The sequence below is a fragment of the Bradyrhizobium sp. CCGUVB14 genome (assembly GCF_024199935.1).
Classification (GTDB): Bacteria; Pseudomonadota; Alphaproteobacteria; order Rhizobiales; family Xanthobacteraceae; genus Bradyrhizobium.
The window spans coordinates 7818891-8048285 of record NZ_JANADS010000001.1; the positions used below are offsets into that span (position 1 = coordinate 7818891).

214 protein-coding genes and 2 pseudogenes (2 of these 216 running past the window's edge) are annotated in these 229395 nt (G+C 64.5%); 71 read left to right on the plus strand and 145 right to left on the minus strand.

Annotated features, from left to right (window positions below; genetic code table 11):
- The 3 genes in view from NLM32_RS36530 to NLM32_RS36540 are tightly spaced (each overlapping or abutting the next) and all read left to right on the plus strand, a layout consistent with a single transcriptional unit that may run on beyond the window.
- Window positions 1–1498: the 3' portion of an FAD-dependent oxidoreductase gene (locus tag NLM32_RS36530; RefSeq protein ID WP_254133535.1), read on the plus strand. Its footprint begins 302 nt before the window's first position; the window shows 1498 of its 1800 coding nt (coding positions 303–1800); the start codon falls outside the window, past its left edge; the stop codon is at window positions 1496–1498.
- On the plus strand, window positions 1468–3315 hold the full coding sequence (locus NLM32_RS36535) for a 2-oxoacid:acceptor oxidoreductase subunit alpha (RefSeq protein WP_254133536.1): 1848 nt from the start codon (window positions 1468–1470) through the stop codon (window positions 3313–3315). The genes NLM32_RS36530 and NLM32_RS36535 overlap by 31 nt, the downstream gene beginning before the upstream one ends.
- Window positions 3312–4367 (plus strand): 2-oxoacid:ferredoxin oxidoreductase subunit beta, encoded by a 1056-nt coding sequence (locus NLM32_RS36540; protein ID WP_254133537.1) that lies wholly within the window; start codon window positions 3312–3314, stop codon window positions 4365–4367. Before NLM32_RS36535 ends, NLM32_RS36540 begins: the two co-directional genes overlap by 4 nt.
- Here NLM32_RS36540 and NLM32_RS36545 read toward each other — a convergent pair whose 3' ends face one another.
- The 3 genes from NLM32_RS36545 to NLM32_RS36555 form a co-directional block, all read right to left on the minus strand.
- Window positions 4368–4808 (minus strand): DUF4399 domain-containing protein, encoded by a 441-nt coding sequence (locus NLM32_RS36545; RefSeq protein ID WP_254133538.1) that lies wholly within the window; start codon window positions 4806–4808, stop codon window positions 4368–4370. It lies immediately after the preceding gene.
- A gap of 17 nt (window positions 4809–4825) precedes the next feature.
- Window positions 4826–6370, minus strand: coding sequence for an SUMF1/EgtB/PvdO family nonheme iron enzyme (locus NLM32_RS36550; protein ID WP_254133539.1), 1545 nt, complete (start codon window positions 6368–6370; stop codon window positions 4826–4828).
- Between the two features lie 318 nt (window positions 6371–6688).
- Window positions 6689–7273 (minus strand): STM3941 family protein, encoded by a 585-nt coding sequence (locus NLM32_RS36555; protein ID WP_254133540.1) that lies wholly within the window; start codon window positions 7271–7273, stop codon window positions 6689–6691.
- Between the two features lie 195 nt (window positions 7274–7468).
- Between NLM32_RS36555 and NLM32_RS36560 the strand changes: the two genes are divergently transcribed.
- The 6 genes from NLM32_RS36560 to NLM32_RS36585 all read left to right on the plus strand — a co-directional run bounded on the left by NLM32_RS36560 (window position 7469) and on the right by NLM32_RS36585 (window position 10148).
- Window positions 7469–8092 carry a hypothetical protein gene (locus NLM32_RS36560; protein ID WP_254133541.1) on the plus strand — a complete coding sequence of 208 codons (624 nt, stop codon included), beginning with the start codon at window positions 7469–7471 and terminating at the stop codon, window positions 8090–8092.
- 31 nt (window positions 8093–8123) lie between these two features.
- Window positions 8124–8609, plus strand: coding sequence for a DsrE family protein (locus NLM32_RS36565; protein ID WP_254133542.1), 486 nt, complete (start codon window positions 8124–8126; stop codon window positions 8607–8609).
- A gap of 99 nt (window positions 8610–8708) precedes the next feature.
- Window positions 8709–9032 carry a helix-turn-helix transcriptional regulator gene (locus NLM32_RS36570; protein ID WP_074120355.1) on the plus strand — a complete coding sequence of 108 codons (324 nt, stop codon included), beginning with the start codon at window positions 8709–8711 and terminating at the stop codon, window positions 9030–9032.
- A complete protein-coding gene (locus tag NLM32_RS36575) occupies window positions 9029–9460 on the plus strand; it encodes an SRPBCC domain-containing protein (RefSeq protein WP_254133543.1) in 432 nt (143 codons plus the stop codon). The genes NLM32_RS36570 and NLM32_RS36575 overlap by 4 nt, the downstream gene beginning before the upstream one ends.
- A 38-nt stretch (window positions 9461–9498) precedes the next feature.
- Complete coding sequence (locus tag NLM32_RS36580) at window positions 9499–9711, plus strand: hypothetical protein (protein ID WP_254133544.1); 213 nt, start codon at window positions 9499–9501, stop codon at window positions 9709–9711.
- Window positions 9708–10148, plus strand: coding sequence for a DUF1801 domain-containing protein (locus NLM32_RS36585; protein ID WP_254133545.1), 441 nt, complete (start codon window positions 9708–9710; stop codon window positions 10146–10148). The genes NLM32_RS36580 and NLM32_RS36585 overlap by 4 nt, the downstream gene beginning before the upstream one ends.
- Window positions 10149–10329: 181 nt before the next feature.
- Here the strand turns inward: NLM32_RS36585 and NLM32_RS36590 are convergent, their stop codons facing one another.
- From NLM32_RS36590 to NLM32_RS36605, 4 genes are all read right to left on the minus strand, one after another.
- Window positions 10330–11868, minus strand: coding sequence for a SpoVR family protein (locus tag NLM32_RS36590; RefSeq protein WP_254133546.1), 1539 nt, complete (start codon window positions 11866–11868; stop codon window positions 10330–10332).
- Window positions 11865–13142 (minus strand): YeaH/YhbH family protein, encoded by a 1278-nt coding sequence (locus tag NLM32_RS36595; protein ID WP_254135509.1) that lies wholly within the window; start codon window positions 13140–13142, stop codon window positions 11865–11867. Before NLM32_RS36595 ends, NLM32_RS36590 begins: the two co-directional genes overlap by 4 nt.
- 19 nt (window positions 13143–13161) lie before the next feature.
- Window positions 13162–15105 carry a PrkA family serine protein kinase gene (locus tag NLM32_RS36600; protein ID WP_254133547.1) on the minus strand — a complete coding sequence of 648 codons (1944 nt, stop codon included), beginning with the start codon at window positions 15103–15105 and terminating at the stop codon, window positions 13162–13164.
- A gap of 427 nt (window positions 15106–15532) precedes the next feature.
- A complete protein-coding gene (locus tag NLM32_RS36605) occupies window positions 15533–15895 on the minus strand; it encodes a hypothetical protein (protein ID WP_254133548.1) in 363 nt (120 codons plus the stop codon).
- Window positions 15896–16153: 258 nt separating this feature from the next.
- Between NLM32_RS36605 and NLM32_RS36610 the strand changes: the two genes are divergently transcribed.
- Genes NLM32_RS36610 through NLM32_RS36635 form a run of 6 tightly spaced genes read left to right on the plus strand, consistent with a single transcriptional unit; the run spans window position 16154 to window position 23673 of the window.
- Window positions 16154–19003 carry a bifunctional transaldolase/phosoglucose isomerase gene (locus NLM32_RS36610; RefSeq protein WP_254133549.1) on the plus strand — a complete coding sequence of 950 codons (2850 nt, stop codon included), beginning with the start codon at window positions 16154–16156 and terminating at the stop codon, window positions 19001–19003.
- A 13-nt stretch (window positions 19004–19016) separates the two neighbouring features.
- A complete protein-coding gene (gene gnd / locus NLM32_RS36615) occupies window positions 19017–20015 on the plus strand; it encodes a phosphogluconate dehydrogenase (NAD(+)-dependent, decarboxylating) (RefSeq protein ID WP_254133550.1) in 999 nt (332 codons plus the stop codon).
- Window positions 20016–20045: 30 nt separating this feature from the next.
- On the plus strand, window positions 20046–21557 hold the full coding sequence (gene zwf / locus NLM32_RS36620) for a glucose-6-phosphate dehydrogenase (protein ID WP_254133551.1): 1512 nt from the start codon (window positions 20046–20048) through the stop codon (window positions 21555–21557).
- Entirely contained in the window at window positions 21557–22306 is a 750-nt protein-coding gene (gene pgl, locus NLM32_RS36625; RefSeq protein WP_254133552.1) for a 6-phosphogluconolactonase, read from the plus strand. Before zwf ends, pgl begins: the two co-directional genes overlap by 1 nt.
- The gene (locus NLM32_RS36630) at window positions 22293–22832 is read left to right on the plus strand and encodes a gluconokinase (RefSeq protein ID WP_254133553.1); all 540 of its coding nucleotides are present in this window, start codon (window positions 22293–22295) and stop codon (window positions 22830–22832) included. Before pgl ends, NLM32_RS36630 begins: the two co-directional genes overlap by 14 nt.
- A 28-nt stretch (window positions 22833–22860) precedes the next feature.
- The gene (locus NLM32_RS36635) at window positions 22861–23673 is read left to right on the plus strand and encodes an HAD family hydrolase (RefSeq protein ID WP_254133554.1); all 813 of its coding nucleotides are present in this window, start codon (window positions 22861–22863) and stop codon (window positions 23671–23673) included.
- A 1-nt stretch (window position 23674) separates the two neighbouring features.
- On the opposite strand, the gene NLM32_RS36640 is transcribed toward NLM32_RS36635, so the two are convergent.
- Both NLM32_RS36640 and malQ read right to left on the minus strand, forming a co-directional pair.
- A complete protein-coding gene (locus NLM32_RS36640; protein WP_254133555.1) occupies window positions 23675–25483 on the minus strand; it encodes a glycoside hydrolase family 15 protein in 1809 nt (602 codons plus the stop codon).
- Window positions 25484–25513: 30 nt separating this feature from the next.
- A complete protein-coding gene (gene malQ / locus NLM32_RS36645) occupies window positions 25514–27475 on the minus strand; it encodes a 4-alpha-glucanotransferase (RefSeq protein ID WP_254133556.1) in 1962 nt (653 codons plus the stop codon).
- Window positions 27476–27679: 204 nt separating this feature from the next.
- Between malQ and NLM32_RS36650 the strand changes: the two genes are divergently transcribed.
- From NLM32_RS36650 to treY, 6 genes are read left to right on the plus strand one after another with little or no spacing between them, the layout of a single operon-like run.
- Window positions 27680–29626, plus strand: coding sequence for a maltotransferase domain-containing protein (locus tag NLM32_RS36650; protein ID WP_254133557.1), 1947 nt, complete (start codon window positions 27680–27682; stop codon window positions 29624–29626).
- A 10-nt stretch (window positions 29627–29636) separates the two neighbouring features.
- The gene (treS, locus tag NLM32_RS36655; RefSeq protein ID WP_254133558.1) at window positions 29637–32930 is read left to right on the plus strand and encodes a maltose alpha-D-glucosyltransferase; all 3294 of its coding nucleotides are present in this window, start codon (window positions 29637–29639) and stop codon (window positions 32928–32930) included.
- Window positions 32923–35070 (plus strand): 1,4-alpha-glucan branching protein GlgB, encoded by a 2148-nt coding sequence (gene glgB / locus NLM32_RS36660; RefSeq protein WP_254133559.1) that lies wholly within the window; start codon window positions 32923–32925, stop codon window positions 35068–35070. Before treS ends, glgB begins: the two co-directional genes overlap by 8 nt.
- Before the next feature lie 3 nt (window positions 35071–35073).
- Complete coding sequence (glgX, locus tag NLM32_RS36665) at window positions 35074–37152, plus strand: glycogen debranching protein GlgX (RefSeq protein WP_254133560.1); 2079 nt, start codon at window positions 35074–35076, stop codon at window positions 37150–37152.
- Complete coding sequence (gene treZ / locus NLM32_RS36670; protein ID WP_254133561.1) at window positions 37149–38903, plus strand: malto-oligosyltrehalose trehalohydrolase; 1755 nt, start codon at window positions 37149–37151, stop codon at window positions 38901–38903. The genes glgX and treZ overlap by 4 nt, the downstream gene beginning before the upstream one ends.
- A gap of 1 nt (window position 38904) precedes the next feature.
- Window positions 38905–41691: a malto-oligosyltrehalose synthase gene (treY, locus tag NLM32_RS36675; protein ID WP_254133562.1), complete on the plus strand. Its 2787-nt coding sequence runs from the start codon at window positions 38905–38907 to the stop codon at window positions 41689–41691.
- 3 nt (window positions 41692–41694) lie between these two features.
- Here the strand turns inward: treY and NLM32_RS36680 are convergent, their stop codons facing one another.
- Window positions 41695–42012 carry a polyhydroxyalkanoic acid system family protein gene (locus NLM32_RS36680; protein ID WP_027529317.1) on the minus strand — a complete coding sequence of 106 codons (318 nt, stop codon included), beginning with the start codon at window positions 42010–42012 and terminating at the stop codon, window positions 41695–41697.
- A gap of 180 nt (window positions 42013–42192) precedes the next feature.
- Here NLM32_RS36680 and NLM32_RS36685 point away from each other — a divergent pair, with 180 nt between their 5' ends.
- The gene (locus NLM32_RS36685) at window positions 42193–42357 is read left to right on the plus strand and encodes a DUF3309 family protein (protein WP_007595743.1); all 165 of its coding nucleotides are present in this window, start codon (window positions 42193–42195) and stop codon (window positions 42355–42357) included.
- 161 nt (window positions 42358–42518) lie between these two features.
- Here the strand turns inward: NLM32_RS36685 and ligD are convergent, their stop codons facing one another.
- Complete coding sequence (gene ligD, locus NLM32_RS36690) at window positions 42519–45191, minus strand: DNA ligase D (protein ID WP_254133563.1); 2673 nt, start codon at window positions 45189–45191, stop codon at window positions 42519–42521.
- A gap of 119 nt (window positions 45192–45310) precedes the next feature.
- Here ligD and NLM32_RS36695 point away from each other — a divergent pair, with 119 nt between their 5' ends.
- Entirely contained in the window at window positions 45311–46195 is an 885-nt protein-coding gene (locus tag NLM32_RS36695; RefSeq protein WP_254133564.1) for a Ku protein, read from the plus strand.
- A 123-nt stretch (window positions 46196–46318) separates the two neighbouring features.
- Here the strand turns inward: NLM32_RS36695 and NLM32_RS36700 are convergent, their stop codons facing one another.
- The 6 genes from NLM32_RS36700 to NLM32_RS36725 all read right to left on the minus strand — a co-directional run bounded on the left by NLM32_RS36700 (window position 46319) and on the right by NLM32_RS36725 (window position 54471).
- Window positions 46319–47008 (minus strand): response regulator, encoded by a 690-nt coding sequence (locus tag NLM32_RS36700; RefSeq protein WP_254133565.1) that lies wholly within the window; start codon window positions 47006–47008, stop codon window positions 46319–46321.
- Window positions 47005–49728, minus strand: a complete 2724-nt coding sequence (locus NLM32_RS36705; RefSeq protein ID WP_254133566.1) for a sensor histidine kinase KdpD — start codon at window positions 49726–49728, stop codon at window positions 47005–47007. The genes NLM32_RS36700 and NLM32_RS36705 overlap by 4 nt, the downstream gene beginning before the upstream one ends.
- A 40-nt stretch (window positions 49729–49768) precedes the next feature.
- On the minus strand, window positions 49769–50374 hold the full coding sequence (locus tag NLM32_RS36710; protein ID WP_254133567.1) for a K(+)-transporting ATPase subunit C: 606 nt from the start codon (window positions 50372–50374) through the stop codon (window positions 49769–49771).
- A 59-nt stretch (window positions 50375–50433) separates the two neighbouring features.
- On the minus strand, window positions 50434–52548 hold the full coding sequence (gene kdpB, locus NLM32_RS36715; protein WP_254133568.1) for a potassium-transporting ATPase subunit KdpB: 2115 nt from the start codon (window positions 52546–52548) through the stop codon (window positions 50434–50436).
- 17 nt (window positions 52549–52565) lie between these two features.
- Window positions 52566–54269, minus strand: coding sequence for a potassium-transporting ATPase subunit KdpA (gene kdpA / locus NLM32_RS36720; protein WP_254133569.1), 1704 nt, complete (start codon window positions 54267–54269; stop codon window positions 52566–52568).
- Window positions 54270–54381: 112 nt separating this feature from the next.
- Entirely contained in the window at window positions 54382–54471 is a 90-nt protein-coding gene (locus NLM32_RS36725; RefSeq protein ID WP_038965694.1) for a K(+)-transporting ATPase subunit F, read from the minus strand.
- A gap of 625 nt (window positions 54472–55096) precedes the next feature.
- Between NLM32_RS36725 and NLM32_RS36730 the strand changes: the two genes are divergently transcribed.
- From NLM32_RS36730 to NLM32_RS36760, 8 genes are all read left to right on the plus strand, one after another.
- Window positions 55097–55561, plus strand: a complete 465-nt coding sequence (locus NLM32_RS36730; protein ID WP_254133570.1) for a hypothetical protein — start codon at window positions 55097–55099, stop codon at window positions 55559–55561.
- Window positions 55562–55711: 150 nt separating this feature from the next.
- Window positions 55712–55960, plus strand: a complete 249-nt coding sequence (locus tag NLM32_RS36735) for a hypothetical protein (protein ID WP_254133571.1) — start codon at window positions 55712–55714, stop codon at window positions 55958–55960.
- A gap of 25 nt (window positions 55961–55985) precedes the next feature.
- The gene (gene dapA / locus NLM32_RS36740; RefSeq protein WP_254133572.1) at window positions 55986–56903 is read left to right on the plus strand and encodes a 4-hydroxy-tetrahydrodipicolinate synthase; all 918 of its coding nucleotides are present in this window, start codon (window positions 55986–55988) and stop codon (window positions 56901–56903) included.
- 127 nt (window positions 56904–57030) lie between these two features.
- On the plus strand, window positions 57031–57222 hold the full coding sequence (locus NLM32_RS36745; protein WP_254133573.1) for a hypothetical protein: 192 nt from the start codon (window positions 57031–57033) through the stop codon (window positions 57220–57222).
- A gap of 16 nt (window positions 57223–57238) precedes the next feature.
- Window positions 57239–57595, plus strand: coding sequence for a hypothetical protein (locus NLM32_RS36750; RefSeq protein ID WP_254135510.1), 357 nt, complete (start codon window positions 57239–57241; stop codon window positions 57593–57595).
- A 1-nt stretch (window position 57596) separates the two neighbouring features.
- Window positions 57597–57725: a hypothetical protein gene (locus NLM32_RS45955; protein ID WP_256561928.1), complete on the plus strand. Its 129-nt coding sequence runs from the start codon at window positions 57597–57599 to the stop codon at window positions 57723–57725.
- Between the two features lie 156 nt (window positions 57726–57881).
- Window positions 57882–58517: a uracil phosphoribosyltransferase gene (upp, locus tag NLM32_RS36755; protein WP_254133574.1), complete on the plus strand. Its 636-nt coding sequence runs from the start codon at window positions 57882–57884 to the stop codon at window positions 58515–58517.
- A 33-nt stretch (window positions 58518–58550) separates the two neighbouring features.
- The gene (locus NLM32_RS36760) at window positions 58551–60122 is read left to right on the plus strand and encodes an AMP-binding protein (protein WP_254133575.1); all 1572 of its coding nucleotides are present in this window, start codon (window positions 58551–58553) and stop codon (window positions 60120–60122) included.
- A gap of 7 nt (window positions 60123–60129) precedes the next feature.
- On the opposite strand, the gene NLM32_RS36765 is transcribed toward NLM32_RS36760, so the two are convergent.
- Genes NLM32_RS36765 through NLM32_RS36790 form a run of 6 tightly spaced genes read right to left on the minus strand, consistent with a single transcriptional unit; the run spans window position 60130 to window position 65565 of the window.
- On the minus strand, window positions 60130–61041 hold the full coding sequence (locus NLM32_RS36765; protein WP_254133576.1) for a flagellin: 912 nt from the start codon (window positions 61039–61041) through the stop codon (window positions 60130–60132).
- A 17-nt stretch (window positions 61042–61058) separates the two neighbouring features.
- Window positions 61059–62834, minus strand: a complete 1776-nt coding sequence (gene flgK, locus NLM32_RS36770; RefSeq protein WP_254133577.1) for a flagellar hook-associated protein FlgK — start codon at window positions 62832–62834, stop codon at window positions 61059–61061.
- 18 nt (window positions 62835–62852) lie between these two features.
- On the minus strand, window positions 62853–63326 hold the full coding sequence (locus NLM32_RS36775) for a flagellar protein FlgN (protein ID WP_254133578.1): 474 nt from the start codon (window positions 63324–63326) through the stop codon (window positions 62853–62855).
- 9 nt (window positions 63327–63335) lie between these two features.
- Window positions 63336–63596, minus strand: a complete 261-nt coding sequence (locus NLM32_RS36780; protein WP_254133579.1) for a hypothetical protein — start codon at window positions 63594–63596, stop codon at window positions 63336–63338.
- 3 nt (window positions 63597–63599) lie between these two features.
- Window positions 63600–64865, minus strand: coding sequence for a flagellar hook protein FlgE (flgE, locus tag NLM32_RS36785; RefSeq protein ID WP_254133580.1), 1266 nt, complete (start codon window positions 64863–64865; stop codon window positions 63600–63602).
- Window positions 64866–64896: 31 nt separating this feature from the next.
- Window positions 64897–65565, minus strand: a complete 669-nt coding sequence (locus NLM32_RS36790) for a flagellar hook assembly protein FlgD (RefSeq protein ID WP_254133581.1) — start codon at window positions 65563–65565, stop codon at window positions 64897–64899.
- 37 nt (window positions 65566–65602) lie between these two features.
- On the opposite strand from NLM32_RS36790, the gene NLM32_RS45960 reads away from it, so the two are divergent.
- Window positions 65603–65737, plus strand: a complete 135-nt coding sequence (locus NLM32_RS45960) for a hypothetical protein (protein WP_256568328.1) — start codon at window positions 65603–65605, stop codon at window positions 65735–65737.
- 87 nt (window positions 65738–65824) lie between these two features.
- On the opposite strand, the gene NLM32_RS36795 is transcribed toward NLM32_RS45960, so the two are convergent.
- The 3 genes from NLM32_RS36795 to fliD all read right to left on the minus strand — a co-directional run bounded on the left by NLM32_RS36795 (window position 65825) and on the right by fliD (window position 68330).
- Window positions 65825–66097: a hypothetical protein gene (locus tag NLM32_RS36795; RefSeq protein ID WP_254133582.1), complete on the minus strand. Its 273-nt coding sequence runs from the start codon at window positions 66095–66097 to the stop codon at window positions 65825–65827.
- Window positions 66098–66267: 170 nt separating this feature from the next.
- Window positions 66268–66696: a flagellar export chaperone FliS gene (fliS, locus tag NLM32_RS36800; RefSeq protein ID WP_254133583.1), complete on the minus strand. Its 429-nt coding sequence runs from the start codon at window positions 66694–66696 to the stop codon at window positions 66268–66270.
- On the minus strand, window positions 66696–68330 hold the full coding sequence (gene fliD, locus NLM32_RS36805) for a flagellar filament capping protein FliD (protein WP_254133584.1): 1635 nt from the start codon (window positions 68328–68330) through the stop codon (window positions 66696–66698). Before fliD ends, fliS begins: the two co-directional genes overlap by 1 nt.
- Between fliD and NLM32_RS46165 the strand changes: the two genes are divergently transcribed.
- Window positions 68314–68463 (plus strand): hypothetical protein, encoded by a 150-nt coding sequence (locus NLM32_RS46165; protein WP_254133585.1) that lies wholly within the window; start codon window positions 68314–68316, stop codon window positions 68461–68463. The two genes, fliD and NLM32_RS46165, sit on opposite strands and share 17 nt — an antisense overlap.
- Window positions 68464–68471: 8 nt before the next feature.
- Here the strand turns inward: NLM32_RS46165 and NLM32_RS36815 are convergent, their stop codons facing one another.
- Window positions 68472–69296, minus strand: coding sequence for a flagellin (locus NLM32_RS36815; RefSeq protein WP_148772853.1), 825 nt, complete (start codon window positions 69294–69296; stop codon window positions 68472–68474).
- Window positions 69297–69437: 141 nt separating this feature from the next.
- Window positions 69438–70136, minus strand: coding sequence for an RNA polymerase sigma factor (locus NLM32_RS36820; protein ID WP_254133586.1), 699 nt, complete (start codon window positions 70134–70136; stop codon window positions 69438–69440).
- A 729-nt stretch (window positions 70137–70865) separates the two neighbouring features.
- Between NLM32_RS36820 and NLM32_RS36825 the strand changes: the two genes are divergently transcribed.
- The 3 genes from NLM32_RS36825 to NLM32_RS36835 all read left to right on the plus strand — a co-directional run bounded on the left by NLM32_RS36825 (window position 70866) and on the right by NLM32_RS36835 (window position 75001).
- The gene (locus NLM32_RS36825) at window positions 70866–73064 is read left to right on the plus strand and encodes a hypothetical protein (protein ID WP_254133587.1); all 2199 of its coding nucleotides are present in this window, start codon (window positions 70866–70868) and stop codon (window positions 73062–73064) included.
- A gap of 67 nt (window positions 73065–73131) precedes the next feature.
- Entirely contained in the window at window positions 73132–74451 is a 1320-nt protein-coding gene (locus NLM32_RS36830; RefSeq protein ID WP_254133588.1) for a hypothetical protein, read from the plus strand.
- A 13-nt stretch (window positions 74452–74464) separates the two neighbouring features.
- Entirely contained in the window at window positions 74465–75001 is a 537-nt protein-coding gene (locus tag NLM32_RS36835) for a hypothetical protein (RefSeq protein WP_254133589.1), read from the plus strand.
- Between the two features lies 1 nt (window position 75002).
- Here NLM32_RS36835 and NLM32_RS36840 read toward each other — a convergent pair whose 3' ends face one another.
- From NLM32_RS36840 to dctP, 5 genes are read right to left on the minus strand one after another with little or no spacing between them, the layout of a single operon-like run.
- Window positions 75003–76250 (minus strand): acetyl-CoA hydrolase/transferase family protein, encoded by a 1248-nt coding sequence (locus NLM32_RS36840; RefSeq protein ID WP_254133590.1) that lies wholly within the window; start codon window positions 76248–76250, stop codon window positions 75003–75005.
- A gap of 18 nt (window positions 76251–76268) precedes the next feature.
- A complete protein-coding gene (locus NLM32_RS36845) occupies window positions 76269–77435 on the minus strand; it encodes an acyl-CoA dehydrogenase family protein (protein WP_080134126.1) in 1167 nt (388 codons plus the stop codon).
- A gap of 29 nt (window positions 77436–77464) precedes the next feature.
- Entirely contained in the window at window positions 77465–78754 is a 1290-nt protein-coding gene (locus NLM32_RS36850; protein WP_254133591.1) for a TRAP transporter large permease, read from the minus strand.
- A 12-nt stretch (window positions 78755–78766) separates the two neighbouring features.
- A complete protein-coding gene (locus NLM32_RS36855) occupies window positions 78767–79321 on the minus strand; it encodes a TRAP transporter small permease (RefSeq protein ID WP_254133592.1) in 555 nt (184 codons plus the stop codon).
- 27 nt (window positions 79322–79348) lie between these two features.
- Window positions 79349–80374, minus strand: a complete 1026-nt coding sequence (gene dctP / locus NLM32_RS36860) for a TRAP transporter substrate-binding protein DctP (RefSeq protein WP_254133593.1) — start codon at window positions 80372–80374, stop codon at window positions 79349–79351.
- 228 nt (window positions 80375–80602) lie between these two features.
- Between dctP and NLM32_RS36865 the strand changes: the two genes are divergently transcribed.
- The 4 genes and pseudogenes from NLM32_RS36865 (at window position 80603) to NLM32_RS36880 (ending at window position 83912) form a co-directional block, all read left to right on the plus strand.
- Complete coding sequence (locus NLM32_RS36865) at window positions 80603–81805, plus strand: CaiB/BaiF CoA-transferase family protein (protein WP_254133594.1); 1203 nt, start codon at window positions 80603–80605, stop codon at window positions 81803–81805.
- 30 nt (window positions 81806–81835) lie between these two features.
- Window positions 81836–82303, plus strand: a pseudogene (locus NLM32_RS36870) (MaoC family dehydratase); the annotation flags it as partial.
- Window positions 82303–83154, plus strand: a complete 852-nt coding sequence (locus NLM32_RS36875; RefSeq protein ID WP_254133595.1) for a CoA ester lyase — start codon at window positions 82303–82305, stop codon at window positions 83152–83154. The pseudogene NLM32_RS36870 and the gene NLM32_RS36875, both read left to right, overlap by 1 nt.
- Before the next feature lie 17 nt (window positions 83155–83171).
- The gene (locus NLM32_RS36880; RefSeq protein ID WP_254133596.1) at window positions 83172–83912 is read left to right on the plus strand and encodes an IclR family transcriptional regulator; all 741 of its coding nucleotides are present in this window, start codon (window positions 83172–83174) and stop codon (window positions 83910–83912) included.
- A gap of 2 nt (window positions 83913–83914) precedes the next feature.
- Here NLM32_RS36880 and NLM32_RS36885 read toward each other — a convergent pair whose 3' ends face one another.
- The 11 genes from NLM32_RS36885 to NLM32_RS36935 form a co-directional block, all read right to left on the minus strand.
- Entirely contained in the window at window positions 83915–84331 is a 417-nt protein-coding gene (locus NLM32_RS36885) for a hypothetical protein (protein WP_254133597.1), read from the minus strand.
- Between the two features lie 130 nt (window positions 84332–84461).
- Window positions 84462–85253, minus strand: a complete 792-nt coding sequence (locus tag NLM32_RS36890; RefSeq protein WP_254133598.1) for a transporter substrate-binding domain-containing protein — start codon at window positions 85251–85253, stop codon at window positions 84462–84464.
- A gap of 36 nt (window positions 85254–85289) precedes the next feature.
- Window positions 85290–86081 carry a fumarylacetoacetate hydrolase family protein gene (locus NLM32_RS36895; protein ID WP_254133599.1) on the minus strand — a complete coding sequence of 264 codons (792 nt, stop codon included), beginning with the start codon at window positions 86079–86081 and terminating at the stop codon, window positions 85290–85292.
- Window positions 86082–86170: 89 nt separating this feature from the next.
- Window positions 86171–86989 carry an alpha/beta fold hydrolase gene (locus NLM32_RS36900; protein WP_254133600.1) on the minus strand — a complete coding sequence of 273 codons (819 nt, stop codon included), beginning with the start codon at window positions 86987–86989 and terminating at the stop codon, window positions 86171–86173.
- On the minus strand, window positions 86989–87777 hold the full coding sequence (locus NLM32_RS36905) for an SDR family oxidoreductase (protein ID WP_254133601.1): 789 nt from the start codon (window positions 87775–87777) through the stop codon (window positions 86989–86991). Before NLM32_RS36905 ends, NLM32_RS36900 begins: the two co-directional genes overlap by 1 nt.
- A gap of 10 nt (window positions 87778–87787) precedes the next feature.
- On the minus strand, window positions 87788–88759 hold the full coding sequence (locus tag NLM32_RS36910) for a tripartite tricarboxylate transporter substrate binding protein (protein ID WP_254133602.1): 972 nt from the start codon (window positions 88757–88759) through the stop codon (window positions 87788–87790).
- Between the two features lie 211 nt (window positions 88760–88970).
- Complete coding sequence (locus tag NLM32_RS36915) at window positions 88971–90605, minus strand: carboxylesterase/lipase family protein (RefSeq protein WP_254133603.1); 1635 nt, start codon at window positions 90603–90605, stop codon at window positions 88971–88973.
- An 83-nt stretch (window positions 90606–90688) separates the two neighbouring features.
- A complete protein-coding gene (locus tag NLM32_RS36920) occupies window positions 90689–92125 on the minus strand; it encodes an MmgE/PrpD family protein (protein ID WP_254133604.1) in 1437 nt (478 codons plus the stop codon).
- An 18-nt stretch (window positions 92126–92143) separates the two neighbouring features.
- The gene (locus NLM32_RS36925) at window positions 92144–93598 is read right to left on the minus strand and encodes an MmgE/PrpD family protein (RefSeq protein ID WP_254133605.1); all 1455 of its coding nucleotides are present in this window, start codon (window positions 93596–93598) and stop codon (window positions 92144–92146) included.
- Window positions 93588–94622: a PdxA family protein gene (locus NLM32_RS36930; protein ID WP_254133606.1), complete on the minus strand. Its 1035-nt coding sequence runs from the start codon at window positions 94620–94622 to the stop codon at window positions 93588–93590. The genes NLM32_RS36925 and NLM32_RS36930 overlap by 11 nt, the downstream gene beginning before the upstream one ends.
- Window positions 94623–94639: 17 nt before the next feature.
- Window positions 94640–95953 carry a cation:dicarboxylate symporter family transporter gene (locus NLM32_RS36935; RefSeq protein WP_254133607.1) on the minus strand — a complete coding sequence of 438 codons (1314 nt, stop codon included), beginning with the start codon at window positions 95951–95953 and terminating at the stop codon, window positions 94640–94642.
- A gap of 135 nt (window positions 95954–96088) precedes the next feature.
- On the opposite strand from NLM32_RS36935, the gene NLM32_RS36940 reads away from it, so the two are divergent.
- Window positions 96089–97057: a LysR family transcriptional regulator gene (locus NLM32_RS36940; protein WP_254133608.1), complete on the plus strand. Its 969-nt coding sequence runs from the start codon at window positions 96089–96091 to the stop codon at window positions 97055–97057.
- A gap of 46 nt (window positions 97058–97103) precedes the next feature.
- The gene (locus NLM32_RS36945) at window positions 97104–98003 is read left to right on the plus strand and encodes a LysR substrate-binding domain-containing protein (RefSeq protein ID WP_254133609.1); all 900 of its coding nucleotides are present in this window, start codon (window positions 97104–97106) and stop codon (window positions 98001–98003) included.
- Between the two features lie 80 nt (window positions 98004–98083).
- On the opposite strand, the gene NLM32_RS36950 is transcribed toward NLM32_RS36945, so the two are convergent.
- The 8 genes from NLM32_RS36950 to NLM32_RS36985 form a co-directional block, all read right to left on the minus strand.
- Window positions 98084–99547: an amidase gene (locus NLM32_RS36950; RefSeq protein ID WP_254133610.1), complete on the minus strand. Its 1464-nt coding sequence runs from the start codon at window positions 99545–99547 to the stop codon at window positions 98084–98086.
- A 16-nt stretch (window positions 99548–99563) separates the two neighbouring features.
- Window positions 99564–100361, minus strand: a complete 798-nt coding sequence (locus tag NLM32_RS36955) for a xanthine dehydrogenase family protein subunit M (RefSeq protein WP_254133611.1) — start codon at window positions 100359–100361, stop codon at window positions 99564–99566.
- A gap of 11 nt (window positions 100362–100372) precedes the next feature.
- Window positions 100373–102760: a xanthine dehydrogenase family protein molybdopterin-binding subunit gene (locus NLM32_RS36960; RefSeq protein ID WP_254133612.1), complete on the minus strand. Its 2388-nt coding sequence runs from the start codon at window positions 102758–102760 to the stop codon at window positions 100373–100375.
- A 2-nt stretch (window positions 102761–102762) separates the two neighbouring features.
- On the minus strand, window positions 102763–103254 hold the full coding sequence (locus tag NLM32_RS36965) for a (2Fe-2S)-binding protein (protein WP_254133613.1): 492 nt from the start codon (window positions 103252–103254) through the stop codon (window positions 102763–102765).
- 19 nt (window positions 103255–103273) lie between these two features.
- Entirely contained in the window at window positions 103274–104380 is a 1107-nt protein-coding gene (locus NLM32_RS36970) for an ABC transporter ATP-binding protein (protein WP_254133614.1), read from the minus strand.
- A 2-nt stretch (window positions 104381–104382) separates the two neighbouring features.
- A complete protein-coding gene (locus NLM32_RS36975; protein WP_254133615.1) occupies window positions 104383–105303 on the minus strand; it encodes an ABC transporter permease in 921 nt (306 codons plus the stop codon).
- Window positions 105300–106184, minus strand: a complete 885-nt coding sequence (locus NLM32_RS36980) for an ABC transporter permease (RefSeq protein ID WP_254133616.1) — start codon at window positions 106182–106184, stop codon at window positions 105300–105302. The genes NLM32_RS36975 and NLM32_RS36980 overlap by 4 nt, the downstream gene beginning before the upstream one ends.
- A gap of 82 nt (window positions 106185–106266) precedes the next feature.
- On the minus strand, window positions 106267–107616 hold the full coding sequence (locus NLM32_RS36985) for a PotD/PotF family extracellular solute-binding protein (RefSeq protein WP_254133617.1): 1350 nt from the start codon (window positions 107614–107616) through the stop codon (window positions 106267–106269).
- Window positions 107617–107875: 259 nt separating this feature from the next.
- Here NLM32_RS36985 and NLM32_RS36990 point away from each other — a divergent pair, with 259 nt between their 5' ends.
- A complete protein-coding gene (locus NLM32_RS36990; protein ID WP_254133618.1) occupies window positions 107876–109348 on the plus strand; it encodes a hypothetical protein in 1473 nt (490 codons plus the stop codon).
- Window positions 109349–109352: 4 nt separating this feature from the next.
- Here NLM32_RS36990 and NLM32_RS36995 read toward each other — a convergent pair whose 3' ends face one another.
- Entirely contained in the window at window positions 109353–110654 is a 1302-nt protein-coding gene (locus tag NLM32_RS36995) for an MFS transporter (RefSeq protein WP_254133619.1), read from the minus strand.
- Window positions 110655–110859: 205 nt separating this feature from the next.
- Between NLM32_RS36995 and NLM32_RS37000 the strand changes: the two genes are divergently transcribed.
- The 3 genes from NLM32_RS37000 to NLM32_RS37010 are packed head-to-tail and all read left to right on the plus strand — an operon-like array spanning window position 110860 to window position 114629.
- Window positions 110860–112074 (plus strand): ABC transporter substrate-binding protein, encoded by a 1215-nt coding sequence (locus NLM32_RS37000; protein ID WP_254133620.1) that lies wholly within the window; start codon window positions 110860–110862, stop codon window positions 112072–112074.
- Window positions 112075–112081: 7 nt separating this feature from the next.
- Window positions 112082–113815 carry an FAD-dependent oxidoreductase gene (locus NLM32_RS37005; RefSeq protein WP_254133621.1) on the plus strand — a complete coding sequence of 578 codons (1734 nt, stop codon included), beginning with the start codon at window positions 112082–112084 and terminating at the stop codon, window positions 113813–113815.
- A 19-nt stretch (window positions 113816–113834) separates the two neighbouring features.
- Window positions 113835–114629, plus strand: a complete 795-nt coding sequence (locus tag NLM32_RS37010) for an IclR family transcriptional regulator (RefSeq protein WP_254133622.1) — start codon at window positions 113835–113837, stop codon at window positions 114627–114629.
- Between the two features lie 162 nt (window positions 114630–114791).
- On the opposite strand, the gene NLM32_RS37015 is transcribed toward NLM32_RS37010, so the two are convergent.
- The 10 genes from NLM32_RS37015 to NLM32_RS37060 all read right to left on the minus strand — a co-directional run bounded on the left by NLM32_RS37015 (window position 114792) and on the right by NLM32_RS37060 (window position 124101).
- On the minus strand, window positions 114792–115571 hold the full coding sequence (locus NLM32_RS37015) for an SDR family NAD(P)-dependent oxidoreductase (protein WP_254133623.1): 780 nt from the start codon (window positions 115569–115571) through the stop codon (window positions 114792–114794).
- Between the two features lie 57 nt (window positions 115572–115628).
- Entirely contained in the window at window positions 115629–116219 is a 591-nt protein-coding gene (locus NLM32_RS37020) for a thiamine pyrophosphate-dependent enzyme (protein ID WP_254133624.1), read from the minus strand.
- A gap of 5 nt (window positions 116220–116224) precedes the next feature.
- Window positions 116225–116755, minus strand: coding sequence for a thiamine pyrophosphate-binding protein (locus NLM32_RS37025; protein ID WP_254133625.1), 531 nt, complete (start codon window positions 116753–116755; stop codon window positions 116225–116227).
- A 334-nt stretch (window positions 116756–117089) separates the two neighbouring features.
- Window positions 117090–117791: a GntR family transcriptional regulator gene (locus NLM32_RS37030; RefSeq protein ID WP_254133626.1), complete on the minus strand. Its 702-nt coding sequence runs from the start codon at window positions 117789–117791 to the stop codon at window positions 117090–117092.
- Between the two features lie 105 nt (window positions 117792–117896).
- Entirely contained in the window at window positions 117897–118640 is a 744-nt protein-coding gene (locus NLM32_RS37035; protein WP_254133627.1) for an aspartate/glutamate racemase family protein, read from the minus strand.
- Between the two features lie 9 nt (window positions 118641–118649).
- Window positions 118650–119915, minus strand: coding sequence for an FAD-binding oxidoreductase (locus NLM32_RS37040; RefSeq protein ID WP_254133628.1), 1266 nt, complete (start codon window positions 119913–119915; stop codon window positions 118650–118652).
- Window positions 119916–119918: 3 nt separating this feature from the next.
- Window positions 119919–121580: a thiamine pyrophosphate-binding protein gene (locus NLM32_RS37045; protein WP_254133629.1), complete on the minus strand. Its 1662-nt coding sequence runs from the start codon at window positions 121578–121580 to the stop codon at window positions 119919–119921.
- Window positions 121577–122803, minus strand: coding sequence for a pyridoxal phosphate-dependent aminotransferase (locus NLM32_RS37050; RefSeq protein ID WP_254133630.1), 1227 nt, complete (start codon window positions 122801–122803; stop codon window positions 121577–121579). Before NLM32_RS37050 ends, NLM32_RS37045 begins: the two co-directional genes overlap by 4 nt.
- 9 nt (window positions 122804–122812) lie before the next feature.
- A complete protein-coding gene (locus tag NLM32_RS37055) occupies window positions 122813–123166 on the minus strand; it encodes a RidA family protein (RefSeq protein ID WP_254133631.1) in 354 nt (117 codons plus the stop codon).
- Between the two features lie 17 nt (window positions 123167–123183).
- Window positions 123184–124101: an NAD(P)-dependent oxidoreductase gene (locus tag NLM32_RS37060; RefSeq protein ID WP_254133632.1), complete on the minus strand. Its 918-nt coding sequence runs from the start codon at window positions 124099–124101 to the stop codon at window positions 123184–123186.
- A gap of 237 nt (window positions 124102–124338) precedes the next feature.
- Between NLM32_RS37060 and NLM32_RS37065 the strand changes: the two genes are divergently transcribed.
- The 5 genes from NLM32_RS37065 (at window position 124339) to NLM32_RS37085 (ending at window position 128925) form a co-directional block, all read left to right on the plus strand.
- Window positions 124339–125175 carry a transporter substrate-binding domain-containing protein gene (locus tag NLM32_RS37065; RefSeq protein WP_212329841.1) on the plus strand — a complete coding sequence of 279 codons (837 nt, stop codon included), beginning with the start codon at window positions 124339–124341 and terminating at the stop codon, window positions 125173–125175.
- A 6-nt stretch (window positions 125176–125181) separates the two neighbouring features.
- Window positions 125182–125844, plus strand: coding sequence for an amino acid ABC transporter permease (locus NLM32_RS37070; protein WP_254133633.1), 663 nt, complete (start codon window positions 125182–125184; stop codon window positions 125842–125844).
- Window positions 125841–126599 (plus strand): amino acid ABC transporter ATP-binding protein, encoded by a 759-nt coding sequence (locus tag NLM32_RS37075; protein WP_254133634.1) that lies wholly within the window; start codon window positions 125841–125843, stop codon window positions 126597–126599. Before NLM32_RS37070 ends, NLM32_RS37075 begins: the two co-directional genes overlap by 4 nt.
- Window positions 126600–126637: 38 nt before the next feature.
- Entirely contained in the window at window positions 126638–127366 is a 729-nt protein-coding gene (locus NLM32_RS37080) for an aspartate/glutamate racemase family protein (RefSeq protein WP_254133635.1), read from the plus strand.
- Between the two features lie 242 nt (window positions 127367–127608).
- Window positions 127609–128925 (plus strand): MFS transporter, encoded by a 1317-nt coding sequence (locus NLM32_RS37085; RefSeq protein WP_375143658.1) that lies wholly within the window; start codon window positions 127609–127611, stop codon window positions 128923–128925.
- A 15-nt stretch (window positions 128926–128940) separates the two neighbouring features.
- Here NLM32_RS37085 and NLM32_RS37090 read toward each other — a convergent pair whose 3' ends face one another.
- Complete coding sequence (locus NLM32_RS37090; RefSeq protein WP_254133637.1) at window positions 128941–129099, minus strand: hypothetical protein; 159 nt, start codon at window positions 129097–129099, stop codon at window positions 128941–128943.
- Between the two features lie 298 nt (window positions 129100–129397).
- On the opposite strand from NLM32_RS37090, the pseudogene fusA reads away from it, so the two are divergent.
- A pseudogene (fusA, locus tag NLM32_RS37095) lies at window positions 129398–129652 on the plus strand (elongation factor G); the annotation flags it as partial.
- A 164-nt stretch (window positions 129653–129816) separates the two neighbouring features.
- Here fusA and NLM32_RS37100 read toward each other — a convergent pair.
- The 3 genes from NLM32_RS37100 to NLM32_RS37110 are packed head-to-tail and all read right to left on the minus strand — an operon-like array spanning window position 129817 to window position 134331.
- Complete coding sequence (locus NLM32_RS37100; protein WP_254133638.1) at window positions 129817–131478, minus strand: carboxylesterase/lipase family protein; 1662 nt, start codon at window positions 131476–131478, stop codon at window positions 129817–129819.
- Window positions 131475–132971: a carboxylesterase family protein gene (locus tag NLM32_RS37105; protein ID WP_254133639.1), complete on the minus strand. Its 1497-nt coding sequence runs from the start codon at window positions 132969–132971 to the stop codon at window positions 131475–131477. Before NLM32_RS37105 ends, NLM32_RS37100 begins: the two co-directional genes overlap by 4 nt.
- A 22-nt stretch (window positions 132972–132993) precedes the next feature.
- The gene (locus tag NLM32_RS37110) at window positions 132994–134331 is read right to left on the minus strand and encodes an MFS transporter (RefSeq protein ID WP_254133640.1); all 1338 of its coding nucleotides are present in this window, start codon (window positions 134329–134331) and stop codon (window positions 132994–132996) included.
- Between the two features lie 214 nt (window positions 134332–134545).
- Between NLM32_RS37110 and NLM32_RS37115 the strand changes: the two genes are divergently transcribed.
- Window positions 134546–135196, plus strand: coding sequence for a TetR/AcrR family transcriptional regulator (locus NLM32_RS37115; RefSeq protein ID WP_254133641.1), 651 nt, complete (start codon window positions 134546–134548; stop codon window positions 135194–135196).
- A gap of 77 nt (window positions 135197–135273) precedes the next feature.
- Here NLM32_RS37115 and NLM32_RS37120 read toward each other — a convergent pair whose 3' ends face one another.
- The 6 genes from NLM32_RS37120 to NLM32_RS37145 all read right to left on the minus strand — a co-directional run bounded on the left by NLM32_RS37120 (window position 135274) and on the right by NLM32_RS37145 (window position 141153).
- Window positions 135274–136059 carry an ABC transporter permease gene (locus tag NLM32_RS37120; protein WP_254133642.1) on the minus strand — a complete coding sequence of 262 codons (786 nt, stop codon included), beginning with the start codon at window positions 136057–136059 and terminating at the stop codon, window positions 135274–135276.
- On the minus strand, window positions 136056–136868 hold the full coding sequence (locus NLM32_RS37125) for an ABC transporter permease (RefSeq protein ID WP_254135511.1): 813 nt from the start codon (window positions 136866–136868) through the stop codon (window positions 136056–136058). Before NLM32_RS37125 ends, NLM32_RS37120 begins: the two co-directional genes overlap by 4 nt.
- 64 nt (window positions 136869–136932) lie before the next feature.
- On the minus strand, window positions 136933–137976 hold the full coding sequence (locus NLM32_RS37130) for an ABC transporter substrate-binding protein (RefSeq protein ID WP_254133643.1): 1044 nt from the start codon (window positions 137974–137976) through the stop codon (window positions 136933–136935).
- A gap of 22 nt (window positions 137977–137998) precedes the next feature.
- Complete coding sequence (locus NLM32_RS37135; protein WP_254133644.1) at window positions 137999–139306, minus strand: FAD-binding oxidoreductase; 1308 nt, start codon at window positions 139304–139306, stop codon at window positions 137999–138001.
- A gap of 15 nt (window positions 139307–139321) precedes the next feature.
- Window positions 139322–140038, minus strand: coding sequence for an HAD family hydrolase (locus NLM32_RS37140; protein WP_254133645.1), 717 nt, complete (start codon window positions 140036–140038; stop codon window positions 139322–139324).
- 35 nt (window positions 140039–140073) lie between these two features.
- The gene (locus tag NLM32_RS37145) at window positions 140074–141153 is read right to left on the minus strand and encodes an ABC transporter ATP-binding protein (protein WP_254133646.1); all 1080 of its coding nucleotides are present in this window, start codon (window positions 141151–141153) and stop codon (window positions 140074–140076) included.
- A gap of 212 nt (window positions 141154–141365) precedes the next feature.
- Here NLM32_RS37145 and NLM32_RS37150 point away from each other — a divergent pair, with 212 nt between their 5' ends.
- The gene (locus tag NLM32_RS37150; RefSeq protein ID WP_254133647.1) at window positions 141366–142304 is read left to right on the plus strand and encodes a LysR family transcriptional regulator; all 939 of its coding nucleotides are present in this window, start codon (window positions 141366–141368) and stop codon (window positions 142302–142304) included.
- A gap of 130 nt (window positions 142305–142434) precedes the next feature.
- Here the strand turns inward: NLM32_RS37150 and NLM32_RS37155 are convergent, their stop codons facing one another.
- The 7 genes from NLM32_RS37155 to NLM32_RS37185 form a co-directional block, all read right to left on the minus strand.
- Window positions 142435–143580, minus strand: a complete 1146-nt coding sequence (locus NLM32_RS37155) for an alpha-hydroxy acid oxidase (protein WP_254133648.1) — start codon at window positions 143578–143580, stop codon at window positions 142435–142437.
- A 17-nt stretch (window positions 143581–143597) separates the two neighbouring features.
- On the minus strand, window positions 143598–144788 hold the full coding sequence (gene uxuA, locus NLM32_RS37160) for a mannonate dehydratase (RefSeq protein ID WP_254133649.1): 1191 nt from the start codon (window positions 144786–144788) through the stop codon (window positions 143598–143600).
- Between the two features lie 13 nt (window positions 144789–144801).
- Entirely contained in the window at window positions 144802–145851 is a 1050-nt protein-coding gene (locus NLM32_RS37165) for an L-idonate 5-dehydrogenase (protein ID WP_254133650.1), read from the minus strand.
- Complete coding sequence (locus NLM32_RS37170; RefSeq protein ID WP_254133651.1) at window positions 145848–147254, minus strand: TRAP transporter large permease; 1407 nt, start codon at window positions 147252–147254, stop codon at window positions 145848–145850. Before NLM32_RS37170 ends, NLM32_RS37165 begins: the two co-directional genes overlap by 4 nt.
- Before the next feature lie 4 nt (window positions 147255–147258).
- Entirely contained in the window at window positions 147259–147837 is a 579-nt protein-coding gene (locus NLM32_RS37175; protein WP_254133652.1) for a TRAP transporter small permease, read from the minus strand.
- A 211-nt stretch (window positions 147838–148048) separates the two neighbouring features.
- Complete coding sequence (locus NLM32_RS37180) at window positions 148049–149008, minus strand: sialic acid TRAP transporter substrate-binding protein SiaP (protein WP_254135512.1); 960 nt, start codon at window positions 149006–149008, stop codon at window positions 148049–148051.
- Window positions 149009–149096: 88 nt separating this feature from the next.
- Window positions 149097–149909: a FadR/GntR family transcriptional regulator gene (locus NLM32_RS37185; protein WP_254133653.1), complete on the minus strand. Its 813-nt coding sequence runs from the start codon at window positions 149907–149909 to the stop codon at window positions 149097–149099.
- A 138-nt stretch (window positions 149910–150047) separates the two neighbouring features.
- Between NLM32_RS37185 and NLM32_RS37190 the strand changes: the two genes are divergently transcribed.
- Together NLM32_RS37190 and NLM32_RS37195 are read left to right on the plus strand one after the other, a co-directional pair.
- Complete coding sequence (locus NLM32_RS37190) at window positions 150048–151517, plus strand: mannitol dehydrogenase family protein (protein WP_254133654.1); 1470 nt, start codon at window positions 150048–150050, stop codon at window positions 151515–151517.
- 89 nt (window positions 151518–151606) lie between these two features.
- Entirely contained in the window at window positions 151607–152014 is a 408-nt protein-coding gene (locus NLM32_RS37195; RefSeq protein WP_148772927.1) for a nuclear transport factor 2 family protein, read from the plus strand.
- A gap of 13 nt (window positions 152015–152027) precedes the next feature.
- On the opposite strand, the gene NLM32_RS37200 is transcribed toward NLM32_RS37195, so the two are convergent.
- The gene (locus NLM32_RS37200) at window positions 152028–152780 is read right to left on the minus strand and encodes an HAD family hydrolase (protein WP_254133655.1); all 753 of its coding nucleotides are present in this window, start codon (window positions 152778–152780) and stop codon (window positions 152028–152030) included.
- Window positions 152781–152916: 136 nt separating this feature from the next.
- Between NLM32_RS37200 and NLM32_RS37205 the strand changes: the two genes are divergently transcribed.
- Together NLM32_RS37205 and NLM32_RS37210 are read left to right on the plus strand one after the other, a co-directional pair.
- Window positions 152917–153765, plus strand: coding sequence for an SDR family oxidoreductase (locus tag NLM32_RS37205; protein WP_254133656.1), 849 nt, complete (start codon window positions 152917–152919; stop codon window positions 153763–153765).
- 114 nt (window positions 153766–153879) lie between these two features.
- On the plus strand, window positions 153880–155145 hold the full coding sequence (locus NLM32_RS37210; protein WP_254133657.1) for a serine hydrolase: 1266 nt from the start codon (window positions 153880–153882) through the stop codon (window positions 155143–155145).
- Window positions 155146–155206: 61 nt separating this feature from the next.
- On the opposite strand, the gene NLM32_RS37215 is transcribed toward NLM32_RS37210, so the two are convergent.
- Both NLM32_RS37215 and NLM32_RS37220 read right to left on the minus strand, forming a co-directional pair.
- Window positions 155207–156094 (minus strand): dienelactone hydrolase family protein, encoded by an 888-nt coding sequence (locus tag NLM32_RS37215; RefSeq protein ID WP_254133658.1) that lies wholly within the window; start codon window positions 156092–156094, stop codon window positions 155207–155209.
- Between the two features lie 100 nt (window positions 156095–156194).
- Window positions 156195–157421, minus strand: a complete 1227-nt coding sequence (locus tag NLM32_RS37220; protein WP_254135513.1) for an MFS transporter — start codon at window positions 157419–157421, stop codon at window positions 156195–156197.
- A 530-nt stretch (window positions 157422–157951) separates the two neighbouring features.
- Between NLM32_RS37220 and NLM32_RS37225 the strand changes: the two genes are divergently transcribed.
- Window positions 157952–158530, plus strand: coding sequence for a MarR family winged helix-turn-helix transcriptional regulator (locus tag NLM32_RS37225; protein ID WP_254133659.1), 579 nt, complete (start codon window positions 157952–157954; stop codon window positions 158528–158530).
- A gap of 13 nt (window positions 158531–158543) precedes the next feature.
- Here NLM32_RS37225 and NLM32_RS37230 read toward each other — a convergent pair whose 3' ends face one another.
- Window positions 158544–159476, minus strand: coding sequence for a hypothetical protein (locus NLM32_RS37230; RefSeq protein WP_254133660.1), 933 nt, complete (start codon window positions 159474–159476; stop codon window positions 158544–158546).
- Between the two features lie 814 nt (window positions 159477–160290).
- Between NLM32_RS37230 and NLM32_RS37235 the strand changes: the two genes are divergently transcribed.
- Window positions 160291–161061: a response regulator transcription factor gene (locus NLM32_RS37235; protein ID WP_187434668.1), complete on the plus strand. Its 771-nt coding sequence runs from the start codon at window positions 160291–160293 to the stop codon at window positions 161059–161061.
- Between the two features lie 210 nt (window positions 161062–161271).
- Here the strand turns inward: NLM32_RS37235 and NLM32_RS37240 are convergent, their stop codons facing one another.
- The 38 genes from NLM32_RS37240 to motA form a co-directional block, all read right to left on the minus strand.
- Window positions 161272–161730, minus strand: coding sequence for a hypothetical protein (locus NLM32_RS37240; RefSeq protein WP_254133661.1), 459 nt, complete (start codon window positions 161728–161730; stop codon window positions 161272–161274).
- A complete protein-coding gene (locus NLM32_RS37245) occupies window positions 161727–162266 on the minus strand; it encodes a flagellar biosynthesis protein FlgN (RefSeq protein ID WP_254133662.1) in 540 nt (179 codons plus the stop codon). Before NLM32_RS37245 ends, NLM32_RS37240 begins: the two co-directional genes overlap by 4 nt.
- A gap of 44 nt (window positions 162267–162310) precedes the next feature.
- A complete protein-coding gene (locus tag NLM32_RS37250) occupies window positions 162311–162790 on the minus strand; it encodes a rod-binding protein (protein ID WP_254133663.1) in 480 nt (159 codons plus the stop codon).
- Window positions 162787–163206, minus strand: coding sequence for a hypothetical protein (locus NLM32_RS37255; RefSeq protein ID WP_254133664.1), 420 nt, complete (start codon window positions 163204–163206; stop codon window positions 162787–162789). The genes NLM32_RS37250 and NLM32_RS37255 overlap by 4 nt, the downstream gene beginning before the upstream one ends.
- A gap of 6 nt (window positions 163207–163212) precedes the next feature.
- On the minus strand, window positions 163213–163965 hold the full coding sequence (gene fliR, locus NLM32_RS37260) for a flagellar biosynthesis protein FliR (protein ID WP_254133665.1): 753 nt from the start codon (window positions 163963–163965) through the stop codon (window positions 163213–163215).
- A complete protein-coding gene (gene flhA, locus NLM32_RS37265; protein WP_254133666.1) occupies window positions 163962–166043 on the minus strand; it encodes a flagellar biosynthesis protein FlhA in 2082 nt (693 codons plus the stop codon). The genes fliR and flhA overlap by 4 nt, the downstream gene beginning before the upstream one ends.
- Window positions 166044–166121: 78 nt before the next feature.
- Entirely contained in the window at window positions 166122–166388 is a 267-nt protein-coding gene (gene fliQ, locus NLM32_RS37270; RefSeq protein WP_254133667.1) for a flagellar biosynthesis protein FliQ, read from the minus strand.
- A 2-nt stretch (window positions 166389–166390) separates the two neighbouring features.
- Window positions 166391–166810, minus strand: a complete 420-nt coding sequence (gene flgD / locus NLM32_RS37275) for a flagellar hook assembly protein FlgD (protein ID WP_254133668.1) — start codon at window positions 166808–166810, stop codon at window positions 166391–166393.
- A gap of 17 nt (window positions 166811–166827) precedes the next feature.
- A complete protein-coding gene (gene flbT, locus NLM32_RS37280; protein ID WP_254133669.1) occupies window positions 166828–167238 on the minus strand; it encodes a flagellar biosynthesis repressor FlbT in 411 nt (136 codons plus the stop codon).
- On the minus strand, window positions 167238–167582 hold the full coding sequence (flaF, locus tag NLM32_RS37285) for a flagellar biosynthesis regulator FlaF (protein WP_254133670.1): 345 nt from the start codon (window positions 167580–167582) through the stop codon (window positions 167238–167240). The genes flbT and flaF overlap by 1 nt, the downstream gene beginning before the upstream one ends.
- A gap of 60 nt (window positions 167583–167642) precedes the next feature.
- Complete coding sequence (locus NLM32_RS37290; RefSeq protein WP_254133671.1) at window positions 167643–168689, minus strand: flagellar hook-associated family protein; 1047 nt, start codon at window positions 168687–168689, stop codon at window positions 167643–167645.
- Between the two features lie 2 nt (window positions 168690–168691).
- On the minus strand, window positions 168692–170167 hold the full coding sequence (gene flgK, locus NLM32_RS37295) for a flagellar hook-associated protein FlgK (RefSeq protein ID WP_254133672.1): 1476 nt from the start codon (window positions 170165–170167) through the stop codon (window positions 168692–168694).
- 46 nt (window positions 170168–170213) lie between these two features.
- Window positions 170214–171446 (minus strand): flagellar hook protein FlgE, encoded by a 1233-nt coding sequence (locus tag NLM32_RS37300; protein WP_254133673.1) that lies wholly within the window; start codon window positions 171444–171446, stop codon window positions 170214–170216.
- A 115-nt stretch (window positions 171447–171561) separates the two neighbouring features.
- Entirely contained in the window at window positions 171562–172146 is a 585-nt protein-coding gene (locus tag NLM32_RS37305) for a transglycosylase SLT domain-containing protein (protein ID WP_254133674.1), read from the minus strand.
- On the minus strand, window positions 172097–173443 hold the full coding sequence (locus NLM32_RS37310) for a flagellar hook-length control protein FliK (RefSeq protein WP_254133675.1): 1347 nt from the start codon (window positions 173441–173443) through the stop codon (window positions 172097–172099). The genes NLM32_RS37305 and NLM32_RS37310 overlap by 50 nt, the downstream gene beginning before the upstream one ends.
- Entirely contained in the window at window positions 173440–174624 is a 1185-nt protein-coding gene (locus NLM32_RS37315; RefSeq protein WP_254133676.1) for a chemotaxis protein, read from the minus strand. Before NLM32_RS37315 ends, NLM32_RS37310 begins: the two co-directional genes overlap by 4 nt.
- Window positions 174621–175940: a MotB family protein gene (locus tag NLM32_RS37320; RefSeq protein WP_254133677.1), complete on the minus strand. Its 1320-nt coding sequence runs from the start codon at window positions 175938–175940 to the stop codon at window positions 174621–174623. The genes NLM32_RS37315 and NLM32_RS37320 overlap by 4 nt, the downstream gene beginning before the upstream one ends.
- Window positions 175941–175947: 7 nt before the next feature.
- Complete coding sequence (locus tag NLM32_RS37325; protein WP_254133678.1) at window positions 175948–176655, minus strand: hypothetical protein; 708 nt, start codon at window positions 176653–176655, stop codon at window positions 175948–175950.
- Window positions 176652–178277, minus strand: coding sequence for a flagellar basal-body MS-ring/collar protein FliF (fliF, locus tag NLM32_RS37330; RefSeq protein ID WP_254133679.1), 1626 nt, complete (start codon window positions 178275–178277; stop codon window positions 176652–176654). Before fliF ends, NLM32_RS37325 begins: the two co-directional genes overlap by 4 nt.
- Before the next feature lie 303 nt (window positions 178278–178580).
- Window positions 178581–179489: a flagellin gene (locus NLM32_RS37335; protein WP_254133680.1), complete on the minus strand. Its 909-nt coding sequence runs from the start codon at window positions 179487–179489 to the stop codon at window positions 178581–178583.
- Window positions 179490–179765: 276 nt separating this feature from the next.
- On the minus strand, window positions 179766–180674 hold the full coding sequence (locus NLM32_RS37340; protein ID WP_254133681.1) for a flagellin: 909 nt from the start codon (window positions 180672–180674) through the stop codon (window positions 179766–179768).
- A 270-nt stretch (window positions 180675–180944) separates the two neighbouring features.
- Window positions 180945–181850, minus strand: coding sequence for a flagellin (locus tag NLM32_RS37345; protein WP_254133682.1), 906 nt, complete (start codon window positions 181848–181850; stop codon window positions 180945–180947).
- A 242-nt stretch (window positions 181851–182092) separates the two neighbouring features.
- Window positions 182093–182833, minus strand: a complete 741-nt coding sequence (gene fliP, locus NLM32_RS37350) for a flagellar type III secretion system pore protein FliP (protein ID WP_254133683.1) — start codon at window positions 182831–182833, stop codon at window positions 182093–182095.
- Window positions 182830–183273: a flagellar basal body-associated FliL family protein gene (locus NLM32_RS37355; RefSeq protein ID WP_148772957.1), complete on the minus strand. Its 444-nt coding sequence runs from the start codon at window positions 183271–183273 to the stop codon at window positions 182830–182832. Before NLM32_RS37355 ends, fliP begins: the two co-directional genes overlap by 4 nt.
- A gap of 30 nt (window positions 183274–183303) precedes the next feature.
- Complete coding sequence (gene flgH / locus NLM32_RS37360) at window positions 183304–183999, minus strand: flagellar basal body L-ring protein FlgH (protein WP_254133684.1); 696 nt, start codon at window positions 183997–183999, stop codon at window positions 183304–183306.
- Entirely contained in the window at window positions 183999–184766 is a 768-nt protein-coding gene (locus NLM32_RS37365; RefSeq protein ID WP_254133685.1) for a MotE family protein, read from the minus strand. Before NLM32_RS37365 ends, flgH begins: the two co-directional genes overlap by 1 nt.
- A 67-nt stretch (window positions 184767–184833) precedes the next feature.
- Window positions 184834–185964, minus strand: coding sequence for a flagellar basal body P-ring protein FlgI (flgI, locus tag NLM32_RS37370; RefSeq protein WP_254133686.1), 1131 nt, complete (start codon window positions 185962–185964; stop codon window positions 184834–184836).
- Window positions 185961–186437, minus strand: a complete 477-nt coding sequence (gene flgA / locus NLM32_RS37375) for a flagellar basal body P-ring formation chaperone FlgA (protein WP_254133687.1) — start codon at window positions 186435–186437, stop codon at window positions 185961–185963. Before flgA ends, flgI begins: the two co-directional genes overlap by 4 nt.
- Before the next feature lie 13 nt (window positions 186438–186450).
- Complete coding sequence (gene flgG, locus NLM32_RS37380; RefSeq protein ID WP_254133688.1) at window positions 186451–187242, minus strand: flagellar basal-body rod protein FlgG; 792 nt, start codon at window positions 187240–187242, stop codon at window positions 186451–186453.
- 17 nt (window positions 187243–187259) lie between these two features.
- Window positions 187260–187592: a flagellar hook-basal body complex protein FliE gene (locus tag NLM32_RS37385; protein WP_254133689.1), complete on the minus strand. Its 333-nt coding sequence runs from the start codon at window positions 187590–187592 to the stop codon at window positions 187260–187262.
- A 2-nt stretch (window positions 187593–187594) separates the two neighbouring features.
- Window positions 187595–188011: a flagellar basal body rod protein FlgC gene (gene flgC / locus NLM32_RS37390; protein WP_254133690.1), complete on the minus strand. Its 417-nt coding sequence runs from the start codon at window positions 188009–188011 to the stop codon at window positions 187595–187597.
- Between the two features lie 11 nt (window positions 188012–188022).
- Window positions 188023–188424 (minus strand): flagellar basal body rod protein FlgB, encoded by a 402-nt coding sequence (flgB, locus tag NLM32_RS37395; protein WP_254133691.1) that lies wholly within the window; start codon window positions 188422–188424, stop codon window positions 188023–188025.
- A gap of 64 nt (window positions 188425–188488) precedes the next feature.
- Window positions 188489–189574 carry a flagellar biosynthesis protein FlhB gene (gene flhB / locus NLM32_RS37400; protein WP_254133692.1) on the minus strand — a complete coding sequence of 362 codons (1086 nt, stop codon included), beginning with the start codon at window positions 189572–189574 and terminating at the stop codon, window positions 188489–188491.
- 13 nt (window positions 189575–189587) lie between these two features.
- Window positions 189588–190628 (minus strand): flagellar motor switch protein FliG, encoded by a 1041-nt coding sequence (locus NLM32_RS37405; protein ID WP_254133693.1) that lies wholly within the window; start codon window positions 190626–190628, stop codon window positions 189588–189590.
- Window positions 190629–190630: 2 nt separating this feature from the next.
- Window positions 190631–191005 carry a flagellar motor switch protein FliN gene (gene fliN / locus NLM32_RS37410; RefSeq protein ID WP_254133694.1) on the minus strand — a complete coding sequence of 125 codons (375 nt, stop codon included), beginning with the start codon at window positions 191003–191005 and terminating at the stop codon, window positions 190631–190633.
- Window positions 191006–191080: 75 nt separating this feature from the next.
- Window positions 191081–191395: a hypothetical protein gene (locus NLM32_RS37415; RefSeq protein ID WP_254133695.1), complete on the minus strand. Its 315-nt coding sequence runs from the start codon at window positions 191393–191395 to the stop codon at window positions 191081–191083.
- Complete coding sequence (locus NLM32_RS37420; protein ID WP_254133696.1) at window positions 191376–192317, minus strand: flagellar motor switch protein FliM; 942 nt, start codon at window positions 192315–192317, stop codon at window positions 191376–191378. Before NLM32_RS37420 ends, NLM32_RS37415 begins: the two co-directional genes overlap by 20 nt.
- Entirely contained in the window at window positions 192314–193210 is an 897-nt protein-coding gene (motA, locus tag NLM32_RS37425) for a flagellar motor stator protein MotA (RefSeq protein WP_254133697.1), read from the minus strand. The genes NLM32_RS37420 and motA overlap by 4 nt, the downstream gene beginning before the upstream one ends.
- 142 nt (window positions 193211–193352) lie before the next feature.
- On the opposite strand from motA, the gene NLM32_RS37430 reads away from it, so the two are divergent.
- From NLM32_RS37430 to NLM32_RS37445, 4 genes are all read left to right on the plus strand, one after another.
- On the plus strand, window positions 193353–194144 hold the full coding sequence (locus NLM32_RS37430) for a DUF1217 domain-containing protein (protein ID WP_254133698.1): 792 nt from the start codon (window positions 193353–193355) through the stop codon (window positions 194142–194144).
- Between the two features lie 3 nt (window positions 194145–194147).
- Window positions 194148–194876 carry a flagellar basal-body rod protein FlgF gene (gene flgF, locus NLM32_RS37435; protein ID WP_254133699.1) on the plus strand — a complete coding sequence of 243 codons (729 nt, stop codon included), beginning with the start codon at window positions 194148–194150 and terminating at the stop codon, window positions 194874–194876.
- A gap of 36 nt (window positions 194877–194912) precedes the next feature.
- Complete coding sequence (fliI, locus tag NLM32_RS37440) at window positions 194913–196238, plus strand: flagellar protein export ATPase FliI (RefSeq protein WP_254133700.1); 1326 nt, start codon at window positions 194913–194915, stop codon at window positions 196236–196238.
- 855 nt (window positions 196239–197093) lie between these two features.
- Window positions 197094–197729 (plus strand): MarR family winged helix-turn-helix transcriptional regulator, encoded by a 636-nt coding sequence (locus NLM32_RS37445; RefSeq protein ID WP_254133701.1) that lies wholly within the window; start codon window positions 197094–197096, stop codon window positions 197727–197729.
- Window positions 197730–198558: 829 nt separating this feature from the next.
- Here NLM32_RS37445 and NLM32_RS37450 read toward each other — a convergent pair.
- Entirely contained in the window at window positions 198559–199623 is a 1065-nt protein-coding gene (locus tag NLM32_RS37450) for a ketopantoate reductase family protein (protein ID WP_254133702.1), read from the minus strand.
- Between the two features lie 136 nt (window positions 199624–199759).
- On the opposite strand from NLM32_RS37450, the gene NLM32_RS37455 reads away from it, so the two are divergent.
- The gene (locus tag NLM32_RS37455) at window positions 199760–199942 is read left to right on the plus strand and encodes a hypothetical protein (RefSeq protein WP_254133703.1); all 183 of its coding nucleotides are present in this window, start codon (window positions 199760–199762) and stop codon (window positions 199940–199942) included.
- Between the two features lie 37 nt (window positions 199943–199979).
- Window positions 199980–201491, plus strand: coding sequence for an ATP-binding protein (locus NLM32_RS37460; RefSeq protein ID WP_254133704.1), 1512 nt, complete (start codon window positions 199980–199982; stop codon window positions 201489–201491).
- Between the two features lie 133 nt (window positions 201492–201624).
- On the opposite strand, the gene NLM32_RS37465 is transcribed toward NLM32_RS37460, so the two are convergent.
- The 10 genes from NLM32_RS37465 to NLM32_RS37510 form a co-directional block, all read right to left on the minus strand.
- The gene (locus NLM32_RS37465; protein ID WP_254133705.1) at window positions 201625–203940 is read right to left on the minus strand and encodes a TonB-dependent receptor domain-containing protein; all 2316 of its coding nucleotides are present in this window, start codon (window positions 203938–203940) and stop codon (window positions 201625–201627) included.
- Window positions 203921–204988: a HoxN/HupN/NixA family nickel/cobalt transporter gene (locus tag NLM32_RS37470; RefSeq protein WP_254133706.1), complete on the minus strand. Its 1068-nt coding sequence runs from the start codon at window positions 204986–204988 to the stop codon at window positions 203921–203923. The genes NLM32_RS37465 and NLM32_RS37470 overlap by 20 nt, the downstream gene beginning before the upstream one ends.
- Before the next feature lie 232 nt (window positions 204989–205220).
- Window positions 205221–205958, minus strand: a complete 738-nt coding sequence (locus NLM32_RS37475) for an ABC transporter ATP-binding protein (protein ID WP_254133707.1) — start codon at window positions 205956–205958, stop codon at window positions 205221–205223.
- On the minus strand, window positions 205955–206803 hold the full coding sequence (locus NLM32_RS37480; protein WP_254133708.1) for an ABC transporter ATP-binding protein: 849 nt from the start codon (window positions 206801–206803) through the stop codon (window positions 205955–205957). The genes NLM32_RS37475 and NLM32_RS37480 overlap by 4 nt, the downstream gene beginning before the upstream one ends.
- On the minus strand, window positions 206803–208626 hold the full coding sequence (locus tag NLM32_RS37485; RefSeq protein WP_254133709.1) for an ABC transporter permease: 1824 nt from the start codon (window positions 208624–208626) through the stop codon (window positions 206803–206805). The genes NLM32_RS37480 and NLM32_RS37485 overlap by 1 nt, the downstream gene beginning before the upstream one ends.
- A 53-nt stretch (window positions 208627–208679) precedes the next feature.
- On the minus strand, window positions 208680–209837 hold the full coding sequence (locus tag NLM32_RS37490) for an ABC transporter substrate-binding protein (RefSeq protein ID WP_254133710.1): 1158 nt from the start codon (window positions 209835–209837) through the stop codon (window positions 208680–208682).
- A gap of 62 nt (window positions 209838–209899) precedes the next feature.
- The gene (locus NLM32_RS37495; protein WP_254133711.1) at window positions 209900–210478 is read right to left on the minus strand and encodes an alkylhydroperoxidase domain protein; all 579 of its coding nucleotides are present in this window, start codon (window positions 210476–210478) and stop codon (window positions 209900–209902) included.
- A gap of 14 nt (window positions 210479–210492) precedes the next feature.
- Window positions 210493–211092, minus strand: coding sequence for a CMD domain protein (locus NLM32_RS37500; RefSeq protein ID WP_254135514.1), 600 nt, complete (start codon window positions 211090–211092; stop codon window positions 210493–210495).
- Window positions 211093–211124: 32 nt separating this feature from the next.
- Complete coding sequence (locus NLM32_RS37505) at window positions 211125–212159, minus strand: putative FMN-dependent luciferase-like monooxygenase (RefSeq protein ID WP_254133712.1); 1035 nt, start codon at window positions 212157–212159, stop codon at window positions 211125–211127.
- 131 nt (window positions 212160–212290) lie between these two features.
- The gene (locus NLM32_RS37510) at window positions 212291–213085 is read right to left on the minus strand and encodes a MetQ/NlpA family ABC transporter substrate-binding protein (protein ID WP_254135515.1); all 795 of its coding nucleotides are present in this window, start codon (window positions 213083–213085) and stop codon (window positions 212291–212293) included.
- Between the two features lie 212 nt (window positions 213086–213297).
- Here NLM32_RS37510 and NLM32_RS37515 point away from each other — a divergent pair, with 212 nt between their 5' ends.
- Complete coding sequence (locus NLM32_RS37515) at window positions 213298–213684, plus strand: hypothetical protein (RefSeq protein ID WP_254133713.1); 387 nt, start codon at window positions 213298–213300, stop codon at window positions 213682–213684.
- Here the strand turns inward: NLM32_RS37515 and NLM32_RS37520 are convergent, their stop codons facing one another.
- Window positions 213685–215124: an MATE family efflux transporter gene (locus NLM32_RS37520; RefSeq protein WP_254133714.1), complete on the minus strand. Its 1440-nt coding sequence runs from the start codon at window positions 215122–215124 to the stop codon at window positions 213685–213687.
- 154 nt (window positions 215125–215278) lie between these two features.
- Here NLM32_RS37520 and NLM32_RS37525 point away from each other — a divergent pair, with 154 nt between their 5' ends.
- Complete coding sequence (locus tag NLM32_RS37525; protein WP_254133715.1) at window positions 215279–215854, plus strand: TetR family transcriptional regulator; 576 nt, start codon at window positions 215279–215281, stop codon at window positions 215852–215854.
- Window positions 215855–216060: 206 nt separating this feature from the next.
- Here the strand turns inward: NLM32_RS37525 and NLM32_RS37530 are convergent, their stop codons facing one another.
- From NLM32_RS37530 to NLM32_RS37575, 10 genes are all read right to left on the minus strand, one after another.
- On the minus strand, window positions 216061–216348 hold the full coding sequence (locus tag NLM32_RS37530; RefSeq protein ID WP_254133716.1) for a DUF1330 domain-containing protein: 288 nt from the start codon (window positions 216346–216348) through the stop codon (window positions 216061–216063).
- Between the two features lie 11 nt (window positions 216349–216359).
- On the minus strand, window positions 216360–217280 hold the full coding sequence (locus NLM32_RS37535; RefSeq protein ID WP_254133717.1) for an NAD(P)-dependent oxidoreductase: 921 nt from the start codon (window positions 217278–217280) through the stop codon (window positions 216360–216362).
- Window positions 217281–217312: 32 nt separating this feature from the next.
- Window positions 217313–218587, minus strand: a complete 1275-nt coding sequence (locus tag NLM32_RS37540; RefSeq protein ID WP_254133718.1) for an amino acid ABC transporter substrate-binding protein — start codon at window positions 218585–218587, stop codon at window positions 217313–217315.
- Window positions 218588–218621: 34 nt separating this feature from the next.
- A complete protein-coding gene (locus NLM32_RS37545) occupies window positions 218622–219353 on the minus strand; it encodes an ABC transporter ATP-binding protein (RefSeq protein ID WP_254133719.1) in 732 nt (243 codons plus the stop codon).
- On the minus strand, window positions 219343–220107 hold the full coding sequence (locus NLM32_RS37550; protein WP_254133720.1) for an ABC transporter ATP-binding protein: 765 nt from the start codon (window positions 220105–220107) through the stop codon (window positions 219343–219345). The genes NLM32_RS37545 and NLM32_RS37550 overlap by 11 nt, the downstream gene beginning before the upstream one ends.
- Window positions 220104–221102, minus strand: a complete 999-nt coding sequence (locus tag NLM32_RS37555; protein ID WP_254133721.1) for a branched-chain amino acid ABC transporter permease — start codon at window positions 221100–221102, stop codon at window positions 220104–220106. Before NLM32_RS37555 ends, NLM32_RS37550 begins: the two co-directional genes overlap by 4 nt.
- Window positions 221102–221980, minus strand: coding sequence for a branched-chain amino acid ABC transporter permease (locus NLM32_RS37560; protein ID WP_254133722.1), 879 nt, complete (start codon window positions 221978–221980; stop codon window positions 221102–221104). Before NLM32_RS37560 ends, NLM32_RS37555 begins: the two co-directional genes overlap by 1 nt.
- Before the next feature lie 100 nt (window positions 221981–222080).
- The gene (locus tag NLM32_RS37565) at window positions 222081–223064 is read right to left on the minus strand and encodes a quinone oxidoreductase (RefSeq protein ID WP_254133723.1); all 984 of its coding nucleotides are present in this window, start codon (window positions 223062–223064) and stop codon (window positions 222081–222083) included.
- A 32-nt stretch (window positions 223065–223096) separates the two neighbouring features.
- Entirely contained in the window at window positions 223097–223540 is a 444-nt protein-coding gene (locus NLM32_RS37570) for a hypothetical protein (protein ID WP_254133724.1), read from the minus strand.
- A 43-nt stretch (window positions 223541–223583) separates the two neighbouring features.
- Complete coding sequence (locus tag NLM32_RS37575; protein ID WP_254133725.1) at window positions 223584–224747, minus strand: zinc-binding dehydrogenase; 1164 nt, start codon at window positions 224745–224747, stop codon at window positions 223584–223586.
- A 187-nt stretch (window positions 224748–224934) separates the two neighbouring features.
- Here NLM32_RS37575 and NLM32_RS37580 point away from each other — a divergent pair, with 187 nt between their 5' ends.
- From NLM32_RS37580 to NLM32_RS37590, 3 genes are read left to right on the plus strand one after another with little or no spacing between them, the layout of a single operon-like run.
- A complete protein-coding gene (locus tag NLM32_RS37580) occupies window positions 224935–225579 on the plus strand; it encodes a FadR/GntR family transcriptional regulator (RefSeq protein ID WP_254133726.1) in 645 nt (214 codons plus the stop codon).
- A 31-nt stretch (window positions 225580–225610) separates the two neighbouring features.
- The gene (locus NLM32_RS37585) at window positions 225611–226696 is read left to right on the plus strand and encodes an LLM class flavin-dependent oxidoreductase (RefSeq protein WP_254133727.1); all 1086 of its coding nucleotides are present in this window, start codon (window positions 225611–225613) and stop codon (window positions 226694–226696) included.
- Between the two features lie 31 nt (window positions 226697–226727).
- A complete protein-coding gene (locus tag NLM32_RS37590; protein ID WP_254133728.1) occupies window positions 226728–227612 on the plus strand; it encodes a polysaccharide deacetylase family protein in 885 nt (294 codons plus the stop codon).
- A gap of 114 nt (window positions 227613–227726) precedes the next feature.
- On the opposite strand, the gene NLM32_RS37595 is transcribed toward NLM32_RS37590, so the two are convergent.
- Window positions 227727–229395 carry the 3' portion of a molybdopterin guanine dinucleotide-containing S/N-oxide reductase gene (locus NLM32_RS37595; RefSeq protein ID WP_254133729.1) on the minus strand. Its footprint extends 653 nt past the window's final position, so the window shows 1669 of its 2322 coding nt (coding positions 654–2322); its start codon lies off the right edge, out of view; its stop codon occupies window positions 227727–227729.

Genomic DNA, 229395 nt, shown 5'->3' on the forward strand with positions numbered 1-229395 from the left:
CCCGACCGCGAAGAACGGCAAGCGCGTCGCGTTCGTCGGCGGCGGTCCCGCGTCGCTGACGGTGGCGCGCGATCTCGCGCCGCTCGGCTATCACTGCACCGTATTCGACGGTGATCCCGAAGCCGGCGGCATGATGCGGACGCAGATCCCGAAATTTCGCCTGCCCAATTCGGTCATCGACGAGGAGACCGGCTACATCCTCAACCTCGGCGTCGAGTTCAAAGGCGGCCACCGCATCGAGAGCATGAAGGCCCTGCTCGCCGAGAAATACGACGCAATCTTCGTCGGCTCCGGCGCGCCGCGCGGCCGCGAGCTCGACATTCCCGGCCGAAAAGAAGCTGCGAGCAATATCCATATCGGCATCGACTGGCTGTCGTCGGTGTCGTTCGGCCACACCGACAAGATCGGCAAGCGCGTGATCGTGCTCGGCGGCGGCAACACCGCGATGGATTGCTGCCGCACCGCGCGCCGCCTCGGCGGCGAGAAAGTCACGGTGATCGTGCGTTCCGGCTTCGAGGAGATGAAGGCCTCGCCCTGGGAGAAGGAAGACGCGATCCACGAGGATATCCCGATCCTCAACTATATGGTGCCGGTGGAATTCAAGCATGTCGCCGGCAAGCTCATCGGCGTCACCTTCCAGCACGTCAAAGCCGAATTCGACGCAAAAGGCCGCCGCAATCTGGTGCCTTCGGGCGATCCCGATCAGACCATTCCCTGCGACGACGTGCTGGTCGCGGTCGGCCAGGAGAACGCCTTCCCCTGGATCGAGCCGGATTGCGGCATCGAGTTCGACAAATGGCACATGCCCAAGGTCGATCCGCAGACCTTCGTCTCGACCAACCCGAAGGTATTCTTCGGCGGCGACGCCGCTTTCGGGCCGAAGAACATCATCTGGGCGGTGGCGCAGGGGCACGACGCCGCGCTGTCGATCCACAAGCTGCTGTCGGGCGAGGACATCACCGAACGTCCGCTGCCGGAGGTGCACGTCTCCTCGCAGAAGATGGGCATCCACGAATGGAGCTATGACAACGACATCTCCATCGACAAGCGCTTCAAGGTGCCGCATCGCGACAAGGTGATCGCGCTGAAGGACATCCGCACCGAGGTCGAGCTCGGCTACGACGTCAAGCTCGCGCTCGGCGAGGCGCATCGCTGCCTGAACTGCGACGTCCAGACCGTGTTCTCGACCTCGCTCTGCATCGAGTGCGATGCCTGCGCCGACATCTGCCCGATGGACTGCATCACCTTCACCAATAATGGCGAGGAGGACGATCTGCGCGATCGGCTGAAGGCGCCCTCGCCGCGTCCGGATCAGGACCTCTACGTGTCCTCCGACCTCAAGACCGGGCGCGTGATGGTCAAGGACGAGGACGTCTGCCTGCATTGCGGGCTGTGCGCCGAGCGTTGTCCCACCGGTGCCTGGGACATGCAGAAATATTTCATCGAGATGACTCACGCAGGTTCGACATGTCCGACAAAAAGCCGATCAGCAGCGTAAACGACTTCGTCGTCCGTTTCGCCAACGTCAACGGCTCGGGCTCGGCCAGCGCCAACGAGATGTTCGCGCGCGCGATCCTGCGCCATGGCGTGCCGGTGTCCCCGCGCAACATCTTCCCCTCCAACATCCAGGGCCTGCCGACCTGGTACGAGGTGCGCGTCACCGAAGCCGGCCATCTCGGCGCCCGCGGCGGCGTCGACATGATGGTGGCGATGAACCCGCAGACCTGGGACAAGGACGTCGCCGGCATCGAGCCCGGCGGCTACCTGTTCTACGATTCCACCAAGCCGATGCCGTCGACGAAATTCCGCGACGACATCACCGTGATCGGCGTGCCGCTGACCGCGATCACCAACTCGACCTACACCGATCCACGCCAGCGCCAGCTGTTCAAGAACATCATCTATCTCGGCGCGCTCTCGGCGCTGCTGGAGATGGACCCGAAGCTGATCGAGCAACTGATCGGCGAGCAGTACAAGGGCAAGGAGAAGCTCTTGTCCTCCAACGTCCATGCGCTGCATCTGGGCCGCGACTGGGCGCTGCAGAATTTGAAATGCCCGATCGGGCTGCGGGTGAAGAAGTCCGACAAGGTCGGCGACCGCATCTTCATCGAGGGCAACAGCGCGGCCGCCCTCGGCGCCGTCTATGGCGGCGCCACCGTGTGCGCCTGGTATCCGATCACGCCGTCGTCTTCGGTGGCGGAGGCCTTCACCGCCCATTGCAAGAAGTACCGGCACGACCCCGAAACGGGGAAGGCGAAATACGCGATCGTGCAGGGCGAGGACGAGCTCGCCTCGATCGGTATCGTCATCGGCGCCTCCTGGAATGGCGCGCGCGCCTTCACCGCCACCTCCGGCCCCGGCATCTCCTTGATGACCGAGTTCATCGGCCTCTCGTATTTTGCCGAGATCCCGGCCGTGATCATGAACATCCAGCGCGCCGGCCCCTCCACGGGCATGCCGACCCGCACCCAGCAATGCGACATCATCGCTTGCGCCTATGCTTCGCACGGCGACACCAAGCATGTGCTGCTGTTCCCGGAAGATCCTGCCGAGGCCTTCGAGTTCGCGGCCGCCGCCTTCGATCTCGCCGAGCGGATCCAGACCACGATCTTCCTGATGCTCGATCTCGACATCGGCATGAACCACCGGCTCTGCCGGCCGCTGAAGTGGGACGATGCCAAGCAGTATGACCGCGGCAAGGTGATGACCGCGGAAATGCTGGAAGAAGGCCGCGATTTCGGCCGCTACCTCGACGTCGACGGCGACGGCATTCCCTACCGCACCTATCCCGGCACGCACCCGACCAAGGGCTCGTACTTCACCCGCGGCACGTCGCGTGACCGCTATGCGCGGTATTCCGAGGAAGGCTCGGTCTATGCCGACAACATGCAGCGGCTCGTGCGCAAGTTCGAGACCGCGCAGGACCTGGTGCCGCGGCCGCTGCAAGCCAATGCGGAACGGCCGACCAAATACGGCGTGATCTATTTCGGCTCGACCTCGCCGGCGATGGACGAGGCAATCGGACTATTGGAAGCGCGCGGGCATCAACTCGACCGCCTGCGCATCCGCGCCTTCCCGTTCCACTCGAGCGTGGCGAGCTTCCTCGCCGAGCACGACTTCGTCTATGTCGTCGAGCAGAACCGCGACAGCCAGCTCCGCCAGCTCATCGTCAACGAGAACGGCATCGATCCCGTCCGCCTCGTCCCGATCGTGCACTATGACGGCACCCCGATCACCGCCCGCTATATCGCAAAAGCCATTGGCGACCACCAGGATCACCTCAAGGTGACCCCGCTCCGCAAGGCCGTGTCATGACCTATATTTCCAAGCCGAAATTCTCTCATCCCGGGCTCAAGAAGAACGATCTCGGCTACACCCATCGCGACTACGAGGGCAAGATCTCGACGCTGTGCGCCGGTTGCGGCCACGATTCGATCACGGCCTCGATCATCGAGGCCTGCTACGAGCTCTCGATCGAGCCGCACCGGGTCGCCAAGATCTCCGGCATCGGCTGCTCATCGAAGACGCCGGACTACTTCCTCGGCAACTCGCACGGCTTCAACTCCGTGCACGGCCGCATGCCGTCGGTCTTGACCGGCGCCAACCTCGCCAATCGCGATCTAATTTATCTCGGCGTCTCCGGCGACGGCGACAGCGCCTCGATCGGCTTCGGCCAGTTCGCGCATTCGATCCGGCGCGGCGTCAACATGACCTATATCGTCGAGAACAACGGCGTCTACGGCCTGACCAAGGGCCAGTTCTCGGCCACCGCCGACCGCGGCTCGAAGTCGAAGAAGGGCGTGACCAACACCGACAACGCCATCGACCTGGTCGCAATCGCGCTGCAGCTCGGGGCCACCTTCGTGGCGCGCTCGTTCTCCGGCGACAAAACCCAGCTGGTGCCGCTGATCGCGGCCGCGATCGGCCACAAGGGCGCGTCCTTCATCGACGTCATCAGCCCCTGCATCGCCTTCAACAACCATGCCGGCTCGACCAAGAGCTTCGACTATGTCCGCGAACACAATGACGCCGTGAATCGGCTCGACGTGCTGGTCGGTCGCGATCCCATCGCGGTCGATTACGCACCGGGTACGGTGCAGGTGGTCGAGCAGCATGACGGCAGCAAGATCGCGCTCCGCAAGATCGACGCCGATTACGATCCGCATGACCGGTTGGGCGCCCAGACATTCCTCGCCCGGCACGCCGCCAAGGGCCAGATCGTCACCGGGCTGTTGTATGTCGATCCCGACGCGGAAGATCTGCACAGCCATCTCAACACGGTGGAGACGCCGCTCAACACGCTGGAAGCGGATACGCTGTGCCCGGGCTCGTCGGTGCTGGACAAGATCAACGCCAGCCTGCGTTGATCATTTGCCGCGCGGCTGCCTGACGCGGACGGTGATCTTGTCCGAGACGACGGGCGGGTCGAACGGGTAGTGCTTCGCATCGCCCAGCACCAGCTGCAGGGTGTGGGTCCCGGGCGGAAGCTCGAGAGTCGTTTCTGTCTGCCCTGCCCCGAAATGCAGATGCGACTTGTCCTGTGGGATCGGCTCCTTGGGATCGATGGGATCGTTGACGTCGATCAGCAAATGATGGTGGCCGGCGTTCTGATAGTCGTCGCCGGCATGCGTCACACCCATGTTGCGCAAGCCGAACCGGACCAGGAATGCGCCGCGCACCCTTTGCCCGTCATACGGGGTTATGAAATAGACCTTCGCGTCCTTTGGAGCGGCCTTGCCCTGCGAGAAGGCCATGCCTGGGAGCAATGCGAGCGCCGCCGACAGCGCAAAGCAGCGAAGGATCTTCATCAATCTACTCCGGCAGTTCAAAGACTGAGCGCCACGCGGAATCCATGTGTCGGGTAACGAACATTGGTATCGTAACCGTCGCGGTTGGACGGCCGCACGTATCTCGAATCGTTCTTCCAAGAGCCGGAGCGCAGCACGTGCGAGCTGCAATCCCCGCCGCTCCATGCCGAACCGTCATTGGGCGCGCCCTGATAGGTCCTGTGCCAGCAGTCCTCGACCCATTGGTCGACGCCGCCGCCCATGTCGTAGAGGCCGAAAGGATTGGGCTTGAAGCTGCCGACCTTCGCCGGCTGCTCGGCCGCGGCATCACCGCAGTCCTTGCACCCGGCCATGCCCTGCTGGGGCTTGTCGCCCCACCAATACTTTGTCGACGTCCCGCCGCGCGCCGCATACTCCCATTCGGCCTCGCTTGCGAGCCGGTAAGGCTTCTTCGTCGTCTGCACGAGGAAGGCGGCATATTGCTGCGCGTCGGTCCAGCTCACATTGGTGACGGGCGCATCGTCCTTGCCGATGGCTGTGAATCCGCACGCCTTGGCGGCGGCGCATTCGTTCCATTCCTGCACCGTCACCGGATATTTTCCGATCGAGAACGGCTTGACCGTGACCTGGTGGACAGGGCGTTCGGTCGGATCATCGTTGCTTCCCATCGCAAAGCTGCCGCCGCGAATGGCGATCATCTCGGGCTCACGGACCGGTGCCGCCGTCGGTTGAACGGGCGATGGAGTGGGCGACGGAGGCGCCGATGCCAATGAGGGAGACGGTTGCGGCGTCGGCGTCACCGCCTCGCGCGGTGACGGCGGCGGGATCGGCGATGCGGCCGGAGAGGCGGTTGGAGACGCGGTCGGCACGGCGGCCTGCTCGCCGACCCTGTGTTGCGGCTGCGCCAGCAGATACCAGAGCACGCCAGCGGCAATGACCAGCAGCGTGATGCCCAGGAGAAAGATCAGGGTGTTCTCGCGCCGGCCGCGCGCGGTGCCGACCGAATCCGCGTCCGGCAGAACGCGATAGACGCGCACGGGATCGGTGATGTTCTTGACCTTGCGATCCCCGAGCGACTCATAGCCGCACACCACCTTGTGCTTGATCTGCTCGTAGATCGCGCCGGAGATGTAGACCTGACCGGGCTCGGCAATGCCCTCGATGCGTGTGGCGATGTTGACGCCATCGCCGTAGACGTCGTCCGGCTCAACGATGACATCGCCGAGATTGACGCCAATTCGGTATTCGATCCGGGATTCCTTCGGAATCGAGGCGTTGCGGCCGACGAGGTTCTGCTGGATCACGATGCTGCATCGAACGGCCTCGACGGGGCTGTCGAAAATGGCGATGAAACCATCGCCCGTGGTCTTCACCAGACTTCCATGATGCTCGACGATGCTGGGTTCGATGAGGTCCCGCTCGATCCGCTTGACGCGGACATGCGTGCCTTCCTCGTCGGCCTGCATCAGGCGACTGTAGGATGCGATGTCGCCGACAATGATCGCTGCGAGACGACGAGGCATTCCGCCGTGCGGAGGAGGCTCGTTCTGATTCCCGGATCTGAAATTGCGAATTTCGCCCATTGCGGGGGACTCCACAAACCTACAAGAGGCGGCCCCAGCCTACGACTTCTAAAAATAATTGCGTGTGAACGCTATCACATTAGCGGACTTGGACAACGTCGAAGGAATCGCCGGTAGCGAGTTCCGGAGAGCAGGGACTTGTTGGTTGCCTGAACCTTCCTGGCCCACCCTGCGACTAAGGCAGCGCGCGGAGCAACCATCTCAACCATGTGGAGGCCGGCGGCGGACAACATCAACGTCAGGCTGCGCCGGTGCTCAACCTCTCCCGCTTGCGAGCGAGGTTGAGTGCACCGCCCCGGCAGCAATCAGGCCTGACCTCTAGCCGACAGGCTCCGGCGCGGGCACAGCTTCCGGCACGGGCTGGTCCGCAGGGACCGGTCGTCCGGCGCCCCAATATTGCTTGCAGGTCTCGAGCAATGTTTCGGTGTCCATGGTCAGGCCACCCGCATTGACGATCACGCTGTCAGTGCCAAGCGCCTTGTTCAGCAGCGACAGCGCCTGCGTCGCAAATCCTCCGGAGAACCGCTGGGCGATGAGGGGATCGACCTTGAGCACCACGAATTTCTGCGCGCGCTGCTCCCAGAGGAACACCTTCCGCACCGCACTCCAGGCGATGGTCTCGCCGGCGAGCCTGGTGTCGCGGATGCCGACACGGCTGAGGAAGACCACCGGTTGCCTCGCTGTGATCAGCCTCCAGAGCATCCTGCAAGTGGCAAGGCCGAAAAACACCGCGCCGATATAGCAGATGGCGACCTGGGGCGTGGTGCTGTTCTGGCCTTGCTGCCAGTTGAATGCGAGCCCGGCACAGAGCAACGTCAGCAGCAGGCTGCCGCCGAAAACCATCAGCAGCCGGGCCCGCGAATAGCCGATCGCGAGATTGGGCAAGTTCTGACTTTCGGACATTTCGATCGCCTCCAGCCATTTGCAACAACCGGGGGTCCATCCGCACCCCTCCCTTGCAAGGGTTAAGCCTGGAACCTTGCGCGAGGCTGCCCGCAGCAGGCGCAGTTGAACGCACCCTGTTCGGCTCGCGACTAACGGCCAGTTGGCCCTCGCCGCGCGATGCGGGCCGTCCATGGCTGAAGCCCCGGTGTCATCATGAAGCTTGCCCTCATCCTTCCGCTGGCCTTTGTCGCCTTGATCGGCGTCGCCCGGGCCGAGGGGGCCGACGACTTTCGCGAGGCCACCCCGGCTGAGACCGAAACCTTCAATGCGCGCATGTATGCGGGCACACCCGGCAAAACGGCCTATGCCTGCTTTGTCCGCCGCTACGATGCCGAGCATCTGGCGCAGCATCCGAAGCAGAAGGTTGCGTCGATGAAGCTGCTGGTGTCGGCGGAGACCTTTGAGGCGGACGAGCAGCTCCACAACTCGTTCCGGATTGGCTTCCGGTACCGCCACCGCAGCGGCGATTTCGACTCCAGCGGCTCCTGTCACCACACCGTGCTCACCAAGGACGGCAGCGAGGTGCGCCTCGGCTGCGGCGTCGATTGCGAGGGCGGCGGCCTCGGCATCGCGCTGTCGAAGGACGACAAATCAGCCATCGTGCGGCTCGAAAGCATCAGGATCTGGCAGCACAAAAAGGCGACTGAAGACGACGACAACCGCACCCTGGTCGCCGGCAGCGATGACGGGATTTTCCGCCTCGAGCGGACCGACAACAGCGAGTGCGCTGCGCTCGCATACGACCGCAAGGAACTCGCCGCGCTCCGCCACAAATGATATGCCTCCGGCAAAGTAGTGGGAGATCGTCATGAACCGCCGGAACATCTTGTGGAGCACCGTCTCGGCGCTGGGCGCAGCGTTTGCCGCGTCGCGCGCCAAGGCTGATGATAAGGCTGATGATAACGCTGCTGAAAAGGCTGCGACTGAACCCGCCAGGTCGGACAAGCTGAAGGTCGTCTATCACCTCGCCGACGCCGACAAGGTCAATTTCGTGCTCGGCAACATCCAGAACCATATCGACGGCGTCGGCGGCCCCGACCATGTCACGCTTGCCCTTGTCATCCACGGGCCGGCACTGAAGGCTTTCCACTGGGCGCAGGCCAATCCTGACGTCAGCAGGCGGGTCGGCAATTTTGCGAAGGACGGCGTCGAGCTCGCCGCCTGCGGAAACACCATGAAGGCGCAGAACATCACGCTGACGGATCTGCTGCCGGGCTTCGTGAGTGCGGAAAAGGGCGGCGTGGTTCGGTTGGCCGAGCTGCAGTCGCAGGGGTATCTTTATCTGAGGCCGTGAGGCGCGAGCCCGCGCCCCATCCTCCTTCAATCCCGCTTGACTTATCCATAACTCTACGGTTATGAATTAATCCATAACCTACGAGTTATGGATTCCCGCATGTCCGCCGCCCACGATCTCCTGTTCCGGACGCTCGCCGACCCGACGCGGCGAGCGATCTTCGAGCGGCTCTGCCGCGAGGGCGAGCAGACGGTCGGGGCACTGACGGCGCGATCGGGCGTTTCCCAGCCCGCGGTCTCAAAGCATCTCGGCGCGCTGAAGCAGGCGGGCCTGGTGCGCGATCGCCATGAAGGACGCCAGACCCATTACAGCGCGCAGCCCGGCGCGCTCAATCCGCTGATCGACTGGACCAGCCAGATGGCGGGCTTCTGGCAGAACCGGCTCGATGCGCTCGACGATTTGCTGAAGAGGATGGACCAATGACCGAGGCTGCGACCGAAACACGTTCCGTGGTGATCGAGCGGGAATTCGCTTATCCGCCGGAGCGGCTGTGGCGCGCGCTGACGCAGCCGCATCTGATCGAGGAATGGCTGATGAAGAACGACTTCAAGCCGACGGTCGGTCATCGCTTCAATCTGCGCGGCGAATGGGGCGGCGTGCTGGATTGCGAGGTGCTCGCCATCGAGCCGCAGCGTTCCCTCGCCTACACCTGGAATTTCACCCATGAGGACGCCGCCTACGACCTCAAAAGCGTGGTGACGTTCACGCTCACCCCGCAAGGCGCAGGCACGCATCTGCGCGTCGAGCAGGCGGGCTTCCGCCCCAGCCAGAAGCAGGCCTATGGCGGCGCGCATGCCGGCTGGAAGCAGTTCTTCACCAAGCTGGACGAATTGCTGGCGCGGGCCGAATAGCCCCGCGTCCATTTCCAACATTCTCACAGGAGACCTCAATGCGTTCGAACATGTGGATTCGACAAATCCATCGCTGGCTGTCGCTTGCCTTCACGCTTGCCGTGATCGCCAACATCGTCGCGCTGACCATGCAGGTTCAGGCGACGTGGATCGGCTTGCTGGCCTTCGTGCCGCTGATTCCGTTGCTCGCGACCGGGCTTTACCTGTTCGCGCTGCCCTATCTTGGCCGTCGCAGCGAGGCGCGGTCATGAAAAAGGCGATGGCCGCAAGGAAGACCAGCGCAAAGGCCGCAGGCGGACCGTCACCCTCGGGGATGATCGACGGCCGGATCAAGGAGCTCGGCGACTGGCGCGGCGAAATGCTGGCGCGGATCCGCGGCCTGATCAGGGAAGCCGATCCTGACGTGGTCGAGGAATGGAAATGGCGCGGCGTTCCCGTGTGGGAGCACGACGGCATCATCTGCACCGGCGAGACCTACAAGGCCGTCGTGAAGCTGACCTTTGCCAGAGGCGCGGCGCTGGATGATCCGGCCGGCCTGTTCAACTCCAGCCTCGACGGCAATGTGCGGCGCGCCATCGATATTGGCGAGGGCGCTGAGATCAACGAGAAGGCGTTGAAAGCGCTGATCCGCGCGGCCGTGGAGCTGAACGCGTCGAAGAAGAAGCCTGCGAAGAAGCGATCGGCGTAGCCGGAGCAAGCGCCTCTCCTGCGAGACGACCGCTCCGCGGTCTCCTCAGGATGAGGCTCATCAGCATCTCCGCTGTCGAAACAGTTGCCACCCACTCCGTCCTCATCCTGAGGGCCCGCCAAAGGCGGGCGTCTCGAAGGTTGGGCCGCGGGCGAGCTATCGGCCAGGAGTTGCGGCGGCGTTACGCCACTGCCGCCGCGATCGGGCGCGGGCTCACGACATATTCGCGCAGCACCTTGTCGCTGGCATCGACCTCGATCAGCGCGACGTCGTAGGTCCAGAGATCGGCCAGGTGCTGCAGCACCCGCTTGGCATCGGTCTCGTTGAGCTGCGAGCCCTTGATGACGCGATGATGCAGGATCAGCCGGCGGTCACCGGAGAGGTCGACATCCACCACCTCGATGTTGGCGTCGATGTAGCCGACGTCGTGCTGGCGGGCCAGCTCGCGGCGGACGCGGCGGAAACCGCGCTCGTCGTGGATGGCGTCGACGCGGATGCCGGCGCGCTCCTCGGGATCGTCGTGCAGGTGGAACATGCGGAATTGCCGCATCAACTTCGGGCTCAGGAACTGCCCGATGAAGCTTTCGTCGCGGTAATTGGCCCAGACGTCGCGCAGCACGCCCATCACGTCGTTCTTGCCGGCGATGTCAGGGAACCATTCGCGGTCCTCGTCCGACGGACTGGTGACGATGCGCTCGATGTCCTGCATCATGGCAAAGCCGAGCGCATAGGGATTAAACCCGGAGAAACGCTGATCGTCGAATTCGGGCTGGAACACCACATTGGTGTGCGATCCCAAAAATTCGAGGAAATTGCCGTCGGTGATGCGGCCCTGCTGATGCAGCTGGGTCATGATGCGATAGTGGACGTAGGTCGCCGTCCCCTCGTTCATCACCTTGGTCTGGCTCTGCGGATAGAAATATTGGGCGATGTGGCGGACGATGCGCAAGAGCTCGCGCTGCCAGGGCGCCAGGCGCGGCGCGCTCTTCTCCAGGAAGTAGAGCAGGTTTTCCTGCGGCAGGCCGAGCAGCTTGCGGCGCCGTTCGAGCGAGATCGCGGTCCGAGCCTTCGAGGCGCCCTTGGGCACGGTGCGCCAGAGGTCGTTGAAGACTTCCTCCTCGTGCTGGCGGCGGCGCCCTGCCCGCTTCTCCTCTTCGCGCAGATCCAGCTGCTTCTTGCCGGGATAGCGATCGATGCCATGCGACATCAGCGCATGCGCGGCATCCAGCGTGCGCTCGACCTCGGTGCGGCCGTAGCGCTCCTCGCACTGCATGACGTAGTTCTTGGCGAAATCCAGGTAGTCGAGAATGCCCTCCGCATCGGTCCACTGCTTGAACAGGTAATTGTTCTTGAAGAAGTGGTTGTGGCCGAAGGCCGCGTGCGCGATCACCAGCGTCTGCATCGTCGCCGTGTTCTCCTCCATGAGGTAGGAGATACAGGGCGAGGAGTTGATCACGATCTCATAGGCGAGGCCCATCAGGCCCTTGCGGTAGGACGCCTCGTGGTACGCGAAGTGCTTGCCGAACGACCAGTGCTTGTAGAACAGCGGCATGCCGACGGACGAATAGGCATCCAGCATCTGCTCGGCCGTGATGACCTCGATCTGGTTCGGGTAGACGTCGAGCCCGAGATCCTTCAACGCCACCTCCTCGCAGGCATCGGTGATGCGCTGCAAGGTGTGAAAATCCCAATCGGCGCCTTCGAACAAGCGTTCCGTCATTGAGCGGCTTTCTCCTGAGCAGTATCGCGGCGCTGGAACAGATCGTGGAACACCGGAAAGATCTCGCTGCGCTCGCTAACCTTGCGCATCGAGAGCGGTGCGCCGGAGTTGCGCAGGCGCTCGTAGAGGGTCCAGAGCGAGGAATCCGAGAGATCGAAGGCGCTGCCGCCGGCTTCCCCGACCTCGAGATAGGCGAAGAACTGGCAGACCGGGAGAATCTTCTCGGTCAGCAGCAGGCCGGTGAGCTCGCCGTCGGAATAGGAATTGTCGCCGTCGGAAGCCTGGGCGGCATAGATGTTCCAGTCCGCCGGGCTGAACCGTTCGCGCACGATCTCGTGCATCGCCTGCAGCGCGCTGGACACCAGTGTGCCGCCGGAGGCCGGGCCGTAGAAGAAGGTCTGCTCGTCGACCTCCTCGGCGCGGTCGGTGTGGCGGATGAAGACGATCTCGACATGCTTGTAGCGCCGCTTCAGGAACACGTAGAGCAGCATGTAGAAGCGCTTTGCCAGATCCTTCATGTGCTCGGACATCGAGCCGGAGACGTCCATCAGGCAGAACATCACGGCCTGCGCCACCGGCCGCGGCACCTTCTCGTAGCGGCGGTAGCGGATGTCGAGCGGATCGATGAAGGGAATGCGCTTGGTCTTCGCCTTGAGCTTTTCGAGCCGGGCGACGAGCTCCGCGCGCTCGTCCTCGTCGGTCGATGCGGCGATTTCGGCTTCCAGCGCTTCGATCTCTTCCTTGCTGGGACGCCTGAGCGCGATGCGGCGGGCGAGCGCGAGCTTGACGGTGCGGCTGACCGAGATGTTGGCGGGCGAGCCCGACGTGGTGTAGCCGGCGCGCTGGATGCCTTCGCTCTCGGTCTGCGCGATCTTGCGCTTGGCAAGATCCGGCAGTTCGAGATCGTCGAGGAAGAGATCGACGAACTCGTCGCGGCTCAGCACGAAGCGGAAGGCGTCTTCGCTGTCGCCTTCACCGGGGCCGGAATCCTTGGCGCTGCCTTGGCCGGAGCGCTGCAGATAGTCACCCTCGATGAACTTCTTGTTGCCGGGCAGCACCATGTCGCGCGTCCCGCCTTCACGGCGGAACCGCGGCTCGTGCATGCCGTCCAGCGGGATCGTGACCTCACCACCCTCCAGGACGTCCTTGATGTCGCGTTCCTGCGAGGTCTTCTTGACGGCGCCCTGCACCAGGGATTTGGCCCGACGCAAGAACCGCTGGCGGTTCTCAAGACTCTTGCCGCCTGGATTCAGGCGCCTGTCAATAATGTGAATGGCCACTTTCTCATCCGCCTCAACCGGCTTGCTTCACACGCATGTACCACTCGACCAGTCGGCGAACCTGACGCTCGGTGTAGCCGCGCTCCACCATGCGTGCGACGAACTCGCCGTGCTTCTTCTCCGTCTCGCCGTCCTTCTTCGAACCGAACGAGATGACCGGAAGCAGGTCCTCGACCTGAGAGAATATCCGCTTTTCGATCACATCGCGAATCTTCTCGTAGGAGGTCCAGGTCGGGTTCTTGCCGCCGTTCTGGGCCCGGGACCGTAACGAGAATTTGACGACCTCGTTGCGGAAATCCTTGGGGTTGGCGATGCCCGCCGGCTTCTCGATTTTCGTCAGTTCCTGGTTCAACAATTCGCGATCAAGCAGCTGGCCGGTGTCGGGATCCTTGAAGTCCTGGTCCTCGATCCATGCATCCGCATAGTCGACATAGCGGTCGAACAGGTTCTGGCCGTAGTCCGAGTAGGATTCGAGATACGCCTTCTGGATCTCGTTACCGATGAACTCGGCGTAGCGCGGCGCAAGGTCCGCCTTGATGAATTCGAGATAGCGCTTCTCGACTTCCTCGGGCAACTGCTCCCGGCGGATGGACTGCTCCAGCGCGTACATCAGGTGCACGGCGTCGGCGGCGACTTCCTGCGGGTCGTGGTTGAAGGTCGCAGCCAGGATCTTGAAGGCGAAGCGGGTGGAGACGCCGTCCATGCCTTCGTCGACGCCGGCGGCATCGCGATATTCCTGGACGCTGCGCGCCTTCGGATCGGATTCCTTCAGGCTCTCGCCGTCATAGACCCGCATCTTGCCGAACAGCGTGGAGTTCTCGTGCTTGCGCAGACGCGACATCACCGAGAACCGCGCCAGCGTTTCCAGGGTCGATGGCGCGCAAGGTGCGGCCGCGAGCTCGGAGCCCTGGATCAGCTTCTCGTAGATCTTCTGCTCCTCGGTGACCCGCAGGCAGTACGGCACCTTGATGACGCAGATGCGGTCGATGAAGGCTTCGTTGTTCTTGTTCGACTTGAAGCTCGCCCACTCCGCTTCGTTGGAGTGCGCGAGGATCACGCCGGTGAACGGGATCGCGCCGATATTCTCGGTGCCGATATAGTTGCCTTCCTGCGTTGCGGTCAGCAACGGGTGCAGCATCTTGATCGGCGCCTTGAACATTTCGACGAACTCGAGCACGCCCTGATTGGCGCGATTGAGGCCGCCGGAATAGCTGTAGGCGTCGGGATCGTTCTGCGCATAGGTTTCGAGCTTGCGGATATCGACCTTGCCGACCAGCGAGGAGATGTCCTGGTTGTTCTCGTCACCGGGCTCGGTCTTGGACACTGCGATCTGGCGCAGCCGCGAGGGCTGGATCTTGGCGACGCGGAATTGCGAGATGTCGCCGCCGAAGGCTTCCAGCCGCTTGTAGCACCACGGGCTCATCAGACCGGTGAGGCGCCGGCGCGGAATGCCGTACTTCTCTTCCAGCATCGGCCCGAGGTTATCCGGATCGAACAGGCTGAGCGGGCTCTCGAACACCGGCGAGAGTTCATCGCCGGCCTTGAGCACGTAGATCGGATGCACTTCCATCAGCGACTTCAGCCGCTCGGCGAGCGAGGATTTGCCGCCACCGACCGGTCCGAGCAGATAGAGGATCTGCTTGCGCTCTTCGAGACCTTGCGCCGCATGTCGGAAGAAACCGACGATGCGCTCGATGGTTTCTTCCATGCCGTAGAAGCCGGCGAAGGCCGGATAGGTACGGATGGTGCGGTTCAAAAAAATACGGCCAAGGCGTGGGTCCTTGGCCGTGTCAATCGTCTGAGGGTCGCCGATCGCCGCTAGTAACCGTTCGGCCGCGTTCGCGTATTTCATGGGATCGCTTCGACACGATTCCAGATATTCCGCCATCGACATGTCGTGCTGGCTTCTCGCCTCGAACGACCGAGCGAAAGCGTTGAATAGAGAATCGTTGTACATGATCCCTCTCCGCGTGAGTTCCGCTACAAGCTGAAACGAAAGCAGTTACTGGACCGTTCCTCAGGCCGCTTTTCGAATCAGCGTGAGCACATGACGTTCATTGGACACCCGGGTGCCGACACGACGCAATGTACAAGGTAGGCACTCGCTGAATTACGAACAGGCACTTGCCTGTAATTTGTGCGAATCTCTATCTATCTTCGCTCTTTTCCAAAAAATGTCACTCGCTCGCCACATCCGGGCAATACCGGGGCTGAGTCCCCTCCGGCACTGCAACATGACGATCTGCGAGCGGCGAACTTATGACGCTCGCAGGGCGATGCTTTGCGCGCCGCGTTCATCTTCCCTGCTGCAATGCTTCCCCTGCTGCAATGCGATGCGTGGACTGCATGCAGCATGAATGTCGCGGCAAGCGCGCAGCGTTGTATCAAAATCGGTCGCCAAACCCTCCGAAGGGATAACGTCGTTCTGCGTGGCGGCTCGGATGCAGACGAGCTGCCGCGCCTGACTTGAACGCGAAGCTTGGACGAGGCCGCGCTATCGCAACGCCCGCCGCAACCAGCAGCCGCATGACGGATCGATCGATGTCGAGATCATGGAATGCGCCGATGCAGACGGCCGACGCGATCGATGGCCGGTGATTGGCGGCGGCAACGCCGTCAGGACATGCGTGCATGCCTTCCCCCAGCATGGCCATTCGCGATGAAGCCAATAGCGATCGGCCCATGACGATCGGACGGATCGATAACCGCCGACGACACTCCGCGACGCGACAGATGTCCTCACGCAACAAGGCTCACCGCAACAAGGCTCACCGCAACAAGGCTTGGACGCAACAAAAGTCTGGGCCGAACCATCCCGGCCAAATTTTTATTACGCAAAAGCACGACTCCCGCCTGGATCGCCATGATCGCGACGGAGTTAGACTGAGAGAATGACGCCAATACCCTTGATTGGTTCCCTCCCGGGAGCATGTGGGCTAAAGGATAGCGCGTCAGGACCGGCGCGGAAACCCCCTCCGCCCGCAGGCTTGGAGATAAAAAGCATCATGAATCCCGTCAAAGAACTGGAAAAGCACGGACAAGCCGTCTGGCTGGACTTCCTCGCCCGTGGCTTCATCGCCAAGGGCGACCTGAAGCGGCTGATCGACACCGACGGCGTCAAGGGCGTGACCTCCAATCCGTCGATCTTCGAAAAGGCGATCGGCAGCTCGGACGAATATGACGCCCCGATCGGCAAGGCGCTGAAGCGCGGCGACCGGACCGTGGCCGATTTGTTCGAGGCGGTCGCGGTCGAGGACATCCAGAACGCCGCCGACGTGCTGCGCCCGGTCTATGACCGCCTCAAAGGCCATGACGGCTATGTCAGCCTCGAGGTCTCGCCCTATCTGGCGATGGACACATCAGGCACGGTCGCTGAAGCGCGACGGCTCTGGAAGGACGTCAATCGCAAGAACCTGATGGTGAAGGTGCCGGCGACGCCGGAAGGCCTGCCGGCGATCGAAACGCTGATCGGCGACGGCATCAGCATCAACATCACCCTGTTGTTCTCAAAGGCGGTCTATCTCCAGGTCGCCGAGGCCTACCTCGCCGGCCTCGAGAAATACGTCGCCGGCGGCGGCGACCCCTCGCATGTCGCGAGCGTGGCGAGCTTCTTCGTCAGCCGCATCGACAGCGTGGTCGACAAGCAGCTCGACGAGAAGATCGCGCGGGCCAACGACCCGTCCGAAAAGGAGCGCCTCGCCGCGCTGAAGGGCAAGGTCGCGATCGCCAACGCCAAGGTCGCCTACCAGGATTATAAGCGGCTGTTCTCGGGCCCCCGCTGGGAGAAGCTCGCCGCCAAGGGCGCCAAGCCGCAGCGCATGCTGTGGGCCTCGACCGGCACCAAGAACAAGGACTACAGCGACGTCCTCTATGTCGAGGAGCTGATCGGCCCCGACACCATCAACACTGTGCCGCCCGCGACGCTCGATGCATTCCGCGACCACGGCAAGCCGCGCGACAGCCTGGAAGAGAACGTCGACGACGCCCGCCATGTGCTGGAAGAGCTGGAGCGCTCCGGCGTCTCGCTCGACGCCATCACCGATGAGCTGGTCAAGGACGGCGTCAAGCAGTTTGCGGACGCCGCCGACAAGCTCTACGGCGCCGTCGCCCACAAGCGCGCCACCGTGCTCGGGCCGGCGATCGACCGCCAGCAGCTCTCGCTGGGTGACGGCCTCGGCAAGGCCGTGGCCAAGAGCACCGAGGAATGGCGCGCATCGGCCAAGATCCGCAGGCTGTGGCAGCGCGACAAATCGGTCTGGACCGGGACGGACGAAGACAAATGGCTCGGCTGGCTCGACAGCGCGGCGAAAGCCGACATTGCCGACTACGAGGACTATGCCAACCGCGTGAAGGGCCAGAAATTCTCCGACGCCGTCGTGCTCGGCATGGGCGGATCGAGCTTGGGGCCGGAAGTGCTGGCCGAGACCTTTGCGAGGAAGGCGGGCTTCCCGAAGCTGCACGTGCTGGATTCCACCGATCCGGCGCAGGTGCGGGCGATGGAGGCCAAGATCGACATCGCCAACACCGTGTTCATCGTCTCCAGCAAATCCGGCGGCACCACCGAGCCGAACGCGATGAAGGACTATTTCCATGAGCGCGTGGCGCAGGCGCTCGGCCCGAAGGCCAAGACCGGCTTCCGCTTCATCGCGGTGACCGATCCCGGCTCCTCGCTGGAAAAGGCGGCGAAGACGCTCAACTACGCCCGAATCTTCCATGGCGAGCCGTCGATCGGCGGTCGCTATTCGGTGCTGTCGCCGTTCGGCCTGGTGCCGGCGGCCACCGCCGGCATCGACGTCAAGACCTTCATCAAGCATGCGCTTGCGATGGCGCGCTCCTGCGGACCGGACGTGCCGCCAAGCGAAAACCCGGGCGTGCAGCTCGGCCTCGCCATGGGCCTCGCCGGCCTCGAAGGCCGCGACAAGGTAACGATCCTCGCGTCGAAGAAGATCGCCGATTTCGGCGCCTGGGCCGAGCAGCTCATCGCGGAATCGACCGGCAAAGAGGGCAAGGGCCTGATCCCGATTGCCGGCGAACCGCTGGTCGAATCCGCCGCTTACGGCAACGACCGCTTCTTCATCGACATCCGCACCGAGGGCGAGACGGACGCCGCACACGATTCGGCGCTGGCCGGGATCGAAGCGGCGGGCCATCCCGTCGTCCGCATCGTCATGAAGTCGATCGACCATCTCGGTCAGGAGTTCTTCCGCTTCGAGATGGCGACCGCCGTGGCAGGCTCGATCCTCGGCATCAACCCGTTCGACCAGCCCGACGTCGAAGCGGCGAAGATCAAGACCCGCGAGCTGACGTCGGCGTACGAGAAGACCGGCGCGCTGCCGGCCGAAGAACCCGTGGTGAGCACCGCGGAGTTCGACCTCTACACCGACGACACCAACGCCGCCGCGTTGCGCACCATGGGAGCAAATGGCGACCTCACCTCCTGGCTCAAGGCGCACATCACGCGCTCGCGGCGCGGTGATTATTTTGCCCTGCTCGGCTACATCGCGCGCGACAAGGCCACCATCGAGGCGCTGCAGGAGATGCGGACGGCCGTGCTCGAGAAGCGGCATCTGGCGACCGCCGCCGAATTCGGCCCGCGTTTCCTGCACTCCACGGGCCAGGCCTACAAGGGCGGGCCCGACAGCGGCGTGTTCCTGCAGATCACGGCCGATGACGCCAAGGACCTGGCCGTACCGGGCCAGAAAGCGAGCTTCGGCGTGATCAAGGCGGCGCAGGCACGCGGCGATTTCGACGTGCTCACCGAGCGCGGCCGGCGCGCGCTTCGGGTGCACCTGAAGGGTCCGCTCAAGAAAGGTCTCGCGACGCTCAACGCGGCGCTTAACGACGCGCTGAATTAAGAGGAATATCTCAATGCAACTCGGCATGATCGGCCTCGGCCGGATGGGCGGCAACATCGTTCGCCGGCTGATGCGCCACGGCCACTCGACCGTGGTCTATGACAAGGACGCCAAGGCCGTCGCCGGCCTCGCAGCCGACGGCGCAGTCGGCTCGGCGACGCTGGAAGAGTTCATCTCGAAACTGGAGCGGCCGCGCACAGCCTGGGTGATGCTGCCTGCGGGCCGCATCACCGAGCAGACGATCGAGACGATCGCGGGCGTGATGCAGGAAGGCGACGTCATCATCGACGGCGGCAACACCTTCTGGCAGGACGACGTCCGCCGCGGCAAGGCGCTGAAGGCACGCGGCATCCACTATGTCGACGTCGGCACCTCCGGCGGCGTCTGGGGCCTCGACCGCGGCTATTGCATGATGATCGGCGGCGAGAAGCCGGTGGTCGACCGGCTCGATCCAATCTTCGCGGCACTCGCGCCCGGCGCCGGCGACATTCCGCGCACCGGGGGACGTGACGGACGCGATCCCCGCATCGAGCAGGGCTACATCCATGCCGGTCCGGTCGGCGCGGGCCATTTCGTCAAGATGATCCACAACGGCATCGAGTACGGCCTGATGCAGGCCTATGCCGAAGGCTTTGACATTCTCAAGAACGCCAATATCGACGCCCTGCCCGCGGATCATCGTTACGATTTCGACCTCGCCGACATTGCCGAAGTCTGGCGCCGCGGCAGCGTGATCCCGTCCTGGCTGCTCGATCTCACCTCGACCGCGCTCGCCGACAGCCCGCAACTCGCGGAATATTCCGGCTTCGTCGAGGATTCCGGCGAGGGACGCTGGACCGTGAATGCGGCGATCGACGAGGCCGTGCCGGCCGAAGTCTTGACCGCAGCGCTCTACACACGTTTCCGTTCCCGCAAGGAACACACCTTCGCCGAAAAAATTCTCTCCGCGATGCGCGCAGGTTTCGGCGGCCACAAGGAGCCGAAGCAGCCGGACGCTTCGAAATCGAAGTAAGAGCCACAAGCAAGCGAAGGCCGACAGTTCGTGACAAAAGACCCGCAAGCCAAGCGCAAGCCGGAAAATTGCGCCTTCGTCATCTTTGGCGTCACCGGCGACCTCACCCATCGCCTGGTGATGCCATCGCTCTACAATCTCGCCGCCGAGCATTTGTTGCCGGAAAAGTTCTGCGTCGTCGGCGTGGCCCGCAAGGGCCAGTCGGATGACGAACTGCGCGACAGTCTGCTGAAGGGGCTGAAGCAATTCGCGACACGGCCCGTGGACGACGACATCGCCCGGAAGCTGCTGGAATGCGTGACCTTCGTCGAAGCTGATGCGAGGGACCCGGCCTCGTTCGATCGTTTGCGCGAGCATCTGGATTCGCTGGAATGCGCGCAGGACACCGGCGGCAATCGCCTGTTCTATCTGGCGACCCCGCCCGCCGCGTTCGCACCGACCGCGCGCGAGCTCGGCCGCACCGGCATGATGAAGGAGAACGGCGCCTGGCGTCGCCTCGTGATCGAGAAGCCGTTCGGCACCGACCTCGCATCGGCCAAGGCGCTGAATGGCGAACTCTTGAAGATCATGGACGAGCACCAGATCTACCGGATCGATCATTATCTCGGCAAGGAGACGGTGCAGAACATCCTGGTGCTGCGCTTCGCCAACGGCATGTTCGAGCCGATCTGGAATCGCAACCATATCGACCACATCCAGATCACCGTCGAGGAGAAGCTCGGCGTCGGCCATCGTGGCGGCTTCTACGACGCCACCGGCGCGCTGCGCGACATGGTGCCGAACCATCTGTTCCAGCTGATGTCGCTGGTCGCGATGGAGCCGCCGGCGCGCTTCGATGCGCACTCCGTGCGCTCCGAGAAGGCCGAGGTGTTGACCTCGATCCAGCAGCCGGACCAGGAGGAAGCGCTGAGGAACTCGGTGCGCGCGCAATATCTCGCGGGCCGCATCGGCGACGACAACATTCCTGACTACCGCAAGACCGAGGACGTCAAGCCTGGCAGCGCCACCGAGACCTTTGTCGCGCTGAAGCTGATGATCGACAATTGGCGCTGGGCCGGCGTTCCCTTCTATTTGCGCACCGGCAAAGCGCTGGGCCACAAGCGCACGGAAGTGGCGATCAAGTTCAAGCAGGCGCCGCTGTCGATGTTCTCGGGCACGACGGTCGACCGGCTGTCGCAAAACTTCCTCACCATCGGCATCGCGCCGACGGAGACCATCGAACTTCAGTTCAACGCAAAAATCCCGGGACCGAGCATCACCATCGATGGCGTCGAAATGAAGTTCAAATACGGCGACTATTTCCGCGCCGATCCTTCCACCGGCTACGAGACACTGATCTACGACTGCATGATCGGCGACAACATCTTGTTCCAGCGCGCCGACGGCATCGAGGCCGGCTGGGCGGCGGTGCAACCGTTCCTCGACGCCTGGAAGACCGCAGGCAGCAACGGCATCGAAACCTATGAAGCCGGCAGCGATGGCCCGGCCTGCGCCGACGAGTTGCTCAAGCGCGACGGCCGCAGCTGGCGGAAGTTTTCGTGATGGCGGCGGCCGGGGAGCCGAAGCTGATCGTCGTCGCCGATCCCGAGGCGCTGGCGCAGGCGGCAGCCGAACGGGTGATGGCCAGGATCGCGGCCAATTCCGGCCGGATCGCGATTTGCCTCACCGGCGGCTCGAGCCCGAAGAAGCTGTATCAGCTGCTCGGCAGCGACGCCTGGCGCGGCAAGATCCCCTGGGATCGCGTGCACTGGTTCATTGGCGACGAGCGTTTCGTCCCCGAGAGCGATCCCCTCAACAACATGGCCGTCGCGCGCGCGACCTTCCTCGATCGCAATGCGCCGTCAGGCCATATCCATCCGATCCCGACCACGGCCGAAAATCCCGATGACAGTGCGCAAGCCTATGCGCAGGAGCTGCAGGCCTTCTACGGCTCCGGAAGCCTCGATCCGGCACGACCGCTGTTCGACCTCGTCCTGATGGGCGCCGGCCCCGACGGACACACCGCATCGCTGTTTCCCGGCTATCCCGAGATCGAGGAGACCGGGCGCTGGGTCGTCGGCGTGCCGAAGGCCAATGTCGCGCCCTTCGTACCGCGGGTCTCGCTGACGCTGCCGGCGCTTGCGTCCTGCCGCGAGATGCTGTTCGAGATAGCCGGGCATGACAAGCAACCGATCTTGACGCGCCTCCTCAATGGCGAGACTCTGCCGGCTGTACGCGCGCGCTCGAATGGTGAGACCGTCTGGATGGTCGACCGGGCCGCGCTTCCGGAGGGAATTCGTGGCGGGCGTTAAAGCACCTTGTGCGTTGATCGTGATGGGCGTGTCGGGCTCGGGCAAGAGCACGGTGGCGGAATTGCTCGGCAAGCGGCTCGGCTGGCGATTCGAGGACGGCGACAGCTTTCACCCCGCGAGCAATGTCGAGAAGATGCGGGCCGGTCATCCCCTCACCGACGAGGACCGCTGGCCCTGGCTCAACGCCATCGCCGACGAGATTGCGCGAGTCTGCAACAAGGGCGAGCACGTGATCATCGCCTGTTCGGCGCTCAAGCACACCTATCGCGACGTGCTGCTGCGCGGACGCGACGACGTGCGCTTCGTGTTCCTCAAGGGCACGCAGGAGCTGATCGCCGACCGGCTCGCGCACCGCAAGGGCCATTTCATGCCGCCCGGACTGCTCACCAGCCAGTTCAACACGCTGGAGCCGCCGGAGGCGAGCGAGCACGTTATCACGGCGTCGATCGACGAATCGGTCGAGGCGATCGTGGACGGCATCATCCGGCAGCTGAAATTCGACGGCGGCAAGAGCAAGGCCGTGTAACCCAAGCGACTGTCATCAAGGTACTGCCATGACGAAAATCTCACTGGTCGTTTCCGACGTCGACGGCACGCTGCTGACCAAGGACAAGACGCTGACGGACCGCGCGCGGTCCGCGGTGCAGAAGCTGCACCAGGCCGGCATCGGCTTCACCATCACCTCGAGCCGCCCCGCGATCGGCATGCGCTTCCTGATCGAGCCGCTGGCACTGTGGCTGCCGGTCGGCCCGTTCAACGGCTCCTCGATCGTCGATCCCGAGATGAATCCGGTCGAGCAGCATCTGATCCCGAAAGACGCGGCCGCACGCAGCTTGCAGATCCTGCGCGAATTCGGCGCCGACATCTGGCTGTTCACCTACGACAAATGGCTGATCGACAACCCAGGCGGCAAATACGTCGCGCATGAGCAGCACACGATCCGGTCCGAGCCGACCATCGTGACGGATTTTTCGCCGTACCTCGCCAGCGCCTGCAAGATCGTCGGCGCCAGCGCCGATGCCGCCGGCCTCGAGGCCTGCGAGAAGGCGATGCAGCAGGCGCTCGGCAGCGAGGCCACCGCCGTGCGCTCGCAGACCTACTATCTCGACATCACCCCGCCCGGCTTCGACAAGGGGACGTTCGTGCAGGCCATGGCCAAGCGGCTCGGCATTCCCCTCGATGCCGTCGCCACCATCGGCGACATGCAGAACGACCTCGCGATGTTCCGCGTCAGCGGCACCTCGATCGCCATGGGCAACGCCACCGACAGCGTCAAGGACCAGGCCACCAACGTCACCGCGACCAACGAGCAGGATGGTTTTGCGGAAGCGATGGAGATGATCCTGAAGCGGAACGGGGTGGGTTAAGTCACTGCTTCGACCGCTGCATCGCCGGCTTCTCGCTCGCGTGCCGTGCCGCCGAGAGATTGTGCGCGGTGTTGATGAGCGCGATGTGAGTCAGAGCCTGCGGGAAATTGCCGGTCTGGCGGCGCGCGATGGAATCGTATTCCTCGGCCAATAGGCCAACATCGTTTGCGATGCCCACCACGCGATCGAACAGCGTCTGTGCCTTGTCGAGATCGCCCGCGAGCACGCAGGCGTCGGCGAGCCACAGCGTGCAGGCCAGGAACGCGCCCTCGATCGGTTGCTTCTCCTCGGAGACCTCGCGGGGATCGTGCCGCAGCACGAAGCCGTCGCGCATCATGTAGTTCTCGGCCGCCGCGATGGTGCCGCGGACGCGCGGGTCGCCCGCGGGCAGAAATCCGACCGCCGGCAGCAGCAGCACGCTGGCATCAAGCAGCTTCGAGCCATAGGACTCGACGAAGGCGTTCGCTTCCGCGTCAAAGCCCCTGTTGCAAACGTCGCGGTGAATCGCCTCGCGCAGCGTACGCCAATGCAACAACGGCGCCTTGAAGCCGAAGGTTTCGGCGCTCTTGATGCCGCGGTCGAAGGCGACCCAGGTCATGACCTTGGAGAAGACGTAGTGACGAGGCTGGCCGCGCCGCTCCCAGATGCCGTGGTCGGGCTGGTCCCAGACCTCGGCGAGATGCTGGAGCACGGCGCATTCCAGCGCCCAGTTCGCTTCATCGTCGAGCTTGAGCTTCGCCACACGCGACTGATGGAAGGCGTCGATCAACTCGCCGTAGACGTCGAGCTGAAGCTGGGCATGCGCGGCATTGCCGACGCGCACGGGCTGGGCGCCTTCATAGCCGGCGAGCCAGCCCGCCTCCCATTCCAGCAACCGCCGCTGGCCCCAGATGCCGTACATGATCTGCATATTGGCCGGCGAGCCGGCCGCTGCGCGCAGCAACCAATTATGCCAGGCCGAGGCTTCCTCGGTGTAGCCCGAGTTCATCAGCGCCAGCAGCGTGAATGTGGCGTCGCGCAGCCAGCAGAAGCGGTAGTCCCAATTCCTGGCACCACCGAGCTTTTCGGGCAGCGACGTGGTGGGCGCAGCGACGATGCCGCCGGTCGGCCCGAACGTCAGCGCCTTCAGCGTGATCAGCGAGCGCATGATGAGATCGCGATACTCGCCGTCATGCGTGGAGCGGCTGGACCAGTCCTTCCAGAACTTTTCGGTCTCCTGGAGCGCGATCTCGGGATCGATCGGCGCGGGCGGATCGAGGTGCGAGGGACCGTAGGTCAGCACGAACGGCACGGTCTCGCCGGCCTTGACCTCGAAGTCGGAAACCGTGGTCAGATCCTCGCCGCGGGTCTCGACCGGCGTGCGCAGCACGGTCATGTCCTGGCCGGCGACGGCCAGCAGCGAGCGATCCTCGCAGCGGCGCACCCAGGGAATGTCGACGCCGAAGCCGAAGCGGATCACGAGCTCCATCCGCATCTTCACCGTGCCCGTGAGGCCCCGCACCAGCCGCACGATGTCGGAGGCCTTGCCGCGCGGCGGCATGAAGTCGATCAGCGCGACGGTGCCGCTCCTGGTCTCGAAGCGCGTTTCCAGGATGAGGGTATCGCCGAGATAGCGGCGCGAGATTGTGGTGACGTCCTCGCCCGGTGCGATCAGCCAGCGGCCGTTCTTGTGGGTGCCGAGGATCGCGGCAAAGCAGGCGTCGGAATCAAAGGCCGGCCAGCACAGCCAGTCGATCGAACCGTTGCGTCCGACCAGCGCTGCGGTCTCGCAGTCGCCGATCAGCGCATAGTCCTCGATCTTCTCTGACAATGTCTTGCGAGCCCTGGAAATCCCGGTCGATCAACTCCCGCCGTGCAGCGAACGTTCCCGCGTCGCGGCCTTCAAGGCCGCAAGATCGACCTTCGAGGCGATCTTGTCGAGCGCGACGGGCAGGCGCTGGCGCCAGTTCGGATGCTCGTCGATGGTGCCGGGAATGTTGGGCTGGTCGATCACGCCGAGCAGATCCTCCATCGACACCGCGAGCAGCCGCGACGGCGTGCGCGACAGGAAATTGAGCACCGAATAGAGATCGTTGGCGTTGATGCCGTTCTGGCGCAGGATCTGGTCGAGACCACCGAGCGCATTCCAGCGCGCCTGGTCGTCCTCGCCGGGATCGAGCCCGAGCGAGCGCTTCATCTTGAGATCGCTGAACGAGCGCCAGCCCGCATAGGTACAGAGATCATGCGTGTTCAGCGTGACCAGCGCGTTCGGCCGGTAATGGTCGATGTTGCGGAAATGGCCGGCATCGTCGCGCTCGAACATCATGACGAGGTAGGACCAGATGCCGAAATCCTGCATGGTCTCGCGAAAACCTTCCGGCACGGTGCCAAGGTCTTCGCCGATCACGACGCATTTATGGGTGACGCTCTCGCGCACGACCGCGGCCAGCAGCGCCTCGAGCGGCATCTGCACATAGGCGCCGTTGTCCGGCTTGAAACCGCGCGGCACCAAATAGAGCCGCTTCAGTCCGAGCACGTGATCGAGCCGGATCGCGCCGGCGTGCCGCATCGAGGCGGCCACCATGTTGGCGAACGGCACGAAGGACTGCGCCTCCAGGCCGCCTGCATTGAAGCCGGCGAGGCCCCAATCCTGCCCGACGGTATTGAGCACGTCGGGCGGCGCGCCGACCGCGAGGTGGCGCGAGATCGCGGTCTGCTCGTTCCAGGCATCGAAGCCGTTGGATTGTACGCCGACCGCAACGTCGAGATAGAGCCCGACGCGCATGCCGAGCTCGACCGACAGCTCCTTGGCGGCGTGCAATTGCGAATCCGCCGTCCATTGCACGAATTCGACGAACTCGACCTCATGCTTGTCGGCACCGTTGCGAAGCTCCGCGCATTTGGCATCGTCCGGCTGCTGCCATTCCACCGGCCATTCCCACCACGGCGACACGAAGCGGTGGCGGAGCACCTCGAAGCAGGCAAAGCGCGCCAGCAGTGCCCCCCGGTCGGCGCGGAAGGCATCGAACTGGTTGCGGCGGACACCGCTCGCGGTTTTCACGAAACTGTCAAACGCTGCGCGCAAGCCCAGCCATTTCAGCGCCGCCATATCGGCATAAGGGACCCGGTCACCTTCGCGCAGCCGCGCGGCGGTCGCGGCCGCGTCCGGGAACAGGTCTGCCGAAAATTCCGGAATGGCCTCGACATCGACGTAAAGTGGATTGAGAAACAGCCGGCTGTTCGGCGAATAGGGGCTGCAATCGGCCGGATGATTATCGAACAGGACATGCAGCGGATTGAGCCCGACGCCGTCGGCGCCGAGTTGCTTGGCGAGCCTGACCAGGCCGGCCAGATCGGTGAAATCGCCGATGCCCCAATTGCGGTCGGAGCGGACGCTGTAGAGCTGCACGGCGAGCAGCCAGCCGCGGTCGAAATCGCCGCCGAAGGCGCGCTCGGGCGCCACGATCATCGGCACCTCTTCCGTCGTACCAGCGGCATCGGTCAGCGTCAGCCGGTGATAGCCGAGCGGCAGGCCATCGGGCCAGGCGATCACCGGCTCGCGCGTCTCGCCTTGCGCGATGGCATTGCCATTGCCGGTGATTTTCCATTGCAGCGGCGCCGCGCCGATGGCCGCGAGCTCGGTGCGCGGATTGCCCAGCGCACGAACCACGACAGGCCCACTGACAAAGCGGTAGACCCGCTTCTCCGGCAGGGCGTCGAGGATGGATTTGAGCGCCTCGGGCGCGGTGGTCCGCAGCTTTCCGAGGGCATCGATGAATTCGGATTGAACGCCCTTGATCCGGGCTTGGGCTAAAAGGTCCATTCGGCACGCAGCTTGCAGGCCATTCTCAGGCCGGGGGCATCGATTTTAACGTGGTCGCGGAAGAGGTTAGTCGCACTTAACTCACAAACCGCGCCTCCCGTTCCCAGGGGAACCAATGACACACAAGCGGCTTTCTATATAGGTACCAAGCGTAGGTTCCCGACAAGGGAAACGGGCCCCTGCACTCTTGTCAATGGCATCACCGTGAACAAGACAATTCAAACTGTCGAGAGTGCCGCTTCAGGCAGCGCTTTCCTCATCGAAGATATCTATCCGTTGATCGATGGCGGCCGCTTTGCCGTGAAGCGGATCGCGGGCGACCGGGTCGAGGTATGGGCCGACATCTACCGCGACGGCGACGCCGCCATCAGCGCCGCGCTGGTCTGGCGCGGCGAGCAGGAGCGCGACTGGCGGCGCGAGACCATGACCCATCATGGCGATGACCGCTGGTCCGGCGCGTTCACACCCGTCGAGCCCGGCCAGTATGTCTATGCCATCGAAGCCTGGACCGACGAATTCGCCACCTGGCGTCACGGCATCGAACGCAAGCAGCTGTCCGGCAGCGACGTCACGCTCGATGCCATCGAGGGCGCGGGTCTGCTGACCAAGGCGCACAGCGCGCGGCAGGACGCCGCAGCCGTGATTTTCAGGCAATGCGAGAACTATCTCGGCAGCGGCGATGTCGCGCCGCTGCTGGCGACTGAGCTCGGCGAAGCCATGGCCGAGAGCCAGGCGCGCCCCGACCTGACGCGCTCGGCGAACTTCCCGCTGATCATCGACCGCGACAACGCGCGCTTCGGCGCCTGGTATCAGATGATGCCGCGCAGCCAGAGCCAGGTCTCCGGTCAGCACGGCACGCTCCGCGACTGCATCGCGCGCGTGCCCGACATCGCCGCGATGGGTTTTGACGTGCTGTATTTCACGCCGATCCACCCGATCGGCCGCACCCGCCGCAAGGGCCGCAACAATGCGGCCGTCGCAACCGAGGGCGAGCCCGGCTCACCCTATGCGATCGGCGCCGCCGAGGGTGGACACGATGCGCTGCATCCCGAGCTCGGCACCATCGAGGACTTCCGCGCGCTGGTGGCGACCTGCCTGGAATACGGCCTCGAGCTCGCGCTCGATTTCGCCGTGCAATGCTCGCCGGATCATCCCTGGCTGACGCAGCACCCGGAATGGTTCAAATGGCGGCCGGACCGTTCGGTGCGGTCGGCGGACGGCCCCTATTCGGATATCGTCATCCCCGACTTCGCCTCCGTCGACCGGATCGGACTGTGGGACGCGTTGCGCGATGCCATGCTGTTCTGGATCGACCACGGCGTCACCATCTTCGCGATCGACAATCACGACACCGCGCCATTGCCATTCTGGGAGTGGCTGATCCGCGACATTCGCCAGCGGCATCCCGAGGTGATCCTGTTCTCCAAGACCTTTGCGCGACCGAAGCTGATGAAGGGCCTCGCCAAGCTCGGCTTCGCGCAGTCGTTCAGCTATTTCCCCTGGCGCACGGCGAAATGGGAGCTGGAGCAATATCTGGGCGAGCTTTCGCGCTATCCGGAGCGGGACTTCTATCGGGCGAACCTGTTCGTCAATACGCCGGACCTGCTGCCCTACCATCTCCAGAGCGGTGAGGTCTGGATGTTCAAATCGCGCGTGGCGCTCGCCGCCATGCTGTCGGGTAATTACGGCCTCTATAGCGGCTTCGAGCTGCTCGAGCACGAAGCCGTTCCCGGCCGCGAAGAATATCAGGATTCCGAGAAATACCAGATCCGCCAGCGCGACTGGGACAAGCCCGGCAACATCAAGCCCTACATCACCGCGCTCAATCGCATCCGCAACGACAACGCGGCGCTGCAGCAGACCACCAATCTGCGCTTCCTCGGCATCGATGACGGCGAGACCATCGCCTTCGCCAAGGAGGCGGCTGAACCGGCCAACACCGTCGTTGCCGTCATCGCCCTCTCGCGCCATGTGCGCGAGTTCTGGTTGCCGCTCGGCGACCTCACCATCGACGTCGGCGGCGAACGCCGCCACGTTTCCGCTCTTGAAAATCTCATGACAGGCGAACAGTCCCGCATCGAATGGGGCGGGATCAGGCTGCGTATCGATCCCGACCGCGATCCGGCCCTGCTCTTCCGCTGCCTGGCGTAAGGATCACGCCATGAATGTTTTGTCTTCCGTCGACACCAAGAAGGCCGAGGCTGCCGAGATCGTGGATGAGCTCTGGTACAAGGACGCCATCATCTACCAGCTCCACGTCAAGGCCTTTGCCGACAGCAACAATGACGGCATCGGTGACTTCGCCGGACTGACCGAGAAGCTGCCTTATCTGCAGGATCTCGGCGTTACCGCGCTGTGGCTGCTGCCGTTCTACCCCTCGCCCGGCCGCGACGACGGCTACGACATCGCCGACTACGGCTCGGTCAATCCCGATTTCGGGACGATGAAGGACTTCAAGCGCTTCATCCAGGAAGCGCAGAAGCGCGGGCTGCGCGTCATCACCGAGCTCGTGGTGAACCACACCTCGGATCAGCACAATTGGTTCAAGCGCGCGCGCCGCAGCCCGGCCGGCTCGAGCGCCCGCGACTGGTATGTCTGGAGCGACACCGACCAGAAATACCAGGGCACGCGGATCATCTTCACGGATACCGAAAAATCCAACTGGACCTGGGATCCCGAGGCCGGTGCATTCTACTGGCACCGCTTTTTCTCGCATCAGCCTGATCTCAACTTCGACAATCCGCGCGTCGTCAGCGCCATCATCCAGGTGATGAAGCGCTGGCTCGACGCCGGCGTCGACGGCTTCCGGCTGGACGCGATTCCCTATCTCTGCGAGCGCGAGGGTACCTCGAACGAGAACCTCCCCGAGACGCATGCGATCATCAAGCGCCTGCGCCAGGAGCTTGACGCCTACTCCAAGGGAAAGCTGCTGCTGGCCGAGGCCAATCAATGGCCGGAGGACGTGCAGGAATATTTCGGCCGCGGCGACGAGTGCCACATGGCCTACCACTTCCCGCTGATGCCGCGCATCTACATGGCGATAGCGCAGGAGGACCGCTTCCCGATCACCGACATTCTGCGGCAGACGCCGGACATCCCCGCGAGCTGCCAATGGGCACTGTTCCTGCGCAACCACGACGAGCTGACGCTGGAGATGGTCACCGACGTCGAGCGCGACTACCTCTGGACCACCTACGCCAACGATCCTCGCGCGCGCATCAATGTCGGCATCCGCAGGCGTCTCGCGCCGCTGATGGACAACGACCGGCGCAAGATCGAGCTGATGAACTCGCTGCTGCTGTCATTCCCCGGCACGCCGATCATCTATTACGGCGACGAGATCGGGATGGGCGACAACATCTATCTCGGCGACCGCAACGGCGTGCGCACGCCGATGCAGTGGAGCCCGGACCGCAACGGCGGCTTCTCGCGCGCCGATCCCGCCCGCCTCTATGCGCCGCTGATCATGGACCCCGTTTACGGCTACGAGTCGGTCAACGTGGAGGCGCAGTCGCGCAGCCTGTCGTCGCAGCTCAACGCCACCAAGCGGCTGATCTCGGTGCGCAAGTCGACGCTGGCCTTCGGCCGCGGCACCATGACGTTCATCCGCCCGGCGAACCGGTCCGTGCTCGCCTATGTCCGGCAGTATCGCGACGAAGTCATCCTCTGCGTCGCCAATCTGTCGCGCGCGGCGCAGGCGACCGAACTCGACCTGACGCCGTGGAAGGACCGCATTCCACAGGAGATGCTCGGCCGCACGCGCTTCCCGGCGATCGGCGAGCTGCCCTACATGATCACGCTGGGGCCGTACGGCTTCTACTGGTTCCAGCTCACCGAGCGCGACAAGTCCGAGCCGGTCGTGCCACGCGCGGTGCCGGAGTTCGAGACGCTGGTGGTGCCGGTCAATTCGAACTGGGTGTCGCTGGCGCGCGAGCGCGGCGTGTTCGAGCGCGACGTGCTGCCGGGCTTCCTGTCGCGGACGCGCTGGTATCCCGAGCACAATCCCAAGCACATCCAGGCCACGCTGACCTCGGCGGTGCCGTTCAGCGAAATCGGCGACAACCGGCCCTGGATCGCCTTCTTCGAGACGACGCAGGACGACGTAACGACCCGCTACGTGCTACCGATGCAGATCGAATGGGTGCGCTTCGACCGCGAGCGCTTCAACCCGAAGGCGCTCGCCGCCGTGCGTCAAGGTGCGCGCGAAGGCACGCTGCTCGACGTCGCCACCGACCAGATCTTCATCGGACTGTTCCTGCGAGGCTTGTCGCAGAACCTCGTGGTGGACGAGAACAATCTCCGGCTCGAGTTCAAGCCGACCAGCCGCTTCGCCGAATACACGATCAAGGAGCCGGCGCGCATCCGTGCGGTCGAGCAGTCGAACAGCACGGCCCTGGTCGACAACCAGTACGTCGCGAAAATCCATCGCCAGCTCGAGAGCGGCATCAATCCCGAGATCGAGATCGGCTGTTACCTGACCGAGATCGCCCGCTTCGCCAATGCGCCGGCGCTGCTTGGCAGCGTCGAGCTGGTCGAAGGCAATAGCCGCAGCGCGATCGGCGTCTTGCACGCCTATGTCGAAAACCAGGGCGACGGCTGGACCGTGACCACGGGCTATCTCGACCGCTACATCGATGAGCAGCGGCTGGGGCCGGTGGACGACATGCCCCGGGTGACCCAGGAGCAGGCGCCCTATCTGCACTTCATCGCGCAGACCGGCCGGCGGCTCGCCGAGCTGCACGTGGCTCTGGCCGCCGCAAAGGCCGCCGATCTCGCGCCGGAGCCGGTCAGTCCTGCGCACATCAAGCGCTGGACCTCGGATCTCAAGGCGCGCGCCGAGCGGGTCTTCGACCGGCTCGCCGACAGCCGGGATGGCCTGCGCGAGGGCGACCGACCTCTGATCGACCAATTGGTCGCGGTACGCGCGACCCTGCCGGACCACATCAATGCGCTCTTGCCATCCGACATCGGTGGGTTGAACATCCGTCATCATGGCGACTTCCGCCTGGGGCAAACTCTGATCGTGAAGGACGACATCTTCATCATCGATTTCGACGGCGATCCGCATCTCGCTCTGGCCGACAAGCGGCGCAAGCTGCCTGCCGCGCGCGACGTGGCGGGACTGATCCGATCGATTGATCTTTCGGTTAACGCCGCACTTCACCGGGCCCTCTCCGGGGGCAGCGACGAGCAGGGCCGCCTGGCGGCCGCGCTCGGCGAATGGCGCGAACACGCCACCGCGACCTTCCTGTCCGCCTATCGCGAGGCCATGACCGATCGGCGGCTCTGGCCGCAAGAGAACCATTCCGCGGAAAGCATGTTAAGGTTTTTCCTGCTTGATCAAGCGTTCGACGAGGTAGAGTACGAGCTGTCCCACCGGCCGGAGGGGCTCAATGCGCCGCTGACCGGCCTGCTTCGCATTCTGTCCAGTGCCGAGAGCGAAGCCCATGCCTAAACTGCCAGCCGAAGCCTACGCGATCATCGAGGGCCGCCATTCCGACCCCTTCCACTATCTCGGGCTGCACCCCGAGGGGGACAAGAGCGTGGTGCGTGCCTTCCTGCCCGAGGCCTCCAATGTCGAGGCCATCGGCGAGCACGGCGAGGTGGCAAAGCTCGATCGGGTCCACGATTCAGGCCTGTTCATCGGCGCCCTGCCCAACGGCTCCAGGCACTACCAGCTCCGCGCCAAATTCGGCGACAACGTCGTCGAGTTCGAGGATGCCTACCGCTTCCCGCCGATCCTGACCGATTTCGACCTCTACCTGCTCGGCGAAGGCACCCATCAGCGCATCTACGACAAGCTCGGCGCGCATCCGATGCGGCTCGAAGGCATCGACGGCATCGGCTTCGTCGTGCTGGCGCCGAATGCGCGACGCGTCTCCGTGGTCGGTGACTTCAATTTCTGGGACGGGCGGCGTCATCCCATGCGGGTGCGCGGCGCCGGCTATTGGGAATTGTTCATCCCGAACGCCAGGGCGGGCGACCATTACAAATTCGAGATCATCGGACCACACGGCCATCTGCTGCCGCTGAAATCCGATCCCTTGGCGTTTGCGAGCGAAGTTCGGCCGAAGACGGCTTCGATCGTGTTCGATGAAGCGCACCTGCCGCGGCCACGTCCTGCGCCCGACGGCATCAACGCGCTATCGGCGCCGATGTCGATCTACGAGGTCCATCTCGGCTCGTGGCGGCGCAAGAACGGCGACGAATGGCTGACCTATCGCGAGTTGGCCGAGCAGCTGCCGGCCTATGCCCGCGACATGGGCTTTACCCATCTCGAATTCCTCCCCGTGAGCGAACATCCGTTCGACGGCTCATGGGGCTATCAGCCGACCGGCCTCTATGCGCCGACCAGCCGCTTCGGTACGCCGGAGGATTTCGCCGCGCTCATCGACGCCTGCCATCGCGAGGGCATCGCCGTGCTGCTCGACTGGGTGCCCGGTCATTTCCCGGATGATCCGCACGGGCTCGGCAGCTTTGACGGCACTTCGCTCTACGAGCACGCCAATCCGCTGCAGGGCCGCCACCTCGATTGGGGCACGCTGATCTACAATTACGGCCGCACCGAAGTGACCAACTTCCTGGTGTCGAACGCGCTGTTCTGGCTGGAGCGCTACGCCATCGACGGCCTGCGCGTCGATGCGGTGGCGTCCATGCTCTATCTCGACTACAGCCGCCCGCCCGGCGCCTGGATTCCGAACCAGTATGGCGGCCGCGAGAACATCGAGGCCATCAACTTTCTGCGCCGCTTCAACACGGAATTGTTCGCCCGCTTCCCGCAGGCGACCACGGCCGCCGAAGAATCCACCGCATGGCCGCAGGTCTCGCGCCCGGTCGAGTTCGGCGGGCTCGGCTTCGGCTACAAGTGGAACATGGGCTGGATGCACGACACGCTGAATTACATCAGCAAGGATCCGATCCACCGCAGGCATCATCACGGCGAGATCCTGTTCGGCCTACACTACGCTTTCTCCGAGAATTTCATCCTGCCGCTGTCGCATGACGAGGTGGTGCACGGAAAGCGCTCGCTGCTCGGCCGCATGCCCGGCGACGAATGGCAGCGCTTCGCGAACTTGCGCGCCTATTACAGCTTCATGTTCGGTCATCCCGGCAAGAAGCTGTTGTTCATGGGGGCCGAGATCGCCCAGAGCCGTGAGTGGAATCACGACCAGTCGCTCGACTGGCACCTGCTCGAATACAAATATCATTCGGGCATCCAGGCGCTGATCCGCGATCTCAACCGGCTCTATCGCGCCGTGCCGGCGCTGCACCAGATGGATTGCGACCAGGCCGGCTTCGAATGGCTGATCACGGATGACGCCAACCGCAACGTGTTTGCCTGGCTGCGCAAGGGATTTGACGAGCACGCGCGGTGCCTGGTGATCCTCAATTTCTCACCCAACGTCTACCGCAACTACCGCGTCCGCGTCCCCTTCGCCGGCAAGTGGAAAGAGGTGTTCAATTCGGACTCCGCCCATTATGGCGGCACCAATGTCGGGAACATCGGCGAGGTCCAGACCGTTGACGGCAAGGCGCCCGAGCTCCGCCTCACCATTCCGCCGCTCGCTGCGATCTTCCTCGTTCCGGAAAGCTGACACATGCGCCTGACTGCCGGATCGCCCGCACGCCTCGGTGCAAGCTGGGACGGACGCGGCACCAATTTTGCGCTGTTTTCCGCCAACGCGCAGAAGGTCGAGCTGTGCCTGTTCGACAGCCAGGGCCGGCGCGAGCTCGAACGGATCGAGCTGCCGGAACGCACCGAGGACGTCTGGCACGGCTATCTCAACGACGTCTCGCCGGGCCAGCTCTACGGCTATCGCGTGCACGGCCCCTACGAGCCCGAGCACGGCCACCGCTTCAACGCCAACAAGCTGCTGCTCGACCCCTACGCCAAGCGGCTCTCGGGGCGGCTCGTCTGGAGTGACGCGCATTTCGCCTACCGTACCGGCTCGGCGCGCGAGGATCTGTCGTTCGATCGGCGCGACAATGCGCGCGGCATGCCCAAGGGTGTCGTCGTCGACGAGACCTTCAACTGGGGCCGTCGCGAGATCCGGCCGAACATTCCCTGGGAAGACACCATCATCTACGAGGCTCACGTCAAGGGACTGACGCAGAAGCGCGACGACGTGCCGCCGAATTTGCGCGGCACCTATGGCGGCCTGTCCTCTCCGGCGATGATCGAGCATCTGAAGAAGCTCGGCGTCACCACGGTCGAGCTGCTGCCGATCCATGCCTTCGTCGACGACCGCGTGCTGGTGGAGAAGAAGCTCGCCAATTACTGGGGCTACAATACGCTGTCCTTCTTTGCGCCGGAGCAGCGCTATGCCCAGGACAACGCGCTCGATTCCTTCCGCACCACTGTGGCGCGGCTGCACGATGCCGGCATCGAGGTGATGCTCGACGTCGTCTACAACCATACCGCCGAAGGCAATCATCTCGGCCCGACGCTGTGCTATCGCGGCATCGACAATGCCTCCTATTACTGGCTGAACCGCGAGAACCCGCGCTATTACGACGACTTCACCGGCTGCGGCTCGTCGGTCAACCTCACTCATCCGCGCGTGCTGCAGATGGTGATGGATTCACTGCGCTACTGGGTCGAGGTCTGCCATGTCGACGGCTTCCGCTTCGACCTCGCCACGACGCTCGCGCGCGGGCCGAACGGCTATGATCGCGGCATCTCGTTCCTCACCGCGATCCGGCAGGACCCGGTGCTCGCGACCGTCAAGCTCGTTGCCGAACCCTGGGACCTCGGCCTCGGCGGCTACCAGGTCGGCGCCTTCCCCTCGCAATGGTCGGAGTGGAACGACCGCTATCGCAGCGCCATGCGCCGCTACTGGAGCGGAGAAGGCAGCCTGATCGGCGACATCTCCAGCCGCATGACGGCGTCCTCCGACCTGTTCAACCATGACGGACGGCGCCCCCGTGCCAGCATCAACCACATCACCGTGCATGATGGTTTCACGCTGGCCGACCTCTTCAGCTACAACGAGAAGCATAACGAGGCCAACGGCGAGGACAATCGCGACGGCTCCAACGACAACCACAGCAACAATTGCGGCGTCGAAGGCCCGACCGACGATCCCAATATCCTCAGCCTGCGGCGGCAGCTGCGCAAGAATGTGCTGGCCTGCCTGATGCTGGCGCAGGGCATTCCCCTGATCCTCGCCGGCGACGAGGTCGGCAATACGCAATCCGGCAACAACAACGCCTATTGCCAGGACAACGAGGTCGGCTGGGTCGGCTGGGACAATCTCGGCAAGGACGGCGACGACATGGTCGATTTCGTCGCCGATCTCGCCGGCATCCGCCAGAAGTTCTCGCAGCTGCGCAGCCATCGCTGGCTCGATGGCCGGCCGAAAGACGGCATCTCCTACGGCGCGCTGTGGCTGACCCCCGCGGGCGACGAGATGACGGAGAGCGACTGGACATTTCCCGATGGGCGGTTTCTCTCTTATGTGATGGGGCCGATGGAACCGGGCAGCGCGGCGATCTTTATCGTATTGAACGCCGCCCCTGAAGAGATCGCATTCAAATTGCCGAAAATGCCCGAATACAAAAGCTGGCAGCAGATCCTGAACACCACGGATGCCAAGCTGAACAGCGTTGATTTCCTGCCCGGAAGCGACAGCAAGGCGCCGCCGCGCTCCGTGCTCGCCTTCGCGGGGGCGCTATGAGGCCATCCTTCGGGGCGAAGCCGACCAGGGACGGCGTCTCGTTTCGTTTGTGGGCGCCCGGCGCGCGTCGTGTCGATCTCCTGCTCGATCGACGACATGCCATGCAGCGCCGGCAGGATGGCTGGTATGTCGCCGAGATCGCCGGCCTGCCGGTCGGAAGCACCTACAAGTTCAGGATCGACGACGAGATCGACGTGCCTGATCCCGCATCCGCGTTCCAGCCGGAGGACGTGTTCGGCCCGAGCGAAGTGATCGACCACGATTCCTTCGCGTGGCGCGCCAGGGATTGGCGCGGCCGCCCCTGGGAAGAGACCGTGCTGATCGAGACCCATGTCGGCACCTTCACGACCGATGGCACCTACCGCGCCATGATCGGCAAGCTCGATCATCTCGTCGCGACCGGCATCACCGCGCTCGAACTCATGCCGCTGGCCGATTTCGCCGGCGGCCGCGGCTGGGGCTATGACGGCGTGCTGTGGTATGCGCCCGACAGCGCCTATGGTCGGCCCGAACAGCTGAAGGCGTTGATCGACGAAGCCCATCTGCGCGGGCTGATGGTGTTTCTCGACGTCGTCTACAATCATTTCGGGCCCGAAGGGAATTATCTCGGCCGCTACGCACCGACCTTCTTCACCGACGCGCACACGCCCTGGGGCAGCGCGATCGATTATCGCGTGCCGCAGGTGCGAGCGTTCGCGATCGAGAATGCGTTGTCCTGGCTCAGCGACTACCGTTTCGACGGGTTGAGGCTGGACGCTGCCAACCACATCATGGCGATCCCCGGCGAGCAGTCGATGCTGCACGACCTCAGCGCTGCCGTAGGCGAGCTCGCCAAGGCCACCGGGCGGCACATTCATCTGGTGCTGGAGAACGGCGACAACCGCGCCAGCCTGCTCGATGCGGCGCAGGAGCCGCCGAACGGCAAATATCGCGCGCAGTGGAACGATGATTATCATCACGCCTGGCATGTGATGCTGACCGGCGAGCTCGCCGGCTATTACGCGGACTATCAGACGCCGCGCATGGATCTGGCCCGCGCGCTCGCCTCGGGCTTCGTCTATCAGGGCGAGATCTCGGAATTCTGGGGCAAGAAGCCACGCGGCGAGGCCAGCGGCGAGCTGCCGCCGGCGACCTTCGTCAACTTCCTGCAGAACCACGACCAGATCGGCAACCGCCCGCTTGGCGACCGGCTGGAAAGCCTGGCACCGCCACGGCAGATCGAGGCCGCACTCGCGGTGACGCTGCTGGCGCCGATGGTGCCAATGCTGTTCCAGGGCGAGGAATGGGGCTCGACTGGCCCCTTCCCGTTCTTCTGCGATTTCCAGGGTGGCCTTGCCGACGCCGTGCGCAACGGGCGCAAGCAGGAATATGCCTGGGCCTACGACAAATACGGCGACGAGGTGCCTGATCCGCTCGATCCCGCCACGCCGCAATCGGCCGTGCTCGACTGGGCCGGCCGCACGCCGGCGCAGGATGCGCGGCTGGCGCTGGTGCGTGAGCTGCTCACGCTTCGGAGCAAGGAGATTATGCCGCGCCTGAAGGGCACGCGCTTCGGCGATGCCGAGGCGGCCGATAATGGCCTGCTCACCGCGCATTGGCGCATGGGTGACGGCACGACGCTGCGTCTGACGGCCAATCTGTCGGACAAGGACATCATTTATTCCAACGGACATGCAGGCGCGCCGCTCTGGGGCACCGCAAGTGACAATCGGCTCACGCCGTGGTCGGTGCTCTGGCATCTCGGAGGTTGATATGCCTTCCGCGATTCCTCTCGCGACTTACCGGCTTCAGCTCACCGCGGATTTCGACTTCGACAAAGCCGCCGCGGTGGTGCCTTATCTGAAGGCGCTGGGGATCACGCATCTCTACGCCTCGCCGGTGATGAAGGCGCGCAAGGGCTCGACCCACGGCTACGACACCGTCGATCACAGCCAGTTCAATCCAGAGCTCGGCGGCGAGGCCGGCTTTGCGCGGCTGAGCGAGGCGCTTAGAGAGAACGACCTCGGCCTCATCATCGACTTCGTGCCGAACCATGTCGGCGTGCACTTTGCCGACAATCCCTGGTGGCTCGACGTGCTGGAATGGGGCCAGACCTCACCGCACGCGGTCGCCTTCGATATCGACTGGGATCTTCTGCCCCACCGCGCCCGCGGCGGCGTGCTGCTGCCGATCCTCGGCTCGCCCTATGGCGAAGCGCTCGAGCGCGGCGAGATCGAGCTGCGCTACGACGCGGACGAAGGCGGTTTTTCGGCCTGGTACTTCGAACATCGCCTGCCGATCGCGCCGGAGCGCTATGGCGAAATGCTGCGCGTGATCGTGAAGGAAGCGGACGCCGCCGATACCGTCGCCGGCAAACGCCTGCTTTCACTTGCCGCCCGCTACACGGGCCTGCGCCGGCCGAACCGCAAGGAGGCACCCGGCTTCAAGGCCGAACTGAAGGAGATCGCAGGCAGCGCCGACATCATCACCCATGGCCTCGCCGCCTATCGCGCCGCCAAGGATCGCCCGGCGCAGACGCTGGCGCTGCATCATCTGCTGGAGCGGCAGCACTACAAGCTCGGCCACTGGCGGCTTGCCTCCAGCGACATCAACTATCGCCGCTTCTTCGACGTCAACGGGCTCGCAGGTCTGCGCGTCGAGGATCCGAGCACGTTTGCCGCCACGCACCGGCTGGTGAAGCAAGTCGTCGCCGAGGGCAAGCTGCAGGGCATCCGCCTCGATCACATCGACGGCCTGCGCGATCCCGCGCAATATTGTCAGCGGTTGCGGCGGCTGGTGCGCGACGCGCAAGGCGCAACGAAGCCGTTCTACACGGTGATCGAAAAGATCCTGTGCGAGCACGAAAAGCTGCCGCACTTCGCCGGCGTTCAGGGCACCACCGGCTACGAATGGATGAACGCCATCACCCAGGTGCTGATCGACGCCAAAGGGTTGGAGGCGCTGGACGAGACCTGGCGGCAGATCAGCAACCGGCCACCGCGGCTTGCGCCTTACGTCAAGGACGCCAAAAGGCGCGTGCTGGAGACGCTGCTGACCAGCGAATTCACGGTGCTGACGCGGCTGCTCGCGCGTATCGCCAACGGGCATTACTCGACCCGCGACTTCTCCGCCGACAGCCTGCGGCAGGCACTGGAACTGTACGTGCTGCACTTCCCGGTCTATCGCACATACCTGACGCATAGCGGCCCGACAGCGCTCGACCGAAAACTGATCGACGACACCATCGAGCGCGCCCGCGCCGAATGGTTCGCTGCCGACGACGGCATTTTCGACTTCTTGCGCGATGCGCTGACGATGGATCTGCTCAAGCCAGGCCGCCCGCCGCACAGCGCCCCACGCGTGCGCCGCTTCGCGCTGAAGGTGCAGCAGTTCACCGGGCCGATGATGGCGAAATCGCTGGAGGACACGGCGTTCTATCAATTCCATCGGCTGCTGGCGCTGAACGAGGTCGGTGGCGATCCCGCCAGCCGGGGCCTCACCATTCCCGCTTTCCACGAGGCGACGCGGGCCCGCGCCAGGGAATGGCCGCAAGGGATGACGGCAACGGCCACCCACGACACCAAGCGCGGCGAGGATGCACGTGCGCGGATCGCGGGCTTAAGCGAAATTCCCGGCGAATGGACCAGCGCGGTGGCGCGGTGGAAGGTGCTGAACGCGCCGCACCTTGCGCTGCACGGCAATCTGCGCGCGCCCTCGGCGACCTTCGAGTACATGCTCTACCAGACCCTGCTCGGCGCGTGGCCGCTCCAAGGGCCGGCCGATGCCGGCTTCGTCGCGCGTATCCAGGCCTATGCGCTCAAGGCGGCGCGCGAGGGCAAGGAAGAGACGAGCTGGCTCAATCCACATGAAACCTACGAGGACGGCGTAAGGGGCTTCATCGAGAAGATCCTGGATCCTGCGCTGTCCGGCGATTTCCTGGAGGCGCTCCGGACCCTCGCCCGCCGCGTCGCGTTGCTCGGGGCGCTGAACTCGCTGAGCCAGCTGACGCTCAAGGCGACGCTGCCGGGCGTGCCCGATTTCTATCAGGGCACCGAATACTGGGACCTGTCGCTGGTCGACCCGGACAACCGCCGCCCGGTGGATTTTGCTTCGCGCCAAATGGCGCTGGCGTCGATGGAAACGCCGGACTGGGGTGGTCTGATCAAGACCTGGCCGGACGGGCAGCTCAAGCTGGCCTGGACGCGGCACCTGCTCAAGCTGCGCAACGCGCTCGCCGACGTCTTCGCCCAGGGAGATTATCGGCCGCTCGACGTCCGCGGCACACACGCGGACCATGTCATCGCGTTTGCCCGCACCCGTGGCCGCACTGCGGCGATCGTCGTGGTCGGCCGGCAATTTGCGCCCTTCACACAAGCGGGGCGGGAGTGGCCCACGCTGGAGGGTCTTGACGCGACCGTCGACATCAGCGGCTACACCGCGCCCGGTTTTGCGGGCAACGAATGGCCGCTCGCGCAAGCTTTCCGGGATCTTCCCGCGGCGGTCATCGAGGGCCGCACGACAAGCGCCGTCAGGCATGCGCGGAAACCCGCGCGCGCCTGACGCCTATTTCCCCTCGTCCTTGGTCAGCAGCAATTGTCCGCGCTTGCGGATGGTCGCCTGCGCCATCTCGGCAAAGCGCTGCAACAGCCACGGCAACACCACCTGAACCTTGACGTGGTCGTCGGCAACGTCGACCTGGCCGCTCGCGATCTGCCCGAGCGCGCGGATGCGGAAATTCATGCTATCGCCGCTCCAGCGCTCCTCTTCGACCTGCATCACGGGAATGCTCGCCGCGGCGCGGCCGAGCCCGGTCTTGAGCCGGCGCACGGCTTCCTCGCGGCCGAGACGATGCGGAATGGAGACGACAAGCGGTGCTGACATGGCGCTGCCCTGTGCTGACTGTTCTCACATAGTCATGTCGGCCGGACGGTCAAAGGTTCCATGCAAGTCGGGACCTGTCGACCCGTTTCAAATCCGGAACTTTAAAACCTGCGGCAAGTTGCCCTCGCACAACGGGACAGGTGCAACGACCCTTTCGACAAAGGGCTGGAGGAGATTAGCATGTCTATCGGTACGATCATTCTGATCATCTTGGTTATCGCGCTGCTCGGCGGCTTCAGCGGTATCGGCGGTGGGCCGTTCTACGGCACCGGTTACTACGGCGGCGGCGGCCTCGGACTCGTCATCGTCATCCTGCTGATCTTGCTATTGCTGGGACGGATCTAGCGACACAACAGGGATCTCGTAGGGTGGGCAAAGGCGCAACGCGCCGTGCCCACCTTCACTCTCCGTAACAGGAAGATCGTGGGCACGCTTCCGCCTTCGCTCTGAGCTTCGGCGGACAAGCCGCTTTGGCCACCCTACAAGAGCTACGCGCGGAGCCCGGCCTACTTCATTTTCACCGCAAGCTTCTTCGCCGCCGCCTTGATCGACGCGGCCGCATCGTCATAGCCATCCCACGCCTTCGACCGCGCCAGCAGGCCGGGCACGGTCCGCACCGTGTATTTCTTCGGATCGAGATCGCCCTTCACCTGCGGCCACGTGACCGGCATCGACACGGTCGCGCCATCGCGTGCACGCGGCGATAGCGGCGCCACCGCCGTCGACAGGCGATCGTTGCGCAGATAGTCGAGAAAGATCTTTCCGTTGCGGAGCTTCTTCGACATGTTGAGCAGATAGCGCTCGGGATTGTCATCGGCCATCCACTGGCAGACGCCTTGCGCAAACGCCTTGGCTTCCTTCCAGCTCACCTTGTCGCGCGCACCGTGGAGGAGCGGCACCACCACGTGCAGGCCCTTGCCACCGGTGGTCTTGCAAAAGCTCTCCATGCCGACATCGGTGAGCCGCTGCCGCATCTCCTTTGCCGCTTCGACGACTTCGGCAAATTTGACGTCAGGCGCGGGGTCGAGGTCGAACACCAGGCGGCCCGGCGTGTCATAGGCGTCCGGCGCGCAATTCCAGGGATGCAGCTCGACGCCGCCGATCTGCGCGACCGCGGCAAGCCCCTCGATGCGATCGATCTGCAAATACGGTTTGCGATCACCGGACACCTTTGCGAGCTCCAGCAGGTTCGACGTCCCCTGCATGGCATGGCGCTGGAAGAATTTTTCGCCATTGATGCCGTCGGGGGCACGCAAGATCGAGCATGGCCGCCCCTTGATATGCGCGATCATCCAGGCGCCGACCGCTTCGAAATAGCGCGCGAGATCGAGCTTGGTGACCCCCTCGCCGTCTCCGCCGTCCGGCCACAGCTCCTTGTCCGGCTTCGAGATGACGACGCCCATCACCTCGGCGGTACTTTTCGCTTTGGCAGGCTTCGCCGCAACGCGCTTCCTGGCGGAGGGCTTGGCGAGCTCGGTATCCGCAGGCGTTTCCGCCTCGACCTCCTCGGCCGGCTTGTCCTGCCGCAGCCCCTTGAAGGCGGCCTGACGGATATTGCCGTCGGCGGTGAACCCGGCGAATTCGATCTCAGCCACCAGCTCGGGCCTGACCCAGTGCACGTCGCGCGTCTTCTTCGGCGCATTCTTGCCGCCGAACGGGCTTTCGTTCGACGCCGCCTCTTTCAGGAGCGGCATGATACGCTTGACCTTGTCGGCGCCAAAACCGGTGCCGACGATGCCGACATAGGCGAGGTGATCGCCGCGATAGACGCCGGCCATCAGCGAGCGGAATTTCCCGGCCGTCGTCTTCCAGCCGCCGATCACGACCTCCTGACCGGCGCGGGACTTTGTCTTGGTCCAGCCTTCTGTGCGCCCCGAGCGGTAGGGTGCATCGAGCTTCTTCGAGACGATGCCTTCCAGCTCGAGCTTTAGGGCCGATTGCAGCACCGTGTCGCCGTCGCTCTCGAAATGTTCGACGTAGCGGATCTGGCTCGATTTGCGCTTGCGTGCCGCCAGAATTTCCCTGAGCCGTGCCTTGCGCTCGCCGAGCGGCAAGCGGCGATAGTCGAGGCCCTCGGCGAACAAGAGATCGAAGGCAAAGAAGATCAGGTCCTCGGTCTTACCGTCGGACAATGCGGCCTGCAGCGACGAAAAATTTGGGGTGCCGCTTTGATCCAGCGCGACGATCTCACCATCGATCATGGCGTCCGGCAGCGCGCCGGCCTCTTGCGCGATCGCGGCGAACTTGTCGGTCCAGTCGAGCCCCGTCCGCGTCTTCAGCGTCGCCTTGCCGCTCTCGACCCGGAGCTGCATGCGATAACCGTCGAACTTGATCTCGTGGCACCAGCGATCGCCTGACGGGGGACGCTCGACCGGCGTACAGAGCTGTGGCGCGACGAAGTCCGGCATTTCAGAGACGCGACTGGCATTCGTTGCCGTCGTAGCCTTCTTCTTCGCGCCCTTGGTTTTGAGGACCGTTCCGGCCTTCAACGCCGCGCGGGGTGAAGCCTTGACCGTACGCCCCTTCGTCTCCTCGGCGCGGTTCGACTGCCAAACGGCATCTGCCTTGCCTCTGCCCTTCGCCAGCATGAAGGGCTTCGGCGCACGCCCCTTGCCGCCGGCGATCTGCGCCATCGCTCGGCCGGAGGCCACGGATTTGTCCTCCGCCAAAATATCCTCATCCTCGCTGGCATATTCGTCGCGATGCTTGATCAGCAGCCAGTTGGTGCGCTTGCCGCCGTCACGATCATGCCGCATCCGCACCAGCACCCAGCTGCCGTGCAGCTTGTCGCCGTGAAGCGTGAACTTGAGATCGCCCTTCTTGAAACCGGCCTGGGGATCATCGGATTCCCAGGTGCCGCGGTCCCACAGCATGACCGTGCCGCCGCCATATTGGCCTTCGGGAATGGTCCCTTCGAAATCGCCATAGTCGAGCGGATGGTCCTCGACCTCGACAGCCAGCCGCTTGTCGTGCGGATCGAGCGATGGCCCCTTCGTGACCGCCCAGGACTTGAACACGCCGTCGAATTCGAGGCGAAAGTCGTAATGCAGCCGGGTGGCGTCATGTTTCTGGATCACGAAACGACGCTGCTTCGACGGCGCGACCGCCGTCTTTCCCGAGGGCTCTGGCGTCTTTTCAAAGTCGCGTTTCTGTCGGTAGGTGGAAAGTTTTCGCAGCACGACCGGTCCCGCATTCTCTCGTCGCTTTGAAGCCTATCACGGCAAAAGTCTCCGTCGGAACCAAAACCCGGGGGCCCGGTTGGAGTTCCTGAAACGCCTTGAAATCACTGGAGAATGGAATGGCCCCGCGCGCCTATTGGAAGGGAACGTTGAAGCTGTCGCTGGTCAGCTGCCCGGTTGTGCTCTACCCCGCGACCACGACGGCCGAGAAGACCCGCTTTCACATGATCAATCGCAAGACCGGCAACCGGCTCAAGCAGCAGATGGTTGATTCCGAGACCGGCGATGTCGTCGAGAGCGACCAGAAGGGACGCGGCTACGAGCTGCGCAAGGGCAAATATGTCGAGATCGAGCCGGAGGAGCTCGAGGCGGTGCAGATCGAGAGCAACCACACCATCGACATCGAAAGCTTCGTGCCGAGCGAGGAGATCGACCAGCGCTATCTCAACCATCCCTATTACATCGCGCCCGAAGGCAAGGCCGCGGCGGATGCGTTTGCCGTGATCCGCGACGCCATGAAGGACCAGGACCGCGTGGCGCTCGCAAAGATCGTGCTGACCAATCGTGAGCACATCATCGCGATCGAGCCGCTCGGCAAGGGCCTGCTCGGCACGACCTTGCGCTTTCCCTACGAGCTGCGTGACGAGGACGAGTTCTTCGACGACATCAAAAGCCCGAAAATCACCAAGGACATGGTCGACCTCGCAGGGCACATCCTGCACACCAAGGCCGCCCACTTCGACCCGAGCAAATTCAAAGACGAGTACGAGACGGCCCTGAAGGCCCTGGTGAAGCGCAAGGCCAGCGGCAAGACGATCGCGTTACCGGAGCGAGAGGAACGCCCGAGTAACGTCGTCAGCCTGATGGATGCACTGAAGCAGAGCCTGAAGGGACGTGGCGGGAAGAAGACGGCAGCGAAGTCGCATGCGCGCCGGGTGACAGGGCGGCAGCGGGCTGCGAAGAAGACGCAGCGGTCGACGGCTCGGCACAGGAAGGCGGGGTGATTTACGCCGTCATTAATGTGAGCGTCGTAGGATGGGTAGAGCGCAGCGAAACCCATCACGCATCTTCAGGCGCGGAGGGATGATGGGTTTCGCTGCGCTCTACCCATCCTACAGATCTGAGTCTCAATCCCCCGCCTTGAGCCGGTACCCGATCCCCGTCTCCGTCAGCACATATTGCGGCCGCTCCGGATCGGCTTCGATCTTCTGGCGGAGCTGGCGGACATAGACGCGGAGATATTGCGCGTCGGTCAGCTCGTCCCAGAGCTCCTTGAGCAGGAATCTGTGGGTCAGCACCTTGCCGGCGTGCTGCACCAGCACGCGCAGAAGGTCGTATTCCTTCGGCGACAGTTTGACGTCGCGCTCGCCGAGCTTGACGATGCGGCGCACGAGATCGACGGAGAGATCGCCGGTGCGGAAGACCGGGCGTTCGCCCTGCACCTGCAGCTGGTGCCGCAACGCGGCGCGCAGGCGCGCCAGCAACTCGTCCATGCCGAAAGGCTTTGTCAGATAATCGTCGGCACCGAGATCGAGCGCCTGCACCTTGCCGGCCTCGTCGCCGCGGCTCGACAGCACCACGATCGGAACGTTCTCATTGCGAGCGCGGATGGTGCGCAACAGCTCATGGCCCTGGATATCCGGCAGGCCGAGATCGAGGATGATCAGCGCGGGATCTTCGGTGAGCTTCTCCAGCGCAATCTTGCCGTTCGACGCCTCCAGAATCTCGTAGCCCTGCGTCGAAAGCCCCATGCGCAGCAATTTGCGGATCGGCGGCTCGTCGTCGATCACCAAAACCTTGATCGGGGCAGCACTCATGCGGCGGTATCCAATGCGTGGGTCTGCGCCGGAACGGGCAGACGGATGGTGAGGACCGCGCCGCTCCGGTCGCTGCGGTTGGCGGCCGAAATCGTGCCGCGCATTGCCTCGACGAAGCCGCGCGAGATGGCAAGCCCGAGGCCGGTGCCCGGACGGACATGATCGCCCTTCTGCACGCGATAGAACTTGTCGAACACGCTTTCGAGCTCGTCGGGCGGAATGCCGGCGCCCTCGTCGGCGACCTCTAGCACCACCTGATCGCGCTCGCGCCGGCTCTTGATCGCAATCGTGGTCTCGGGCGGCGAATATTTCGCGGCATTGTCGAGCAGGTTGAACAGCACCTGTTCGAACAGCACGGCATCGAGCTCGAGCATCGGCAGATCGGCGGCCAGCACCAGCTCGACCTTGTGCGCAGTGAGGATTTTCGATGCCCGACGTAGCGCGCTGCCGACGATCTCGCCGAGATCGTGAAGCGCCGTGTTGGGCACGATGGCGCCGGATTCGAGCTTGGTCATGTCGAGCAGATTGGCGATGAAGCGGTTGAGCCGCTCGGATTCGTCGATGACGGTCGCAAGCAGATCGCGCTTCTCGGTATCGGACAGCGCGCCGGCGAGATCGCGCATGGTGGAGGCCGCCCCCAGCACGGAGGCAAGCGGCGTCTTCAGATCGTGCGAGATCGATGTCAACAGCGCGGAGCGCAGCCGCTCGGATTCGACGGTACGCTTGACCCGGTCCATGTCCTCGACCAGCAGCACGCGCTCGATCGCGAGCGCACCCTGGTCCACCAGCGCGTCCAATAGACGGCGTTGGTCCGGCGTCAGCAGCGGGCCGGTGCGGTCATTGTCGATGCCGATCACCCCGATCGGACCGCGCCCGGTGCGCATCGGCAGGAACAGCCGCTTGGCGCCCGGCAGCGTATCCGAACCGCGGCCGGCGGAGCGGTCATTGCTCCAGGCCCAATTCGCGGCGGCAAGATCGGCCTGGTCGAGCTGGTCCTCCGGCGGATAGCCGGATTTCACCGTCAAAAGCCCGTCCTCCGGCAGCAGCAGCACGACACGGACCTTCAACATCAGCGCGATCTGATAGGCCGACGCCCACAGCACGTCGTCGAGCGTGGCGGTGCCGGCAAGCTTGCGGCTGAAAGCATAGAGCTGCTCGGTCGTGCGGATGCGGCCGATCGCGGTGTCGGCCTGCGTACGCACGCGCGCCGCGACATTCGACACCAGGATCGCGATCAGCATGAAGAAGAAGAACGCCGCGACGTTGGTCGGGTCCGTGATGGTGAAGGTGTAGACCGGCGGCAGGAAGAAGAAATTATAGGCGAGCGAGGCAGCCAAGCTCGCGAGCAGCGACGGCCACAAGCCGTAGCGCACCGCGACGGCCACCACGGCGGTGAGCAGCACGAGATCCACGTTCTCGATGCCGAAGCGCGGCTGCAGCAGAACCGCGGCGCCGAGGCCGACCAGCACGATGCCCAGCGACTTCAGATAGGGCAGCGGATTGAACGGCTCGGACCGCGCAGCCGTCTGCACCGCCGTCTTCGGCGCTACCTCATCCGGCAGCTCGTCGCCGGGAATGACGTGAACGCTGATATTGCCGGCGCGGCGTACCAGATCATGCACGACCGAGCCGCGCGCCATCTCGAACCAGCGCGAGCGCGTCGACTTGCCGATCACGATCTGGGTGACGTTGTTACCTTGCGCGAAATTGATGACGTCGTCGGCGATGCGGCGGCCGACCGCGGGGATCGTCAACGCCTCGCCGCCAAGCGATTCCGCGAGCCGCAGCGTGTCGGCCAGCCGGTCGCGTTCCTGGTCGGAGAGCTGAAGCGAGCGCCGCGTCTCGATCGAGATCGCTGTGAACGGCGCATGCAGCCGGTCGGCCAGCCGCTTGGTGTAACGCACGAGGCCGGCCGCACGCGGATCCTCGCTGACGCAGACGAGGATGCGCTCGCCCGCAGCCCAGGGGCCGGCGATGGCGTTCGCCTGCATATGCGTGAGCAGTTGCTCGTCGACCCGCTCGGCGGTACGCCGCAATGCGAGCTCGCGCAGCGCGGTCAGATTGCCCGGCGAGAAATAATGCTCCAGCGCCCGCTCGGCCTGCTTGGGGACGTAGACCTTGCCCTCGCGCAGCCGCTGGATCAGATCGTCGGGTGTGAGGTCGATCAGCTCGATCGCATCGGCGCGATCGAAGATCGAATCCGGTACGGTCTCGCGCACCCGCACATGGGTGATCTGCGCGACGACATCGTTCAGGCTCTCGATGTGCTGGATGTTGACGGCGGTGTAGACGTCGATGCCGTGGGAGAGCAGCTCCTCGACGTCGAGATAGCGCTTCGGGTGCCGGCTTCCGGCCGCGTTGGTGTGGGCGAGCTCGTCGACCAAGGCGATCTTCGGACGCCGCGCGATCACGGCATCGAGGTCCATCTCCTCGACGATCTGGCCGCGGTACTCGAGCCGCTTGCGCGGGACCAGTTCAAGCCCGCGCACCAGCGCCTCGGTCTCGGCGCGGCCATGGGTTTCGACGAAGCCGACCACGACATCGATGCCGGCCTTGCGCCTGGCATGGGCGCTTTGCAGCATCTCGTAAGTCTTGCCGACGCCGGGGGCGGCGCCGACGAAGATTTTCAGCTTGCCGCTCGCGCTCTCCTCCCGACGCGCGGCTTCCAGCAGCGCCTCGGGAGACGGACGTTGTTCGGGATCGCGGCGCTGTTGAACCATCAGGCCAATATAATCATCCGGGCATTCCCAGCCTAGAGCGCTACTTCGCGGACGCACGATCCAGTGCGAGGTTCAGGGCAAGAACGTTAACCCGGGGTTCGCCGAGCAGGCCGAGCAGACGGCCCTGGGTGTTGGAGGCGACGAGCGCCTTCAGCGCATCCTCCGACATATTCCGCGCCTTCGCGACGCGCGGCACCTGGAATTGCGCCGCTTCGGGGGAAATATCGGGATCGAGACCGCTGGCCGAGGTCGTGACCAGATCGACCGGCAACGGGGCGTTCGGGTTCTCGGCTTTCAACCTGTCCACATCCTCCTTCAGCCGGTCGGCCAGCGCCTTGCTGGTCGGGCCGAGATTGGAGCCGCCCGAATTGGCGGCGTTGTAGGGGGCCGAGACCGTCTTGGTCGAGTCATTCGGGTCCGGCGCAAGCGTCGCCGAGGGACGGCCGTGGAAATATTTGTCGTCCTTGAATTCCTGGCCGATCAGGGCGGAGCCAACCACCTTACCGTCCTTCTCGATCAGGCTGCCTTTCGCCTGAACGGGGAAGATCGCGCCGGCAATGCCGGTCATGGCGAGCGGATAGGCCAGGCCCGTGATGGCGGTGAGCACCAGCAGGAGGACGATGGCGGGACGGATTTCTCTGAGCATGTGTATCTCCAATGTCTTCGTCGCGGCCCGGGCGCGCGCTGCGCAACCCGGGACGACGGTTAGGCCAGGTGCAAGGCGACGACGACGAGGTCGATCGCCTTGATGCCGATGAAGGGAATGACGATGCCGCCGAGGCCGTAGACCAGCAGGTTGCGCCGAAGCAGCGCACCGGCCCCGACCGCGCGATAAGCGACGCCCTTCAATGCGAGCGGGATCAACCCGATGATGACGAGTGCGTTGAAGATGATCGCCGACAGGATGGCGCTCTGCGGACTCGACAGGTTCATGACGTTGAGCACGTTGAGCTGCGGATAGAACGCCAGGAACATCGCCGGGATGATCGCGAAGTATTTTGCGACGTCGTTGGCGATCGAGAAGGTCGTCAGCGCACCGCGCGTCATCAACAGCTGCTTGCCGATCTCGACCACCTCGATCAGCTTGGTCGGGTTGGAATCGAGATCGACCATGTTGCCGGCCTCGCGCGCGGCCTGCGTGCCGGTGTTCATGGCGACGCCGACATCGGCCTGCGCCAGCGCCGGCGCGTCGTTGGTGCCGTCGCCGCACATCGCGACCAGCTTGCCCTTGGCCTGCTCGTCGCGGATCAGCTTGAGCTTGTCCTCGGGCGTCGCCTGCGCCAGGAAATCGTCGACACCTGCCTCTGCCGCGATCGCGGCGGCCGTCATCGGGTTGTCGCCCGTGATCATGACGGTGCGGATACCCATGCGGCGCAGCTCGGCAAAGCGCTCGCGGATACCGCCCTTGACGATGTCCTTGAGCTGGATAACGCCGAGCAGCCTGCCATCTTTGGCGACCGCGAGCGGCGTCCCGCCGGCCTTCGAGATCTCGTCCGCAATGGTCTGGATTTCACGGCCGATGTCCGAGAGCCCGGCGGGCTGAATGGCGCGCGCCGTATTGCCGGAGGCAACAGCCAGCGGCGCGCCGCCGCCGACATAGTTCAGCATGGCATCCACCGCGCCCTTGCGCACCGACGATCCGCCGGCATCGACGCCGCTCATGCGAGTCTGCGCCGTAAACGGGATGAAGGTGGCGCCAAGTTCGGCCATGTCGCGGCCGCGGATGCCGTACTTCTCCTTGGCCAACACCACGATGGAACGGCCCTCCGGCGTTTCGTCGGCGAGCGAGGCGAGCTGGGCAGCGTCAGCCAGTTCCTGTTCGGTGACGCCGCGAACCGGGCGAAACGCCGTCGCCTGACGGTTGCCGAGGGTGATGGTCCCGGTCTTGTCGAGCAGCAGCGTATCGACGTCGCCGGCGGCCTCCACCGCACGGCCGGACATTGCGAGCACGTTGAAGCGGACCAGACGGTCCATGCCGGCGATGCCGATCGCCGACAACAGCGCGCCGATCGTGGTCGGGATCAGCGTCACGAACAGCGCGACCAGCACAACGACCGAGATCGAGCCGCCGGCATAGGCGGCGTAGCTCGGAATGGTGACGGTGGCGAACACGAAGATGATGGTGAGGCCCGCGAGCAGGATATTGAGTGCGATCTCGTTCGGCGTCTTCGCCCGCTCGGCGCCTTCGACCAGCTTGATCATGCGGTCGATGAAGGTCGAGCCTTGCGCTGCCGTGATGCGGACGCGGATCCAGTCGGACAACACTTGCGTGCCACCGGTCACCGCGGAACGGTCGCCGCCGGACTCGCGGATCACGGGCGCGGATTCGCCGGTGATGGCGGCTTCGTTGACGGAAGCGACACCCTCGATCACCTCGCCGTCCGAGGGGATGGTATCGCCGGCCTCGACCAGCACGATGTCGCCGACCTTCAGGCTCGTTCCCGCCACGAGCTTGAAGTCCCGGCCCGCGCCGGTCAGGAGCTTGGCCTGGCTTTCGGTGCGGGTCTTGCGCAGCGAATCTGCCTGCGCCTTGCCGCGCCCTTCGGCCACGGCTTCGGCGAAATTGGCGAACAACACCGTGAACCAGAGCCAGAGGATGATCTGGAAGGTGAAGCTCAGGTTGGCGCCCCCCGTGAGGAGATCGCGCAGAAAAATCACGGTGGTGAGCGCGGCCACGATCTCGACCACGAACATCACGGGGTTCTTGATCATCAGCCGCGGATCGAGCTTGGTGAAGGACGCGCGGATCGCGGGCACGACGATCTTGGGATCGAGCATCGCCGAGACGGAGGCGCGTTTTTGCAGTTTCATGGTGTCCATGGAGGTCACTCCGACAATCAGAAGACGTTACCGGCGTTCATCGCGAGATGCTCGACGATCGGGCCGAGTGCGAGAGCCGGGAAGAAGGTGAGGCCGCCGATGATCAGGATCACGCCGACGACGAGACCGACGAACAGCCCGCCGGTGGTCGGGAACGTGCCCGCCGACGGCGGAATGGATTTTTTCGCGGCCAGCGAACCCGCGATCGCCATCGCCGGCACGATCATGAAGAAGCGGCCGACGAACATCGCGCTGGCGAGCGTGAGGTTGTAGAACAAGGTGTTGCCGGTGAGGCCGGCAAACGCCGAGCCGTTATTGCCGGTCGCCGAGGTGAAAGCGTAGAGCACCTCGGTGAAGCCATGCGGGCCGGCATTGGCCATGGAGGCAACCGCCGCCGGATAGACCACGCCGACCGCAGTCCAGCCGAGATACATCAGCGGCAGCACCAGGATCGCGAGCATGGCCATCTTGACCTCGCGCGCCTCGATCTTCTTGCCGACATATTCCGGCGTGCGCCCGACCATCAGGCCGGCGACGAAGATCGCGAGCACGACGAACAGCAGCATGCCGTAGAGGCCGGCGCCGACGCCGCCGATGATGATCTCGCCAAGCTGCATGTTGATCAGCGGGATCATTCCACCGAGCGCGGTGAAGCTGTCGTGCATGGCGTTGACCGCGCCGCAGGAGGCGGCGGTGGTGACGACGGCAAACAGCGAGGACGCGACGATGCCGAAGCGGACTTCCTTGCCCTCCATGTTGCCGCCGGTGAGGCCGAGCGCCTGCAGCGTCGAGGTGCCATTGGCTTCCGCCCAATAGGTGACGGCGACGCCAGCGACGAACAGCACGCCCATCGCGGCCAGGATCGCCCAGCCCTGGCGCTGGTTGCCGACCATGCGGCCGAACACGTTGGTCATGGCCGCGCCGATCAGGAAGATCGACAGCATCTGCACGAAGTTCGACAGCGCAGTCGGGTTCTCGAAGGGATGCGCCGCGTTGGCATTGAAGAAGCCGCCGCCGTTGGTGCCCAGCATCTTGATCGCGACCTGCGAGGCCACCGGGCCGACCGCGATGGTCTGTTTGGCGCCTTCGAGCGTGGTGGCATCGACATAATCGCCGAGCGTCTGCGGCATGCCCTGCGAGATCAGGAACAGCGTGTAGACCACGCAGATCGGCAGCAGCACATAAAGCGTCGTGCGGGTGACATCGACCCAGAAATTGCCGACGGTGCGCACCGAGGCACGCGAGAAGCCGCGGATCAGCGCGACCGCGAGCGCGATGCCGGTGGCCGCCGAGAGGAAATTCTGGTGCGTCAGGCCGACCATCTGCACCAGATAGGAGATCGTGCTCTCGCCGCCGTAGTTCTGCCAGTTGGTGTTGGTGATGAAGGAGATCGCGGTGTTGAAGGAGAGATCTTCGGCGACCGCGCCCTGCCCCGCCGGATTGAAGGGCAGCACGGCCTGCAGGCGCATCACGCCGTAGATGATGAGGAAGCCGCCGACATGGAACAGCAGCATGGCGACCGTATAGGTCAGCCAATGCTGCTCGCGCTTTTCGTCGACGCCCGAGATCCAGTAGATGCCGGCCTCGATCGGACGCAGCACCGGCGAGAGAAACGTCCGCTCGCCGTTGAACACGCGCGTCATGTACCAGCCGAGCGGCTTTGTGAGCGCGACGATGATAACGCAGAAAAGAATGATCTGGAGCCAACCGATCACAGTCATGGCATTAACCCTTCAGGCTCGGTGTCCGGCGCAACAACGGCAGGAGCACCACAAGCAGGCCGCCGACGAGCGCAACGTCCGCCAGCAGCAATTCGACGAGCAACAGCACGGCTCAGAACCGTTCCGGCCGCAGCAGCGCGTAGGTGAGGTAGAACAGGAGGCCGAACGAGACGGCACCGGCGAGCGCATAATCGAAGATCATGGTCCGCTCCCTCACAGCCGTTCGCAGGCGTAGGTGTAGCCGATCGCAAGGGCAAAGAAGGCGAAGCCCAGCGCCAGCATCAGAATGTCCATCATGGGATTGCTCCTCGTTGCGTCCCGCTATCGGGAGCAACTCTTTCTCGGGGACCCGACGGAGCTCGTGGAGGGAATCGCAATGCAATTCCACGGCCCAAGCGGGGCTTTTGACCGTGTTGAAGTGCCACCACGGACATAGGTTTTCGAGACGAGGGCTATGGCGAAGTTATAGGAATCTCATAAAGGCGGCGCGTCGTTCCTGAGAGACGCGATGCGCTATCGGCTCACTCCGCCGTCATCCCCGCGAAGGCGGGGATCCATAACCCCAGGGAGATGTTGCGGGGCGAAACCGGTAACCGCGAGTCATCGCCAAACTCCTCCCTGTGGCTATAGGTCCCGGATCTGCGCTTCGCTTGTCCGGGACGACAGCGGAGGTTGTTGCGCGACTATCGTTCGAAGCGGCTCCGGCCACCTCGACTTTTATGATATTCCTATATCTCACGCCCCGCTCCCATCTCGTTTTCCAATGTCCTTCCCGCCATCCTGAAGAGGCCGGCCGACTGACCGACGCCAATTCCAGGAGGCCCGAGATGACCGCTCTGCGACTCTACGATTTGCCTGCGCTTGGCGACCGACTGCGCAATGCACAGGGCATGACGCGGCCGTTGATGCTCGAGATCATCGACAGGGCCTGCCGCCGCTTTCCCTCGCTCGGACAGACCGAGCGCACCGCCCGCCTCATGCGCCTGATCGACGCGGAAGCCTGGGCCGATGCGGCGCTGGCGCTGATGGAGCTCGAACTGCCGCTGTGGCATGTCCGCCGTATCGCCTATGACGAAGGTGAATGGCATTGCGCGCTCTCGCGTGAGCGCGAGTTGCCGGATTGGCTCGACGCAGCTGTCGAGGGATGCCACGGCGACCTCGCGATCGCGCTGCTTTCGGCCTTCGTCGAAGTCCAGGCATTGGCCGTGGAAGCATCCCGACCGAGCGTTCCCAGCGTACGCCCCGCTCCGGACTCGCTGTACGAACCCGTCGCCTGCGAGAATTTCAGCTGATCGAACACCAGGCCCTCATACGAGGCCTTATGGCGCTCCTATGAGATCGCCGCGCGCCCTCTCTCGAAATCCTATCCCTTCGAAAAGATATTGATGCGGCGGTCGCGGGACGAGATCCCGCCGCCCGCATCAATTGGAAGGACCAAATCCGTGAAACTTGTCGAACCTCCCTCGTGCAGCTCCCTCTCAAGCATCGTCTTCATCGGCCGGAACCACAGGGGACAGTGGGTCGCGCAGGAGCAGAACGGCCTCTATGGCGGCCTGTTCGTCAGCCGCGCCCAGGCCATCAAATACGCGCTGTTCGAGAACGGGCAGCACCCCGAGACCATCGTCGAGCTGCCGCGCGAGATCGAGCTCGACATGGGCAGACACCCCGACCTCTCGCAGCGCGCCGCCTGAGCGGGCCGCATTCGGCGAGCAAGCCATGTTCATTCCTCCCTCAGCCTGGTTCACCGGCTTCATTCCGGATCTGCCGACGCCGTTCGACGCGGCCGACACGATCGACCTCGAGGCGTTCGCCGCACTCTGCGAGCGCCAGGTTGCGGCCGGCGTTCCCGCGCTCGTGGTTTGCGAGACGGCGGGCGAGGCACCGACACTCTCGCCCGCCGAGCAGGAGCTCGTCATTCGTACCGCGGTGGACGTCGCCCGCGGCCGGTCGCGGGTCATCGCGGGCGCGATGTCGAATGCCACCGGCCGCGCCGTCGAACTTGCGCGGCGCGCGGAAGCGGCCGGCGCCGACGCCATCATGTCGGTGGTGCCTTCCTACAACAAGCCGATGCAGGAGGGGATGCTCGCGCATTTCCGTACCATTGCCGGCGCGACCGGACTGCCGGTGATCCTGCACGACATTCCCTCCCGCACGCTGCGCCCACTCGCCGACGAGACCCTTTTGCGTCTCGTCGAGTCGCGCCAGTTCGTCGGCCTGCGAGATGGCGGCGGCGACACCACCCGCCCGGTGCGCCTGAGCCGGCTGCTGCCGGCAGGCTTTCGGCTGCTGTCCGGCGACGATGCGACCGGCTTCGGCTATATCGCCGGCGGAGGCGATGGTGCGATCTCGGAAGTTTGCAACATCGCACCGGACCTGTGCCGGACGATCTTCTCGCAGGTCAGGCAGGGTCGCCTACAAACAGCGCGCTATCTGCACAAGCGCCTCGTCCCGCTGATGACCTGCCTCTCCCGGGAAAGCCCGGCCGCGCTCAAATACGCCCTGAGCGTGCTTGGCGTGATGTCGGCCGCGACACGGCTGCCGATCGTGCCGCTGGACGCGGCCGCGCAGAGAGAGGTTGTGCGCGCATTTGCCGCGATCGCCGACGAGGATCTGATCGACAACGTCGGCGCGTAGAGCGCGCCCTTATGGCGCGCCTATATGACAGCGCCGCCGCTCGTCTCGCATTCATATGCCGCAATGCTCATCATGAGAGGCAGGTTGGAGCGACGGTCTCGTCGCCCCACAGACAAGGACTTCTGACATGTCGATGCTGACTCAGGGCTCTGAACGGTCCTTCAACTGGGCTGAACGCCCGGTACGGATCCCTGGTGAGCGTAAAGCCCAACTCAAGCGCGTCGCGATGCGCACTCTCGCGGTGCTCACGATGGGAAGCGTGCTCACCGCGCTGATCGCGCTGAAGACCGCGATCTTCGTCTGGCACCTCCACGCCTGAAGTCCCGGTGACCACCATGACCTTGCAGATGTGTGAGGAGGCCGCGATGGCCACAATTGCTCTCCAAGCCGCTCACCGCCAAAAGCGGCAGGTGCCGGCGGCGGAACTCAGGCCGCTCGATCCCGATGTGATCAGCGACGCCATTCCCGCCTTTTTCATCGGACGCAACCGGGCCGGCCTCTGGGTCGCCCGCGAGGCGCACGGACGCATCGGCGGCCTGTTCCTGTTCAAGAGTTCGGCCGTCGATTTCGCCCACCGTCAGAGCCGGCCGGCGCGCTGCGCGCTGGTGTTTCCCACCGAGACCTTCGAGCTCGACATCGAGAACCACGGCAACCCGCTGATCGTGCTCGTGGCGCGGTTCCTGAGGCGGTAGCATGCCGCTCTTCAAGGGACATCTCGAGCACGCGGTCACCACGACGATCCTGACCATGACGCTCAGCCTGGTCTGGGGTGCGGTCCTGACGATCGTGATCACGCTCGCGGCCCGCGGGCTTGGCGTCTAGACGTCACGGCGATCGACCGCGAATTGACCATGGCTGCCTACGAGGCAAGCAAACGGGCGCGAATGGCGGTCGCACAGCCCGGCCAGGCCGCCCCCTCGTTGCGGAAAACGTCCGGCCGATCTGGCGCAGTTTCGTGGAACCGTGTAGATCGGTTTCATGAGCACAAGCAGCGTCAACGTCGTCGCCCACCCCCTGGTCCAGCACAAGCTTTCCCTGATGCGGGAGAAGGACCGCTCGACCAAGAGCTTTCGCGAGATCCTGAACGAGATCGGGATGCTGCTCGGCTACGAGGTGACGCGCGACCTGCCGCTGGAGCTGGTCGAGATCGAGACGCCGATCGCGCCGATGCAGGCGCCGAAGATCGCCGGCAAGAAGCTCACGCTGGCGCCGATCCTGCGCGCCGGCGTCGGCTTCCTCGACGGCATGCTGGCGCTGATGCCCTCGGCCCGCATCGCCCATATCGGGCTCTACCGCGATCCTGATACGCTGCAGGCCGTGGAATATTACTTCAAGGCGCCGCAGGACCTGTCCGACCGCACCGTGATCCTGATGGACCCGATGCTGGCGACCGGCAATTCGGCCTGCGCCGGCGCCTCGCTGCTCAAGGACCGCGGTGCCCGCGACATCCGCTTCGTCTGCCTGCTGGCGGCGCCCGAGGGCGTTGCGAAGTTCCAGGACGAACACCCGGACGTGCCGGTCTGGACCGCCGCGATCGACGAGCGGCTCAACGATCACGGCTACATCGTGCCGGGCCTCGGCGATGCCGGCGACCGGATGTTCGGCACCAAGTAGACAGCTTTGCGCGATCGGGCTACTCCGGTCGCCATGCAAGCCGATCATGTTTCACTGCAATCGCTGATCGGATCGGAGACTGCCGCCGGTCCTGCCTTCGTGTTCGACGGCAAACCCGTCTCGCGCGCGGAGTTTTCAGGGACGGTCGCGCAGACCACGGCCTGGCTCGCCGCGCAGGGTATCGGCAAGGGCGACGTCGTCGCGATCTGGCTGATCAACCGGGTCGAATGGATCACGCTGCTGTTCGCCGCCGCCCAGTTGGGTGCGGTCGTCGCGGCCGTCAACACCCGCTACCGCAGCGCGGAAGTGGCACATCTCCTGAAACTGTCGGGCGCCAAGCTGCTGGTGGTCGAGGCGGCGTTTCGCTCGATCGATTTCGCCGCCATTCTCGCCGATATCGCCAAAGCTGATGTCCCCGCGCTGCAGGAGCTCGCGGTGGTCGGCGCGGATGCGATCCCCGCGCAATGGCCGTGCGTGCGGTTCGATGCGTTCGAGAAGCGCTATCCGCCGGCTCCCGCCCTGGTGGACGACATCGACCTCCCCGTGCTGCTCTACACCACATCCGGCACGACCAAGGGACCCAAGCTCGTCGCGCACTCGCAGCGAACGCTGGCGACCCACGCCAACGCCGTTGCCAAGGCGCTCCAGCTCGCGCCGCAGCGTCACTCGCTGCTCGCAATGCTGCCGTTCTGCGGCACCTTTGGCATGACGAGCCTGCTCGGCTTCATCGCAGCCGGCGCGACCGTCCACGTGCTCGACGCCTTCGAGGCCGCACCGGCGCTGAAAATCCTCGGCGAGCACAGGATCACGCATTCCTTCGGCTCCGACGAGATGTTCCGCCGCATCCTCGCCCTCACCGACGCGCAGCGGCCCTTCCCGCATCTCGAAGTCTGCGGCTTTGCAGCGTTCCAGCCCGGCTGGCGCGAGCTGGCCGCAGAGGCCGAGGCGCGCGGCCTGCCGCTACACGGCCTCTACGGCTCGAGCGAGGTGCAGGCGCTGTTCTCGATCGCCCGTCCCGGCGACGCCTTCGCCGATCGTATCGAGGGCGGTGGCTGGCCAATGTCCCCCGAGGCGAAGGTCCGCGTGCGCGATACCGAGACCAGCGAGCTTGCAGCGCAAGGCATCTCCGGCGAGATCGAGATCAGCTCGCCGTCGCGCTTCCTCGGCTATTTCAACAACCCCGATGCAACGCGCGATGCGATCACCGCGGACGGCTTCTTCCGCACCGGCGACATCGGCCGGCTGCGCGACGGCGCCTTCATCTATGAGACCCGCGCGGGCGACGCGATGCGGCTCGGCGGCTTCCTGGTCGCGCCCGGCGAGATCGAGGACGAGCTCAAGTCCTGTACCGGCGTCGCCGATGCCCAGGTCGTCGCGGTCGACCTGAAGGGCCAGGCGCGCTGCGTCGCCTTTGTCATCGCGGCCGGCACTTCGCCGCACCAGGAGGTGCTGACGGCACGCCTGCGTGAGCGGCTCGCCGGCTACAAGGTCCCGGCACGGATCTATGTCGTGGACGCCTTCCCTGTGACCGACAGCGCCAACGGAATCAAGATTCAGCGCGCAAAACTTCGCACCATGGCGATGGAGCGGATCGCGGCTGAATAGGCCTCGCCTATTTCAGGTAGCTCGCCAGATTCATGCTGAGGATCTTGGACATTGCCGAATACGACGCGGTGAGCTGGGCCTGGTAGGTCGAGAGCTGGGCGGTGATGGCGGCGACATCGACGCCGGTGAGGTCGTTCGACAGGCTTTCGGCGTAGCTCTTGTAGTCGGTCTGTTGCGTGCTCGCCGATTCGATCGAGGACGCCGAGCTGGAAAGTTTTGCCTGCACCGCCGCGGTGTCGTCGAGCGCCGTGCTGGCGAGGTCGAGCGCGCTGGAAATGTCCGAGGACGACAGCGAGGTGCTGCTGGCTACGAATTTCAGCACGCGCATGACTTCCTCGAACGCCGAATTGTCGGCAGTCACGCCATACGACACCGTGTTGTCGGCGGCGACGCGCACCGAGGCAATCTCGTCGTCGCCGTTGTAGTAGCTGGTATCCGCCGTGGTGGTGGAACCCGTTCTCGAGGAAAAGCTGGTGAGGTCGACCGGCGCCGTATCCGTCTTGCCGCCCGCAAAGACATACTGGCCGTCATACTGCGTGTTCATCAGCGAGCCCATCTGCTCCAGCATCTGCTGGGCGGACGAGATCACCGAGTTCGTTTCGGTCGAGCTACCGGTCGAAGCAGCACTGAGCTGGGAGCGGAGTTGCGTGATGATATCCGTCATCGAGCCGACGGCCGAATACATCACCTGAACCTTGCTGTCGGCCAGCGTGGCCGCATCGATATAGGACTGCGCGCGCGTCACCGAGACCTGGAGATTGACAACATGCTGCGCGTTCGAGCCGTATCCGCCGAAATCGGTCGAGATGACGCCCGACGATTCCTGGACCTGCTCGTTGGCCATGACCGACTCGACGCGCATCGCATCCGAGATCATCTTGCTCGACTGGGCGAAGGTGGCGATCCGCATCGCGACCATGGAACTGCTCCCGCGCTTTACGACGACTGCACGGCGGTGATCAGCGCCGAGTACATGCTGTTGATGGCCGAGATCAACGCGGAGGCCGCCGTGTATTGGTTTTGCAGCGTGCTCAGATTGGCCGATTCTTCGTCGAGGTTGACGCCCGACTGCGACGAGAGCGAGCTCGCATAGGTCGACTGCGCGGTCTCCTTGGCGGTGTAGTTGGTGGACGCCTGCGAGGCCTTGCTCGCGACGTCGGCCACGATGGTCGAGGCATAGTCGGCAAGGGAGCCGGTGGTGGCGGCGAGCCCTCCCGTGGACGCAAACGTGCGCGAGGCCGTCAATGCGCTGTAAAATGAATTGACCACGGTCGCAGATCCCGAGGTCAGGACGCTGCTGCCGACCGTGAGGCTCGACGATGAGTCCAGCGTGGCGAGCTGCAGCTCGTTGGTGCCGGACAGGATGCTACTGTTGACCGCGATATCCGACGCGCTCGTTCCGGTCACGAGATCGTTGAGGCCAAAATAGTCGGAAAATCCCTCACTCGAGCTACCGACCGAGCTGGTCATCTCGTTGATGGCAACGCCGTTGCCCGAGCCTGTCGCCGTGATCGAAAGATGGCCATTCGAATCGACCGACGCCGACATCCCGGAAATGCCATTGATGGCGGTGACGAGATCGCCGACCGTGGAATAGGACGACAGGTCCAGATCGCTGTAGGAGACCAGGTTGCCGCTCTGGTCGGTCACGGCAAGACGCACTGTGCCGGTGGCGGACAACGCCGTGGCGCTGGTGACACTGGTCGTTCCGGTCAGGCTGGTCGGCGCCGGCACCGATGACGCGCTGTTCGAGACGGTGTTGACCGCGGAAGCAAGTTGCGTCGCGAGCTGGTCGAGCTGGGACTGTGCCGCCGGCAGGGTCTTGTCGCGAAGCGTGATCAGCGCGCCGATGTCGCCTCCGGTGATCTGGGAAGTAATGTCGACGCCGTTCACCGTGATCGCGCTGAAACCGCTCGACGAGGAGCCCGCGGTGTAGGTCGTCGACGACGACACGTTGGCGGCGGCGGTATAGCTGATCTTGTGTGCGGAAGAGTCGACCAGCGCCTGCCCGGTCGTGGTGTAGATCTGGAGATCGCCGTTCGACGCCGTGTAGTAGCTAACGTTCATCTTGGAGGCGACGTCCTGCAACGCGGTGTTGCGCTGGTCCTCCAGGTCCGCGGTCGACTGCCCGGTTGCCGCCGTCTGCTTGATCTCCGCGTTCAGATCCGCGATGTTCTGCAGGTCCGTATTGACGTCGTCGATCGACGACGAGATGTCCTGGTCGGCATTGGAGCGGAGCTTCTGGATGCCGCTCGAGGTCTCCCGCAACTGGCTCGTGACGTCGTCGAGCGCGCTGATGACGTTGGATTGCAGCGAAGCGCTGCTCGGCGTGCTTGCCAGCGACGACAGCGCCGATTCCAGCGAGGCAATGCTGTTGGCCAGCGAGGTCCCGGTCGACGAGCTGTCCGTGCTACTGGTCGAGCCGTAGAGCTTCTCCAGCGAGGTCAGATAGCTATTGGTCGTGTCGGCCGAACCGAGATCGGAGTCGGCACCGACCAGCGACTTCAGCAGCAGCTTGTCGACCGTCGAGGTGATGCCCGTCACCGTGACGCCGGTACCGACGCCGTTGGTGACGCTGCTCGACTGGTTCGCGGTCTTTTTGGTATAGCCCGTCGTGTCGGCGTTCGAAATGTTCGACGACGTCACGCTGATCTGCACCGACGTGGACGACAGGCCGCTGAAGGCGATCGATCGTGCGATATCGAGCGACACGGCGGACTCTCCTTGTCGTCAGGCGCTGCGGCTGGTGCCGCTGGAGACGGCGCGTGCGGCCACCCGGCCGGAGGCGCCATAGGGCGACACCGCCGCGATCTGCTCGCGGATCGCCTGCATGACCGCTTCGATCCGGCGATTGCTGGCCTCGATCGCGGCGCGCAGGCGCACCAGATTTTCGTCCATCGCCGCGCGCAGCTTCAGGATCCGATCCAGGAGCTGCTCGCGCAGGATCCGGTCCCGCACGGTCAGCGTGGTCCCGCCCGCCGCACATTCGGCGACGGATCGTTCGAAAATCTCCGCCAGCCGGTTCTTCTCGTCGACCTGCTTCAGGCGTGAGGCCGGGAGGCCCTTGGCGAGCTCGGCGTTCTCTTCCGCGACCAGCGCGGTCAGGACGTCGATCAGTCCGATCAGCGACTTGATCCGGGCGTCGCCGCTTGCGGCGTTGGTCCGCGTGGCTTGGCTATTGGCTTGGGCTACACTCATGGTCATCGCCTTCTTCTAATTATGCCGTTTGCCGCGATGGGCTTGCGAGTTGCGCAGATAAGCACCGATCGCGGTCGTCCTGACGGTCGCCTGTCTCATCTCGCCCTCGACCTCTGCGCATTCCTTCAACAGGCCGCGGCGGGTCGTCTCGATATCGTCGAGCAAGGCAAGCAGCTGTTTGTGGTCGGTGTCCTTCACGGTTGCGGCCCGGGCCACCAGCCGTCGCAGCCGGCGCAGCAGCGCTTCTCCGGCGGCCTTGGCCTCCTCGTTGCGCATCGCTCACCTCATCGCCGAGATCAGGGTGTCGTACATCTTGCTGACGGTGGAGATGACCTGGGAGGCAGCCGAATAAGCCTGCTGCGCCGAGATCATGCTCGAGAATTGGCTGGAGGTATCGGTGGTCGACGACTCCAGCTCGCTGCCATAGATCGTGCCCGCGCCGTTCTCGCCGGACGCCTGCAACGCCGCATTGCCCGACGTCACCGTCGCGGAATAGAGGCCGTCGCTGGCGGCGGAAAGGCCGGTTGGATCGGCGAAGGTCGCCACCGCGATCTTGTAGATCGCGATGGTCTGGCCATTGGAATAGGTGGCGTCGACAACGCCGTTCTTGCCGATCGAGATGCTGGACAACTTGCCGTAGGACAGGCCGTCCGAAGAGATGCTGGTGACGTTGACGGTCGGCGTTGTCTCGCCCGAGGCGTATTGTGTGAGACCGTCCGTGCCTCCGGCGGTACCGAGGCTCATCGTGATCGTGCTGTCCGCTGCACCATCGGTCCAGCCCGTCACCGCGACGGTCGCCGGGCTCGGGCTGGTGCTGGCAAGCGAGCCGTCGCTGTTGAAGGTGATGGCGATCGTGCCCGAGGCCGTGCCGGTCGCGGTCGTGGTGTCCGACGTTGAGGTCGGATTGGCGAAGCTCGCGCTCCACGTGTTCGTCCCGGTCTTGGTCCAGGTGACCTGCATCGAGTTCGCCGCACCGAGCGAATCGTAGACGGTCATCGAGCTGGTATAGGTATCGCCGGTCGCTGCATCCGACGGCAGGTTCGCCGCAATCGTGGTCTTGGTTGTGGCGCTGCCGCTGGTCGAGGCGACCTGGGTGTTGATGGCTTCGAGATTGCTCGCCGATTCATTGCCGACGACGTTGCCGTCCGAATCGGTGCGCCATCCCTCGAGGTAGCTGCCATTGTTCTCGAGATAGCCCGCGTTGTCGGTCGAAAAGGCGCCGTTGCGCGTATAGGACGTGGTGCCGCCCGACGTGGCGCTGGTCACGACGAAGAAGCCCGAGCCCTGGATCGCGACGTCGGTCGCGTTGGAGGTCGCGGCAAGCAGGCCTTGCTGGGTGATGTTGGCGCGACCCGAAACGGTGACGCCGCCCGAGGCATAGGAGGTCGCGTTGCTCGACGCGGTCACGAGGTCGTCGAACATCGCCGACGTCGTCTTGTAGCCGGTCGTGCTGGTATTGGCGATGTTGTCGCTGATCATCGACAGGGACTGGCTCTGCGCGCTGAGCGCGGAGATCGCCGAAGAGAGTGCACCGGTGAGACTCATGAAGAAACTCCAGAGGGATCAGGACGTAGGATCAGGACGTGACGCCGATGATGTCGGCGGCGCTGACGGAGACGCCGTTCACAGTCAGCGATGGCGTGGACGTGGATGTGTCGATGCCGGTCACCGTGCCGGAAATGGTGGTGTAGTTGAGCACCGAGTTGCCGGCGGAATCCGTCGCAGTCACCGAGATTGTGTACTGACCGCCGTCGGTGAGCTGGGTGCCGCTGGAGTTCTTGCCGTCCCAGGTGAAGGTGTTGGATCCGGAGTTGCCGGTCCCGGTGCCCGTGTAGACGCTGTTACCGGAGGAGTCCTTGATGGTGATCGCGACGTCGGAAGCGGCCGACGACAGCGAATAGCCGAACGTCGCCGAGCCGCTGCTCAGGGTCGACGTGTCGGTCTTCGCCTCGACGGTGTGGCCGATATAATTGACCGAGTTGAGCGTCACGAGGCTCGAGAACGAGCTGGAGAGCGACGTCAGATTGGAGTTGATCGACTGCTGCTGGCTGAAATTGGCGTAAGAGGTGAGCTGATTGATGAAGTCGGTGGTCGAGGTCGCGTTCAGCGGATCCTGGTTCTGAAGCTCGCTGACGAGCAGGCTCAGGAAATCGCTCGAGGTCAGCGTCGAACTGGACGAGGTGCTCGACGATGACGACGTCGTCGTGGTCGCAGTCGTTGCGGAACTCGTTGCGGAAACTGTCATCAGAAACTCCGGCTTTCTCGCGCGGCCGGCGACGACGATGTCGGTCAGCGCGCTTGAAATCTGTGTGCTGATGAAACGCGTGGCCGCGTGGATTCAGGCGCGGATTCACCCGCGCAAAAATCGCTTTCGACACGGCAAAATCTGCCGCGTGCGCAGTATTCGGGAATGCTGAAAGTGCGCTACGAAAAAGCGCAGCCGCTCGCGCGTGTGGGCACGAGCGCAAAAGTCATTGGGATCGGAATGTCAGAGAAAGAGCCGTTCAGCTGCCCGCGGTCTCGCCTTCGGTGCGCGGCTCGGCGGTGTCGCTCTTCATTTTCGCGGCGGCGGCGGCGATACGGTCGGCGAGGCCTGCGGGCGCCCGGACCGGAGGTGCGGCGAGCGCCTCGCGCAAGGCGCGCATCTCTTCCAGCAAGGCCTGGGCAGAGGAGGAACGCTTCAGCAGCTCTTCGGCGGGCAGACGCCGGTCGTCGGGCCAGAGCGAGAGATCCTCGCCCAGCCGGTCGATCAGTTCCTCAAACTCGGTGACGTCCATCGCCCGCCGATCCCGCCTCGGTCAGGCCCCTCATAAAGCATTGCAGGTGCGGCGGAAACCGATTTCCGGCAGCTTCGCGCGCCAAAAACGCCCGCAGCACTACGGAAACGGGCCAAACTGCGCGATGGGCGATCGCCGGGACCCCCTACGCGGTCCGGGCGTTCGCGATTTTAGCCCGTGCGGGCCGAATCGGCCGGCGCGACCTTGCCGCCCCGCACCGCCACGTCGACCTGCTCCCACGCCTCGCGCAGCTCGGTCACGGCGGCGATGATCCGCCGAAAACTCTGAGGCGCATGCGGCCGGCCGAACGCCTTGTGGCTCGCCACGATCAGGCTGTTGTAGGTCTGGAACAGGCGCTCGGCCACCGCCCCGCCCTTGGCGAAGTCGAGATTGTGGCTCAGCCCGCGCAGGATCGCGGTCGCCTTCAGCAGATATTCGTGGCCTTCCTCGAAGCGCCGCGCTTCCTGCGCGGCCAGCGACTTCTGGAAGAAGGTGATCGCGCCGCCAAGCAGCATCGAGATCGCCTTCAGCGGCGGCACGCTGGTCGCCGCGCCCCGATAGGCCTGATTGGCCATGTACGCCATCGGATTATGCATCATCAACTACTCGAGCTGGAGTTAAGCAAGGCCTTGAGATAGGTGAGCGTGTTGTTCGCGCTCGTGATCGCGGCCTGGTAATTCGCGTATTGGGTCTGGAGCTGGGTCTGGTAGGCGGACGCCGCGCTCTCGATGTCGTCGACCTTCTGCTGCAGGTCCGTGTCGCGATCGGTCAGGTTGGTCATCAGCGTCTGCAGCGAGCCCGAGCTCGACGAATAGGTCTTGGACAGCTGATAGAGCTGCGTGGCGATGCCGGAGGTCGAGGTCACCGTGATCGATTGCGACGTCGATCCCGAATAGGTGAAGGCCATGCCGGCATAGGCCGTTCCGGCAGCGCCAAGGATCGTCGTGCCGCTCACCGTGAACAGCGAGGAATCGCCGCCGACCGAAGCAGAGGAGAGATTTCCAGACGAATCCACCGTCAGGTCGAGCGTGAAGGATTGCGGCGACGTTCCGGTGTTGACGACGCTGAGCTGGCTCGACGAGGTCTTGGTCTGAGCCGACAACAGCGTGGTGACGCCGCTCAGATTGGTGCTGAGAACATTCGATAGCGTCGAGGTGTCGAGCTCGAGCTCGTTCTTCTCGTTGAAGGACAGGCCGAGGTCGGCCATGGTGAGGCCGCCCACCGTGCTGTTGAGCGCGTTCTGGAGCGAATCCATGATGTCGCGCATGGTGCCGTCGCCGAACAGCACCGCGCTCGAATCCGCCGTGCCGTCGGAGGCCGTCGCCTGCTGCGCGATCACCGCATCGCGGAACGTGTTGTAGTTGGTGACGAGGCTCTCAACCGCCGTCTCAATCTGGCTGGTATCGGGCTCGATGCTGATGTTCAGCGTCGCTCCTGAGGTCGTCGCCTGGAGCAGATTGAAAGTCACGCCAGTCAGCACGTCAGTGATATCATTGGTATCCCGGGTCATCGAGATGCCGTCGAGGGTGAATTTGGCAGCTTGAGACGTTTGCAGGACGTCGGAAAAAGCGCCCGAGCTGTCGGTGAGGCCGAGCTCGTTCAGGATGTCGTTGCCGGACGTGCTGGAATAGGCGATGTCAGAGGCGTCCTCCGTGCCGGACAACACCATCTCGTACGATCCGCTCGATACCTGGACGATCGAGGCCTGCACATTGGTGGTCGATGTCTGGGCGTTGATGGCGTCGACGACGTCCTGCATCGACATCGTGCTGGTGACGGTGATGTCAGCGGTGCTGCCGCTGCCGAGACCAAGGGAAAACGTGCCGGAATAGCCGAGCGCTGTGGTTTCGCTCGACTGTGAGGTGCCGACCACCTTCTGCGCGGTCGCGACCTGGCTGATGGTCAGCGTGTGGTCGCCGGTCGCAGCACCATTGCTGACCGACATCGAGAGCGCGGAGGACGCGCTGACGTCGCCAGTCGAGCTGATGGTCGCCGCGCGCGTGGCAAAAACGTTGGTCGCCAGCGAATTGACGACGGCCGTCGCGAGCGAGGACAGGCCGCTTGAGAGCGTCGAAAGATCGGTCTGCAGCGTCTGGTAGGCGGAGATCTTGGCTTCGTTGTTGGTGATCGAGGTCGAGATCGTGGTCGCTGCCGTCAGCTTGGCGTTCACCGCCGCGGTGATCAGCGCGCTCCAGTCCACGCTGGTCGATGTGGTGGTGCCGGTCGTGGTCACCGTGGAAGCGCTCGACGTGCTCGAGGTGGTGCTCGCAGTGCTACTGGTGCTCGAACTGACTGACGTCACTGTGCTGGCCGATCCATCCCAGGGTGAACCGGGCCGGCATCAAGCCGGCCCGGAGGTCGTCTAGGCAAGCGCTTAGCCGAGCAGCTTGAGCAGGTACTGCGGCATCTGGTTTGCTGCGGATTCCGCCGACACCGCAGCCTGGGTCTTCACCTCGGCCGAGGACAGCGTGGCCTGCTCGGCCGCGATATCGACGTCCTTGATCGCCGAGTTCGCCGACTGCAGGTTCTGGGTCTGGGTCGAGATCGAGTCCGACGAGAAATTGAACCGCGATTCCTGCGCACCGATGCTGGCGCGGGCGGCCGAGACCGTGTCGATCGCAGTATCGAGCGTGTCGAGCGCCGAGGCCGCATCCGACAGCGAGCTGACGTCGAGCGAAGTTACGCCGAGTGAGGACGACGTCAGGCTCGTGAGCGTGATGGTGATGGTGTCGGAGCCGGACGAGCCGACCAGCACGGAGACGCCCGAGGAGAACACGCTCGAGCCGTCCAGAAGGCTCTGGCTGGAATAGCGCGTGCCGCTGGCGATCGAATCGATTTCGCTCGTGAGCTGCGTGAATTCCGAGTTGATGTAGGCGCGGCTGGAGTCAGTCGTGGTGCCCGAGGCCGATTCGGAGGCCAGCGACTTCATGCGCGCCAGGATGTCCGAGATGTTGGAGGCGCCGCCGTCAGCAGTCTGGAGGATCGCGGTCGCCTGCGAGGCGTTGGTCGCGGCCTGCTGCAGCGTGGTGACGTCCGACGAGATGCGGGTCGAGATCGCGAGGCCGGCGGCGTCGTCGGAGGCCGAGGTGATGCGCGAGCCGCTCGACAGCTTGGCAAGCGCGCTGCTCTCCTGCGCGGAATTGATGTTGAGGTAGCGGACCGCAGAGTTCGCCGCAGTATTGGTGGAAATTGCAGGCATTGGAAACTCCTGTGCTGATGGGCATGGCGTGCCGCATCGTTGAAGACGATTGACGACGCAGACCGCAGCCCCGTCCGTTCGCTCAAACGGTGGAGCGCAAGGAGATCAGGCGCGAAAATTTTCGCAGAGCAAATTTTATGGTTAGCAATCGGTAAACGCGGTGCGGATGTCGCGTTCGTGCTTGCGCAGCAACTGACGCAGCTGCTGGCGTCCGCGCTTGAGCAGGGACTCCACCGCCGCCACCGTGGTGTCCATCACCTGGGCGATCTCGCCGTTGCTCATATTCTCGTGGTACGAGAAGATCACCGCGATGCGCTGCTGCTCGGGCAGGCGCTGCATGGCGAGCTCCAGCATGCCGTTCAGCTCGTTGCGCTCGATGATCTCGACGGCGCCGGGCTGGCCATCGGCGACCTCCGGCACGGTCTCGACGTTCTCGTTGCGCGGCTTGCGGCGCAGATCGATGCAGCGGTTGGAGATGACGCGGTAGAGCCAGGTCGAGAACTTGGCGCGGCCGTGCTGCCAGCGACCGCGATGGCTCCAGATCTTGAGCATGGTGTCCTGCACCACGTCTTCGGCATCCGCGGCGTTGCCGACGATGCGCAGCGCGATCGCATAGGCGCGATCGATGTGACGCTCGACCAACATGCGGAACGCGGCTTCGTCGCCAGTGGCAAGCTTGTCGAGAAGCTCGCTGTCCTCGTCGAAGACGATTTCGTCGGCGACCGGCGCGCTGTCCGGCGCCAGCGGCACCGACGGCATCATGGGCACGATCTCTTCAGCCGGCAGCGTCGTCGTAATCTCGGCCTCGGCGGGAGCCCAGACATCAGCAGCGTAACTCATCCCGCAATCTCCAACCCGCAATGCCGGCGGCGCACATGCCACACGGCTTCCAGGCGTTGAACGCGGGGCCAAAACAATCCAGGCGGAGAATTTTTGTTATTTTTCAAGATGTTAGCCGGTATCTTTTGCCGAGTGTCGGGCAATAATTGCCGAGCGCGTGCTACTCTCGCACCTCACACCCGCAATCATCACATCGTCTCGCGCCATGGCGGATCGTCCATCCTGAACAGATGTCGTTGAGAGAAAACGCTGACATTACGCGGCACTAGGCGATCAAACGCGACACGCACACAGCGCATCAAGAAGCGATTGTTTCCGAGTGTGAATGTACGCGAGACGACTTCCGCACCCGGCAATTTTTTCCGAATCACCTTTTTCGAACCTAGCGATTTTTTTGAATCTGTCAGTCGTGACGAATGCGTTTTTGAATCGCGCGTGAATTATTTTCGCGCTTGTGGCGCCTGACATGGTGAACGTGCGCGTTAATTGATCTGATTGGCGGGGAATCTGCACATGACGATCGCAACGGCCGGTGCGCAGCGCCGCGCCAAAATTGTTTCTGCTTGGTCGTTCGATGTTTTCGATACATTTCTGTTGCGCGCGTGCACGACGCCGGATGGTGTATTTGAAAGGGCTTACGAGCTTTCCGGCATTTCACGGACTTGTCCGAATATTTCCGCGAGTTTCGTTCAGCATCGTGTCCAGGCCGAAGCGCGTGCGCGGAGGACCGTGAAGGAGAAGCGCGGCGGCGGCGAAGTTCGCATCGATGAAATCTATTCCTATTTTCCATTCAAGCTGTTCGGTCTCACGCGCCATCACCTGAACGATCTCGTCGAATCAGAGTTCTCGGCCGAGCTCGAGCTCTGCCGCGCCAATCCGGACATGCTTCGGCAATATCTGGACATGAAGCGCGCCGGGCACCGTGTCGGATTCATCTCCGATACCTATTGGGACACCGACCGGCTGGCGCGATTGCTGCTCGCATGCCGCCCCGGGCTGACGTGGGACTTCCTCTACGCTTCCTGCGACCACGGCAGCGGCAAGAGCGAGGCGCTCTTCGCAAAGTACCTGTCCGAGCAGGGTATCGACGCCAGCGTGTCCTTTCACGTCGGCGACAACGACAAGGCCGATATCAAGGGCGCGAAGCGCCACGGCATTCGGCCGCGTTATTATCCGCAGGCGACGCCGCAACTGGCTTCCAAATTCCAGCGCGAGACCGCGCTGCTCGAGCTGTTGTGCCCGGGCACGCCGGCGCGGCTCGATCATGGCGCACGGACCTTGCGGCGCATGGTCGCCACACGCAACGCCGAGAGATCTCCCGCCTTCCATCTCGGCATGACCGTGCTCGGCCCGGTGATGACGGCATTCGATGCCTTCATCGCCCGGCGCTGCCAGGAGGCCGCCGGCCCCGGCAGGAAGATCGCCCTCGCCTTCCTCGGCCGCGACGGCTTCCTGCCGCACCGGACCTGGCAGGACCTGCACGGCACCACATCGGCCTATCTCGAGATCAACCGGCGCGTCAGCTTGATTGCCTCGGCCGATACGATGCAGCCGTTGATCGACCTGCTCAGCAAGGTGTTGAAGATCGACGCGCCGACCTTCCGCGACATGATCAAGATCCTGCCGCCGAAGGTCGAAGCGTTCTTCGCGGCCTATCCTGACGGAATTGCTCCCGGCGAAGATCTCGCCGAAGCTCTGCCGGAACTGATGGATGCCGGCGAGATCGCCGAGCTTGCAGCGGCCCTGCGCGCACGGCTGCTTGCCTATCTGCGTCACACGATCCCCGGCTTCGACGAATGTACCGACCTGGTGCTCGCCGATCTCGGCTATTCCGGCAGCGTGCAGAAGGCGCTGCGCCGCGTGTTCGACATGGAAGGCATCAACATCCGGCTCCACGGCGCCTATCTGATCTCGCTCGACGATGCCTTCGACGATGTCGCCGAGGAAGACAGCGCGACAGGATTGATCTCGGACCTGGTGGTGACGCCGCATATCAAGCGCATGTTGATCCGCAACATTGCGCTGCTGGAGCAGATCTGCTGCTCCGCCGATGGCTCGGTCCGGGATTATGACGGAGAGCGGGTGCTGCGTGAGATCAATCCGCGCCCGGCCGGCCAGATCGCACTCGCCGCGGAGATCCAGGCAGGCAGCGTGGCCTTTGCGGAGAGCGCCGAGGACGTGGCACTCGACTTCTGCCTCGCTCCCTATGCCGCGCCTGATGTCGCTGCGCGCTGGTGCGCGGCGACACTGGCGCGGTTCCTGCTGCTGCCTGACGAGGACGAGCTGGCGCTGCTCGGCGGCTTGAAGCACGATGTCAATCTCGGCACGCACGCGCTGGCGCCGATGATCGACAGCGACTTCCTCCGCCGGCAGTTCACCGCCCGCGGCTTTTCCGCCGCCTGCGCGTCTGCCGCCCCGCCGATGTGGCTCGCCGGCAGCTTTGCCCGGCTGTCGCCGTCGAACGCCTATCTCTACACGCTGTTCGGGGCCAACCGCCTGCCGGCCGACGTCTTTGAAGAGAGCCCCTGCGGCCAGGTCCAGATCGGACTGTTCCGCGCCGACGGCGCAGCCACGCTGGACACCGTAACTCTCTACCGCACTGGTCTCGGCGAGTTGCGCCTGCGCATCCCCCTTTCGCGCACGATGGGCATCGCCATGATCGCACTGCCGCTGCCGACATTCGCCGCAGAAGGCCTTCTTCATGGCGTGACCATCCAATCAGCGGACGACATTCGCGACGCCACCGAGAGCCAGGATGTCGCCGGCATCGCCACCGACAGCCTGATCTTCGCCGGCGCGCAGCACAACGATACCCATTATCGCTCCGAGACCGACGACGCCTGCCTGCTGATCCCCGTCGCCCCAATGGCGCATGACATCGCAATCTATTCGGTTGCGATCACCCCGCTCGGTTCCAGCCCCAATTAGTGCGCCTGATCGCGCCGCCCTGGCCGTTCAAGTCCAAGGGCTGAGTGGCGATGTGAGGGGCACGGAATTGACGGACGGGACGCACGCAAACCTTGATGACCTCTTGCGATCCGGCGGCATCCGGCTCGGCAGGGCCCAGCGCGACCGCCTGGACTGGCTGACCGGCCAGTATGGCGCGCCGACGCTGGATGACCTCGCCGGTAACAGGCGCAGCGGCGTTGTCATCCTCAAGGAGCCGCCGAGCGGCGCTGCCGCGGAGCTGTTCTACCGTTCGCTCAATCCGGGCTGTGCCGTCGTCATTCCGACCAGCGAGAACCCCGGCTTCGACTTCCTCAAGTCCAAGCTGACCGAGTTCGGAACCGTCGGCCCCTGCGGCGCCGACGGTCCGCACGAGATGTGGTGGGGTGGCATCGGCTGGTCGAAGTTCCTCGCTAGCGCCGATACGTCCACCGTCCGCCCGCGGGTCGTCTCCTGTTACCCGCGCGGCGGCGACGCGACCGCTGCCTTTGCGCTCCGGCATTCGCTCGAACGATTCGATCTCGCCTGTCACATCGAGCCGATCGACACCCAGTTCAGCGACCGCCTGCTCTGCTTCGAGAAGGCGGAGTTCATGCTGCGGATGTGGAACAAATATCGCGAGCCGCTGCTGTTCGTCGAAGCCGGCGCCGTGCTCCGCGAGGCGCCGCTGCTACCGTCCTTCCTCGGCTGCGACGTCGCACTCCACAAGTGGAATCGCTGGGAGATGTCGGCGCGCACGCTCTATTTCGGTCGGACCAGGGCCGCGGAGATGCTGCTGCGCACCTGGCAGCATCTCGCGGCGTCGTACCCTGCGATCTGGGAGGGCTATCTGCTCGACCAGGCCTGGAGCCTGACCTCGTCGCAAGTGCCGCTCGATACGGTGTGGCTGCCGCGATCCTATCACGCGCTGGCCGGCGATCTCGGCGCGATGCGCGCCACTGTTCTGCACAGCCAGCAGACGACGACGCTGGAGCTCGGACCCGATTCCGCCTTCGCCGGCCTCGTGCGCACCGCCCGTCGCGCCGGGCGCACCGGCGCGCGCGATGCCTTCATGGTCATGACGTCGAAAGCCGAAGCCGGCAAGGGCATCGCCGTCATCCTGCGCGACATCTCGGCCAGCGACGCCGGCGCAGTCGCCGCCACCGTCGAAGCCGTGACCGGCGCCTATGCCGCCGATTGCGGTGGTTATGGCCGCCTCGAACTGTCGCTGTGCGCCTGGCAGGACGATGTCGGCGCGGCGCGTGATGCGGCGGCGCTGGCGCGCTACCGCATCCTGGAGATCGCTCCGGGACAGCGCATCGCCAACGACTTCTTTGCACATCACGCGGCCGACGACGCCGTCATGACCGCCCGCCAACTCTTCCCCTGAGGGACATCACGCGATGCTCAAGACCATCATCCTGCTCACCGACACCGTGCAACAGCAACAGCCGCTGGCCAACCTGCTGCGCGAGCACAATCGCGAGCTCGCGTTCGTCTCCGCGCTGCGCGCCCAGGACCTCAGCGCCATCGATCCGGAGATCCTGAGCGAGGCACGTCTGGTGTCCTTTGCCGCCGACGTCGCGGTGCCCGAAAAGTTGTTGCTGCAGCTCGGCTACGGTGCCTACAAGTTCTACGCCGCGGCGACGCAATATCCGGGGCTGCCGCAGGCGCCCGACGAGAGCGACGAGACTCCGAGCTGCTACTCCGTGATCGCGCAGTCGATGATGATCTGGCCGGATTTCAAGAAGGTGGTGGGCCTGGAAACCGTGACAATCCCGGACGGAACCGCGGCCGCCGAGCGCGAGCGGCTGGTGTTCACCCGCCTGGCCCATTTGTTCTGGCGGATGTCGATCATGATTGCGGGCGAGGTGACGGATCTCCCCGGGATCATCGGATCAGCCGAGAGCCAGCGGCCGACGCTGGCAATGATGAACTGAGCTAGCGCGCGGAGCCGCGGAGCTGCTCCGACAACAGATCGCGATGCTCCGGTGCCGCGATCGCGATCATGCGCCGCGCGCGCTCGGCAAGACCGCAGCCGCGTAACTCGGCGATCCCCCATTCCGTGACAATGGCGTCGACATCGGCGCGGGGCGTCGTCACGGTCTCGACATGGGCGACGATCCGGCTGGTACCGTCCGATGCCGTCGCCGGCAGTGCGATGATCGCCCGTCCGCCGGGGGACGCATTGGCCCCACGCACGAAATCGAGTTGCCCACCGATCGCCCCGATCGCGACGCCGTTCAGCGTCTCGGAGTTCACACTGCCGTCGAGCCCGACCTGAAGCGCCGAGTTGATCGCGACCAGCCGGTTGATCCGCGCCAGCACGCCCTGGCCGTGCGTGTAGGACGTCGGCCGCACTGCGACTGCCGTGTTCTCGTGCACGAAACGATAGAGCCGCTTCGTGCCGATCACCTGGTTGGTGACCGTGATCCCCGCGTCGATCCCCTTCTCCGCATTGGTGACCGCGCCGCGCTCGATCAGGTCGACCACGGCGTCGTTGATCAGGCCGGAATGGATGCCGAGATTGCGCACATGCGATAGCGAGGAGAGGATCGCATCCGGAATCCGCCCGACGCCGAATTGAAGCGTGCTGCCGTCGGCGACAAGACTCGCGGCATGCGCCGCGATACGCCTGGAGACTTCGTCCAGAGGCGGTGACGCCAACTCAACAGGAGGACGGCGAGCCACCACGCGCATGTGGATCGGCACGTCCTCAGGCCATTCCGCGCCAAACGTAAAGGGCGCATCCGGATTGATCTCGGCGATGACGAGGCGCGCATCGCGCGCGGCGCCGATGACGTAGTCGTTGGAGAGGCTGGCGCTCAGCCGTCCGCCGGACTCCGCAAGCTGCACCAGGACGACATCGGCCCGATGGCGGAGCGCAGCAAAATCGGAGCAGAAGGCGCTGTAGCTGCTCGGGATCACGTCGAGCCGCCCAGCCTTGGCCAGCCGCCGTGCGTTCCCGATCACGCCATAGCTCTGGAACGACACGTTGGGCGCGCAGGCCGCGGAGAACGTCTCCGAGAAGATCGGCCCGACCATCATCCGGAATGCCGGCAAATCTCCGGCCTGCGACATCAGCGCTTCGGTCAAGGTGACCGGCTCCGCCGTCGCCTGGCCACACACCACGAGATCGCCCTCGCGGATCAGGCCGGAGAAGTCGATCGGCGCCGTGTCCTCGGGCATCGCCAATTCTGCTTCAGCCTAGTATGACTTCGCGAGGCCCAACACCTTTTCCGCAATAAAACTGAGCGCGAGCTGCGGGCTGACCGGCGCGATGCGCGGGATCAGCACCTCGCGCAAATAACGCTCGACGTGGAACTCCTTGGCGTAGCCGAAGCCGCCGTGGGTCATCACCGCCTGCTCGCAGGCATGGTATCCGGCTTCGCCTGCGAAATATTTGGCGGCATTCGCGCCGGCGCCGCACGGCAATCCCTTGTCGTATTGCCAGGCCGCCTGCATCACCATCAGCCAGGCTGCCTCGAGCTCGACCCAGTTGACCGCGAGCGGATGCTGAATGCCCTGGTTCTTGCCGATCGGACGATTGAAGACGACGCGCGTCTTGGCGTATTCCGTCGCGCGCGACAGCGCAAGCTTGCCGAGGCCGACGGCTTCCGCCGCGATCAGGATGCGTTCGGGATTCATGCCTTCGAGGATGTACTGGAAACCTTTGCCCTCTTCGCCGATGCGATCCTCCATCGGGATCTCGAAATCCTCGAAGAACAGCTCGTTGGAATCGACGATCTTGCGGCCCATCTTCTCGATCTCGTGGACCTTGATCCTGTTGCGGTCGAAGTCCGTGTAGAACAGGCTGAGACCATGGGTGGGCGAGCGCACCTCCTCCAGCGGCGTGGTGCGCGCCAGCAGCAAAATCTTGTGCGCGACCTGCGCGGTCGAGATCCACACCTTCTGGCCGTTGACGATGTAGCGATCGTTCTTGGCGACCGCGCGGGTCTTGAGCTGGGTGGTATTGAGGCCGGTGTTGGGCTCGGTGACGGCGAAGCAGGCTTTCTCGCGGCCTTCCACCATCGGCGGCAGCATGCGTTTGCGCTGCTCCTCGGTGCCGAACACGACGACGGGATTGAGACCGAACACGTTGATATGCACTGCGGAGGCGCCGGACATGCCGGCACCGGACTCCGCGATCGTGCGCATCATGATCGCGGCTTCGGTGATGCCGAGCCCTGAACCGCCATATTCTTCCGGCACGCAGATGCCGAGCCAGCCGGCATCCGCGAGCGCCTTGTGAAAATCATGCGGGAAGCCGCCGTCGTGGTCCTTCTTCAGCCAATAGGCATCGGGAAAGCCTTCGCAGATCTTTGCGATGGCGTCGCGAATGGCTTCCTGCTGATCGGTGAGCGCGAAATCCATGATGGTCTCCTTGTGGAGGCTCGTTGAACCTAGCGCCCCATCTGCGAGGGCAGCCAGAGGATGATAGACGGAAACGCCACGAGGATCGCGATCGCGATCAGGTGGGCGATGAAGTGCGGGAAGGTGCCGTGAAACACCTCCGCCACCGGCCGTTTGGCGTAGCGGGCGACGATGAAGCAGTTCAGCCCGACCGGCGGCGTGATCATGCCGACCTCGGCGGTGACGATCTTGATGACGCCGAACCAGATCGGATCGAAGCCGAGCGTCTTGATCAGCGGCAGCACGATCGGCACGGTCAGCACCAGGATCGCGATCTGGTCCATGAACGAGCCGAGCACGATATAGCCGCACAGGATCAGCGTGATGATCACCCAGCGCGAGGTCGGCAAGCTGCCGATCCAGGCGACGAGATCCTGGGTCACATGGGTGAGCGTGAAGAAGTAGCCGAAGATCGAGGCACCAACGAGGATCATGATGATCATGCAGGTGCCGTGGCAGGCGCGTAGCAGCGTCTTGTAGAGCGAGGTCGGCGTGATCTTGCCCTTGACGATCGCGAGCAGGAAGGCACCGAACGCGCCGAAGGCCGAGGCCTCCGTCGGCGTCGCGACACCGAGATAGATCGTGCCTGTGACGATCGAGAACAACACCACCATCGGCGAGACCTGCCACAGCAGCGCAAACTTTTCCCGCCACGGCACTGACTTTGCAGCCGGCGCCCGCGAGGGATCCTGCCAGACCAGGAAATAGATCGTGGCCATGATGGTGATGGTGACGAGGATCGCTGGGATGATGCCGGAGATCAGCAGCTTGCCGATGTTCACCTCGGCGAGCAGGCCGAAGATGACGAGCGCAACGCTGGTGGGCAGCAGCATCGACAGCGTGCCCGAGATCGCGACCACGCCCGCGGCCATCTTCGGCTCATAGCCCTGGCGGATCATCGCCGGCAGGCTGGTCGAGGACAGCGTCGCAGCGGACGCCGTCGAAGTGCCGCAGATCGCACCGAAGCCTGCGCCGGCCAGCGCAGTCGCCATGCCGAGCCCACCGGGAACACGGCCGACCCAGGCCGAGGCTGTCTTGAACAGATCGTCCGCGACGCCGGACAGCAGCACGAGATCCGCCATCAACAGGAACATCGGGATGGTGATCAGCTCGTAGGAGGACACGGTCGAGAGCGGCGCGGTCTCCAGGATGCCGAACAAGGTCGGAAAGCCGCCGACCATCACGAGGCCGACCGAACCGGAAAAGGCCATGGCGAAACCGACGGGCGTGCCGAGCGCGAGCAGGCCGAACAGCAAAGCGAGAACGATGAGAGGTGTCATGGATATCCGCCGTTACTCGAAGCCGCGCGCTTCGCCGACGCCGGTCACCGGCGGCAGCGGATAGAGGTCGCGTCCACTGACGAGGCTCAGCACATTGCCGACCAGCTGGAGCGCCAGCCGCAGCACCAGAACGCCGCACCCGAACGGCACCAGCGCCGCCGAGATCCAGGTCGGCCAGGGAATGGCGCCAGAGAGAACGTCGTGCTGCTCGTAATTCTCCAGCGCGCGCGCGAAGCCGACCTTGCAGATCAGGACGAACACGAAGAGGCCCGCGAGCGCAGTGACGATCTCGGACAGCCGCCGCCCGGTGGGCGAGAACCGCGACAACAGGATGTCGACGCCGACATGGACATGCTCGCGCAAGGCATCCGATAGCGTGAAGAAGAACACGCCCGCGAGCAGATAGAGCCCGATCAGGTCATAGGTGAAGGAGAACGGGCTGTTCAGCGCATAGCGCATGAACACGTCGGTCACGACCAGAACCATGATCACGAACATGAATAACACCGCGATCACCGTCAGCGCGCGCTCCAGCGCGCCGAGCACTTGCCCTGCCCGTTCGATCACGTCGCGCCTCCTTCTCCGATTTGCGGATTACTTGCCACCGGCTGCCAGCAGGTCGTCGAACTCCTTCAGCGCGGCAGAGGCCTGCTTGCCGCGGCTGTCGAGACCTGCGGCCCATTCATGACCGACGCCCTTGAGCTTGTCCTTCATTTCGGCGCGCGTCGCTTCCGGCAGCGGATCGAAGGTGACGCCTTCGTCCTGCATGTGTTTCTTGGTGGCTTCGCCTTCCTTGTCGACATCGGCGCAGGCTTTCGGCGTGATTGCCTCCGAAGCCTCGTTCATCGCCTTTTTCACGTCGTCGGGCAGCTTGTCCCAGATCGACTGGTTGATGGAATAGGCGACGATGAAGCTGCCGAAGCTGACGCCTTCGGTCGCGTGCTTGACCAGCTTGTCGAGGCCATAGGCCACGACGCTATCCAGCGGAAACAGCAGGCCATCCATCGTGCCGCGCGACAGCGACTCATAGGCATCGGGTGCGGCCATGCGCACCGGCACGGCGTTGAGCGCGCGCAGCGTGAGATCCTGCGCGCCGCCGGTGGTGCGCAGCTTCAGGCCCTGCATGTCCTTGGTGGTCTCGACCTTCGACTTGACGGTCCACACCTGGTAGGGCGGCAGCACCACGGCGAGCAGCAGCTTGATCTTGTTCGGCGCGTATTCCTGCTTGGCCAGCACGCCTTCGCGCGCGGTCTTCCAATAGGCAAGCGTGCCCTGACAGCTGGTCGCGAACGCGCCCGGCAATTGCGCCACTTCCGACAGCGGCATCTTGTCGGAGACGTAGGACGGTCCGATGTAGCCGATGTCGACCACGCCCGACTGCGTCAGCCGCAGCATGTCGGCGGCTTTGCCGATCTGCTGGTTCGGATAATAGGTGAAGGTCACGGCGCCGTTGGTGCGCTTGGTGACGTCGTCCATCCAGGGCTTGAGCATCAGGCGGACGAGATAATGTCCGGCGGGGAAGCTGTCGGCGACCTTCAGCTCGAGCGCTTGCGCCGACAATGTCGAGACCGGCAACGACAACGCGAGCACGGCTGCAGCCCGGACCAGATTTGTCTTCATGTCATTCTCCCTGAGGCGTCCCGCGCCGAAGGCGGCAGCCGCTTGCTGCCGAGCCGTTCGGTCCCTCGCTCCGTTTCTTGCTTGAAGAAAATGTACATATATGTGAATTTATCTGTCAAGTATATGAACTATGCATGGAGCTATGCGCCCCTTGGCGAACCACGCGAATTGACATCGCCGATTTATGAATTCTAACTCCACCTATATGAATTTATCCCACGAGGCCCCATGGGACCGCTCGCCGGCTTCACCATTCTCGACCTGACTTCGGTGCTGATGGGCCCCTACGGCACCCAGGTGCTGGCCGACATGGGCGCTGACGTCATCAAGGTCGAAAGCCCCGAGGGCGACATCGTTCGCCAGATCGGTCCCGGCCGCACGCCCGGCATGGGCGGGATGTTCCACAATGCCAATCGCGGCAAGCGCAGCATCGTGCTCGACCTCAAGAAGCCAGAGGCGCGCGACACGCTGTTGCGGCTGGCGAAGAGCGCCAACGCGCTCGTCTACAATGTGCGCCCGCAGGCCATGGCGCGGCTCGGCCTCGACTACGAGACGCTCGCCGCGATCAATCCGTCGCTGGTCTATGTCGGCGCGTTCGGCTACGGCCAGTCCGGCCCCTATGCCGCCAAGCCTGCCTATGACGATCTGATCCAGGGCGCGGCGACCATTCCGACGCTGCTTGCGGCAGCCGGCGACGGCACGCCGCGCTACGTCCCCGTTACCATCGCCGATCGCATCGTCGGGCTGATGATGGTGAACGCCATCATGGGCGGCTTGATGCACCAGCAGCGCACCGGCCAGGGCCAGCGCATCGATGTACCGATGTTCGAATCGATGACCGAATTCGTGCTGGTCGATCATCTGGGTGGCCTGACCTACGATCCGCCGCTCGATCACGGCGGCTATACTCGCCTGCTCTCGCGCTATCGCCGGCCCTACAAGACCAGCGACGGCCATCTCTGCGTGCTCATCTACAACGACAAGCACTGGCGCAGCTTCTTCGAGGCGATCGGGCAGCCGCATTTCCTCGAGCAGCCGCGCTTTGCCAACCATGCCGCGCGCACAAAGCACATCGACGAGATCTACGAGGAGATCGGCCACGTCTTCGTTACGCGCACCACCGCCGAGTGGCGCGAGCTGCTGGAGCGTGCCGATATTCCGGTGATGCCGATGCACACGCTGGAGACGATCCTCGAGGATCCGCATCTCAAGGCGATCGACTTCTTCAAGACGGTGGATCACCCCGTGGAGGGCCGCATCCGCCAGATGCGCGTGCCCTCGACCTGGAGCGCGACCCAGCCGGAGCCCGCCGGCCCGGCACCGACGCTCGGCCAGCATAGCCGCGACATTTTGCACGAGGCCGGCTTCTCGTCCGAAGAGATCGAACGGCTGGCGGAGCAGAAGGCAGTTCACCTGGCGGCGCCGCCCTAGAGGCAGGCGCCGGCCAAATCGCAGGACAACAGGGAGGAAAACGCGATGGCCGGACTTTATTTCGAGGACTTTTCCGTGGGCCAGGAGTTCAGGCATCCGCTGACCCGGACCGTCACGGAAATGGACAACACCATGTTCAGCCTGCTGACGCTCAATCCGCAGCCGCTGCACATCGACGCGCATTTCTCGGAAAAGACCGAGTTCGGCCAGCGCATTTTCAACAGCCTTTACACCCTCGGCATCATGATCGGCATGACGGTCTATGATACGACCATGGGCACCACCGTTGCCAATCTCGGCATGACCGACGTAACTTTTCCGAAACCGGTCTTCCATGGCGACACCTTGCGGGCGACGACGAAGGTGCTTTCGTTGAGGGAATCCAAATCGCGCCCGAAGGCGGGCATCGTCGAGTTCGAGCATCATGCCTTGAACCAGAACGACGAGATCGTCGGCAAATGCCGCCGCATGGCGATGATGCACAAGAGGCCGGTCTGATGCGTTCGATGCTGTTCGTGCCGGGCGATTCCCCGCGCAAGTTCGAGAAGGCCAGCGAAGGCAAGGCCGACGCGCTGATCATCGATCTCGAGGATTCCGTCGTCACCGACAAGAAGCCGGAGGCGCGCACCCTGACGCTGGCGATGCTGAAGAGCCGCCCAGGCCCGCATCAGCTCTATGTCCGCGTCAACGCGCTCGACACCGGCATGACGCTGACCGATCTCGCTGCGGTGATGCCGGGCAAGCCCGACGGCATCGTGCTGCCAAAATCGCAAGGCGGCGACGACGTGCGGCAGGTCGCGACATGGCTCGAAGCGCTGGAGGCGGCCGCCGGCATCGCGGTCGGCACGACGCGCATCGTTTGCGTCGCGACCGAGAGCGCAAGCTCCATCTTCGGTCTCGGCAGCTACAAGGGCTGCTCCCCTCGCCTCGCCGGCCTGATGTGGGGCGCGGAGGATCTCTCGGCCTCGCTCGGCGCCACCGAGAAGGCTTCGGGCGGCGTGTTCCACAGCCCCTATCGCCTCGCGCGTGACCTCTGCCTGATGGCGGCGGCCGCGGCGGAAGTCGCACCGATCGACACCGTCTATACCGACATCGACAATCTCGCCGGCCTCGAGCAGGAGACGCGCGCGGCGCGGCGCGACGGGTTTTCGGCGAAGGCGTTGATCCATCCCAAACATGTCGATGTCGTCAACGCGGCGTTTGCGCCGACGGATGCCGAGCGCACCTGGGCAGAGAAGGTGATCGCGGCGTTCGCGAGCAATCCGAACTCCGGGACGCTGCGGCTCGACGGCCAGATGATCGACAAGCCGCATCTTCGCGCCGCGAAGAAGATCCTCGGCGAGAGCTAGATCGGAACGCCGCCACCATGATCGTTCGCCAAGCCGCAAACGTCCTGGAGATCATGGAATTCTTCGCGCAAACGAGAAAGCCGGCGACGCTTGCCGAAATCGCCGATCATTTCGGCTGGCCACGCTCGTCGACCTTCAACCTGCTCGCGACGCTGTCGGAGAAGGGTTATCTCTACGAACCCCGGCCGCGCGCCGGCTTCTATCCGACGCCGCGATGGCTGGCGATGGCGCGGATGATCTCAGAAGTCGAGCCGCTGCCGCCGTGGACGCATACGTTGATCGCAGATCTCTCGGCCGAGACCGGCGAGACCGCATCCATCGTGGCGCCCGCGGGCGTCATGGCTGTCTTCATCGACGTCGTCGAATCCCAGGCAGCGATCCGCTATTTCGCCACCATCGGCCACCGCGTGCCGATCCACGCCACCGCGAGCGGCCGCGCGCTGCTGCTGCAATATACGCCGGAGGAGCGCGACTCCGTCTATCGCAAGATCGAGTTCAAGCAATATGGCCCGTCGACCCCGATCAGCATCGAGGCGGTGGAGGCCGAGCTGCGCAATTCGATCGAGCGTGGTTACTGCCAGAGCTTTGCCGACTACAGCCGCGACCTCGCTGGTGCTGCGATCCCGCTGCCGATCGGCGACCGCCGCCTGTCGGTCGTCGTCGCGGGGCCGGAATTCCGGATCGGGCCGAAGGTGGCGGAGGTCGCGTCGTTGATCGCGCGGACGGTGGATCGGCTGCGGCCGAAGACGGCGGCGTAGTTTCAGTCGAATCCCTGAACCGGCGGCGTCGTGGTTTCCACCGGCGCCGCGGGCGCAGCTTGAGCCGGCTGCTCCACAGGTGCGGCCTGGACCGGCGGATTGCTCGCAGCTCTCATCTGACCGCTGGCCTCCATCGCCTGGCGCGTGCGCGGCGGAGCGGTGGTAGCGGCGACGGGGGACGCCTCACGGCGTGATGGCTGCCGATGTCTCGCTGACTGCGAACCTCTCACGCCCCATGACCTCGCGATCGAAGGTCCGGCGGTATAGCCGATTACCGCGCCCGCGACGGCACCGATCGGACCGAGTACGACGGCGCCGGATACGGCGCCTAATGCCGCAGAACCAGCGCGCTCCTGCGCAGCGGCGCTTGCCGGCACGCCGGCCAGCAGCACGATGGCAGTGATCAGAGCTTTGTTCATCGGAGCGCCTCCCTCTCGGGAGATCACTCTGACTCAAATATGGCCACAGCGGGTTTGTTCGTGGCCCAACACGGGGCAATCGCGGATGGAACTCCGGCAATTCAATGGCTCGGGTCGCGGTTTCCGCGCGCTAAGGCGCGACCTTGTCGGCCGTAAAGCCGTTGCTGTCGAGCGCACGGCGGACTGTGCCATCAGCCTTGGCCTCCGTCAGGAATTGCGCGGCCCAGACCTTCGCGACGGTCTTGCCCTTCGGCACGACCACGACCACGCCGGTCGACTGAACCACTTCGTCCAGCACCTTCGTTTCCGGCAGTTTTCGCGAGAGGTCTTCCAGCGCCCCCATGCCCATTGCGAGCGCATCGAGCTCGCCCTTGCCGAGCAGCTCGGCCGCCTGTTCCGGCTTGACGAACTTCGTGAGCTTCGCCTGCTTCAGCGATTTCTCGACCGTCCGCGATGTCGACGTTCCCTCGATGCATCCGACCCGCATGCCCGCGCGATCGACATCCGCAACAGAGCGGATGTCCGAACCCGCGCGGATGAGATAGCCGCTCATATAGGCGACGTAGGCGGGCCCCTGGTCCACGAACGCTTCGCGCTTGACGTCAGCCGGCATGAAGGAGAGATCCCAGACGTCCTTGCCGCTGGCAGCGGCGATCTCGTCCGAGCTTTGGTATTCGACGAGCTGCAGCGGAAGGTGGAGCATCCCGGCGGCAGCCTTGGCCAGTTCGACCGTGACGCCGCGCGGCTTCCCGGTCGCAGGATCGCGCGTCGTCCAGAACGCCGATGCGGCGGGACCGACGGCCACCGCCACGCGCAATGTTCCCGTCGGCGCAACCTCGAGCGCGCCCTCGGCTTTCACCTCGGGAGCACCGGTCATGAGAGCGACCAATCCCAACGTGGCGATCAAGCCGAGCCGCAACATGTCACGTCCCTCCAGCACTGAATTGCTCGCGGATACTCAGACGATCTTGATCGACATATCGGGCAAGCCTTCGAGCTTGCACAACAGCACATCGCCCTTCGCCACGGGGCCGACATTCTCCGGCGTTCCGGAATAGATGATGTCGCCAGCCTTCAACTCGAACGCTTCCGAAAGCTTCGCGATCTGCTCGGCGACGCTCCAGATCATCTTGCTGAGGTCCGAGCTCTGCTTCACGGTGCCGTTGATCGCGAGCGAAATCGCACCCTTCTCGAAATGACCGGTCTTGCTCACGGGATGGATCGGGCCGATCACCGCAGCATGGTCAAAGCTCTTGCCGATCTCCCACGGCTTCTTCTCCGCGGCCATGCCGTTCTGAAGATCGCGCCGGGTCATGTCGAGGCCGAGTGCGTAGCCATAGACATGGTCGAGCGCTTTCTCGGCCGGGATGTTGGTCCCGCCGGATTTCAGCGCCGCGACCAGCTCGACCTCGTGGTGGTAGTTCTTGGTCAGCGACGGATAGGGATGATCGGCGACCTCGCCGATCGCAACGTTCTGGATGGCATCCGTCGGCTTCTGGAAGAAGAACGGCGGCTCGCGGTTCGGATCGGAGCCGCGCTCGATCGCGTGCGCCGCATAGTTGCGGCCGATGCAGTAAATACGACGGACCTGGAATACGCTCGTCTCGCCGACGATAGGGATCGCGACCATCGGCACCGGGAAGATCGGCTTGGGCGCAGCCTGCGCTGCGGCCGGCGACACATCTGCGAGGCCTGCAGCGGTCATCGCGGCTGCGGCAGTGAGCACGCTGCGTCGGGTGGTTTTTGTCATGGCGTCACTCCCTGATTTTCGCCGTTTCTTGTCGGAACGTCAGTCTTAGAGCCAAACGACGGGCGGGCCAATGGCCCGCCCCGTACGCCTTAAGTCGCGACGCGATCGAAGAACTCGCGCACCTTTCGCGCGCAGGTGTCGGGGTCCGTCGCGGCGACATGATAGGAATCGCCCGGCAGCACTTCGAGCTTCGAGCCCGGGATCGTCTCCTGCCACGCTTTCACGGACGCAACGTCGCCGAGCCCCGAGCCGGTCGTGGTGATCACCAGCGCCGGGCGCTTGATGGCCGGGAGTTCGCCGGTGACGTCGACGGTCGGCACCATCTGAAGGAACGCTTCCAGCGTCGACGCCTTGGTCTTCGACATCAGGCTGATCCACCAGTCGAGCGCCGCGGGCGGCAGTGACGAGCCGAGCCGGCCGGCCGTGGTCTCGCGGACCCAGGCCTCGACGCCCTGCTCGCGGATCTGCTTGCGCCAGGTCGGCGCCCGCTCGTTGAACGAGGTTAACGACGCCGGCGCGCCGACCGCGGCAACCGCGATCACGCGATCCGGGTGCTTGGCCGTGAGATGCATCGCCAGCGTGCCGCCGATCTTGCCGCCGATCAGGAACACGCGATCGAGCTTCAGCGCATCCAGCATCCGAATGATATCGTCGCCGAGGCCGGCGAAGCGATAGACATAGGTGCCCTGCATCGGCGTCGAATCGCCGTAGCCGCGAAGATCGGGCCTCACCACCAGATGATGCGTGGCAAAATACGGCACCCAGCGCCGGAACGCCTCGCCGCTCTCGGCGAGCCCATGAAGCATCACGACGGGCGGCTTGGTGTCCCACGGCAGGAGATAATCGTCGACGCGAACCGCAAGCTCGCAATCGTCGCTGACACCGATCATCCGCAGTTCGCTAGGCATCAGATATACCTCGTTCCACCGCCATCGACATTGATGCAGGTACCCGTAATGAAGGATGCGCGGTCTGAACAGAGGAATGCAACGATCCCTGACACCTCATCCGGCTGTCCAACGCGGCCAAGCGGAACCGAGGCGATGGCTGCCGCATTGGTTGCGCCCTGATCCTGTCCGGAGATGGCCGCCCCCTGGGAGATCAGGCTGTCCCAGCGATCGGTCTGCACCGGACCGGGATTGACGCCGGTAACCAGCACATTGTCAGGCGCGCATTCCTCGGCGAGCGCGAGCGTGAAGTTGAGCAGCGCCGCGTTGACCGCGCCGCCCGCCATATAGGCCGCGCGCGGCTGATGCCCGCTGCGACCGATGATGTTGATGATGCGTCCCCAGCGGCGGTCGCGCATCTCCGGCAGCACATTGCGCGCACAACGCATGTAGCCCAGCAGTTTCAGCTCGATCGACTTGGCCCAGATCGCATCAGGCGTTTCCGCGATCCGGCCCATCGGCGAGGCGCCGGCATTGTTGACGAGGATGTCGACGCGGCCAAAGACCTCGCGCGCGGTATCCATGGCGCGGGCGATGTCGTCCGGCCTGGTCATGTCGCCGGCACATGCAATCACCCGCCGGCCGGTGTCCCGCGACATGTCTTGCGCGGACGCGGCAAGGCGCTCGGCATCGCGGGCCACGATGACGACATGCGCCTGCTCGCGCGCAAGCTCGGCAGCAATGGCCCGGCCGATACCGATGCTGCCGCCGGTGACGATGGCAACCTTGCCGCCCAGATTCAGATCCATGCTACGCCCTTCAGTCTACCGTGGCGCCGGAGGCTTTGACGAGCTTGCCCCACTTTGCAGTCTCGTCCGTCATGAATTGCCCGAACGCATCGCCGAACACCGTGCCAGGCTCGGCCCCGAGCTCGGCAAGCCGCTTCTTGACGTCAGGCATCTTCAGGATCGTCTCGAGCTCGCCGCTCAGCTTGGCGAGCGCCGGCGCAGGCGTCTTGGCCGGCGCCACCAGTCCGAACCATGACGACGCCTCGAAACCCGGCACGGTCTCACCGACCGTCGACACATCAGGTAGCGCTTCCGCCCGCTTGGCACCGGCCACCGCGATCGCGTTGATGGCCTTGCCTTGCACCTGCGGCAGCACTGCCGGCATGTTGTCGAACATGAACGGGATCTGGCCCGCAAGCAGATCGTTCATCGCCGGAGCCGCACCACGATACGGCACGTGCACGATATCGATGCCGGCCATGCTCTTCAGCAGCTCGCCGGCGAGATGATTGGTCGACCCGATGCCCGACGAGCCGAAATTCAGCGTGCCCGGCTTGGCCTTGGCCAGCGCAATCAGCTCGCCGACATTCCTTGCCTGCACCGAAGGATTGACGACCAGCACGATCGGCACCGAGGCGATCAGCGCGACCGGCGCAAAGGCCTTTGCCGGATCAAACGGCAGCTTCTTGTAGAGGGAGCCGTTGATCGTCAGCGGCGGCGGCGCGGTCAGCAGCAAGGTATAGCCATCGGCCTCTGCGCTCGCGACCGCCTCGGCGCCGATATTGCCGCCGGCACCACCACGGTTCTCCACGAGGAAATTCTGGCCGTTCCGCTCGGTCAGCTTCTGGGCAACGATGCGGGCGATGATGTCGTTGGACCCGCCGGCCGGGAACGGCACGATGATCTTGACGGGCCGGGAGGGATAATCCTGCGCGAGGGCCGGACCACAAAGCAGGATCGCGCCGCAGGCGGCAAGAACCCAGCGGCGGCAGTATCGGTACATCAGGCGTTTCCTCTCTCTTAGTTTATCGTTGATCGCAGGACGTCAAGCCGTCATCAACGGCCTCAGCTTGCCGATATCGCGGGCGGAGATGTCAATTGCAGCCGCCGCGGCGGCATGTGCTGCCGCAGTACGACGACCCCGCATACGGCGATCCATTGCTTCGGCTTCATGCTTCTTCCCTTGAGTATGCGTGGATGCCCCGCATGACGTCTCACCATGTCGGCGCCACCAGCCCTGAGCTTTCCCAGAAGGCGCATTTGTGGGCATCGGCGAAGTCGCGGCGCATGACAGGCGTGTCCGAAATCGAGAGCACGGCCCGATCATCGCTGGTGAAGCGGCGCCAGCGAAGGCGCTCGGGGCCGCTCCCATTCGTATTCGCATTTGCCTCGCCTCCGTTCGGCTCTCCAGTCGCGGCGAAAGCGCTCCAATAGCCCGCGATCATGCGCGACAACGCTGCGTGCCGACCAGGCAGCGCATGCGCATCGTTGTCGTTGTTGAAGAGGTAGCCGAGATCGGTCGTATGGTAGGACAGGTTCGGCAGGTCGCTGCCTTGCACGAGCGGCTGCTGCTGCATGGGATCGGCGATGTCGAGCTCGTAGCCGTAGACGGGCACGGAAGCCGCGAGCGCGTTACGCGTGAGATTGGCCATGCAAGCGAAGCGCCGGTCCGTCAGCGCGCTGCCGATCAGGGTCGAGGCGGTGGCGTAGGCCTCCGGCACGTACTGCGCCGCCACTACGTCGGCTTTGTCGCCAAAACTGGATTTGAGCATGCCCGGAATGTCGCCTGGCAACATGATCCGCTTGAGGACATCGGATTCGACGCGCGCCGTGAAGAGATAGTTTTCCTTGGCGTTGGTTCCGATCAGCACCGGCACCTTCATGAAACGTCCCTGCCGAAACGCCTCAAATGGATCAAGCGGCAGGACGATCCCATCCTGGATCATGGTCGGTCTAGCCGTCATGCGCAGGAAGGCGTCGGAGCGCGCGGAGCGCAGGCAGGCCAGCGTCTGCACCGTGCCGCAGCCGATCTCATCCAGCGAACTGGCATACCGCTCGCGCTCTGCCTGCTTGAGCGGCAGAGTGTGTGCGCCGTCGGTCGCGCTCTGCACGATCGCGCGGTGAAACAGTCCCTCCGAGCCGGGCGATGCCAACAGTCCGAGCACGGCGTTGGCGCCGGCGGATTCACCCATCACGGTGACGTTGCCTGGATCGCCGCCGAATGCGGCGATATCCTGGGCGATCCAATGCAAGGCCATCTGCAAGTCTTGAAGGCCGTAATTGCCCGAGATATGACGGGCATCCACATCGTCCAGCGCGGGTGCCGCAAGAAAGCCCAGGGCGCCGACCCGGTAATTAACGGTGACGACGACCGCATCGGCAGCTAGCGCGAGATGGGTTGCGTCATACTGCTTCGCAGCACCATAGCCTTCGACGAAGCCGCCGCCGTGGATCCATACCATGACCGGCCTGCCACGCGCGCCGACGCTGTTTGCCGCCGTCGGCCTCCAGATATTCAGATAGAGGCAATCCTCGTTGCTGCTCGCGAGTCCGGCTGGATCGGGCGATGGCAATTGCGGACAGGCCGATGGAGGTACGATCGCGCGCAATGGCGCGCTCCAGGAAGCAGCCGGAACAGGCGGCGCAAGACGACGCTCTCCCGTCGGCGGCAGCGCATAGGGAATGCCTAGAAACACGTCCGTATCGTCGTGGCGCGCTCCTTCCACCCTGCCGAGGCTGGTCTGAACCTTTGGAACGCCCGAAGCGTCGTTCTGGGCGTCGGCCGCCGACAACCGCATCACGAACATCAGCGCGATGAGCGCCACCAGGCGCGAGTGTCTCGTTCGCATGGCCTTCTTCCTCCCTGCGGCTGGTGCCTTGATCTGACACCTCGCCAGTTGTGCGCGACGGCTCAACGCGGCCGGCGATCTTCTCAAGCTACCAGCAATTCGCGGAGCTGGCTTACATCCCCGACCGCCTCCAGATTGTTGATTTGCTCGATGAGCCTGTCGGCCTTACCCGAACCCAGCACAGGTGCCATCAGGTCACGTGCCTTCGCGCCAACCGCCTGCGTGGAGAGCGCATTTTCTTTGGTGCCCGGCGGAAACCTGGTGAAATGGTCAATCTTCCGCCCATCCGTCAACGTGACCTCGACCTTGGCGCCGCGCGGCGCCGCCGGGTCCATCAGCGCCTTGTCACCGGCCAGCGTCACCTTGGCGCGCTGCTCCAGGATCTTTGGATCGTGCATCAGCGCGACGTCATGACTGTCGTTGAACGACACCGCGCCCTTGACCAGCGCGACCGCCACGAGGTGCTGGCAATTGACGTCCGGCATCGCGCTTTCGCCTACAATTCCCATCGCATCGGTCGGCAGCTTGACCAGGATGCTACGGACGTTATCTGGCGTGAGGCTGTGCTGCTTGCGCAGCGTCAGCATCGCATCCAGCGGCGACTGGATCGGATAGCCGACCGAGAAGGTCTTGATCGCGGTTTCCGTGACATAGAACAGCTTGCCGAGATCCTTCACCATCTCCTCGGGCTTCGGATCGGTCGACAGCGCGATGAAGAGATTATGCGTGCCGTCGAGCACGTCGTCGACACCGGTCAGGCCGTTGAGAACCATGTCGACCGCCATGACGCCATTGCGGGCGCCCATGCCGGCGAAGTCAAACGCCTTCTCGATGTGATCGTGGTCCTTCACCCAGCTCCACAAGCCGGAAACCTGCTGCGACGAATAGGAGATCGCGTAGCGCATCCCCTTCTCGTCGAGCCGTGCGAGCGAGGCCGCCGCGCCGAGCGCACCGAAGGTCGATGATGTTCCCTCGGCGCTGCGGTGCGTGCCGCGCACGAGATCCGGGCCCAGCGCCATCAACAGGCGGCAGGTCAAATCGTAGCCGAGCGCGACGGCACGAATGACGTCCTGTCCGCTGCGATGCTCCCGCTCACCGAACGCGAGCGCGGCCGGTACCACAGAGCATCCCGGATGCGCCTTGGTGACGGGCTCGAAATCGTCGGTCTCGTCCGCATGCGCACACATCGCATTCGCCAGGGCCGCGTTGACTGCCGTGGTGCGAAAGTCCGAGCCGACCACGGAGGCCTGGGCATCGCCGCCGAGCGTGCGCACGTATTTGAGCGCCATCTCGCCCGGCTTCATGCGCGATCCCGAGATCATCGCGCCGAGCGTATCGAGGATGCGGTGCTTGCATTCGCGCAGCACCTGCTCGGGCAGCTCCTGGTCCCGCGCGGCAACCATGTAGCGGGCGAGCCGCTCCGTCACGCCCGGTCCGGCTGCGAAAGCCACGCGGCCGCCGGTGGCAGCCAGAGCGGCGACCGAACCGGAGGATTGCAGGAAATGGCGGCGTGACCGCATTGCTTCTCTCCCTCGCGATCAGACCGCGACCGACATCTTGGCGATCTCTGCCGCGCTCGGCAGATTCTCGACACCCCAGCAGGCATCCATCACGCGCCGGATGGTCGCCGCGGGAATGATGCCGTCGGCAAGGTCGGAGAACTTGGTTTCGAGCTGCTTGTCGGTCATCGGCACCTCGACGCTGCCGATCGCATGCTCGATGTACCGGTTCAGCTTGCGGCCGTCCTTGAGCACGATGGTCATATCGACCTGCTCCGGCTTGATGCCGGGGGTGATGACCGGGAACACCCTCTCGCGCAACGCGACGATTGTGGGGTCGTTCACCGCACGATCGCTGAACTGCTTTTCGCCGCCGGCGCCCTCGACGATGGCGACCGCGACCGAATGATAGATGCTGAACTTGCCTTCGAGTCCGAGTTTCGGCGTCTTCTTGCCGGTCAGCTCGAGCACCAGCGGATGGATCTTGAGATCGACCCGCTCGATCTGGTCGGCAGTCAGCTTATTCTCGTTGCGGAGCTGGATCGCCGCATCGATCGCGGGATGAATGACGATACCGCAGGCGAACGGCTTGTAGGTGTTGAGAGCGGCCTCATAGCGCTTGCCGAGGTCGCCGAGGATCTCGTTGTAATCCTGCTTGGTGCTGATCGCGTTGGCCCAGCCGCGTTTGGCCTCGATCATCGCGTCAGACGACGTGAAATTCTTCGAGGCCAGGATCGCCGCGAAAATGCCGCTGGAGGCAGCACGGCCCGGATTGAAGCTCTTGTTCATCGAGCCGAAGGATTCGCGCAGACCCACGGGCTGGGATGCGGCGAGGCCGAGCGCCCAAGTCATCTGCTGCTCGTTGAGCTTGAGAAGCTTGCCGACGGCCGCGGCCGAGCCGAACACACCGGCCGTGCCGGTGATGTGCCAGCCGACATCGTAGTGGTTCGGGTAGACCGAGTTGCCGATCCGGCACTCGGTCTCGACGCCGAGCACGAGCGCGTTGAGGAAGTCCTTGCCCGAGACCGGCTGCATTTCCGACAGCGCGAGGATCGCCGAGGCCACGGGACCGGCCGGATGGATGATCGTCTTCAGATGCGTATCGTCATAGTCGAAGATGTGGCTCGACACGCCGTTGATGAAGGCGGCGTTCATGATGTCGAACCGCTCACGCCGTCCGAACAGGGAAGCCTGCTGCGGCCCGGAGAACGGGCCGAGCGCGGACACCGCGATATCGACCGTCTCGTGATGCGATCCGCCGATGGCGACGCCGACCCAGTTCAGCAGCGTCCGCACGCCCTCTTTTCGGACATTGGCCGGCAAGTCGTCGTGCTGCGCGTTGACGAGATAATGCGCCAGTGCGCGCGTCACCTCCTTGGGCGGCGCGGCAGCGGGCGCTGCAGCTGGGGCTTGCGCGAAGGCCGCGTTGGCACCGACTGTGGCCAGAGGCAGCGCAGCCGCCGCCTGGAGTAAGGTCCTGCGATCAGTGCGCATAGGCAGCCTCCTTGACCTTGATCGACACCAGCTTGGCCGCCAGACGCACTGCGCTCTCCAGCGCACCGGTGTTGGCGACGCCTTGGCCTACGATATCGAACGCCGTGCCGTGCGACGGCGTGGTGAAGACGGTCTCGAGCCCCGCGGTGACGGTGACGCCGCGGTTGAAGCCGCGCAGCTTGGTCGCGATCTGGCCCTGGTCGTGATACATCGCGACCACGCTGTCGAACTCGCCGGCGAAGGCGCGGATATAGACGGTATCGGCGGGATAAGGCCCGGTGCAGGCGATGCCGGTCTTGGCGGCGGCCTCGACCGTCGGACGGATCATCTCGATCTCGTCGCGGCCGAACAGGCCGTTCTCGCCGGCGTGCGGATTGAGAGCTGCGACCGCGATGCGCGGCTTGGCGACGCCGGCCCGCCGCATCATGCGGTCAACCAGCTCGATCGCATCGGTGATGCTCTCCGGATTGATGCCGTCGAGCGCCTCGCGCAGCGATTGGTGCCCGGTGACGCGCGACATCCATTGGCCGTCGAGCACGTTCATCTCGGAGAAGTAGGTCTTGTGCCCCAGCAGGCTCGCGAACATCTTGTGCTCGTCGGGAAACTTCCAGCCGCCGTCGAACATCGCGCGCTTGTTGAGGGGCGCGAAGGTGATGGCATCGACCTCGCCGGCCTTGGAGAAGTCGATCGCGCGCGAAAGGGTCTCGCCGGTCAACCGACCGGATTCGGCGCTGGCCTTGCCGAGCGGGATTTTGGCGGGATCGGTATTGCCCAAGTCAACGAGTTGCACTGTGCCGCGGCCCCATTTTGCGGCCTTCGGCGAGGCAATCCGCTCGACCTTCAGCTTCACGCCGGCATGTTCCATGCCCATGTCGAGCACGCGGGCATCGCCGACCACCACGAGACGCGCGACATCGGCGAGGCGGTCGTCCGAGAGGATGCGCGCGATCTGCTCGGGGCCGATGCCGGTGCAGTCGCCGGGTGTCAGCGCGATGACAGGAAGTTCGTTGTTGCTGATAGCCATATTGAAGCCTTGGATCCTTACTTCGCTTGCTGGATTTGCGCGGCGGACTGAGCCCAGTCCTCGCGATTGAATTCGCCGTCCCATTTCGCGACCACGATCGCGGCGACCGCGTTGCCGATGGTGTTGGTGATGGCACGCGCCAGCGACATGAAACGGTCGATGCCGAGCAGCAGCGCCAGCCCTTCCGCCGGGAGCCCTGCGGCGACGACGGTCGCAGCGAGTGCTGCGAACGCACCGCCGGTGACGCCGGCCGCGCCCTTGCTGGTGAACAGCATCACCACGAACAGGCTCAGCTGCTGCGCGGCCGTGAGCTCGACACCGTAGACCTGGGCGACGAAGATGGTGGAGAGCGGCAGCGTCAGCGCAACGCCGTCGAGATTGAAGGAATAGCCGGACGGAATGACGAGGCCGGCCACAGCGCGGCCGACGCCGGCTTTCGGCAGCTTTTCCATCATGCCGGGAATGGCGGTCTCCGACGACGAGGTGCCGAGCACCACCAGCAGTTCGGTCCGCAGCAGGCGCAGGAGATCCATCAGGCGAACGCCGACCAGGCGGCAGATGGTGCCGAGAATGACGAAGATGAAGAACGCCATCATCGCCCAGGCGGTGCCGACCAGAAGCGCCAGCGCATAGAGCGTCGCGGCGCCGAATTTTGCCACGGTGAACGCCATGGCCCCGAACGCACCGATGGGCGCCAGCGCCACCACGACATGAACCACGCTGAACACGAGCTCGGTCACGCGCTCGAGGCCCGTCCGCAGCGGGCCGGCTTTCTCGCCGAGCAGCAACAGGCCGATACCGCAGAGCAGTGCCAGCACCAGCACCTGAAGCACGTCGCCGGCGGCAAAAGCGCCGACGAAGCTTTCCGGCACCATGTGCTGGATGTAGGCCGACAGCGATCCGACATGGGCCTGCTGATAGCGCGCGACCGTCTCGGCCTGCTGCGCGGTGGCGTGCGCGACGCCCGCGCCGGGCTGCACCCAGCGCACCACGACGAAACTGATCAGGAGACAGATCGTCGTCACCACCTCGAAATAGGCGAAGGCCTTGAGGCCGATGCGCCCGACCGCTTTCATGTCGCCGACCTGCGCGATCCCGGTGACCACGACCAGGAAGATCAGCGGCGCGATGGTCATCTTGATCAGCGAGATGAAGACATCGCCGAGCGGCTTGAGCTCCACCGCAAAGTTCGGAAACAGAGCACCGAGCAGCGCGCCGAGCGCGGCGCCGGCGACCACGAGGACATATTGCTCGCGCCAGAGCGGCTTGCGGCGGCGTTCGGACGTGGAGCTCGCCATGGGTTCAGACAGCGGCGTCGCGGCAATCTGCAATGTACTTTCCTCCAACGGCATCGGCGCCATGCGTTGACGGCGCTTCGTTCTTGTCTTTCGATGGCGTTTACATTGGACCAGCGGCGTGTCAGGCGCTAATGCCGTATCGGTATGATTTGAGGACGAAACGGCATCATGGACCTGGTCTGGCTGGAGGATTTCCTTGCCATCGCCGAGGAGGGCGGCTTCTCCCGCGCCGCCGAGCGGCGGCACGTGACCCAGCCGGCGCTGAGCCGTCGCATCAAGTCGCTCGAGGACTGGCTGGGGACACAGCTGTTCGAACGCTCGACCCACACCATCACGCTCACAGCCGCCGGCGAGAGCTTTCGCCCGGTCGCCGAGGACGTGCTGCGCCGGGTGCTGGTCGGCCGCGAGGAGGCGCTCGAAGTGGCCCGGCTGAAAGCCGAGACCATCACCTTCGTCGCCACGCATTCGCTGTCGCAGACCTTCTTCCCGGAATGGATCCGTAACTCCGATGGCGCGCGCGCGGGCTCAGCCGTGCAGCTCGTCGCCTCGAATTTCGCCGGATGCGAAAAACTGCTGCTGGACGCGCAGGCGCACTTCATGCTGGCGCACTACCATCCGTCGCTGGTGAGCCGGCTCGACATGGACCGCTTCCAGCGCATCGATCTCGCCACCGACGTGCTGATCCCGATCAGCGCGCCGGCGGCAAAGCCGGGCCGCGGTGGCAGCCGTAGCAAGAAGCCACTGCCGCGCTACCCCCTGCCCGGCGCATCCGGCGCGCCGCTGCCCTATCTCGCCTATCACCCGGGCTCGGGCGTGGGGCGGCTTGTCACGTCGTTCCTGGCGGCAAAGGATCCGTCGGCCTGGCTCGTTCCCGGCTTCTCCGCGCCGGTCATGTTGCTGATCGACATGGCGCGCGAGGGGCGCGGCGTGACATGGGCGCCGATGAGCCTGGTCCGCGCCGATCTCGACCATGGCCGCCTGCTGCGGGCCGGCGGCGGAGACTGGGACATTCCGATCAATGTCTCGCTGTTCCGCACCCGCGCCCGCATGACCCGGGCGGCCGAGAATTTCTGGAATTCGGTCCGCAAGGGCCGGCCGGGCGTGAAATCCGCCGCATCTGCGTCTCGGGCCAAGTGAGGCCTAGCATGGAACTTGCATAAATTCTGGGCGACATGGACGCCGCATGAACCTCATCAGTCTCGACATCCGCATGCTCAGGTCGCTGATCTCGGTGGTCGAGACCGGCAGCATCACCGAGACCGCGCGACGGCTGGGCCGCACCCAGCCGGCGATCACGCTGCAGCTGCAACGGCTGGAGGAGCTGACCGGCAAGCAGCTGTTCGAGCATGGCGGCCGCAGGCTGACGCTGACCGACGACGGCACCACCGTCCTCACCTACGCCAAATCCATCCTGAGGCTGCATGACGAGCTGATCTCGCAGCTGGCGTCGCAGGAGATCGAGGGACAGGTCGTGCTCGGCACGCCTGACCTCTACGCGGCATTCATGCTGCCACAGATCCTCAGCGTGTTCAGGAAATCGTTTCCGCGCGTGCAGGTCGAGCTCAACTGCGCGCTGTCGACGCCGCTGGTCGGCCTCGTCAAGCGCGGCGATGTCGACATCGCGCTCGTCACCCGCATGAACGATTTCACCGGCGGCCAGGTGGTGCGGCGCGAGCAGCTGGTCTGGATGACCGGCGAGCAATCCGCCGCGCATCAGGAGCGCCCGATCCCGCTCGCGCTGCTGCCGCCGGGCAACATCTATCGCGACTACGCCATCGATACGCTGGAGCGCGCCAATCTGCGCTGGCGCATCGCCTGCGTCAGCGAGAGCGTCGGCGGACTGCAGGCCGCGGCCTTCGCGGGCATGGCGGTCACCGTGCTCGGCCGCAGCGCGCTGGTGCCGGCGATGCGCGAGATCGGGCCGAACGAGGGCCTGCCGCCGCTGCCGAAGATCGAGCTGTTGCTCTACAAATCGAGCGGGGCCACCTCGAAAGCGGCGACCGCGCTGCACGACTATCTCGCGCATTACCTGCGCCTCGACGAAGAGCTCAGCGGCCGCGGTGCGCCGATCGAGCTGGGCTAGGCCCACACAACATCGAAAACAACCCCATGCACAGTAGAACGGCCCTTGTTTGCAAAGCGGTTTTCGCGCTCCTCCTCCGGCTAGCGTAACGCCACCTGCGGCCAGAACTTGGCCCAGGGCTGCGCCTGCTCGAACGCGGCTGCGATGCGGAAGATGGTGGGCTCGTCGAGCCAGGGCGCGACGATCTGAAGCCCGATCGGCATGCCGTCGCGATCGAAACCGCAAGGCAGTGTCGCCGCCGGAAGCCCGGCGAGATTGATCGGCCAGGTGAAGGGCGACCAGCCGAGATGCGGATCGACCTTCTTGCCATCGATCGTGTCGACGCCGATCCGGCCAGCCTCGAATGCGGTCACCGCGACCGTCGGCGTCACCAGCACATCGACGCGCTCGAACAGTTTGACGAAGGCATTGCGTGCCTGGCCGCGGCGGTAACTGGCTTCGATGTAGTCCGTTCCGGTGTAGCGACGGCCGGCGCTGACGACTTCGCGATAATCAGCTTCGGAACTAGCGAGATCGGCAGTCGTCTTGGTCGCCACCGCCGCCGCCTGTTCGGTGAACGCGATCGGCTTCAGCGTGTGCTCCAAAATGCCGGGATCGAGACCCGGCCCATCCATGGTGACCTGCGCGCCGCAGGAATCCAGAATGGCGAGCGCCTTGCCAAAGGCAGCACACACATCGGGGCTGACGGCGGCGTAACCGAGATCGGCACTGGCGCCGATGCGAATGCCATCGAGCCGCCCTGCATTCGCGTCGAAGCGGCGCGTGGACACGGGAAGGCTTGCGGCATCACGTAGGTCGTAGCCGGCAATGATCTCCAGCGTCAGCGCGGCATCCGCGACCGTCCGCGTGATCGGCCCGGTATGCGCGAGCGAGGCCCAGGACGGCGGCGAGAAGCCGGGCGAGCGGGGCACCAGGCCGAAGGTCGGCTTCAACCCGAACACGCCGCAGAAGGACGACGGCACGCGGATCGAGCCGACGCCGTCGGTGCCGATCGCGATCGGGCCGCAACCGGCGGCGACGCCCGCCGCCGCACCGCCGCTCGATCCGCCGCTGGTGCGGCCGGGATTCCAGGGATTTCGCGTCGTACCCGTGACGGGGCTGTCCGCCGTCAGCTTGTAACCGGATTCGCAAGTCGTGGTCTTGCAAGTGACGATCGCGCCGGATGCTTTCAGCGCCGACACCACGGCGGCATCGACGTCGGGCACGAACGCCTTGTTCATCGGCGAGCCGGCATAGGCCGGCACGCCCGCAACGAACACGAGGTCCTTGATCGTGACGGGCACGCCGGCGAGAGGTCCTTTGGCTTCGCCCGCACGCATCTCCTTCGTCAGACGATCTGCCTCCGCCCTCGCCTGCTCGTACATCGGCGTCACCACCGCGTTGCAGGTCTCGCTGGTCGCCTCTAACGCAGCAATGGTGTCGTCGACGACATCGCGCGGCGTGAATGCCTTGCGCCGGTACCCGGCCATGATCTCGATTGCAGAAAGCGCGCCAAGGCCAGTCGGCGCCGGCGGGAAGGCCGCTCGGCCGGAACCATCAGTCATCATCAACCCTAAAGAGCTAGCTGAGCGCCGCGTCGACGGCGCGCTTGGCCATCACCGTGACGAGATGCGCACGGTAATCGGCTTCGGCATGGATATCGGAGGTGAGACCGTCGGTGTCGATCTTGATCGCCGCGATTGCGGACGGATCGAAATTCTCCGACAGCGCCACCTCCATCGGTGGCACGCGGAACACGCCCGGCCCCGCGCCGGTTACGGCGACGCGGACACCATCGGCGAATTTCGCGACGAACACGCCGACCAGCGCATAACGCGACGCCGGCGCTTTGAATTTTGCGTAACCTGCCTTGAGCGGTACGGGAAAGCGAATCGCCGTAATGATCTCGCCGGCTTCAAGCGCGGTCTCGAACAGGCCGAGAAAGAACTTGTCGGCCGCGATCTCCCGCGTGCTGGTGACGATGGTGGCACCGAGACCGAGCACGCCGGCCGGATAATCCGCAGCCGGATCGTTGTTCGCCACCGAGCCGCCAATGGTGCCGCGACTGCGCACGGCGGGGTCGCCGATCATCGACGCCAAGGCCGCGAGTCCGGGGATCTTCGCTTGCACGAGCTTCGAGGCTGCCACCACGGCATGCGGCGTCATCGCGCCGATGGTGATGGTGGCGCCGTCGTCGGTGATGCCCTTGAGGGATCCGAGCTTCGACAGGTCAACCAGTGCGGCGGGGCTCGCGAGCCGCTGCTTGATCGTCGGGATCAGCGTCATGCCGCCGGCGACAAGCTTGCTGTCCTCGATCGAGGTCAGAAGCTTGGCCGCGTCGGGAATCTGGTCGGGTTGATGATAGGCAAATGGCTTCATTGTTGTCCTCCCTATTCCGCGGCGACCGGCAGCGACGCGTTCTGCAGCAGGCGCCAGATCCGGTTCGGCGTCGCCGGCATGTCCACATGGGTGACGCCGAGATGTGACAACGCGTCGACCACCGCATTGATGACGGCGGCCGGCGAGCCGATGGTGCCGACCTCGCCGCACCCCTTCACGCCCATCGGGGTGTGCGTGCAGAGCGTGGAGTGGGTCGCAACCTTCATCATCGGCATGTGATCGGCACGCGGCATGCAGTAGTCCATCAGCGAGCCCGACAGCAGCTGCCCCGAGCCTTCGTCATAGACCGCGTTCTCGAACAGCGCCTGGCCGACGCCCTGCACGATGCCACCGTGCAACTGGCCCTCGACGATCATCGGATTGATGACCGTGCCGACGTCGTCGACGGCGGTGTAGTTGACCAGCGTCACCGTGCCCGTTTCCGGATCGACCTCGACCTCGGCGATGTGGCAGCCGCCGGGATAGGTGAAGTTGACGGGATCGTAATAGGCCTGCTCCTCCAGCCCCGGCTCCAGCACCTCGAGCGGATAATTGTGCGGCACGTAAGCCGCGCCCGCGATCTCCTCGAACGACTTGATGCGGTCCGTGCCCGCGACCGAGAAGTTTCCGGCCTCGAACTGGATATCGACTTCGGCGGCCTCGAGCAGATGCGCCGCGATCTTCTTGCCCTTGGCGATCACCTTGTCGGTCGCCTTGGACAGCGCCGCACCACCCACCACCAGCGAGCGGGAGCCATAGGTGCCCATGCCGAACTGCACGCGGTCGGTATCGCCGAACACGATGTCGACATTCTCGAAGGCGACGCCGAGCTTGTCGGAGACGATCTGCGCAAACGTCGTCTCGTGGCCCTGGCCGTGATTGTGCGTGCCGATCATGACCGTGACCTGGCCGGTCGGATGCACGCGCACCGTGGCGCTCTCGTAGAGGCCGCCGCGGGCGCCCAGCCGACCGGCGAAGCGCGACGGCGCGAGACCACAGGCCTCGACATAGGTCGAGTAGCCGAGCCCGCGGAATTTGCCCTTGCTGGCGGAGGCCGCCTTGCGGATGCCAAAACCCTTCACGTCGGCCGCAACCAGCGCGCCGTCGAGGCAACCCATGGGATCGCCGGAATCGTACTGCACCAGCACGGGCGTCTGATACGGATAGGCCTCCTTCGGGATCATGTTGCGGCGGCGGATCTCGACGCGATCGATACCCATCTCGCTCGCGGCGACATCGACGATGCGCTCCAGCACGAAGGTCGCCTCGGGCCGGCCCGCGCCGCGATAGGCATCGACCGGCACGGTGTTGGTGAAGACCACCTTCACATTGCAGTAGATCGCGGGCGTGGTGTAGACGCCGCCAAGCAAGGGACCATAGAGATTGGTCGGAATGTTCGGCCCGAAGGTCGAGAGATAGCCGCCCATGTTGGCGAGCGTGTTGACGCGGAACGCCAGGAACTTTCCGTGTTCATCGAGCGCAAGCTCGGCTTCGGTGACGTGATCGCGGCCGTGGCGATCGGAGACGTAACCTTCCGAGCGGCTCGCGACCCATTTGATCGGCCGCTTCACCCGCTTGGCGGCCCAGGTGATAACGGCCTCCTCGCCATAGTGGAATTGCTTGACGCCGAAGCCGCCGCCGACATCGGGCGCAACCACGCGCAGCTTGTGCTGCGGGATGTTCAGCACCAGCGCGCCCATCAGGAAACGCACGACGTGCGGAAACTGGCTGGTGGTCCACAGCGTGAAGCGGTCGGTGCCCGGCTCGTATTCGGCGATCGCCGCGCGCGGCTCCATCGGATTGCCGATCAGGCGATTGTTGACCAGGCTGAGTTTTGCGACATGCGCGGCCTTGCGAAACGCGGCCTCCACCGCAGCCTTGTCGCCGAGCTCCCAGTCGCAGCAGATGTTGTTCGGGACGTCGTCGAACAATTGCGGCGCATTCGGCCGCACCGCTTCGAGCACGCCCACGACAGAAGGCAGCACTTCGTAATCGACATTCAAGAGCTCAGCCGCGGCATTGGCCTGCTCCGGCGTCTCCGCGATGACGAAGGCCACCATGTCGCCGACGAAACGCACCTTGCCTTGCGCCAGCATCGGGAACGGCGGTTCCTTCATCGGCACGCCTTTGGCGTCCGAAATGCCCCAGCCACAGGGCAGACCGCCGAGGCCGTCGGCCTTGACGTCGTCGCCGGTCAGGACGGCGATGACACCGGGCGAGGCCAGCGCCGCGCTCTTGTCGATGCCACGCAGCACCGCGTGCCCGTGCGGCGAACGCACGAACACGCCGGCCGCCATGCCGGGGCGCTTGATGTCGGAGACGTAATTGCCGCGGCCGGTGAGGAAGCGTTGATCCTCTTTCCGCTTCGGTGCGGCGCCGATGCCGATCACATTGCCCATGGTCACTCTCCCTTGGCGGCGTTCATGGCGGCGGCACCGGCCATCACGGAAACCACGATGTTCTGGTAGCCGGTGCAGCGACAGATATTGCCTTCGAGGCCGTGACGGACCTCGGCCTCGGTCAGGTCCGGCTTACCGGTAGCGAGCGCGACCGCGGTCATCAGCATGCCCGGCGTGCAGAAGCCGCATTGCAGACCGTGATGCTCGCGAAACGCCTCCTGCATCGGATGCAACTGGTTCGAGCCCGGCGCACCTTGCAGACCCTCGATGGTGAGCAGCGTCGCGCCGTCGAGCGCGGGCGCCAGCAGCGTGCAGCTCTTCACCGGCAGCCCGTCGAGATGCACCACGCAGGCGCCGCACTGGCTCGTGTCGCAGCCGATATGGGTGCCCGTGAGATTGAGCTGCTCGCGCAAGAGCTCGGCGACGAGCGTCGCCGGTTCGACATCCACGCTGGTGGGGCGGCCGTTGAGTGTGAAGGATATCTGCAAGGTCATACTCCTGCGCGACGGGGCTTTAGGCGAGTGGAAGTGCGCTGCCGGTGGCCCATGTGGCCATGACGACATCGCCGACGGTGAAGGGATCTGCGAAGAAGGTCTTTTCCGGCACGTAGGCGACGAACTCGTCGTCCGGCACGGTGTCGAGCATGACCTTGACGAAATAGCCTTGGTACTCGATCGCGAGCACGCGGCTCGGCAGCGACGTGGTGTAGCCGGGCGGAAGGTCCCGGCCCGGCCTGACCAGCGCGACGTCGTCGCGGCGCACGGCGATATCGACCTTGTCGCCCACGCTGACGGTCGGGCGTGCCTGAAGCGGCACTTCGATGCCCGAGGGTGCGGCCTGTGCGAGCGTAAAGCTCGCACCGTTGACCTTTTCGACGCGGCCGGACAGCACGTTCTGGCCGCCCATGAACTCGGCGACATAGCGGTCGTGCGGATGGGCGTAGACGTCGCGCGCAGCGCCCGCCTGCTTGATCTTGCCCTGCTCCATCACCACCACGAGATCCGCGAGCGCGATCGCCTCGAGCTGCGTGTGGGTGACATGGATGAAGGTGATGCCCAGCTCCTGCTGCATCCGCCGCAGCTCCTGCCGCATCTGGACGCGGAGCTGCTCGTCGAGCGCCGACAACGGCTCGTCGAGCAGCAGCACGCGCGGTTCCGTGATCGCGGCCCGCGCCAGCGCCACGCGCTGCTGCTGGCCACCGGAGAGCTGCGCCGGAAGGCGGTCGGCGAACTGCGTCAGCCGCACCTTCTCGATCATGGCGTCGGCTGCCCGGAGGCGATCGGCTTTGGACTGGCCTCGCACGCGCAGCGCAAAGGCGATGTTCTCACGGACCGTCAGATGGGGAAACAGCGCGTAGGACTGGAACATCATCGCCGTGCGGCGCTGCACGGGCGCAAGCCCGACGACGTTCTGGCCGCCGATCACGATCTCGCCCGCGGTCGGGTCTTCATGGCCGGCGATCATGCGCAGGATGGTGGTCTTGCCGCAGCCGGACGGGCCGATGAAGCAGCAATAGGCGCCGTCGTCGATCTTGAGATTGACGCCGTCGACCACATTGGTGACGCCGTCAAAGCTCTTGCAGACGCCTGCCAGTTCGATATCGCCGCGATCGCTCTTCATTCTCAACCCTTGGCCTGGCTGCCGCGCTTCTTCTGGATCAGCACGATGGTGCCGAGGCTTGCACCGATGACGACGAAGGAGACGATGGTGGTCACGGTGCCGAGCGCATAAAGCGAGGGCGAGGTGACGTTCAGCGTCATGCTCCAGATTTCCAGCGGCAGCGTGTTCAGCGAGCCCGCGGTCTGCAGGCTGCGCGCGAATTCGTCGTAAGAGAGCGTGAACCCGAACAGCGCGACCGCGACGAGGCCGGGCGCGAGCACCGGGATCATCACCAGCCAGATCGACTGCCAGCGGCTGGCGCCGAGATCATAGGCCGCCTCCTCCCAGACGTGGTTGAAGCGCGACATCACCGCGAACATCACGAGCACGCCGAACGGCAGCGTCCAGGACAGCTGCGCGCCGAGTGCGGAGGTATACCAGCTCGCATCCAGCCCTAGCGCCTGGAACAGAAGCCCCGTGCCGAGACCGAGCACGAGGCCGGGCGCGACCAGGCTGCCGATCATCATGTAGAAGACGAACGTGTCGCCGCGGAAGCGCTTGCGGAAGCCAAGTCCGGCGAGGAACGACACCACGACGGTGATGATCGTGACGATCACCGCCAGCTTGATCGAGCGGTCGAACGAGCCCTTGACGTCGCCGGTCCGCGCCTGGGTGAAGAGATCGACGAACCAGTGGAGCGAATGCCCCTTCATCGGGAACACGAGGCCGCCGCGGATATCCTGGAACGACAGGATGTAGATGCAGAACATCGGGCCATAGAGCGCGATCACGTAAGCGGCGAACAGCGCCGCCAGCACGTAGAAGGTCCAGGGACGGCCGCCCTTGCTCGGCGCGATCGCCTTGGTCGTCGCGGGCGCGACAGACTTGGATGCACCAGGCTTGGACGCACCTGTTTTGGGCATGTCGGCGAGAACCGCGCTCATCGCGTGATCTCCTGCCTGATATCGACGGTGCGCAGGATCAGCGAGACGATCGCGACCAGCGCCAGCGTCAGCAGCACGGCACTCGCCGCCGCCGTCGGATATTGCAGCACGCCGACGTCTTCATAAAACGCACTGACCACCGAGGCCGATCCGCCGCCGGACATCACCTTGACCACGAAGAAGTCGCCCATCACGATCGAGACCACGAAGATGGTGCCGAGCGCGATGCCGCTCTTGGACATCGGCACCACGATCAGGCGCATGATGTCGAAACGGCTGGCGCCGGCGTCGATCGCGGCCTCGATCAGCTTCTTGTCGATCCGCGCCATCGAATTGAAGATCGGCACGATCATGAAGATCGTGAGCTGGTGAACATAGGCGATGACGACGGCGAGGTCGGAGAACAGCAGCACTTCCAGCGGCTGATGGATCACGCCCATCGCGAGCAGCGCCTGATTGATCAGGCCTTCCTTGCCCAGCAGCGGGATCCAGGAAATCATCCGGATGATGTTCGAGGTCCAGAACGGCACCGTGCACAGCAGGAACAGGCCGATCGCCAGCAACTGGTTGCGGACATGAAACACCAGGAAATAGGCGACGAAGAAGCCGATGATCAGCGTGAAGATCCAGGTCAGCACGGTGAACTTGATGGTCGCCAGATATAGCTTCAGCGTCAGCGCCGAGTGCAGCACCTCGACATAGCTTGCCAGCGTGAAACCCGGCGTCAGCCCGCCAAAGCCGTCGGCGGCGAAGAAGCTCGCGGCCAGCACGACCAGGATCGGCGCCACGAAGAACGGCACGAGCACCAGGACCAGCGGCGACACATAAAGCCAGCCGGCGAGATTGGAGCGCGAAGGACTTGAGCTTGGACTGGGCTGCATATCAGCAATTGCCTCGAACTCGGTCTTGTCGCACCGGCGCGTGACGGCGCCGGTGCTTCGCTTGCGTCAGGGAAAGCAGGTTTCAGGCCACCTTGAAGTCGTTCCAGCGCTTGTTCATGTAGGCCGCCTCATCCATCAGCGTGTTCCAGCACGAGATGTTCTTGACGCGATCGAGGAACGAGCCGCCGTCACGCTTGGTGCCGGTCTTCTCCATCGGCACGCCATAGGGATCGTTGACGACCTCGGGCGCGGGCTGGCCCTCGTACCAGAACGCCCATTCGGCCGGGGTGAGGAATTTCTTCGCGGTCGACGGTACCGGGCTGTAATAGCCGTAGCGCGCGACGAAGCCGCCCTGCCAGCCGGAGAGGTACCAGTTGAGATATTCGTAGGCGGCATCGAGCTTCTTGCCGGAGAGATGCTTCATCAGGCCCATGCCGTTGCACCAGCCGCGATAGCCTTCCTTGCCGTTCTTGACGTTCACGGGCGCGTAGACGCAGGGGATTTCCTTGACGCGGACGGCGGCGACCGCCGGCGACCACATCGACTGAATCACCACTTCGCCCGCCGCCATCAGCTGCACCGACTGGTCGAAGGTGGTCCAGGTCGCGCGGAACTGGCCCTGCTTCTTCAGCTCGATCAGCTTGTTGCAGGTGAAGTCGATCTCCTCCTTGGTCATGTTGCCCTTGTTGCCGTACTTGATCAGCCCGGCGCTTTCGAAGCAGAGCGCGGCGTCCATGATGCCGATCGCGGGCACGTCGAGGATCGCGGCCTTGCCCTTGAACTTCGGATCGATCAGGTCCTTCCACTCGGTCACTTCATGACCGACGAGATCGGGGCGATAGCCGATGGAGTCGGCGTTGTAGACCTGCGGCAGGAAGGTCGCCCATTCGGTGACGCCATCGTGCAGATCGGTCGAGTCCGGCTTGGAAATGTACATGGCCTCGTAAGGCGAAATGCCCTGACGCGGGATCTTGTGGCCGTCGATCTCGCCCTTGGTGAAGATCGGCAGGATGTTGTCGAACTCCTTGATCTTCTTGACCTCGATGCCCTGGATCACGCTGCGCTTGGCGGCGAGCTTGGCCTGCCAGCCCTCGAGGTCGGCGATATCGACCGTATTAGGCTGGCTTATGAAGCGGTTGATGGCGGCGGAGGTGTCGAGGTTCTGCATCGTCACCTTGAAGCCGAGGTCCTTGGCGGCCTGGTCGCCGATCGCCTTCACGACGGAATAGGAGACGCCGACATGGCGCAGCTCGATGTCCTTGATCTCCTGCGCCCAGATGGTCGGGAATCCGCGGATCGCATCCGACCCCGCGGCCGCTCCCGCAACAGCGGCCGCACCCTTCAACAGCGTGCGCCGGCTCAGCTTTTTCGTCGATCCCGCTTCCATTCCCGCCGGATTGGAGGTGGACGTTCCCTTCGTCTCATCAGACATGGCAACCCTCGTTGGTTACGATGAACGCTCGCACCGATCGCCATTGATCGGCTGCTTTCCGTGATCAGTTGCGCGTGAGGCTATGGCTGAGGTTTCGCGAAGTAAAATTGGAAGTAAAAATTCGGCGTATAAGAGCCGCTAATGGTTCGGGCCGCTGCATTTGCTTTCGGCAGCGCGCATAAGAAGGCGTCAGGCCGTGCATACAAGCGCACGCAGACAACGGCGCAGGCCCCTTTGCGCGGCAACAGCGGCCACGATTGTGCTGCTCATTGCCGCAACCTCGGGCGTCGCACTTGCCGACGAAACATCCATTGCGGCGGCGACGTTGAAAGCGATCGGAAAGATCGACCCGCGCTTTCAGTCCTACAATATCGAGATGGTGGAGGTGACGGGCGGACGGTTCTGGAAGCCGTATCCGCGCGCGGGCTGCAGCTTCGATCAGCGCGATCGCTACAGCTTCAGGCCTCCGATCAACCTGTCCAACGCGCGCCTGCGCAAGCTCGCAGCCGCCTTGTCGCCGGCCTATGTGCGGGTCAGCGGAACCTGGGCCAATGCGACGTTCTTTGCCGACACGGAGAGCGCACCGTCGGAACCGCCGGCCGGTTTCAACTCCGTGCTCACCCACGCGCAGTGGCGCGGCATCGTCGATTTCGCGCGCGCTGTCGATGCGGAGATCGTCACCTCCCTGGCCGTCAGTCCCGGCAGCCGCAACGGCAATGGCACCTGGCGACCGGATCAGGCTCAACGCCTGCTCGATGTCACGCGCTCGCTCGGCGGCCGCCTCAGCGCCGTCGAGTTCATGAATGAGCCGACGCTCGCGGCCGGCGCTCCGCCCGGGTACGACGCGACCGCCTACGGCCGTGACATCAAGATTTTTCGCGAATGGATTCGGCACAGTGCGCCGGAGACGCTGATCGCAGGGCCCGGCTCGGTCGGCGATACCGCCTCCCCATCTGGCTCAGGCATCACCACGCGCGATCTGCTCGCCGCGTCCGGCCCCGGCGTCGACCGCTTCTCCTATCATCACTACAACACGATCTCGCCGCGCTGTGGGGGCCGCGATGACCCAGCGCAGGCGCTTTCGGATCAATGGCTCGCGCGCACCGATTCGACGCTGGCGATCTATCGCGACTTGCGCGACACATTCGAGCCGGGCAAGCCGATCTGGCTGACCGAGACGGCGGATGCGGCTTGTGGCGGCAATCGCTGGGACAAGACGTTCCTCGACACGTTTCGTTATCTCGACCAGCTCGGGCGCCTGGCCAAAGCCGGCGTCCAGGTCGTGACGCACAACACGCTGGCCGCCAGCGACTACGGCCTGCTCGATGAGACGACATTCCGTCCCCGCCCGAACTATTGGGCCGCGTTGCTCTGGCATCGGCTGATGGGACCGACGGTGCTCGAGACAGGTCTCGCGGTCGTCCCGGGTCTTCACGTCTACGCGCATTGCCATCCGAAGCTGAACGGCGCGGTCACGCTGCTCGCAATCAACACCTCGCGCGATGCTTCGCGCTCGCTCGCCCTGCCGCTTCCGTCCGAGCGTTACACGCTCAGCTCCGCCCGGCTGCAGAGTGCCGGCGTGCAATTGAACGGCAGCCCGCTCGCGCTTATGGCTGGCGATCGAATGCCTGATATCGCGAGCCTTCCGACAGCGGCCGGCACGATCCGTCTCGCGCCGGCCACGATCACATTCCTGGTGATCCCAGCCGCGGCCAATCCCGCCTGCCTCTGACCGCTTATGATTTCAGCGTGTCGCGCGCGGTCTCCGGCGCCATCAGCGTCGCAACAATCGTGATGATCGACAGCGCGATGATGTAGAGCGATGCCGGCCAGTACGTACCGGCCCAGGCGAGCAGCGCGGTTGCGATCAGCGGCGAGAAGCCGCCGCTCAGCGCGGCTGCGACATTTGCGCCGAGCGAGGCGCCGCTGTAGCGCACCTGGGTGCGGAACAGTTCCGGCATGAACGCCGCTTTGGGTCCGAACAGCAGCGCATGCGTCAGCGTCATCGTGACCACGAGCGCGAGCGTGATCAGCACCGGGTCCCTGGTGTCGAGGAACCAGAACAGCGGAAACGCGAGCGCGACCGAGAACACGCCGCCGGCGAGATAGAGCGCCTTGCGGCCGAAGATATCGGACAGCCAGCCGGCGAGCGGCAGCGTCGCGAATTCGACGATCGCGGCATAGACCACCGCATTCAGGATCACCTGGCGCGGCAGGCCGAGCTTCGTCGTGGCATAGACCACGGTGAAGACGGTGAGGAGATAAGCGAGCCCGACTTCGGACACCGTGATGCCGATCGCCAGCAGGAAGCTGCGCCAATCGCGGCGTATCACCTCCCACACCGGCTGCGCCAGCACCTCCTTGCGCTCGACCACCTCCTTGAAGTGCGGCGTCTCCGCGAGCTTGAGCCGCACGATGAAGCCTACTCCGACCAGCAGGATGCTGATCAGGAACGGCACGCGCCAGCCCCAGCTCAAGAAGTCCGCTTCGGGCAGTAGCGTCATCAGCCCGAAAATGCCGGTGGAGGCGGCAACGCCGACGGGAAAGCCGATCTGCACCAGGCTGCCATAAAAGCCGCGACGATTGCCGGCATGCTCGGCCACCATGACGACCGCGCCGCTCCACTCGCCGCCGAGACCGATGCCCTGGACGAAGCGCAGGATGACGAGCAGGATCGGCGCCCAGACTCCGATCTGGCTGTAGGTCGGCAGGCATCCGATCAGGAAGGTGCCGAGCCCCATCGCGATCATGGTCGCGACCAGCATCCTCTTGCGCCCGAGCCGGTCGCCGTAATGTCCGATGATGGCGCCGCCGATCGGCCGCGCCACGAAGCCGACCGCGTAGGTCGAGAAAGCCGCGAGCGTGCCGACGAACGGGTCAAAGCTCGGAAAGAACAGCTTGTTGAGCACGAGGGCGGCGGCCGTGCCGTAGATCAGGAAATCGTACCACTCGATCGCGGTGCCGAGCGCACTCGCCCACACCACATGCGCCGTGGTCGACCGCTCCGTGACACCGGAGACCCCCGCTGCTGCCGTCATTGCCATGCGCCCCACGATTCCAGCGGACATCATGGCCAATCATGATGTCGGTTGCAACTTACGGGGGTGTTCCGGATTGCTTCGCTTTGCTCGCAAGGACGAGGCGCGCGAAAATTCGCCATTGACAAATTAATTTGCTAATATCTAATTCCTCGCCAGAACAACCGGCCGCGCCAAGGCGGCCCATAAAAGAGAGGGAACGACGATGAGAGGGCTTTTGGCCTGCGCCATGCTCGCGGCGATGACTTCGGCTGCCATGACCACTATTGCGAACGCGCAAGTCTCCGACGATGTGGTGCGGATCGGCGTGCTGACGGATCTCTCCAGCTGGGGCCGCGACAATTCCGGACCCGGTTCGGTCGAGGCCGCCAAGATGGCGGTGGAGGAGTTCGGGCCGACCGTGCTCGGCAAGCCGATCGAGATCATCAGCGCCGACCACCAGATGAAGACCGACGTCGGCGTCAATATCGTGCGCGGCTGGTTCGACAACGGCAAGGTCGATGCGGTCGTCGACATTCCCAATTCCGGCATCGCGATCGCCGTGCACAACATGGTGCGCGAGCGCAACAAGATCGCGCTGCTGTCCGGCCCCGGCGCGAGCTCGCTCACCGACGAGCTGTGCAGCCCGAACACCGTGCACTTCACCTACGACACCTATGCGCTGTCGAAGGTGACCGCCTCCGCCGTGATCAAGGAAGGCGGCAAATCCTGGTACTTCATCACCGCGGACTACGCCTTCGGCCAGCAGCTCGAGAAGGACGCCACGCGCTTCATCAACGAGATGGGCGGCAAGGTGCTCGGCGGCGTCAAGCATCCGACCAACACCGCCGACTTCTCCTCCTTCGCGCTGCAGGCGCAGAGCTCCAAGGCCGACGTCGTCGCCTTCGCCAATGCCGGCCAGGACACCGACAACGCCATCAAGCAGTCCGGCGAATTCGGCCTGGTCCAGGGCGGCCAGAAGCTGGTCGGCCTCCTGATGTTCGACACCGACGTGCACGCGATCGGGCTGAAGTCCGCGCAGGGGACCTATATGACCACGGCGTCCTATTGGAACATGGATGAGGCGACGCGGGCCTGGTCGAAAAAGTTCTTCGCCCGCACCAATGTGATGCCGACCATGATCCAGACCGGCGTCTACGGCTCGGTGTTGCACTATCTCAAGGGCATCAAGGCCGCCGGCACCGACGATCCGGCCAAGGTGATGGCCAAGATGCGCGAGCTGCCGATCGAGGACACCTTCGTCCATGGTGGCAAGTTGCGCGAAGACGGCCGCGTCATCCGCGACATGTATCTGGCGAAGGTGAAATCGCCCGAGCAGTCCAAGGAGCCCTGGGACTATCTGGAGATCATCAAGACCGTGAAGGGCGAGGACGCCTATCGCCCGGTCTCCGAGTCCAAATGTCCGCTGCTGAAGAAGTGAGGCTCACATGACCGGAAACGAGCGCAACGCAAGCGAAACATACGAGTGCGATGTGCTCGTGGCCGGATCGGGTGCGTCCGGCATGTCGGCCGCGATCACCGCGCGCTATCGCGGCCTCGACGTGCTGATCGTCGAGAAGGAGCCGCGCTTCGGCGGCACCACTGCCCGCTCCGGCGGCTGGCTCTGGATCCCCGGCACCTCGCTGGCGAAAGCCTACGGTATCGCGGAGACGCCGGAGCAGGCCCGCACATATCTGCGGCACGAGGCCGGCAACAATTTTGACGCCGCGCGCGTCGAAGCGTTCCTGAGCGCCGGCCCCGAAGCCGTCGACTTCTTCACCACCAAAACCGCGCTGCGCTTCGACATGCCGCTGGTGTTCCCGGACTACCATGCCGAAGCGCCCGGCGGCACGCAAGGCGGCCGCTCGATGGTAACGCGCCCGTTCGACGGCCGCGAGCTCGGCGATCAGATCAAGACGCTCGGCATGCCGCTGCCCGAGCTCACCGTGTTCGGCATGATGCTGGGCTCCGGCAAGGAGATCATCCATTTCATGCGCGTGACGAAGTCGCTGACATCAGCGGTCTACGTCGCAAAGCGCCTGTCGCGGCACCTGATGGACGTGCTGCGCTACGGCCGCGGCATGACCTTGACCAATGGCAACGCGCTCGCCGGCCGTCTCGCCAAATCCGCGCAGGATCTGAAGATCCCGATGTGGCTATCCTCGCCGGTGCGCGAGCTGACGGTGGAGAACGGCGCGGTGACGGGCGCGATCGTTTCGCGCGAGAGCCGCGACGTCCGCGTTCGCGCGCGGCACGGCGTGGTGCTCGCCTGCGGCGGCTTTCCGCATGATGTCGAGCGGCGGAAGAAGATGTTTCCGCATGCGCCGACCGGCCATGAGCATTTCTCGCCCGGCCCCACCGGCAATACCGGCGACGGCCTGCGCCTGGCGGAAAGCGCCGGCGGGCATGTCGAAGACCGCCTGCCGAATGCGGCGGCCTGGGTGCCGGTGTCGCTGACCACGCGCAAGGACGGCTCGAAGGGCGTGATGCCGCACTTCATCGACCGCGCCAAGCCCGGCGTGATCGCGGTGATGCGCGACGGCAAGCGCTTCGCCAATGAAGGCAATTCCTATCACGACTTCGTCCAGGCCATGATCAAGGCGGCAAAGCCCGGCGAAGAGATCGCGGCCTATCTCGTCTGCGACCACCCGACGCTGCGCAAATACGGCCTCGGCTGCGTGCCGCCGTTCCCGATGCCGCTCGGTCATCACCTCGCGACCGGCTACCTCATGCGCGGCGACACGCTTGAAGCGCTGGCGGCGAAGGCCGGCATCGATGCGAAAGCGTTCGCCGAGACCGTCAAGCAGTTCAATGCGACCGCTCCGCAGGGGCATGACGCCGCATTCGGCAAGGGCTCAAAGGCCTATAACCGCTACCAGGGCGATGCCATGCACGGCCCCAACCCTTGCATCGCGCCGATCGAGAACGGTCCGTACTACGCCATCAAGATGGTGGTGGGGGATCTCGGCACCTATGCCGGCATTGTCACCGACGAGAACGCGCGCGCGCTCGACGCCGAGGGCCGGGTGATTCCCGGGCTCTATGCCGCCGGCAACGACATGGCGAGCATCATGGGCGGCAATTATCCCGGCGCCGGCATCACGCTTGGGCCGGCGCTGACCTTCGGCTACATTGCCGGCCGTCATCTCGCCGACAGCGCCGCCAAGCGCGACGCGGCGTAAACCAAACGCCAGGGGGCGCATGAAGAGAGAAAGCCGCGGCATCCAGTCGATCGAGGTCGGCGGAGAATTGCTCCGCGCCCTCGCCAGGAGCGGCGAGCCGATGATGCTGCGCGATCTCGCGCGCGAGGCCGGCATGACGCCGGCCAAGGCGCATCCGTATCTCGCCAGCTTTTCGCGCATCGGCCTGATCGAGCAGGACGAGACCACCGGCCGCTACGAGATCGGCGCGCTCGCGCTGGAGCTCGGCCTGATCAGCCTGCGCCGCCTCTCCGGCGTCCGCATCGCCCAGCCGAAGATCGCCGCACTGGCGAGCCAGATCGGGCACGCGGTCTCGCTCGCGGTCTGGGGCACGCACGGCCCGACTGTGGTCCAGCTCGAAGAGCCCGGCCAGCCCGTCCACATCGTGATGCGCGCCGGATCGGTGATGGCACTGCTGGAAACCGCGACGGGCCGCGCCTTCGCAGCCTTCCTGCCGGAGAAGACCATCAATGCCGCGCTCGAAAGCGGCCTCGATCGTCACGGCGTCGGCTACAATCCCAAGCGCGCCGTGAAAGGCGCCAAGGTCACCGAGATGCTGACCGAGGTCCGCAAACACGGCCTCGCCCGCGCGCTGGGCGATCCCCTGCCCGGCGTGAATGCGTTCTCGGCGCCGGTGTTCGACCATGCCGGCCATGTCGCGCTGGTCATCACCGCGATGGGGCCGGAAGGCACGTTCGATGCGCGCTGGGACAGCCCGATCGCTCACGCCTTGCGCGATTGCGCGAGCCACATTTCGAAGCGGCTCGGCCATGGCATGACGATCGCGGCGGAGTGAGGTTTCCGAGTCGTCCTGGCGAAAGCCAGGACCCATTACCCCGGGGAGTAGTTGTCGTCTAGGCTAGTGACCACAAGTCTTCGTCAAACCACGTCTTGTGGTAATAGGTCCTGGCTTTCGCCAGGACGACACCGAAAATGTGGCAGCGGCTTCGCCCGCCCTCTACTTGTCCTTTACCGGAACCGTGTAGTTCAGGATCAGCCGGCCGCCATCGGGATAGATGGTCTGTCCGGTGATATAGGACGCATCGTCGCTGGCGAGGAACGCCACGACGGAGGCGACCTCGCTCGGCTCGCCACCGCGCCCCGCAGGCGTCCGCGACATCACTGTCTTGCGGGCATCTTCGGAGGTGTAGATCGAGGACGCCACCATGTCGGTCAGGATCGTGCCGGGGCCGACCGCGACCACGCGGATGTTGTGCGGGGCGAGCGCGACGGCGGCAACCGACGTCAGCTGCTTCATGCCGCCCTTGGACATGGCGTAGGTCGCAAGCGCGGGGATCGCCAGCAGCGCGTTGACCGAGGACATGTTGATGATGACGCCACCGCCGCCTTGCGCGATCATCTGTCTGGCCGCGGCCTGGACGCCGAAGAACGCGCCCTTCAGATTGATGCCGATGATCTCGTCGAATTCGGCTTCGGAAATCTCCAGGATGTCGCGGTTGCGGGCGACACCGGCATTGTTGACCATGATGTCGAGCCGGCCGAACTCTTTCGCGGCGGTGGCGACGAGCTGGTCGACGTCGGCGCGCTTGGCGACATTGCCGACGACGGTGCGCAGAGCATCGGGCCGGCCGAGCTCGGCAGCCGTTGCCGCCAGGCCATCGGCATCGACATCCGAGATGACGACTTTCACGCCGTCATCGAGGAACCGCTTTGCGCAGGCCTTGCCGATGCCACGTGCCGCGCCGGTGATGGCGGCGACCTTGCCGGATAGTTTCATGGGTCTCACTCCAGAATAGCTGCTTGGGCAGCGAGCTATCCCGGAGAGGATTCCGGTTCAAGCTGCCGCGAAGCCGAGATGAGCACGGAACCGGTTCTTGATAAAGACGGCATCGCGCGAAGGCAGCGAACGCGGCGGATTTTCCGCCCTCACCTTGATGACAAAAAGCCGCGGACCATCGGCCGGCTCGGCGATTTGCGCCGCGAGGTCTTGCACCTCCTCGATCGTCCGCACCGTCGCAGTGGCAGCAAAGCCGCAGGCCGCGGCAATCGCGGTGAGATCGACGCCGCGGCCGGTGTGGCTCGCCTGCATGCCGGTCTCGCCGAAATGCTGGTTGTCGATCACGACGATGTCGAGATTGCGCGGACGGGCGACGCCGATGGTGGCGAGACCGCCGATGCCCATCAATTGCTCGCCGTCACCGGTCAACGCGAGGACGCGCTTGCCCGGCTGGGCCTGCGCCAATCCAAGCGCGATCAGCGCAGCGCCGCCCATGGCGCCCCAAAGATAGAAATTGGCGTCGTGGTCTCCGACGGAATGCAAATCGTAGGTGGGAGAGCCAAGGCCGGAGACGACCAGCGTGTCCTTGCGGTTCTTGAGAAGAGCCGCGACGGCGGCGCGGCGATCGAGCTCGGAGGGAACGGTCATCGATATCACCACTTCTTCTTGCCGATCAGGCGCTGCCCGATCAGGACTGCAATCTGCTGGTCGGATTCGTAGGCGAGCGACGCCGCGGATTCGACGGTCTCGACCAGATCCTCCGCCGTCTCAGCCCGCATTACCTTCAGCCCGATGGCCTCCAGCGAGGGCTGCGTCGCCCGGCTCATCGGCACCTGCCAGGGATTGAACTCCGCCCATTCGCCGCGCATCGTCACCAGCATCAAGAGCGGAAAGCGGCCGATCGCCGACAGCGACAGCATGTTGATGCAATTGCCGACCCCGCTCGACTGCATCAGCAGCACGCTGCGCTGGCCACCGAGCCAGGCGCCCGCGGCAATCGCGATGCCTTCCTCTTCCGTGGTCAGCACGTTGGTGGTGACGTCGCGGTCGGCCGAGAACATGCGGATGAGCTGGCTGTGACCGGCGTCCGGCACGTACGACATCTGCTTGACGTCGGCGGCCTTGAGGACCCGATAGAGCTCGCTCGGCCAGTCGGTTTCAGGATTGGGCTTGGGGCTATGCACCGCGTGTCTCCGTGAATTGCGAGCGGCACGCTAGCGATGTTCGGGCGCAAAAGCTCTGACCGTCTGGGACGATCAGATATCGAAGGATTGTATAGCTGGGTTTTCGCGCAGTGCGGATGATTGCGCCCTCTCCCCTTGCGGGACAGGGCATCACCGCAGGTCGACACAAACTCACTTGGGTGAGGGGTACGTCTCCACGCACTCACGCGCAGCTATGTGCGCCGAGAGATACCCCTCATCCGGCGCTTCGCGCCACCTTCTCCCGCATCCGCCTTCGCCAAGGCTTCGGCGGACATGAGGGGATAAGGGAAGAGGCACCGCCGTTCAGGCTGGTTCAGTTCGCCACCGACCTCGCCGCCGCCGGCATGTAGATCTGCGCGTAGCCTTCCTTGATCGCCGACGTGATGCGATCCAACCGGCGATCGATGTGCTTCTCCAGCACCGAGACGCAGGCGTCTTCGTTGCGCGCCTTCAACCCTTCGACGACCGCGCGGTGCTCGGCCTGGGTGTTGGAGCGGTTGATGCTGTCCATGTCGATCCAGCGCACGAAGCGGATGCGGGCGTTGACGTTGCGGAGCACGCGCAGCATCTCGGCGTTGTTCGACATCGCCATCAGCCGCTCGTGAAAGGTCTCGTCGAGCTCGACCAGTTCCACTGACGAGCGCTCGCCGGGATCGGGGCCGGTCGCTTCGAGGAATTTCAAGAGCGCGTCGATATCCTCGTCCTTGGCGCGCTTGATGGCGAGGCGGACCGAGGCGACCTCGATCGACTTGCGCAGCTCGTAGAGATCGAAGATTTCGTGCGCGTCGAGCTCGCGGCAGAAGAAGCCCTTGCCCGGCGTGAAGCGCAGGAAGCCTTCGGTGTTGAGACGGTTGAGCGCTTCGCGCAGCGGCGTGCGGCTGACGCCGAGGCGCTTGGCCAGCTCGCCCTCGTTGAGCCGTTCGCCCGGCTTGAACTCATAGCTCACGGCCATCGCCTTGAGCTGTTCATAGACGCGATCGACGATACTATCGGAAGCCAGTTCCACGTTGCTCATATCAGCTGCATTCATGCCCGCACACAGCCCAATATACCGGGGCTGCGGGAGCGATTGCAATGCAAACGAGAGCAGAGGTTGTGAAGAGCTTCGCAACCGCCGGACTTAGGCGAAGGCGCGCGGCCGCAGTCCAGCATGAAACCAGGTAATCATGGAATAGATGTCATAGACCGGCAACCCGACCTCGGCCTGCAACGCGGCCGCGTAGGGCGGCATATTGGTGCATTCGAGCACGATCGCGCCGACATCGGGGTTTTTGGCGACCAGCTGCTTTCCGGCCTCGACCACGTCACGCTCGGCCTGCGCCACGTCCATGTCGTCCTTCTCGGCCTTGATCAGGACGCGGAAAAACTCCTTGCCGTGCTCGGTGCCGACCAGCGGCGTATCGAGCGGCACGCCGGCGCCTTCGAGATGGGCCGGCGTCAGGGTCGAGCCCGACACCGTGACGAGACCGACGCGCTTGCCCGGCGGCAAGGTCGCCTGCACCCACGGCACCTGCATCAGCGACGAGGTCGCGACGGGAACGCCGACGGCCGCCGCGATCTCCTTCTGGAACAGCGAGAGGAAGCCGCAATTGGTGGTGATGGCTTCGGCCCCGAGCCGCACCAGATCCTTGGCCGCATCGATGAAGTCAGGCAGCAGGCCGGCGGCACCCTTCAGCACCACCTTCTCCGGCGAAGCGCCGCTCACCACGCGATAGAGCACGGGGAATGGCCAGGTCGCGCCGTTGCCCATGTCGCCGGGAATGCGGGGGAAGCGTGCTTCCAGCATCAGGATGCCGAGCGGCGCGCCGTAGATGGCCTTGCCGCCACGGGCGATACGGGAGGACGAGCTGGCTGCGTTGGTCATGGTGCGATCTCAGAGGAAGCGGGTGGGCGCGAATGGTGCGAGCGGGATTTCGGGCTGCTTGCCGCTCAGGAGTTGCGCGACGAGACGGCCGGTGCGGGCCGAGCCGACCAGGCCGATATGGCCGTGGCCGAAGGCATAGACGATGTCGCGTGACGCGCGCGCGTAACCGATGCAGGGAATGCCGTCGGGCATGCTCGGCCGATGCCCGAACCAGGTTTTTATGCGCGAAGCCGGGATATCTCTCGGCAGCTTGGGGAACATGCTGAGAAGGTTGTTGCGCAGGATCTCGGCGCGCTTCCAGTTTGGCGCGGCCTCGAGGCCGGCGATCTCGACCGTGCCGGCGGCGCGCAGACCCTTGTCGGTCCAGTTCACCACCATTTTTGCGTCGGATGCCATCATCGAGCTGCGCGGACCTGATTCCGGATGCTCGATCATGACGTGATAGCCGCGCTCGGTTTCCAACGGCAGGGGATCGCCAACGGAAGCCGTCAGCCGTTTCGAATGCGCGCCGGCCGCAACCACCGCGGCATCGCAAGCAATCTCGCCGGTCTCGGTGAGGACGGCGACAATCTTGTTGCCGGAAAGCTTGAGGCCCGTCGCCTTGGCACGCACGAGTTTCGCGCCGTTCGCCAGCGCGTGCTGGGCCAGCGCCGCAACGTAAGCGCCGGGATCGCGGCAGCGGCCGGCCTCCTCCACCACCACGCCAAACGTGTAGCGCGGATGCAGATCCGGTTCACGCTGACGCATCTCGTCGGCGTTCAGCTCCATCCATGCGACGCCGACCTTCTTGCGCAGCCGCCAGCCGAGATCGTTGTCGAAATTGCCGCGCGACGGGAACACGTGCATCACGCCGTTGCGCTCGACGAGTTCAGGCACACCGGCCTCTTCCGCAAGCTTCCGGTGCAAGAGCGGCGCGTCCTTCAGGAGATCACGCAGCGCAAAGGCGGTCTTCTCGACGCGCGCCTCGGTCCAGCCCGAGAGCAGATATTTGATCAGCCAGGGCAGCGCCTTCGGCAGATACGACCAGCGGATGGCGAGCGGGCCGAGCGGATCCATGAGATAGCCCGGCACCTTTTTCCAGATGCCCGGCTCGGCCGGCGGGATCACCGAATGCGAGGAGAGCCAGCCGGCATTGCCGTAGCTTGCCGCCTGCTCGCCACCGGGCTCGCCCGCGTCGATCAGCGTGACGCGATGACCCTCGCACAGCGCCTCGATGGCGCTGATCACGCCGACCGCGCCGGCTCCGATGATGGCGACGTGGCGGCCCTGCGACATTGCTTACGCCTTCACTGCCGGCGCAAAATCCTTGCCGACCGAGATCGCGCGCGGATCGATGATGCAATGGAGGATCGACGGCTTGCCCGAGGCCAGCGCACGCTCGAACGCCGGCGCGAATTCTTCGGTGCGCTCGACGCGCTCACCATGGCCACCGAACGCCTTGGCGTACATCGCGAAGTCGGGGTTCTTGAGCTGGGTGCCGACGACGCGACCGGGATAGTCGCGCTCCTGGTGCATGCGGATGGTGCCGTATTGCGAATTGTCGACAACGATGACGACGAGCGGCGCGTCATACTGCACGGCGGTCGCGAATTCCTGGCCGTTCATCAGGAAGCAGCCGTCGCCGGCAAAGGCGACGACGACGCGATCCGGAAACTGGCGCTTTGCGAGAACCGCCGCCGGCACGCCATAGCCCATCGAGCCCGAGGTCGGCGCGAGCTGCGCGGCAAAGCTGTGGAAGCGATGATGGCGATGGATCCAGCCGGCATAATTGCCGGCGCCGTTGCAGACGATCGCGTCCTTCGGCAGGCGGTCGCGCAGCCAGGTCATGACCTGGCCGTACTGGAACGTACCCGGCAGCTCGCGCGCCTTGTCGGTCCAGGCGAGGTAATCGGCATGCGCCTTGGCGGCTTCGCCCTTCCAGGCGACCGCGCCCGAGGGCTTCAGCGTTTCGACGGCGGCGGCGAACGCGGCCGGTGTCGCCTGGATCGCCAGCGCCGGCTGATAGATGCGGCCGAGCTCTTCCGAGCCCGGATGCACGTGGATCAGCTTCTGCTTCGGCGTCGGGATATCGAGCAGCGTGTAGGACGATGACGGCATCTCCGACATGCGACCGCCGATGAGAAGAATCACATCGGCGTTGTCGATGCGGGCCTTCAGCCCCGGGCTCGGCCCGATGCCGAGGTCGCCGGCATAGTGCGAATGATCGGCGTCGATCAGCGACGCCCGGCGGAACGAGGTCGCGACCGGCAGGTCGAAGCGCTCGGCAAAGCGCGCGATGCTCTTGGTGGCGTCGTCGGTCCAGCGCGAGCCGCCGAGGATGACCAGCGGCGCCTTGGCGCTCGCGAGCATCGCACCGACCTGCTCGAGATCTGATGGCGCGGGCCAGCTCACCGCGGGCTCGATGCGCAGGGCGTCGGCGACGGCGGCGGTCTCGGTCAGCATGTTCTCCGGCAGCGCGATCACGACCGGACCGGGGCGGCCCTGCATCGCGACGCGGAAGGCGCGCGCGACCAGCTCCGGAATGCGGTCTGGACGATCAATCTCGACCGCCCATTTCGCCATGGAGCCGAACACCGCCTTGTAGTCGAGCTCCTGAAACGCCTCGCGCTCGCGCATGCCGGTGTCGACCTGGCCGACGAACAGGATCATCGGTGTCGAATCCTGCATCGCGATGTGAACACCGTGGCTGGCATTGGTCGCGCCGGGGCCGCGGGTGACGAAGCAGATTCCGGGACGGCCGGTGAGCTTGCCATAGGCTTCCGCCATCATCGCAGCACCGCCTTCGGCGCGGCAGATCACGACGTCGATCGGGCTGTCATGCAGTGCGTCGAGCGCGGCGAGATAGCTCTCGCCGGGCACGCAGGTGACGCGATCGACGCCCTGGGCGACCAGCTGATCAATCAGGATCTGGCCCCCGGTGCGGGTGTTTCTGATGGTCATGACAGCTCCCTGCAGGCTTTGGCGATACGCTCTAGGGCTTCGCGCAAGTTTTGTTCCGAGGTGGCGTAGGACAGGCGGAAATAAGGTGCAAGGCCGAAACAGCTGCCCGGCACCACGGCCACGTCATGCCTCTCCAGCAGGAAGCGGCAGAACGCCGCGTCGCTGTCGATGATGGTGCCATCCGGCGCGCGGCGGCCGATCAGGCCGGCACAGCTGGCATAGGTGTAGAACGCGCCCTCCGGCCGGCGGCACGTGACGCCGTCGATGGCGTTGAGCGCATCGACCACGATGTCGCGGCGACGCTGGAACGCAGAACGGCGCTCGATGAGCACGTCCTGCGGCCCGGTCAGGGCGGCGATCGCAGCCGCCTGGCTCACCGAGGACGGATTGGTCGTGCTCTGGCTCTGCACCACCGCCATCGCCGCGATCAATTCGCGCGGGCCGCCGCCATAGCCGACGCGCCAGCCGGTCATGGCATAGGCCTTGGAGACACCGTTCACCGTCAGCGTGCGCGATTTCAGGCTCGGCTCGAGCGCGGCCGCCGTGACGAACGGCAAGCCATCGTAAGTGAGGTGCTCGTAGATATCGTCGGCCATCAGCCAGACATGCGGATGACGCTTGAGCACATCCAGGATCGGGCGCAGCTGCGCAGCCGAATAGGCCGCACCGGTCGGATTGGCCGGCGAGTTCAGGAGCAGCCAGCGCGTCTTCGGCGTGATCGCGCGTTCGAGATCGGCGGCATCGAGACGAAAGCCGTTGTCTTCGCGGCAAAGCACGTCGACCGGCGTGCCGTCGGCGATGCGCACCATGTCGGCGTAGCTGGTCCAATAGGGCGCGGCGAGGATCACCTCGTCGCCGGGACTGAGCGTCGCCATGAAGGCGTTGTGGATCACCTGCTTGGCGCCGGCACCGGCGGTGATCTCATCAGGCGCATAGACGAGATCATTCTCGCGGCGGAATTTGTCGGCGATGGCCGCCTTCAATTCCACCGAGCCGTCGAGGATGGTGTACTTCGTCTGGCCGGCGCGGATGGCGCGCTCGGCTGCGTCCTTGGCATGGTCGGGCGTATCGAAATCAGGCTCGCCGGCCCCTAACACGATCACCGGCCGCCCCTCGCGCTTCAGCCGCTGCGCGACCGCGCCGATCTTGAGGATCTCGGACACGCCGATCGCGCTGATGCGCTGTGCGGGGCGGAAGGTCGATGCGGGAGCGCTGACAGTCACAGCCGTCCTCTACGCGCGCGCGGCGATCGCGATCACTTCGATACGGAAGGCGGGATCGGCGAGCTCGACCTTGCCGCAGGCGCGGGTCGGCGTGTTGCCGGGCACGACCCAGGCGTCATAGACCGCGTTCATGGCGTCGAAATCGTCCATGGTCTTCAGCCAGACCTGAACGCTGAGCAGGCGTGACTTGTCGGTGCCGGCGCGCGCCAGCATGTCGTCGACCTTGGCCAGCGCTTCTTTCGTCTGCTGGGTGATGTCGGCGGTCTTGGTGTCCGCCACTTGGCCCGCGAGAAAAACGAGATCGCCGAACACGGAGGCGCGGCTGCGGCGGGCATTCTGGTCGATGCGGGTGATATCCGACATGGGATGTCCTTATTGCTTTACTTGCCGGTGGCGATGATGCGGCGGCAATGATCGAGCGCGGCACCAATGAGGTTGTCGCTCGCCTCCGGCGTGCGGAACGCCGAATGCGCCGACAGCGTCACGTTCGGCAGTTTTGTCAGGGCGTGGCCGGCCGGCAGCGGCTCGACCGTGAAGACGTCGAGGCCGGCATGGGCGATGTGGCCCGAGCGCAGCGCGTCGAGCATCGCGTCCTCGTCAACGACGGCGCCGCGCGCGGTGTTGATCAGGATGCTGCCGGGACGCATCTGCGCGATGCGTTCGCGCGACAGGAAGCCCTTGGTCTCGTCGTTGAGCAGGAGATGCAGCGAGACGACGTGGCTCTCGGCGAGCAGCTTCTCCAGCGAGACGAACGCGACGCCCGGATGCGTCTTCGGCGTCCTGTTCCAGGCGATCACCTTCATGCCGCAACCCGCCGCCATGCGCGCGGCTTCCGCAGCGATGCCGCCGAAGCCGATCAGGCCGAGCGTCTTGCCGGTGAGCTGCACCGCGTCGCGGCGCAGCCAATTGCCCTCGCGCATGCCGCGATCCATCTCGCCGAAGCTCTTGGCAGACGCCCACATCAGCGCGATCGCGCATTCCGCCACGGCGGTGTCGCCATAACCCTTGATCGTGTGCACGGAGATGCCGCGCTGGCTAAGCTCTTCCGGATTCATGTAGCTGCGCGCGCCGGTGCCGAGGAAGACGACATGCTTCAGCGCCTTGCACTTTTCAGCGATCGCACTCGGCACCGCGGTGTGGTCGACGATCATGATCTCGGCATCGCCGAGCAGGCCGGGCAGATCGTCGGGCTTGATCGAGGGATTGCGGTTGATGCCGACCGGCAGCCTCGAGGCAGCCAGCAGCTTGTCGGTCACCGCCGCCAGGGTCTCGTTCGCATCGACGAATAGGGCGCGCACAGGCCTCTCCTTCAGCACATCTCGATATTGCGTTCAGTCTTGTATTCAGACTTGAATGCGATTTGCAATCCCTGGCTTTCAGGAATTTTGCGCAATCCTGCCAAGATATTGGGCTCATTTCTGCCTTGCCGCCCAAATGGTCAGCAAATCGAAATACCGTATTGCATTTTATCCTGAATACAGAAATAGTCCAGTGGCCGGAGACGATCCGACCCAAATTCCAGGGAGACAGAGACCATGAATCGCAGGGACGCTCTCACCACTGTCGCGCTCGCGGGCGCCGCGATGGCTGCCGCCAGCGGATCGGCCAAGGCCGACGCACCGACCTCCACGCTCGACCGCATCAAGAAGAATGGCGTGCTGCGGGTCGCCGTCATCGTCGGACAGGAGCCCTACTTCCACAAGGATCTCGCCACCAATGAATGGTCGGGCGCCTGCATCGAGATGGCCAAGGACATCGCGAGCAAGCTCGGCGCCAAGCTCGAGACGCTGGAATCGACCTGGGGCAACCAGATCCTCGACCTCCAGGCCGACAAGGTCGACCTCGCCTTCGCCGTGAACCCGACACCGGAGCGCGCGCTGGTGATCGACTTTTCGACGCCGATCCTGGTGCACTCCTTCACCGTCATCACCAAGAAGGGCTTTGCCAAGCCGCAGACCTGGGCCGATCTCAACAAGCCCGAGGTCAAGATCGCGGTCGATATCGGCTCCACGCACGAGACGATCGCGCGCCGCTATTGCCCCAAGGCCAACATCCTCGGCTTCAAGAACCGCGACGAGGCGATCCTTGCGGTTGCGACCGGACGCGCCGACTGCAACGTCTCGCTCGCCGTGCTGTCGGTCTCGACGCTGAAGAAGAACCCGAACCTCGGCGATCTCGCGATCCCGCGCCCGCTCCTGACGCTGCCGACCAACATGGGCATCCGCGCCGAGAGCGACCGGCGCTACAAGGACTTCCTCAGCGCCTGGGCCGACTACAACCGCTCGATGGGCCAGACCCGCGAATGGATGCTCAAGGGCTTCGAAGCGGTCGGCCTCACCGCCGACGATCTCCCGCCCGAAGTTCAGTTCTGATCGATCATGTATGTCTGGGACTTCGCGGCGCTCAAGCCGTATTGGGGCCTGATCTGGCAAGGGCTCCTGGTCACCCTGTTCTACACGGTGACCACGGTGGTCGCGGGTCTCGCCATCGGACTGTTCGTCGGCATCTTGCGCACGACGGCGCCGCGTTGGGTCACGGTGCCGCTGCGTCTCTATATCGAAGTGTTCCGCTGCACGCCGCTGCTGGTGCAGCTGATCTGGGTCTACTACGCCCTGCCCGTCCTGATCGGCGTCGACATGTCGCCGGCCATGGCCTGCTTCATCGCGCTGTCGCTCTATGCCGGCTCGTTCTATGCGGAAATCTTCCGCGGTGGCATCGAGGCCGTTGACACCGGCCAGTGGGAGGCCGGCCGCGCCATCGGCATGCGGCGCGGAAAAATCTTTCGCCGCATCGTGCTGCCGCAGGCAACCCAGGTGATGATCCCCTCCTTCATCAACCAGACCATCATGCAGTTGAAAAATACCTCGCTGGTCTCGGTGGTCGCGGTCGGAGACCTGCTCTACCAGGGCACGGTGATCACCGCGTCGAGCTACAAGCCGCTCGAAGTCTACACCACGATCGCCGTGCTGTACTTCGTCGTGCTGTTCCCGCTGACGTTGGTCGCTGACAGGGTCGAGCTCAAGATGGGAGCGCATCGATGAGTGCTCTGATCGCAAACAACATCCACAAGGCGTTCGGCGACCACGAGGTGCTCAAGGGCGTCTCGCTTTCGGTCGAACGCGGCGAGGTCGTTACCCTGATCGGCGCCTCGGGCTCCGGCAAGTCGACCTTCCTGCGCTGCCTGAACCTGCTGGAAATGCCGCAGCAGGGCGAGCTGGCGATCGGCACGCACAAGTTCTCTTTCGGCAAGGGCGTGCGCGCCGCGGGCGACGCCCAGCTCGCGCTGCTTCGACGCAGCGTCGGCATGGTGTTCCAGCACTTCAACCTGTTCCCGCACATGTCGGTGCTGTCGAACGTCACCGAGGGCCCGGTGCAGGTGAAAGGCATGGCGCAGGACGAGGCCGACGCACTCGGCCGCGACCTCCTGGCCAAAGTCGGCCTCGCCGACAAGGCGGACGCCTTCCCGAGCCGGCTGTCCGGCGGCCAGAAGCAGCGCGTCGCCATCGCGCGCGCGCTCGCCATGAAGCCCGACGTGATGCTGTTCGACGAGCCGACCTCGGCGCTCGATCCCGAACTCGTCGGCGAAGTGCTCTCCGTGATCCGCGGCCTTGCCGCCGAAGGCATGACCATGGTCCTGGTCACCCACGAGATGGCCTTCGCCGCCGACGTCTCCACCCGCGTCGGCTTCATGAACGACGGCATCATGGCCGAGATCGGCACGCCGGACGAGACCATCCGACAGCCGCGCAGCGAACGGCTGAAATCCTTTCTCAGCCGGTTTCACGAGACGCATTAGACTGGTGTCGCGACCATTCCGAATCAGTGGGACGATTGATGAAACTGCGCGGTGGCTTCACGAATTACGGCGAGACGATCGGCATCCTGATGCTCGATACGAAGTTTCCGCGTCCGCGCGGCGACATCGGCAACGCGCTCTCCTATGACTTCCCGGTGCGCTACAAGATCGTCCGCGGCGCTCACGCGACAAGGATCATGGGCGACCAGCCTGATCCGGCCCTGCTCGATCCCTTCATCGCGGCTGCCCGCGAGCTGGAGGCCGACGGCGTCAAGGCAATCACGACGAGCTGCGGCTTTCTCGCGCCGTTCCAGAAGCAGCTCGCAGCGGCGGTCAATATCCCGGTCTTCACCTCGAGCCTGATCCAGGCACCGCTGATCCATGCCATGCTGCCACCGGGCAAGGTCATCGGCATCTTCACCGAACGCGGCCATCACATGAACGAGGGGCACTTCCGCGGCGTCGGCTGGTCGCCCGACGTGATCCCCGTCCAGATCCAGGGCATGAAGCCCGATGCGCAGTTTCCCGCGACCTACATTCTCGGTCGGGAGGAATTGGACACCGACGTGCTGCGTGCCGAGATGATCGAAATGACGGAAGCGTTCATGGCGTCCTGCAAGAACCCGGGCGCGATCCTGTTCGAGTGCACCAACATGTGTCCGTTCTCGCGAGACGTCGCCGAGAGATCGGGCCTGCCCGTGTTCGACATCAACACGTTGATCAATCTGTTCTATCGCGCGGCCAATCCGGTGCCGTATCTCGGCTGAGCCAGGATGACGCACCGCTGACCAGCCGCGCAGCAAGCGCGGCTGCGGCGTTTTGGGCCGATTTCACCGGACATATTGACGCGGATGCCCTGAGCAAACCGGGACGCTGATATGCGCGCTGCCTTACGTGGCCCTTCCGGTGTTGACGCGAATCCATGCGCGTTTAAGTAGGTGAGACAAAGACTGCAGGGATGGCGACGTTCGCTGGGCTGGTTCCCGTTGCCGTCACCCATGCAGGACACATGACGACCTCGCCTCACGCGGCCTCGCCAAGCGCGACACCGAATTCGGCTTCCGCGCCCCCTCATCTCGCCATCGTCCTGTTCTCGCTCGCGATGGGCGGCTTTGCGATCGGGACCACCGAATTCGCATCGATGAGCCTGCTGCCGTTCTTCGCGGCTGACCTTCATATCGACGAGCCCACGGCCGGACACGCGATCAGCGCCTACGCGCTCGGCGTGGTGCTGGGCGCGCCTCTGATCGCCGTGCTCGGTGCGAAATTCGCCCGGCGCACGCAGCTGCTGGCGCTGATGGCCGTGTTCGCGCTCGGTAACGCCCTCACCGCGCTGGCACCCGGCTTCGGCGCGATGATCGCCGCCCGCTTTCTCTCCGGGCTACCCCATGGCGCCTATTTCGGCATCGCCGCGCTGGTTGCGGCATCGCTCGTTCCGCAAGACCGCCGCTCGCGGGTGGTCGGCCAGGTCATGCTGGGGCTGACCATCGCCACCATCATCGGTGTGCCCCTGGCCAATCTGATCGGCCAGCGGGTCGGCTGGCGTGCCAGCTTTGGCCTCGTGTCGGTTCTGGCCTTGCTGACGATGCTGTTGTGCGCGCTGTTCGCACCGCGCGACCAGGCCGGCCGATCGGATCCGCTGCGTGAGCTCGGCGCGCTCAAAAGCCGCCGCGTCTGGACGACGCTCGCGATCAGCGCCATCGGCTTCGGCGGCATGTTCGCCGTCTACACTTATCTCGCGACGACCTTGATCGAGGTCACCAAGGTCAGCACCGAGGTCATCCCGTTCTTCCTGGCGATCTTCGGCATCGGTGCCACGCTCGGCAATCTGTTCGTGCCGCGCTTCGCCGACCGCGCGCTGATGCCGACGGCGGGCGGCATCCTGGTGTTTGCAACACTCGCGCTGCTGGCGTTTCCGCTTGTCGCCGGCAATCCCTGGCTGCTCGCGATCGACATTTTCGCGATCGGCGCCAGCGTCGCGCTCGGTGCCGTCTTGCAGACACGGCTGATGGACGTGGCCGGAGACGCTCAGGCGCTCGCTGCCGCGCTCAATCATTCGGCGTTCAACACCGCCAATGCGCTCGGCCCGTTCCTCGGTGGCCTCGCCATTCGTCAAGGCTGGGGTTGGACCTCGACCGGTCCCGTCGGCGCCGCCCTGGCGGTCCTGGGCTTTCTGATCTGGATCGTCGCCTACCGCGACACCGGCCCCGCGCCGGTCGAGCAAGCCGCAGGCAGTGACGCCGCGCCACGCGAAGCTGCTCCCCTCAAGCGCGCGCCACCACTGGCGCCGATTGAGCGGAGCCGTTCGGAAGATCCGGTGGCCTGACGGATCGCAACGCGCTCAGAACAAAGCGGCGTTGAAGGCCTGTCCATAGATCATCGCGGCCACGAGCGAGACCAGCAGGCCCGCGCCCGAGAAGATCATGAGGATCTTCAGTGTTTCGACCTCGATATTGGTTCCCGTCGCGCGGGATATTGCTCTTGCCAATGCAGCAATCATCGCCAGCTCCGAAGCCGGCCGCGCAGACGCGGGGCCTGATGTCATTTAGCGCAGATCGGCGCGATTGGCTGTGAAGCAGATTACAGGTGCGGGTTGGTGATCGGTCTGGCGCCAGGGCGCAATCATAGATCTTCGTCCGTGTTCGGTTAGCCCCGATACCGACGACCTCTGTGCGACTGCGGCAAATGTTGCGATGGGCCAAAAGCGGGCCAAGCTAGACCGTTCAAGGTAACAGTGTTAACCTTGGGTTGAACTCAAGCTGGCCCAGTTCACACGCGGAGTGAAGTTTTTGAGCGCAGAGCCGATCATGAAGGTCGAAGTGGTGACCCCGGAAGACTGCACCGGCGCGGTCGTCGGCGACCTGAATTCGCGGCGCGGCCAGATTCAGGACCAAGGCATGCGCGGCAAGGCCAACGTCATTACCGCGATGGTGCCGCTCACGAACATGTTCGGCTACGCGAACAGCCTGCGCTCTGTGAGCCGAGGGCGTGCGACTTTCACGATGAGTTTCGATCACTATGCTACGACGCCTACGCCATCGAATTCCAACTAACTGATATTGCGTTAGAATAGCCGAAATTGATTGGAAGCGCGGCTTCTGGTTTGGGTCTCATTCCCGGCGGATTCATCAGACGTTGTGAGCAGGTTGATGTCCGCTTCTGCCCGCAAGCGCCGAACCAGACGCGTTGCGTCTGGCCGGGCTCCCGTGAGCCCGCACTAATCGCGCGACACGCGCGGGGTCGAGGGCGTGACGTTGGCTGGCGTGTGGAACTCTAGCCGCGCCCGGTTCTCCTCACGCACGCCAGAGTCGTCGCCGAACTCGACATAGGTCTGCGCGTCCTGCTTCCATTGCGGCCATGGCGTTGCCGGCGTGGCGGGATTGCCTGACCGCGCGAAGGCGACCAGCGTGTCCATCATGCGTTCGGACAGCGCACGGTCGAACTCGGTCCAGTTGCGCGTGGTGCGGAATTTGTTGAAGGCGTCCTGCGTACCGAACCAGTAAGGTACGTCAGAGGTGTGATAGGCCCCGATCTTCTGCGGGCTGTCGAAGAACTCGACACCGGGCGCGAACGGATGCACGCGCGAGAACATGTACATGTAGAACGGCGCCTTGCCGGCCCTCACCTGGGCTTCCGCCCAGTTGCGCGTGCCGATCTCGACCAGTCCCTCGCGCGCGGCGAGCAGGCCCATCGCCTTCGCCTCGCCGTCAGTCTTCGCAGGATAGAGCGCGAGGAAGCGATCGGCCTGGTCGCCGTAGAGCTTTTTCGCGGCGGCGACATAAGCCTCTAACGTGCCCGCGGTACGCAGATCGTTCGAGCTTTCGTCGCTGGTGAAGCCGGCGACGGTCGCGACGTCGTTCTGCTTGCCCGCAGCAAAGATGTTGGGGACCGTGTCAGGCAGCACGTAACCGTCGATATCGGGCGTGACCGAGATCGTGCCGGCGCAGCCGAGCTGGCAATCCTTCTGGATGGCGAGAATCTTGTCGGCCTGGATCTGCCGCATCTCGGCCAATGACGATGCGCCTAGCGCTGACTGCACCTCGAGGCCGATCTTCTCCGCGGCAGGCAGCGCCGGGAATTTGAAGCGGTTGTCGAACATGCTGAGACTCATGGCGAAGCCGCGATTGAACAGGCCCTTGGCCAGCGGGCTCGCTTCCAGCGCCGACACCGACATCGCGCCGGCCGACTGACCGGTGATGGTGACGTTGTCGGGATCGCCGCCGAATTGCGCGATGTTGCGCTTGACCCATTGCAGCGCCGCGACCTGGTCCATCAGGCCGTAATTGCCGGAAGCATGGTTCTGCGATTCCGCGGTCAACTCGGGATGGGCGAGATTGCCCAGAATGCCGACGCGATAGTTGAAGCTGACGAAGATCGTGCCCTTCTTCGCAACGTTCTCGCCGTCATACATCGCCATGCCGCTGGAGCCGAGGGTGAAACCGCCGCCATAGATCCAGACCACGACCGGCAGCTTCGCGCCCGGCTTGGCATCCGCGCTCGCCCAGATGTTCAGATAGAGGCAGTTCTCGCTGGTCGCCTCTTCGCCGAAATAGTGATTGAGATTGTGCCGTCGCAGCACTTGGATGCATTCCGGCCCCAACCGGTCGGCGTGGTAGACCCCCTTCCACGCCTCGACCTTCTGCGGCGCGCGCCAGCGCAGATCGCCGAGCGGCGGCGCGGCAAAGGGAATGCCGAAATAGGCTTTGACGCTCGACGGCAGCACCTTGCCGGAGACGGCGCCGCTGTCGATGCTGACGGGGTCTCCGGGAACAGGCGTCGCGACGATTTGCGCGGCGACGGGTGAAGCCGTCAGCAGCGCGAACGCGCCAAGGAGCGAGACGATCGAACCGCGCGTAGCATTCCTGTTCAAGATGCTCATACGGCCTCCCTGATGGTCTTTTTATTGTTGGTGCCGGTGCTCAGTTCCGCCCAGAGGCGAGAGCGCACGCCTTCGTTGAGAGGCACAATATGAAACGGCTGGCCGAAGATTGCGAGTGGCTCCTTAGGCAGGTCGAACCGCGGCCAGGCTTCCGCGACATCGGGCGCGCCAGATGTCACGAAGCGCAGCAGGCTGGTCTGGAACCGCGCCGCGACGTCGATATCGGCCGGGGTCATCGGACCGCCCTTGCGCTTCAGGATCGGACGATCGATGAAGTCGGGCAGATGCGCCCAGAGGCAGGCATTGTCGGCGCCGTGGGTCGGTCCTTGCGACAGGAACGGCTCCAGCGACGGGCGATGGTCGAACCGGCTCAGCCACACCGCGCCACCCGCGGCTGCGTGGCTTCGCGCGAGATCGGCCATCGGGCGGTGCCAGAACGCATCCGACAGCAGCGCCTCGTATGGATCCTCGTCAGGGCGTGCCGAGCCGCGATAGCAGGCCAGCAGACGCTCCCAGCCGGCATCGCCGAAAGCTGTGCGCACATTGCGCTCGGTGGTGCGGATCATCGCGGCCGGCGGCGTGCTCTTCAAAAACATCACCATCTCGTCGCGGCAGGAACCGAGCCAAAGCGGAATGTCGCGCAAGCTTCCCTCGGCAAAGATGTCGCGCGGCTCGCGTGCGATCACGGTGCCGTCGAGCACCGGGCCAAACACGGTGCCTGAAGCGGTCTCGTCGGCGATCCTGCGGCCGACGCGCTCGACGGCTGCGAAGAGTTTTGGCAGCGGCACGGAGGCAATGGCCGCGGGGTCGCTCGCAAGCTCGAGCTCTTCGATGACGCGGCGCGCGACCTGGTCAGCATGGTCGGCGCTCATGATGTTGCGACCAGGCGCACTCAGCGCCAGTGCGCGGGCGAACTTGCCCTTGGCCTGCGGCAGCGTCGCGAGCGCGATCACCATCGACGCGCCGGCGGACTGGCCCGACAGCGTCAGTTGGTTCGGATCGCCGCCGAAACTGGCGATGTTGGCATGGACCCAGTCGAGCGCGGCTAGCGAATCCGAAATGGCGAGGTTGTTGGCCTCGGCCAATCCGTGACGATGCAGCTGCAGGAAGCCGAGCGGGCCGAGCCGGTAGTTGATGGTGACGATGACGGCCGGGCCGTGTGCGGCAAGGAATGCGCCGTCATAATCGGCGCCGCCGCCGGTGACGAAGGCGCCGCCATGGATGAAGAACAGCACCGGCAGCGGGCGATCAGCGCCCACGGGCGTCCAGATATTCAGGCTGAGACAGGATTGTTCGACCTGATCGAGATGCCCGGGCTGCGGCGCATAAGCGCCGTAGTCCGTGCAACGGCGCGGCTCCGTCCACGCTTGCGGCGGCGTCGCCTTGGCAAATCGCCGCGCGGCCGCGAACGGCACGCCCTTGAAGGCGCGGACGTGCCCCTGCTCGGCCCCGATGATCGGGCCGTGCGTGGTCGGAATAGCGTTGGTCAGCATCGATCCTTGTCCTGTCTTGCGCTCACGCGCGCCGCTTGCCGAGATCGGCGATGTCGACCTTGTGGGTTTCCCGTGCGGTCATCGCGGCCAAGGCGGAGGCGACGCAGCAACCGGCGACGAAGATCGCAACGGGGACCCAGCCATTCGGGCCTTCGCCGACCAGGCTCGCGCTCACCAGCGGCGTGAAGCCGGCGGCGAGGAAGCCGAGCTGGGTGCCGATCGCCGTGCCGGAATAGCGCACGCGCGCCTCGAACATCTCCGCATAGAACGACGGCCAGATCGCGTTCGGCGCCGAGTAGATGATGTAGAGGCCGATCGCGGCGACGAAGATCGCCGCCGTGCTGCCCGACGTCACCAGCATGAAATAGGGGAACAGCAGCACGGCGCAGCCGAGCACGCCGCCGATGAACACGGGCTTGCGGCCGATCTTGTCGGCGAGCAAGGCCCAGAGCGGCTGTGCGAACAGCGCCGTGACATTGCCGAGCACGCCGGCCCACAGCATGGTCGGACGCGCGACACCGAACTTGCTGGTGGCGTAGCCGAGCGCGAACACCGCGGTCAGGGTGCTGACGGTCGCGATCAGCGCGCAGACGATGACGCGCAGCACGTCCGGCCAGTAGTCTCGCAGCAGCGCGACCACGGGAAAGCGCGCCACTTGCGCCTTGTCCTTGATGTCTTCGAACACGGGCGTTTCCGGCATGGTCCGCCGCACCAGATAGGCGACCAGCAGCACCAGCGCGGAGAGCAGGAACGGTATGCGCCAGCCCCAGCTCAGCAGCTGATCTTCCGGCATACTGGACACCGGGATGAACACCAGCGTCGCCAGGATCGCGCCGGCCTGGGTGCCGCTCAGGGTCCAGCTCGTGAAGAAGGCGCGGTTGGAATTGGCGGAGTGCTCCAGCGTCAGCGAATTTGCTCCGCTCTGCTCGCCGGCCGCCGACAGGCCCTGCAGCAGGCGCAGCAGCGTCAGGATGATGGGCGCGGCATTGCCGATCGTCTTGGCATCCGGCAGCAGGCCGATCGCCAGCGTCGAGGCCCCCATGATCACCAGCGTGAACAGCAGCACCGTCTTGCGGCCGATGCGGTCGCCGAAATGGCCGAGGATGACGGCGCCGACGGGACGCGCGATATAGCCGATGCCGAACGACAACAACGCGAGCAGCGTCCCGGTCGCGGGATCGACATTGGCGAAGAACACTTTTGGAAAGATCAGCGCCGCCGCGGTGCCGTAGATGAAGAAGTCGTAGTATTCGAGCATGCTGCCGACGAAGCTGACCAGCGCAGCGCGCTTCGGCAGCTTGTTTGGCGTGGCTTCCGCGCCGGCCGGCGCGTGCAGCGATGCAGTCGAGATCGAGCTCATCGAAAATTCCTCCCCGTGTGCGATGGCGGTCGCAGCTCGCTTTGGCCCGTCCGGCCGTGCGCGCTTTTTTTGCTTTTGGTTGCCGCAACCTTGGTTTCAATCCATAATGTACGAACTAGTACGTTTATGCAAGTCGGCATCAAAAGTCGTCGGATTGGGCGAAATTTGCCTTCACCTTCAAGGTGATCCATAGAAACGGGCGGGAGAAACAGTGATGCTCGAGCGCATGCCACCCCCATTGAAGCGCACCAACGACCCCGAGCGCACCAAGCGCGACATCCTCGAAGTGGCGATGGCCGAATTCGCCTCGGAGGGCTATTCCGGCGCCCGCGTCGATGCGATCGCGGCGCGGACGCGCACCTCGAAGCGGATGATCTATTACTATTTCGGTGGCAAGGAGCAGCTCTACCTCGCGGTGCTGGAGGAAGCCTATCGCAGCATCCGCGCATTGGAAGACCAGCTCGATATCGCAAGCTGCGACGCGCGCGAGGGCCTGCGCCGGCTGATCGAGGCGACCTTCGACCACGACGAGCGCAACCCGAACTTCATCCGCCTCGTCTCGATCGAGAACATCCACCACGGCAAGCACCTGAAGCAGAATCTGCAGCTGCGCCAGCTCAACGCCAGCGTGATCGCGACGCTCGACGGCATCTTGAAGCGCGGCCGCAGCGAGGGCGTCTTCCGCGACGACGTCGACGCCATCGATCTGCATCTGGCGATCTCTTCCTACTGCTTCTTCCGCGTCGCCAACCGCCACACTTTTGGCGCGCTGTTCGATCGGGATTTGAGCGAGCCGAAGGTGCTGGCGAAGAGCCGAAGCCAGATCGTGGAGATGATCTTGGCGTGGCTGGGGGCCAAGGGTTGAAGCGAAAGCTCGCCACGCATTCGCTGTCGTCCCGGCCTAGTTCGCCATTGCGCACGAGGCCGGGACGACATTAACCCCTACCCCGTCTTCTTCTGCCGCGCACTCGCCAGCAACACCAGCATGAAGGACGCCGCGGTCATCAGCGTCGAGATCGCGGCGATGGTCGGATCGATCTCGTCGCGGAGCGCGGTGAACATGCGCTTGGTCAGCGGCTGATACTGGCCGCCCGAGATGAACAGCGCGACGATGGTCTCGTCCATCGCCGAGATGAAGGCGAAGATGCCGCCGGCGACCACGCTCGATTTGATCTGCGGCAGCGTCACCGCAAAGAAGCTGCGCAGGCGGTTCATGCCGAGGCTGCGGGCGACCATCTCCTGCGCGGGATCGAAGCTCTGCAGGCCCGCGAGCACCGAGATGACGACGTAAGGCAAGCCCAGCATCACGTTCGCGAGCACGAGGCCTGGCAGGGTCGCGACCAGGCCGATCTTGGCATAGACGAAGAAGATGCCGACCGCGGTGATGATGATCGGCACCACCAGCGGCAGCAGCAGCGCCATGTGGATGACACGCATGATCCGCAGCTTCGACTGGCTGATGGCGTAGGCGGCAGCGACGCCACACGGCGTTGCGATCGCCACCGTGAACAGCGCGACCGTCAGCGTCACCTGCGTCGCCTGCATCCAGGCCGGATTGGCGAAATATTGCTGGTACCAGCGCAGCGAGAACGACGGCGGCGGGAACGTCAGGAATCGCGCGCTCGAAAACGAGATCGGCGCGATGATCAGCACCGGCAGGATCAGATAGATCAGCACCAGCGTGCTGATCACGTAGAGGGCGATCCGGGCGGGCGAGATGCGCGTCATTTCTGCCCCAGCACGCGATCGAGCGAGATAAAGCGGCTGACGACGAAGAAGATCAGGAGCACGCTCACGAGCAGCACCACGGCGACCGCGCTCGCCGCACCGAACTGGTTGTAGAGCTCGACATTGCGGCTGACCAGCATCGACACCATCACGGTGCGGCCACCGCCGAGCAGCTCCGGCGTGATGTAGAAGCCGAGGCAGAGCACGAACACCATGGTGCAGCCCGCCAGCACGCCGGGCAGCGACAGCGGCAGGAACACGCGGAAGAAGGTCAGCGACGGGCTCGCGCCCAGGCTGGCGCCGGCCTGCATGAGATCGCCGGGGATTTTCTGCATGGTGGCGTAGAGCGGCAGCACCATGAACGGCAGCAGGATGTGCACGGTCGCAACCACCGTGCCGAACGTGTTGTGCACCAGCGCGAGCGGCTCGGAGATGACATCGAGATAACGCAGGAATTGATTGATCACGCCGGTGCGCTGGAGCAGCGCCAGCCAGGCATAGGCGCGCACCAGCACCGATGTCCAGAACGGCAGCACGACCAGCGACAGGATGAGGATGCTCCAGCCCTTCGGCACGGAATTGGCGAGATAGGCCACGGGATAGCCGAGCAGCAACGCGATCACGGTGACCGCGAGGCTGATCTCGAAGGTCAGCGCAAAGCTCCGCCAGTAGATGTCTTCGGTGAAGACGCGGCGATAGTTCTCCAGCGTGAAGCCGTCATGGTAGATCGACTGCCAGGCCAGCCAGCCGACCGGCAGCACGATCAGAGCCAAAATCACCAGCAACGCCGGCGACACCAGTGCCAGCATCAGGCCGTTCTCGCGGCGCTGATGCTTTTGCGATGGATCTGGCACGGATGTCACCAAGGCTGCCTCACTTCTGCATGAACGATGCCCAGCGCTTCTCGGCGGCTTCACCGGCCGGCGAGGACCACCAGGCGTAGGACATCAGCGCCTGCTTGGCGGCATTGGCCGGCTCGCTCGGCAATTGCGCGGCGCGCTCCGGCTTGATCACGCTGGTCTCGAACGCCTTGGGATTGCCGGGGCCGTAGTCGATGTTGAGCGGCAGATTAGCCTGGTGCACGGGATCGACGGCCTCGTTGAGGAACTTCACGGCCGTGTCGAGATTCGGCGCGCCCTTGAGGATGCAGAGCGAGGTGCTCTGCAGGATGCCCTGGTTGTAGGTGAAGGTGACCTTGGCGCCCTCCTTCGCGACCGCGCTGACGCGGCCGTTCCAGGCCATTTCCATGTCGACCTCGCCGTCATTGAGCAACTGCGCCGACTGCGCGCCCGAGGTCCACCACACCGTGATGTGCGGCTTGATCTCCTCCAGCTTCTTGAAGGCGCGATCAACGTCGAGCGGATAGAGCTTGTCCGGCGCGACGCCGTCGGCCATCAGCGCCGCCTCGAGCGTGGCGAACGGATGGTTGCGCAGCGCGCGGCGACCCGGGAATTTCTTCACGTCCCAGAAATCGGCCCAGCTATTGGGCGCGTCCTTCGGGAAGGTCTTCTGGCTGTAGGACAGCACGCTGGAATAGAACTCGTAGGACACCGAATAGGGACTGCGATAGGACTCCGGCATCGCGGCGCCGTTTGGAATCTTCGAGAAGTCGAGCTTCTCGATCAGCCCCTGCTCGCCACCACGCAGGCAATTGCCGGTGGGCGTGTCGACCACGTCCCAGATCGGCTTGCCGCTGCCGACCTGGGTCTTGATCGCGGGCCAGGCGTCGGGGATGGAATCCTGGTTGATTGTGATGCCGAGCTTCTTGGCGGAGGGATCGAGGATCGCCACCGTCTGTGCCTGCTGATAGGCGCCGCCTTGCGAGACGAAGGTGATCTGCTCGGCGGCGTGCGCCGCGGTGAAACCACATGCGCCCAGCAATGCGCAGCCCAATCCAAAATTCAGCTTCGTATTCATCCTCGCCTCCTCCAAATGAACATCACTGACCGATCGCATCGAGAAACTGGTACCAGCCGGCGACCATGCGCACGGCGGGCTCGCGCAGCGGATAGAACGGAATGGCCTTCATGCGGCTGATATCGAGCAGCCCGACCTCGGGCGTCTCGCCGCGCACGAAGGCGGCGAGATAGCGGCCCATCAGGCTCGACATCGCAACGCCCGCACCGTTGTAGCCCATCGAGACCAGCGTGCGGTCGTCGATCCGGCCGATATGCGGCACCGAGTCCAGGGTCATGCCGACGAGGCCCGACCATTTGTAGGCGAGCGGGACGTCGACGAGATCAGGGAAGATGCCGACCATCGCCTTGCGCAGCGCGTCGAACGCGGCTTGCGAATCGTGCTTACCGAAGGCGCCACGGCCGCCAAAAATCACGCGGTTGTCGACCATGCGGAACCAGCGCATCATGCGCTTGGTCTCGGTGTAGGTGCGTCCCGTCGGCATCAGCTTGCCGGCGAGATTGCGCGGCAACTGCTCGGTGGCAATGAGGGCGCTGCGGAACGGGATCAGCGTGCGCTGCAGATGCGCAGTCGCGCCGGTGAGATCCGAATAGCTATTGGTGGCGATGATCGCCTGTTTTGCGCGCACCGCGCCTTGCGGCGTCTCGGCGACGACGCCATCACCCTCCCGCCGGAGTTTGATCACCGGCGATTCCTGGAAAATCGGAACGCCGCGGCGTGCCACGCCATCAGCGAGGCCGCGCAGATAGTTCAGCGGGTGAATGCCGCCCGAGCCGGGATTGAGCACGCCGCCGACAAAGATGTCGGAGCCGGTCTCGTCGCGCACGCCGTGCTTGTCGAGGATGCGAACCTCGGCCGAGCCCATCTCGCGCGTCATCCAATTGGCTTCGTCGATCGCAGCCTTCAGCGTCGTCTCGTTATGCGCGGCCTTGACCTGGCCGGTGCGGATCAGGTTGGCGCTGGTGATACCGAACACGGAGACCAGCTCCTCGACCATGTCGGTCGATTCATGCGCGATCTCATACATCCGCTTGGCCATGGCACGGCCATGGATGGCGTCGATTTCGCGGAACGAGAGCCGAAACTTTGCGGTGATCACCCCGCCATTGCGCCCGCTCGCACCCCAGCCGGGCCGGTTCGCTTCCAGCACGATTGGCGCGAGTCCACTTTTGGCGATGTGATGCGCAGCGGAGAGGCCGGTATAGCCCGCACCGATGATCACCACATCGGCCTGCTGCTCGCCAGACAGCACGGGAAACGCGCGCGCCGGCTCCGCTGTGGCTTCCCACAGCGAATTGGCCGATGGCAGCGCGTTCCAGTCCGGTGTCATGCCGGCGCTCACGGATTACGCCGCAGGCCCGATAGCCGCGTCGGCCAGCGCCTTCAGCGTCGAAAAATGGAAGTCCGGTTTTGTCAATGTCTCGACCGCAGGCGTACCGCCAAAACCGCCGATGCCCTGGCGGCGCTCGATCCAGCACACTTTATATCCGAGTTTCCGCGCGATCCCGATGTCGTGATACTGGCTCTGCGCGACATGCAGAATGTCGGACTGCTTGTAGCCAAAGGCCGACTGGCGCCCCTTGTTATAGGCGAAGAACTCCGGGTTCGGCTTGGCTACGCCGGTGTCGTCGGCGCAGACGGTGTCGTCGAAGGGATTACCGAGCGCATGTGCGTAGCAGGACAGCGCGACGCGGTCGGCATTGGTCATCGCGACCAGACGAAACTTCGTGCGCAGGCGCTTGAGCGCCTCGACCGAATCCGCAAACGGTCCCCAGCGCAGCACGGAGAGCTGGAACACATCGCAGGATGCATCGTCAGCGGGCAGCCCGAGCTCCTTGGCGAGATGGCGATAGACGTGGAACATCGCCTCGCTGGAGCGATCGTAGTGCTTGTCGCGGCCGCGCTTGTAGGGCTCGAAGATCTGCTCGTCGCTGAGCTCGGCCGGTGTCTTGCCGGAGATCTTGCGCACCGCGGAGAGCACGCCGGTTTCGAAATCGATCAAGGTGCCGACGACGTCGAAGGTGAGAACCTTGAAATTGCTGAACGCGGCTTGGGTCGACATATCAGTTTCTTCTCTCAGGTTGGACAAGGTTTTGGTCAGTCCACCCGGGGCACCACGATGGTGTCCTCGGGGTGAAGGGTGACGGTGAGACTGCCGCCGAGCGGCGGGATGCGGCCATAGGCCTGGTGATAGGCCGGCTGACGCAGGCTGAGCGCGATGCCGTCAGTCAGCGCCAGAAAGATGCGCAGGCTCTCGCCCTGGTAGACGATGTCGGTGACCGTCCCGGTCAGGCGGTTACAGGCAGAATCCTGCGCGCCGTCGTCGATCAGGAGCTTTTCGCTGTGCACGGCGAGCATCAGCGCATCACCGTCGGGAATGGCGCGGGCGCTGCGCAGAAGCGCATGGCCGAGCGCGACGCTGGAGGCATCGACGCGGCGGACCGGCAGCATCGTCGCCTCGCCGATGAAGCTCGCGACAAAGGAATCGGCGGGATGATCGTGCAGCCGCTCGGGCTGGTCGATCTGGATCAGCCGGCCGTCCTTCATCACGGCGACGCGGTCGCTCATGGTCAGCGCCTCGCGCTGGTCGTGGGTGACATAGATGATGGTGGCGCCGATACGCCGGTGCAGCGCACGCAGCTCGATCTGCATGGATTCGCGAAGCTGTTTGTCGAGTGCAGAGAGCGGCTCGTCCATCAGGATCAGCTGCGGCTCGAAGATCATGGCGCGTGCCAGCGCCACGCGCTGGCGCTGGCCTCCGGAGAGCTGCGCGATGCCGCGTTCCTCGTAGCCGGCAAGCCCGACCATCGCGAGCGCCGCGCGCACCTTGTCGGGCCAGCTCGCTTTCGGCAGGCGCCGCGCGCGCAGCGGAAAAGCGACGTTCTCGCCGACGCTCATATGCGGGAACAGCGCGTAGTTCTGGAACACCACGCCGATGTCGCGCTTGTGCGGCGGCATATAGGTGACGTCGCGGCCGCCGAACAGAATTGTGCCTGATGTCGGCAGGATGAAGCCGCCCAGAATGCCGAGCAGCGTGGTCTTGCCGGAACCGGAGGGGCCGAGCAACGAGACGAATTCGCCGGCGCCGACATTGAGGGAAACGTCGTCGAGAGCGCGAACGGCGCCGTACGCCTTGCTCGCGGACCTGATCTCGACGCTTTCCGCTCGTTTGTCCAACGATCGACCTCGTCTCGTTCCCTGGAATGGCGTGCCTCACTGCGCGCCATAAGCCTGCATTATAGACAGCGTTTTGAAGCATTTGCCGGCGCAGCGTGCGCCGCACCAAATCTTCTCCAGAACACCCATTCTTTAGGCTGTGATCCCAATGACACCAGACTTGGCAAAACTCGGCAATTGCCAAATTCTCACCGCGCTCATAACATGACGTTATGCCCGAGCTGCGCCGGATGCTGCCCTCAAGTAACGCCCTGTTCGTCTTCGACGCAGCAGCGCGCAATGGCAGCTTCACGGCGGCCGCCGCCGAATTGAACGTCACGCAGCCCGCGGTGAGCCGCATGCTCGGCCAGTTCGAGGATCATCTCGGCGTCCGCCTGTTCGACCGCAAGGCCGGCCGCGCGGTGCTCACCGAGGAAGGCGAGCTGTTGTATCGCCGCGTGCTCGAAGGCTTTCGCAGCATCGAGACCGGCCTCGTCGAGATCGAGCGACGCCGCAAGGGCACCGAGACGGTGACGCTGTCGGTCTCCTCCGCGTTCACCACGCATTGGCTGATGCCGCGCATCGACAAGCTGCAGAAGCAGTTTCCCCAGGTCGATCTGCGCTTCCAGCTGATCTCCGGCGCGCTGCGCGGGGCGGTCGAGAATGTCGACCTCGGCATGCGCTTTCGTGACCGCGAAGAGCCGTCGTCCGGCGGCACGCTGGTGATGAAGGAAGTGATGCTGCCGATGTGCAGCCCGGGCTATCTCGGCGAGACCGATCCCGCAGAGGGCAACACCATCATCCGCCTCGCCGAGACGCCGGGCGACTGGGCCGCGGATTATGCGTCGCTGCTCACCGGACGCCGTGGTGCCGCCAAGGCTTTGAGCTTCACCGATTATGCCGTCGTGGTGCAGGCCGCCCTGCTCGGCCAGGGCATCGCGCTCGGCTGGCTGACGGTCGCCTCGCACTGGCTGTTGACCGGCGCGCTGGTGCCGGCCTCCGACAGGCTCACCACCACGCGCCGCATCTGCGAATTCCTGCCGCCGCGCAACCGGCCGATGCGCCCCATCGCCGCCGAGATCCGCGACTGGATCATAGCCCAGATGCACAGCGAGGTCGCGGCGATCGACAAGCTCTATCCGAAGCTTGGCGCGATGGACGCTTGCTATTAGAGGCAGCTCTCCCTTCACGTCATTGCGAGCGCAGCGAAGCAATCCAGAGTCTTTCCGCGGAGGGATTCTTCGCTCGCAATGACGATTGGATAGAGCTTGGCCTCAACGATGCTCAATCGATCGAGGCGCGCTACCGAAAGCGCAGATTGGCGCGCGACAGCTGGCTGATCGACGTGCATCCCATCAGCTTCATGCCGCGCTCGAGCTCCGTGCGCAGCAGCCCGAGGGCGCGCTCGACACCGGGCTGGCCCGCGGCGGCGAGCGGATAGAGATAATATCGTCCGAGCCCGACCGCCTTGGCACCGAGCGACAGCGCTTTCAGGACATGGGTTCCGCGCTGGATGCCGCCATCCATCATCACGTCGATGCGGTCACCCACGGCGTCGACGATTTCGGCGAGCTGGTCGAAGGCCGAGCGGGAGCCGTCGAGCTGGCGGCCGCCATGGTTGGACAGCACGATGCCGGCACAGCCGATATCGACCGCGCGACGCGCGTCTTCCACCGACATGATCCCCTTCAGGCAGAACGGCCCGTTCCAGTTCTTCACCATCTCCGCGACATCGTCCCAGTTCATCGCGGGATCCAGCATCTCGGTGAAATAGCGACCGATCGACATGGTGCCGCCGCCCATGTCGACATGCTCGTCCAGTTGCGGCAGCCGGAATTTCTCGTGGGTGACGTAATCAATGCCCCATCGCGGCTTGATCGCGAACTGCAGCATGCCGGCCAGCGTCAGGCGGAAGGGAATGCTGAAGCCGGTGCGCAGGTCGCGTTCGCGATTGCCTCCGGTGATGCTGTCGACCGTCAGCATCATCACCTCGACGCCGGCCTCCTTGGCCCGCTGCATCATGGCGCGGTTGAGACCACGATCCCGGTGGAAATAGAACTGATAGACCTGCGGCGTGTCATAGGCCTTGCGCAATTCCTCCAGGCTCACCGTGCCCAGCGAGGAGACGCCGAACATGGTGCCGTATTTCGCGGCCGCCGCGCCGACCGCACGCTCGCCGTCGTAATGAAACAGCCGCTGCAAGGCGGTCGGCGAGCAGTAGAACGGCTGCGCCAGCTTCTGGCCCATGACGGTGACCGAGAGATCGACCTGCTGCACGCCGCGCAGCACATTGGGTAACAGGTCGCAATGCTCGAAGCTGGCACTGTTGCGTCGCAGGGTCGTCTCATCGTCGGCCCCACCGTCGATATAGTCGAAGATCGGGCCGGGCAGCCGGCTGCGTGCCAGCCGCCGGAAGTCGTGGAAGTTATGACACTGTGCCAGCCGCATCGCTTACCTTAGATCTCCTAGTGATGCTCGATCGCACGAATCGCGCCGCGGAGCTCGGCGAGGCCACGGAGGCGGCCGATTGCAGTATAGCCGGGATTGGTACGCTTGGTAGCGGCGAGATCGTCCAGCATGCGATGGCCGTGGTCGGGACGGAAGACGATCCTCTGGTCCGGTGAGCGCCGAGCATTCTCCTTCAACAACGCCTTGAGCACCGCAATCATATCGACGTCGCCGTCGAGATGATCGGACTCGTGGAACGATACCCCGTCCGCCTCGCGCTTGGTCGCGCGCAGATGGGCAAAGGCAATGCGCGGGCCGAAACGTTCGGCCATGGCGGGCAGATCGTTCTCGGCGCGCACGCCGAGCGAGCCCGTGCAGAGGCAGATGCCGTTGGCCTTCGACGGCACGGCGTCGAACAGTGCCTGGTAGTCCTCGGCGGTCGAGGCGATACGCGGCAGGCCGAACAGCGGCCGCGGCGGATCGTCGGGGTGCAGCGTCAGCGACACGCCGAGCTGCTCGGCGACCGGCGCGACGCGGCTCAGGAATTCGGCGAGATGCTGCCGCAGGATCTTTGGCGTGATATCGCGATAAGCGTCCAGCTTGTCGCGGAATTGCGGAATGGTCATCGGCTCGGTGGTCGAGCCCGGCAACGCGCTGGCGATGACCATGATGAGATAGTCGATATCGGCCTGGCTCATCTGATCGAACAGCTTCTTGGCGCGCGCCTGCTGCTCGGGGGAGTATTCCTGTCGCGCAGCCGGACGTTCCAGGATGTGCAGCTCGAACGCCGCAAAGCGATCCTGATCGAAGCGCAGGGCACGGGCGCCGTTTGGCAGCTCCCATTCGAGATCAGTCCGGCACCAGTCGACCACGGGCATGAAGTTGTAGCAGATGATCTTGATGTCGGAGGCGGCCAGCGCCTCCATGCTCGCGATCCAGGCGTCGATCGATTTCGTGGCCTTCCCGCCGAGCCGCTTGACGTCGTCAGGGATCGGAATCGATTCCACCACCGACCAGGTCAGCTGCGAGCGGCCGGGCTGGCCGTTCTCGATGAAATTCTTGCGCTCCTCGACCGCCTTGCGTGTCCAGGCTTCCCCAATCGGCACCTGATGCAGCGCCGAGACGATATCGCTCGCCCCGGCCTGCCTGACGTCGTCGAGCGACACGGGATCATTGGGTCCGTACCAGCGCCATCCCTCGAGCATCATCTGGATTCTCCAATCAATTGGCAGTCAGCACGACCTTGACGCTCTGCGAGCGATCGAGCGCCAGCCGCAGCGCGTCAGGCGCGGTCGACAACGGCCGCTCGGCGGTGACGAGTGACAGCACGTCGACGCTGCCGGCTCCAATCAATTCCACCGCCGTCATGAATTCAAGCCCGAAGCGGAACGAGCCGCGCAGGTCGATCTCCTTTGCCATCACCGCATTCGACGGCGTCGGAATTTGCCCGCCCGGCAGATTGCCGATCTGCACCACCACGCCGCCGCGCCTGATAATGCCGATGGCGCTGGCAAGACCAGCGGCCGTGCCCGAGACCTCGAACGCGACGTCGTAGGGACGCGACGCCGCTTGCGCCTTCAGGCCCTCTTCTCCGCCCGAGACGTTCTCGACATGCGATGCGCCGAGCCGGGTCGCGAAAGCCAGCGGCGCCGGTGCGATGTCGGCCACCGTGACATCAGCCATGCCGGCGCGGTGCGCGGCAAGCATGGTCAAGAGCCCGATCGGGCCGGCACCGAAGATGATGCCGCGCTTGCCTTCGATCTTGCCGGCACGCGCAACGGCATGCAGGCAGACCGCGAGCGGCTCGGCGAGCGCCGCGGCCTGATAGGACACGTGGTCCGGGATCTTCACGCACTGCGCCGGGATCGCGTCGAAATAGTTGGCGAAACCGCCCTGCATGTGCGGCGTCTTCGACGCCGAGCCCATGAAGTAGATATTCTCGCAGAGGTTCTGCCGGCCCTCGCGGCAGGCGCCGCAATGGCCGCACCAGCGCGACGGGTTGACGGCGACGCGGTCACCGACCTTCAGATTGGCCGCGGAACCCGCGATCTCCACGACCTGGCCCGAGATCTCGTGACCGAGCACGAGCGGCGACTTCACCACGAAATCGCCGGTCCGGGCGTGGCGGAAGTAATGCATGTCCGAGCCGCAGATGCCGCCGGCACCGAAGCGGATGCGCACCATGCCGTCTGCGAGCTTGTCGAGCGGATGCTCGATCATGCGCAGGTCTTCGGGGCCGAACAGGGTTGCGGCGAGAGAGGTCGAGGTCATTTGGAGAGTCCCATATATTTCGGCAGCCAGAGGGTGAGTTCGGGAATGTAGGTGATCGCGATCAGCGCGATCAGCAGCGGCACCAGCCAGGGCAGGATCGCGACCGTCGTGCGCTCGACTGAGAGCTTTGCCACGCGGGCGAGCACGAACAGCACCATGCCGAGCGGCGGATGCAACAGGCCGATCATCAGGTTCAGCGTCATGATCAGACCGAAATGAATCGGATCGATGCCGAGCTTGAGCACGATCGGCAGCAGGATCGGCACCAGAATGGTGATCGCCGCCGTGGTGTCGATGAAGCAGCCGACGAACAGGATCAGCACGTTGGCGAGCGCCAGGAACACCCATTTGTTGTGGGTGATGCTGAGCATCCAGTCCGACAGCAATTGGGCCGCCTGCGACACCGTCAGCAGCCAGGCGAAGATCGAGGCTGCGGTGACGATGAACAGCACCGAAGCCGTGGTCTCGATGGTGTCGAAGGTCGCCTTCGCCACGGTCTTCAAGGTCATGGTGCGGTAGCGCACGAGGCCGAGGAACAACGACCAGATCACCGCCGCCACGGCCGCTTCGGTCGGCGTGAACCAGCCGAGCGTCATGCCACCGATCAGGATGACAGGCGCCATCAGCGCCATCACCGCGGAGAAATCGAAGTACCAGTCGATCGCCAGCAGCGCGCCGAGGCCGATGACGACGGCCATGTTGGTCGACATGCCGGCCATCACCATCAGCCATATCGCCAGCGGGAACGCGAGCACGATGGCGATCTCGAGGCCGGCCGAGCCGAGCTGCGGCCAGGAGAACGGCGTGTCGCTGCCCCATTTGTTCTTGTGCGCAAAGTAGGTGACGGTCGCCATCATCAGCAGCGTCATGACGATGCCGGGAATCACGCCGCCCAGGAACAGCGCGCCGATCGAGACGTTCGCCATCATGCCGTAGATCACGAAGGGCAGCGACGGCGGGATGATCGGGCCGAGCGTGGCCGAGGCCGCGGTGACGCCGACCGAGAACTCGGTGGTGTAGCCGTGGTCCTTCATCGCCTTGATCTCGATGGTGCCGAGACCGGCGGCATCCGCGATCGCGGTGCCGGACATGCCGGAGAAGATCACCGAACCGATGATGTTGACGTGACCGAGGCCGCCGCGCATCCAGCCGACCAGCGCGACGGCGAACTTGTAGATGCGGCCGGTGACGCCGGCGATGTTCATGAGATTGCCGGCCAGGATGAAGAAGGGCACGGCGAGCAGCGGAAAGCTCTCGACGCCCGCGATCATGCGTTGCGCCAGCGTGACATCAGGCGTCACGCCGCTGACCAGGATGTAGAGCAGCGACGACGCGGCCATGGCAATCGCCACGGGAACGCCGAGCAGCATCAGGACGAGAAAACCGCCAAGCAACAGCAGCATGAGATTATCCTTCAAAACCGTCGTAGGCGCCGGGACGTTCGAGGATCGAATAGCCCTGTCGCAGATGTTGCAGCGCGACCTGCACCGAGCGCACGAACATCAGCACGAAGCCGAGGAGGACGGCGTAATAGACGTAGTCCTTGGGCAGATTGATCGTGGTCATGGATTCGTCGCCGATGATCTGGATGTAGACCCAGACCAGCTTGATGGCGTAACCGAAGAAGGCGATCCGGATCAGGTCGATCGCCGTCGACAGCGCGCGCGCGACGACATGCGGCAGATAGCGGTAGATCAGGTCGACCTGGATGTGCCGCGACAGCCGCACGCACATCGAGGCGCCGATGAAGACGACACCGATCAGGCAATAGGTCGCGATCTCTTCGGTCCAGGCATAGCTGTCGTTGAGGACATAGCGGGTGAAGAACTGCAGGAAGACGGCGAGCGCCATCACCCAGAAGATCACCAGTGCCACCCAATCCTCGAAAGCGTAGACGCCGAGATCGACCTTCGGCGTCGCCTCCTCCTCGAAGGTATGGGCGATCTCGTCCCCGGTGATCTGCCGGTGCACTTCGGCGGTGGACATGTGGTTACTCCTTCAAACGACTTAGCTCTTCTGCGTCAAACTCGCTCCGCTCCTCATCCTGAGGAGCTTGCGGAGCAAGCGTCTCGAAGGATGGCCTCGGGCGACGCTGAGCGAAACCGGGGCCTTCATGGTTCGCTCGGCGATGCGAAGCATCGTCCGTAGACGCGTTCCGCGCTCCTCACCATGAAGATCTAGAGCGCAGCGAACGTCGTCACTTGACCGCCTGGATCCGTTCCCAATCGGCCTTGCGATAACCGAAGGTCTCGAACGGAACGTTCTTCAGCACGATGTCGCGGAACTCGTTCTTGTCGACTTCGGTCACGGTCAGGCCCTTTTCCTTGAAGAAGGCGACGAGCTTGGCCTCGTTCTGCTTGATCTCCTCGGTCGCTTTCGCGGCCGCTTCCTGCGCCACGTCGGTGAAGATCTTCTTGTCCTCGTCCGAGAGCTTCTTCCAGAGCGCGCCCGCCACGACCGTGTTGAGGTGGTCGACGATGTGGCCGGTGAGCACGATGTGCTTCTGCACCTCGTAGAACTTCTTGGCTTCGATCGTGGTCAGCGGGTTTTCCTGCGCCTCGACGGTGCCGTTCTGGAGCGCGAGATAGACCTCGGCGAAAGCGATCGGCGCGGTGTTGGCGCCGCAGGCGCGCGGCATAGCGAGATAGGCCGGCACGTCGGGCACGCGCATCTTCAGGCCCTTGAGGTCCGCGCAGGTCTTGATCGGCTTGTTCGACGAAGTCTGGCGCACGCCGTAATAGGTCACCGCGATGATGTGGTGACCGCTCTTGTCCTCGTAACCCTTGGCGAGCTCCTTGAAGATGTCGCTCTTGGTATAGGCGAGCAGATGATCGGCATCGCGGAAGGTGTAGGGATAATAGGTCACGCCGATCGGCGGGAAGCTCTTGGCCGCGAAGCTCGAGCCGGAGATGATGATATCGACCGAGCCGAGCGAGAGGCCCTGGTTGATGTCGGCTTCCTTGCCGAGCTGGGACGCCGGATAGACGTCGATCTGGTAGCGCCCGTTGGTGCGCTTGCCGATCTCCTGCGCGGCCCAGACGGACGCGGTGTGGAACGGCTCCGAGGTCTCGTAGACATGGGCCCATTTCAGCTTGGTCTGCGCCAGGCTGGCCTCGGTCGTCGCAAACATTGCCGCGGCCGAGACCGCCAGCACCATCGTGATTTTCTTCAACACTGATTTTCCTCCGCTCACTCAAGTCTGTTTCTTCTTCACTCGCCTCGAAACCGATGCGAGCCGCCCAATCTCATCGCCGCCGCGCGCTGCCGCTTTTGACCTGCTTCTTCGACGGTCGTGTTGGCTTCGCCGGCTGAGCCTCGGATCGCGCGGTCCGCTTCCGCGTCGTCGGCGCTGCCGCGGCGGTTTCGGCACCAAAATTCTGCGCAAAGCGCTCCTGCGAATGCACGAGGTGATCGCGCATGGCGTCGCGGGCCGCCTTTGGCTGGCGCGCCGCAATGGCATCGCGCACGGCCCGGTGCTCGCTAAGCGCCGTGCGCCAGGTGCCGGGGTTCTCGAAATAATGCGCAAGCTGCGCGAAATAGGGGTTGAGGCGCTGGTCGAACAGCTCGCCGACCACGCGCACCAGAACGGCATTGCCGAGGCATCCGGCGATCGCGATATGGAAGGCGCGGTCATGGACCATCGAGGCTTCGCCGGGATGCGCGACGTTCTCCATCGCCACCAGGGCGGCATCGATGCGTGCGAGATCGTCCTTGGTCGCGACGCGCGCGGCCTGCTCGGCGATGGCGCTTTCGAGGAATTCGCGGGCGCGCAACAGCTCGAACGGACCTTCAATGACGGCGGCCGCCAACGCGGGCGCAGCGTCCGCGGGCTCGCTCACATAAATGCCTGAACCGACACGGATGCGGACGCGGCCCTCGACTTCGAGCGCGATCAGGGCTTCGCGCACCGTCGGGCGCGAGATCCTGAGCTGCTCCGCGAGCTCACGCTCGGTCGGCAAGCGGCTGCCGACCGCGTACTCGCCGCTGTCGATCAGGCTTCGCAATTGATCGGCGACCTGGCGGTAAAGCCGTCTCGCCTCCACAGCTTCCAGCGGCACGCTGGCCTCCCCGAAAGGGTCACGCCGGTGGATCCGGCGACCCGCCAATTTTGGAGAATTGGCCTTACCAATTGACCGGAGCATTGACCCAGGACGGCCGCCATGTCAAGCAGCGGCCAAATACAGGGAGAGACGACCATGCGGCTTGGCAGCTCCAATCTCGATCGGCTGGCACCTCGCATCCGCCGCCCGGCCTATGATCGCGCGCGTGTTACGCCCGGTATCGTGCATCTTGGTTTGGGCGCGTTTCATCGCGCCCATCAGGCCGTCGTCATCGACGATTGCCTTGCTACCGGCGCCACCTTGTGGGGCATTGTCGGCGCGAGCCTGCGCAGCCCTGACACGCGCGACGCCCTCGCCCCGCAGGATCATCTCTACACGGTTGCCGTGCGCGCCGCCGAAGGCACCGAGCATCGCGTCATCGGCGCGCTGCTGGACAGCGTCGTCGCGCGCGAGAAACCGGCTGCGCTGGTCGCACGAATGGCCGATCCCGCCATCCGCATCGTCTCGCTCACGGTCACCGAGAAGGGCTATTGCCACACGCCGCAGACCGGCGATCTCGATGAGCGGCATCCCGACGTCGTGCACGATCTCAACAATTTCGACGCGCCGCGCTCGGCGCCCGGCTTCATCGTGGCGGCACTGGCGCGCCGGCGGGCGCAGGGACTTTCGCCCTTCACGGTGCTGTGCTGCGACAACCTCGCCGCCAACGGCCACACCGTGCAGCGGATCGTGACGCAATTCGCCGCGCTCCGCTCAAAGGATCTCGGTAAATGGATCGCGGATAACGCCACCTTCCCCTGCACCATGGTCGATCGGATCGTGCCGGAAACGACGGATGCCGACCGAGATGCCGTCGCAGCCGCACTCGGGATGCGTGACGCCTGGCCTGTGATGACCGAGCCGTTCACGCAATGGGTGGTCGAGGATCGCTTTTCCGCCGGCAGGCCCGATCTGGCTGCCGCCGGCGTCGAGCTCGTCACCGACGTCAAGCCGTTCGAGCTGATGAAGCTGCGGCTGCTCAACGCCAGCCATTCGGCGCTCGCCTATCTCGGCTATCTCGCCGGTTACGAGACCATCGCGGATACCATGCAGGATCCGCATTTCGCGCGCCTCGCCGCGCAGGTGATGGAAGAGGCGGCGGTGACGCTGACGATGCCTGCGGGCACCGATCTCGCCGCCTATCGCGCGTCCCTGCTCAAGCGCTTCGCCAATCCGGCGCTGCATCACCGCACCTGGCAGATCGCAATGGACGGCTCGCAGAAGCTGCCGCAGCGCCTGCTCGGCGCGATGCAGGATCGCCTGGCCAAAAACCTGCCGATCGCGACGCACGCGCTCGCGGTCGCCGGCTGGATGCGCTACGTCACCGCACGCGACGAGCAGGGCCGCGCCATCGACGTGCGCGATCCCTTCGCCACCGAGCTCGCGGGCCTGGCGCGCGAGGCCGGTCCCGTCGCGGAACGGCTGGCGCCCGCATTGCTCGGCCTCACAAAAGTGTTCGGGCCGCTCGGCGCCGAGCCGCGCCTGCGCGAGGCCGTGACCGCGGCACTCGGCCGCCTCTACAAGGACGGTGCGCGACGCACGGTGGAGACGCTCATTTCGGCGTGACCATAAAGTGGGCAATCATGCTGCACTGCGTTCAAAGTCGGACTCAAGTCGCGCTTGATTTTTGCCTGCCATTGGCTCACCCGAGAGGCATGGCAAAGGACAGCAAGGTCATCGCCGCGAACGCGGCTTTCTACGCCGCCTTTTCGACGGGCGATTTTGACGAAATGAAGCGGATGTGGGCGGATGACGACGCCATTTCCTGCATTCATCCCGGCTGGCCCGCAATCGTCGGCCACGCCACCGTGATCGGAAGCTGGCGCGACATCCTGCAAAATCCGGAACGGCCGCAGATCGTCTGCGCCGAGCCGCAGGCGATCGTCGACGGCGACAGTGCGCGCGTGCTCTGCATCGAGATCGTCGACGGCACCGCGCTCGCTGCCGCCAACCATTTTCGGCGCGTCGGCGACGGCTGGCGCCTGGTGCATCACCAGTCGAGCCCGATCGCGCAGATTGTCGAGCAGGCTGAAGACGATAGAGCAAGTCACCGGGTGCACTGACCGCGACAGCGTCCTACTGTGCATGGGGTTGTTTTGCGGTTTTTTGTTCGGCGCCGAGTTCCGACAGATCGTTCAGCACCACCCGCGCCGCGCTGAAATCATCATCCCGGAAAAACAGGCTGCGGGTGATGAGCACGGGAATGTCGGCCCGCGAGGCCGCGATCAGGCCGTTGCTGGAATCCTCGATCGCGACGCAGTCGGATGGCGCCAGCTTCAATCGCGCCAGCACGTCGAGATAGACGTCCGGCGCAGGCTTCTTGTGCCTGACATCGTCACCGGCAACGATCGCATCGAAATCCGCGGCCCAGCGCGGCCCCAGCGCCTGCGACAGCAGCGCATCAATATTGCCGTGCGAGGTCGTGGTCGCGATCGCGAGCCGCTGGCCACGCGCCTTGGCCGCAGTGAGCAGCTCCGTCACACCGGGCCGCAGGGGACAACAGCCGGTCTCGACCAGCTCGGCATAATGAGCGGTCTTGATACGGTGAAGTTCGGCGATATCCGCATCCGACAAGGGCGGCGCGATCCACTGCCGGGCATGGAAGGCGCGGATGCGCTCCTTGCCGCCGGTCACCCGCAACAGGTCCTTGTAGGCGGCCCGGTCCCAATGCCAGTCGAGCCCGTGACGGGCGAAGGCGTGGTTGAAGGCCCGCCGGTGCAGCTCCTCCGTCTCGGCCAGGGTCCCGTCGACGTCGAAGATCAGAGCGGCCGCGTTCCGGATCAGCTCCGCCGCGCCGGATGGCGCTATGGTGGCCGCTTCCGCCTGCATGGTCGACGCCTCCTGTGACGGGCGACCATCGCCCGAGGCGGCGGGCGAGTAAAATCGCAATATCTTTTGCCGGACCCAAAAATCTCTTATGAGCGGAGCTGCGCGCCTCGCGCAAACGGGAACTCACGGGAGACGCATGCGGCTCTTCATCCTCGGCCTCGGCTACAGCGCCCGGCATTTCGTCCGCACATTCGGCGGCAGCTTCTCGCATGTCGCCGGCACGGTCCGCGACCCCGCCGCGCGGGTCGACCTTGCGGGGATCGAGGTGCATGGCTTTTCCGGCAGCCGCCCGGCCGACGCGACGGTCGACCGTATCAGCGATGCCGATGTCCTCCTCATATCGATCCCGCCGGGCAGCACCGGCGATCCCGCGCTGGCCGCGCTCGGTGACGTGCTCGCAGCGCGCCGCCGCAAGGTGGTCTATCTCTCCACCGTCGGCGTCTATGGCGATCACGCCGGCGGATGGGTGGACGAGAGCACACCGCCTCAGTCGAGCCTCGACCGCGCGCGGATGCGGGTCGCGGCGGAGCAGGCCTGGACCGACACGGCACACGGCGACGTCGCGATCCTGCGGCTCGCCGGCATCTACGGTCCCGGCCGCAACGCGCTGGTGACGCTGCGCAACGGCACGGCGCGCCGTATCATCAAGCCCGGCCAGGTCTTCAACCGCATTCATGTCGACGATATCGCCAGCGCCATCATGGCTGCGATCGACCACAACGGCAGCGGCACCTGGAACGTCTGCGACGACGAGCCCGCACCGCCCCAGGACGTGATCGCCTACGCCGCGCAACTGATGGGCGTTGCGCCGCCCGCGGAAGAGGCGTTCGCGACCGCCGAGATGTCGGCAATGGCGCGCAGCTTCTATGCCAGCAGCGCCCGCGTCTCCAACACGCGGCTGAAGCACGAGCTCGGCGTCCGGCTTGCCTATCCGACCTATCGGCACGGCCTCGATGCGCTGTGGCGAACGGGCGACGGACGATAAGGTTTTGGCGCGTCCCAGACATGCCCTACCCGCGCTTGACTTCGCGTCTGCGCGGTCATGATCTAGGCGTGGAGCGAGCCACCGCATAACGAGCTCGCCGCCTGGGAGGATTTCATGAACAAGACGATCGCCATGATCGCGGCGGCTGCCGTCATCACGTTCGGAGCAGCGCGCGCCGCGCCGCTGCCCGAGGCCAATCCCGACGATGTCGGCTTCTCGAAGCAGGGCCTCGCACGGCTCGACGATTTCTTCGCCCGCGAGATCGCCGCCAAGCGTGTGCCCGGCGCCGTCGTCGCCATCGCGCGGGACGGCAAGCTCGTGCACTACAAGGCCTATGGCATGCTCGATCCGGACAAGGGCACGCCGATGCCGATCGATGCGATGTTCGCGCTGGCCTCGATGACCAAGCCGATGGCCGCGGTCGCCGGCCTGACGCTGCTGGAGCAAGGCAAGCTGCCGCTCCAGGCAAAACTGTCCGATTACTATCCCGCCTTTGCCGACATGAAGGTCGGCATTCAGCAAGCCGACGGCTCGGTGAAGCTCGAACCGCAGGCATCGCCGATCTACATTCACGACCTGTACCGCCACACGTCCGGCCTGATGTATGGCGGCCGTCCGGACTCCTCCAGCGCGCTCGCGCGGCAATACCCTGAAGGCACTGCACCGGCGATCGAAGGCGACACGCAGGCCTTCATCGATCGCATCACGAAACTGCCGCTGGTGCATCAGCCCTCGACCGAGTTCGAATACGGCTTCTCGATCGACGTGCTTGGCGCCGTTGTCGAGAAGGTGAGCGAGCAGCACCTTGGTGATTATCTCGCCGCCAATGTCTGGCAGCCGCTCGGCATGAAGGACGCGACCTTCCATCCGACCGACGCACAGCGCCCCCGTCTCGCGCGCCCCTTTGCCAACGATCCGATCACGGGGAAGCCGCAGGCCATCAAGCTTCTGGATACCCCGACCAAATTCGATTGCGGCGGCGCCTGCTCGTTCGCGACGGTCGGCGACTACATCCGCTTCGGTCAGATGCTTCTCAATGGCGGCGAGCTCGACGGACAGCGCATCCTCTCGCCCAAGACCGTACATCACATGACGAGCAACCATCTCGGCCCCGAGATCAAGAACAACGTGGCTAATGTCGAGCCGCATCGTGCCGGTTTCGGCTTTGGCCTCGCGGTCGCGGTTCGGACCAGCGAAGGACTGTCTTCAGTCCCCGGCAATCCCGGCGAGTTCACCTGGAACGGCGCCTACGGAACGCAGTTCTTCTGCGATCCCAAGGAACGGCTTGTCGTGGTGGTGGGGACGGCGGCACCCGGTGAGCTGCGCAAGTATTATCGGGAGCAGGTGCAGGACATCGTCTATGGCGCGATGACGAAGTGAGGCCGGTCCGCGCGCAAGTAAAAAAGGGCGGTCGCTCGGACCGCCCTTTTGGATTCTGGCGTCAGCTCAGGACGCCATACTTCTTGAACCAGGCCTGCGCCTGCTTCCAGGCATCCTCCGCCGCGTCCTTGCGGTAGCTGCCGCGATAGTCGGCATGGAAGCCGTGTGGCGCTTCCGGATAGATCTTGAAGTCGTCCGTCTTCTTGTTCTCCGCGAGCGCCGCCTTGAGCTGCTCGACCTGCGCCACGGGGATGCCGGTGTCGGCGCCGCCATAGAGGCCAAGCACCGGCGCCTTCATCTCGGGCGCGAGCTGCAGCGGGCTCTTCGGCCACAGCGGATTGGGCGCATCGACCGGCGGACCGTAGAAGGCAACGCCGGCCTTGAGCGTGCCGCTATGGGCGGCATATTCCCAGACCGTACGACCACCGCGGCAGAAGCCGATGATGCCGAGCTTCGCGGTGTCGCCGCCCTGCGATCCCGCCCATGCCACCGTCGCGTCGAGATCGGACAGCAGCTCGGCGTCCGGCTTGGCGTTGACGACCGGCAGCAAGTCCTTGATGTCGGTGATCTTGGTGAGATCGGTGCCCTTGCGGAAATAATAGTCGGGCGCGACCGCGAATGCGCCGAGCTTGGCGAGGCGCCGCGTCACGTCCTTGATGTATTCGTGCAGGCCAAAAATCTCCATCGCGACGATGATCACCGGCGCCTTGGTGTTGCCGGCGGGACGGGCGAAGTAAGCAGGCATCTCCTCGGAACCGACCTTGATCTTGGCATCGCCGGCCTGCAGGCCGGTGGTGTCGGTCGTGATCACCTCGGCGCGGACGGGACCGGCCGCAAGCGTGTAGCCGGCAGCAACGGCCGCGGTGGCGCTCATGAAGCCGCGGCGCGACACCGGGGCGACTTTCGTCAGCCCCACGACGTCGGCTGTCATGGTGGTTTCTATGCTCATCGGTCTTTCCTTCCTGATGCCTAGCCCTGATCTTCAGGCGACGCATTCGCCAATAAATGCCTGCGAAACGCAAATCACCAGCCTGCGAGCGCCGGGCCTTTCAGACCCGGCGATCGCGCTGCTTCACCGGTGCGGTCTCCGGCATCAGGCTCATCGCGACAAGTCCGACGATCGCCGCAAGCAGCAGGTACCAGGCCGGCGCCAGCGGATCGCCGGTGACATGGAGCAGCCAGGTCACCACGAGCTGCGCCGTGCCGCCAAAGCTTGCGATCGCGACCGCGTAGACGGTGGCGAACACGCCGCCGCGGATGTTCTGGGGCAGCGCCTCGGTAAAGGTCGCATAGAACGCAGTGAAGGGCAGCGAGCCGATGACGGAGAGCAGACCGAAGCCGACCAGCAGCGACAGCGTGCCGGGCGCATGGACGATCCACAGGAAGACCGGATAGGTCAGCAGCAGCGTTGCGAGCTGCGGCCAGATCATGACGGGCTTGCGGCCGAGGCGGTCGGCGAGCCAGCCGCCGACCAGCGCGCCGGCAAACTGAATGGCGTTACTGACCAGCGACACGCCAAACGCCAAGGTCGACGAAACATGCAGCGTGTTCTGCGCATAGGTCGTCATGTATTGCGTGACATAGGTCGAGATCGTGCCGCTGGCCAGAACCATCAGCGCCAGCGCGATCAGGCTGGTGTGGCGGCGGGCCTGCGAGAAATGGCCCCTGCTCTCCTTCGCGACGGCTCCGGCTTCCGCCTGCGGAATCGTTTCCGGCAAGGTTCGGCGCATCCAGACGCCGAACGGCAGACAGATTGCGCCGATCAGGAACGCGACCCGCCAGCCATACGCGTCCAGCATCTCCGGCGCCATCGTCTTGCTGAGAATGACGCCGACAAGCGCGCCGGCCGTCGCGGCGATCTCCTGGCTCGCCGGCTGCCACGCCACCACCAGCGCCCGATGCTCGGGCGGCGCGATCTCGATGAGATAAGCGGTGGTGGGCCCGACCTCGCCGCCGAGCGCAAAGCCCTGCGCCATACGGGCCGCGATCACGATGATCGGCGCTGCAATGCCGATCGTATTGTAGGACGGCGTGAACGTGATGGTGACGATTGCCGCCCCCATCAGTGCGAAACTCAGCAGCATGGCCGGCCGCCGGCCGATCCGGTCGGAATAAGTACCGAGCACGATGCCGCCGATCGGCCGCGTCACGAAGCCGGCGCCGAAGGTCGCAAGCGACAACATCAGACTGCCGTATTCGCTTCCGGTCGGGAAGAAGGTGTGGCCGATCTGGATCGCGAAGAAGCTGTAGGTGATGAAGTCGTAGAACTCGAGCATGTTGCCGACGGTGGCGGCGAGTGCTGCGCGTTTGACGTTGAACGGCTTGTTTCCTGACGGCACTCTCGAATTCCCGGTGATTGTGTGCCCGATTTAACCGCGTGACCGCATTGCGTCGCAACATCCATTAACCGAAAAAGGGGGTTCTCCCCCGGGCCGCGGCGCCATCACGCGTTGCAGGCTGTGTGCGGCTTCGCGCAATTCGAAACGTTTCGCCGCAACATTCGGCTCGATCGTGGCCGCAACGACACATCATGTTGCCCGGGCACAGCACACAGTCCGATATTTGAACGCAAGCACGCGTCATTTGACTGAAATTTTCAGATCAGTTGAGCCGTCATATTTACTCGAACTTTCTTCGTGACGCTCTAGTTCCACTCCCGAATGTTCCATCTCCAGAACGGAGAAGCGTCTTCCAAGCGCGGCAATTGTTTCAGCTTCGAGCGACGCTCGACAGCTTCATTCCGATCCGCAGCGATTGCGCACCCAACTGCTCAATTGAATAAAGCTTTATCCGATCTGGCATCGATATGAATTTGGCTCGTGAAGCGATTGAATTACTTGGACAGGTCGCGCGAATCCTGTGGTTCGAAGGCACCAAGCACGGCATGCGCGATCGCGAGTGGATGGCGCTGCGCTTTCTCTCACGTGCCAACCGGTTCTCCAGGACGCCTTCGGCACTGGCAAGCTATGTCGGCACTACGCGCGGCACCGCCTCCTTCATCATCGGCGAGCTTGAACGGCTCGGCTATGTGGAGCGGAAGCGCTCCACCAAGGACAAGCGCTCGGTGACCCTGAGCGTGACGCAGCAGGGCAAGAAGTTTCTGGCGCGCGATCCCGTCAATGGCCTCGTCGAGGCGATCGCGGTGCTCGATGACGACAGCAAGCTCCGCTTTCGCGACACCTTGCGACACGTACTCGATCAGGCGGATGCCGCCGAACAGCGGCACCACACCGACGTCTGCAAGCGATGCATCTTCCTCCGGGAGGATCGCACAGCTTCCGAGAACAAGACGACGGTTGAATTCACCTGCCGCCTGTTTCGCGCGCCGATCGCCGAGGCCGAGATCGACCTGCTATGCACCAGCTTCGAGCATCATCGCCAATAGAACTGTCCGCAGCTCATTTGCGCGCCGAATAGACGACGCCGCCGCTGGTTTCCACCACCAGACGGCCGCTCTCGTTCCTGATCTCCTCTATGCGACCGAGATTCGGGACCTGCTGGCCGAGCACGGCCTCGATGACACCGCTCGGCCCCTGCAGGATCGCAATGCCTTCATAAGCCTGGCGAACCGACCAGCCCTTGACCACCTTTCGCGGTGCCGAGCTGCGTTCGGCCGGAGACACCGAGCCCGTGGTCTCGGGTGCTGCAAGCGAGGCCATCATCGGCGCCGCCGGCGACGCCTGCGCAGCAACGGGAGTCGGCGGTTGGACCTGGGCCTGCGCAAGCCTGTCGAGCTTGGCGGTCGAGGACGAGCTCACGCGCTCGATGCGATCCAGATTCTCGGCGAACCGGCCGAAACGATCGCTGGTCGACTTGCTTGACTGATCGACCGCAGTCCGCAGGCCGTCCAGATTTTCGGACACGCCGGCCAATTGCTTGCGCAGCTGCGTGACCGTATCGCGCAGATTCCTGATCTCCGCACTGGCCGCGGCACTGGTCTGGCTCGGCTGCGTGGTGAGATAGGCAATGACGCCGGTGCAGGCGCAGACCACCAGGATCGCGGCAACCGCCAATGTCGCAAGCGGCGCGACCCATGTCGGACGCGGCGGCGGCGGTTTGGCCACGATTACCGCTGGCTTGATCGCCACAGGCGCAGGCTTTGGTATCGCCATCTTATCAAGGCGCGCCTTGGCGCGAATGCGCTTCAATCCCTCGAGCGCGGCCTTGGCGGCAACTTCGTCGCTCGCTGCCGATACAGGCTTCACGCTTGGCGCGGGCTTGGCCGCACGCGGCGCATTATTGGTCTTCGTGTCGCGCGCTTCCGGAGCCGGCCTCGCCGCTGCGGTCAAATCCGCAGTTTCGGCGGGACGCGTTTTTCCATCGGACAACATTTGAAAATGCTCCGTTCGTTTTCGATCTGTTGAACGAAGCTAGTTGGCGAAGCTTGCCTGAAACGTGCGCGTCAAAAAATCTATTCGTCACAAACAATGCGACATCGAATGAGTCCAACGCGTCATGCACGAGGCGAAAGTGCGACTCGAAAGACACACACTCGCCAAGATTTCGCCAAGCTGGAGTCTCGTCGCCATACATGAGTCGAATTGTCGCAGCCGGGTGCGCGGCCAGGAGAGTCAATCCGGGGTTGAAACCCCCTCCCTGCGACAGCCCGACAGCACTACCCAAAATAGCTGTATTTGTACGGGCATATGGAACTTTATAACCGTCACGGTGCAAAAGTAGTTTGGATTTCAAATCAACTGATGATCTTTGACATACAAAGAAACAACCAGAAACAAACCAACAGCATCAAGCACACGTAGCAAACGCTTTGTTCCGCACGCTTGATCGGAAATCGGCAATTGTTACGGTCCTACTCAAGTGATTCTCGCCAGTTGGCGAGGAGATCGACCAAGTTCAGTAGCGTTCGGACGTAATCAGCAACGTAGCGCAACTATTCTAGGTCGCTGTCTCACCGCTCCGCGGGGTGATCCGTAAGACACCCGCCGAGCCTCACGCAGTAAGCGTTCAGTATTGAGTCGAAGTAGCAGGCCTGCTCACGCAGGCACTGAATGCGTAGGGCTGCCCGCGAACATCGAAACATAACAACGGTTCGCGGGAGGGAATATCGTCAAACAGCATGGCGTCGAGCCGGGGCATCACAACAACTCCCGGCCGCTGCAAGTGCGAAACAGGGGCGACTGACTAATGTATATAATCGTTGATGATCGCGAGAGCGTCACGAACAGCTACGTAGGAGGGCTCGTTCGCGAGGGCGTATCGTCGATCGGGTTCTCCTCCGGAGAATTCTGGGACTGGCTGCAATCCGCGAACGAATCGGACCTGGCAGCGGTCGATGCCTTCCTTCTGGGGGACTGCGATGCCCGCGGAAGTCTGCCACGGGCGATGCGCAAGCGGTCCACGGCTCCGATCATCGCCATGAGTGGCCAGAAGATGCTCAAGAACACGCTGGAGCTGTTTGAATCCGGCGTGGACGACGTGGTTCATGTGCCGATTCACCTGCGTGAGATCCTCGCCCGAACGGCCGCGATCGCCCGCCGCCGGGTGGGCGAGCTGCCAAGGCCCTGCGAGACCCGGATCCAGGTCTTCTTCAACGGACGTGACCCCGAAATCGCGGGCCATGCCCTCACACTGCCCCGCCGCGAGCTGCGCATTCTCGAGTATATGGTCAGCAATCACGGCAAGTGGATCACCAAGACGCAGATCTTCAACGCAGTCTACGGGATCTTCGAATCCACGTTCGACGAGAGCGTGATCGAAAGCCACGTCAGCAAGCTGCGCAAGAAGCTGCGTGACCGGCTCGGTTTCGACGCAATCGTGGCACGGCGCTACGTCGGATACCGGCTCAACATCCCCGCCAACGAGGCCATCGACGAGCCGATGCAGGAGCTCGACGAGGTCGGTATCCTCCTGAACCGGGCACATGCCGCCCCGGCGGCGTACCCGGCCGGCAACTGACGCGCCAAAGCGCGATGAGATCGGGTGAGATCCTCATCGCGCTTTGGATTTGAACATGCCCCGGAAAGCCGCCGCACACCTTTCCGGGTCATGTACTTTCAAGCCACGGCTCGCAAACAACAACCGGCCTCTGCGGGGACATCCGCAGAGGCCGGCTTGCTTCAGCAGCAGAAACGTCGTTGCACCCGTGTGGCCTCGCGGCCCGGCGCGTTACGGCTTCTGCTGGAATTCTTCCTTGGAGACGTAGTTGAAGTCCTCGACCAGCACGTCCTGGACGATGTCGGCCTGCATCCGCTCGTTGACGCGCTGCTTGATCCCAGCGGTCAGGACGGAGAGGTCGTAGCGGGCGAGCTTCCTGAAATCGAGCTTGTCGTCAGCGTAGATCCTGCGGAAGGCCTCGTCCACGACGAACGGCTCGGGCGGAACGGTGAGCTGGTGCATGGTTCGCGCCTCCACCGTGTAGACGAAGCGCGCGACGATGTAGCCCTGCACGGCGCCGCCCTCGACCATGGGGATGCTCAGCGCCCGGGTCTTCTGGTATTGCAGCCCGTCCAGATATTCGTCCTTCGCGGGCAGCAGGGTGCCGTTTTCCTTCCAATAGGCCACGCCGTAGCTCGTGCCCGCGGTGAGGATGCATACCCAGAGCCCGGCCAGCACCAGCTTGATCATTTTCCGTCCCGCGCTGCGCGACCGGTGTAGGTGCCGTCAGACTCGGCATCCTTGATCGCCCTGACGATGATGGTCGCAACCTCACGCACGGCGTCGTAATGCATTTCGAGGAGCGAACGGTTGCGCTCGAGCTTCTCGCGCAGCCGCCGGATCTCCTCGGTGATCTCGCTTTCGCCGCCGAGATGCATCCGCGCCCGCATCAGTCGAACGAATTCCAGCATGCTCCGGCTCTTGCGCATGCTGAAATCGTCGAAATCGACCTTCTGTCCGGTCGCGAGCGCGACGGTTTCCTCCTCGACGATGTTCTCGAGCCGGCGGATCGCTGACAGCAGGCCGCTGACCTCCTCGGCCCGCGTCGCCTCCAATCTTGCCGCCTCGGCTTCGTCGAACGGCATCTCGCCGCCGACATTCGGCAGCAGCACGGGCAACAGAGCATCGCCCGGCGCGGCCCCGGTCATCATCTCGGAGTCCAAGACCTGCTGTTCGACGACCGGCTGCTCCATCACCGGAAGTGTCGCGCCCTGTTCCACCTGCATAGCAAATTCACCCTTCAACTTTGGTCACCCGTGTCCCAGATCCATCAGCCCGACTTGCCCGTCACATCCGGACCAGGCGGGTGTGCGGACGCGAGCTGCTTGGCAATTCCGATCCCCTTGCCCTTCGCGAGCTGGGCGCCCAGCTGCTCGGCCAGCATCGATTTCCAGACGCCGCCGGCGGTGCCCTTGCCGAACACTTCCTCCGACTCCTTCGGCAGCATCGTCTCGACAAAGGTCTGGAGGATGAACGCCTCGAACTTGCGATAGACCTCATCCGGGCCGGGCTTCTTGATCACCTGCACCGGCGGCCCGTTCACCACCCCGGACTGCGTCTCCGCCACGTTTGCGGCGGATTGATCGGCCGCTGCCGCGGCGGCCTTGGTGGCCTCGGACTCCATCGTCGCGGCGAAATCGGCGCCCGACGATTTCAGCGCGTCGAGCTTCGCGGTCGCGGCGCGCTGCGTCACCGGATCGGCGGCGTCGAGGACGTCGAGAACGAGGTCGGGTGTCGCTGTCACGATCATGTCTTGTTCCGGCTGGCTGGCCGCGGCGTCAAATCGCGAACGGCGGCATGTGTCTCGATCATGTCCTCGAGCGAGCGCTTCTCGGCGTCGCGCAGCTTTTCGGACAACGCCACCTTGGCGACCTCCTCGAGCTGTTTGACGCGCCGGTTCTCCGAGCGGACCTTGGCGAGCTGCATCGCGGCCCGCTCTTGCACGGCGCGCGCGCCGACGGTCGTCCTGTTGAGGCGCTTCGCGAGCGACTCGCTCGACGATCCGGCCGGCGGCTTTCCCTCGTTCAGAGTCCCAACGAGCCAAACCTGCTCATCCTGCATGGTCTGCTCCTGCTGCCGCAATTGCGCGAGCTGCCATTCGGACAGACGGAGCTGAAGCTTCACCAGCGAGACGATCCGACCGAGCTTGTCCGCGCGCGAATTCATGGCCCGTCATCCCGCCAGCCACGACGACATGCCGAGCATGAATTGCGTCAGCAACTCGTCGCTGGTGAGATAGAGCAGCAGCAGGCCGCCGACCAGGACGAACGGCACCGAGACGAAATAGACCGCAATCGACGGCGTCAGCTTGTTGATGAGGCCGATCGAAAAATTGACGATGACGGAATAGACGATGAAGGGGCTGGTGATCCGCAGCGTCAGCACGAACGCGTCCGTGAGGCGGCTCGTGAGCTGATTCAGCGCCATCTCGCCGCTCAACCTCTCACCGGGATGCCAGACGTCGTAGGAGTTCATCAACCCACGCACGACTTGCCAATGCTGGTCGGTGAGGAAGAACAGCGTGGTGACTGCGGCCATGATCAGCGGCACCGAGGCCGGCGTCGGATCGTTGTCGCCGAGCGGCACGCCCGGGATGTTGCTGAGCCCGATCGAGCTCGCCATGACGGTGGACATGGTCTGGAGCGCGAGGAAGAACACGCGTCCGCCGAGACCGATGACGCTGCCGACCAATATCTCGGTGCCGATCAGCAGCGCGAGCGTCAGCGGCGACGCATCGTCCACCAGCGGCTTCAGCATCGAGACCAGGATCGGTGACAGCGCAAACGTCGTCACGAGCGCGACGAACAGGCGGATCTGCGGCGGCACGTTCGTGCTGGAATAGCCGGGCACCAGCATCAGGCAGGAGCCGATGCGGCAGAATACGATGAACGTCGCGAGCACGTTGTCGGCGAGGCCGCTGATCACGAGATGGCTCCGAGCGCCCGGATCTCGGCGCTGCGAGCGACCTCGACGTGCGACAAGATCGGCAATGTCGGGAACACCCGTTCCAGGATCATGCGGACATAGGGGCGGGCTTCCGGCGTCACCGCCAGCACCACGCTGGTGCCGTCCTCGGTGAATTTCCGGATCGCGGCACTGGCTTCGGTCGCGAACTGTTCGATCAGGCGCGGGTCGGCGTCGAACTCGACGACGTCGCCCTTGCCGTCGCGCTTCAGGCTCTGGTGGAAGGCGAGATCCCAGCGGTTGCCGAGGCGAAGGACGTTGAGCACGCCATTGTCGGAGAGATCACCGCAGATCTGCTGAGCCAGGCGCATGCGCACGTGCTCGGCCACCTGCTCGGAACGCCGCACATGCGGCGCGATCTCGGCGATCGCCTCGAGGATCAGGTGAAGATTCCGGATCGACACCCGCTCGCCCAGCAGGATCTTCAGGATCGCCAGCAGGCCCGAATAGGAGATCTGCGACGGACAGAGATCGTCGACCAGGCGCTTGTACTCCGGCTCGAGCCGGTCAAGCAGCCCGCGCATATCCTTGTAGGACAGCAGCTGGGAGAGATTCGCCCTGAGCACCTCGCTCAGATGCGTGAGCAGCACCGACAGATTGTCGACCGGCTTGCAGCCCTGCCGCCTGACTTCATCGGTGAAGGCTTCGGTCACCCACAGCGCCTTCATGCCGAACGCGGGCTCGATTACCTCGTCGCCGGGCACGTCGGGCTTGCCGTCCTTGTCCACCAGCACCATCACCTCGCCGATCCTGAGCTCGCCATGGGCGACGCGGGTATCGTGGATCCGGATCTGGTAGCCCTTGGGATCGATCGACAGATTATCCGACAGCTTGATCTCGGGAATGACGAAGCCGTACTGCTTGGCGAACTTCTTGCGGATCTTGCTGACGCGGTGCGCGAGCTCGTTGCGCGAGCCGAGCAAATGGACCGACAGATGGCTGCCGAGCGACAGCTCGATTTCGGCGGTCTTGAGCGACTCCTTGACGGATTCCTTGGCATCGTTCTGCGCGCGCTCTTCCGCCTTGCGCGCCGCCTCCTTCTGCTGCGCAGCCGCCTGCCGCTTCGGCAGCGAGTAGCCGACGAAGGCCATGACGCCGCCCAGGAGCACGAACGGCGCCATCGGCAGGCCGGGCATCAAGGCAAGCACGAACATCATCAACGACGCCGCCGACACCGCGCGCGGGTAGCCGCCGAGCTGCCGCAGCACGGCCTGCTCCGCCGAACCCCTGGTGCCGCCCTTGGAGACCAGCAGGCCCGCCGAAAGCGATACGATCAGTGCCGGCATCTGCGTGACCAGACCGTCGCCGACGGAGAGTTTTGTGTAGACGTCGGCAGCACGCGACAGCGTCAGGCCGTGATGGGTGACGCCGATGATGATGCCGCCGAAGATGTTGATCGCGGTGATGATCAGGCCGGCGATGGCATCGCCGCGGACGAATTTCGAGGCACCGTCCATTGCGCCGAAGAAGGAGCTTTCCTCTTCGAGCTCGCGGCGCCGGCGCTGCGCTTCCTTGTCGTCGATCAGGCCCGCCGACAGGTCCGCGTCGATCGCCATCTGCTTGCCCGGGATGGCGTCCAGGGTAAAGCGAGCGCCGACTTCGGCGATACGCGTCGCGCCCTTGGTGATCACGACGAAATTCACCGTGACCAGGATCGCGAAGATGATCAGGCCGATGACGAAGTCGCCGCCCATGACGAATTTCGAGAAGCCGGCGACGACATGGCCGGCAGCCTGTTCGCCCTCCCCGCCGCGGGACAGGATCAGGCGGGTCGTCGCCACGTTGAGCGCCAGCCGCAGGATCGTCGCGATCAGCAGGACCGTCGGGAAGGCGGAGAAGTCGAGCGGCCGCTGGATCCACAATGCGACCATCAGGATCAGCGCCGCGAGCGCGATCGAGAACGCCAGGCCGAGGTCGATCAGAAGCGGAGGTATCGGCAGGAACAGGATCGTGAGCATGGCCACGATACCGCCCGCGAAGAAGGCATCCGCGCCGACACGTCGCGGGTTGGGCAGGCTAGCAGCTAAAGTATCGGCCATGGGTCACCGGCAGCAGGGTCCGCCTGCATTTTGCCCCGCAAAGCTTACGCGAGGGTGGTGGCCGGAGCTCTCCGCGGATCAGAAGCCGTGCTCGATCCGCGAATAGACCATCTCGGTGAAGGTGGAGATATGGGCGCCGATGAAGGAGCCGGAGACCGCCACGACCACGAGGATGACGACGATCTTCGGAACGAAGGTCAGCGTCGCCTCCTGGACCTGGGTCAGGGCCTGGATCAGCGCGATAACGATGCCGACCAGCATCCCGGCGCCGACCGCGGGTCCGCAGGCAACGAGGATGGTCCAGATCGCCGCCTGGACGATGTCGAGGGCGTCCCGCTCGTTCATGGCTAGCTGATCGTCAGGCCGGGGCCGACCGCGACCTTGGTGCCGTCCTCGAGGGTCGCGACCGAGCCGTTGCTGTTGATCGAGATCGACGCAACCTTGCCGGTGAAGGTCGCGCCGGTCGAGTCGGTGAAGCTGACGTTCTTCCCGATCAGTCCGTCCGCCTGCGACAGCGCCTGCGAGGACAGCAGCGAATCCAGCTTCGTATTGGTCTGCATCGCCTGCTCGACCGACGACAGCTGAGCGAACTGGCTCATATATTGCGACGTATCCATCGGATTGGTCGGATCCTGGTTCTTCATCTCGGCGATGAGGAGCTGCAGGAAGGTGTTATAGTCGACGGTGTTGTTCGACGTGGACGTGGTGGACGACGTCGAGCCCGTCGAATTGGTGCTGGTGGTATCGGTTGCGCTGGAAACGTTCATGTGCCTCTCCGCTGTTGTCAGGCAGCCTCGAATGGGGCTTCAGTGTTGGCGCCGGCCAGGATCGCCTGCTCCAGGGGAAACAGCGCCCGGATCCGCTTGAGCGCTTCGAAGTAGCGGGTTCCGCCGACCATCTCGTCGATCGCAGCGAGCCCGTCCAGCATCTCGCGGTTCTCGCACACGGCGAGCAGGGCTGCGTGGTGCTGCCCGTAGAGCGAGGCGGCAGCAGCGATATCCGTCGGATTCATCAGCATGAGCTGGACGATGAAATAGAGCTGGCGCATCGCCGTGGTGGCGTCGGAGGCCTGCATGACCTGCCCTTCCAGCAGGAACATCACGTCGTTGACGAGCTCGAGCGAGACCTTGCGGTCCACGCGCAGCACCGCGCCGTTGATGTAGACCCGTTCGCCCGCCCGCAAGGAAATCTTCATTAAAGCGCGTCTCGGATCATGCGGTTGATTTCGACGAGCTGCATCACGTCGCTCGAACGTTCTTCGCGAAGGCGATCGGCTTCCTTGACGACCCACAGGCCGATCGAGATGATGTCCGCGCGCAGCTGCTCGGGCAGTCCGTTCTCCGGATGCGCGAGATCCTCGATGAAGATGGTCCACAGCCGCCGGACGTAGAGCAGGCTCTGGACCTGATCCTCCCTGCTGTGGTGCTCCCTCTGGAGCCGCTCCAGCCGGTCGATGCCGAGGCTGAGCGCCTGTCGCTCGCGCCCCCGCGCCTCGTAGCCGCTGTCTTCAACGACCGTTTCGTAGGCTTCAAAAGTCATCCGGACAACTCTGCGCAGAAAATTGCAAGAAACTAAAAGCGAACGCGACCGCCGCGCGGCTCAGAGATAGTTGATGAGGCTGATCTTCTGGAGCTGCGAGGTCAGCGCGAGCGCCGTCTGGATCTGGGTCTGCAGCGCATTGACGCGCACCGATGCCTCCGTCGGATCGACCTGCTCCATGCCGACGATCTGATTGTTCAGAATGTCCTTCTGGGTCTTGAGCTTGTCGGTCGCGGTGGTGAGGCGCTGCTGCACCGTGCCGACGCTGCCGCCGAGCGCAGCGAGGTCGGTGATGGCGCTGCCGACGAGGCCGATGGCCTTGTCAACCACGACCTGGAACGTCGACTGGTCGAGGTTCGCATTCCCGAGATCGGCCATCATCGTGTAGGCCTCGGCGAGCTTGCGGAAACCGGTCTGGTTGGCGCTGACCGACGTATCGGCAATCTCGGTGGTGGAGATGCGGCTCTGCATGACCTGGTCGGTGGCCGACGACCAGTTGGTGTTCCAGGCCGGGCTCGCGAACTCGGCATCGAAGGGACCGTTGAGGAAGCTCTGCATTTGAGCCGGGGTAATCGTGCTGACGCTGGCCGAGGATTGCGAGAAGCCGAAGGCCGCAAAGAAATCGCTATCGACCTGGTTCTTGCTGGCCGAGCCGGCGGCGTAAGCCGTGACCGGCTGGTTCTGCGTGTTGATGCCGGAGAACAGATACGAGCCGTTATAGGAGATGTTCAGCGCGCCGATCAGATCCTGGAGGTTGGAGGACGCAGGCGGCAGGATGATCCGCCCGCCGCCGTCGGTGCTGCGGGCCGCGATCAGGTCCTTGAGGAAGTCCGTTGCGGTCGTGCTGAGCTGGGTGATGCGGTCCTGGGTCACGTCCAGGCGTCCCGCGACCAGCCCGTTGGTATCGACGAGCTGGTCGGCGAAGCTCATGTCCGCGCGCAGGGTGACGTCGCCTCCCGTCGTCGCGCCGAGTTCCAGGCCGACATCCGCGAAGCGGCCGGTGGTCGCCTCCGTCGACGCCTTGCTCAGCGCCGCCTGGTTGCTCGTGATCGAATACCTCAACGACGAGGACAACATCAGGGTCGAAATGTAGTTGGCGCTCATCATGACTAATTCCCCACGGCGGCTAGCAAGGCTTGCAACATTTGGTCGACGGTCGAGATGATCTTCGACGACGCCGAATAGGTGCGCTCGACCTGGAGCATCAACGACATCTCGTCGTCCATGTTGACGCCATTGACGTTCGACAGCGCCGTCGTGCTGCGGTCGAGCAGCGTGCTCTGGTACTGTGAGTTGTCGTTTGCGGTCTTGCGCTGGTTTTCGATCCAGCTCGTCGACGACGCCGCGTAGTCGATCAGGCTGCCGTTCGGCTTGCCCTGCGTGGTCGCATCGAACGGCTGCGACGCATCCATGTTGGTGATGAGCTGCTGAAGCCGGGTCGAATAGCCGCCGCTGCCGGCGGTGTTGTATTGATAGGCGACGTTGCCGCTGATCGCACCGTCGCGCAGCAGATTCGGGTTGCCGCCCTGGGCCGGATCGACCGATGCGGCAACCGAGATCGTACCGGCAAGGCCCACCGAGACGGTGGCGCTTGCAGGCATCGCCGGCGAGCCAGGATAGGTGAAGAGGCCGGGAACGTCGGGCAGCGACGCGCCCGACTGGTCGCTTTCCTTGAAAGTATTGATCAGGCCACGGGCGACTTCGTCGAGCTGGCTCTGATAGGTGACCGTGTCGGTGTCGCGCAATTGGGCGAGACCGGCGAGCTTGCCGGACTTGATCGGCATCACCGAATTGGGACCGGTCACGGGCACGCCGTCGATAAAGACCGCATTTCCGCTGATGTTCGCCGAATAGGACGTGGTCGGGGCGAAGCTCACCGCCCGCGCCGTCTTGTCGAACAGCACCACGCCGCTGTCGGTGTAGAGCGCGGCATCGCCGTTGGTGCGGATCGACATCGTGACGCCGACCTCCTGGGACAGCTTCGAGACGATGCTGTCGCGCTGGTCGAGATAATCGGTCACGTCGTCGCCGGCGATCGTCCCCTTCACGATTGCCGTATTGACGGTCTGGAACTGGGAGAGCAGCTGGTTGATGTTCTGGACCGAAATGTTCATGTCGGCATCCGCGCCCTCGCGGACCGACTGCACGGTCTGGGTTGCCTGGTTGAGCGCGGTCGCCATGTCCTTCGCGGACGTCACGGCGGCCTGGGCCAGCGTGGTGTTGTCCGGAGCGTTGGCATATTGCTGAAGCGCCTGCTTCAGCGCATTGAGCTGCGCCGTCGGCGACTGGTCGAGCTGCGGATCGTCCACCGTGGCAGACGCGATCTTCTGGAGACCGTCATAGATCGCGCTCTGCGTGGCCGCCGCGGAGGTCGCGGTCAGCACGTTGCTGTACAGACCCGAACTGGCGGCGCGCTGGATCGCCGCCACGTAGACGCCGGCGCCGGGAAGATTGTCCAGCACCGTGATCTTGCGCGAATAGCCGGTCGAACTGGCGCCGGCGATGTTGCGCGAGACGGTCGACGACTGGATGCCCGACGCCATGAGCGAATTGCGGGCGGAGTCGAGGGCTGACGTAAGGGACATGGCGTGCTCTTGAACGTTCTCTTGCCCGGGAGGGGCGCTGAAGAATTCAGCGCTTCAGGTTGACGACGACGTCGAGCAGATCAGCGCCGGTCTGGAACGACTTCGAGTTCGCGGTGAAGCCGCGCTGCGCCTCGATCATCGAGGTCAGTTCGTCCGCGAGATCGACGTTGGAATCTTCCAGCGCACCGGACTGGATGGTTCCGAGACCGCCCTGGCCGGCGAGGCCGACCTGCACGTTTCCGGAGTCCAGGTTCGGCGAATAGACGTTGCCGACCTCGGGCGTCAGATGGTCGGGGCTCGGCACGGTGGCGAGCGCGATCTGGAAGCTCGGAAGCTCGGTGCCGTTCTTGAGCACTGCGGTGACCACGCCCTTGCTGTCGATATTGACCTTGTCGACGGCGGACGGCGCGTTGCCGTCGACGGTCGCCTTGAAGTCGAAGCTCGACGCGACCTGGGTCATGGCCGAGAGGTCCATCGTGAAGGGATAAGTCGAGGCGCCGCTGGTAACGGTATACGAAAGCGTTTTCGGGCTCGCTGCAGCCAGAGCTCCCTTGCCGGTCGCCGTCGTGTCAAAGGTGAACGTGGTGGACCCCGTCGGAGCAAGCAGCGTCGATCCATTATAGGTCTGGATATCCCATGTGTTCGCGCCGGTATTCTTCATGTAGACGTCGAGCGTCACGGGATTGCCGATATTGTCATAGGTCACCATCGACGTCTTCGAGGTGTAGTTGGTGGGGCTCGCCGGTCCTGCACCGCTCGTCGCACTCGGATCCAGATTGGCCGCGACGGTTGCCTTGGTCGAAGCCGAAGCCTGCAGCGCCATCTGGTTGACGTTGACGACCTGCAGGCCACCGAAGCCGTTGGCGGCGACGTTGGGCGCGGCACCATTCTGGATGTTGTAGCCCATCAGCTGGAAGCCGGCCGTGTTGACCAGGTTGCCCGAGCTGTCGGGCACGAACGAGCCGGCGCGCGTCAGGAAGCTGTTGCCGTTGGTGTCCTGCACGACGAAGAAGCCATTGCCCTGGACCGCGAGGTCCGTCGTCGAGGTCGTGAACTGGAGGTTGCCGGGATCGGTGATGGCGTAGCGAACCGTGGTCTCGACTGCGCCGGAGTCGTAGTTGCCGGAGCCGCTCTTCAGGATCAGCGATGAGAATTCCGTCGATGCCCGCTTGTAGCCGACCGTGTTGACGTTTGCGATGTTGTCCGAGACCGTCGACAGCTTGTTGGACTGCGCGTTCATACCGGAAACGCCGGTGCGCATAACACCATACAGGCTCATGTAGTGGGCTCCTTTGACAGATTGTCGTTACAATGGGTGATCTTGCTTGCGCGGGGCTGATGATTGGCGGCGATGCACAACTTCATGCGATGCATCGTCGTTTTACTTCGTTGGCTCACGTTGTCTTGGGTTGGCAGAACGAGCGCGCCTTGTCGGTCCACGCACCGAAGCCGCTGGAGACGAGATGCGCGACGATGTGGCAGACGTAACGCTTCTGCGCCGGTTGATTGTTGGGGCCGGCGTTGTAGCGGGCGACCGCCATGGTCCAGCTTCCCTCGCGTTGCTTCAGCTCCTTGAGGAAGCGCGCGGCGTAGTCGACGTTCCTGGCCGGATCGAACATCGCGCGCACCGACGTGAACTTGTCGCCGTGAAAATAATGGTTGATCTGCATGCAGCCGAGATCGATCAGCTTGATGCCCCTGGCTCGCATCGCTTCGAAATTCGCCATTGCATCATCCATGTCCTTGGCGAACACGGTCTGCCCTTCCGCACCGAGCGCGTAGGGATAGAGCGCGCCGCGCCGGCCGGTCTCGGTGAGACCGACGGCATAAAGAATGCCGAGCGGAATCCCGTGCTGCTGCGAGGCGCGCGCCATCTCGCGCTCGCAGGGGCGCGCAGCGTCGGTCGCCGCCGCCTCGGCAGCGCCGGTGCTACAGATAAACAGGGCCGCGGCGAGTCTGCGGCGCCACGTCCTGGTCATGGCGTGCCTCCTGGTTGGGCTGCTGATCCTGCCGGGCTGGCCTGGCTCCGCCGTCCGACTGACCGGACGAAGTGCCCGCGCCGCCGAACGCGCCTTGCGACTGGGATGATTGCTGTTGCTGGCTCGCGAGCTGAGGCTGCGACTGCGGCTGGCCGGATCCGGCCTGGAATCCATCGAGCGAGCCGTGCTGTACGGGTGCGACGTCAGCCACGTAGCCCGCCGACTGCATCAGGTCGCGAATCTGGTCGCGCTGCTGATCCAGCATCGTGCTGGTGTCCTTGCGTTGGGCGGCGAGCTGAACCGACACCTCGGTGCCGACGAGGCGAAGGCGCACGGTGACGTTGCCGAGATCCGGCGGCTCGAGATTGACGGTGAGGATCTTGACCGGCTGATCCGGCGCATTGCTCTGCGCGCCGACAAGATCGGCCGCGGCGGACGCAGTCGGCGCGGGCGAGCTCTTCAGGTCCGACACCACCGCGTTCGCGACCTGCTGGCTCGCGCTGAACTGCTGCACGGGAGGCAGATGCGTCTCCTGCTGGACCACCGTGACCTTGGTCGTTTCGGGCAACGCGTCGCGGCCCGCGGACTTTGCAGCGCGCTCGACATTCGCTGTGACCGCTTCGAACCCGGATGTGGCGGCGGGCATGGCTTTCGGTTGAACGTCGCTGTCATCCGGCATCGCCTGAAGGGGCGCCGCGGCCGGCTGTGGGCGCGGCCCCGAGGCATCGGCCGTGGAATGCGCGACGGTCGACGGCGCGACGGAGGATCGCGCGACATCTGCCGTCACAGCCTTTGCGTCGGTGATACCCTGAACGTCGCGTTTCGCCGCGCCGGGTCGTTCGTCGCGGGCCGAGGTGTCCTTCTTGTCGTTCGACGGTTGCGGCGTCTGCATCGTCACGGCCTGCGCGGCGGCGAGCTCCTGCCCCACGATGGTCGGAACGGTCAATCTGCTCGACACGTCCGCCTTTGCCGTTTGATCGACCGGGTCTTTCTTGGTCGACGATTTGGGCTCTTCGGTGCGCTCGTGCACCGGCTCGTCCTTCGGTGTGTCGGGCTCGGTCAGTTGAACCAGGCGTGGGCGTACCGGAGCGGCCTTTGCGCTGGCGTCGCTCCCCTGATCGTCCAGCGCCCGCTTGGCCATGTTCGAGACCGTGTGAAGCAGATCGTGAAACGATGAATCGTCCGTCGTTTTCGCCCCCGTCGTCGCAGTCCCCTTCGCCGAGCGCGACACCCCGCGCGTAAGACTTTCGGCGAGGCCTGCGAACAACTGTCCGGACGTTCCGCTAAGCTTGGTCATGGACGGCGATCCTTGGTGAGAAGCTCCAGTTCGCCGAGCTGCGTCTGTGCGCGCGCGAGCATTGCGTTCGACGACGCCAGATCGATCCGGGCCGGCGTGGGCGGCGGCTTGTCGGCCGACATGACGGCAGTCGGACCCGCAATCGGCTTGCGGACGTCGAGCGCGAGCTGGAGGGTTGCATTGAGAAGAAGGGCGTCGCGCTCCGCCAACTTCGCCCGGTCGAGCGCCTTCAGCTCGGCGAGGCCGCCATCATATTCGTCAGTGAGCGCGCGGGAAGCGCCGCGGTAGAAATGCGCACGCTCACGATCGGGCGTGGCATCGGCGCTGAGCGTCAGCGCCCGTTCGCCTGCGAGCCGGGTCACGACGAGCTTGCCGCGAACCAACGCGCCGCGCGCGATTACCAGATAGAGCTTGAGGCGGCTGGCGCGGTCGATCTGTTCCAGCAGCGCCGCGACCCGCGCAAAGCGGCGATCATCCAGCGCAAGACTCGATTGCGTCAGCCCGGTGGAGAAGCGTTGCCAGAAGTCGCCGGCATAGACCGAGTTGCGGTAGTGGCGGATATAGGCCAGCGTCAGGAACTCGAACTTGTCGAAATCCTCCGCCTGCCCGACCAGCAGGATCTCGCGTCGCAGCGCCGCCTCTTCGACCAGCGTGCCCGGCAGCAGCAGGCGCGCGTCGTCGAGACGCTCGATCGCGAGCGATGCCTCGGAACGCGCGAACAGCGCGCCCTGGACCAGTGCGACCTGCCCGCCCATGCCGGACGAGAGCGTGCGCGGCTTGACGTCCTTGAGCAGGTCCTTCGCCTCGTCCTGCCGACCTTCGACATAAGCAAGCGCGCCGTCGAACAATCGCGAATCTACATTGATCTTGTCGCGCGGTAGCTTGCGGACGATCTGTGGGGCGCCGCCGCTGAGCAGATAGATCACGACCGCCTGGCCGTTCTGCGGATTGCTCCACACGCTCGCATCGGCGGCGAGAAATTTTTCGCCGATCTGCCGGATCAGCGCGATGTGGCTGGCATGCGCCGCGGTGTCGCCATTGGCGATGCCGTCCTGCACCGCCTGCAGCGTGCGGACGAGCTCGAACGGCTCCCCGGACGGAGCCGTCGGTTCGGCAGATGCGCGTGTCGCCGCGAGCGACAGCACGATCAGCAGCCCGGCGCGGAGCAGCGGCCTGATCAAGGGCGCTTCTCCCGGATCAGGATCTCGATACGCCGGTTTTGCGCGGCGGCCGGATCATTCGGAAGCTTTGGCCGGCGGTCGGCATAGCCTTCGACATGCTCGATCCGCTGCGCATCGATGCCGGAGCGAACCAGCATGTAGTAAGCCATCTGCGCGCGCGCCGTGGACAGCCGCCAATTGTCGTAATTGTCCGACTTGTAGGGCCGGTTATCGGTATGACCGCGGACGATGATCATGCCGCGACGCTTCGCGATCAGCGGGCCGATCTTGTCAATGACGCGAACGAGCTCGGGCCGCGGCTCGGCCGATCCGACCGCGAACATGCCGAAGCTCGCATCGTCGGTCAGGCTGACCAGCAGACCCTCCTCGACCTGGCGGACCTCGGCCACCGGCCCGGCGCCGGCCTTGATATCCGACAGGGCATCGGCGATCGCAGATTGAAGCTGCTTGACGGTCGGCTGCTGGGTCTGGGCCACGTCTCGCGGCTCGGATTCCTTCGGAGCGTCGGTGGGACGTGCCTGCGGCGCGGCGTTGGCCTGAAGGTTCGCCTGCATGTTCGGCTGAACGCTAGCGTCGCGCACAGACGATGATGGCGCCGGTCCCGGCGGCAACAATGGCGACTGGCTCGCGGACGACGCCTGCGCGTCGGGGGCTACGCTGCCACCGGCGTCATCGGTCCTGCCACGGCGCGGCTCGCCCTGATTTGTGCCGGCCGAATTGTCGCGCGCGGAAGCATTCGGCTTCGGCTCGCCCTCCATGATCCGGTCTGCTTCCTTCGCGGCCTCGGGCGCAAGCTTCCAATAGCCGGGATCGAACGGATCGCGATAGGCGTCGCCGCCCTTGAGGCCATCTTCTTCCGCGGAAGTCGTCGCACCGGCGCGCCGCTGGCCCGAGGCCTGGTTCGAGCTGGCCGCGATTTCGGCGAGCGTTGCATAGGGATCGCGGAACAGAACCTTCTCTTCGTAGAAGGGCGGCTTTTCGGCCGTCGGCGAGTCGCCGCGGCGCTCCTCGTTCGGCCCGGATGGCTGGCGCTTGCCATCCTGCCCCTCGAACGTCGTCGGCTCCTTCTTGGTGAGGTCCTTCAGTCCCTTCGGCGCGGGTGCGTTTTCCGCGAGCTTGATCGGGTTGAAGTAGCTCGCAACGACCTGCTTCTGGTCCTGGTTGAGCGCATTGAGCAGCCACATCACCAGGAAGAACGCCATCATCGCGGTCATGAAGTCCGCATAGGCGATCTTCCAAACGCCGCCGTGCGCCTTCTCGTCCTCGAAAGCGCTCCGCCGGCGGATAATGACGAGCTCGTGCTTGACCTCCTCCATGGTGAAACTACCGGCGCGCCTCTTTCAGCCGATCCATCCAAGTCGAGATCTGTGTCTCGATCGTGGTCTGGTCGGCGAGAACGCGAACCTCGACGGTGTCGGCGGACTGGTATTCGACGCCGGAGCGGCCGGCCAGATTGAGCTGCGTCCTGACGAGATCGATGAGCTCGCTCGGTCCAGTGACGCGGAATGCCGGCACCGGCGAATTCGAGGTCAGCGCCGAGATCTGCTCGACCAGGGATCCGATCGCCTTGTCCCGGACCGCATCGGCGAGGAACGGCAGCAATATCCGCGCGACCGAGCTCGCAATGTTGCTTTCGATCTCGCGGCAGGCGGCGTCAAAACCGTTGACGATCGCGACCGCTTGCTGGTCGGACCATTTGGCCCGCTCCTCGCCGAGCCGGATCGCGCTGCGAACGCGCTCTTCGGCGAGCTTGGCTTCGCCTTCCGCAAGGCCCGCAGTATGGCCGCGTCGATAGGCGTCTTCGAGCAGATTGACCGGCGCGGCTTCCGGCGCCGGCGCCGAAGGCGGCTGAAGTTGAGGCTGCGCCTGCGGCTGACGCTGCGCTTGAGGTTGCGGCTGCGCTTGCGGCTCGCGCCGAAGCTCCTTTCTCGTCAGGACATCCTGGATCTTCGGCGGCGGCGGTGGCGGTGGCGACTTGGCCCGGCCATTCGCATCGAATTGCGTCAGGAGTTTTCCGATTGCCGCGTTCATGCCGCCTCCTCGCGTCGCATCCAGTCTTTAAGGATTGCTGCCGCCTGCATCTGATCGAGGCGAACGATCTGCTCCAGCCGCTTCTGCGGCGTTCGCTGCATCTTGCCTTCGAGGTCCTCGACGAGGTTGAGCTCGGGATCCTGGCTGTCGGCCAATGCGAGGGCCGTGGCGGCCTCGAGCTCGGCGGCCTCGGCCGCCTCGGTCTGTTCCTGCGCGGCGCGATGAGTCAGGATGCCGTTGACCGCCGGCCGAAGCCCGAACCAGACCAGCATCGAGGCGACGGCCAGGATCGTCACCGCATTGATGACGCTGCCGAGCTGCTTGTTCATCATCTCGACGAAGCTGATCGGCGGCACCGGCGCGAGCTCGCGCGAGCCCTCCACGAAATCGACCGCAGTCACCTGGATCTGGTCGCCGCGCGCCTTGTCCAGCCCGCCGGCGGTCGCTGCGAGCTGGCTGATCTCGGCGAGCTTGCTGTCGACGATGGCCTGGTTGGTCTTGTCGCCGAGATCGGCAACGAGCCGCGCGCGATTGACCAGGACGGCGATGAAGAGCTTCCTGACCGAGTAACCGTCGCTGACCGTCGTCGTGGTCTTGGACGAGACCTCGAAATTGGTGACGTCCTCGCGGCGCGTCTTGTCCTCGCTGGAGTTCTTGGTGCCGCCGGCGTTGACCTGCTGATCCGGAAGGTTCTGCTGGACGGTCGTCGGCGTCGAGCGATCCGCATTCGACGACTTTTCATTTTCGCGGACATTGCGGACGGAACGCTCGGCGCGGGTCTCGGGATCGTAGACCGTCTCGTTGATCTGGCGTTTGTCGGTGGAGAGCTGGGGCGCGACGCTGACCTCGAAATTGTCCAGGCCGAGATAGGGCGTCAGCGCCTTGCGGATGTTTTCCTGCACCATTCCGCCGACCGTCTTCTGCAGGCTCGCCATCTTGGTCGGCGCGGCGCTGGCCTCATCCTCTTCGGCCAGCAGCATCGAGCCGTCGGCGTCGAGCACGGTGACCTTGTCGCGCGTCATGCCGGGAATAGCTGCCGCCACGAGGTGGCGGATCGACTGCGCCGTGCGCGCCTCGATCGCACCGTCGGTGCGCAGCACAACCGATGCGGAGGGCGGCTGCTGCGTCGCACGGAACGAGCCGCGTACCGGCATCACGATGTGCACCCGCGCCGCCTTGACGCCCTTCATCAGCTGAACGGTGCGCGCGATCTCACCCTCGAGCGCGCGGAGCTTCGTGACCTCCTGCATGAAGGAGGTCAGCCCGAGCGATCCGATCTTGTCGAACAGCTCGTAGCCGGCATTGGCGCTGGTCGGCAGCCCCTTCTCCGCCAGCAGCATTCGCGCTTGTGCGGTCTGACTCGGCCGCACCGAGACGGTATCGCCGGCGGCGTTGATATCGAAGGCAATGTTCTGCTCGCGCAGCGCGGCGCCGATACGCGTCACGTCTTCACGGGTCAGGCCGGTGTAGAGGGATTCGAATTCCGGCCGGCTCAGATAATAAGCACCCCCGACCACGGTGACGAGGACGGCGAAGCCGATCAGTCCCAAGGCCATCAGACGTCGCGGCCCAAGTTCCAGCAGATTGTTGAGCAGCTGCTGTAGCTGCGCGCGACTGAGCATATGACCTCGTACCAATGCGAACGGTGAGGACACTCCGCTGTCAACCTTGTCTGAAGGTTGCGCGCAAACGCGAATGTGTCGCTTCGCAGGCGAGGCGTTGCAATTTTACAAGAACTTTGGACGACGCAGGCAGCTCGATGGCACGGGCGGACGATCGAACGCATGACCGCGTGATCGGCTGCAGCCTATGGCATCAGGTCTGGCGTCGGGGGGCGACTACGGGCACATCATGTGCCGTCACTTCCGCCGCTCACGGCGGGGACCGTGCTCCCGTGGGAGCACGGTCGTGTTCGAAGCGCGAGCTTACTTGAACAGCGAGAGGATGCTCTGGCTGTTCTGGTTGGCGATCGAGAGCGCCTGAACGCCGAGCTGCTGCTGGGTCTGGAGCGCCTGAAGGCGGGTGGATTCCGCGTTCATGTCGGCGTCGACGAGCTGACCGACACCGCGCGTCACCGAGTCCATCAAGGTCTTGACGAAGTCGGTGTTGGTCGCGATGCGGTTCTTGACGGCGCCGAGGTCGGCGGCGGCCGAAGCCACGGAATTGAGCGCAGTGGTGACCGCAGTGATGTAGCTGCTGAGTGTGGCTTGGTCAGTCGCCGCGTCGGTCAGCGAGGTGATGTCGATCGTGTCGATCGACGCGCCGCCGCTCACCGTGTCCAGGATGCCGGTGGTGGACGTGCTGTAGAGCGAGTATTTGGAGATCGTCAGGGTGATGGAGCCGATCGTCGGCGTACCACTGACGCGGGAGAACGACGACACCAGGTCAAAGGTCGCCGGCGTTGCCGTCGTCACGCTCAGCCAGTTCACGCCGTTGAAGGTTGCCGCATCGGCTGTGCCCTTCATCTGTTGCTGGATCTGGGTGATGTCGGCCTGGATCTTGGTGCGGTCGATACCGGCCGTCTTGGCTTCGACCAGCAGCGCCTGCAGCTTGGTCAGGCCGCCCGTGCTGTCGCCGACGACCGCGGTCAGAGCGGTATATTCGGTATCGACAGTCGCGGCCGACAGACCGAGCGAATCGGAGACCGCGGAGAGCGCGGCATTGTCGGCGCGCATCGAGGTCGCGATCGACCAGTAGGCGGCGTTGTCCGAAGCCGTGGCCACGCGCTGGCCGGTCGAGATGCGGTTTTCGGTGGTCTGGAGGCTGGAGCTGACGTTGCGCAGCGTCTGCAGCGCGGTCATTGCCGCGGAGTTGGTGAGCAGGCTAGAACTCATGTTCGACGTCCCCTTGAAAACGATTTGAAATTTTTGGGACATACCGGGCTTGCACCGGTACGGCAGAACGGCATCATGCCTTTGAGCTGCGAAAAAGCACGCTCAACCTGTCGTAACGGCGGCGATAGCACGCGAAGTTTGCGCGAGGCTTGTGGCTCTGTGACCGGACCGCAATCCGAGGCGCGAAATCGCACCTTTGACGCGCGAACGACGCACGCCAAAATGAAAGGGGCCGCGCTTCTCGCGAAGCGCGGCCCCCTCAGATGGTTTTCAGGCTTAACGGAACAGCGAGAGGATGCTCTGGCTGTTCTGGTTGGCGATCGAGAGCGCCTGAACGCCGAGCTGCTGCTGGGTCTGCAGCGCCTGGAGGCGGGTGGATTCCGCATTCATGTCGGCATCGACGAGCTGGCCGACACCGCGATTCACCGAGTCCATCAAGGTCTTGACGAAGTCAGTGTTGGTCGAGATGCGGTTCTTGACGGCGCCGAGGTCCGCGGCGGCCGAAGCCACCGAGTTGATCGCAGCAGTCACCTGCGTGATGTAGGCGCTGAGCGTGGCCTGGTCGGTCGCCGCGTCGGTCAGCGAGGTGATGTCGATCGTGTTGACCGACGCACCGCCGCTCACCGTATCCAGGATGCCGGTGGTGGACGTGCTGTAGAGCGAGTACTTGTTGATCGTCAGGGTGATGGAGCCGATGGTCGGCGTGCCACCAACGCGGGAGAACGACGACACGAGGTCGAAGGTCGCCGGCGTTGCCGTCGTCACGCTGAGCCAGTTCACACCGTTGAAGGTTGCCGCATCGGCAGTGCCCTTCATCTGCTGCTGGATCTGGGTGATGTCGGCCTGGATCTTGGTGCGGTCGATACCGGCGGTCTTGGCTTCGACCAGCAGCGCCTGCAGCTTGGTCAGGCCGCCGGTGCTGTCGCCGACAACCGCGGTCAGAGCGGTATATTCGGTGTCGACGGTCGCGGCCGACAGACCGAGCGAGTCGGAGACGGCGGAGAGTGCGGCGTTGTCGGCGCGCATCGAGGTCGCGATCGACCAGTAGGCGGCGTTGTCCGAAGCCGTGGCCACGCGCTGACCGGTGGAGATGCGGTTTTCGGTGGTCTGGAGGTTGGAGCTGACGTTGCGGAGGGTCTGCAGCGCCGTCATTGCTGCGGAGTTGGTAAGAAGGCTTGAACCCATTTTGATGTCCCTTTGAAGATTGAGTTGTTTGGGGACATACCGGACTTGCACCGGTACGACAGGGCGGCGTCATGCCTTTGGGCTGCGGAAAAGCGGTTAGGCCCAACCTGTCGTAGCGGCGACCGTAACGCTCGAAGCTTGTGTGGGGCTTGTGGCTCTGTGTCGTAGCTGCAACAGGGCAGCCGAAATTTCAGCGCGCACGGAAGGTCACGCCAAACGAAAAGGCCGCGCTTCGCGAGAAGCGCGGCCCTCTCCCAGATGGTTTCAGGCTTAGCGGAACAGCGAGAGGATGCTCTGGCTGCTGCCGTTGGCGATCGAGAGCGCCTGGACGCCGAGCTGCTGCTGGACCTGGAGAGCCGACAAGCGGGTGGACTCCTGGTTCATGTCAGCGTCGACGAGCTGGCCGATACCGCGATCAACCGAGTCCATCAGCGACTTCACGAAGTCCGTGTTGGTCGAGATACGGTTCTTGACGGCACCGAGGTTGGCGGCGGCGGAGGCCACCGAGTTGATCGCAGCGGTGACCTTCGCGATGTAGGTATCGAGCGTGGCTTGGTCAGTTGCCGCGTCGGTCAGCGTGGAGATGTCGATCGTGTTGACCGACGCACCGCCGCTCACCGTGTCCAGGATGCCGGTGGTGGACGTGCTATAGAGCGCATAGGTGGCAGTGGTCAGCGCGATGGAGCCCGTGGTCGGCGTGCCGCCGACGCGGGAGTACGACGACACCAGGTCAACCGTTGCCGGCGTGGAGGAGGTCGCGCTCAGCCAGTTCACGCCGTTGAAGGTCGCCGCATCCGCGGTACCCTTCATCTGCTGCTGGATCTGGGTGACGTCCGCCTGGATCTTCGTGCGGTCGATACCGGCCGTCTTGGCTTCGACCAGCAGCGACTGCAGCTTGGTCAGGCCGCCGGTGCTGTCACCGACAACCGAGGTCAGAGCGGTGTATTCGGTGTCGACGGTCGCGGCGGACAGACCGAGCGAGTCGGAGACCGCGGAGAGCGCGGCGTTATCGGCGCGCATCGAGGTGGCGATCGACCAGTAGGCGGCGTTGTCCGAAGCGGTCGAGACGCGCTGACCGGTGGAGATGCGGGTCTGCGTGGTGGCGAGTTGGGAGCTCACAGACCGCAGGGTCTGGAGGGCGGTCATAGCGGTCGAGTTCGTAAGCAGGCTTGACATTGCGAATGTCCCTTTGATGTACGCGTTACATTTTCACGAGGGGACATACCGGGCTTTCACCGGTACGGAGGGGCGGCATCATGCCTTTGGACTGATGTGGGTGGGGTCCAACCCGCCGTGCCGCATTGCTAGCACGTCGAATCTTGCTTCCGAATTAAGACGGGCTTGAATTCTGTAGCAAAATCATATGGTTAACATTACGCTTTGCTAACCTTAACCAACCGTTAGGACGATGATCGCTCTTACGAGAACGATCGCACCAGTCCGGAGGCGAGCAGGTTCCAGCCGTCGATCAGCACGAAGAACAGCACCTTGAACGGCAGCGCGAGGATCGACGGCGGCATCATCATCATGCCCATCGACATGGTCAGCGTCGCCACGATCATGTCGATGACCAGGAATGGCAGGATGATGAGGAAGCCGATTTCGAACGAACGCCGGAGCTCGGAGATCATGAACGCCGGAATGATGACGCGCATGTCGATGCGCTTGTCGTCGAACTTCTTGCGGAAGCTTTCCGCGGCGAGCGATTCGAATGTCTGCAGGTCCTTGTCGCGGACGTGGGCCAACATGAATTCGCGGAAGGGATCGCTGATCTTCAGATAAGCCTCCTCCTCCGAGATCTCGTTCTTCATCAGCGGCTGCACGCCGGTTTCCCAGGCGCGATCGAAGGTCGGCGCCATGACGTAGAAGGTCATGAACATGGCAAGGCTGATCAGCACGAGATTCGGCGGCGTCGTCTGAAGGCCGAGGCCGGCGCGCAGGAACGAGAGCGCGACGGCGAAGCGCGTGAAGCTCGTCACCATGATGAGCAGCCCCGGTGCGACGGACAGCACCGTCAGCAGCGCCATGAGCTGAATGATGCGGCCGCTGGTCGAGCCGTTGCCCGGCGGCAGCAGCGAATTGAGGTCCGGGATCTGGGCGAACGCTACCTCGGGCAGCACGACCAGGAGCAACGCAAGCAGCAGGACTCTCAGTTTCACTGGATCACCAACGTCTCAATGATCAATTCACGGACTTTGCCGGACGAGCGGATGCTGGCGCGTTCCGACAGGTCGTCGCGCAGATGCTGGAGTCCGCGCGTGCCTTCGAACTGCGTGACCGAGGCGGACCGCAGGTAAGTGACGATGTCTTCGCTGATATGAGCGGCCAGAATGCCGGCATCCTCGTCGCTCATGCTGTCGGTCACCATGGAGGCTTCGACCCGGGCCCAATTGTTGGCCGGCGCCGCGAGATTGGTCACGATCGGAGACAGCTTCCTGAGCCGCGCACTGCCGGCGTAGCTCGAGGCGATCGGCGGCGGGGTGGCGCCCTTCTTTGCGTCTGCGACGCGTTCGGCCGCCGCGAACAAGTGCAAGCCCGCGAGCGCGCCCGCGCCGATCGCGACCAGGGTCAGCACGAGGATGGCGGCAATCAGGCGCATGACGCCCCCTGCTCCCACGACGCGCGAGCCTCAGAACGGTGCCACGGCATCATAGATCCGGTGACCCCATCCAGGTTGCTGCACGTCAGACAGATTTCCGCGACCGCCATAGGACACGCGCGCCTCGGCGATCTTCTCGTAGGAGATGGTGTTGGTTCGCGAAATATCGCGTGGGCGCACGATACCGCCGACGTTGAGCACGCGCATCTCCGTGTTGATACCGAACTCCTGCGACCCGCTGATCATCATATTTCCGTTCGGCAACACGTCGGTGACGACGGCGGCAATGGAAAGCTTGATGTCCTCGGAGCGGTCGATCTGGCCGTTGCCCTTGATCTGGGTATTGGTGTTGAGGTTGGCGTTGGTCTGGCCCTTGTCCTGCCATCCTGCGACGTCCATCAGCCAGTTCAGCCCGAACTGGATCTGCGAATCGCGCGAGCGGTCGGTCTTGTTGTCGAGCTTGGCCTTGTCCTGCATCGAGATGATCACCGTCACGACGTCGCCGACGCGCCGGGCGCGCGGATCGCGGTAGAGGTCGGTGCCGTCATCCCAGGTCGAGCGATAGCTGACCGGCGTGCGCATGCGGGGCGTCACCGGGATCGGTTCGGCCGGCGTCCTCAGTCCGCTGCCCACGGGCGACAGTTTCGGCCCGGTCAGGATTTCTGCCGGATCATGGGAGCATCCGCCGAGAAGCACGAGCGACAGGAGGAGGATCGGCTTCTTCATTACTTGGTCTTCCCGTCATCCACGCGACGCATTCCACCGAGCAGGTCGGCGAGATGTGCTGCGCGCCCGGTCTCCATCTCGTTGAAAATCGCGCTCGAGCTCCTCGGGCTGAGCTTTGCGAGCACCGCCGCAGCCGTCTCGTCGGCCATGCCGGCGATCTGGGTCGCGGCAGCGTCCGGTTTCATGCGCGAATAGATCTCGACGACGCTCGCTTCCGCTTTCTTCAGGAAGTCGTCGCGCAGGGCCATCCACTTTTCGTATTCGGCGCGCTTGGCCTCGACTTCGGCGATCCGCTCCCGCAGCAGGCTCTCGGCCTTCTCCAGCTCTTTCAGCTGCCAGGCGAGCCTGGCGTCGACGGCGGGGTCGGCCACGTTGCTGCAGAACAGCGCAACTTCGTTGTCACCGGGCGCAGCAGCTTGAGCCGGCGCCGGCTTCGGCGGGGCCGTGATGCTGCCGGACTTCGCCGGGCGCGTCGGCACGGGTGCTGGTGCAGGCGCCGGCGGAGCAGCCGCCGCCGGAACCGCTCCCGTGATTGCAGGACCCGAATCCTCGGCCGCCCAGGCGGTTGCCTGTGAATTATCGCCCGGGACCGGCGTCGCCGCCACGTGCGGCCTCTGCGGACCGGGCGCGCGAGCGCGTGCGAAGGAAAGCAGATTGAGCGGCTTCGACGGCTTCGGCTCATCCAGCGCCAGCGCGGGCGACGTGCCTGCGAGCGCGAACATCGCGGCCAGGAGAAGAAGTTGCGCTATGTGATCCAGCTTCAGCATCGGCTCGCGTGCGATTCTCGGTCGAGACCTGAGCATTGAGCGACCAAGCTTGCACGACGCTTATGCATCATTGCACGATGACTTCAGCCTGCAGCGCGCCGGCCGTCTTGATCGCCTGGAGGATCGCGATGATGCCGGACGGCTTCAGTCCGATCTGGTTCAGCCCGCGCACGAGGCGCTGCAGGTCGACACCGCTCAGGATCGCCACCTGCGATCCGGCCTCGTTGGCCTCGACCACGGTCTGCGGCACCACGACCGTCTGGCCTTGCGAGAACGGCGCCGGCTGCGACACCACGGGCAGCTCGGTGACACGGACCGTCAAATTGCCGTGGGTGACGGCGACGGTGGAGATCCGCACGTCGCGTCCGATCACCACCGTGCCGGTGCGTTCGTTGATCACGACCCGCGCCGGCGTGTCCGGTTCGACAGTGAGCTCCCCGATCTCGGCGAGGAAGCGCACCGGGCCGACATAGCGCGGCTTGGACAGCACGATCGTCCGGTAGTCGCGCTCGAAGGCGATCTGGGCGCGATAGCGGCCGCCGGCATAGCGATTGACGGCGTCCAGGATCCGCGTCGCGGTGACGAAGTCGGGGTTCTTCAGCTCCAGCACCAGGTACTCCATCTCGTGGAGGCTTCCCTGGACCTCGCGCTCGACCAGCGCGCCGTTCGGAATGCGGCCCGCCGTCGGCGTGCCCTGGCTGACATTCTGGGCCTGGCCCCCGACGCTGTAGCCGGCGACCGTGACCGCGCCTTGCGCCACTGCGTAGACCGCTCCGTCGGCCGCGCGCAGCGACGTCATCACCAGCGTGCCGCCGAGCAGCGACGTCGCATCGCCGAGCGAGGACACCGTCACGTCCATCCGTTCGCCGGCGCCGATCGACGGCAGCAGGTCGGCGGTCACCATCACGGCGGCAACGTTGCGCGTGCGCAGCGTCGTCGGCCGCGACGAGTTGTTCGTGCTGGTGGTCTCGTTCCGGACATTGATGCCCATATTTTCGAGCATCGACTGCAGCGATTGTTCCGTAAACGGCGCGTTGCGCAGGGTGTCGCCGGTGCCGTTGAGGCCGATAACGAGGCCATAGCCCACGATCTGGTTTTCGCGCAGACCCTTGATGTCCGCGATGTCCTTGATGCGGACGGCGGCCTGGGCGCTGGCGGCGGAAACGATGAGGAGAAGCGCGATCAGGAATCTGGTCATGACCCGTCCGCGACCTTGACGGTGCCGTCCGGCTGGACGATGGCCCGGATCATCACGCCCGTGTCGGTGTTCCGCACGGTGATCAGCGATCCCGGCGCACCTGATTGCATCGCCGCGCCGTAGGTCACGATCGACAGACCGGAGTCTTCGACCACGACCTTGACCATGGCGCCACGGGCGATGGTCCAGGGATCCTCCACCGAATTGGTGGGGATCGGCTGGCCGGGCAGCAGCGCCCGCCGCGCCATGCGGCCGACGAGCACCTGACGCCCTTCGATGAACATGGCGACGCCGAGCACGTTCGGCGCAAAGGTACGGTCGGTGATCATGTCTTCCCTGATCAGCTCGCCGGCGCGGATCGCTACGGCCGGCACCGGAAGCCGCTTCTCGTCTGCGGCGGCGAGCCGCGCGGAGACGAGAACCAGCAGCGCGGCGGCCAACCCGCGCGCGATCAGGCCCACCCTGTTCAACATGGACACACCGGAACTAGCGACTGAGGTTCTTCGATACCGTCTGCGCCATCTCATCCGACGCCTGGATGACCTTGGCGTTCATCTCATAGGCGCGCTGCGCCGATATCAACTCGGTGATTTCCTTGACCGGATCGACGTTCGAGGCCTCGAGATATTGCTGGTTGATCTTGCCATAGCCGGCATCGCCGGGGAGACCAACGACCGGCGCGCCCGATGCGGTGGTCTCGCGATAGAGATTGCTGCCCAGCGGCTCGAGGCCTGCCTCGTTGGCAAAGTTTGCGAGGTTGAGCTGGCCGATTTGCCGCGGATTGACTTCCGTATCGAGCTTGGCGAACACTTGGCCGGTCTGGTTGACGGTGACCTGCACCGTTCCCTGCGGCACCGTGATGTTGGGATCCAGCAGGTAGCCGTCCATCGTCACCAACTGGCCGGTGGCGTTGGTGTTGAACGAACCCGCGCGGGTGTACTGCACCTCGTTGTTCGGGCCGAGCACCTGAAACCAGCCGCGTCCGTTGATCGCGAGGTCATAAGGGTTGCCGGTCTGCGTCAGCGCGCCCTGGATGTGCAGCTTGCGGATCGCGGCCGACTTGACGCCGAGGCCGAGATTGGCACCTTCCGGGATCGGCGAAGCGCCGTTGACGTTCGCGACACCCTGCATGCGATCCATCTGGTAGAACAGATCGGTGAACTCCGCACGTGCGCGCTTGAACGACGTGGTGTTGATGTTGGCGATGTTGTTCGCGATGACTTCGATATTGGTCTGCTGGGCATTCATGCCCGTAGCCGCGATGGCGAGCGATTTCACAGCGTCATTCCTTCAGATCAAATCGACATACGAACGACTTCTTGGTAGGCCTGCACGACCTTGTCGCGGACCGCGACCGCGGTCTGCAGGGCCTGTTCGGCCGACATCAGCGCCTCGACGACTTTCCGCGTCGATTCCTTGCCCTGCATCGCCGAGATCGACGCACTCTCGCCGGCCTTCAGCGTTCCGATCGCGTCCGTCGTCACCTGCTTCATGACGGAATCAAACCCGACGTCGTCGCCCGCCTGAACCGGTGACGTCGCACCGGGCGCAATGGTCTGCGTTTCGGTGATCCGGGATGCAACCGCCTGCCCTGCGCCGATCGCAGTGGATGAAATCGCTTCTAGCATTGTCAGCTCCTCAGAAGGTCGATGCTCATGCCGAGCATCGATCTCACCTGCTTCACGACCTGGAGATTGGCTTCGTAGGACCGGTTGACTTCCCGCATATCCGCCATCTCGATCATCATGTTGACGTTGGGCATCTTGACGTAACCGGCCTTGTCGGCCGCGGGATGTCCCGGATCGTACTCGACGCGATAGGGCGTGGTGTCGACCCCGATCTCCTTGACCTTCGCCAGCTGCGTGCCCGAAGCACGATCCATCGCGGCGTCGAATGTAATCGTCTTGCGCTGATACGGGTCGGCACCGGCGGTGCGCCCCGTCGAGCTGGCATTCGCGAGATTTTCCGAGACAACCCGCATGCGCGTCGACTGCGCTTCGAGCCCGGAGCTTGCGACCGTCAATGAAGCCGATAGGGCGTCCAGCATATCAATTCACCTCAGGTCTTCGCGCTGGCCAGAACCATGCGGTTGAAGGACCGCACGATCGCCGAGTTCATCGAATAGTCGCGATTGACGTCGTTGCCCTTGATCATCTCCTGCTCGAGGCTGACCGAGTTGCCGGAGTGGACGACGTCCCAGCTATCCTTCTTCGCGGTTGCCCGCGTATCGGTTTCGGCCGGGGAAAGCTGCATATGCGTGGGCGATGTCGTCGCAAGCCTGACCGGCATCGCGTCGAGCACCTTGTTGAAGGGCTCGACGTCGCGCGCCTTGAAGCCCGGCGTATTGGCGTTGGCGACGTTGGTGGCGATGGTCGACTGGCGGAGTTCGAGGTAACGTGCCTGCGACGATGCGAGTTCGAAAAGATAAAGCGGTCCCACGACGGCCCCATTATGATTCATTGGAAAGAACCCTAGGGCGTTAAGCTTTCGTCAAGCTGTTGGGCGAAGCACCATCCTCGTAAATCTACTGAACCTTCTCGGGTCGCGGCGTCTGCTTCGACTGCAGGAAGTAGATGATCTCGGCAACCGGGCGGAAGAATTCCGCAGGAATGACCTGGTCGACCTGTACCGCCTCGTAGAGCGCGCGTGCGAGAGCCTTGTTCTCGATCACCGGGATCCTGTTCTGCTCGGCGGCCTCGCGGATCTTCAGCGCAATCACGTCCATGCCCTTGGCCACGACCAGCGGCGCCGGATTCTCGTCGCGATTGTAGCGCAATGCGATCGCAAAGTGCGTTGGGTTCGCAATCACCAGCGTCGCACGCGGCACGGCGGCGATCATGCGCTGACGCGAGCGGTCGCGCGCGAGCGAGCGCAGGCGCGCCTTGATCAACGGATCGCCCTCGGACTGCTTGTGCTCGTCCTTGATTTCCTGCTTGGTCATGCGCAGCTCGCGCCGCCAGCGAAAGCGCGCCCAGGCGAGATCGATCGCAACCAGAACGATCGTCGCGATGCAGATCGCCGACACGATCCGCATCGCGATGGTGAGGATCATCTCCGGCAACGCGACAGGATCGGTGTACATCGCCTCGAACGCCCTCGCCTCCGACGATCGCAGCACGAAGCAGACGACCGCGGTCACCGAGGCGAGCTTGAACATCGACTTGGCGAACTCGACGAGGCCCTGTATTCCGAAAATGCGGCTCCAGCCGCTGGCTGGGGAGATCCGGGAGAAGTCCGGCATGATGCGCTGCAGCACCAGCCGCGGCGCATTTTGCAGCAGCGAGGCGGCGAGCCCGAACGCCGCGATGATCACGACCAGCGGCACCAGGAATCGCAGCGCCTCGAGGCCCACCACCGTCAGAAGATTCAATGCGTCGGCCGCAGTGCTGAGCGGGAAGCCGTCGGGTTCGTCGATAAAGCTCTTCAAGGTCGGCGTCAGCCGCTGCACGCCCTGGCCGATCAGGAACGCCTGAATCACCATCAGCGCGGCCATGGTCGCAAACATGGATGCCTCCCGAGAGACCGGAATATTGCCCTGTTCGAGCGCATCGCGGACTTTCTTCTCGGTCGGCTCTTCTGTTTTGCTCTCCTGATCGGATGACTCTGCCATGCCTGCTCAGCGGTCAGCGGAAGACCAGCTCATCCTCCTGGTCGGGATTGAGCTCGATCTCACCCTTCTCGGCGAGGTCGAGGGCGAGGTCGGTGATGACGCGGCGCGCCTCCAGCACATCGCGCTGGTTCGACGGCTCGCCGATGGCCAGCTCGTGCTCGACGACGCGGCGGACACGCGAGGCGACAGCAGACAGGATCAGCTCGCGGAAGTGCTTGTCGGTGCCCTTCAGCGCGACGACGATACGGTCGGTCGGCACCTGGTCGAAGATCATGGTGCGCGCCTTCGGCGCCAGGTTGATGACGTCGTCGAAGGTGAACAGAAGCTCCTTCAGCACTTCGGCCGACTTCGGCCGCTTCTCCGACAGGCTCTTCAGCATGTCCTCGATGTGGCCGCGCTCCATCTTGTTGATGATGTCGGCGACGCGGGCGTAGGTGTCGGCACCGAGATTGCGGGCGAAATTGAGCGTCAGATCTTCGTGCAGCGTCTTCTCGAGGACCTTCAGCGCGTCGTCGACGATCGGCTTGAGGCTGAGCACGCGCCGCATCAGTTCGTTGCGCAGGCTCGACGGCAACTGGCTCATCACCTTGGCGGCGCAGGACGGCTTGACCTTGGACAGGATCAGCGCCGCGGTCTGCGGATGTTCCTTGGAGAGGTAGGTCGCCAGCGAGTTTTCCGACACCGACGAGACGCGATCCCATACCGACCGGCTCGAATTGCCGAGCAGGTCCGACATGATCGCCGTGACCTGGTCGGCGGGAAGCACGTCGCCGAGCACGGCCTCGAGGCCGCCGAGGGTGCCGAGAATGTTCGCGCCCATCGAGAATTGCTGGGCGAACTCCTCGACGATCGACTCGAGTTCCTGCGCCGTGATCGGCCGCAGCTCAGCCGCGGCCTTGGTGACGATGCGGATGTCCTGCGGCTCGAACTGCGCGAGCACGCTCGCAGCCGCCTGCCGGCCCATGGCCAGCAGGAGCGCCGCGACCTTTTCCGTTCCGCCCAGCGTGGCAACGCCTCGCTGCTTGATGGGAGCGATGCCGACCTGTGCCGCCATGTTCAGGAATCACTCTGCCCCAGCGGGCCGACGATCTCGGTCAGCGACACACCGAAGCGCGAATTATCCTCTTCGACGACGACCACCTCGCCGCGGGCGACGACGCGGCCGTTGACCACGACGTCGACGGGCTCGCCAACGCGATGATCCAGCGGAACGACGGCGCCGCGGCCGAGCTTCATCAGGTTCGCCACCGGGATGGTCGCCGATCCCAGCACCACCTGCATGGTGACGGGAATGCGCAGGATGGCATCGACATTGGCGAACTTGCCGGTCTCCTCCGCGGTGCGCGCGGCGATCTCCGCCAGCCGCTCCAGCGGGGTCGTCTCGGCATCGTCGGATGCGGTTGCTGACTCGTAGTCGAAGGATTGCGCCATTTGGTATCGCCTCTTGGTATTTCCGCTCCCGGAGCGCCGCGACGTTCCGATCTATCCGTTCAGCCGGTCCCGGCCCTAATGCTTGTTGACCTCGGTGCCGCCCGCGCTCGCAGCGGGCTGGAGCCCGGTCCGCGCATCGAGCGCCGCAATCGCCTCGTGAGCCTGGTCGATCTTCGTGCTCAGCACGTTGGCGAGCCGGCCGAGATTTGCCGTGGAATCATGCGCCGCGGTGATCACCGTATCGAAGGCGCCTGCGGTCTCGTGCACGATGGTCGAGAACTCGCCTTGATAGTTGCGCAGCCGCGCCAGCTCGCGGTGCATCCGAGTCACCCGCATGCTGGTGAAGGCCAGCGCAATCAGCAGAACGGCATCAACGAGATAGGATATCATCGACGAACTCCCGCTTCTGATCGACGGGATCTGCCACCTGCATGGCGTAGTAGCCATCAAGCTGGCCGATCTGGCACCAGAACAGCACCTGGTTGTTGCTCTCGAGCCGCGCCAGCGTGCGCGGCGTGGCCTCGAGCTCGAGCACCTGTCCGACCTTGAATTTCACGACGTCCTCGAGAGATATCATCTTCTCGTCGAGCACCGCGCTCAGCGTCACCTCGGTGCGATGAACCTCGCTCTCCATCTGCTCGCGCCAGCGTGGATCGGCCGCGCCGCCTTCGCTTACGACGACATGAGCGAGCTTCTGCCTGAGCGGGTTGAGCGCCGAGTGCGGAATGATCAGGAACATCTGACCGCCGCGATAGAGCGCCTGCAGCATGATGTTCGCGCAGATCGACATGTTGCCGCCACGCCCGATCGCCAACGAGGCCATCGCGGTCTCGACCCGCTCGACGCGGAAGGTGACGTTGGAGGTGCCGGCGAAGGCGGTTTGCAGCGCTTTGGCAAACCGCTCGAACAGCGCCTGGACCAGGCGGATCTCGATGTTCGAGAAGGTGCGTTCGACGTCCAGCGGCGGCTCGGCGCCGTCGGAACCGAACATCGCCTCGACCATGGTGAAGACGAAATCGCGGTCCAGCACGATGATGACGCGGGAGTCCCACTGCTCGGCATAGAGCACGGCGGCGACCGCGTTGCCCTCATAGTCCTTGATGATATCGCCGACGCGATCGTTGGTGATGCCGTTGACCGAGAAGTAGCAAGGCGTTCCTGCCATCGGCTGCAGGCTGTCCGTGCACGATGCTGCCATGCGATCGAAGATCACATTGAGCATCGGCATGCGCTCGATCGAGATGCCGGCCGCGTCCAGCAAATAGTTCGGCAGCTGCTTCCGCTGATCGATCTCGACGTCTTCCATCGTCATGCGCGCGCCGCCTTGGGTTCAGCCTCGGTCACGACGGCCTTGGGACCTGCGATCGTCTCGTTCTCGACGACATCGATCGACGGCCGCTCACCGCTCGCAATCATCTTGCGGCCGTGCTCGACGGCGATCTGCGGCATGGCGCCGTTCATGAACGCCAGCAGCGTCTGCTTGACGATGATGTAGGGCCGACACTTCTTTTCGCGTGTCATTTTGATCTTCAGCGCGAAGGGCGAAATGATGCCGTAGGACAGGAAGATGCCGGCGAATGTGCCGACCAGCGCCGCGCCGATGAAGCCGCCGAGCAGCTTCGGCGACTGATCGAGCGCGCCCATGGCCTTGATGACGCCGAGCACGGCGGCGACGATACCGAGTGCGGGCAGCGCCTCCGACACCGTCACCAGCGCGTGGTAGGGCGTCAGCTTGCTCTTTACGATGGTGTGGATTTCCTCATCCATCAGCGCTTCGATCTCGTGCGTGCGCGCATTGCCCATGATGATGAGGCGGACATAGTCGCAGATGAACTGGAGCAGCGCCGGATCCCCGAGCACGCTCGGGAACGCCTTGAAAATCTCCGAAGACGAGGGATCGTCGATATGCGCCTCGACCTCGTTGCGGCCCTTGCCGCGCAGCTCGCGCATCAGCGCATGAAGCGCCCCGAGCAGGTCGAGATAATAGCGCTCACCCGGCACGGCGCCGGTGATGGCCTGCATGCAGGCAACCCCGGTGTCCGTGACCGTCTTCCACGGATTGGCCACGATGAAGGTGCCGACCGCGGTCCCCATGATGATCACGAATTCCCACGGCTGCATGAGCACGGCCAGATGCCCGCCCATGGCGGCAAATCCGCCGAGCAGCGCCGCCACCGTGATGAAAATCCCCACGAAACTGAGCAACCCGCCACTCCATCGCCGATCCCATCGGGAATATCTAGTCGGCCACGCTTGCGCGAAGCTGGTTTCGGCATGGCCAGCCCCGCGCAAGCAATGCACGGCAGCTTGAGACGATGTCGCAATAGCGGCCAAAGGGGCGCGTGCCATGCTATCCACGATCGCGGACTACACCAGGCTGACCACGGACATGAGCAAGTCGCTGACTCAGGTCGAGCAGCAACCCGACGTCAGCCGCGATACCGCCTACTACCTGGCCAATATCGGCAACGTGAAGAGCATCGACGATTTCCTCAATAACTATAAGCTCTACTCGTACGCGATGAAGGCCTTTGGCCTCGACGACATGATCTACGCCAAGGCCTTCATGCGGAAAGTGCTGACCGAGGGCGTCGCGACCTCGGACACCTTCGCCAACAAGCTGAGCGACAGCCGCTACCGGGACTTCGCCACCGCCTTCAATTTCGCGGCGCTCGGCGCCAATGCGACGCAGGCTACCGCGGCCACGACCAACGTGACCAGCCAGTATGCGACCCAGACGTTGGAGGAAGACGCCGGCGACCAGAACGAGGGTCTGCGGCTCGCGCTCTATTTCACGCGCAAGGCCTCCTCGATCACCAGCCCCTACCAGATCCTCGCCGACAAGGCGCTGACCCAGGTGGTGCAGACCGCAGAGGGCTGGTCGTCGACGATCTCTTCGTCCGACATCGACATGCAGGCCAAGATGATCACGGACAAGATCGATCTGACCGATTTCCAGGACCCGACCAAGGTCACGAAATTCGTGCAGCGCTTCGCCGCAATGTGGGACGCGACCCAGGCCCAGAGCGACACCTCGACCAACCCCGCGCTGGTCCTGATCACCGGCGCGTCGACGACGTCGGCCGGCCTGGATACCGACATGCTCACGACCCTTCAGAACATCAGGTTCAACAGGTAAGCCATGCAATCGGCTCTTTATGTGGGATTGTCGGCGCAGGTCGCGCTCGAAAAGCGCCTCCAGACGATCGCCAACAACGTCGCCAACGTCAACACGTCCGGCTTTCGCACCGATGTGGTGAAATTCGAGACCGTGCTGTCCAAGGCCGCCGCCAACCCGGTCGCGTTCTCCTCGCCCGGCGAGAACATCATCTCGCGCGAGGCCGGCAACATCACCGAGACCGGCAACCCGCTCGACGTGGCCGTGGTCGGACAGGGCTGGATCGCCTTCGCCGGCCCCAACGGCACGGTCTATACCCGCGACGGCCGGCTCCAGATCGCCGCCAACGGCGACCTTCAGACGGTGTCGGGCTTCCCCGTCATCGATTCCGGCGGTGCGCAGCTCTCGCTCGACCCGAACGGCGGGCCGGTCTCGATCTCGCGCAGCGGCGCGGTCACCCAGGATAACAACGAGATCGGCACCATCGGCCTGTTCAGCATTCCGGCCGATGCCGATCTCGACCGCTACGGCAATTCCGGCGTCACGCCTGACCGTCCTGCGACCGCCATCGCCGATTTCAGCCGGGACGGCTTCAAGCAGGGCTATGTCGAGGGCTCCAGCGCCAACCCGATGATGGAATTGACAAAGCTGATGTCGGCTTCGCGCGCTTTCGACAGCACCAATTCGCTGATCGAGGGCACCGAGAGCACGCTCAGCAACGCAATCCGGACGCTGGGCGATCCGAGTAAGTAGGCTGCGCGTCGCGCGTAATTTGGGTGGACGGTTTCCTTGAACGCTCTTCGTCAACTTGAGTGGGCGCTGCTCGAACTCCAGCAGAGTACGCCGCTGGCAAGCATCAGCGGCGCGATCTCCGAGATCGCGCCGACGCATTTCCGCGTCTCCGGCCTGTCGCGCGCCGTCAAGCTCGGCGAACTGATCGGCGTCAATTCGGGCGGCAAGCCCCAGATCGGCGAGGTGGTGCGGATCGACAGCGACGGCATCATCGCAAAGCCGTTCGACCGGCAATTCGCCGGCGGGCTCGGCTCGGTCGCCTACCGCATGCCGGCATTGTCGTTCGCGCCGGATCCGAGCTGGAAAGGCCGCGTCATCAACGCGCTCGGCGCCCCGCTGGACGGAATGGGCCCGCTCACCCCGGGATCGCGCGCGGTCTCGGCGGAGACCGAAGCGCCGCCGGCGATGAAGCGGGCGCGCGTGCACAAGCCGCTGCGCACCGGCGTCCGCGTCATCGACCTGTTTGCGCCGATCTGCGCCGGCCAGCGCGTCGGCATCTTTGCCGGCTCCGGCGTCGGCAAATCGACGCTGCTCGCAATGCTCGCCCGCAGCCAGGGCTTTGACACCGTCGTGCTGGCGCTGGTCGGCGAGCGCGGCCGCGAGGTGCGCGAGTTCATCGAGGACGTGCTCGGGACCGACCGGCACCGCTCCATCACCATCGTATCGACGGGTGATGAAAGCCCGATGATGCGGCGACTGGCGCCGAAAACGGCAATGGCGGTCGCCGAATATTTCCGCGACCGCGGCGAATCGGTGCTGCTCGTGGTCGATTCGATCACCCGCTTCGCCCACGCCGCCCGCGAGGTCGCGCTTGCAGCCGGCGAGCCCGCGGTGGCACGCGGCTATGCCCCGACGGTGTTCACCGATCTGCCGCGCCTGCTGGAGCGCGCCGGGCCCGGCGAGGAGGGCTCCGGGACCATCACCGGCATCTTCTCCGTGCTGGTCGACGGCGACGACCACAACGAGCCGATCGCCGACACCATCCGCAGCACACTGGACGGGCACATCGTGCTCTCCAGGCACATTGCCGACCAGGCGCGCTATCCCGCCGTGGACGTGCTGGCCTCGGTCTCCCGCCTCGCCCACAACGTCTGGGACCCGGAGGAGCGCGAATTGGTGAGCAAATTGCGCACCCTGATCGCCAAATACGAGGATACCCGCGACCTTCGCCTGATGGGCGGATACCAGTCGGGACGCGATTCGGGGCTCGACCAGGCCGTCGACATGGTCCCGCGAATCTACAACGCCATGCGACAAGACGCCTCTGCTCCGCCGAGCGCCGATCCGTTCCGCGAGCTCAGGGACATGCTCAAGGGCGACTAGCGGCGCAAGCTGCCGGCCGGGCGCGCCACCCGCGACCGCGTACCCTGCCCTCGGTGCGCGCATGTCGTGGCACAAACTGCATAGGCGTTTGTTCGCCAGCAATATTCGCCGCGCGAATCTCAACCATTTGGATGAGACGGTCAGCATGGTCGTGGAAAACGACACGCGGATGATGCTTAGGGTGTAACATCACAACAACCGCCACGTGCAATCCCCGCAAGTTCCCCTGATGCCGTCCTGGCTAGACCAGAAGCAGATCGCGGAAGTTGTGGATGATTTTCATGTTGCGCGGCGCCTACGGTGCACAAGCTTCGATCATCTTGCTTCAACGACGGACAGCAATATCCGTGCAATCAAACGCGCGTAGAACTACGTGCATCTAGCCGGCTAGACTGCACATGCGTTCACCATCATGTGTTCTGAAGAGCGAGATTGTCTTGAACGTTACATTCGTCTGCAACGACATCCGCTCTCCACGAGTGTCTCTACTTGATTTTGTTGAGAAGCTCATTCATCGTTTCGGTGGGCCATAAGAAACGTCTGCGTGTGACTTGAACTCAGGGGCTTCGGTTGTACAACTCCGATCCATCGTCCAGCGGTGACGGCAGCTCGGGCTTGCGTTCGACGACTCTGCGGTTGGCATGCCATCGGCAGCAGCGTTTCTCGCGCGGTGTCCTGCGACGCTCATCAGTCCAAGTCATGTGCCGTGCAGTCCAGGGCTTCGCGCTGAAGCCGGCTACGACGCACGTATCGGACATTGATGGGCATCATGACTCTCGCGAGACATTCGTGCGCCATGGTGGAAAGCGGCTTCGGGGCGCCGCACACGCGATTCCCGGGGCGAGGTAGGAATTTATGCCGTTGGCACGCGAAGCCGTCGAGCTGCTGGTTCAGGCGGCCAGGGCCTGGTATTTCGAAGGCAATCAACACGGGTTGCGCGATCGGGAATGGATGGCGCTGCGCTTTCTCGGCCGCGCCAACCGCTTCTCGCGCACACCGTCCGCGCTCGCCGGCTTCATCGGTGCGACCCGGGCGACCGCATCGCAGATCGTCAAGACGCTGGAGAGCAAATCCTTCCTGGTGCGAAAGCCGTCGCAGGAAGACAAGCGTTCTGTCGTGCTACACGTCACCGCGCAGGGTGAGAAGTGCCTGAGCCAGCACGACCCGATCAATCACGTCGTCAATGCCGTCAGGGCCCTCGAGACCGACGATCGTGTCCATCTGCGCGACTCGCTCCGCGAGGTTCTCAATCATCTCGACGCAGCCCATCAGCGGCTCGATGCCAGCGTCTGCCGCGATTGCATGTTCCTGGCCGAGCGTAGCCCCAGCACGGGCAAGGGACGCGCCACCGCCGAATTCATGTGCCGGCTGTATCGCGCGCCCGTCTCGCTCGAGGAGACGGAGCTGCTCTGCACCAGCTTCGAGCGCACCCGTGATCGCCCCAAGATCGAGGAGCATCTCGATCGCGCGCGCGTGGCAAGCCAGAGTTGACGCAGCCGCGCGCGGCGTTTGTCCAACACACGGTTCAGTTCGTAGGATGGGTAGAGCGAAGCGAAACCCATCACTGTTCGTCCTCGCGGAGCCATGATGGGTTTCGCAAGTGCTCTACCCATCCTACTGCCCCTTCAACTGCAGACACACCTTCGCACCCTCGCGGCTTAATTCGCCCGAGCTTTGCCTGGTCTCGCCACCCTCTTGTCCAAGAGGGCGCAGGGAAGGCCGGGTGCTGACCTCGCACCCGCGGTCCGCTGCGCGAAAATGTAGCGCAGAGAAAACCGCACAGCAGCATACAGGTGGTGCCAATCACTCGGCCTTCCCTGCGCGATGGGTTGACGGCTTATGCCGTGCTCTCCCGGGAGCCGAATTCCTTCTGGCCTCCCTCGCCCCGCGAATTGGCGATGTGGTTGATCCGGTTGGACGCTCCACACCTCCGCGACAGGCTTGACCGTAGCGACGACGGCCAGGACCACACGGTTTTGCCGTACGCGCGTTCGCCTGGTGCCACAGGGTCTTGCGGCAGTGTGCACACGCGCCGCAAGAATGTTGGCGAGACGAACTGACAGCGCCGCTCATCCACGCGTGGTTTCGGGCTCACAGGGACTACCCGCCCTGCCCGCACCTCTCGCGCCGACGCTGCCGCGTCCACCGCAAGCCCGGCTCTCGATCAGTGACGACGTACGATCGCCCCTCCAGGATGAGCCGGGATGGGCGACACATACGCCATTTCCGAATTTCGGTAAAGTGGAATATTTTTGCCGGCGCCGATTGACAGCTTTCGCAGGTGTTTTGCCCGTCGGGCGCCGGTGAACGGCGCGCGCCGTTACTGCGCGCCCGATCCGCCCTGCACGATCTTCTCGTTCAGCTTCTGGTCGACGGTGTCGACCGTACGGTCGATCTCGGCATTGGGCGCGCCGATCTGATGCGAGATCAGCTTCACCAGAAGATCGACGCGCTCGATGAAGGGTGCACCGCCGGCCACGGCCCGCGCCGCCGACGACGGCTTGAGCAGGCTTTCGGCCGCCTTGGCGTATTTCGCAAACGGCACCTGGTCCTGCGGATCGGCGCCGAGGCGGCGGGCGATGGCGTCGACATGGTCGTAGATCGTCTGCGAGCGCGCGAGGTCGCCATGCACGGCGTCGCGGATCGACTGCGGCTCGTTTGGCGTGATGCAGCGGTAGTTGCCGGTGAGCAGCATCGACCACTTGGCCAGCGGCACGAACAGCGACTCGAACACTTTCAGCTTCACCGGCACGTCATGGCCGTCGAGCGTCACTGCATCGATGTCGGCCTCGAGTTCGCGCAGCACCTTGTTGTGCTTGTCGTCGGCAAAGGCCGAGGCCTTGAAGTTCGTGGGCAGGCCGACATGCAGCACGTTGGCCGCTTCCTCCGGCGGACGGAAGGCCTGCGGATCGGGCGAACACAGCGTCACCAACCCCGGCTCGAAGCGTTCCCATACCTGCGCATTGGTGTAGGCCTCCTCGAGATCCATGTCGGCGAGCGCCGGAATGCGCTTGAGATAAGGCAGCGGCGGCATGTTCATGATCGACAGGCACGGCAGCTTCGCCGCGGCGATCTTGACCATCAGCATGCGGACCGTGTGGTTGGTGTATTGCGGCTCCTGCATCGCCAGGCCGACAAGGTCATAGCGGGAGACGTCGACATTCTGCGGCGTCACCGCGTCCAGCTTGCCGGGCAGGTCGCGCGAGAAGATCGCGCGGTGCACCGCCTCGTCACGCAGCTTGATGCGCACCTCGGTACCGTCGCGGTTGATCAGTTCCGCGGTCTTGGCACGGCAGACCAGGGTCACGTTGTGCCCGGCCATCAAGAGCTTGGTACCCAGCAGGGAGCCGTAGGAAGCACCCAGAATCAGAACGTTACGCGCCATGTTCGTCCCCTCGATATCTTGTGTGATTTTTTGAGCCCCGGCCGTTGCCCGCGGGTGCGTTGCAGCATCTAAGGCAAACTGGCCGGGAATGGCAACTGGGATAATGCATACAAGGATACGCCGGATATTCCGCCTCGTGGACGGAACCACCAACTTGGTTGTCGACGAGATTGCGATTTTGCCGAATTCCGGCGTCATCGCGGACCTCGCCCGCGGAACGGCCCGCAGTTCTACGGCTTTCGAATCCCAGTTGAAAATCCACCGTGGGCAACACGGCGCGATTCGCCGTGTTTCGCTCGACGCATCCCGATCCGATTGATAAGCCCCTGTCCGCGAATGGAAGGGCCTGAGTCGGGATGACGGTTGCGATCGAGATGGGGTTGACCACGGCGGGCGCCGCGGCGGCCATGGACCTCGAGGAACTCTTGGCGACCCGCCTCCTGGTGCAGGGCAATTCCGGCTCCGGCAAGTCGCATCTGTTGCGGCGCCTGCTCGAGCAGAGCGCGCCATGGGTGCAGCAGACGATCATCGATCCCGAAGGCGATTTCGTCACGTTGGCCGAGCGCTTCGGCCACCTGGTGATCGAGGCCGAGGATCACACTGAGCGCGGCCTTCAGGTTGCCGGTGAACGCGCCCGGCTGCATCGGGTCTCGACCGTGCTTAATCTCGAAGGGCTGGACGCCGAGAACCAGATGCGGCGCGCGGCCGCGTTCCTCGGCGGCTTGTTCGACGTGGAGCGCGACCATTGGTATCCGATGCTGGTGGTGGTCGACGAGGCGCAGCTGTTTGCACCGGCGGTCGCCGGCGAGGTGTCGGACGAGGCGCGAAAACTCTCGCTCAGCGCCATGACCAATCTGATGTGCCGCGGCCGCAAGCGCGGGCTCGCCGGCATCATCGCGACGCAACGTTTGGCAAAGCTCGCCAAGAACGTCGCGGCCGAAGCCTCGAACTTCCTGATGGGCCGCACCTTCCTCGACATCGACATGGCGCGCGCCGCCGATCTGCTCGGCATGGAGCGGCGGCAGGCGGAAGCCTTTCGCGATCTCGAGCGCGGGCAGTTCATGGCGCTCGGACCTGCGCTGTCGCGGCGTCCGTTGCGGCTGAACATCGGCCCGACCGACACCTCCCCACGCAATTCGACGCCGCGGCTGATGCCGCTGCCCGAAGCGACGCTGGAGGATGCCCGCGCCGTGATCCTGGCCGCGCCGCCGCCGGATGCCAGCCGGCCGCAGCGCCGGCCTGCGCCCGACCTGCTCGAGCAGCTCCGTGCCGCCAAGGCCGCGGCGCCCGAGGTCAGCCCCGACGTGGTTGAGGAACCGGTCAGCGCCGAAGAGCTCGCGGAACTGCGCGAGCGCGTGGATCGGACGCTGCGCGCCGTGCTGGCCGCGCCCGATGCCGGCTTCCGCGCCATCGGCGTGCTCTATCAGGAATTCGTGGTCCGCTGCCGCATCGAAGGCCTCGGCGCGTCGGTGCCTGATCTCACCGAATTCCGCCGCATGCTGACGCATGCACGCGCAGGCCTGGGCACTGAGATCGCCGATGACGACGCCTGGCAGGAGGTGACGTTGCGCGCCTCGATCCTGCCCGACGACATGCAGGGCGTGTTCATGATGATCGCGCGCGCCGCCAAGGAAGGCTGGCCCTGCCCCGGCGACGCCGCGATCGCACGCGCTTACGGCTCACATTCGCTGCGCCGGGCCCAGCGCCTGCTCGGCTATATGGAGGAGCAGGGCCTGATCGTCGTCCAACTCGACGGCGGCGGACGCAGGTTCGTGACGCTGGTCGAGCTCGCGTGGGCGACGGCGCCGGGTGATCCGAATGGCGACGATCAGCCGGCCGAGCAGATGCCGAGCGCTGCGTCGGCTTGATTGCTGCCGCGAAGAAGGTGCGCTCCCTCTCCCGCTTGCGGGAGGGAGCGGAGAGGGTGTCTCCGCAACGGGACAATCCCCCAGGGGAGAGAACCCTCACCCGCAAGCGGGAGAGGTTTTCGGACCCGCTGCGCTAGAACGCCCCGGCCACCGTCACGCGAAATGTCAGCGGCTCGACCGGGTGCAGCACGTAGTCCATCACGCCGTTCTGGCAGACCGCGGCCGGCGCGACGCCGCCGGTACAGAGATTATAGAGCGTGTCGGTCTTGAGCAGCGAACCATAGGCGTAGGTGATCTGGTTTGCCTGCGTGTTGAAGAGATTGAGCACGTCGAGCTGGATGCGCCAGCCGTTGTCGGCGCGATAACCCACGCGACCGTTGAAGATGCCGGTCGCTGACGAGCGGAAAGCATTGTCCTCCGTCAATGGACTCGCTGCCAGATAGCGCCAGCGCACACCGCCGAACCAGCCGGTCTTCTCGCCGAGCGTGATGCCGGCGGAGGCCACCATCGGCGGCGCATTCGGAATGTAATTTCCGGGCGCGTTGCCAATCTGCGCCTCGGGATAGCCGGCGAGCGAGGCGTAGACGTCCGCCTGATCGAAATCATAGCCGCGGAAGCGCGCATGCGTCATGGCGAGATCGGCATCGATGTCGATCCAGGAGCGCGGGCGATAGTGGTTGGTCCACTCAAAACCGTAGCGGCGGCTGGCGCGGGTCGCCTCGGTGTCGCCGGCGTCGCCCGAGAACAGGATCTCGGAATCCTGGTCGAGGATGAAGACGCTGAACGAGGAATCGAGGCCGGGAATGATCCTGGTGCGGACGCCAACCTCGGCGCCGCGGGTGCGCACCAAAAGCGGCGATGGCGAGAGTCTTGTGGTGGGATCGCTCGGATCTTCCGTCGTGGTCGCGCCGCGCGCGTCGTTGGAGTGCATGCCGTAGCCGGCGCCGAGGAAGAATTCGGTCTGATTGAAAGGACCCAACACCATCCTGAATTTCGGGCTGCCGAGCGAGGCATCGACATGACCGGAATTGTTGGAATTGAACAGCGAGGTGACGTCAGCGCTGTAGTAATCGCCGCGCCAGCCGACCGTCGTCCGCAGCCAATCGGTCCAGCGCACGGTGTTCTCGGCGTAGATGCCGACGCTGCCCTCGCCGACCTTGTCGCTGCGCACGCTCGACAGGAAGCTTCGCTGGAACGTGTTGGAGAGCGCGAGATCGATCGAATCGTAGCGCGATTGCAAGCCGAAGGTGGTTTGCATCGGCAGCCCAGCGAACGAGCCGTTCAGCGTGCGCGAAATATTCGCGCCGGCCATCAGGCGGTCGTCGTGCTGGTGAAACTGGTCACCGAACACGGGATCGGTCAGGAAGTAGGTGAAATTGTTGAAGAGGTCGAGCTGGCTCTTCACGACATAGGCATTGGCCTTCCAGGAGCCTGTATCGTCGCTCTGCGCGACGCGGCCTGACAGCGCAAAGCGGTTGGTGTTGCCGCCGTCGCTTGGGTCCTCCGCGCCGAAGCGGTCGAGGAAACCGCTGGTGATCGCGCGCTGCGGCACCTGGTCTGTGGAATTCCATTTGTTGGCATAGGCCATGCCGGTGACGGAGACGCCGTCAGTCGCGGTGCCCTGGCTGTAGCGGACGAGGCCGTTAAGCTTCTTCACATCGTCCGGATTCACCCACGGGCCGTTATAGGTGCCAAGCTCGCCGGCCACGAGCAGCGAACCGTCACCGACCTTGGCCGAGTCCATGCCGAGCAGGCGGCGATAGCCAAAGCTGCCGACGGTCACCTGCGCAAGTCCCTGTTCGGTGCGGTCGATCAGGCCGATATGGATGCTGCCGACCGAGGCGAAATCGCCCTCGTCGGCGAAATAGGGCCCCTTGCGCACGTCCATTGCATCGATGGCTTCGGGGATCAGCCAGTTCAGATCGGCATAACCCTGGCCATGCGCGTGGGTGCGCATGTTGACCGGGACGTCGTCGACATAAATCGCAAGATCGGTGCCGTGATCGAGATTATAGCCGCGCAGAAAATACTGGTTGGCTTTGCCCTCGCCGGAATGCTGGGTGACGATCAGCCCCGGCACGGCCTCGAGGGCTTCGCCCGGCCGTGTGAAGATGCGCGCGTTGACCACCTCTCCCGAAAGGGTCATCTCGCTCGCCATGCTCGGCGCACTCTTGGCGCCGGAGGCGACGCCAGCGTTCCCTCCTGCCGGAGCCGGCGCCGGCTGGGCGACCACAGGGCGCGTCGTTGCCACGGGCCTGAGGGCGCGCCGCGTTGCGGACGGCTTCTTGTGATGCTGCGCCGCGCCGCCGCTGACCTCAACGGGCGGCAGCTCACGCGGCGTGGTGCTGCTCTGTGCGAAGGCCTTGCCGGGATCAGCGATCAGAACGAAAGCCGGAAGCGCAGCGAGAGCGACGCAGCGGCAGCCTGGCTCAGGCCGCCTCGGTCGCATCGGCCCCTCGGAGCACTTGCGTGCGCGGGCCATCCGCAAACATGCGGCGGTAGAGCACGACCGAGACAAGCCATGCGATCGCAAACAATGCGATCACTGCGAAGCCAACATTGGCGAGCGACTCGTTCAGACTATCGACAAGCGCCCATACGCCACCGGACAGGCCAAGCCGGTCACTGATCAGGCCAAGCGCCTCGATGCCGCCGATGAACAGCGCGACCGCGACAGAGGCGCCGGTGATCGTGAGATTGTACCAGAGCTTGCGCATGGGATCGACGAAGGCCCAGCGATAGGCGCTCACCATCAGCGCGGAATCCGCGGTATCGACCAGCGCCATGCCTGACGCGAACAGCGCGGGGAAGACCAGGATATCGGCGAGCGAGGCACCGCGCGCGGCCTCGGTGGCGGAGATGCTGAGCAGCCCGATCTCGGTCGCGGTGTCGAAGCCGAGACCGAACAGGAGGCCGAGCGGAAACATGTGCCACGGTTTCGTCACCAGGCGAAACATCGGGCCGAGCAGCCGCGCGAGAAATCCGCGGTTGGCGAGCAGCGCCTCCAAGCCGGCGGCGTCGTGAACGCCCTGCTCGCGCGCGGCGCGGAACGTCCGCCAGAGGCCGGCGAAGATGACGAGATTGATGGCGGCGATCAGCAGCAGGAACAACGCCGACACGGAGGTGCCGATGAAGCCGCCGATCTCCCGGAGCAGGCTGTCGCCGGCGAGGCTGACCACGCCGAGCGCGAGCAGCATAGTCGCAACCACGACCACGGTAGAGTGGCCGAGCGCGAAATAGAGGCCGACGCTGCGCGGCGTATCGCCCGACTGCATCAGCTTGCGCACGACATTGTCGATGGCGGCGATGTGGTCGGCGTCGACGGCGTGGCGCAGGCCGAACACCCAGGCGAGCAGCGCGGTCGCCATCACCGCGGGCCGGTCGCCGAACGCCGCGAAGGCCCAGGCCCATGCGGCGATGTTGGCGGCGATCAGCCCGCCGAACAGCAGCACCATTCCGGGCTCGACCGCCCGCACAGACCTGGTCACGAAACTCATTCCGCCGCGCGCCTCGTTGCGTCAACGGTATGATCTTTTCATAAAATGATCACACTGACCAGTGCAATCCCGGAAGGGCGGCACAGTTTTGCGGCAGTGCTCGCGGCCATCCTTCGAGACGCCCGCTGCGCGGGCTCCTCAGGATGAGGCCCTGGCCCGCGGCGAAATGTCAGCCCCTCATGGTGAGGAGCCCGCGCAAGCGGGCGTCTCGAACCATAAGGCCGAGATCCCGCTACGCCGCCTCGGACCCGCCGAGATAGGCATCCCGCACGCGGGGATCGTCTTTCAGCGTGCGCGCAGAGCCTGACAGCACGATCTTGCCGGTCTGCAGCACATAGGCCTCGTGCGCGATCTCGAGCGCGAGGCTGGCGTTCTGCTCGACCATGAAGACCGAGACGCCCTCCTGGTTGATGGTGCGGATCAGTTCCAGCACGCGGTCGACATAGAGCGGCGACAGGCCCATGGTCGGCTCGTCCATCACGATCATCCTGGGACGGCTCATCAGCGCGCGCGCCATCGCGACCATCTGCTGCTCGCCGCCGGACAAGGAGCCTGCCCGCTGCGACAGCCGCTGGCCAAGCTTTGGAAACAGCGTCAGCATCTTGTCGAGATCCCGCGCCACCGCATCGCGATCGTTGCGCACGAAGGCGCCCATCAGGATGTTTTCGCGGACGCTCATGTCAGCGAATAGCCGCCGCGCCTCCGGCACCGAGGCGATGCCGCGGCGGACGATCTGCGGCGTGGTGAGCCCGATCAGCGAGGCGCCGTCGAACGTGACCTCGCCCGAGCGCGGCTTTACCAGGCCGAGGATGATCTTCATCGTCGTCGATTTGCCGCTGGCATTGCCGCCGAGCAGGCAGACGATATGACCTCGGCCGACCGTGATGGACAGGTCGAAATGCACCTGCGCCTGGCCGTAGAACGTGTTGACGTTGGTCAGCGCCAGCAGCGGTTCGGGTGCGCTCGTCATGCCGCGCTCTCCTGCTCCGCCGTCCCGGACAGGCCGTGGCCGAGATAGGCCTCGATCACCTTGGGATCGTTGCGCACCTCTTCGCCCGGCCCTTCCGCGATCTTCTTGCCCTCGTCCATGACGATGACGCGATCCGAGAGCCGCATCACCATCTCCAGCTTGTGCTCGATCAGGAGGATGGTCAGTCCCTCCGCCTTCAACTCGGCGACGAGCGCCTGCATCTCCGCGGTCTCGCTCGGGTTCATGCCGGCGGTCGGCTCATCGAGCAGCAGCAGGCGCGGCTTCAAAGCGAGCGCGCGGGCGATCTCGACGCGGCGGCGGTTGGCGTAGGAGAGGCTGTAGGCGGGCTGATCGATCCGCGGCAGCAGCCGCTCGCCGAAGCGGGCGAGAATGGCCTTCACCTCCTCGCGCAGCTTCTCTTCCTCGGCCTTGACGCTTGAGGGGCGCAACAGCGCGAGCCCCAATTCAAGGAGCGGACCGATCACGGGCACTGCCGGCTTCACCGCGCGAAGCCGCGTGTGCGCGCCGATCAGCACGTTGTCCATGACGCTGAGATTGCCGAAGACGCGGCCGAGCTGGAACGTCCGCGCGATGCCGCGGCCAGCCAGCCGTTCCGGCGAAAGGCCCGTGATGTCCTGTCCCTCGAAACGAACCTCGCCCGCATCCGGCCGGTCGAGCCCGGTGACGAGATTGAACAGCGTGGTCTTGCCGGCACCGTTCGGGCCGATGATGCTGACCAGCCCACCCTTGGCGAGATCGAGATCGATACCGTCGACGGCCGTCAGGCCGCCGAAGCGGCGGGTCAGCCCGCGCAGGGACAACAGCGGTGCATTTGCCTCCGCCATCAGATCGTCCCCAGCAGGCCCTGCGGCCTGAACCGCACGAGCAACAGGAGAACGATACCGTAGATCAGGATGCGGTACTCCGCCGCGATCCGGAACACTTCCGGCAGGCCGACCAGCGCGACCGCACCAACGATGGCGCCGACGACATTGCCGAGGCCGCCGAGGATCACGACGGTCAGCGCCAGGATGGATTGCTGCGTGTTGAAGGTCTCGTGGTTGATGTAGGAGTAGAGATGCGCGGCGATGCCGCCGCTAACGCCGGCTGCGAACCCGCCGAAGATGAAGGCGAGCGACTTGTAGCGGTTCAGGCTGAGGCCATAGGCACGCGCGGCGATGTCGTCGTCGCGGATGGCGCGGAAGCTGCGGCCGAGATGCGACGAGAGCAGCCGCGCCTGCAGCAGCGCCAGCACGACCATCACGGCAAAGCTGAACCAGTAGATAGAATTGGGGCTGATCAGGTCGTAGCCGAACAGCGACAGCGGCGGGATGCCCGAAATACCAATGGGGCCGCGGGTGACGCTTTCCCAGTTCAGGATCACCAGCGACACGATCTCGCCGATGGCCAGCGTCGCGATCGAGACGTAATGGCCGCGCAGCCGGAACGACGGCGAGATCAGGATCGTGCCGAGCGCGGCGCTCATCAGGCCGCCGGCGATGATGGCGAGACCGACGGGAACGTTAAGTGCCAGCGACAGCAGCGCGGACGTGTAGGCGCCGATCGCGAGCAGCGCGGCGTGCCCCAGCGAGACCTGGCCGATCGTGCCCGCGACGAGCGTCAGGCTGAGCGCGAGCATGCCGAGCAGCCAGGCATTGATCAGGGTCTGGAGCACGTAGAAGGACACCGGAAGCAGCGGCAGGATCGCGAACGCAGCGACCGCGAGAGCCAAGGCCCAGCGCGGAATGCGCACCGGCCGGCTCGGCGCGATGAAGGTGCCGGTGAGCGGCTCCGGCGGCGCCTGCCGGGCGCTGGCGAACAGGCCGTTCGGCCGCAGCACCAGCACCACGACCAGCAGCAGGAAGGCGAACAGGTTGCGATAGCTGGTGCCGAACACGGCGACGCCGTAGCTTTCGACCAGTCCCAGCAACAGGCTGCCGACCACGGCGCCGGGCACGTTGCCGGCGCCGCCGACGACTTCCGCGACGACGCCCTTGAGCGTCGCCTGCAGGCTCATCGCGGCGTCGATCTGGTTGTAGTACATGCCGACCAGCAGGCCGGAGACGCCGCCAAGCGCAGCCGCAATGCCGAACACCGCCTGATTGACGCGGTTGACGTCGACGCCCATCTGCATCGCGGCGTCGCGGTCCTGCGAGGCCGCGCGCACCGCCCAGCCGAGCTTGCTGTAGCGCAGGAACACGAACAGCAAGAGCGCGCTGGAAATGCCGACACCAGCGATGAGCAGATCGAGCGGCCCGATCGTGCCGCCGCCGACCTGGAAACGCACGTCCGGCAACTGGCTCGGCAGCGCGCGCGGATTGGGCGAGAAGGTCAGCATGACCAGCTGGTCGAGCACGAAGCTGATGCCGATGGTCGCGAGCAGCGGCGCGATGCGCACCGAGTTCTGCAGCGGCCGCAGGCCGAACCGCTCGATGATCAGCCCGACCAGCGCCGCCACCACCGCAACGAAGATGATGGTGAGCGGCAACGGCGTGTGCAGCTGCACCACCGCGACCCAGCCGATATAGGCGCCGACGAGGTAGATCGACCCCTGTGCGAAGTTGATCAGCCGGCTGACGCCGAAGATCAGCGCGAGCCCGACCGCAACGAGGGCGTAGACATTGCCGACGATCAGCCCGTTGATGGTGTAGTCGAGCCAGGAAGACACGCGATAGTCCCAATCAGAGAAAAGCGGCCGGAGCCCCCGCTCCGGCCATCATGTCAGGTCGGCTTGCCGTCCCAAAGCGAGAATTGGCCCTTGCGCACGACGAGCTCGGCATTCATCGCGCCCTTGACCCGGCGGGTCGCGACGTCGAACGTCGCCGTGCCAAAGATGACGCTCGGGACGTCCTTGACCTTGGCGAAGGCATCGCGGATCGCCTTGCGATCGGGGCCACCGATCTTCACCACGGCGGCCGCCATGTTCATCGCGTCATAGGCATAGGCGTTGAAGGCATCGGGCTCGAGCCCATTGTACTTCTTCTTGAAGCCGGCGATGAATTTCTGCACCTCGGGACGCGGATCCTCCGGGAAGTAGCGCGTGCCGACGTGAACGTCCTCGACGGCGTCGCCGCCGAGCTCGAGGAATTTCGGCGAGTAGACCGAGCTCGCGGCGCAGATCACCTGCTTCAGCCCGACCTGCCGCGCCTGGCGCGCGATCAGCGCGCCGTCGGAATAGTAGGAGATCAGGACCAGCCCGTCCGGATTGGCGTCGCGCACACGGACCAGCGTGGATCGGAAGTCGCGCTCCTCGGCGATATAGCCTTCGGTGATGGCGATCTCCGCTCCGTATTCCTTGGCGGCGTTGTTGAAGTAGTCGCGGCTGGTGCGTCCCCAATCGGTGTTGAGCTGCAGCACGGCAAGCTTCTTCAAGCCGAGCTTCTTCACGGCATAAGCTGCCAGCAGCGGCTGTTCGTCGGCCTGGCTCACCGAGGTGCTCCACATGAAGTCGCCGCCCTTGGTGAAGTCGGGGTGCGAATTGGTGAAGCCGAACTGCACGAGGCCGCCGCGCTGGTAGATCGGCGAGGCCGCCATCGAGGCGGGGCTGGAGAAATCGCCGAGCTCCAGCACGATCTTGGGATCGGAGACGAACTTCTGGGCGATCGCCACCGACTGGCGCGGATCGCTCTGGCTGTCCTCGAATTGATAGGCGAGCTTGCGACCATTGATGCCACCGCCGGCCAGGATCTCATCGAGCGCGAGGTCAAAACCCTGCTTCCATTGCGTGCCATATTGCGCGTTCGGCCCCGTGAGCGGACCGCTGACGCCGAGCAGGATCGGCTCGGCGCCGTCGGCAAAGGCTGCCCGCGAGAGTGACGTTCCCGCAATTGCGGCGGCGAGCGAGCCCTTCACCAGGGTTCGGCGATTGATGTTGCTCATGCACGGCTCCATCCAGTCAGGTGTTACAAACAAAGTAGCAATTCTTGTGCCGGTGAGATTGGCTATTTCGAGGGTTCACCGAGCGACAGCATCAGCCGGTTTGCCCAGTTGAAGAACGAGGCGCCGTTGATGACGTCGACGATCTCGGCATCGTCGAGGCCCGCACTGCGCAGCTCCTTGATATTGTCGGGGCCGAACGCGATCGGCGTCGCAGCCAGCGCCACCGAGGCCTTGACCACGGCGTTCCAGCGTTCGCCGAGATCGGCGTTGACGCCTTCGTCGAGCAGCTTCTGCACGTCCTCGCGGCGCTTGGAATAGGTGCTGGCGAAGCGCGCATGCACCGAGGCGCAATAGATGCAGCCGTTGTAGCGCGAGGTCGCCGCCGCCGCGAGCTCGCGCTCGGCGCGCGGCAGGCCGTCGGCGACGTTGTAGAAGATGTCCTTGTCGGTCTTGGTGCGGGCTTCCAGCACCTCGGGATCGCGCACCAGCAGACGGAAATATTCCGACTTGGCGCGGGCGCGATCGACGAGGCCATTGAAATGCCGCTCGGTCAGCTCGGCCTCGGGCAGCGGCTCGATCCAGGAGACCCAGCCGAGCTCATCCTGGGTGAAGACGACGGGCGGATTGACGGTGGCGCTCATGATGCGGCCTCCTCTTATGCGTTCGCTGCGGCGAGCGTGCGCAAGCCGCTGACGACCCGCACCTGGAACGACAGGAATGCGACAAGTTGAGAGAACGTGACGATGCCGGTGTTCGACCAGCCGGCGGCCAACAGCGCCTTCATGTCGGCGGATGCCGCATCGCGCGGCCGGAACACCAGCAAATGTGCATGCTCGAGGGCCGCGACGAGCCGGGCGCCGAGAACGGACTTGCTCGCCGTGCTGACGCGATAAATCAGGCCGGCCGTGTTCTCGACCGACAGCGGACCGGCAGGAAACGAGCCATACGGCCCCGAGGTCCTGCCGCGCGCAATCTCGGCGTCGATCGCTTCAAGCAGCGCCGCGCCACCCGCACTCGCCGCGAGCTTGTCGCGATAGAAGGTCGCGACGGGGGATTCGCCGTGGAGCCCGGTCACGAAGGCCGCGACCGCGGCGCGCTCGACAAGCGAGAAATCGCTCGCATCGATCGGCTCGAACAAGGAGAGATAGCTCTTTTGCGCGTTGTCACGCGCCTGCAGGCGTCGTGCGCGGATGGCATCCAGCGCCGATCCCGGCTTGATCCCGGCGAGCGTGTCGATGACGTCAGGCGTACTCATCATAAGGCCTCGTACAATCCAAAAAATCCCGGCTAGCCTGCCAGGGCGACTTCGGGCGCCGTCCGGATCCAGCCCAGCGCCGGCGCGACCTTGTCGGCCACGAGTTCGATCGAGCGCAGGACGTAGGGATGCGGCGCATCGACCGAGTGAACCTGGAACACCAGATCGGTCACCCGCTCCAGCGTCGCGTCCGTGCGCAGCGAGGCAATGACCTCGTCGGCGCCGCCGACATGGGTATCAAACGCCGTGATCATCTCCTCCAGCGTCTCGCCCGGAGGAAGGTGACCGCCTTTCATGAACTGCGGAAGCGCGCGGCGCAGGCCGATATCGGCGAGCCTCAAAGCCTCGCGATGATCGTCGGCAACGAACACGCTGCGCGACGCCATGATGCGCGGCTCGGCACCCGGCGGCAGCGCCGCAAGATAGGCATCGATGATCGGGTTCTGGATCTCGGCAAGCGTCGCCTTCGGCGCGTCCTTGGCCCGCGGCTGGGTGCGCGAGAGCAGCAGGCCGTCGCCGGCCTTGCCGGCGCGCGCGCCGCCCGCCACCGAGAATGTCGCCTGCCAGATGCGCTTGTCCAATTGCGGCCGCTGCGGATAGAGCGTATCGCCGCCGTCGAGCTGCTTGCCGGTCAGCGCCTTACGGACCACCTCGAGATTGCGCGCGAAAATCTCGTTGCGCTGGGTGCCGTCGAGGCCAAAGGCGGCAAACGCGGACGGGTTGCCACCGGTGCCGACACCGAGCTCGAACCGGCCGTTGCAGAGCAGATCGAGCACCGCGGCGTCCTCCGCCACCCGCACCGCGCTCTCCAGCGGCAAGGTGACGATGCCGGTACCGAGGCGAATGCGCGAGGTCTGGGCTGCGACATAGCCGAGGAACGTGAAGGGCGACGGCAGCCCGCCCTCGCGCTCGTGAAAATGGTGCTGCGCGATCCACGCGGAATCGAGACCGGCCTTCTCGGCCCGGACGATCTGTTCGGCGGCGAAGCGATATCGCTCCGCCGGCGGCGCCTCGTCGAGCAGCCGCGTGAAGAAGCCCAGGCGTTTCAGGTTTGCAAAGCGTTTCATACGACCCCTGTCGGGCGAGGATGGCCACGACCCCGATGATGTCGGTTGCCGCGGCCCGAGACAAGCGGGCAATGCGCAAGGCTGCCCGCCGGGATCGGCCCCCTGAGCTGGAGCCTGGCCAGGCAGATTGCCTACCAGCTCGGCAGCACCGCGCCCTTGAACTTGGTGAGGATGAACTCCTTCACCTCCGCCGTGTGGTAGCTGTCGACCAGGATCTTGACCCAGGGCTTGTCCTTGTCGGCGGTGCGCACCGCGATCAGGTTGACATAGGGGCCCTTCGGGTCCTCGCGCAGGATCGGATCCTTGACCGGATCGAGGCCCGCCTGGGTTGCATAATTGGTATTGATCGCGGCTGCATCGACGTCGTCGAGCGCGCGCGGCGCCTGCGCCGCATCAACCTCGATGAATTTCAGCTTCTTGGGATTCTCGGTGACATCAAGCACGGTCGGCTTGAAACCTGTACCGTCCTTCAGCTTGATCACGCCCTTGTCGCGCAAGAGCAGCAGCACACGGCCGCCATTGGTCGGATCGTTGGGAATCGAGATCTTGCCGCCGTCGGGAATGTCAGCCCAGCTCTTGTGCTTCTTTGAATAGACACCGATCGGGAAATTCACGGTGAGCGCAACCGACTCGATCTTGTAGCCGCGGTCGGCCTTCTGGTTGTCCAGATAAGGCTGGTTCTGGAACGAATTGGCCTGGATATCGCCGGCATCGAGCGCCGCGTTCGGCACCACATAGTCGGAGAACTCGATGAGCTGGATGTCGAGCCCCTGCTTGGCGGCAACCGGCTTCACCGCCTCGAAGATCTGCGCGTGCGGGCCCGGCGTCACGCCGATCTTGATGGTCTCGGCGCTGGCTGCAGCCGACCATGCGGCGAGCACGGTTGCGAGGATCAGGGCGGGACGAAACGACATCTTGGTCTCCATAACTCGGCGGCAACGATTGGAACCGTATTCGCTTCTCCGCCAGGCGAAATCAATGAAATGGAAATCCATATTTGCCGCCTGCGGCGGGCAACGCTTCTCCATTTCGGCGGCAAAGGAGAAACGAACGGCCGCGTCGACAAGCGGGAGGTGTATCACGGCAAGCCCGCGCCGAGAACGCGAGAATGGCGGTCCGATAGCCAAGGAGATCCGCCATGAGCGCCCTCGCCGTCCCGAAATTCGCCGCGCTGAATCGGTTCGAGGGTTTTTGGCTCTACGCAGTCTGCCAGGGACTTCCGACCTATGCCGGCGTGGCGCTGACGGTGAAGCTGATGGGCGCTTCGGAGATCGTCGGCGAGCGCTATGGCGCGGCGATCTTCGTCGTGATCGCCTCGACCATCCACGGCCTGGTGACGCCCTGGCTCGGGCCAAAATTCCCGCGCTTCTTCAAGCACACAAGTGAGCCGATGTTCCTCAACGCCCATCTCAGCTTCGCCGAGAAGGTATCGTGCTGGCTGGGGCAACCGAAAACTGCGCTGCAGCTCCTCACCAACGTGCTGCTGATGTCGGTGATGGCGGTCGGCGTGACCAGCATTCGGTGATCAGTGTGGTGCGGCGCGCCAGGTCGATGGCGACAGCATGATCAGAACGCAGATGACGGCATAGGCGGCGAGCGATACCGTCACCATGGCAGCAAGCCCGGTCATTCCCGCACCGAAATATGCCACCGCGGTCCAGCCGCCGCCGGCCGCGATCAGGATGCGCGCGACCGCGGACAGCAGAGGACCCATCGCCCGGCCCGTGCCTTGCGCGGCGAACGACGTGACGAAGCCGAAGCCCAGCGCGGCATAGGCTGGCGCCACGATGCGCAAATAGGTCATGCCCTCGCTCACCACGTCCGCGTCGTGGCTGAAAAGATGCAGCCAGGCCGTCGGAAAGATCGCAACCAGCAGGCCGATCGAGCCGGTCATGATCAGGCCCGCGGCGCCACTGACCCAGCCGATCCTTTGCGCCCGCGCGGTCTGGCCCGCGCCCATGTTGACGCCGACCATGGTCAGCGTCGCCGTGCTGATGCCGAACAGCAGCGGGATCATGATGTAGTCGAGCCGCGAGGCGATACCGTATCCGGCGAGCGCGGACGTGCCGAACAGGCCGACCGCACCGGTGACGAGGATGACGGTGAGGTTGGTCAGCACGGCGTTGAACGCGGTGGGGATGCCGACCTTCAGCATGTCGCCGAAGATCCTTGCGCGCAGCGGCGTGATGTGCAGCCGTAGGCCTGATGCGCCCGAGGACATGTAGCGCAGCAGGAACAGCATGGCCGCGCCGTAATAGAGGCCGAAGGCAATGCCGGCGCCGCCAATGCCGAGACTTGGGACGGGTCCGAAGCCGAAGATCAGCAGCGGCGACACCGGGATCGTCACGATCGCGCCAATCAGCGTCACCAGCGCCGGTACCTTGACGTTACCCGAGCCACGCAGCGCGGCCGCCTGGAGGTTGACGATCCAGACCGGAATTGCGCCTGCAAACAAATAGCTCGAATAGGTGATGGCGGCGTCGAGTGCGCCGTCGCGGCCGCCGAGCGCGCGGAACAGCGCCGGACCACCGAGGCGCACCCCCAACGTGAACAGCGCGCCCGCGATGATCGCCAGCACGATGGCGTGGAACAGCGCCGCATCCGCATCGTCGCGGCGGCCGGCGCCGACGGCACGCGCCACCGACGACGCGACGCCGGATCCGAACCCGCCATTCGACATCATGGTCATCAGCATGAAGATCGGAAACACCAGCGCAGCACCGGCCAGTGCATCGGTGCCGAGATAGCCGACATAATAAGCCTCCGCGATGTTGACCGCGGTTTGCGCCACCAGCACGGTCACGGTCGGCAACGCTAGCTTGAGCAAGGTCGGCAGGATCGGTGCCGTCAGAAGCGCGGCGCGCCGCTGATCGGCCGGGGTCGGCACGCTGCGAGGCGCGGCCGCGCTGCGCGCCGGGGGCTCGATCGCGGACAAGGGCGGTGCGGCGACGTCCTCGACTGACATTCCTGAAGTCCTGTTATTTTTCGCGGCTGCAGCCGGTGCGCGAGCCATTGCATTACGATCATAATGCTTTATTATGACCGTAATGCAATAGCAAATCGCTCACGATCCTGTGGCCGGTACTTCCCGCTCGGCTGGCAGGAGGGAGTTAGAGCCCATGCGCTACGACAAGGGACGCAAGGACGAAACCCGCAGGCACATCCTCGATGTGGCCTCCGCGCAGTTCCGCGAGAGCGGAATAGCCGCTGTCGGCCTCGCCGGCATCATGTCGGAGGCGGGCCTCACCAATGGCGCCTTCTACTCTCACTTTGCCTCCAAGGAGGAGCTGGTGCGGGAAGTGCTGACCGATGCACTCACCCGGCGCGAAGAGCGGCACAAGGCCAATCTGGAAAACGGCGTCGCGCTCGAAACCACGATCCGCGACTATCTTTCGACGCGGCATCGCGACCGCGCCGGCAGCGGCTGCCCGACCGCTGCGCTGGTCGCCGAAATCGCACGGCATCCAAAGGCGACGCGCGATGCCTTCACCGGCAAGGTCGCCGATATCATCGTGCTGATGGCGGAGCAGATCAGGCCAGGCTCCGCGAAGGAGCGCCGGCGCAAGGCGATCACGATCTATTCGACCATGGTCGGCGCACTTCAGTTGGCGCGCGCGGTCAACGACAAGACTTTGTCTGACGAGATCCTGGAGAATGCGGTGGAAGCGGCGATTGCGATTGCCAACGACCGCTAAGGCGTTCGAATGCCCGATCACCATCTGTGGCGGTTTGGCGGCGGCTGAAATGATTCTCTGGCCGCTGCAACACAGCGAAACTTGATGTGCCCTCGGCGGCCGGGTTAGCGTCTCCGCGCGGCCTTACAACTTCCCCAAGTTCGCTGAGTTCGCACTGGACCGTCGCCTGAACCTGCTGTCGGGCGACGGTCCGGATCTCTCACCGCCTAGTCGAGTCCCTCGACCGCCACCATGTGGCGCTCGGACGTGCCGATGGTGTATTTGAGCGCCTCCGAATATTCGGGCGAATTGTAGCAGTTCACCGCAGCGTCGAGGCTCGGGAAGCGCGCAACGATGCTGCGTTCGTAGTTGCCGCCCTCGAGGATCACCTGCTTGCCGCCGCGCGCGAGAAACACGCCGCCGTGCTTCTCGATCGCCGGTCCGGCAAGAGCGGCGTACTTTCCGTAAGTTTCGGGATCGGTCACGTGAACGCGCGCGCACCAATAGGCAGACATGGCTCTTCCTTTTACGATTGGGAGGACGAAAGTGTGGGCGCATCGGCGCCGCTGTGACGGTCGAAACCGTTGATATGCTCTAGCACGGCGCAGACCGACGCGGTATCGCGCGCAGCAAAGCCGAGCGCCTCGCCCGCATGATAGAGCTGCTCGGCCGCCGCGTAGACCGGCAGGGTGCATCCGAGCTCGGCGGCAAAACTGGATATGATCGAGAGATCCTTCAGGTGGGTTCGAATGGTCGCGGTCGGATTGTCGTAATTCTCGTCCCGCATCAGCGGCCCGCGCATCTGGAACATGCGTGAGGTCCCTGCGCTGTCAGCGAGCGTATCGTAGACCAGGCCTGGGTCGATCCCGGCCTTCATGCCGAGCAGCATCGCCTCCGCCGCGGCGGCATTGTGGATCGTGACGAGGTGATTGGCGATGTACTTCATGATGCTGCCGGTGCCGAACCGACCGAGATAGACCTGACGCCGCGACATCCCGGCGAAGGCCGGCCCGCAACGTTTGAACGCCTGCTCATCACCGCTGCCGAGGATCACGAGATCACCGGTTGCGGCCTGCGCACCGGTGCCGCTGACGGGGCAATCGAGCAGGATCTTGCCAGCGCGCTCCATCACGGCAAACGCCTCACGCTTGGCGGAGAGCGGCAGGGTCGAGCACTCGATCAGAATCTGTCCGGAGCCACGCGCGCCTGCAACGCTCGCCGCGGCCTCCGCAAGCGCGGCGCTGCCAGGCAGCGAGGCAAAGCTGATCGCGGCGGCGTCCGCCACGTCCGTCGGCGACGACAGCGCCTTGCCGCCCATATCGGAAAGGCGATCCCGTGCCGCCGGCACGGGATCGTAGCCAACCACGGCAAAGCCGGCCTTGATCAAATTCCCCGCCATGGCGGAGCCCATGATCCCGATACCAAGCATGCCGATCGTTTCAGTCATGACGTCTCGTTTCTTCTTTTTGAATGGTCTGGTCAGTTCTGCGCGGCCTTCTGGGCGTTGGCGAAGGGATAGACCAGGTCGCCGGACTTGTACTTCGGCGGGAAGATGATCACTTCCTTGCCGGCCTGGGTGAACTGCTGGATGTCATTGCCCTTGATGTTGCGGAACTGCACCGCGAACATCCGCGGCTCGACCCACTCGCCATCAGGACCGAAGGCGATGTCCCCGACCACGGTCTGGAACGTGTTGCCATGGATGTAGCTGATCAGCTTCTGCTGATCGACGCCGCCGGTCTTGGTCACGGCTTCGCCCAGGACCTGGAGCGCCGAGTAGACGAACGCCGGCACGTAGTAGCCGAGCGCGTCGACGCCGACCTCCGCCGCCTTGGCCTGGTACTTCTTCAGCATGTCCTCGATGCCGGGAAATTTGACGGTCGGCTCGGGGATGTACTGCTCGAAGGAGACGACGCCATTGAGGGCCTCGCCGAGCTGCTGCTTGATCGCAGCATACTGGGTGCCGACCATGGCGCCGCCGAACACCTTTGGCTCGAGATTGATCTCGTGCGCGGTGCGGATGATGCCGACCGTATCGGACGGATAGGATGCGACGAACACCAGGTCCGGCGACGTCGCCTGCAGCGCCTTCAGCACCGGTGTGAAATTCACCGTCGTCGGCGGATAGACCTTGTCGTAGACGACGGTCAAGCCCAGCCGCTTGGCTTGCATGCGGGCACCTTCCAGCGCGTTCTTGGAGAACTCCGCATCCGCGCCGACCAGCGCCACCGTGGTCGGCTTCGGGTTCATCGCGATCGCATTCTCGAAGAAGCCGCGGGTCAGCGAGTCCTTGCCGTTCGGCCCATAGGGCTGGATCTGGAAATAGCCGGGATATTTGAACTGCTCGTTGATGGCGAGCGCGAACATTCCCATGATCAGTCGCTTGTGCTGGATGATCGTCGGCATCGCCGGCGCGGTCTGGTTGGTGTTGTTCGACAGCAAGAGGTCGACCTTGTCGACGTCGAGCAGCTTGGAATAGATGCCGGGCACGAGACCGGGATTGCTCTGGTCATCATAGGGCACGAGCTCGACCTGGCGGCCGATCAGGCCGCCCGCCTTGTTGACTTCGTCGGCCCAGATCTGCGCGCCGAGCAGCGCTGCCTTGCCGTTGCCGGCGAGCGGCCCGGTCAACTGTATGCCGAAGCCGATCTTGATCGGATCCGCCGCATGCGCCGCATCCGTCGGCGCATAGAGCGCGGCAATCATTGTCGAGAGCGCCAGTGCGACGCCCCTCAAGCCAGTCAGCGGAAACATCCTCACGTCTTCCTCCCTGCTTTTGTTTTGAGTTCTACATGCCGAGGTAATGCTGTCGTATCAGATCGCTCTGCCGCATCTCTTCCGGGCTTTCGCCCCGGAAGGCGATCTCGCCGTGGACGATCACATAGCCCTTGTCGGCGATCCGCATCGCCTGCGTGAAGTTCTGCTCCGCCATCAGCACGGTCAGGTGATAGCGTTCCTTGAGCTGCGCGATCATGTCGATGGTGCGGCTGACGAACAGCGGGGCCAAGCCCACCGACGGCTCGTCGACGATCAAAATGCTCGGCGCCGACATCAGCGCACGCCCCAGCGCCAGCATCTGCTGCTCGCCGCCGCTCATCGTGCCGGCGAGCTGGGTGCGGCGCTCGGCCAGCCGCGGGAACGCCTCGTAGCAATAGGCCATGTTGTCCTTGAGCCGCGCCCGCGCCGTCGGACGATAGGCACCCAGGAGAAGGTTCTCCTCGACCGTGAGGCGTGGAAACAGCCGCCGGCCCTCCGGCACCAGCGCGACGCCGAGGTCGATGATCTCCTCGGTCTCCTTGCCGATGAGATCGTGGTCCTTGCCGTCGATGGTCGCGACGATACGTCCCGAGCTCGGCCGCACCACGCCCATGATGGTCTTGATCAGCGTGCTCTTGCCATTGCCGTTGGTGCCGAGCAGGGTCACCGTCTCACGCGGCGCGACATTCATGGACACGTTGTGGAGGACGCGCACCGATCCGTAGCCGGCATTGATGCTGTCGATGCGAAGGCTACTGGCCAAGGTACGCCCCTATCACCCGCTCGTCGGCGATGACGTCCTTCGGCGCGCCGTCCGCGATCTTCTCACCGGCCACCAGCACCACCAAACGCTCCGAGAACGCCATCACCGCACGCATGATATGCTCGATGAAGATCACGGCGACGCCGCGCTTGTTGAGCGCGAGCAGCAACGCCAGGATCTCATTGACTTCTGAATGCGACAGGCCTGCGAGCGCCTCGTCCGACACCAGCAGTGTCGGGTCCGTGGCCATGGCGCGCGCGAGCTCGAGCTTGCGCATCTCGACCTGGGTCAGATCGCCCGGCAACCGATGCAGCTTGCCGCCGAGGCCGAATTCGCCGAGCAGTTCGGTGCTGCGCGCGCGGATCTGCTGTTCGGTCAGATGCGTGCCGCCTCGCGCATTCACCGCATAGACCAGCGGGATCCGGAGGTTGTCGAGCAGCGACAGGCTGTGAAACGGCCGCGGCAGCTGGAAGCTGCGGCCGAGCCCGAGGCGTGCGCGCTGATAGGACGAGAGATTGTCGATCGCCTTGCCCGCGAACGATATCGAGCCGCCATCGGTCTTTAGGGCGCCGCACAGGCAGTTGGTCAGCGTGCTCTTGCCGGAGCCGTTGGGGCCGATCAGGCCGAGCCGCTCGCCGGGCCGGACCGCGAGGTCGACATTGTTCAGCGCGACGAAGCCACCGAACCGCTTGGTGACGCCGCGGGCGTCGAGGATCAGATCGTTGGTTGTCGCGGCGCTCGCCTCGATCGTCATTGGCTGCTCCGCTTCTCGGTCACGAGCATCGCGGCGAGCGGGTTGGTCTCGGGATCGACCTTCTTGCCGCCGAGCGAGCGGATCAGTCCCAGGATCCCGTTCGGCGCGGCGATCACGAAGATCACCAGCAGCACGCCGACGACGAGCAAATTGACCGACGACGAAATCAAGACCGTCATGGCCTGTTGCATGGTGCCGAGCAGCACCGCGCCGATCACCGGGCCGAGCCAGCTCGTGGTGCCTCCGACCAGCGGCATCGCGACGCTGTTGACGGTATAGGCGAGGCTGAACGAGGAGGTCGGCTCGACATAAGTCAGATAGAACGGCAGCGGCGCGCCGGCCATGCCCATCAAGGCGCCGCTGATGGCGGCGGCGACCAGCTTGAGCCGCAGCACCGGAACGCCGGAGGCAGCGGCCGCCGTCTCATCATCGCGAATGGCAGCAAGGCCGAAGCCGAAGGTCGAGCGCTCGATGACGCGCGCGATGACGACGGCAGCAACAGACAGCACCGTCATCAGGAAGAAGAGATAGGCGACATAGCTGCCGAACACCGGAACATCGGTCGGCCGCATGATGTAGATGCCGCGCGAGCCGCCGACATAGTCCCAATTGGTGATGAAGGTCTGGACGACGACGGAGAGCGCCAGCGTTGCGATGGTGAAGTAGACGCCGCGCAAGCGGATCGTCAGATACCCCATCGCAAGGCCGACGGCGCCGCAGAGCACGCCGGCAATCGGAATGAGCACCGGGATCGGCAGGTCGAGCCACTTGTTTAAGGCGGCCGCGCTGTAGAGCCCGATGGCGAGAAACGCCGTCGTGCCGAAATTGACGTAGCCGACATAGCCGCCCAGGATATTCCAGGCCGTCGCCAGCACGACGTATTGAAGAACGAAGTACGCCGCGAACACATAGTACTCGTTGGTCACGAACAGGCTGGCCACGACCAGCGCGACGCCGACCAGGCAGGCGAGCAGGATGAAGCGCCCGTTCGACATCAGGCTCTCCCGAACAGGCCGGTGGGCCTGACCACCAGCGCAATCAGCAGGAAGCCGAACGCGATCGCCGGCGACCATGACGGACCATAGAAGGTCGCGGTGATGCTCTCCGCGACACCGACGATCACCGCCGCGATGAACGTGCCCGGCAGCGAGCCGATGCCGCCGAGAACGCAGATCGCAAAAATCCTGCCGATATAGTCGCGCCCCATCGACGGCTCGACCGGCTGAAGAATGATGAGGAAGGCGCCGGCCATCGCGGCGGTTGCCGTGGAGAGACCAAACGCGATGCGCTTGATGCGAACAGGCGCGGCGCCCATCAGCTGCAGCGCAAACTTGTCCTGCGCGACCGCCATGATGGCCCGCCCGGTGAAGGTGCGCGCGAAGAAGATCTGCAGACCGATCAGCAGCAATACGGAGGCCAGGAACGGAATCAGCATCCGGACCGGCAGCGAGACCGGCCCGATATTGTAGGACGGCCCGATATAGGCCGCCTCGACCAGGCGATAATCGACACCGAAGATCAGCTGAAGGCCGACCTCGGTGATGAAGAGCAGGCCGAAGAAGAATGCGAGGCCACGGATCAGCTGCGTGCCGCGCCGCTCGAAGGCGAATTCGTAAGCCGTGTAGAGCAGCGTCCCGAGAAAGTAGAACGGAACGGTCGCGAGCATGCCAACCAGGATCGGATCCCAGCCGAACTGGGAGTTCAAGACATAGGCGATGAACGAGCCGAGCAGAATGAGCGCCGGATGAGCGATATTGCTGATGCCGAGCATGCCGAATGCGATCGAGATGCCGACCGCCATGGCGGCGTAGAAGCCGCCGACGAGAACGCCGGACACGATGGAATCGAGCAACAACCCTGCGTATTGTCCCATCCGCTGCCGGCCTCCTCCTGTTGACGTACCCAACCGTTATTGTTCTGGTTGTTCTGCGGGGTCTCTCGGAGGCGGGAGCTGGCCGCCTCCGTCGATAAAGTCAGGGCATCAGCAGCGACGATCCCTTGGTCGATCCAGCCTCGAGATCGCGATGGGCCGCGGCCGCCTCGGCCAGCGCATAGCGATGCCCGATCATCGGCTTGATGACGCCCTTGCCGACCAGGTCGAACACGGCCGCCGCCGACGCGACGAGATCCTCGCGCGCGGCGATGTAAGTCGCAAGCGTCGGCCGCGTATAATAGAGAGATCCGTTCTTCTGGAGCAATGCCGCTTCGAGCGGCGGCGGCGCGCCGGTGGTCGCCCCGAAGGTGACGAAGAAGCCGCGCGGGGCGAGCGAGGCGAGCGTCGCCTCGAAACTGTCCTTGCCGACAGAATCATAGGCAATTGCAACCCCCTTGCCGCAGGTCAGCGCCTTCACCCGCTCGGGGATCCGCTCGCTCTTGCGGTCGATCACGGCATCGTAGCCATGCGCGAGCGCCAGCTCCGCCTTCTTTCCACCGCTGGTGACGCCGATCATGCGGGCGCCGAGATGCTTGCCCCATTGGCCGGCGATCAGGCCGACGCCGCCGGACGCCGCGTAGAACAGCACCTGCTGCCCCGGCTTGACCGCAACGCAGCGGTTCAAAAGGTACTCCGCCGTCATGCCCTTCATCAGCACGGCCGCCGCGGCCTCGTCGCTCACGGCTTGCGGAATGGGAACGAGGCGTGCGGCCGGCATCAGCCGGTGGCTCGCATAAGCGCCCGGCGCCGAGCCGCCATAGGCGACGCGGTCCCCGACCTTGAACTCGGTCACGCCTTCGCCGACGGCCTCGACCACGCCCGCGGCTTCGGCGCCGAGACCGGCGGGCAGATCCAGCGCGTAGGAGCCGTCGCGGAAATAGACGTCGATGAAATTGAGGCCGATCGCGATCTGCCGCATCAGCACCTCACCCTTGCCGGGCGCGGCCAGCTCGACCGTCTCCAGCTTCAGGACATCGGGGCCGCCTTGCGCGGCCATGCGGATTGCCTTGGCTTTCGTACCCATACCCAAAATTCCCGTGTGCCGATCCTGCCCGCTTATGATGCCATCTTGATGTCAGCGCCCTTCGGGACCGCGAGCCGTACACTGTCCGGTACCGTCAGCGGCTTGTTGGCGCTGTCGAGGAATTCCACCGTGGTGAACAGCAGGTCCGTGGTGCCGATGTTCTCGACGGCATGCACCATGTATTCGCCGGCGCCGAAGGCGAGATGTTTCGTTTCGCCCTTGTAGTGCTCGACATCGACGATGCGGCCATCCTCGAAATAGCCGCGCGCCTTGCCCGGATTGTGTGCCGTCCAGAAATAGGTCAGCACGTGGCGATGGAAGCCGCAGCGCTTGCCCGGCGCGATCGACAGGTGCCAGACGCGCACGCGATCGGTCTCCGACACCAGCACGCTGCCGACGCAGCCGCTGTTGCGCCCTTCCTCATATTCACGCTGCACCTCGAGTGGCCAATGAGCGCGGGGATTTGAGTCCGACATGAGCCGTTTCCTTCCAGATGCTAGCGATTGTCGCGGGGCGGCGTCACGCCACCTCTTTCCTGGTCTGGCTGACCGCGCCGCGGGTCTTGACCACGACCTTGATGGCGTCCTCGATACGATTGCGCGCGTAATGCAGCGCCATCGGCAGGTCCGCGAGCGGGAATGTATGGGTGTGGATCAGCGTGGCATCAAAACGCTTGGCCGCCATCAGCGCCATGGCGCGATGGGTCGCGCTCTTGCCCTCGCCGCGGATGCCGTAGATGTAGATGTTGTTCTTCACGAGCGCACCGATGTCGGCCAGCACCGGCTCATGCGGAAATGCGGCGAGGCAGATCTTGCCGCCGCGATTGACCATTTTGGCAGCCTCGTTGATCGCCGTGTCGGTGCCGGCGCATTCGACGACATAATCGGCGCCGCGGCCAGTCATCTCCTTGACGACGGTGACGAGATCCTCATTGCGGACATTGACGACGCGATCGGCGCCGAGCTTGGTGCCGATGGCAAGCCGTGCATCGCGGGTGCCCGACAGGATCACCGGATCGGCGCCGAGCGCCTTCGCAACCGCCACCGCGAGAAGACCGATCGGCCCCGGCCCGGTGACGACCACGCTCTCGCCGGCAACGAGGCCACCGAGCTCGGTGAGACCGTACATCGAGGTGCCGGCGGTGACCACCAGCGTCGCCTCCTCGTCGCTCATGTCGTCGGGCACGCGCGACAGCGTGTTGATGTGGTTGACGGCATATTCGGCGAAGCCACCGTCGGTGGTGAAGCCGTTGGCCCGATGGCCCTTGTCGACGTCGCCATAGTTCAGGCCGTAGTTGTGGCAGGAGGTGTACATGCCCTGCCGGCAGCGCTTGCACTGGCCGCAGCCGGCATGGATCTCGACCGTGACGCGCTCGCCGATCTTGTATTCGTCGACGCCGGGGCCGAGCGCCGCGACTGTCCCCATGTACTCATGGCCGGGCGTGAAATTCTTGTTGAAGGGCGGGCCGCCCTGGATCAGCGCTGGCGTGCCATACTCGATGATCTCCAGATCCGTTGCGCAGATCGCAACCGCGTCGATGCGCACGAGCACCTCCGCGCGCTTCGGCATCGGCACCGGCTTTTCGGTGATGCGCAGCTGGCCGGGGTCGCCCAGCACCCAAGCCTTCATCATGTCGGGAATCGGCATGTCGGTTGACGTGCGAACGCTGGCAGACTCGACCATCGCAACGATCCTCGCCCATTGGTCAACCAATTTTACAATTGGCTTTTTGATTGGTTGAAGCCTCGCTTTCAAATCTGCTGCTGTCAACGCCTAACTTTCATCACTATCGTTTTGGTCTTGCATTTGTGAACACAATGCGCGTGAAATAGAGATTGGTTGATATTGGTTGCGGGAGAGGGTTGGACCGGTGTTCGATTTGTTGGCTCGATTGACTGAGGGCGGTCCCGGCACGCGCCTTCCTCCGGAGCGACAACTCGCGGCGCAGTTCGGGGTTTCGCGCAACGAGATCCGCAAGGCGCTCGCGCGCCTTGAGCTGGACGGCCGCCTCTCGCGCGAAGTCGGCCGCGGCACATTCATCCGCGCGCCCGCGGACAACGGCAGCGCCAATCTCGCCGCGCTGCGCGACAGCACCAGTCCGCGCAACGCCATGGAGGCAAGGCTCGTGCTGGAGCCGGAGATCGCCAGCCTCGCCGCGGTCAACGCCACCTTCAAGCAGATCGAAGGCATGCGCGTGCTGGCGCAGCAGATGCGCGAGGCCAAAACCTGGAAGGACTACGAGACGCTGGACGGGCGCCTGCACCGCCTGATCGCGGAAGCCACCGGAAATCCGCTGCTGTCGGCGATCCACCGAACCGTCGACGACGTCCGGCGCGCGGTGGTGTGGCGATGGCTCGATACCAGGCCGGAGCGACCGCCGGAAGACTACTCCTCCTTTGCCGAGCACGACGCGCTGATCGATGCGATCGAGCAGCGCGATCGCATGCGCGCGATGGAGGCGATGCGCCGGCATCTGCGAACCACCGTCGACAAGCTGATGGGAACGCAGGCCTGAGTTCCACACAAAAGCAATAAGGGTACCGGCCATGAAACTGGGCTTCTTCACGATGCCGATCCACCCACTGGAGAAGGATTGGCGACAGTCCTTGGCCGAGGATCGCGAGGCGTTTCTGCTGGCCGACGAGCTCGGTTTCAGCGAGGCCTATGTCGGCGAGCACGTCACCGATCAGGCCGAGAACATCACCTCATGCATCGCCTTCCTGGCCTGGATTGCGGCTGCGACAAAGCAGATCAAGCTCGGCACCGGCACCGTCAACATGCCGAACGTCCATCCGGCCACCGTCGCCGCCACCATCGCGATGCTGGACCACATGCTCGACGGGCGGCTGATCTTCGGCATCAGCCCGGGCGGCCTGCTCTCGGATGCCGAGCTATTCGGCACGCTCGAACGCGATCGCAACGCCATGTTCCTCGAGGCGATCAACCAGGTGCTGCAAATCTGGGCGAGCGAGCCGCCCTACAATATCAAGGGACAGTTCTGGAACATCACGACCGAGAAGACGCTGATGGCCGACATCGGCCAGGGCTTTATCGCGCAGCCCCTGCAGCGGCCGCATCCGCCGATCGTCGTCACCGCCGTCGCGCCGTTCTCCAAAGGCGTCACCGAGGCCGCCGCGCGCGGCTGGGATCCAATCTCGGCCAACTTCCTGATGCCGATGTGGGTGAAGAGCCATTGGCCGAAATATGTCGAAGGCTGCGAGCGCGTCGGCCGCCCGGTCGATTCCGGCAATTGGCGCGTGGCCAAGAGCGTGTTCGTCGCGAACGACATGGCGACCGCCAAGGCCTATGCCACCGATCCCGACAGCCCTTACGTCTATTACTACCGCTCGCTCTTCACCAAGCTGAAGCGCAACGGGCGCATCGAGCTGTTCAAGACGCGGCGCGACCAGCCGGATGACGAGGTCACGCTCGAATCCGTCTGCGACAAGCTGATCATCTACGGCACACCCGACAGCGTCGCCGACCAGATCCTGGCGCTTCTGGAAGAGGTTGGCGAGTTCGGCACCCTGCTCTATGCCGGCAAGGATTGGCGCGACCGCGAGCTCGGACGCCGCTCGATGATCCTGATGGCCGAGCAGGTGATGCCGCGCATCACCGCCGGCACGAAGTAGTTTAACCTCTCGGCACGACAGGAGGCTCGCCATGGCCCTCAGTGATCGCATTCCGTATCAAGCCCTGATCGACCGGCCGAAGCTGAAGCTGCCGAATGGCAAGCGCCTCGCGGTGTGGGTGATCCTCAATGTCGAGGAATGGCGGATCGAGAACGCGATGCCGCGCGTCGTGCTGAGCCCGCCGATGGGCCAGCCGCTGCTGCCCGACGTGCCGAACTGGTCCTGGCACGAATACGGCATGCGCGCCGGCTTCTGGCGCCAGTTCAAGGCGCTGACGGATCGCAACATGAAGGTGACGCTCGCCGCGAACGCCGATGTCTGCAACGCCTATCCGCGCGTCGCCTCCGCCGCGCGCGAGGCCGGCTTCGAGTTCATGGGTCACGGCTTCATGCAGGGCCCGATGCACCGACTTCCCGACCAGGCAGACGCGATCAAGCGCTCGGTCGAGACCATCGCAAACTTCACCGGGCGCGCGCCGCGCTCATGGGAGAGCCCGGGCCTGACCGAGACCGAGGAGACGCTCGACCTCTTGCGCCTCAACGGCATCGAATATGTCGCCGACTGGGTGATCGACGACCTGCCGCAGGACATCGCGACGCCGCACGGCACTATCACGACGATCCCCTACACGGTCGAGACCAACGACATCGTCGTGCACGCGCTCCAGCACCTACCATCCGACCAGTTCTTGAAGCGCGGCATGGATCAGTTCGACCGGCTGTATCTCGAGGGCGCCGACAATGCGCGGGTGATGGCGATCTCGATCCATCCCTACATCACCGGCGTGCCGCACCGGATCAAATATCTCGAACAGCTGCTCGACTACGTCATCGGCCACGACGGCGTCGCGTCGATGACGGCGAGCGAGATCGGCGACTGGTATCGGGCAGAGATGGCGCGGGTCGCGCGGGGGTAGACGACTCCGCGGCATCGTAGGATGGGTAGAGCGCTTGCGAAACTCATCCTGTCTCGTCTTGGTCAGAAATTGATGGGTTTCGCTTCGCTCTACCCATCCTACGCACTTTGCAAGCTACACCGGATCGAACGCCCGGATCGGCGGCAGATTGCCGGTGAACTTCTCGACCTCCACGGTCGTGAGCTGGCCGGTGCAGCCCTGCGCGAAGGACGAGGTGCCGATGTCGCGGGTCAGCACGTTGGGATTGCCGTGGACGCAGAGCGGCGCCGCCTCTTCCGGATCCATCGGGTCGTACCAGGCGCCGGTCGGGAGCTGCACGACACCAGGCGCGATGCCGTCGGTGACGTTCACCGCGGCCAGGCAGGCGCCGCGTTCGTTGAAGAGGCGAATGATGTCGCCATCCTTGATGCCCCGCGCGTCAGCGTCGCGCGGATTCATGCGCGCGACCTCGCGGCCGCGATGCTTTGCGGCCAGCGAATGCCCGCCGAAATCGAGCTGGCTGTGCAGCCGTGTCACCGGCTGGTTGGCGACGAGGAAGCACGGCGCGCCGGGCTTCGGCATGTCGCTCTTCTCAAGCCAGACCGGATGTCCCGGACAATCCGCATCGCCATGTCCGGCGATCTTCGCGGAGTAGATCTCGATACGTCCGCTCGGCGTCGGCAGGGGATGCGCGACGGGGTCATCGCGGAAGGAACGCAGCCGGCCGCCATCGTCCGGCTGCTGCGGCACGACCAGGCTGCCGCGCTGCCAGAATTCCTCGAAGCTTGGGGCCTCCAACCCGCGCTTGCCGAGCGAGGCGCGGGTCGGCTCGTAGAGATGCTCCAGCCACTCTCGCGACGTGCGCCCCTCGGTGAAAGGCTCGCGGGCACCGAGGCGATCGGCGATGTCGGCAAAGATATCGTAGTCGTCGCGCGCGAGGCCAAACGGCTCGGCGATGCGGTGCATCGCGACCATCAGGGGATCGTTGCTGGAATAGCCGATATCCTCGCGCTCGAGCGTCATGGTCGAAGGCAGCACGATGTCGGCGTGGCGGGCCGTCGCGGTCCAGGCGAGCTCGTGCACGACGAGCGTGTCGACTTTCGCAAACGCCTTGCGCAGGCGGTTGATGTCCTGGTGATGATGGAATGGATTGCCGCCGGCCCAATAGACCAGGCGGATATCCGGATAGGTACGCGTCTCGCCATTGTAGCGATAGGTGCTGCCGGGATTGAGCAGCATATCGGCGATGCGCGCCACCGGAATGAAATCACGGACGCCGTTGCGGCCCTGCCCCAGCGTCGGCCCCGGCACGTCGTTGACGCGGCGGCCATAGTAGCCAATCGCACCGAGCGAATAGGCGTATCCGCCGCCGGGAAGACCGATCTGGCCGAGAGCGGCCGCCAGCACCATGCCCATCCACACCGGCTGCTCGCCATGCTCGGCCCGCTGCAGCGAATGCGAGACGGTGATGAGCGCGCGCTTGCCCGCAAGCCGTCGCGCCAGCGCGCGGATGGTGTTCGCGTCGACGCCGCAGATCGCGGCGGCCCATGCCGCGTCCTTGGCCTGCCCATCGCTCTCACCCGTGAGATAGCGCAAGAACACCGGCCATCCCTCGGTGTAGCGATCGAGGAAGGCCTGGTCGTGCAGACCTTCGCTGACCAGCGTGTGGACCATGCCGAGCATCAACGCGGTGTCGGTGCCCGGGATGCAGGTCATCCATTCGGCGCCCGCCTCGACGGGCAGATCCTCACGCAGCGGACTCATCAGGATGAACTCGCAGCCGCGCTTGCGTGCGGCTTCCATC

Bases quoted from the DNA above. Each gene is read 5' to 3' on its own strand.
- NLM32_RS36600 (WP_254133547.1), bottom strand. From the start codon at position 15,105: ATGTACAACGATTCTCTATTCAACGCTTTCGCTCGGTCGTTCGAGGCG.
- NLM32_RS37470 (WP_254133706.1), bottom strand. From the start codon at position 204,988: ATGAGTTTCGTGACCAGGTCTGTGCGGGCGGTCGAGCCCGGAATGGTG.
- NLM32_RS37075 (WP_254133634.1), top strand. From the start codon at position 125,841: ATGAGTGCTCTGATCGCAAACAACATCCACAAGGCGTTCGGCGACCAC.
- dapA (WP_254133572.1), top strand. From the start codon at position 55,986: ATGTTCATTCCTCCCTCAGCCTGGTTCACCGGCTTCATTCCGGATCTG.
- NLM32_RS36710 (WP_254133567.1), bottom strand. From the start codon at position 50,374: ATGCTCAGAGAAATCCGTCCCGCCATCGTCCTCCTGCTGGTGCTCACC.
- NLM32_RS37090 (WP_254133637.1), bottom strand. From the start codon at position 129,099: ATGATTGCTGCATTGGCAAGAGCAATATCCCGCGCGACGGGAACCAAT.
- NLM32_RS36575 (WP_254133543.1), top strand. From the start codon at position 9,029: ATGACCGAGGCTGCGACCGAAACACGTTCCGTGGTGATCGAGCGGGAA.
- NLM32_RS36995 (WP_254133619.1), bottom strand. From the start codon at position 110,654: ATGACGGCAGCAGCGGGGGTCTCCGGTGTCACGGAGCGGTCGACCACG.
- NLM32_RS37125 (WP_254135511.1), bottom strand. From the start codon at position 136,868: ATGCTGGCACTGGTGTCGCCGGCGTTGCTGGTGATTTTGGCTCTGATC.
- NLM32_RS36540 (WP_254133537.1), top strand. From the start codon at position 3,312: ATGACCTATATTTCCAAGCCGAAATTCTCTCATCCCGGGCTCAAGAAG.
- flgK (WP_254133672.1), bottom strand. From the start codon at position 170,167: ATGTCCCTTACGTCAGCCCTCGACTCCGCCCGCAATTCGCTCATGGCG.
- NLM32_RS37180 (WP_254135512.1), bottom strand. From the start codon at position 149,008: ATGGTGCTGGCGGTCTCGGCCGCGGCAATGTTTGCGACGACCGAGGCC.
- NLM32_RS37100 (WP_254133638.1), bottom strand. From the start codon at position 131,478: ATGAGCATCTTGAACAGGAATGCTACGCGCGGTTCGATCGTCTCGCTC.
- NLM32_RS37490 (WP_254133710.1), bottom strand. From the start codon at position 209,837: ATGAGCAACATCAATCGCCGAACCCTGGTGAAGGGCTCGCTCGCCGCC.
- NLM32_RS36835 (WP_254133589.1), top strand. From the start codon at position 74,465: ATGCTCAAGACCATCATCCTGCTCACCGACACCGTGCAACAGCAACAG.
- dctP (WP_254133593.1), bottom strand. From the start codon at position 80,374: ATGAAGACAAATCTGGTCCGGGCTGCAGCCGTGCTCGCGTTGTCGTTG.
- pgl (WP_254133552.1), top strand. From the start codon at position 21,557: ATGGCGGCGGCCGGGGAGCCGAAGCTGATCGTCGTCGCCGATCCCGAG.
- flhB (WP_254133692.1), bottom strand. From the start codon at position 189,574: ATGGCAGAGTCATCCGATCAGGAGAGCAAAACAGAAGAGCCGACCGAG.
- NLM32_RS36790 (WP_254133581.1), bottom strand. From the start codon at position 65,565: ATGACAGTTTCCGCAACGAGTTCCGCAACGACTGCGACCACGACGACG.
- NLM32_RS37530 (WP_254133716.1), bottom strand. From the start codon at position 216,348: ATGTCTGCCTATTGGTGCGCGCGCGTTCACGTGACCGATCCCGAAACT.
- NLM32_RS36695 (WP_254133564.1), top strand. From the start codon at position 45,311: ATGGCCCCGCGCGCCTATTGGAAGGGAACGTTGAAGCTGTCGCTGGTC.
- NLM32_RS37300 (WP_254133673.1), bottom strand. From the start codon at position 171,446: ATGAGCCTGTATGGTGTTATGCGCACCGGCGTTTCCGGTATGAACGCG.
- NLM32_RS36820 (WP_254133586.1), bottom strand. From the start codon at position 70,136: ATGAGTTACGCTGCTGATGTCTGGGCTCCCGCCGAGGCCGAGATTACG.
- NLM32_RS36780 (WP_254133579.1), bottom strand. From the start codon at position 63,596: ATGCGCAACGAGGAGGCCAAGGCCGCCGGAGAAGCGCTGCTGCGCCGG.
- NLM32_RS36545 (WP_254133538.1), bottom strand. From the start codon at position 4,808: ATGAAGATCCTTCGCTGCTTTGCGCTGTCGGCGGCGCTCGCATTGCTC.
- NLM32_RS36565 (WP_254133542.1), top strand. From the start codon at position 8,124: ATGAACCGCCGGAACATCTTGTGGAGCACCGTCTCGGCGCTGGGCGCA.
- NLM32_RS37135 (WP_254133644.1), bottom strand. From the start codon at position 139,306: ATGACACCGGACTGGAACGCGCTGCCATCGGCCAATTCGCTGTGGGAA.
- treS (WP_254133558.1), top strand. From the start codon at position 29,637: ATGAATGTTTTGTCTTCCGTCGACACCAAGAAGGCCGAGGCTGCCGAG.
- NLM32_RS37520 (WP_254133714.1), bottom strand. From the start codon at position 215,124: ATGTCAGTCGAGGACGTCGCCGCACCGCCCTTGTCCGCGATCGAGCCC.
- fliQ (WP_254133667.1), bottom strand. From the start codon at position 166,388: ATGAACGAGCGGGACGCCCTCGACATCGTCCAGGCGGCGATCTGGACC.
- flgB (WP_254133691.1), bottom strand. From the start codon at position 188,424: ATGAATCATAATGGGGCCGTCGTGGGACCGCTTTATCTTTTCGAACTC.
- NLM32_RS36970 (WP_254133614.1), bottom strand. From the start codon at position 104,380: ATGAAGAGCGATCGCGGCGATATCGAACTGGCAGGCGTCTGCAAGAGC.
- NLM32_RS37255 (WP_254133664.1), bottom strand. From the start codon at position 163,206: ATGAATTCGCGCGCGGACAAGCTCGGTCGGATCGTCTCGCTGGTGAAG.
- NLM32_RS37205 (WP_254133656.1), top strand. From the start codon at position 152,917: ATGCGGCTCTTCATCCTCGGCCTCGGCTACAGCGCCCGGCATTTCGTC.
- treZ (WP_254133561.1), top strand. From the start codon at position 37,149: ATGAGGCCATCCTTCGGGGCGAAGCCGACCAGGGACGGCGTCTCGTTT.
- NLM32_RS37065 (WP_212329841.1), top strand. From the start codon at position 124,339: ATGAATCGCAGGGACGCTCTCACCACTGTCGCGCTCGCGGGCGCCGCG.
- NLM32_RS37565 (WP_254133723.1), bottom strand. From the start codon at position 223,064: ATGGGTACGAAAGCCAAGGCAATCCGCATGGCCGCGCAAGGCGGCCCC.
- NLM32_RS36775 (WP_254133578.1), bottom strand. From the start codon at position 63,326: ATGACCATGAGTGTAGCCCAAGCCAATAGCCAAGCCACGCGGACCAAC.
- NLM32_RS37515 (WP_254133713.1), top strand. From the start codon at position 213,298: ATGAGCGCCCTCGCCGTCCCGAAATTCGCCGCGCTGAATCGGTTCGAG.
- NLM32_RS37585 (WP_254133727.1), top strand. From the start codon at position 225,611: ATGAAACTGGGCTTCTTCACGATGCCGATCCACCCACTGGAGAAGGAT.
- NLM32_RS37140 (WP_254133645.1), bottom strand. From the start codon at position 140,038: ATGTCGACCCAAGCCGCGTTCAGCAATTTCAAGGTTCTCACCTTCGAC.
- NLM32_RS37560 (WP_254133722.1), bottom strand. From the start codon at position 221,980: ATGGGACAATACGCAGGGTTGTTGCTCGATTCCATCGTGTCCGGCGTT.
- NLM32_RS37310 (WP_254133675.1), bottom strand. From the start codon at position 173,443: ATGACCAAGCTTAGCGGAACGTCCGGACAGTTGTTCGCAGGCCTCGCC.
- NLM32_RS37500 (WP_254135514.1), bottom strand. From the start codon at position 211,092: ATGAGTACGCCTGACGTCATCGACACGCTCGCCGGGATCAAGCCGGGA.
- NLM32_RS37575 (WP_254133725.1), bottom strand. From the start codon at position 224,747: ATGGTCGAGTCTGCCAGCGTTCGCACGTCAACCGACATGCCGATTCCC.
- NLM32_RS37555 (WP_254133721.1), bottom strand. From the start codon at position 221,102: ATGTCGAACGGGCGCTTCATCCTGCTCGCCTGCCTGGTCGGCGTCGCG.
- NLM32_RS37590 (WP_254133728.1), top strand. From the start codon at position 226,728: ATGGCCCTCAGTGATCGCATTCCGTATCAAGCCCTGATCGACCGGCCG.
- NLM32_RS36920 (WP_254133604.1), bottom strand. From the start codon at position 92,125: ATGCGGTCACGCCGCCATTTCCTGCAATCCTCCGGTTCGGTCGCCGCT.
- NLM32_RS37505 (WP_254133712.1), bottom strand. From the start codon at position 212,159: ATGAAACGCTTTGCAAACCTGAAACGCCTGGGCTTCTTCACGCGGCTG.
- NLM32_RS37000 (WP_254133620.1), top strand. From the start codon at position 110,860: ATGAGAGGGCTTTTGGCCTGCGCCATGCTCGCGGCGATGACTTCGGCT.
- NLM32_RS36685 (WP_007595743.1), top strand. From the start codon at position 42,193: ATGTCTATCGGTACGATCATTCTGATCATCTTGGTTATCGCGCTGCTC.
- NLM32_RS37245 (WP_254133662.1), bottom strand. From the start codon at position 162,266: ATGCAGGTGGAACAGGGCGCGACACTTCCGGTGATGGAGCAGCCGGTC.
- NLM32_RS36890 (WP_254133598.1), bottom strand. From the start codon at position 85,253: ATGTTGCGGCTCGGCTTGATCGCCACGTTGGGATTGGTCGCTCTCATG.
- NLM32_RS36955 (WP_254133611.1), bottom strand. From the start codon at position 100,361: ATGAAGCCATTTGCCTATCATCAACCCGACCAGATTCCCGACGCGGCC.
- NLM32_RS37510 (WP_254135515.1), bottom strand. From the start codon at position 213,085: ATGGAGACCAAGATGTCGTTTCGTCCCGCCCTGATCCTCGCAACCGTG.
- NLM32_RS36555 (WP_254133540.1), bottom strand. From the start codon at position 7,273: ATGTCCGAAAGTCAGAACTTGCCCAATCTCGCGATCGGCTATTCGCGG.
- uxuA (WP_254133649.1), bottom strand. From the start codon at position 144,788: ATGATGCTCGAGGGATGGCGCTGGTACGGACCCAATGATCCCGTGTCG.
- NLM32_RS36560 (WP_254133541.1), top strand. From the start codon at position 7,469: ATGAAGCTTGCCCTCATCCTTCCGCTGGCCTTTGTCGCCTTGATCGGC.
- NLM32_RS37405 (WP_254133693.1), bottom strand. From the start codon at position 190,628: ATGGCGGCACAGGTCGGCATCGCTCCCATCAAGCAGCGAGGCGTTGCC.
- NLM32_RS37055 (WP_254133631.1), bottom strand. From the start codon at position 123,166: ATGTCGGATATCACCCGCATCGACCAGAATGCCCGCCGCAGCCGCGCC.
- NLM32_RS36900 (WP_254133600.1), bottom strand. From the start codon at position 86,989: ATGCCTAGCGAACTGCGGATGATCGGTGTCAGCGACGATTGCGAGCTT.
- NLM32_RS36905 (WP_254133601.1), bottom strand. From the start codon at position 87,777: ATGGATCTGAATCTGGGCGGCAAGGTTGCCATCGTCACCGGCGGCAGC.
- NLM32_RS36725 (WP_038965694.1), bottom strand. From the start codon at position 54,471: ATGATCTTCGATTATGCGCTCGCCGGTGCCGTCTCGTTCGGCCTCCTG.
- NLM32_RS37030 (WP_254133626.1), bottom strand. From the start codon at position 117,791: ATGAGCAACGTGGAACTGGCTTCCGATAGTATCGTCGATCGCGTCTAT.
- NLM32_RS37240 (WP_254133661.1), bottom strand. From the start codon at position 161,730: ATGATCAAGCTGGTGCTGGCCGGGCTCTGGGTATGCATCCTCACCGCG.
- NLM32_RS37305 (WP_254133674.1), bottom strand. From the start codon at position 172,146: ATGACCAGGACGTGGCGCCGCAGACTCGCCGCGGCCCTGTTTATCTGT.
- NLM32_RS37290 (WP_254133671.1), bottom strand. From the start codon at position 168,689: ATGATGAGCGCCAACTACATTTCGACCCTGATGTTGTCCTCGTCGTTG.
- NLM32_RS45955 (WP_256561928.1), top strand. From the start codon at position 57,597: ATGCCGCTCTTCAAGGGACATCTCGAGCACGCGGTCACCACGACGATC.
- NLM32_RS37320 (WP_254133677.1), bottom strand. From the start codon at position 175,940: ATGGAGGAGGTCAAGCACGAGCTCGTCATTATCCGCCGGCGGAGCGCT.
- NLM32_RS37190 (WP_254133654.1), top strand. From the start codon at position 150,048: ATGCGGCTTGGCAGCTCCAATCTCGATCGGCTGGCACCTCGCATCCGC.
- treY (WP_254133562.1), top strand. From the start codon at position 38,905: ATGCCTTCCGCGATTCCTCTCGCGACTTACCGGCTTCAGCTCACCGCG.
- NLM32_RS36840 (WP_254133590.1), bottom strand. From the start codon at position 76,250: ATGCCCGAGGACACGGCGCCGATCGACTTCTCCGGCCTGATCCGCGAG.
- flgE (WP_254133580.1), bottom strand. From the start codon at position 64,865: ATGAGTCTCACCGGTGCACTCTCTTCGGCGATCTCCGCGCTCAGCGCG.
- NLM32_RS36535 (WP_254133536.1), top strand. From the start codon at position 1,468: ATGTCCGACAAAAAGCCGATCAGCAGCGTAAACGACTTCGTCGTCCGT.
- NLM32_RS36885 (WP_254133597.1), bottom strand. From the start codon at position 84,331: ATGAACAAAGCTCTGATCACTGCCATCGTGCTGCTGGCCGGCGTGCCG.
- NLM32_RS37535 (WP_254133717.1), bottom strand. From the start codon at position 217,280: ATGACTGAAACGATCGGCATGCTTGGTATCGGGATCATGGGCTCCGCC.
- NLM32_RS36705 (WP_254133566.1), bottom strand. From the start codon at position 49,728: ATGGTTCAACAGCGCCGCGATCCCGAACAACGTCCGTCTCCCGAGGCG.
- NLM32_RS36730 (WP_254133570.1), top strand. From the start codon at position 55,097: ATGACCGCTCTGCGACTCTACGATTTGCCTGCGCTTGGCGACCGACTG.
- NLM32_RS37345 (WP_254133682.1), bottom strand. From the start codon at position 181,850: ATGTCAAGCCTGCTTACGAACTCGACCGCTATGACCGCCCTCCAGACC.
- NLM32_RS36940 (WP_254133608.1), top strand. From the start codon at position 96,089: ATGGACCTGGTCTGGCTGGAGGATTTCCTTGCCATCGCCGAGGAGGGC.
- flgI (WP_254133686.1), bottom strand. From the start codon at position 185,964: ATGACCAGATTCCTGATCGCGCTTCTCCTCATCGTTTCCGCCGCCAGC.
- NLM32_RS37215 (WP_254133658.1), bottom strand. From the start codon at position 156,094: ATGAGCATAGAAACCACCATGACAGCCGACGTCGTGGGGCTGACGAAA.
- NLM32_RS37250 (WP_254133663.1), bottom strand. From the start codon at position 162,790: ATGATCGTGACAGCGACACCCGACCTCGTTCTCGACGTCCTCGACGCC.
- NLM32_RS37105 (WP_254133639.1), bottom strand. From the start codon at position 132,971: ATGCTGACCAACGCTATTCCGACCACGCACGGCCCGATCATCGGGGCC.
- NLM32_RS36750 (WP_254135510.1), top strand. From the start codon at position 57,239: ATGACCTTGCAGATGTGTGAGGAGGCCGCGATGGCCACAATTGCTCTC.
- NLM32_RS37005 (WP_254133621.1), top strand. From the start codon at position 112,082: ATGACCGGAAACGAGCGCAACGCAAGCGAAACATACGAGTGCGATGTG.
- NLM32_RS37450 (WP_254133702.1), bottom strand. From the start codon at position 199,623: ATGGCGCGTAACGTTCTGATTCTGGGTGCTTCCTACGGCTCCCTGCTG.
- NLM32_RS36815 (WP_148772853.1), bottom strand. From the start codon at position 69,296: ATGCCTGCAATTTCCACCAATACTGCGGCGAACTCTGCGGTCCGCTAC.
- NLM32_RS36765 (WP_254133576.1), bottom strand. From the start codon at position 61,041: ATGGTCGCGATGCGGATCGCCACCTTCGCCCAGTCGAGCAAGATGATC.
- NLM32_RS36945 (WP_254133609.1), top strand. From the start codon at position 97,104: ATGAACCTCATCAGTCTCGACATCCGCATGCTCAGGTCGCTGATCTCG.
- NLM32_RS36635 (WP_254133554.1), top strand. From the start codon at position 22,861: ATGACGAAAATCTCACTGGTCGTTTCCGACGTCGACGGCACGCTGCTG.
- NLM32_RS37475 (WP_254133707.1), bottom strand. From the start codon at position 205,958: ATGACGAGCGCACCCGAACCGCTGCTGGCGCTGACCAACGTCAACACG.
- NLM32_RS37385 (WP_254133689.1), bottom strand. From the start codon at position 187,592: ATGCTAGAAGCGATTTCATCCACTGCGATCGGCGCAGGGCAGGCGGTT.
- NLM32_RS37460 (WP_254133704.1), top strand. From the start codon at position 199,980: ATGACGGTTGCGATCGAGATGGGGTTGACCACGGCGGGCGCCGCGGCG.
- NLM32_RS37465 (WP_254133705.1), bottom strand. From the start codon at position 203,940: ATGCGACCGAGGCGGCCTGAGCCAGGCTGCCGCTGCGTCGCTCTCGCT.
- NLM32_RS36845 (WP_080134126.1), bottom strand. From the start codon at position 77,435: ATGGATTTCGCGCTCACCGATCAGCAGGAAGCCATTCGCGACGCCATC.
- NLM32_RS37420 (WP_254133696.1), bottom strand. From the start codon at position 192,317: ATGACGATGGAAGACGTCGAGATCGATCAGCGGAAGCAGCTGCCGAAC.
- NLM32_RS37525 (WP_254133715.1), top strand. From the start codon at position 215,279: ATGCGCTACGACAAGGGACGCAAGGACGAAACCCGCAGGCACATCCTC.
- NLM32_RS37210 (WP_254133657.1), top strand. From the start codon at position 153,880: ATGAACAAGACGATCGCCATGATCGCGGCGGCTGCCGTCATCACGTTC.
- NLM32_RS37430 (WP_254133698.1), top strand. From the start codon at position 193,353: ATGCTATCCACGATCGCGGACTACACCAGGCTGACCACGGACATGAGC.
- NLM32_RS37165 (WP_254133650.1), bottom strand. From the start codon at position 145,851: ATGACCTCGACCTCTCTCGCCGCAACCCTGTTCGGCCCCGAAGACCTG.
- NLM32_RS36585 (WP_254133545.1), top strand. From the start codon at position 9,708: ATGAAAAAGGCGATGGCCGCAAGGAAGACCAGCGCAAAGGCCGCAGGC.
- NLM32_RS36580 (WP_254133544.1), top strand. From the start codon at position 9,499: ATGCGTTCGAACATGTGGATTCGACAAATCCATCGCTGGCTGTCGCTT.
- NLM32_RS37550 (WP_254133720.1), bottom strand. From the start codon at position 220,107: ATGACGATCGAGGCGAGCGCCGCGACAACCAACGATCTGATCCTCGAC.
- flbT (WP_254133669.1), bottom strand. From the start codon at position 167,238: ATGAAGATTTCCTTGCGGGCGGGCGAACGGGTCTACATCAACGGCGCG.
- NLM32_RS36910 (WP_254133602.1), bottom strand. From the start codon at position 88,759: ATGTACCGATACTGCCGCCGCTGGGTTCTTGCCGCCTGCGGCGCGATC.
- NLM32_RS37195 (WP_148772927.1), top strand. From the start codon at position 151,607: ATGGCAAAGGACAGCAAGGTCATCGCCGCGAACGCGGCTTTCTACGCC.
- NLM32_RS37120 (WP_254133642.1), bottom strand. From the start codon at position 136,059: ATGACGCGCATCTCGCCCGCCCGGATCGCCCTCTACGTGATCAGCACG.
- NLM32_RS37155 (WP_254133648.1), bottom strand. From the start codon at position 143,580: ATGCGGCTGGCACAGTGTCATAACTTCCACGACTTCCGGCGGCTGGCA.
- NLM32_RS37085 (WP_375143658.1), top strand. From the start codon at position 127,609: ATGACGACCTCGCCTCACGCGGCCTCGCCAAGCGCGACACCGAATTCG.
- glgB (WP_254133559.1), top strand. From the start codon at position 32,923: ATGCCTAAACTGCCAGCCGAAGCCTACGCGATCATCGAGGGCCGCCAT.
- upp (WP_254133574.1), top strand. From the start codon at position 57,882: ATGAGCACAAGCAGCGTCAACGTCGTCGCCCACCCCCTGGTCCAGCAC.
- malQ (WP_254133556.1), bottom strand. From the start codon at position 27,475: ATGGACCTTTTAGCCCAAGCCCGGATCAAGGGCGTTCAATCCGAATTC.
- NLM32_RS37445 (WP_254133701.1), top strand. From the start codon at position 197,094: ATGCCGTTGGCACGCGAAGCCGTCGAGCTGCTGGTTCAGGCGGCCAGG.
- NLM32_RS36550 (WP_254133539.1), bottom strand. From the start codon at position 6,370: ATGGGCGAAATTCGCAATTTCAGATCCGGGAATCAGAACGAGCCTCCT.
- NLM32_RS37570 (WP_254133724.1), bottom strand. From the start codon at position 223,540: ATGTCGGACTCAAATCCCCGCGCTCATTGGCCACTCGAGGTGCAGCGT.
- NLM32_RS37225 (WP_254133659.1), top strand. From the start codon at position 157,952: ATGAATTTGGCTCGTGAAGCGATTGAATTACTTGGACAGGTCGCGCGA.
- NLM32_RS36745 (WP_254133573.1), top strand. From the start codon at position 57,031: ATGTCGATGCTGACTCAGGGCTCTGAACGGTCCTTCAACTGGGCTGAA.
- NLM32_RS36700 (WP_254133565.1), bottom strand. From the start codon at position 47,008: ATGAGTGCTGCCCCGATCAAGGTTTTGGTGATCGACGACGAGCCGCCG.
- flgC (WP_254133690.1), bottom strand. From the start codon at position 188,011: ATGCTGGACGCCCTATCGGCTTCATTGACGGTCGCAAGCTCCGGGCTC.
- NLM32_RS37035 (WP_254133627.1), bottom strand. From the start codon at position 118,640: ATGACCAACGCAGCCAGCTCGTCCTCCCGTATCGCCCGTGGCGGCAAG.
- NLM32_RS37230 (WP_254133660.1), bottom strand. From the start codon at position 159,476: ATGTTGTCCGATGGAAAAACGCGTCCCGCCGAAACTGCGGATTTGACC.
- flgF (WP_254133699.1), top strand. From the start codon at position 194,148: ATGCAATCGGCTCTTTATGTGGGATTGTCGGCGCAGGTCGCGCTCGAA.
- NLM32_RS37015 (WP_254133623.1), bottom strand. From the start codon at position 115,571: ATGAAACTATCCGGCAAGGTCGCCGCCATCACCGGCGCGGCACGTGGC.
- kdpB (WP_254133568.1), bottom strand. From the start codon at position 52,548: ATGGACACCATGAAACTGCAAAAACGCGCCTCCGTCTCGGCGATGCTC.
- NLM32_RS36975 (WP_254133615.1), bottom strand. From the start codon at position 105,303: ATGAGCGCGGTTCTCGCCGACATGCCCAAAACAGGTGCGTCCAAGCCT.
- NLM32_RS36850 (WP_254133591.1), bottom strand. From the start codon at position 78,754: ATGACACCTCTCATCGTTCTCGCTTTGCTGTTCGGCCTGCTCGCGCTC.
- NLM32_RS37130 (WP_254133643.1), bottom strand. From the start codon at position 137,976: ATGAATACGAAGCTGAATTTTGGATTGGGCTGCGCATTGCTGGGCGCA.
- NLM32_RS36925 (WP_254133605.1), bottom strand. From the start codon at position 93,598: ATGCGCACTGATCGCAGGACCTTACTCCAGGCGGCGGCTGCGCTGCCT.
- NLM32_RS37365 (WP_254133685.1), bottom strand. From the start codon at position 184,766: ATGCTGAAGCTGGATCACATAGCGCAACTTCTTCTCCTGGCCGCGATG.
- NLM32_RS37200 (WP_254133655.1), bottom strand. From the start codon at position 152,780: ATGCAGGCGGAAGCGGCCACCATAGCGCCATCCGGCGCGGCGGAGCTG.
- NLM32_RS37495 (WP_254133711.1), bottom strand. From the start codon at position 210,478: ATGAGCGCCACCGTCAATCCGCCCGTCGTCTTCACCCAGGATGAGCTC.
- NLM32_RS36680 (WP_027529317.1), bottom strand. From the start codon at position 42,012: ATGTCAGCACCGCTTGTCGTCTCCATTCCGCATCGTCTCGGCCGCGAG.
- NLM32_RS37070 (WP_254133633.1), top strand. From the start codon at position 125,182: ATGTATGTCTGGGACTTCGCGGCGCTCAAGCCGTATTGGGGCCTGATC.
- NLM32_RS36875 (WP_254133595.1), top strand. From the start codon at position 82,303: ATGCGTTCGATGCTGTTCGTGCCGGGCGATTCCCCGCGCAAGTTCGAG.
- NLM32_RS45960 (WP_256568328.1), top strand. From the start codon at position 65,603: ATGTCGGTCAGCGCGCTTGAAATCTGTGTGCTGATGAAACGCGTGGCC.
- NLM32_RS36950 (WP_254133610.1), bottom strand. From the start codon at position 99,547: ATGACTGATGGTTCCGGCCGAGCGGCCTTCCCGCCGGCGCCGACTGGC.
- fliF (WP_254133679.1), bottom strand. From the start codon at position 178,277: ATGCTCAGTCGCGCGCAGCTACAGCAGCTGCTCAACAATCTGCTGGAA.
- NLM32_RS36965 (WP_254133613.1), bottom strand. From the start codon at position 103,254: ATGACCTTGCAGATATCCTTCACACTCAACGGCCGCCCCACCAGCGTG.
- NLM32_RS36570 (WP_074120355.1), top strand. From the start codon at position 8,709: ATGTCCGCCGCCCACGATCTCCTGTTCCGGACGCTCGCCGACCCGACG.
- gnd (WP_254133550.1), top strand. From the start codon at position 19,017: ATGCAACTCGGCATGATCGGCCTCGGCCGGATGGGCGGCAACATCGTT.
- NLM32_RS37480 (WP_254133708.1), bottom strand. From the start codon at position 206,803: ATGGCGGAGGCAAATGCACCGCTGTTGTCCCTGCGCGGGCTGACCCGC.
- NLM32_RS37110 (WP_254133640.1), bottom strand. From the start codon at position 134,331: ATGAGCTCGATCTCGACTGCATCGCTGCACGCGCCGGCCGGCGCGGAA.
- NLM32_RS37010 (WP_254133622.1), top strand. From the start codon at position 113,835: ATGAAGAGAGAAAGCCGCGGCATCCAGTCGATCGAGGTCGGCGGAGAA.
- glgX (WP_254133560.1), top strand. From the start codon at position 35,074: ATGCGCCTGACTGCCGGATCGCCCGCACGCCTCGGTGCAAGCTGGGAC.
- NLM32_RS37415 (WP_254133695.1), bottom strand. From the start codon at position 191,395: ATGATATCCTATCTCGTTGATGCCGTTCTGCTGATTGCGCTGGCCTTC.
- NLM32_RS37335 (WP_254133680.1), bottom strand. From the start codon at position 179,489: ATGAGTTCTAGCCTGCTCACCAACTCCGCGGCAATGACCGCGCTGCAG.
- NLM32_RS37355 (WP_148772957.1), bottom strand. From the start codon at position 183,273: ATGCGCCTGATTGCCGCCATCCTCGTGCTGACCCTGGTCGCGATCGGC.
- flgD (WP_254133668.1), bottom strand. From the start codon at position 166,810: ATGAACGTTTCCAGCGCAACCGATACCACCAGCACCAATTCGACGGGC.
- NLM32_RS36590 (WP_254133546.1), bottom strand. From the start codon at position 11,868: ATGACGGAACGCTTGTTCGAAGGCGCCGATTGGGATTTTCACACCTTG.
- NLM32_RS36795 (WP_254133582.1), bottom strand. From the start codon at position 66,097: ATGGACGTCACCGAGTTTGAGGAACTGATCGACCGGCTGGGCGAGGAT.
- NLM32_RS37175 (WP_254133652.1), bottom strand. From the start codon at position 147,837: ATGTCCACCGCCGAAGTGCACCGGCAGATCACCGGGGACGAGATCGCC.
- NLM32_RS36895 (WP_254133599.1), bottom strand. From the start codon at position 86,081: ATGACAAAAACCACCCGACGCAGCGTGCTCACTGCCGCAGCCGCGATG.
- NLM32_RS36960 (WP_254133612.1), bottom strand. From the start codon at position 102,760: ATGGGCAATGTGATCGGCATCGGCGCCGCACCGAAGCGGAAAGAGGAT.
- NLM32_RS36760 (WP_254133575.1), top strand. From the start codon at position 58,551: ATGCAAGCCGATCATGTTTCACTGCAATCGCTGATCGGATCGGAGACT.
- NLM32_RS36610 (WP_254133549.1), top strand. From the start codon at position 16,154: ATGAATCCCGTCAAAGAACTGGAAAAGCACGGACAAGCCGTCTGGCTG.
- NLM32_RS36985 (WP_254133617.1), bottom strand. From the start codon at position 107,616: ATGTCTGATGAGACGAAGGGAACGTCCACCTCCAATCCGGCGGGAATG.
- NLM32_RS37540 (WP_254133718.1), bottom strand. From the start codon at position 218,587: ATGTTTCCGCTGACTGGCTTGAGGGGCGTCGCACTGGCGCTCTCGACA.
- NLM32_RS36915 (WP_254133603.1), bottom strand. From the start codon at position 90,605: ATGCGAACGAGACACTCGCGCCTGGTGGCGCTCATCGCGCTGATGTTC.
- NLM32_RS37150 (WP_254133647.1), top strand. From the start codon at position 141,366: ATGCCCGAGCTGCGCCGGATGCTGCCCTCAAGTAACGCCCTGTTCGTC.
- NLM32_RS37220 (WP_254135513.1), bottom strand. From the start codon at position 157,421: ATGCTCGAGTTCTACGACTTCATCACCTACAGCTTCTTCGCGATCCAG.
- NLM32_RS37115 (WP_254133641.1), top strand. From the start codon at position 134,546: ATGCTCGAGCGCATGCCACCCCCATTGAAGCGCACCAACGACCCCGAG.
- fliN (WP_254133694.1), bottom strand. From the start codon at position 191,005: ATGGCGCAATCCTTCGACTACGAGTCAGCAACCGCATCCGACGATGCC.
- NLM32_RS37045 (WP_254133629.1), bottom strand. From the start codon at position 121,580: ATGACCATCAGAAACACCCGCACCGGGGGCCAGATCCTGATTGATCAG.
- NLM32_RS36865 (WP_254133594.1), top strand. From the start codon at position 80,603: ATGGGACCGCTCGCCGGCTTCACCATTCTCGACCTGACTTCGGTGCTG.
- flhA (WP_254133666.1), bottom strand. From the start codon at position 166,043: ATGGCCGATACTTTAGCTGCTAGCCTGCCCAACCCGCGACGTGTCGGC.
- NLM32_RS37020 (WP_254133624.1), bottom strand. From the start codon at position 116,219: ATGACCGTTCCCTCCGAGCTCGATCGCCGCGCCGCCGTCGCGGCTCTT.
- fliS (WP_254133583.1), bottom strand. From the start codon at position 66,696: ATGATGCATAATCCGATGGCGTACATGGCCAATCAGGCCTATCGGGGC.
- NLM32_RS36980 (WP_254133616.1), bottom strand. From the start codon at position 106,184: ATGCAGCCCAGTCCAAGCTCAAGTCCTTCGCGCTCCAATCTCGCCGGC.
- NLM32_RS37170 (WP_254133651.1), bottom strand. From the start codon at position 147,254: ATGCTGCTGTTGCTTGGCGGTTTTCTCGTCCTGATGCTGCTCGGCGTT.
- flgA (WP_254133687.1), bottom strand. From the start codon at position 186,437: ATGTTGAACAGGGTGGGCCTGATCGCGCGCGGGTTGGCCGCCGCGCTG.
- NLM32_RS37325 (WP_254133678.1), bottom strand. From the start codon at position 176,655: ATGAACGCGGCAATCGGAAAACTCCTGACGCAATTCGATGCGAATGGC.
- flgH (WP_254133684.1), bottom strand. From the start codon at position 183,999: ATGAAGAAGCCGATCCTCCTCCTGTCGCTCGTGCTTCTCGGCGGATGC.
- NLM32_RS37040 (WP_254133628.1), bottom strand. From the start codon at position 119,915: ATGTCGCAGGGCCGCCACGTCGCCATCATCGGAGCCGGCGCGGTCGGC.
- NLM32_RS37235 (WP_187434668.1), top strand. From the start codon at position 160,291: ATGTATATAATCGTTGATGATCGCGAGAGCGTCACGAACAGCTACGTA.
- NLM32_RS37340 (WP_254133681.1), bottom strand. From the start codon at position 180,674: ATGGGTTCAAGCCTTCTTACCAACTCCGCAGCAATGACGGCGCTGCAG.
- NLM32_RS36930 (WP_254133606.1), bottom strand. From the start codon at position 94,622: ATGGCTATCAGCAACAACGAACTTCCTGTCATCGCGCTGACACCCGGC.
- kdpA (WP_254133569.1), bottom strand. From the start codon at position 54,269: ATGACTGTGATCGGTTGGCTCCAGATCATTCTTTTCTGCGTTATCATC.
- NLM32_RS36880 (WP_254133596.1), top strand. From the start codon at position 83,172: ATGATCGTTCGCCAAGCCGCAAACGTCCTGGAGATCATGGAATTCTTC.
- flaF (WP_254133670.1), bottom strand. From the start codon at position 167,582: ATGACTTTTGAAGCCTACGAAACGGTCGTTGAAGACAGCGGCTACGAG.
- NLM32_RS37080 (WP_254133635.1), top strand. From the start codon at position 126,638: ATGAAACTGCGCGGTGGCTTCACGAATTACGGCGAGACGATCGGCATC.